The sequence below is a fragment of the Microbacterium sp. GCS4 genome, from assembly GCF_001262495.1.
In the GTDB taxonomy this organism is placed as follows: domain Bacteria; phylum Actinomycetota; class Actinomycetes; order Actinomycetales; family Microbacteriaceae; genus Microbacterium.
Window position 1 is genome coordinate 1,183,173 of record NZ_LGYE01000001.1, and the last position, 225,485, is coordinate 1,408,657.

Annotated in this window: 224 protein-coding genes, 4 tRNA genes and 2 pseudogenes (1 of these 230 only partly in view); 86 read left to right on the forward strand and 144 right to left on the reverse strand. The window is 69.0% G+C overall.

Annotated features, from left to right (window positions below):
- Positions 1–204: 204 nt before the first annotated feature.
- The 10 genes from AKH00_RS05745 to AKH00_RS05790 all read right to left on the reverse strand — a co-directional run bounded on the left by AKH00_RS05745 (position 205) and on the right by AKH00_RS05790 (position 7,310).
- A tRNA-Met gene (locus AKH00_RS05745) sits at positions 205–278 on the reverse strand.
- A 34-nt stretch (positions 279–312) separates the two neighbouring features.
- Positions 313–384 (reverse strand) — tRNA-Thr (locus AKH00_RS05750).
- A 68-nt stretch (positions 385–452) separates the two neighbouring features.
- Positions 453–1,787, reverse strand: coding sequence for a M23 family metallopeptidase (locus AKH00_RS05755; protein ID WP_050721681.1), 1,335 nt, complete (start codon positions 1,785–1,787; stop codon positions 453–455).
- Positions 1,788–1,907: 120 nt separating this feature from the next.
- Entirely contained in the window at positions 1,908–2,702 is a 795-nt protein-coding gene (locus AKH00_RS05760; RefSeq protein ID WP_050721682.1) for an inositol monophosphatase family protein, read from the reverse strand.
- On the reverse strand, positions 2,699–3,682 hold the full coding sequence (locus tag AKH00_RS18060) for a hypothetical protein (RefSeq protein ID WP_050721683.1): 984 nt from the start codon (positions 3,680–3,682) through the stop codon (positions 2,699–2,701). Before AKH00_RS18060 ends, AKH00_RS05760 begins: the two co-directional genes overlap by 4 nt.
- Positions 3,683–3,809: 127 nt before the next feature.
- Entirely contained in the window at positions 3,810–4,604 is a 795-nt protein-coding gene (locus AKH00_RS05770) for an enoyl-CoA hydratase/isomerase family protein (RefSeq protein ID WP_050721684.1), read from the reverse strand.
- A 46-nt stretch (positions 4,605–4,650) separates the two neighbouring features.
- Complete coding sequence (locus AKH00_RS05775) at positions 4,651–5,142, reverse strand: FBP domain-containing protein (RefSeq protein ID WP_050721685.1); 492 nt, start codon at positions 5,140–5,142, stop codon at positions 4,651–4,653.
- Positions 5,143–5,182: 40 nt separating this feature from the next.
- A complete protein-coding gene (locus AKH00_RS05780; RefSeq protein ID WP_050721686.1) occupies positions 5,183–5,617 on the reverse strand; it encodes a hypothetical protein in 435 nt (144 codons plus the stop codon).
- Positions 5,618–5,669: 52 nt separating this feature from the next.
- Positions 5,670–6,533, reverse strand: a complete 864-nt coding sequence (locus tag AKH00_RS05785; RefSeq protein ID WP_050721687.1) for a bile acid:sodium symporter family protein — start codon at positions 6,531–6,533, stop codon at positions 5,670–5,672.
- A 69-nt stretch (positions 6,534–6,602) separates the two neighbouring features.
- Positions 6,603–7,310 carry a FadR/GntR family transcriptional regulator gene (locus tag AKH00_RS05790; RefSeq protein ID WP_050721688.1) on the reverse strand — a complete coding sequence of 236 codons (708 nt, stop codon included), beginning with the start codon at positions 7,308–7,310 and terminating at the stop codon, positions 6,603–6,605.
- Between the two features lie 136 nt (positions 7,311–7,446).
- On the opposite strand from AKH00_RS05790, the gene AKH00_RS05795 reads away from it, so the two are divergent.
- Positions 7,447–8,856 (forward strand): GntP family permease, encoded by a 1,410-nt coding sequence (locus AKH00_RS05795; protein ID WP_050721689.1) that lies wholly within the window; start codon positions 7,447–7,449, stop codon positions 8,854–8,856.
- Between the two features lie 2 nt (positions 8,857–8,858).
- Entirely contained in the window at positions 8,859–9,377 is a 519-nt protein-coding gene (locus AKH00_RS05800; protein ID WP_050721690.1) for a gluconokinase, read from the forward strand.
- Between the two features lie 79 nt (positions 9,378–9,456).
- Here the strand turns inward: AKH00_RS05800 and AKH00_RS17585 are convergent, their stop codons facing one another.
- The 6 genes from AKH00_RS17585 to AKH00_RS05825 form a co-directional block, all read right to left on the reverse strand.
- Positions 9,457–9,630, reverse strand: a complete 174-nt coding sequence (locus AKH00_RS17585) for a CsbD family protein (RefSeq protein ID WP_082297419.1) — start codon at positions 9,628–9,630, stop codon at positions 9,457–9,459.
- Between the two features lie 113 nt (positions 9,631–9,743).
- Positions 9,744–10,358 carry a hypothetical protein gene (locus AKH00_RS05805; RefSeq protein ID WP_050721691.1) on the reverse strand — a complete coding sequence of 205 codons (615 nt, stop codon included), beginning with the start codon at positions 10,356–10,358 and terminating at the stop codon, positions 9,744–9,746.
- Positions 10,355–10,939: a DUF6286 domain-containing protein gene (locus AKH00_RS05810; RefSeq protein ID WP_050721692.1), complete on the reverse strand. Its 585-nt coding sequence runs from the start codon at positions 10,937–10,939 to the stop codon at positions 10,355–10,357. The genes AKH00_RS05805 and AKH00_RS05810 overlap by 4 nt, the downstream gene beginning before the upstream one ends.
- The gene (locus AKH00_RS05815) at positions 10,936–11,331 is read right to left on the reverse strand and encodes a hypothetical protein (RefSeq protein ID WP_235556697.1); all 396 of its coding nucleotides are present in this window, start codon (positions 11,329–11,331) and stop codon (positions 10,936–10,938) included. Before AKH00_RS05815 ends, AKH00_RS05810 begins: the two co-directional genes overlap by 4 nt.
- Positions 11,331–11,519 (reverse strand): DUF2273 domain-containing protein, encoded by a 189-nt coding sequence (locus AKH00_RS05820; RefSeq protein ID WP_050721693.1) that lies wholly within the window; start codon positions 11,517–11,519, stop codon positions 11,331–11,333. Before AKH00_RS05820 ends, AKH00_RS05815 begins: the two co-directional genes overlap by 1 nt.
- Positions 11,516–12,031, reverse strand: coding sequence for an Asp23/Gls24 family envelope stress response protein (locus tag AKH00_RS05825; protein ID WP_152926103.1), 516 nt, complete (start codon positions 12,029–12,031; stop codon positions 11,516–11,518). The genes AKH00_RS05820 and AKH00_RS05825 overlap by 4 nt, the downstream gene beginning before the upstream one ends.
- Positions 12,032–12,653: 622 nt before the next feature.
- Here AKH00_RS05825 and AKH00_RS05835 point away from each other — a divergent pair.
- Positions 12,654–12,920, forward strand: coding sequence for a hypothetical protein (locus AKH00_RS05835; protein WP_050721695.1), 267 nt, complete (start codon positions 12,654–12,656; stop codon positions 12,918–12,920).
- Positions 12,921–12,945: 25 nt separating this feature from the next.
- Here AKH00_RS05835 and AKH00_RS05840 read toward each other — a convergent pair whose 3' ends face one another.
- The 7 genes from AKH00_RS05840 to AKH00_RS05870 all read right to left on the reverse strand — a co-directional run bounded on the left by AKH00_RS05840 (position 12,946) and on the right by AKH00_RS05870 (position 18,883).
- The gene (locus AKH00_RS05840; RefSeq protein WP_050721696.1) at positions 12,946–14,097 is read right to left on the reverse strand and encodes an ABC transporter permease; all 1,152 of its coding nucleotides are present in this window, start codon (positions 14,095–14,097) and stop codon (positions 12,946–12,948) included.
- Positions 14,094–14,774 carry an ABC transporter ATP-binding protein gene (locus AKH00_RS05845; protein WP_082297425.1) on the reverse strand — a complete coding sequence of 227 codons (681 nt, stop codon included), beginning with the start codon at positions 14,772–14,774 and terminating at the stop codon, positions 14,094–14,096. The genes AKH00_RS05840 and AKH00_RS05845 overlap by 4 nt, the downstream gene beginning before the upstream one ends.
- Positions 14,767–15,888 (reverse strand): hypothetical protein, encoded by a 1,122-nt coding sequence (locus AKH00_RS05850; protein WP_152926104.1) that lies wholly within the window; start codon positions 15,886–15,888, stop codon positions 14,767–14,769. The genes AKH00_RS05845 and AKH00_RS05850 overlap by 8 nt, the downstream gene beginning before the upstream one ends.
- Entirely contained in the window at positions 15,881–16,798 is a 918-nt protein-coding gene (locus AKH00_RS17975) for a hypothetical protein (protein ID WP_050721699.1), read from the reverse strand. Before AKH00_RS17975 ends, AKH00_RS05850 begins: the two co-directional genes overlap by 8 nt.
- 10 nt (positions 16,799–16,808) lie before the next feature.
- Positions 16,809–17,150 carry a hypothetical protein gene (locus AKH00_RS05860; RefSeq protein WP_050721700.1) on the reverse strand — a complete coding sequence of 114 codons (342 nt, stop codon included), beginning with the start codon at positions 17,148–17,150 and terminating at the stop codon, positions 16,809–16,811.
- Between the two features lie 641 nt (positions 17,151–17,791).
- Positions 17,792–17,876 (reverse strand) — tRNA-Tyr (locus AKH00_RS05865).
- Positions 17,877–17,962: 86 nt separating this feature from the next.
- The gene (locus AKH00_RS05870) at positions 17,963–18,883 is read right to left on the reverse strand and encodes a carbohydrate kinase family protein (protein ID WP_050721701.1); all 921 of its coding nucleotides are present in this window, start codon (positions 18,881–18,883) and stop codon (positions 17,963–17,965) included.
- An 80-nt stretch (positions 18,884–18,963) separates the two neighbouring features.
- On the opposite strand from AKH00_RS05870, the gene AKH00_RS05875 reads away from it, so the two are divergent.
- On the forward strand, positions 18,964–19,548 hold the full coding sequence (locus AKH00_RS05875) for a hypothetical protein (RefSeq protein WP_050722077.1): 585 nt from the start codon (positions 18,964–18,966) through the stop codon (positions 19,546–19,548).
- A gap of 228 nt (positions 19,549–19,776) precedes the next feature.
- Here the strand turns inward: AKH00_RS05875 and rpoC are convergent, their stop codons facing one another.
- The 6 genes from rpoC to AKH00_RS05905 all read right to left on the reverse strand — a co-directional run bounded on the left by rpoC (position 19,777) and on the right by AKH00_RS05905 (position 33,068).
- A complete protein-coding gene (gene rpoC, locus AKH00_RS05880) occupies positions 19,777–23,652 on the reverse strand; it encodes a DNA-directed RNA polymerase subunit beta' (protein ID WP_050721702.1) in 3,876 nt (1,291 codons plus the stop codon).
- Between the two features lie 85 nt (positions 23,653–23,737).
- A complete protein-coding gene (gene rpoB, locus AKH00_RS05885; protein ID WP_050721703.1) occupies positions 23,738–27,238 on the reverse strand; it encodes a DNA-directed RNA polymerase subunit beta in 3,501 nt (1,166 codons plus the stop codon).
- Positions 27,239–27,528: 290 nt separating this feature from the next.
- Positions 27,529–29,256, reverse strand: a complete 1,728-nt coding sequence (locus AKH00_RS05890; RefSeq protein ID WP_442922373.1) for an ABC transporter ATP-binding protein — start codon at positions 29,254–29,256, stop codon at positions 27,529–27,531.
- Positions 29,256–30,221, reverse strand: a complete 966-nt coding sequence (locus AKH00_RS05895) for an ABC transporter permease (protein ID WP_050721704.1) — start codon at positions 30,219–30,221, stop codon at positions 29,256–29,258. Before AKH00_RS05895 ends, AKH00_RS05890 begins: the two co-directional genes overlap by 1 nt.
- Positions 30,222–30,255: 34 nt before the next feature.
- On the reverse strand, positions 30,256–31,260 hold the full coding sequence (locus tag AKH00_RS05900; RefSeq protein WP_050721705.1) for an ABC transporter permease: 1,005 nt from the start codon (positions 31,258–31,260) through the stop codon (positions 30,256–30,258).
- 134 nt (positions 31,261–31,394) lie between these two features.
- A complete protein-coding gene (locus AKH00_RS05905) occupies positions 31,395–33,068 on the reverse strand; it encodes an ABC transporter substrate-binding protein (protein WP_050721706.1) in 1,674 nt (557 codons plus the stop codon).
- Between the two features lie 169 nt (positions 33,069–33,237).
- Here AKH00_RS05905 and AKH00_RS05910 point away from each other — a divergent pair, with 169 nt between their 5' ends.
- Positions 33,238–34,158 (forward strand): sugar kinase, encoded by a 921-nt coding sequence (locus tag AKH00_RS05910; protein WP_050722079.1) that lies wholly within the window; start codon positions 33,238–33,240, stop codon positions 34,156–34,158.
- A gap of 38 nt (positions 34,159–34,196) precedes the next feature.
- Here the strand turns inward: AKH00_RS05910 and AKH00_RS05915 are convergent, their stop codons facing one another.
- The 6 genes from AKH00_RS05915 to AKH00_RS05940 all read right to left on the reverse strand — a co-directional run bounded on the left by AKH00_RS05915 (position 34,197) and on the right by AKH00_RS05940 (position 40,719).
- The gene (locus AKH00_RS05915) at positions 34,197–35,078 is read right to left on the reverse strand and encodes a transcriptional regulator (RefSeq protein WP_050721707.1); all 882 of its coding nucleotides are present in this window, start codon (positions 35,076–35,078) and stop codon (positions 34,197–34,199) included.
- 123 nt (positions 35,079–35,201) lie between these two features.
- A complete protein-coding gene (locus tag AKH00_RS05920; protein ID WP_050721708.1) occupies positions 35,202–36,077 on the reverse strand; it encodes a MurR/RpiR family transcriptional regulator in 876 nt (291 codons plus the stop codon).
- A 14-nt stretch (positions 36,078–36,091) separates the two neighbouring features.
- A complete protein-coding gene (locus AKH00_RS05925) occupies positions 36,092–37,594 on the reverse strand; it encodes a glycoside hydrolase family 3 protein (protein ID WP_050721709.1) in 1,503 nt (500 codons plus the stop codon).
- Complete coding sequence (locus tag AKH00_RS05930) at positions 37,591–38,424, reverse strand: carbohydrate ABC transporter permease (RefSeq protein ID WP_050721710.1); 834 nt, start codon at positions 38,422–38,424, stop codon at positions 37,591–37,593. The genes AKH00_RS05925 and AKH00_RS05930 overlap by 4 nt, the downstream gene beginning before the upstream one ends.
- Positions 38,421–39,398 (reverse strand): carbohydrate ABC transporter permease, encoded by a 978-nt coding sequence (locus AKH00_RS05935; RefSeq protein WP_050721711.1) that lies wholly within the window; start codon positions 39,396–39,398, stop codon positions 38,421–38,423. Before AKH00_RS05935 ends, AKH00_RS05930 begins: the two co-directional genes overlap by 4 nt.
- 22 nt (positions 39,399–39,420) lie before the next feature.
- Positions 39,421–40,719: a sugar ABC transporter substrate-binding protein gene (locus AKH00_RS05940; RefSeq protein ID WP_050721712.1), complete on the reverse strand. Its 1,299-nt coding sequence runs from the start codon at positions 40,717–40,719 to the stop codon at positions 39,421–39,423.
- A 155-nt stretch (positions 40,720–40,874) separates the two neighbouring features.
- Between AKH00_RS05940 and AKH00_RS05945 the strand changes: the two genes are divergently transcribed.
- From AKH00_RS05945 to AKH00_RS05960, 4 genes are all read left to right on the forward strand, one after another.
- The gene (locus AKH00_RS05945) at positions 40,875–42,131 is read left to right on the forward strand and encodes an LCP family protein (protein WP_050721713.1); all 1,257 of its coding nucleotides are present in this window, start codon (positions 40,875–40,877) and stop codon (positions 42,129–42,131) included.
- Positions 42,132–42,162: 31 nt separating this feature from the next.
- On the forward strand, positions 42,163–43,023 hold the full coding sequence (locus AKH00_RS05950; protein WP_050721714.1) for a spermidine synthase: 861 nt from the start codon (positions 42,163–42,165) through the stop codon (positions 43,021–43,023).
- A 100-nt stretch (positions 43,024–43,123) separates the two neighbouring features.
- Complete coding sequence (locus tag AKH00_RS05955) at positions 43,124–43,651, forward strand: hypothetical protein (protein WP_050721715.1); 528 nt, start codon at positions 43,124–43,126, stop codon at positions 43,649–43,651.
- A 56-nt stretch (positions 43,652–43,707) separates the two neighbouring features.
- The gene (locus AKH00_RS05960; RefSeq protein WP_050721716.1) at positions 43,708–44,196 is read left to right on the forward strand and encodes a SprT-like domain-containing protein; all 489 of its coding nucleotides are present in this window, start codon (positions 43,708–43,710) and stop codon (positions 44,194–44,196) included.
- A gap of 11 nt (positions 44,197–44,207) precedes the next feature.
- Here the strand turns inward: AKH00_RS05960 and AKH00_RS05965 are convergent, their stop codons facing one another.
- The 12 genes from AKH00_RS05965 to AKH00_RS06020 form a co-directional block, all read right to left on the reverse strand.
- A complete protein-coding gene (locus AKH00_RS05965) occupies positions 44,208–44,711 on the reverse strand; it encodes a DUF3054 domain-containing protein (RefSeq protein WP_082297427.1) in 504 nt (167 codons plus the stop codon).
- Positions 44,712–44,774: 63 nt separating this feature from the next.
- Positions 44,775–45,431 (reverse strand): 2-phosphosulfolactate phosphatase, encoded by a 657-nt coding sequence (locus tag AKH00_RS05970; protein WP_050721717.1) that lies wholly within the window; start codon positions 45,429–45,431, stop codon positions 44,775–44,777.
- Between the two features lie 67 nt (positions 45,432–45,498).
- Positions 45,499–46,971, reverse strand: coding sequence for an ABC transporter permease (locus AKH00_RS05975; protein ID WP_050721718.1), 1,473 nt, complete (start codon positions 46,969–46,971; stop codon positions 45,499–45,501).
- Positions 46,968–47,729, reverse strand: coding sequence for an ABC transporter ATP-binding protein (locus tag AKH00_RS05980; RefSeq protein ID WP_050721719.1), 762 nt, complete (start codon positions 47,727–47,729; stop codon positions 46,968–46,970). Before AKH00_RS05980 ends, AKH00_RS05975 begins: the two co-directional genes overlap by 4 nt.
- A gap of 94 nt (positions 47,730–47,823) precedes the next feature.
- Positions 47,824–48,459, reverse strand: coding sequence for a response regulator (locus AKH00_RS05985; RefSeq protein ID WP_050721720.1), 636 nt, complete (start codon positions 48,457–48,459; stop codon positions 47,824–47,826).
- The gene (locus AKH00_RS05990; RefSeq protein WP_050721721.1) at positions 48,456–49,634 is read right to left on the reverse strand and encodes an ATP-binding protein; all 1,179 of its coding nucleotides are present in this window, start codon (positions 49,632–49,634) and stop codon (positions 48,456–48,458) included. Before AKH00_RS05990 ends, AKH00_RS05985 begins: the two co-directional genes overlap by 4 nt.
- A 67-nt stretch (positions 49,635–49,701) precedes the next feature.
- Positions 49,702–50,493, reverse strand: a complete 792-nt coding sequence (locus tag AKH00_RS05995; RefSeq protein WP_050721722.1) for a class I SAM-dependent methyltransferase — start codon at positions 50,491–50,493, stop codon at positions 49,702–49,704.
- Between the two features lie 11 nt (positions 50,494–50,504).
- Entirely contained in the window at positions 50,505–51,593 is a 1,089-nt protein-coding gene (locus tag AKH00_RS06000) for a hypothetical protein (RefSeq protein WP_050721723.1), read from the reverse strand.
- A gap of 37 nt (positions 51,594–51,630) precedes the next feature.
- Positions 51,631–52,785 carry an AMP-binding protein gene (locus AKH00_RS06005; protein ID WP_082297428.1) on the reverse strand — a complete coding sequence of 385 codons (1,155 nt, stop codon included), beginning with the start codon at positions 52,783–52,785 and terminating at the stop codon, positions 51,631–51,633.
- Between the two features lie 34 nt (positions 52,786–52,819).
- A complete protein-coding gene (locus tag AKH00_RS06010; protein ID WP_050721724.1) occupies positions 52,820–53,752 on the reverse strand; it encodes a 1,4-dihydroxy-2-naphthoyl-CoA synthase in 933 nt (310 codons plus the stop codon).
- Between the two features lie 45 nt (positions 53,753–53,797).
- Entirely contained in the window at positions 53,798–54,790 is a 993-nt protein-coding gene (locus AKH00_RS06015) for a permease prefix domain 1-containing protein (protein ID WP_050721725.1), read from the reverse strand.
- A gap of 1 nt (position 54,791) precedes the next feature.
- Positions 54,792–55,124 (reverse strand): PadR family transcriptional regulator, encoded by a 333-nt coding sequence (locus tag AKH00_RS06020; protein WP_050721726.1) that lies wholly within the window; start codon positions 55,122–55,124, stop codon positions 54,792–54,794.
- 95 nt (positions 55,125–55,219) lie between these two features.
- Here AKH00_RS06020 and AKH00_RS06025 point away from each other — a divergent pair, with 95 nt between their 5' ends.
- Together AKH00_RS06025 and AKH00_RS06030 are read left to right on the forward strand one after the other, a co-directional pair.
- Entirely contained in the window at positions 55,220–56,239 is a 1,020-nt protein-coding gene (locus AKH00_RS06025; protein ID WP_050721727.1) for a GNAT family N-acetyltransferase, read from the forward strand.
- Positions 56,240–56,296: 57 nt separating this feature from the next.
- Positions 56,297–57,274, forward strand: a complete 978-nt coding sequence (locus tag AKH00_RS06030; RefSeq protein ID WP_050721728.1) for an o-succinylbenzoate synthase — start codon at positions 56,297–56,299, stop codon at positions 57,272–57,274.
- A 36-nt stretch (positions 57,275–57,310) separates the two neighbouring features.
- Here AKH00_RS06030 and AKH00_RS06035 read toward each other — a convergent pair whose 3' ends face one another.
- Positions 57,311–57,931 carry a TetR/AcrR family transcriptional regulator gene (locus tag AKH00_RS06035; RefSeq protein WP_050721729.1) on the reverse strand — a complete coding sequence of 207 codons (621 nt, stop codon included), beginning with the start codon at positions 57,929–57,931 and terminating at the stop codon, positions 57,311–57,313.
- Between the two features lie 125 nt (positions 57,932–58,056).
- On the opposite strand from AKH00_RS06035, the gene AKH00_RS06040 reads away from it, so the two are divergent.
- The 3 genes from AKH00_RS06040 (at position 58,057) to AKH00_RS06050 (ending at position 63,457) form a co-directional block, all read left to right on the forward strand.
- Positions 58,057–60,825 carry an MMPL family transporter gene (locus AKH00_RS06040; RefSeq protein ID WP_050721730.1) on the forward strand — a complete coding sequence of 923 codons (2,769 nt, stop codon included), beginning with the start codon at positions 58,057–58,059 and terminating at the stop codon, positions 60,823–60,825.
- Positions 60,822–62,705 carry a YhgE/Pip domain-containing protein gene (locus AKH00_RS06045; RefSeq protein WP_050721731.1) on the forward strand — a complete coding sequence of 628 codons (1,884 nt, stop codon included), beginning with the start codon at positions 60,822–60,824 and terminating at the stop codon, positions 62,703–62,705. The genes AKH00_RS06040 and AKH00_RS06045 overlap by 4 nt, the downstream gene beginning before the upstream one ends.
- 167 nt (positions 62,706–62,872) lie before the next feature.
- The gene (locus AKH00_RS06050) at positions 62,873–63,457 is read left to right on the forward strand and encodes a 2'-5' RNA ligase family protein (protein ID WP_050721732.1); all 585 of its coding nucleotides are present in this window, start codon (positions 62,873–62,875) and stop codon (positions 63,455–63,457) included.
- 116 nt (positions 63,458–63,573) lie between these two features.
- On the opposite strand, the gene ccsB is transcribed toward AKH00_RS06050, so the two are convergent.
- From ccsB to AKH00_RS06085, 7 genes and pseudogenes are all read right to left on the reverse strand, one after another.
- The gene (gene ccsB, locus AKH00_RS06055) at positions 63,574–64,566 is read right to left on the reverse strand and encodes a c-type cytochrome biogenesis protein CcsB (RefSeq protein WP_050721733.1); all 993 of its coding nucleotides are present in this window, start codon (positions 64,564–64,566) and stop codon (positions 63,574–63,576) included.
- A 307-nt stretch (positions 64,567–64,873) separates the two neighbouring features.
- A pseudogene (gene resB / locus AKH00_RS06060) lies at positions 64,874–66,655 on the reverse strand (cytochrome c biogenesis protein ResB); the annotation flags it as partial.
- Positions 66,636–67,406 (reverse strand): cytochrome c biogenesis CcdA family protein, encoded by a 771-nt coding sequence (locus AKH00_RS06065; RefSeq protein WP_050721734.1) that lies wholly within the window; start codon positions 67,404–67,406, stop codon positions 66,636–66,638. The gene AKH00_RS06065 and the pseudogene resB, both read right to left, overlap by 20 nt.
- Positions 67,407–67,422: 16 nt before the next feature.
- On the reverse strand, positions 67,423–68,073 hold the full coding sequence (locus AKH00_RS06070; protein WP_082297430.1) for a TlpA family protein disulfide reductase: 651 nt from the start codon (positions 68,071–68,073) through the stop codon (positions 67,423–67,425).
- Positions 68,074–68,123: 50 nt separating this feature from the next.
- Complete coding sequence (locus AKH00_RS06075) at positions 68,124–69,068, reverse strand: PDR/VanB family oxidoreductase (protein WP_050721735.1); 945 nt, start codon at positions 69,066–69,068, stop codon at positions 68,124–68,126.
- The gene (locus AKH00_RS06080; protein WP_082297432.1) at positions 69,069–69,695 is read right to left on the reverse strand and encodes an MSMEG_1061 family FMN-dependent PPOX-type flavoprotein; all 627 of its coding nucleotides are present in this window, start codon (positions 69,693–69,695) and stop codon (positions 69,069–69,071) included.
- Positions 69,696–69,808: 113 nt separating this feature from the next.
- Positions 69,809–70,213 carry a MerR family transcriptional regulator gene (locus AKH00_RS06085; RefSeq protein WP_050721736.1) on the reverse strand — a complete coding sequence of 135 codons (405 nt, stop codon included), beginning with the start codon at positions 70,211–70,213 and terminating at the stop codon, positions 69,809–69,811.
- Positions 70,214–70,267: 54 nt separating this feature from the next.
- On the opposite strand from AKH00_RS06085, the gene AKH00_RS06090 reads away from it, so the two are divergent.
- Complete coding sequence (locus tag AKH00_RS06090; protein WP_050721737.1) at positions 70,268–71,173, forward strand: NAD(P)/FAD-dependent oxidoreductase; 906 nt, start codon at positions 70,268–70,270, stop codon at positions 71,171–71,173.
- Between the two features lie 82 nt (positions 71,174–71,255).
- Here the strand turns inward: AKH00_RS06090 and AKH00_RS06095 are convergent, their stop codons facing one another.
- Both AKH00_RS06095 and AKH00_RS06100 read right to left on the reverse strand, forming a co-directional pair.
- A complete protein-coding gene (locus tag AKH00_RS06095) occupies positions 71,256–71,885 on the reverse strand; it encodes a histidine phosphatase family protein (protein ID WP_050721738.1) in 630 nt (209 codons plus the stop codon).
- A 1-nt stretch (position 71,886) separates the two neighbouring features.
- Positions 71,887–72,261 (reverse strand): DUF5684 domain-containing protein, encoded by a 375-nt coding sequence (locus AKH00_RS06100; protein WP_050721739.1) that lies wholly within the window; start codon positions 72,259–72,261, stop codon positions 71,887–71,889.
- A 118-nt stretch (positions 72,262–72,379) separates the two neighbouring features.
- On the opposite strand from AKH00_RS06100, the gene aspS reads away from it, so the two are divergent.
- Positions 72,380–74,161, forward strand: a complete 1,782-nt coding sequence (gene aspS / locus AKH00_RS06105) for an aspartate--tRNA ligase (RefSeq protein WP_050721740.1) — start codon at positions 72,380–72,382, stop codon at positions 74,159–74,161.
- A gap of 130 nt (positions 74,162–74,291) precedes the next feature.
- Here the strand turns inward: aspS and AKH00_RS06110 are convergent, their stop codons facing one another.
- Positions 74,292–75,119: a sulfite exporter TauE/SafE family protein gene (locus AKH00_RS06110; protein ID WP_050721741.1), complete on the reverse strand. Its 828-nt coding sequence runs from the start codon at positions 75,117–75,119 to the stop codon at positions 74,292–74,294.
- Positions 75,120–75,358: 239 nt separating this feature from the next.
- On the opposite strand from AKH00_RS06110, the gene AKH00_RS06115 reads away from it, so the two are divergent.
- The 7 genes and pseudogenes from AKH00_RS06115 to AKH00_RS06140 all read left to right on the forward strand — a co-directional run bounded on the left by AKH00_RS06115 (position 75,359) and on the right by AKH00_RS06140 (position 80,737).
- Positions 75,359–76,501, forward strand: coding sequence for an ABC transporter substrate-binding protein (locus AKH00_RS06115; RefSeq protein WP_050721742.1), 1,143 nt, complete (start codon positions 75,359–75,361; stop codon positions 76,499–76,501).
- On the forward strand, positions 76,498–77,448 hold the full coding sequence (locus tag AKH00_RS06120) for an ABC transporter permease (RefSeq protein ID WP_442922368.1): 951 nt from the start codon (positions 76,498–76,500) through the stop codon (positions 77,446–77,448). Before AKH00_RS06115 ends, AKH00_RS06120 begins: the two co-directional genes overlap by 4 nt.
- On the forward strand, positions 77,445–78,239 hold the full coding sequence (locus AKH00_RS06125) for an ABC transporter permease (protein ID WP_050721744.1): 795 nt from the start codon (positions 77,445–77,447) through the stop codon (positions 78,237–78,239). Before AKH00_RS06120 ends, AKH00_RS06125 begins: the two co-directional genes overlap by 4 nt.
- Complete coding sequence (locus tag AKH00_RS06130; RefSeq protein ID WP_050721745.1) at positions 78,236–79,315, forward strand: ABC transporter ATP-binding protein; 1,080 nt, start codon at positions 78,236–78,238, stop codon at positions 79,313–79,315. The genes AKH00_RS06125 and AKH00_RS06130 overlap by 4 nt, the downstream gene beginning before the upstream one ends.
- A gap of 125 nt (positions 79,316–79,440) precedes the next feature.
- A pseudogene (locus tag AKH00_RS18445) lies at positions 79,441–79,599 on the forward strand (MerR family DNA-binding transcriptional regulator); the annotation flags it as partial.
- A 36-nt stretch (positions 79,600–79,635) separates the two neighbouring features.
- The gene (locus AKH00_RS06135; protein ID WP_050721746.1) at positions 79,636–80,472 is read left to right on the forward strand and encodes an STAS-like domain-containing protein; all 837 of its coding nucleotides are present in this window, start codon (positions 79,636–79,638) and stop codon (positions 80,470–80,472) included.
- 85 nt (positions 80,473–80,557) lie between these two features.
- Positions 80,558–80,737, forward strand: a complete 180-nt coding sequence (locus tag AKH00_RS06140) for a YegP family protein (RefSeq protein WP_050721747.1) — start codon at positions 80,558–80,560, stop codon at positions 80,735–80,737.
- Between the two features lie 136 nt (positions 80,738–80,873).
- Here the strand turns inward: AKH00_RS06140 and AKH00_RS06145 are convergent, their stop codons facing one another.
- From AKH00_RS06145 to AKH00_RS06180, 9 genes are all read right to left on the reverse strand, one after another.
- Complete coding sequence (locus AKH00_RS06145; RefSeq protein ID WP_050721748.1) at positions 80,874–81,629, reverse strand: amino acid ABC transporter ATP-binding protein; 756 nt, start codon at positions 81,627–81,629, stop codon at positions 80,874–80,876.
- Positions 81,626–82,423: an amino acid ABC transporter permease gene (locus tag AKH00_RS06150; protein ID WP_050721749.1), complete on the reverse strand. Its 798-nt coding sequence runs from the start codon at positions 82,421–82,423 to the stop codon at positions 81,626–81,628. The genes AKH00_RS06145 and AKH00_RS06150 overlap by 4 nt, the downstream gene beginning before the upstream one ends.
- A gap of 36 nt (positions 82,424–82,459) precedes the next feature.
- A complete protein-coding gene (locus AKH00_RS06155) occupies positions 82,460–83,275 on the reverse strand; it encodes a transporter substrate-binding domain-containing protein (protein WP_050721750.1) in 816 nt (271 codons plus the stop codon).
- 136 nt (positions 83,276–83,411) lie between these two features.
- Positions 83,412–83,714: a Dabb family protein gene (locus AKH00_RS06160; RefSeq protein WP_050721751.1), complete on the reverse strand. Its 303-nt coding sequence runs from the start codon at positions 83,712–83,714 to the stop codon at positions 83,412–83,414.
- Positions 83,711–83,974, reverse strand: coding sequence for a glutaredoxin family protein (locus AKH00_RS06165; RefSeq protein WP_050721752.1), 264 nt, complete (start codon positions 83,972–83,974; stop codon positions 83,711–83,713). Before AKH00_RS06165 ends, AKH00_RS06160 begins: the two co-directional genes overlap by 4 nt.
- Entirely contained in the window at positions 83,971–84,273 is a 303-nt protein-coding gene (locus AKH00_RS06170; RefSeq protein ID WP_050721753.1) for a rhodanese-like domain-containing protein, read from the reverse strand. Before AKH00_RS06170 ends, AKH00_RS06165 begins: the two co-directional genes overlap by 4 nt.
- Positions 84,274–84,354: 81 nt before the next feature.
- Positions 84,355–84,453, reverse strand: a complete 99-nt coding sequence (locus AKH00_RS17600; protein ID WP_003792170.1) for a 30S ribosomal protein bS22 — start codon at positions 84,451–84,453, stop codon at positions 84,355–84,357.
- Positions 84,454–84,590: 137 nt separating this feature from the next.
- Complete coding sequence (locus tag AKH00_RS06175) at positions 84,591–84,782, reverse strand: helix-turn-helix domain-containing protein (protein ID WP_050721754.1); 192 nt, start codon at positions 84,780–84,782, stop codon at positions 84,591–84,593.
- 95 nt (positions 84,783–84,877) lie between these two features.
- Positions 84,878–85,810 (reverse strand): TetR/AcrR family transcriptional regulator, encoded by a 933-nt coding sequence (locus tag AKH00_RS06180; RefSeq protein ID WP_050721755.1) that lies wholly within the window; start codon positions 85,808–85,810, stop codon positions 84,878–84,880.
- A 116-nt stretch (positions 85,811–85,926) separates the two neighbouring features.
- Between AKH00_RS06180 and AKH00_RS06185 the strand changes: the two genes are divergently transcribed.
- Together AKH00_RS06185 and AKH00_RS06190 are read left to right on the forward strand one after the other, a co-directional pair.
- Complete coding sequence (locus AKH00_RS06185) at positions 85,927–86,817, forward strand: ATP-binding cassette domain-containing protein (RefSeq protein WP_050721756.1); 891 nt, start codon at positions 85,927–85,929, stop codon at positions 86,815–86,817.
- A complete protein-coding gene (locus AKH00_RS06190; protein WP_050721757.1) occupies positions 86,814–87,626 on the forward strand; it encodes an ABC transporter permease in 813 nt (270 codons plus the stop codon). The genes AKH00_RS06185 and AKH00_RS06190 overlap by 4 nt, the downstream gene beginning before the upstream one ends.
- 190 nt (positions 87,627–87,816) lie before the next feature.
- Here AKH00_RS06190 and AKH00_RS06195 read toward each other — a convergent pair whose 3' ends face one another.
- A complete protein-coding gene (locus tag AKH00_RS06195; protein WP_050722083.1) occupies positions 87,817–88,233 on the reverse strand; it encodes an ArsR/SmtB family transcription factor in 417 nt (138 codons plus the stop codon).
- 100 nt (positions 88,234–88,333) lie between these two features.
- On the opposite strand from AKH00_RS06195, the gene AKH00_RS06200 reads away from it, so the two are divergent.
- Together AKH00_RS06200 and AKH00_RS06205 are read left to right on the forward strand one after the other, a co-directional pair.
- Positions 88,334–89,764, forward strand: a complete 1,431-nt coding sequence (locus AKH00_RS06200; RefSeq protein ID WP_050721758.1) for a TrkH family potassium uptake protein — start codon at positions 88,334–88,336, stop codon at positions 89,762–89,764.
- Positions 89,757–90,428, forward strand: coding sequence for a potassium channel family protein (locus tag AKH00_RS06205; RefSeq protein ID WP_050721759.1), 672 nt, complete (start codon positions 89,757–89,759; stop codon positions 90,426–90,428). The genes AKH00_RS06200 and AKH00_RS06205 overlap by 8 nt, the downstream gene beginning before the upstream one ends.
- Here the strand turns inward: AKH00_RS06205 and AKH00_RS17605 are convergent.
- Together AKH00_RS17605 and proC are read right to left on the reverse strand one after the other, a co-directional pair.
- Positions 90,414–90,740 carry a DUF1905 domain-containing protein gene (locus AKH00_RS17605; RefSeq protein WP_235556699.1) on the reverse strand — a complete coding sequence of 109 codons (327 nt, stop codon included), beginning with the start codon at positions 90,738–90,740 and terminating at the stop codon, positions 90,414–90,416. The two genes, AKH00_RS06205 and AKH00_RS17605, sit on opposite strands and share 15 nt — an antisense overlap.
- 3 nt (positions 90,741–90,743) lie before the next feature.
- On the reverse strand, positions 90,744–91,580 hold the full coding sequence (gene proC, locus AKH00_RS06210; RefSeq protein ID WP_050721760.1) for a pyrroline-5-carboxylate reductase: 837 nt from the start codon (positions 91,578–91,580) through the stop codon (positions 90,744–90,746).
- A 60-nt stretch (positions 91,581–91,640) separates the two neighbouring features.
- Here proC and AKH00_RS06215 point away from each other — a divergent pair, with 60 nt between their 5' ends.
- Positions 91,641–92,612 (forward strand): cation diffusion facilitator family transporter, encoded by a 972-nt coding sequence (locus AKH00_RS06215; protein WP_050721761.1) that lies wholly within the window; start codon positions 91,641–91,643, stop codon positions 92,610–92,612.
- Between the two features lie 30 nt (positions 92,613–92,642).
- Here AKH00_RS06215 and tadA read toward each other — a convergent pair whose 3' ends face one another.
- On the reverse strand, positions 92,643–93,098 hold the full coding sequence (tadA, locus tag AKH00_RS06220; protein ID WP_050721762.1) for a tRNA adenosine(34) deaminase TadA: 456 nt from the start codon (positions 93,096–93,098) through the stop codon (positions 92,643–92,645).
- Between the two features lie 74 nt (positions 93,099–93,172).
- Here tadA and upp point away from each other — a divergent pair, with 74 nt between their 5' ends.
- On the forward strand, positions 93,173–93,805 hold the full coding sequence (upp, locus tag AKH00_RS06225; RefSeq protein WP_050721763.1) for a uracil phosphoribosyltransferase: 633 nt from the start codon (positions 93,173–93,175) through the stop codon (positions 93,803–93,805).
- A gap of 45 nt (positions 93,806–93,850) precedes the next feature.
- Here the strand turns inward: upp and AKH00_RS06230 are convergent, their stop codons facing one another.
- From AKH00_RS06230 to nadE, 3 genes are all read right to left on the reverse strand, one after another.
- Entirely contained in the window at positions 93,851–94,630 is a 780-nt protein-coding gene (locus AKH00_RS06230) for a hypothetical protein (protein ID WP_050721764.1), read from the reverse strand.
- 14 nt (positions 94,631–94,644) lie between these two features.
- On the reverse strand, positions 94,645–98,118 hold the full coding sequence (locus AKH00_RS06235; RefSeq protein ID WP_082297434.1) for a TM0106 family RecB-like putative nuclease: 3,474 nt from the start codon (positions 98,116–98,118) through the stop codon (positions 94,645–94,647).
- Positions 98,119–98,192: 74 nt separating this feature from the next.
- Positions 98,193–99,035, reverse strand: coding sequence for an ammonia-dependent NAD(+) synthetase (nadE, locus tag AKH00_RS06240; protein ID WP_327037261.1), 843 nt, complete (start codon positions 99,033–99,035; stop codon positions 98,193–98,195).
- 81 nt (positions 99,036–99,116) lie between these two features.
- Between nadE and AKH00_RS06245 the strand changes: the two genes are divergently transcribed.
- On the forward strand, positions 99,117–99,674 hold the full coding sequence (locus AKH00_RS06245) for a phosphorylase family protein (protein ID WP_050721766.1): 558 nt from the start codon (positions 99,117–99,119) through the stop codon (positions 99,672–99,674).
- A 33-nt stretch (positions 99,675–99,707) separates the two neighbouring features.
- On the opposite strand, the gene AKH00_RS06250 is transcribed toward AKH00_RS06245, so the two are convergent.
- The 4 genes from AKH00_RS06250 to AKH00_RS06265 all read right to left on the reverse strand — a co-directional run bounded on the left by AKH00_RS06250 (position 99,708) and on the right by AKH00_RS06265 (position 104,886).
- Positions 99,708–102,695: an AAA family ATPase gene (locus AKH00_RS06250; protein ID WP_050721767.1), complete on the reverse strand. Its 2,988-nt coding sequence runs from the start codon at positions 102,693–102,695 to the stop codon at positions 99,708–99,710.
- Entirely contained in the window at positions 102,695–103,849 is a 1,155-nt protein-coding gene (locus AKH00_RS06255) for an exonuclease SbcCD subunit D (protein ID WP_050721768.1), read from the reverse strand. The genes AKH00_RS06250 and AKH00_RS06255 overlap by 1 nt, the downstream gene beginning before the upstream one ends.
- A gap of 284 nt (positions 103,850–104,133) precedes the next feature.
- Positions 104,134–104,595 carry a DIP1984 family protein gene (locus AKH00_RS06260; protein ID WP_050721769.1) on the reverse strand — a complete coding sequence of 154 codons (462 nt, stop codon included), beginning with the start codon at positions 104,593–104,595 and terminating at the stop codon, positions 104,134–104,136.
- A gap of 51 nt (positions 104,596–104,646) precedes the next feature.
- Positions 104,647–104,886, reverse strand: a complete 240-nt coding sequence (locus tag AKH00_RS06265; protein WP_050722085.1) for a GNAT family N-acetyltransferase — start codon at positions 104,884–104,886, stop codon at positions 104,647–104,649.
- Between the two features lie 396 nt (positions 104,887–105,282).
- Here AKH00_RS06265 and AKH00_RS06270 point away from each other — a divergent pair, with 396 nt between their 5' ends.
- The 3 genes from AKH00_RS06270 to AKH00_RS06280 are packed head-to-tail and all read left to right on the forward strand — an operon-like array spanning position 105,283 to position 107,221.
- Complete coding sequence (locus AKH00_RS06270; protein WP_050721770.1) at positions 105,283–105,984, forward strand: winged helix-turn-helix domain-containing protein; 702 nt, start codon at positions 105,283–105,285, stop codon at positions 105,982–105,984.
- A 50-nt stretch (positions 105,985–106,034) separates the two neighbouring features.
- Positions 106,035–106,991: a DNA-3-methyladenine glycosylase family protein gene (locus tag AKH00_RS06275; RefSeq protein ID WP_050721771.1), complete on the forward strand. Its 957-nt coding sequence runs from the start codon at positions 106,035–106,037 to the stop codon at positions 106,989–106,991.
- 32 nt (positions 106,992–107,023) lie between these two features.
- Positions 107,024–107,221, forward strand: coding sequence for a hypothetical protein (locus AKH00_RS06280; RefSeq protein ID WP_050721772.1), 198 nt, complete (start codon positions 107,024–107,026; stop codon positions 107,219–107,221).
- A gap of 31 nt (positions 107,222–107,252) precedes the next feature.
- Here the strand turns inward: AKH00_RS06280 and AKH00_RS06285 are convergent, their stop codons facing one another.
- The 4 genes from AKH00_RS06285 to AKH00_RS06300 form a co-directional block, all read right to left on the reverse strand.
- Positions 107,253–108,008, reverse strand: a complete 756-nt coding sequence (locus AKH00_RS06285) for an iron ABC transporter ATP-binding protein (protein WP_050721773.1) — start codon at positions 108,006–108,008, stop codon at positions 107,253–107,255.
- Positions 108,005–109,036 carry an iron chelate uptake ABC transporter family permease subunit gene (locus AKH00_RS06290; protein WP_050721774.1) on the reverse strand — a complete coding sequence of 344 codons (1,032 nt, stop codon included), beginning with the start codon at positions 109,034–109,036 and terminating at the stop codon, positions 108,005–108,007. The genes AKH00_RS06285 and AKH00_RS06290 overlap by 4 nt, the downstream gene beginning before the upstream one ends.
- On the reverse strand, positions 109,026–110,072 hold the full coding sequence (locus AKH00_RS06295) for an ABC transporter permease (protein WP_442922369.1): 1,047 nt from the start codon (positions 110,070–110,072) through the stop codon (positions 109,026–109,028). Before AKH00_RS06295 ends, AKH00_RS06290 begins: the two co-directional genes overlap by 11 nt.
- Positions 110,073–110,151: 79 nt before the next feature.
- Positions 110,152–111,150, reverse strand: coding sequence for an ABC transporter substrate-binding protein (locus tag AKH00_RS06300; protein WP_050721775.1), 999 nt, complete (start codon positions 111,148–111,150; stop codon positions 110,152–110,154).
- 102 nt (positions 111,151–111,252) lie between these two features.
- On the opposite strand from AKH00_RS06300, the gene AKH00_RS06305 reads away from it, so the two are divergent.
- The 5 genes from AKH00_RS06305 (at position 111,253) to AKH00_RS06325 (ending at position 114,804) form a co-directional block, all read left to right on the forward strand.
- On the forward strand, positions 111,253–112,020 hold the full coding sequence (locus tag AKH00_RS06305; protein WP_050721776.1) for a siderophore-interacting protein: 768 nt from the start codon (positions 111,253–111,255) through the stop codon (positions 112,018–112,020).
- 32 nt (positions 112,021–112,052) lie between these two features.
- Positions 112,053–112,454 (forward strand): VOC family protein, encoded by a 402-nt coding sequence (locus AKH00_RS06310; RefSeq protein WP_050721777.1) that lies wholly within the window; start codon positions 112,053–112,055, stop codon positions 112,452–112,454.
- 127 nt (positions 112,455–112,581) lie between these two features.
- Complete coding sequence (locus AKH00_RS06315; RefSeq protein WP_235556700.1) at positions 112,582–112,848, forward strand: hypothetical protein; 267 nt, start codon at positions 112,582–112,584, stop codon at positions 112,846–112,848.
- A gap of 295 nt (positions 112,849–113,143) precedes the next feature.
- A complete protein-coding gene (locus AKH00_RS06320) occupies positions 113,144–114,313 on the forward strand; it encodes an RtcB family protein (protein ID WP_050721779.1) in 1,170 nt (389 codons plus the stop codon).
- Between the two features lie 149 nt (positions 114,314–114,462).
- A complete protein-coding gene (locus AKH00_RS06325; RefSeq protein WP_235556701.1) occupies positions 114,463–114,804 on the forward strand; it encodes a hypothetical protein in 342 nt (113 codons plus the stop codon).
- 16 nt (positions 114,805–114,820) lie between these two features.
- Here the strand turns inward: AKH00_RS06325 and AKH00_RS06330 are convergent, their stop codons facing one another.
- Both AKH00_RS06330 and AKH00_RS06335 read right to left on the reverse strand, forming a co-directional pair.
- Positions 114,821–116,275 (reverse strand): MFS transporter, encoded by a 1,455-nt coding sequence (locus tag AKH00_RS06330; protein WP_050721781.1) that lies wholly within the window; start codon positions 116,273–116,275, stop codon positions 114,821–114,823.
- 57 nt (positions 116,276–116,332) lie between these two features.
- Entirely contained in the window at positions 116,333–117,664 is a 1,332-nt protein-coding gene (locus AKH00_RS06335) for a M20/M25/M40 family metallo-hydrolase (protein WP_235556702.1), read from the reverse strand.
- A gap of 51 nt (positions 117,665–117,715) precedes the next feature.
- Between AKH00_RS06335 and AKH00_RS06340 the strand changes: the two genes are divergently transcribed.
- From AKH00_RS06340 to AKH00_RS06350, 3 genes are all read left to right on the forward strand, one after another.
- Positions 117,716–118,729 carry an FUSC family protein gene (locus AKH00_RS06340; RefSeq protein WP_050721782.1) on the forward strand — a complete coding sequence of 338 codons (1,014 nt, stop codon included), beginning with the start codon at positions 117,716–117,718 and terminating at the stop codon, positions 118,727–118,729.
- A 53-nt stretch (positions 118,730–118,782) separates the two neighbouring features.
- A complete protein-coding gene (locus AKH00_RS06345; RefSeq protein ID WP_050721783.1) occupies positions 118,783–119,049 on the forward strand; it encodes a glutaredoxin domain-containing protein in 267 nt (88 codons plus the stop codon).
- Positions 119,050–119,144: 95 nt separating this feature from the next.
- Positions 119,145–119,555, forward strand: a complete 411-nt coding sequence (locus tag AKH00_RS06350; RefSeq protein ID WP_050722088.1) for a VOC family protein — start codon at positions 119,145–119,147, stop codon at positions 119,553–119,555.
- A 22-nt stretch (positions 119,556–119,577) separates the two neighbouring features.
- On the opposite strand, the gene thrC is transcribed toward AKH00_RS06350, so the two are convergent.
- Positions 119,578–120,981, reverse strand: coding sequence for a threonine synthase (gene thrC / locus AKH00_RS06355; protein ID WP_050721784.1), 1,404 nt, complete (start codon positions 120,979–120,981; stop codon positions 119,578–119,580).
- 61 nt (positions 120,982–121,042) lie between these two features.
- Positions 121,043–121,816, reverse strand: a complete 774-nt coding sequence (gene erm / locus AKH00_RS06360) for a 23S ribosomal RNA methyltransferase Erm (protein WP_050721785.1) — start codon at positions 121,814–121,816, stop codon at positions 121,043–121,045.
- 326 nt (positions 121,817–122,142) lie between these two features.
- On the opposite strand from erm, the gene AKH00_RS06365 reads away from it, so the two are divergent.
- Genes AKH00_RS06365 through treZ form a run of 4 tightly spaced genes read left to right on the forward strand, consistent with a single transcriptional unit; the run spans position 122,143 to position 128,745 of the window.
- Complete coding sequence (locus AKH00_RS06365; protein ID WP_050721786.1) at positions 122,143–122,442, forward strand: hypothetical protein; 300 nt, start codon at positions 122,143–122,145, stop codon at positions 122,440–122,442.
- The gene (gene glgX / locus AKH00_RS06370; RefSeq protein WP_050721787.1) at positions 122,439–124,646 is read left to right on the forward strand and encodes a glycogen debranching protein GlgX; all 2,208 of its coding nucleotides are present in this window, start codon (positions 122,439–122,441) and stop codon (positions 124,644–124,646) included. The genes AKH00_RS06365 and glgX overlap by 4 nt, the downstream gene beginning before the upstream one ends.
- Positions 124,643–126,991, forward strand: coding sequence for a malto-oligosyltrehalose synthase (gene treY, locus AKH00_RS06375; RefSeq protein ID WP_050721788.1), 2,349 nt, complete (start codon positions 124,643–124,645; stop codon positions 126,989–126,991). The genes glgX and treY overlap by 4 nt, the downstream gene beginning before the upstream one ends.
- Complete coding sequence (treZ, locus tag AKH00_RS06380; protein ID WP_050721789.1) at positions 126,988–128,745, forward strand: malto-oligosyltrehalose trehalohydrolase; 1,758 nt, start codon at positions 126,988–126,990, stop codon at positions 128,743–128,745. The genes treY and treZ overlap by 4 nt, the downstream gene beginning before the upstream one ends.
- Before the next feature lie 6 nt (positions 128,746–128,751).
- Here treZ and AKH00_RS06385 read toward each other — a convergent pair whose 3' ends face one another.
- Positions 128,752–129,228 (reverse strand): GNAT family N-acetyltransferase, encoded by a 477-nt coding sequence (locus AKH00_RS06385; RefSeq protein WP_050721790.1) that lies wholly within the window; start codon positions 129,226–129,228, stop codon positions 128,752–128,754.
- 94 nt (positions 129,229–129,322) lie between these two features.
- Between AKH00_RS06385 and AKH00_RS06390 the strand changes: the two genes are divergently transcribed.
- Complete coding sequence (locus AKH00_RS06390; protein ID WP_082297481.1) at positions 129,323–129,664, forward strand: ArsR/SmtB family transcription factor; 342 nt, start codon at positions 129,323–129,325, stop codon at positions 129,662–129,664.
- A complete protein-coding gene (locus tag AKH00_RS06395; protein ID WP_050721792.1) occupies positions 129,664–130,311 on the forward strand; it encodes a cation diffusion facilitator family transporter in 648 nt (215 codons plus the stop codon). The genes AKH00_RS06390 and AKH00_RS06395 overlap by 1 nt, the downstream gene beginning before the upstream one ends.
- On the opposite strand, the gene AKH00_RS06400 is transcribed toward AKH00_RS06395, so the two are convergent.
- Positions 130,308–130,910: a response regulator transcription factor gene (locus tag AKH00_RS06400; RefSeq protein ID WP_050721793.1), complete on the reverse strand. Its 603-nt coding sequence runs from the start codon at positions 130,908–130,910 to the stop codon at positions 130,308–130,310. The two genes, AKH00_RS06395 and AKH00_RS06400, sit on opposite strands and share 4 nt — an antisense overlap.
- Positions 130,907–132,127, reverse strand: coding sequence for a sensor histidine kinase (locus AKH00_RS06405; RefSeq protein ID WP_050721794.1), 1,221 nt, complete (start codon positions 132,125–132,127; stop codon positions 130,907–130,909). The genes AKH00_RS06400 and AKH00_RS06405 overlap by 4 nt, the downstream gene beginning before the upstream one ends.
- A gap of 156 nt (positions 132,128–132,283) precedes the next feature.
- On the opposite strand from AKH00_RS06405, the gene AKH00_RS06410 reads away from it, so the two are divergent.
- Positions 132,284–132,817: a hypothetical protein gene (locus tag AKH00_RS06410; protein WP_050721795.1), complete on the forward strand. Its 534-nt coding sequence runs from the start codon at positions 132,284–132,286 to the stop codon at positions 132,815–132,817.
- Positions 132,818–132,889: 72 nt separating this feature from the next.
- Here AKH00_RS06410 and AKH00_RS06415 read toward each other — a convergent pair whose 3' ends face one another.
- Entirely contained in the window at positions 132,890–133,732 is an 843-nt protein-coding gene (locus AKH00_RS06415) for a helix-turn-helix transcriptional regulator (RefSeq protein WP_050721796.1), read from the reverse strand.
- Between the two features lie 122 nt (positions 133,733–133,854).
- Between AKH00_RS06415 and AKH00_RS06420 the strand changes: the two genes are divergently transcribed.
- Positions 133,855–134,799, forward strand: a complete 945-nt coding sequence (locus AKH00_RS06420; protein ID WP_050722089.1) for an SDR family oxidoreductase — start codon at positions 133,855–133,857, stop codon at positions 134,797–134,799.
- A gap of 86 nt (positions 134,800–134,885) precedes the next feature.
- Complete coding sequence (locus AKH00_RS06425; RefSeq protein WP_050721797.1) at positions 134,886–135,773, forward strand: CPBP family intramembrane glutamic endopeptidase; 888 nt, start codon at positions 134,886–134,888, stop codon at positions 135,771–135,773.
- A gap of 34 nt (positions 135,774–135,807) precedes the next feature.
- Here the strand turns inward: AKH00_RS06425 and AKH00_RS06430 are convergent, their stop codons facing one another.
- From AKH00_RS06430 to AKH00_RS06455, 6 genes are all read right to left on the reverse strand, one after another.
- Complete coding sequence (locus AKH00_RS06430) at positions 135,808–139,974, reverse strand: PQQ-dependent sugar dehydrogenase (protein WP_050721798.1); 4,167 nt, start codon at positions 139,972–139,974, stop codon at positions 135,808–135,810.
- Between the two features lie 125 nt (positions 139,975–140,099).
- Positions 140,100–140,846: an ABC transporter ATP-binding protein gene (locus AKH00_RS06435; RefSeq protein ID WP_050721799.1), complete on the reverse strand. Its 747-nt coding sequence runs from the start codon at positions 140,844–140,846 to the stop codon at positions 140,100–140,102.
- On the reverse strand, positions 140,836–141,588 hold the full coding sequence (locus AKH00_RS06440) for an ABC transporter ATP-binding protein (RefSeq protein WP_050721800.1): 753 nt from the start codon (positions 141,586–141,588) through the stop codon (positions 140,836–140,838). The genes AKH00_RS06435 and AKH00_RS06440 overlap by 11 nt, the downstream gene beginning before the upstream one ends.
- Entirely contained in the window at positions 141,585–142,703 is a 1,119-nt protein-coding gene (locus AKH00_RS06445) for a branched-chain amino acid ABC transporter permease (protein WP_235556703.1), read from the reverse strand. Before AKH00_RS06445 ends, AKH00_RS06440 begins: the two co-directional genes overlap by 4 nt.
- Positions 142,687–143,571, reverse strand: coding sequence for a branched-chain amino acid ABC transporter permease (locus AKH00_RS06450; RefSeq protein WP_050721801.1), 885 nt, complete (start codon positions 143,569–143,571; stop codon positions 142,687–142,689). The genes AKH00_RS06445 and AKH00_RS06450 overlap by 17 nt, the downstream gene beginning before the upstream one ends.
- Before the next feature lie 10 nt (positions 143,572–143,581).
- A complete protein-coding gene (locus AKH00_RS06455) occupies positions 143,582–144,817 on the reverse strand; it encodes an amino acid ABC transporter substrate-binding protein (protein WP_050721802.1) in 1,236 nt (411 codons plus the stop codon).
- Positions 144,818–144,945: 128 nt separating this feature from the next.
- On the opposite strand from AKH00_RS06455, the gene AKH00_RS06460 reads away from it, so the two are divergent.
- Positions 144,946–145,959, forward strand: a complete 1,014-nt coding sequence (locus AKH00_RS06460; protein ID WP_050721803.1) for a LacI family DNA-binding transcriptional regulator — start codon at positions 144,946–144,948, stop codon at positions 145,957–145,959.
- A gap of 34 nt (positions 145,960–145,993) precedes the next feature.
- Positions 145,994–146,968: an acetylxylan esterase gene (locus tag AKH00_RS06465; RefSeq protein ID WP_050721804.1), complete on the forward strand. Its 975-nt coding sequence runs from the start codon at positions 145,994–145,996 to the stop codon at positions 146,966–146,968.
- A 13-nt stretch (positions 146,969–146,981) separates the two neighbouring features.
- Here the strand turns inward: AKH00_RS06465 and AKH00_RS06470 are convergent, their stop codons facing one another.
- Genes AKH00_RS06470 through AKH00_RS06480 form a run of 3 tightly spaced genes read right to left on the reverse strand, consistent with a single transcriptional unit; the run spans position 146,982 to position 150,055 of the window.
- The gene (locus tag AKH00_RS06470) at positions 146,982–147,800 is read right to left on the reverse strand and encodes a carbohydrate ABC transporter permease (RefSeq protein ID WP_050721805.1); all 819 of its coding nucleotides are present in this window, start codon (positions 147,798–147,800) and stop codon (positions 146,982–146,984) included.
- A complete protein-coding gene (locus AKH00_RS06475; RefSeq protein WP_235556704.1) occupies positions 147,793–148,722 on the reverse strand; it encodes a carbohydrate ABC transporter permease in 930 nt (309 codons plus the stop codon). The genes AKH00_RS06470 and AKH00_RS06475 overlap by 8 nt, the downstream gene beginning before the upstream one ends.
- Positions 148,715–150,055, reverse strand: coding sequence for an ABC transporter substrate-binding protein (locus AKH00_RS06480; protein ID WP_050721807.1), 1,341 nt, complete (start codon positions 150,053–150,055; stop codon positions 148,715–148,717). The genes AKH00_RS06475 and AKH00_RS06480 overlap by 8 nt, the downstream gene beginning before the upstream one ends.
- A gap of 179 nt (positions 150,056–150,234) precedes the next feature.
- Between AKH00_RS06480 and AKH00_RS06485 the strand changes: the two genes are divergently transcribed.
- The 4 genes from AKH00_RS06485 (at position 150,235) to AKH00_RS06500 (ending at position 154,820) form a co-directional block, all read left to right on the forward strand.
- Positions 150,235–151,716, forward strand: a complete 1,482-nt coding sequence (locus AKH00_RS06485; protein ID WP_152926105.1) for an LLM class flavin-dependent oxidoreductase — start codon at positions 150,235–150,237, stop codon at positions 151,714–151,716.
- Positions 151,713–152,939, forward strand: a complete 1,227-nt coding sequence (locus tag AKH00_RS06490; protein WP_050721808.1) for an acyl-CoA dehydrogenase family protein — start codon at positions 151,713–151,715, stop codon at positions 152,937–152,939. The genes AKH00_RS06485 and AKH00_RS06490 overlap by 4 nt, the downstream gene beginning before the upstream one ends.
- An 11-nt stretch (positions 152,940–152,950) precedes the next feature.
- Positions 152,951–154,174: a monooxygenase gene (locus tag AKH00_RS06495; protein ID WP_050721809.1), complete on the forward strand. Its 1,224-nt coding sequence runs from the start codon at positions 152,951–152,953 to the stop codon at positions 154,172–154,174.
- A gap of 64 nt (positions 154,175–154,238) precedes the next feature.
- On the forward strand, positions 154,239–154,820 hold the full coding sequence (locus AKH00_RS06500) for a hypothetical protein (protein WP_152926106.1): 582 nt from the start codon (positions 154,239–154,241) through the stop codon (positions 154,818–154,820).
- A gap of 105 nt (positions 154,821–154,925) precedes the next feature.
- On the opposite strand, the gene AKH00_RS18375 is transcribed toward AKH00_RS06500, so the two are convergent.
- Both AKH00_RS18375 and AKH00_RS06510 read right to left on the reverse strand, forming a co-directional pair.
- Positions 154,926–155,300, reverse strand: coding sequence for a GNAT family N-acetyltransferase (locus AKH00_RS18375; RefSeq protein ID WP_082297437.1), 375 nt, complete (start codon positions 155,298–155,300; stop codon positions 154,926–154,928).
- Positions 155,195–155,830 (reverse strand): hypothetical protein, encoded by a 636-nt coding sequence (locus AKH00_RS06510; protein ID WP_050721812.1) that lies wholly within the window; start codon positions 155,828–155,830, stop codon positions 155,195–155,197. Before AKH00_RS06510 ends, AKH00_RS18375 begins: the two co-directional genes overlap by 106 nt.
- A gap of 156 nt (positions 155,831–155,986) precedes the next feature.
- Between AKH00_RS06510 and AKH00_RS06515 the strand changes: the two genes are divergently transcribed.
- Together AKH00_RS06515 and AKH00_RS06520 are read left to right on the forward strand one after the other, a co-directional pair.
- Positions 155,987–157,150 (forward strand): sensor histidine kinase, encoded by a 1,164-nt coding sequence (locus AKH00_RS06515; RefSeq protein ID WP_050721813.1) that lies wholly within the window; start codon positions 155,987–155,989, stop codon positions 157,148–157,150.
- Positions 157,147–157,818 (forward strand): response regulator transcription factor, encoded by a 672-nt coding sequence (locus AKH00_RS06520; protein WP_050722092.1) that lies wholly within the window; start codon positions 157,147–157,149, stop codon positions 157,816–157,818. Before AKH00_RS06515 ends, AKH00_RS06520 begins: the two co-directional genes overlap by 4 nt.
- A 62-nt stretch (positions 157,819–157,880) precedes the next feature.
- On the opposite strand, the gene AKH00_RS06525 is transcribed toward AKH00_RS06520, so the two are convergent.
- On the reverse strand, positions 157,881–159,458 hold the full coding sequence (locus AKH00_RS06525; protein WP_082297438.1) for an alpha/beta hydrolase: 1,578 nt from the start codon (positions 159,456–159,458) through the stop codon (positions 157,881–157,883).
- A gap of 119 nt (positions 159,459–159,577) precedes the next feature.
- On the reverse strand, positions 159,578–160,987 hold the full coding sequence (locus tag AKH00_RS06530) for an LLM class flavin-dependent oxidoreductase (RefSeq protein WP_050721815.1): 1,410 nt from the start codon (positions 160,985–160,987) through the stop codon (positions 159,578–159,580).
- Positions 160,988–161,186: 199 nt separating this feature from the next.
- Between AKH00_RS06530 and AKH00_RS06535 the strand changes: the two genes are divergently transcribed.
- The 7 genes from AKH00_RS06535 to AKH00_RS06565 all read left to right on the forward strand — a co-directional run bounded on the left by AKH00_RS06535 (position 161,187) and on the right by AKH00_RS06565 (position 168,034).
- Complete coding sequence (locus AKH00_RS06535; protein ID WP_050721816.1) at positions 161,187–162,833, forward strand: ABC transporter substrate-binding protein; 1,647 nt, start codon at positions 161,187–161,189, stop codon at positions 162,831–162,833.
- Complete coding sequence (locus tag AKH00_RS06540) at positions 162,811–163,830, forward strand: ABC transporter permease (protein ID WP_050721817.1); 1,020 nt, start codon at positions 162,811–162,813, stop codon at positions 163,828–163,830. The genes AKH00_RS06535 and AKH00_RS06540 overlap by 23 nt, the downstream gene beginning before the upstream one ends.
- The gene (locus AKH00_RS06545; protein WP_050721818.1) at positions 163,827–164,696 is read left to right on the forward strand and encodes an ABC transporter permease; all 870 of its coding nucleotides are present in this window, start codon (positions 163,827–163,829) and stop codon (positions 164,694–164,696) included. The genes AKH00_RS06540 and AKH00_RS06545 overlap by 4 nt, the downstream gene beginning before the upstream one ends.
- 1 nt (position 164,697) lies before the next feature.
- On the forward strand, positions 164,698–166,431 hold the full coding sequence (locus AKH00_RS06550; RefSeq protein ID WP_050721819.1) for a dipeptide ABC transporter ATP-binding protein: 1,734 nt from the start codon (positions 164,698–164,700) through the stop codon (positions 166,429–166,431).
- 150 nt (positions 166,432–166,581) lie between these two features.
- Positions 166,582–167,367, forward strand: coding sequence for an alpha/beta hydrolase (locus AKH00_RS06555; protein WP_050721820.1), 786 nt, complete (start codon positions 166,582–166,584; stop codon positions 167,365–167,367).
- A gap of 40 nt (positions 167,368–167,407) precedes the next feature.
- On the forward strand, positions 167,408–167,623 hold the full coding sequence (locus AKH00_RS06560) for a hypothetical protein (RefSeq protein ID WP_050721821.1): 216 nt from the start codon (positions 167,408–167,410) through the stop codon (positions 167,621–167,623).
- Positions 167,624–167,629: 6 nt separating this feature from the next.
- A complete protein-coding gene (locus AKH00_RS06565) occupies positions 167,630–168,034 on the forward strand; it encodes a hypothetical protein (RefSeq protein WP_050721822.1) in 405 nt (134 codons plus the stop codon).
- Positions 168,035–168,095: 61 nt separating this feature from the next.
- On the opposite strand, the gene AKH00_RS17980 is transcribed toward AKH00_RS06565, so the two are convergent.
- Positions 168,096–168,476, reverse strand: a complete 381-nt coding sequence (locus AKH00_RS17980; RefSeq protein WP_161804381.1) for an ACT domain-containing protein — start codon at positions 168,474–168,476, stop codon at positions 168,096–168,098.
- A 455-nt stretch (positions 168,477–168,931) separates the two neighbouring features.
- Between AKH00_RS17980 and AKH00_RS17795 the strand changes: the two genes are divergently transcribed.
- The 6 genes from AKH00_RS17795 to AKH00_RS06605 all read left to right on the forward strand — a co-directional run bounded on the left by AKH00_RS17795 (position 168,932) and on the right by AKH00_RS06605 (position 176,163).
- Complete coding sequence (locus AKH00_RS17795; RefSeq protein WP_152926107.1) at positions 168,932–169,399, forward strand: hypothetical protein; 468 nt, start codon at positions 168,932–168,934, stop codon at positions 169,397–169,399.
- A gap of 891 nt (positions 169,400–170,290) precedes the next feature.
- A complete protein-coding gene (locus tag AKH00_RS06585; protein WP_050721826.1) occupies positions 170,291–170,962 on the forward strand; it encodes a DUF2690 domain-containing protein in 672 nt (223 codons plus the stop codon).
- Positions 170,963–171,118: 156 nt separating this feature from the next.
- The gene (locus tag AKH00_RS06590) at positions 171,119–171,316 is read left to right on the forward strand and encodes a hypothetical protein (protein ID WP_050721827.1); all 198 of its coding nucleotides are present in this window, start codon (positions 171,119–171,121) and stop codon (positions 171,314–171,316) included.
- Entirely contained in the window at positions 171,297–173,672 is a 2,376-nt protein-coding gene (locus tag AKH00_RS06595; RefSeq protein WP_050721828.1) for a hypothetical protein, read from the forward strand. Before AKH00_RS06590 ends, AKH00_RS06595 begins: the two co-directional genes overlap by 20 nt.
- Positions 173,673–173,689: 17 nt before the next feature.
- Complete coding sequence (locus AKH00_RS06600) at positions 173,690–174,601, forward strand: hypothetical protein (RefSeq protein ID WP_152926108.1); 912 nt, start codon at positions 173,690–173,692, stop codon at positions 174,599–174,601.
- Positions 174,598–176,163, forward strand: coding sequence for an SIR2 family protein (locus AKH00_RS06605; protein WP_082297440.1), 1,566 nt, complete (start codon positions 174,598–174,600; stop codon positions 176,161–176,163). Before AKH00_RS06600 ends, AKH00_RS06605 begins: the two co-directional genes overlap by 4 nt.
- Before the next feature lie 52 nt (positions 176,164–176,215).
- On the opposite strand, the gene AKH00_RS06610 is transcribed toward AKH00_RS06605, so the two are convergent.
- Positions 176,216–177,538 (reverse strand): DNA methyltransferase, encoded by a 1,323-nt coding sequence (locus tag AKH00_RS06610; RefSeq protein WP_082297441.1) that lies wholly within the window; start codon positions 177,536–177,538, stop codon positions 176,216–176,218.
- An 810-nt stretch (positions 177,539–178,348) separates the two neighbouring features.
- On the opposite strand from AKH00_RS06610, the gene AKH00_RS06615 reads away from it, so the two are divergent.
- The 3 genes from AKH00_RS06615 (at position 178,349) to hrpB (ending at position 183,415) form a co-directional block, all read left to right on the forward strand.
- Complete coding sequence (locus AKH00_RS06615; protein WP_050721832.1) at positions 178,349–178,777, forward strand: MarR family winged helix-turn-helix transcriptional regulator; 429 nt, start codon at positions 178,349–178,351, stop codon at positions 178,775–178,777.
- A 279-nt stretch (positions 178,778–179,056) separates the two neighbouring features.
- The gene (locus AKH00_RS06620; RefSeq protein WP_050721833.1) at positions 179,057–180,655 is read left to right on the forward strand and encodes an SPFH domain-containing protein; all 1,599 of its coding nucleotides are present in this window, start codon (positions 179,057–179,059) and stop codon (positions 180,653–180,655) included.
- A gap of 210 nt (positions 180,656–180,865) precedes the next feature.
- Positions 180,866–183,415 (forward strand): ATP-dependent helicase HrpB, encoded by a 2,550-nt coding sequence (gene hrpB / locus AKH00_RS06625; protein ID WP_050721834.1) that lies wholly within the window; start codon positions 180,866–180,868, stop codon positions 183,413–183,415.
- A gap of 166 nt (positions 183,416–183,581) precedes the next feature.
- Here the strand turns inward: hrpB and AKH00_RS06630 are convergent, their stop codons facing one another.
- Genes AKH00_RS06630 through AKH00_RS06645 form a run of 4 tightly spaced genes read right to left on the reverse strand, consistent with a single transcriptional unit; the run spans position 183,582 to position 187,435 of the window.
- Positions 183,582–184,316 (reverse strand): ABC transporter permease, encoded by a 735-nt coding sequence (locus tag AKH00_RS06630; protein WP_050721835.1) that lies wholly within the window; start codon positions 184,314–184,316, stop codon positions 183,582–183,584.
- Positions 184,313–185,089 (reverse strand): ABC transporter ATP-binding protein, encoded by a 777-nt coding sequence (locus AKH00_RS06635; RefSeq protein WP_050721836.1) that lies wholly within the window; start codon positions 185,087–185,089, stop codon positions 184,313–184,315. Before AKH00_RS06635 ends, AKH00_RS06630 begins: the two co-directional genes overlap by 4 nt.
- A 48-nt stretch (positions 185,090–185,137) precedes the next feature.
- Complete coding sequence (locus AKH00_RS06640; protein WP_050721837.1) at positions 185,138–185,893, reverse strand: AAA family ATPase; 756 nt, start codon at positions 185,891–185,893, stop codon at positions 185,138–185,140.
- A 45-nt stretch (positions 185,894–185,938) separates the two neighbouring features.
- Complete coding sequence (locus AKH00_RS06645) at positions 185,939–187,435, reverse strand: L-serine ammonia-lyase, iron-sulfur-dependent, subunit alpha (protein WP_050721838.1); 1,497 nt, start codon at positions 187,433–187,435, stop codon at positions 185,939–185,941.
- 101 nt (positions 187,436–187,536) lie between these two features.
- Here AKH00_RS06645 and AKH00_RS18065 point away from each other — a divergent pair, with 101 nt between their 5' ends.
- Complete coding sequence (locus AKH00_RS18065; protein ID WP_050721839.1) at positions 187,537–187,878, forward strand: hypothetical protein; 342 nt, start codon at positions 187,537–187,539, stop codon at positions 187,876–187,878.
- A gap of 102 nt (positions 187,879–187,980) precedes the next feature.
- Here the strand turns inward: AKH00_RS18065 and AKH00_RS06655 are convergent, their stop codons facing one another.
- A complete protein-coding gene (locus AKH00_RS06655) occupies positions 187,981–189,711 on the reverse strand; it encodes an L-aspartate oxidase (protein ID WP_050721840.1) in 1,731 nt (576 codons plus the stop codon).
- A gap of 72 nt (positions 189,712–189,783) precedes the next feature.
- Here AKH00_RS06655 and AKH00_RS06660 point away from each other — a divergent pair, with 72 nt between their 5' ends.
- Entirely contained in the window at positions 189,784–190,716 is a 933-nt protein-coding gene (locus AKH00_RS06660; protein WP_050721841.1) for a LysR family transcriptional regulator, read from the forward strand.
- Between the two features lie 53 nt (positions 190,717–190,769).
- On the opposite strand, the gene AKH00_RS06665 is transcribed toward AKH00_RS06660, so the two are convergent.
- Both AKH00_RS06665 and AKH00_RS06670 read right to left on the reverse strand, forming a co-directional pair.
- Entirely contained in the window at positions 190,770–191,801 is a 1,032-nt protein-coding gene (locus tag AKH00_RS06665) for a methionine synthase (protein ID WP_050722093.1), read from the reverse strand.
- Positions 191,802–191,821: 20 nt separating this feature from the next.
- Positions 191,822–192,841 (reverse strand): putative oxygenase MesX, encoded by a 1,020-nt coding sequence (locus tag AKH00_RS06670; protein WP_050722094.1) that lies wholly within the window; start codon positions 192,839–192,841, stop codon positions 191,822–191,824.
- Positions 192,842–192,940: 99 nt separating this feature from the next.
- Between AKH00_RS06670 and AKH00_RS06675 the strand changes: the two genes are divergently transcribed.
- Positions 192,941–193,882 (forward strand): LysR family transcriptional regulator, encoded by a 942-nt coding sequence (locus AKH00_RS06675; RefSeq protein ID WP_050721842.1) that lies wholly within the window; start codon positions 192,941–192,943, stop codon positions 193,880–193,882.
- A 124-nt stretch (positions 193,883–194,006) separates the two neighbouring features.
- Here the strand turns inward: AKH00_RS06675 and AKH00_RS06680 are convergent, their stop codons facing one another.
- Genes AKH00_RS06680 through AKH00_RS06690 form a run of 3 tightly spaced genes read right to left on the reverse strand, consistent with a single transcriptional unit; the run spans position 194,007 to position 197,150 of the window.
- Positions 194,007–195,539: a tripartite tricarboxylate transporter permease gene (locus AKH00_RS06680; RefSeq protein WP_050721843.1), complete on the reverse strand. Its 1,533-nt coding sequence runs from the start codon at positions 195,537–195,539 to the stop codon at positions 194,007–194,009.
- Position 195,540: 1 nt separating this feature from the next.
- Complete coding sequence (locus tag AKH00_RS06685; RefSeq protein WP_050721844.1) at positions 195,541–196,155, reverse strand: tripartite tricarboxylate transporter TctB family protein; 615 nt, start codon at positions 196,153–196,155, stop codon at positions 195,541–195,543.
- Positions 196,155–197,150, reverse strand: a complete 996-nt coding sequence (locus AKH00_RS06690) for a tripartite tricarboxylate transporter substrate binding protein (RefSeq protein ID WP_235556705.1) — start codon at positions 197,148–197,150, stop codon at positions 196,155–196,157. Before AKH00_RS06690 ends, AKH00_RS06685 begins: the two co-directional genes overlap by 1 nt.
- A 151-nt stretch (positions 197,151–197,301) precedes the next feature.
- Here AKH00_RS06690 and AKH00_RS06695 point away from each other — a divergent pair, with 151 nt between their 5' ends.
- From AKH00_RS06695 to AKH00_RS06720, 5 genes are all read left to right on the forward strand, one after another.
- On the forward strand, positions 197,302–198,570 hold the full coding sequence (locus AKH00_RS06695) for a sensor histidine kinase (RefSeq protein WP_082297442.1): 1,269 nt from the start codon (positions 197,302–197,304) through the stop codon (positions 198,568–198,570).
- The gene (locus tag AKH00_RS06700) at positions 198,567–199,307 is read left to right on the forward strand and encodes a response regulator (protein WP_050721847.1); all 741 of its coding nucleotides are present in this window, start codon (positions 198,567–198,569) and stop codon (positions 199,305–199,307) included. Before AKH00_RS06695 ends, AKH00_RS06700 begins: the two co-directional genes overlap by 4 nt.
- A 498-nt stretch (positions 199,308–199,805) precedes the next feature.
- The gene (locus AKH00_RS06710) at positions 199,806–200,063 is read left to right on the forward strand and encodes a hypothetical protein (RefSeq protein WP_050721849.1); all 258 of its coding nucleotides are present in this window, start codon (positions 199,806–199,808) and stop codon (positions 200,061–200,063) included.
- A 115-nt stretch (positions 200,064–200,178) separates the two neighbouring features.
- Positions 200,179–201,042: a tyrosine-type recombinase/integrase gene (locus AKH00_RS06715; protein WP_161804382.1), complete on the forward strand. Its 864-nt coding sequence runs from the start codon at positions 200,179–200,181 to the stop codon at positions 201,040–201,042.
- Between the two features lie 13 nt (positions 201,043–201,055).
- Positions 201,056–201,286 (forward strand): hypothetical protein, encoded by a 231-nt coding sequence (locus AKH00_RS06720; protein WP_050721851.1) that lies wholly within the window; start codon positions 201,056–201,058, stop codon positions 201,284–201,286.
- A 53-nt stretch (positions 201,287–201,339) separates the two neighbouring features.
- Here the strand turns inward: AKH00_RS06720 and AKH00_RS06725 are convergent, their stop codons facing one another.
- The 16 genes from AKH00_RS06725 to AKH00_RS06800 form a co-directional block, all read right to left on the reverse strand.
- On the reverse strand, positions 201,340–201,609 hold the full coding sequence (locus AKH00_RS06725; protein ID WP_050721852.1) for a hypothetical protein: 270 nt from the start codon (positions 201,607–201,609) through the stop codon (positions 201,340–201,342).
- On the reverse strand, positions 201,606–201,956 hold the full coding sequence (locus tag AKH00_RS06730) for a DUF2746 domain-containing protein (RefSeq protein WP_050721853.1): 351 nt from the start codon (positions 201,954–201,956) through the stop codon (positions 201,606–201,608). The genes AKH00_RS06725 and AKH00_RS06730 overlap by 4 nt, the downstream gene beginning before the upstream one ends.
- Positions 201,953–202,555, reverse strand: coding sequence for a hypothetical protein (locus AKH00_RS17800; protein WP_050721854.1), 603 nt, complete (start codon positions 202,553–202,555; stop codon positions 201,953–201,955). Before AKH00_RS17800 ends, AKH00_RS06730 begins: the two co-directional genes overlap by 4 nt.
- The gene (locus AKH00_RS18120) at positions 202,552–203,394 is read right to left on the reverse strand and encodes a tail fiber domain-containing protein (protein WP_050721855.1); all 843 of its coding nucleotides are present in this window, start codon (positions 203,392–203,394) and stop codon (positions 202,552–202,554) included. Before AKH00_RS18120 ends, AKH00_RS17800 begins: the two co-directional genes overlap by 4 nt.
- Positions 203,395–203,402: 8 nt before the next feature.
- A complete protein-coding gene (locus AKH00_RS06745; protein WP_050721856.1) occupies positions 203,403–205,067 on the reverse strand; it encodes a hypothetical protein in 1,665 nt (554 codons plus the stop codon).
- Positions 205,064–205,426 (reverse strand): hypothetical protein, encoded by a 363-nt coding sequence (locus tag AKH00_RS06750; protein WP_050721857.1) that lies wholly within the window; start codon positions 205,424–205,426, stop codon positions 205,064–205,066. The genes AKH00_RS06745 and AKH00_RS06750 overlap by 4 nt, the downstream gene beginning before the upstream one ends.
- The gene (locus tag AKH00_RS06755) at positions 205,423–207,096 is read right to left on the reverse strand and encodes a hypothetical protein (RefSeq protein WP_050721858.1); all 1,674 of its coding nucleotides are present in this window, start codon (positions 207,094–207,096) and stop codon (positions 205,423–205,425) included. Before AKH00_RS06755 ends, AKH00_RS06750 begins: the two co-directional genes overlap by 4 nt.
- Before the next feature lie 5 nt (positions 207,097–207,101).
- The gene (locus AKH00_RS06760; RefSeq protein ID WP_050721859.1) at positions 207,102–207,578 is read right to left on the reverse strand and encodes a hypothetical protein; all 477 of its coding nucleotides are present in this window, start codon (positions 207,576–207,578) and stop codon (positions 207,102–207,104) included.
- 3 nt (positions 207,579–207,581) lie between these two features.
- Positions 207,582–207,965: a hypothetical protein gene (locus AKH00_RS06765; RefSeq protein WP_050721860.1), complete on the reverse strand. Its 384-nt coding sequence runs from the start codon at positions 207,963–207,965 to the stop codon at positions 207,582–207,584.
- A gap of 4 nt (positions 207,966–207,969) precedes the next feature.
- Positions 207,970–208,425, reverse strand: a complete 456-nt coding sequence (locus AKH00_RS06770) for a hypothetical protein (protein WP_050721861.1) — start codon at positions 208,423–208,425, stop codon at positions 207,970–207,972.
- Positions 208,415–208,831, reverse strand: coding sequence for a hypothetical protein (locus AKH00_RS06775; protein WP_050721862.1), 417 nt, complete (start codon positions 208,829–208,831; stop codon positions 208,415–208,417). The genes AKH00_RS06770 and AKH00_RS06775 overlap by 11 nt, the downstream gene beginning before the upstream one ends.
- Before the next feature lie 3 nt (positions 208,832–208,834).
- Positions 208,835–210,553, reverse strand: a complete 1,719-nt coding sequence (locus AKH00_RS06780; protein ID WP_050721863.1) for a hypothetical protein — start codon at positions 210,551–210,553, stop codon at positions 208,835–208,837.
- Between the two features lie 3 nt (positions 210,554–210,556).
- A complete protein-coding gene (locus AKH00_RS06785) occupies positions 210,557–211,669 on the reverse strand; it encodes a hypothetical protein (protein ID WP_152926109.1) in 1,113 nt (370 codons plus the stop codon).
- A gap of 3 nt (positions 211,670–211,672) precedes the next feature.
- Positions 211,673–211,930, reverse strand: a complete 258-nt coding sequence (locus AKH00_RS06790) for a hypothetical protein (protein WP_050721865.1) — start codon at positions 211,928–211,930, stop codon at positions 211,673–211,675.
- A gap of 8 nt (positions 211,931–211,938) precedes the next feature.
- Positions 211,939–213,504, reverse strand: a complete 1,566-nt coding sequence (locus AKH00_RS06795) for a hypothetical protein (protein WP_050721866.1) — start codon at positions 213,502–213,504, stop codon at positions 211,939–211,941.
- 99 nt (positions 213,505–213,603) lie between these two features.
- Positions 213,604–213,930 (reverse strand): hypothetical protein, encoded by a 327-nt coding sequence (locus tag AKH00_RS06800; RefSeq protein WP_050721867.1) that lies wholly within the window; start codon positions 213,928–213,930, stop codon positions 213,604–213,606.
- Between AKH00_RS06800 and AKH00_RS17810 the strand changes: the two genes are divergently transcribed.
- The gene (locus AKH00_RS17810; protein WP_152926110.1) at positions 213,929–214,246 is read left to right on the forward strand and encodes a hypothetical protein; all 318 of its coding nucleotides are present in this window, start codon (positions 213,929–213,931) and stop codon (positions 214,244–214,246) included. The genes AKH00_RS06800 and AKH00_RS17810 overlap by 2 nt on opposite strands.
- On the opposite strand, the gene AKH00_RS06810 is transcribed toward AKH00_RS17810, so the two are convergent.
- On the reverse strand, positions 214,218–214,496 hold the full coding sequence (locus tag AKH00_RS06810; RefSeq protein ID WP_050721869.1) for a hypothetical protein: 279 nt from the start codon (positions 214,494–214,496) through the stop codon (positions 214,218–214,220). The two genes, AKH00_RS17810 and AKH00_RS06810, sit on opposite strands and share 29 nt — an antisense overlap.
- The gene (locus AKH00_RS06815) at positions 214,493–214,864 is read right to left on the reverse strand and encodes a hypothetical protein (RefSeq protein WP_050721870.1); all 372 of its coding nucleotides are present in this window, start codon (positions 214,862–214,864) and stop codon (positions 214,493–214,495) included. Before AKH00_RS06815 ends, AKH00_RS06810 begins: the two co-directional genes overlap by 4 nt.
- A gap of 626 nt (positions 214,865–215,490) precedes the next feature.
- Here AKH00_RS06815 and AKH00_RS17620 point away from each other — a divergent pair.
- On the forward strand, positions 215,491–215,784 hold the full coding sequence (locus AKH00_RS17620; protein ID WP_082297482.1) for a helix-turn-helix domain-containing protein: 294 nt from the start codon (positions 215,491–215,493) through the stop codon (positions 215,782–215,784).
- Here AKH00_RS17620 and AKH00_RS06820 read toward each other — a convergent pair.
- Together AKH00_RS06820 and AKH00_RS06825 are read right to left on the reverse strand one after the other, a co-directional pair.
- A tRNA-Arg gene (locus AKH00_RS06820) sits at positions 215,750–215,822 on the reverse strand. The genes AKH00_RS17620 and AKH00_RS06820 overlap by 35 nt on opposite strands.
- Before the next feature lie 66 nt (positions 215,823–215,888).
- On the reverse strand, positions 215,889–216,473 hold the full coding sequence (locus tag AKH00_RS06825; protein ID WP_050721871.1) for a hypothetical protein: 585 nt from the start codon (positions 216,471–216,473) through the stop codon (positions 215,889–215,891).
- Between the two features lie 129 nt (positions 216,474–216,602).
- Between AKH00_RS06825 and AKH00_RS06830 the strand changes: the two genes are divergently transcribed.
- Complete coding sequence (locus AKH00_RS06830; RefSeq protein ID WP_050721872.1) at positions 216,603–217,457, forward strand: SDR family NAD(P)-dependent oxidoreductase; 855 nt, start codon at positions 216,603–216,605, stop codon at positions 217,455–217,457.
- 28 nt (positions 217,458–217,485) lie between these two features.
- On the opposite strand, the gene AKH00_RS06835 is transcribed toward AKH00_RS06830, so the two are convergent.
- The 9 genes from AKH00_RS06835 to AKH00_RS06875 all read right to left on the reverse strand — a co-directional run bounded on the left by AKH00_RS06835 (position 217,486) and on the right by AKH00_RS06875 (position 225,351).
- Entirely contained in the window at positions 217,486–218,352 is an 867-nt protein-coding gene (locus AKH00_RS06835; protein ID WP_235556706.1) for a hypothetical protein, read from the reverse strand.
- Positions 218,353–218,359: 7 nt separating this feature from the next.
- Positions 218,360–218,605, reverse strand: a complete 246-nt coding sequence (locus AKH00_RS06840; RefSeq protein ID WP_050721873.1) for a hypothetical protein — start codon at positions 218,603–218,605, stop codon at positions 218,360–218,362.
- A 101-nt stretch (positions 218,606–218,706) separates the two neighbouring features.
- Positions 218,707–220,893: a heavy metal translocating P-type ATPase gene (locus AKH00_RS06845; RefSeq protein ID WP_082297483.1), complete on the reverse strand. Its 2,187-nt coding sequence runs from the start codon at positions 220,891–220,893 to the stop codon at positions 218,707–218,709.
- A gap of 46 nt (positions 220,894–220,939) precedes the next feature.
- Complete coding sequence (locus tag AKH00_RS06850; protein ID WP_050721875.1) at positions 220,940–221,149, reverse strand: heavy-metal-associated domain-containing protein; 210 nt, start codon at positions 221,147–221,149, stop codon at positions 220,940–220,942.
- 63 nt (positions 221,150–221,212) lie between these two features.
- A complete protein-coding gene (locus tag AKH00_RS06855) occupies positions 221,213–221,830 on the reverse strand; it encodes a GntR family transcriptional regulator (RefSeq protein ID WP_235556707.1) in 618 nt (205 codons plus the stop codon).
- A 109-nt stretch (positions 221,831–221,939) separates the two neighbouring features.
- Positions 221,940–222,581, reverse strand: a complete 642-nt coding sequence (locus AKH00_RS06860) for an NADPH-dependent F420 reductase (protein WP_050721877.1) — start codon at positions 222,579–222,581, stop codon at positions 221,940–221,942.
- Positions 222,582–222,644: 63 nt separating this feature from the next.
- Complete coding sequence (locus AKH00_RS06865; RefSeq protein WP_050721878.1) at positions 222,645–223,583, reverse strand: GNAT family N-acetyltransferase; 939 nt, start codon at positions 223,581–223,583, stop codon at positions 222,645–222,647.
- A 41-nt stretch (positions 223,584–223,624) separates the two neighbouring features.
- Positions 223,625–224,059, reverse strand: a complete 435-nt coding sequence (gene sufU / locus AKH00_RS06870; RefSeq protein ID WP_050721879.1) for a Fe-S cluster assembly sulfur transfer protein SufU — start codon at positions 224,057–224,059, stop codon at positions 223,625–223,627.
- A complete protein-coding gene (locus tag AKH00_RS06875; RefSeq protein ID WP_050721880.1) occupies positions 224,056–225,351 on the reverse strand; it encodes an aminotransferase class V-fold PLP-dependent enzyme in 1,296 nt (431 codons plus the stop codon). The genes sufU and AKH00_RS06875 overlap by 4 nt, the downstream gene beginning before the upstream one ends.
- 82 nt (positions 225,352–225,433) lie before the next feature.
- Here AKH00_RS06875 and AKH00_RS06880 point away from each other — a divergent pair, with 82 nt between their 5' ends.
- Positions 225,434–225,485 carry the 5' portion of a LysE family translocator gene (locus AKH00_RS06880; RefSeq protein WP_050721881.1) on the forward strand. The gene runs 596 nt beyond the window's last position, so the window shows 52 of its 648 coding nt (coding positions 1–52); it begins with the start codon at positions 225,434–225,436; its stop codon lies off the right edge, out of view.

Consider the following 225,485-nt stretch of genomic DNA (forward strand, 5'->3'; position numbering starts at 1 on the left):
CTCTGCACGCGACAGAACCGCCGCAAGGTGGCCGATGGGTGAACGCGGTTCGACGAGATGGGGACGTCGCAGCGGATCGCGACCGTTCGAGGCGCCCTCTCTGCACAGCTGTCCAGATCGGCCCACGGGAAGGAGGTTCGAGGCGGCGCAGGCGCGGTTCCCCGGGAATGCAGAAAGCCCCGGAGAATCCGGGGCTTCGTTCTGTAGCAGGAGCGGGGCTTGAACCCGCGACCTCACGATTATGAGTCGTGCGCTCTCACCAACTGAGCTACCCTGCCGCACCGCATCCGCGACGTTTCCGCGGATGTTGCGAGCCCCGAGTCAGGATTGAACTGACGACCCCTTCCTTACCATGGAAGTGCTCTGCCACTGAGCTATCGGGGCGTGCTGCCCCTCGCGGGGCAACCACACGAGAATACCATCACCATGGCGTCCTCATGAAATCGAGGGGGTCAGTACGAGTACCGCCCGGCGTTCTCCCGCAGCCACGGGAGCGGGTCGATGGTCGACCCGTTGATGATGATCTCGAAGTGCAGGTGGGCACCGTAGGAGCGGCCCGTGTTACCGGTGTGACCGACGACGTCGCCGACCTTCACCGTCTGGCCGGCCTTGACCTGGAGTGAGCCGTACTGCATGTGCGAGTAGTGGCTCGTGATGACCTGGCCATCGATCACGTGGTCGATGTAGACGGTCACGCCGTAGGCGCCGCCCTGCTCGGTCGCGATGCGCACGACGCCGTCGGCGATCGCCTGGATGGGCGCGCCCTCGCCGGGCACGAAGTCGATGCCCTCGTGCAGTCGTCCCCAGCGCATGCCGTAACCCGAGCTCATCCCCACGCCGACCTTGAAGGGCCACTGGATCGCGGCCTCGGGGTCGTTCGTGAAGACCTCGTTGGAGTAGTTGATGCCCTCTTCGGAGGCGACCTGAATGAGCGACATCGTCGAGAAGCTGTCAGAGCGCGCGAGCGACTCGTTCTGCACGTCGGACGAGGTCACGAAGGCCTGGATCTCGTCCTTGCCCTCTGCGGCGGCAGCGCCGGAGGCCACGAGCGAGGTGGACGAGAGCGACGTCGTGCCCTGGACGGCGGCGACAGCCTCGGCGGGGAGGGTCATGCCGACAGCGAGGAGACCGGCGAGGCTCATGACGCCGACGGTCGCACCTGTGGCGAAGATCTTGCGGGCCGACGGACGGCGACGCGCGACGTGCTCGGTCGCTGCGGGCTGCACCCGCTCGGCGACGGGCTCGTCCGCGGCTTCGTCGGAAGCGGAGCCGGTCGCCGTCGGGCCGGTCTCGGACGAGACTGCGCGGAACGTGCGGGAGGCGGCCGCGAAGGCGTCAGTACTCGAGGCGGAGGTCGGCTCGGCCTCGGGCAGGGCCTCGGGCTCGGGGATCGCATCCGGCTCGGGCGCCGTGTGGGTCTCGACGGGCTCAGCAGCGGCGACGGTCTCGGCGGCGATGGCCTCAGCGGCGGGAGTATCGACCTGCGCTGCTACGGCGGCCCCGGAAGTGTCGATGTCCTCGACGGCTTCGGTGGACTCGGTCGCGGCTGATTCGGCGGATTCAGTCGCACCGACGGCTGCGGCGACGGCCGTCGCGGCGACGAAGACCTCGGCGGTGCTGAGTCGCTGGCGGGCGGCACGGCGCGAAAGCGGGGCTGCGGAGACGGGGGTCGTGTCTTCGGAGTCGGCTGCCTGCGCCTCTGCCGCGGGCGCCTCGGCGGGCGCGGTGCGGAGTCGGCAGGACCGGCGCGTGGGCGCAGAGGCAGCCTGGGGGTTCTCGAAGGGCAAAACGAATTCTCTCGGGTCAGACGTCACGCGGGGGGCGTAGAGGACTTCCACCGTTCGGGCCGATGAAAGTAACGATCGGATAAACACTAGCCTGCAGAGGCTGGGAATGCCATGAATCACTCACGATTCGTCCTCCACGATACCCCGGAGCCGGTCGTGAACCTGGATGCCACCCGCGATGAGCAACGGTCTCGTCGACGAGCGATCGATCAGGGACACCTGTCCGCCCGCCTCTGCGACGAGCAAAGCACCGGCGGCGAGGTCCCAGGGTTTGAGACCGCGCTCGAAGTAGCCGTCGAGTCGACCTGCCGCGACGAACGCGAGGTCGAGCGCGGCAGAACCCGCACGTCGGAGATCCCGCGCCATCGTCATCACCCGCCGCACGGTCGCGAGGTCGCCGTCATGCGTCGACGGGTCGTAGCCGAACCCGGTCGCCAAGAGCGCGCCCGCCGGAGTCTCGGTCGTCACCGAGAGCCGGACCTCGCCCAGGAACGCCCCATCGCCGCGCGCCGCGTGAAACGTCTCGCCGCTGGCGGGGGCGTACACGACGCCGGCGAGCGCCTCCCACTCCCCCGGCACGACGCTCCCGCGCACTGCGGCGATGCTGACGGCATAGGACGGGATGCCGTAGGCGTAGTTCACGGTGCCGTCGATCGGGTCGACGACCCAGGTGACCCCTGTCGAACCGTCGTCCGGCGCGGACTCCTCCCCGAGGAAGCCGTCGTCGGGTCGTGCTTCGCGCAGCCGGGCCCTGATGAGCGCCTCGACCTCGCGATCCGCATCGGTCACGATGTCGGCGATCGACGACTTCGTCGCGGCCAGGTGCACGCCCTCGGCGCGGCGGAGGCGCGCGAGCTCTCCGGCTTCCCGCGCGATCTCGACCGCGAGGTCGCGCAGGTCGGACTCAACGCTCACTGCGGCGGGAGGGGCGGAGCCGGCGGATACGTCCCCGGGCCTTCGGGCGCCGGAGGCGTGGACGGGGGCGAGCTCGTCGGGGCGGCAGGAGCCGGCGGCACGGGAGGCGGCGGCGTCGGAGACGCACCGGCCTGCGGGTACGGCGCCACGGGGAACGGCTGCGGCGCCGGCGCCGGGGCCGCGAGCTGCGGGTGCGCGGGAGTCAGCGCCGACGGCTGGCCCGTGTAGTAGGCGTTCCAGTCCGGCGACCCGTCGGGAAGAGCGGGCAGCGGTGTCACGCCGTCGGCGTACGTCGGCCAGGCGGGAGCGGTCGCGACGCCCTGGGCCACCGCAGCAGGCTTCTTGGGGGCGAACAGCGCGTTCAGCAGCGGGATGAGGGTGGTCCCGACCGCCGCGAGGATCGTGAGCGCCACCACGATGCGCCAGTACAGCTCGCTGTAGTCGAACGTGTGCGGGAACGTGAGGAAGAACACCAGCATCCCCACGAGTCCGGCGAGGAACACCAACGTGACGATGTAGATGACCCGGGTGAACGTCGTGCGGTGACGTTCGGCGGCGGGGGTGAACAGGCGGACGTGCAACAGAGCCAGCTGCAGGATGCCGACCACGAGGAGCAGCTGGAAGAACCGCTCCGCTCCCGTGAAGAACATGCCGTCCTCGGGAAGCCAGATCTTCACCGCCCCGACCAGCAGCGCGACGATCCAGCTGACCATGCTCGCCAGCGCGAGCCAGTCCGGACGGTTGGGCGCGAGTCCCGCTTCCAGGATCGCGATTCCCGCGAACGCCGCGAGCAGCAGGATCGTGAGGAAGGCGCGGCCGATGAGACCGTCCTGGTCACCGATCAGCACCCAGATGACGCACACGAGAGCGGCTGCGATGAGAGCGCCGATCGCGATCCAGATCGCTCCTCTGATGAGGAGTGACATGTTCTTCTTCTCGACCAGCTGCGGCGGCTGCTGGGCGATCTCCGGCTGGGACATCGCGTTCCTCTCGTTGAGCGGCGTTGCGTTCATCCTTGCACGGAGGCCGCCCGAACCGCCGTGCCGAACCGCGATCCCTCCGGCATCCGGGATGGATCGCCGTCCTGGCCGCGATGTGGAGGAGGGGTCAGCGCGACCCGCCACTGGACGAGGCGAAGGCGGCGATGCGCGCCTGCGCGTCCGGCGTGGCCATGGCCGCCCCGATGGATCGCGCCTCCTCGGTGAGCTGCTCCGCGAACGTGCGCTCGGGCTGCGAGCGCACGAGTCGCTTGGCGTGACCGTATGCCGCGGCGGCGCCGTCGAGCCAGAACCGGGCGATCTCCTCCGCACGCTGACGGACGAGCACCGCCTCGGCCGCAGCATCCTCACCGGCGACCGCCTCGGCCGCGAGGCCCCAGTCGACCGCCTCCTCGGACGTGAGCAGGCGATCCTGCAGCACGAGCTGGAGCGCACGCCGCTGACCGACTGCGCGGGCGAGCTGCGCCGACACCGAAAGATCGGGGGTCAGGCCGATGTTCGCGTACAGGCTGCCGAGCTTCGAGCGCGCGCCGATGACGGCGTAGTCGCTGCTCAGCAGGATGCCGAGTCCGCCACCCGCCGTCGTGCCGTGAGCCGCCACGACGACCGGCACCGAGGACTCGGTGAGGGCGCGGATGCCGGTGTTGATGACCTCGGCGAGCGCCGCGATGTCCGTCGCGGAGCCACCGGTCGTCGCCATCTCGATCACGTCGCCGCCGGCGCAGAACGCGGGACCGGCGGCGTCGATCAGCACGGCGCGCACGTCATCCCTCGTGGTGGCCTCCACCGTGGCGTCGCGCCATGCGTGCGCCAGCTCGGCGTTGAAGGCGTTCAACCGTTCCGGACGGTTCAGCGTGAGCCTCGCCAGCCCCTCGTCGACGGTGGACAGGATGACATCGCTCATGGCTTCTCCTTCGAGCACAGGACGTATGCCCCCAGGCTAATCACGATCAGGACGCGCTCCACACGCGAGCGGCGAACGCCTCCATACGACGGCGCGTGCCGTCGAGGCGGAAGTCCACCTGACCAGCGGCCCGCACCTCGTTCGGCGCCAGCGGATGCGCGAGCCGCACGTTCTCGTGGCACGACAGGTCGGCGCAGATGTAGGTGCCGACGGAGTCGCCTCGTGCTCCGGCATCCCCCGTCCGCCGTGCGGCGAACAGCGAGACCTGGTTGCCCGGCTGCATCGTGTGGCAGATGTTGCACATGCCCGATCGCGCTCGCCCGGGATCCGTGGAACGCAGCACGATCCCGGCGACGCCGCCGTCGTGCTGGACGAGGATGTAGCCGCGGCGTCCCGCGCTGGGGTCGCGCCACGAGAAGAAGTCGAGGTAGTCCCAGTCGATCAGCATGAAGTCGTGCGGCATCTCCATGACCCGCATCTCGTCGGCATCCGCGTTGACGAAGGACGCACGGACCTCTGCCTCGGTGAGCGCTCGCATCCGCCCAGTCTAGGCAGGTCGAGGACAGAGGCGGCCCGGCCTAGGCGGGCAGGAGCTCGGCCCGCCGCAGGGTGCGCAGCAGGGCGCGCGGCGGATGCGGTCGATCGAGCAGCGACGGCCGGACGATCGCCGCGATGCCGGCCACGGTCGCGCGGACCTCGTCGCCGTCACGCCGCAGCAGACGGATCGTCGCCAGTGCGTCGATCCGAGGACGCTGCCGTGCAGCGGCGAAGGGGCCTCGTGCTCGGGTGGCGTCGATGACGGCCGTCTCGGTCAGAGGCTCTCCGCCACGCAGCTCGTGCTCGACGATCATGGCGAGGATCGCGCGCTGGCGGGCGCAGAGGTCGAGACCCCGGCGGTCGCCCCGCACGAGCTCCTCGTCGATGCTGAGATCGAGCACGGCGCGCCGCTGGAGGAGGGCCGCACCCTCTGCATCGCCGCTCACCGTGCCGTCCTGCGTGCTGATCGTCGTCATACCTATGAGACGCGCTCCGCGGCACTTCATTACGCGACGCGCCGATGCGATCTCAGGTCTCCGACGCCGGGCGCTCGCGGATCAGGAAGCCGAAGCCGAACGCGATGAAGAACATCAGCACTCCGTAGACGGCGGCGGGGAGGCTCAACTCGACGGAGCCGAGCACGGACTGCGCGATCACGATGGCGAGGGTGGCGTTGTGGATGCCGATCTCGAACGAGGACGCGATCGCCTGTCGCCGCCCGACGCGGAGCAGTCGAGGCACCAGGAACCCGATCCCGAGACTGATGAGGCAGAACAGCACGGTGATGAGCGCGAGCCGGGTGAAGTTGTCGACGAGCAGCGCCCAGTTCGAGGCGACCGCGCCGGCGATCACGACGATGAGGATCACGACGGAGGCGATGCGCACCGGCCGGTCCATGCCGGAGGCGAAGCGCGGCCAGAGCCGCCGGATGAGCATGCCGACGGCGACGGGCAGCAGCACGATCGCGAACACCTCGAGCGCTTTGGACCACTGGAGTCCGAGCTGGTCGTCGAAGGGCTGGAAGTAGGCGATCGCGAGGTTCGTGATGATGGGCAGGGTGATGACCGCGATCACCGAGTTCACTGCCGTCAGCGAGATGTTGAGCGCGATGTCGCCGCGAAACAGGTGGCTGTAGAGGTTGGCCGTGGTCCCGCCCGGCGACGCGGCGAGCATCATCATGCCGACCGCGAGCACGGGCGGCAGCTGGAACAGGAGCACGAGCCCGAAGCAGATCGCCGGCAGGAGCACGAGTTGGCACAGCAGGGCGATCAGCACCGCCTTCGGCTGCCTGAGCACGCGCGCGAAGTCGGCGAGGGTGAGGCTGAGCCCGAGTCCCAGCATGATGATGCCCAGTGCGACGGGCAGTCCGATGGTGGTCAACGCTGATCCCATGGCACTCAGTGTGGCGGATGCAGGACCTCGGTGTCACGCATCCGCCGTCCGTCCTCCGACGGCGCGGTATCAGTCGGCGGCGCGCTGCATGGCCTCGTCCGCTTCGGAGACGATGTCGCGCATCGCGGCGGCGGCCGCTTCGGCCTCCCCGCTCGCGACCGCGAAGGCGACGTCGCGGTGCCATTGGACGGCGCTCTGGTTCGCGACGTGTGGCATCAGGTCGTGGAGCGTGCGGCCGCGCAGCACGGCTTCGACGGTGTCTCCGAGCGCGGCGAGCATCGAGTTGCCCGAGGCCTCGAGCAGGAGCCGGTGAAAGTGCACGTCGGCCGCAAGGTACCGCTCGCGATCCGCCTCATGGTCCTCCTGCCCCATCTCGACGACGAGCGAGACGAGGTCGACCTTCTGCGCTGCGGTCGCGTGGTCGGCGGCGAGCCGTGCTGCGAGGGGCTCGATCGCCGCCCGCAGTTGACTGAGCTCGCGGAGCTGCTCGTCGCGACCCGGGCCGTCGAGCCGCCAGGCGATCACCTCGGGGGCATAGACGTTCCAGTCGCCGCGAGGACGGACCTCCACCCCCGACTTGCGCCGCACCCACACGAGCCCGAAGGACTCCAGCACACGCACGGCCTCTCGTGCGGCCGATCGGGACACCCCTCGCCGTTCGGCGATCTCGACCGTGAGCATCCGCGACCCTGGCCCGTGCACGCCGTCGACGATCGCGCGCCCGAGTTCGTCCACGAGGGAGTCGTGCACGGGACTGCCGATCCGAGGAGCACTCATACGACGAGTATGCCGCTGGCGGGCCGATCAGGACGAGCCTGTGCGCTAACTCCTGCGGATATGTTGCACATGTCGTGGGATGCGTGCTTATTATGTACGACATAAGGCCGTTTCATCGCCCGGATCAAGGAAGCTCATGGCATCGCTCATCCCGACCACCAGCACGCTCGCGGCAGCCGCCGGCGAGACCGCTGCGCCCACCCAGCCCGCAGCCCAGCTCATCGCCGCCGCCGTCATCGGCATCGCGATCATCATCGTGCTCATCACCTGGGTCAAACTGCACCCGTTCCTGTCGCTCACGGTCGGCGCGCTCGCGACCGGCGCGATCGCCGGCATGGACATCGGCGCCTCGGTCACGAGCTTCTCGACCGGCTTCGGCTCGACCATGGGCGGCGTGGGCATCCTCATCGCGCTCGGCGCGATCTACGGCAAGCTCCTCGCGGACTCCGGCGGCGCCGACCGCATCGTCGACACGCTCGTATCGAGGGCGAGCGCCCGCTCCCTCCCGTGGGTCATGGGTCTGATCGGCGCCGTGATCGGCCTGCCGATGTTCTTCGAGGTCGGCCTCGTGCTGCTCGTGCCCGTGATCATCCTCGTCGCACGACGCTCGGGCCAGTCGCTCATGCGCATCGCGATCCCCACGCTCGCCGGCCTCTCGGCGATGCACGGTCTCGTGCCCCCGCACCCCGGCCCGCTCGCGGCCATCGACGCGCTCGGCGCGAACCTCGGGCTCACCCTCGCGTTCGGTGTGATCGTCGCGATCCCCGCCGTCATCATCTCCGGGCCGCTGTTCGCGCGGTTCGCGGCCCGCTGGGTCGACGTCCCCGTCCCGGACCTGTTCGTCACCGCGGAGGACTCCGGCGAGGAGGCGAAGCGCCGCCCCTCGTTCGGCGCCACGCTGTTCAGCATCCTGCTCCCCGTGTTCCTCATGCTCGCGAAGGCGATCGCCGACATCGGCGCCGCCGGATCCGACGCGCCGTGGAAGCTGGCCCTCGACTTCCTCGGCACCCCCGTCATCGCCCTTCTGATCGCGGTGATCGCCGGGTTCTTCATCCTCGGCCGCGGAGCCGGGTTCGACCGTCAGCGCATCAACGACATCGTCGGGTCGTCACTCGGCCCGATCGCCGGCATTCTGCTGATCGTCGGCGCCGGCGGAGGATTCAAGCAGGTGCTGGTCGACACCGGCATCGGCGGCGTGATCGCCGAGTTCGTGTCGGGATCCTCCGTCTCGGTGCTGGTGCTCGCATGGCTCGTGGCCGTCGTGATCCGCATCGCCACCGGCTCCGCGACCGTCGCGACCATCACCGCCGCCGGCATCCTGCAGCCTCTGACCGAGACCCTCGACTCCCCCATGGTCGCGCTCCTCGTGCTGGCGATCGGCTCGGGCTCGGTGTTCCTGTCGCACGTGAACGACGCCGGGTTCTGGCTCATCAAGGAGTACTTCGGTCTCAGCATCCCCCAGACGCTGAAGTCGTGGACCGTGCTCGAGTGCCTCATCTCGGTCACCGGCCTCGCCGGCACCCTGCTCTTGAGCCTGGTGGTGTGACCATGATGGCTGCACAGGCTCCCGTCCTCGTCTTCATGGGCGTCGCCGGCACCGGGAAGTCCACGGTCGCCGCGATGCTCGCCGGACGCCTGGGATGGACGTTCGAAGAGGGCGACGACCTGCACCCCGAGGCGAACGTCAAGAAGATGGCATCGGGGACCCCTCTCGACGACGAGGACCGCTGGCCGTGGCTCGACCGCATCGCGGAATGGATCGACGAGCGGATCGCCGCGGGAGAGCCCGGCATCATCACCTGCTCGGCGCTCAAGCGCAGCTACCGCGACGTCCTCCGGCGCGACGCCGTGACCTTCGTGCACTTCGCGGGCGACCGCGAGCTCATCCTCGAGCGGATGATGCGACGCCAGGGCCACTTCATGCCCACGGCGCTGCTCGACTCGCAGTTCGCGACCCTCCAGCCGTTGGATGCCGACGAGAAGGCCATCGAGGTCGCGATCGACGCCACGCCCCAGGAGCAGACCGCGGAGATCGCGACACGGCTCCGGTTGCACGCCGACTACTGAGTACTCGTCCCGCAGGTGTGCGGGCATGCGAGAGGGGCGGGGCCGCGCATGCAGCCCCGCCCCTCTCGTCGATCGACGCTCAGCCGTTGAAGGCGTCCTTGACGTTCTCGCCCGCCTTCTTGACGCTGGCCTTGGCCTGGTCGGCCTTGCCCTCGGCCTCGAGCTTCTCGTTGTCGGTCACCTTGCCGACGGTCTCCTTCGCCTTGCCGGCGAGGTCCTGAGCGGCGTTCTTGATCTTGTCGTCGAGTCCCATGAGATGTCCCTTCGTGGTGATGGATGGTGGATCCTGTCGGCGAGATGTTCTCTCGCCGTCCTATCGACGGCCTGTGAGGAACCGACGATAAGTCTGTGTACGTCGCCCGACGATCAGGAGAGGCGGCGCTGGTCGTGTGCGAGCCGCGCGCGGAGCCCGGTGTGGATCGACACGTACGTCGCCGTCTCGCGGCCCGTGAGGGTCGCCAGGTTCGTCAGCAGCCGGTCGAGGTGGTCGACCAGGTCACGCGGGTCGGTGTTCTGCCGCGGGGTGACCGCGACGTGCAGCACCGGCTCGCGGTGGATGTCGTTCGCCGTGACGCTGGTCGAGAGGATCTCGTCTCGACCAGCGAGCGAGTTCTTGACCGCATCCGACACGAACGACTCGGTGACCGTCACCCGCCCGAGCGGATTCTGCGATCCGCTGGAGCGCAGCGCGGTCCTCGACCGACGACCGGCGACGCTCGTGAGCGCGAGGATCAAGAGGACGATCACGACGATGATCGCCGCCACAGCGCCGATCGCGATCCAGGAGACGCTGCTTCCTGCGACAGTCGTCGCGGCGATCGCCTGGTCGAGCCAGGACTCGGAGGTCTTTCCGGCCTCGCTCCAGATCTGGCCGGCCGTCGGCCAGCTCATGATCGTGATGCCCACGGCGCCCAGCGCCAGGAACAGGAGACCGATGATGAACAGCAGGATGCGGTTCAGGGCGCGATTCGTGTTGTTCACAGCTCGTCATCCTCCTGAGTCGGGCGTTCGATGCGCACGCGGGTGCGGACGCTGCGGGTGAGACGGTAGGTCTCGATCTCGGCATCGGCCGCCGACTGCACGGCGGCCTTGTCGACGGGGATGCCGACTCCCGGCCGCACGGTGACGTCGACGCTGCGGTGTCCGACCCCGACGGTGATGTCCTCGCGGGCGAGCCCCGTCTCCTCGGCGAGGTGCTGGGCGAGAGCGCTCGCGATCACGCCGTTGTCGATCACGACGGCGCGGTCGCCGGCGTCGATCGTGTGGCGGGAGAGCCTTCCGGGAGTCACGGCCAGCCAGAGGAAGACGAGGCCGATGACGGCGAGCACGACGCTGCCGGCGATGACGAGGCCGACGGGCTGCGCTGCGGGCAGTCCGACGAGCCAGCCCGCCGCCGCAGCCGGGCCGAGCAGGAGTGCGGGCTGCGCCAGCAGGCTCAGCACGATCTCGAGCCCGATGTAGGCGAGGGCGAGGATCAGGAGGATGACCGCGACGAACATCGCGACGGTGCGCGGTGAGTGGGTCTCGCGTCGTACGACGCGACGCAGTGCCGGGCTGGTCATCGCACTCGTCTCCTTTCGGGAATCGTCGCGCCGGTGATGGTCAGCGAGATACGGCTCACATCGCGGCCGAGGATGCCGGTGAGGCGGTGCTGCAGTTGCTCCTGCAGCGCCTTGGCGCGATCGAGGACGGGGGTGGTGTGGGAGATCGCGACGGTGTCGTCGAGATCGGGGACGGGGAGCGGGCTGGAGATGCGGAAGGCGATCCCTGCGCCGCGCTCGATCACGTCGGCCTTCACGTCACTGCGGGAGACGCCGATCAACGACGCGGAGGTCTGCTCCACGACGGTGCGATAGACGCGTTCCCGCACGGTGACGCGGCCGGGAAGGGCCTCCCCGCCGGTGGCGTGCCCCGAGGGGCCGCCACCGGCGATGACGTTCTGGTCGACGGTCATCAGGAGGTTCGCCGCCCCGTGAAGACGTCGGCGAGGCTGCGGACGTCGAGCTTGCCCGAGGCGATGCGACCCACGAGCGCTCCGATCCCGGCGAGCACGGCGACGAGGAGGAATCCCCAGAAGCCGAAGGCCAGGGCGGCGAGCGCCAGGAGGGCACCGATCAGGGCGCCAGTGGTCGTGGGGCTCATGAGACGCGCGACTCCTCGTTGTCGGAGTTGTCGTCACCGGGCACGTGCACGTCGTTGACCTCGACGTTGACCTCGACGACCTCGAGGCCGACGAGACGCGTGATCGCACCGGCGACTGCGGCGCGGACGTTGTTCGCGACCTCCTGGATGGGAGCCGGGTACTCGACGACGATGGTGATGTCGGCGGCGGCCTGGGTCTCCCCGACCTCGACCTTCACACCCTGCGCGAGGTCGGTCGCGTTGATCACGTCGCGGATCGCACCGAAGGCACGGGCTCCGCCGCCACCGAGCGCGTACACGCCGGGGATCTCACGAGCCGCGATGCCGGCGACCTTCGCGACGACGCCATCGGCGATCGTCGTGGTGCCCGCGGCGTTCACGTCGGACGGGACCCGCGAGGTCGAGAACGACGAGGCGCGATCGACGCGTCCCGCGGGCTTCGCCGCTGCGGTGGTGTCGGCCAGCTCCTTCTCGGCGGGGCTGGTGCTGTTCTTCTGGTCCTGCGTTGCCATGACGAGTCCTATCTGTATCGACGGCCGGCAGGTTCCCAGAGGGCCGGCCGGGAGCGTGTGTCTGTGTCGCTCATAGATAAGACGGGTGAGGTGCGGGATTCGTCACAAAGAAGTTCGGGGAAGTTCTGGCGTCGTCCTCGCGGCGCCGGTGCGGACGGTCGCACGAAACGGTCAGCGGTCTTCTTCTGCGCGGGAATCGGACGGTGACTGGTCGTTGTCTTCGGGCAACGCGCGCAGTGTTCGTCCGATCCCACTCAGCTCAGGGAGGATGCAGAGGACTGCGATGAAGCCGATCGTGAGGGCCACACCGACGACCGCATCCACGAACACCTCGCGAACGAAGCAGACGAGCAAGACTTCGCCGCAAAGGCATTCCCCCCTCTTGAAGCAAGAGAACGTTCGTCAGGCGAACGAGCTTGGTGGCGTGCCCGGCGATTGGACATCTCGCTTCGACGTGGATGGCTCCGCCGCACGCCCGCGCGGAGCGACCACGACCTCCTATGCCTCTGTCAGCGTGCTTGTCTTCGAGGGTCCGCTGGACGCCGATATTTCCTGATGTCGGCCGAGCGTCAGCGCCAAAGGCCTTCCCCACCAGTGCGCCGTCCGCGGTACATTCGGCCCCATGGAGATCACCCGGTACGACGGTAACGGCAACGAGCTTCGTCCAGGTCTGCGCAGCCGCCACCGACACAACTCCGAGAACCTGAAGTTTGAGATCTACACCGTGCTGGACGCAGTCGGACCGGACAGCTGGCATGCAGAAGTCGAGCTCTTCCACGAGGTCATCATCCACGTCCCCGACCCGTTCCCGGATCACATCGCGGCGTTGAGGGCAGCTGAGGCGGCGCTCCGGCAGCGCGCTATCGAGGTCTTCCGCGAACCGCGCTGACGGAAGCATGTGCCGATACCAGCCGTCAGGCGCGCAGGAGTTCGCTCGGGGAGACTCGAGTCGCGGCCCACGCGGGGATGAGCGCACTGATGCATCCCAGTACCGCTGCGGCGCCGGGTAGGACAAGCAGAACCGTGGGCAGGATGAACATGGGGTATGACCCTGCGCTGACTGCGGCCGCGACGAGTGTGCCGACAAGGAATCCGACAACCCCGCCGAGTGCGCCGACGATGGTGCCTTCTACGACGATCTGGCCGGAGACGAAGGACCGGGTGTACCCCAGGGCAAGGTAGAGGCCCATCTCTCGACGACGTTCCGTCAGCGACGCGAAGGTCGTGGCGGCAAGCGTGAGGAAGGCCGTGGCGCCGGCGATGATTCCAATGAGACCGGTGAGGCTGGTGCCTCTGTTCAGAATCTCGGTTCGCAGTTCTTGTGCACTAGGGGAACTGAGCACGGTGACCGTATCCGGAGCCGCGGGTTCTATGGCGAGTGCGATTCGCTGCTGGAGGCGTTTGGTCACGTTCCCCTCGGTGGACACGGTGATGACCCGGTTGTCCGGAAGATACCCGCCGGCCTTCGCGGAGTCAGGCGGGAACACCACACTGGCCGACATCCATGCCTCGTCGCTCGCGATGATCCCGATGACCGTGAACTCGCGCCCGTCGATGAGCACGGGGCCAGCTGCCACATCCGGGTACTCCAGCTCCCTGGCAACACGAGTACCGAGATAGACGACGCCCTCCTCTCCGGAGATGACTTCGTCTGCGCCGAGGCCACCGGACTTCACGGTCGCGTCGCCCGTTCGCAGTCCGCTGGGTGTGGCCACCCCGATGGCGGACTCGACCGTCCGATCCGTCCTCGGGTTCGTGATGACGACGGAACCGTCGGTGCGGTCCGGGGGGACGAGTGTGCCTGCGTCAACGACCTGCGGTTGGGAGCCCAGCACGCTGAGGAGCGTTGATTCCTCGGCCTCCCAGGAAGTTGCAGGGAGCAGCACGGTGATGCGGGAGCTTGTGGCCGACTCCAGTCGGGCGGTGACGGCCTCAGACGAGCCGACCGCTAACGATGACGGGATGACGACCGCGGCAACGCCTGCGCCGACGACAACGAGGGAGACGAGGTTTCGTCGCCATCGTCGGATGACGGATTTCACCGCGAGGCGCACCGTGCCGCTCACGAGGTGACGCTTTCAGCCAGACCGTCCCGGACGCGTATCCGCCGCATGCATCGCGCGGCGAGTTCCTCGTCATGTGTGACGATGACGACCGCGGTGGACGGTGACACGGAGGAGAGCAGGGCGTCGACCACTATCGCCCCGTTTGCACTGTCCAGGTTGCCGGTGGGCTCATCACAGAGGAGAAGGCGCGGCTCACGGACGAGCGCTCGGGCGATGGCCACCCGCTGCTGCTCGCCTCCGGAAAGAGTCCGCGGGTAGGCGTCACGGTGGTTGGTGAGGCCGAGCGCTGTGACATGTTCGCGGACGCGTGCCCGCCGAGATGCCGGCTTCTCATCTTGTTGGTGCAGCCCCAGCGTCACGTTCTCTTCAACAGTCAGGTGGGGTACGAGGTGGAACGCCTGGAAGATGAACGAGATCTCCGCGCGTCGAGCGTGAGCAACAGCCCGGGGCGTGACCGAGAGGGCGTCGCGTCCGAGGATGTCGAGCGTGCCTGCGGTGGGGGTCTCCAACATTCCCAACATGCTGAGCAACGTTGTCTTGCCGGATCCGCTGGGCCCCACGATGGCGACGGACGTGTTCGCTTCGATGGTGAACGTCGCAGACCTGACCCCCTGCTCGCCCGGCTCGAACACTCGGCGCGCATTCTCGGCGGTGACGAGGGCGCTGGGCTCATCCAAGGAGGATGACCTTCATGCCGTCGACGATTCCCTCGCCAGTGACTGCACAGTATCCACCCGCGCAGAGTGTGACCTCGACGGGGCGGTCACGACCCTTGCCCGATCCCGATGAAGGTTCCCGTATGAACGTCGCTCCGTCGGCGGTCTCACGGATCGCGGTCGATGGCACTCGCAGCGCGTCCTCGGGCGAGCTTTCGACGATGACTTCCGCAGTTTCTCGGAGGTCTTGTTGCGCCTCAGCGGGGATACCGTCGAGCACGTACCACCGCCGCGAATCGCTCGCATCCGTCTCCTCCTCATCCGAGACATCAAGGATGGGCGTGGTGGGATCACCGATGGTCGCGGGGATCTCTGCACCGGAGGACGTCGACAGGGTCAGGGCAAGGCCGGTGAGATCCTGCTCAGCATCGCTGGCTACGGCAACTGCCGTGCTTTGAGAGTTCAGGACGCATTTCAGGCTGTCTGCTGTCTGTCCCACCCGTCCGCAGTCGCTCCCGACGATGACGGGTGTCGAGGCAGCGAAGACATACCGAGACAGCGGAAGGCCCGTGTCGCGCCAGTTCTCCGCGCGTGCCCCGTCGGCCGTGACGACGGCGAAGTTGCGGCTCTTGTAGTGCTCGAAGAGGGCGCCGGCAGTGGACGGCCCGAACACGCCCGCCTTGTCGTCGATGGTGAGGCCAGTTCGACGGAGGTACTCCTGCAGCTGGGCGACGTCTCCGCCCTCAGCGCCCTGAGCCAGGCTGCGATACGCGGGAAGCGCCCCTTGAATCACTATGACCGGTTGTTCGCTCACACTCAGCAGCACCCCGCCGTCGTCAACCGTCGCCGGTGCGACGCCAGTGACGATCCCGACGCCGAACTGCGCTGCGGGAACCTCCAACGTCGACAGGGGCCTCGTGTGCACGTCAACCGATAGCGCCTTCTGCACCGATCCCGTATCGACGGATGCGACCACATCTACGGGCGCTTCGTCGGTCGCCTGGGTGACTTGGAAGTTGCCGACACCGATGACGACCAGCACTCCCACTGAGGCGACCGCGATGACCAGCGCGGTGACAACCGAGGCGACGGTGATGAGAACTGATGCGCGTGCTCGCCGCTTCATGTCACCCATTGATGATGTCGACAGCTCGCTCCTTCACGAGCTGCAGCTCCTCCTGCATCGCCAGAAGCCTACCCTCGTTGGCTTTCAACCAATCGGCGGACTGGCTCGCGAAAGTGGAAGCGACAGTGTCACGGAGGTCCACCTCGGTCTGACAATTGAAGTCCGCTTCCGCCAGCGCCTGCTCCTCAGAGCTGGGGGCTTCCCCGGGGGCGCGGTAGGTCCCGAAAAGTTCTAGCGCGAGCGCCGGGGCGTCGAAGTCGTTGACGTCGTAGCCCTGCGCGTCCATGCACTTTTCGTAGTCGGGCGCGAGCGCAGAGACCTGGGCGTCACGTTCGTTACCGGCGTCGCCCGCGGTCGACAGATACTCGTTCACGAGGCCCGCGAACGCCAGCGCGTCCTCGACGGAGCCGTACAAAGCTGTCTGAGCGTCGGCGATGCAGCCTTCCTTTGATGTGGAGAGCTTCATGCCGTTGTCGAGGCTGACTTCGATCTGCTCCCCGCCGTCGGGACCGAACAGCGCGCTGTAGTACTTCTCACGGTCGCTGCTGCTCAACGACTTCTCCCACTCGCTGACGACATCCGCTCCCTCGCTGATGGTCGTGGCGTACCCCGTCCGTCGAGCCTCGTCTGCGGACGAGAACAGGTTCGACAGCCCGTAGGACAGCGGGGTGGACTGCGCAGCATCCGAGTCGAACGGCATGTTCAACCCGGCTGCTCGCACGCATTCTTGAACGCTGAGCGCTTGGGCGATGCTGATCTCCGGCGGAAACGCGGTGAGGGTAGATGCGGCATCGAGTGTCTCCTCGGAGATGTCGCCTGCGTCTGCCCCTCCGGTGCAACCGGCAAGAAGTAGGGCCGAGCCCAGGCCCGCAACCATGATGAGGTTGCGGACCTGAACCCGAGAGTTGATGCGTGTCATGAAGGTGTGCTCACGCCTTGCGGTAGTGATCGATCTTGTTGTTGTTGCCGCTGAAGCTGCTTACGCTCGCGCCGGCGGGGATGTACGCCAGCGTCTCCTCCTGACCGAACGCGGTGTTGTTCTTCGCGTTGTAGTTCTTGCTGGTCTTGTTCTGCGCGGAGTTGGTGACGTCGTCGGGAACCTCGACGAAATCGCCGTTTCCTCCCTGCCAGGTCGTTCCGCCGTAGCTGTTGGCGTCGTACGAGCACATGTTGCTGGTGTTGCATGTCGCCGCGTGAGCGGGGGCGACTCCGAGGCCGACCATCAGAGCGGCTGCGGCAGCTGCGGTGATGGCGCCGGTCTTCTTCTTCACAGCGGTTCTCCTTGAATCAGGGGCTATGAGTGAATGAGGCCTCAGGGTCTTTCTAGCTGTGGATGACGCCGTCGTCTGTCCGCCATATGGGGGACACGGACACGCAGAGTAACGGGTCGTCAGGCAAGTCGGGCAGAGATCCTCCGGAGCACCGGCGGACACGGCCCGTGATTTGTCCGGTTCAGAGTGCATTTGCGAGCGAGACCAGTGGCGGGCGCACATCGAGGGACGACTCGGAATAGCAACCTTGAAGCATTCTGAGATACCGGAATGAAACTGCCGAGTTCGGATATCCCGCGCCGGATCATCTCCCTCCGTCCATGACGAAGCCATCGTCGTCACCGTCGACTCCGGTGGACCTCCTCACAGGATCTACCCTCGATGCCATCGAGAACGACCAGCGCAGAAAGCGACTGCGCTCTGGAAACCGGGCTGCAACCGTTCACGATGTCCTCGACACCAAAATGGTTCTGATGAGTTGCGACAGAGATCGCTGCCATCACGGTCCGGTAGCGGCTGACCGGGGACAGTCTGCATGGGGTCACGATCGCCTGCCGGGCTACTGGCGCAACGACAAGAAGGAGCCCGGCCGATGGCCGGGCTCTTCCTCCAACATGTCGCCTATGACGCGACTCAACACATGGTGGCGAGTGAGGGATTCGAACCCCCGAATGCAGTGCAGTCTGATTTACAGTCAGATCCCTTTGGCCGCTTGGGTAACTCGCCAATGCGCGCCCGTCCGACTTCTTCAGCCAACCGGGGGCACGAGTCACAATCATACCTGTCCGCGGCGACCCTGAGAAATCGAGGGCTCAGCTGCCGTGCACGCCCCTCTCGGACTCGCGCAGCGACTCCGGCGTCCGCAGCAGGCCGCCCTCCGCGCGGACGGTCGCCGCTGCGACCTCCATCGCACGATCGAGCAGTTCCTGCCAGCCTTCGACTGCCCCAGGCGTGCCGTCGACCAGCCCCGCCGACACCGCTGCAAGGGTCGCATCGCCCGCGCCGACCGTGTCGACGACGCGGCCGGGCAGCGTCGCGATCGGCGCGCGTACCGCGCCGGCATCCGTCTCGAGGATCGCGCCATCCGCACCCGCAGTGGCGAGCACGGCGCGCACGCCGAGTCCGCGCAGCCGTGTACGCAGGGTGTCGAGGTCTCCGTCATAGAGCAGGGCCGCGTCATCCGCCCCGACCTTCACGATCGCCGTGTCGGCAACGAGGCGCTCGAATCCGCGCACGAACTCGGCGCGGTCGCTCAGCATGCCCGACCGCGGGTTCGGGTCGATCGCGAGGCGCGCGCCGCCCACGGCATCCGCGAGCGCGTCGACCTCGTCCGGAACATCGAACGGGAAGCAGCTGATCGCGACCAGCGACGCCTGCGCGATCGCCGTCCGCGCTTCCTCGGAGTACCGGATGCTGCGCCGCTGCGCCGCCTCGTTGAAGAGGTACACGGGTTCGCCGTCGGACCCGCGTTGCACGATGGCGCGGGACGACCCGCGCGGAGCCGGCGTCTCGATCAGACGCACCCCGTGATCGACCAGGTACTCGCGGATGTGCGCTCCCGCCTCGTCGTCGCCGACCATCGCGATGAGCGCGGTGTCGACGCCGAGACGACGGAGTCCGACCGCGACGTTGAGGGCCGCGCCGCCGACCAGCTCGCGCACGCCGGCGTCATCCCGGATCTCGTCGATGAGGGCGTCGCCGATGACGACCGCTGCGGGGGAATCAGTGCTCATTCAGCCGAGACTACCGGCCCGGGGAGCGCGATACGCCGCGAATGACGGCCCGCGGCGACGGGGGCGAGTACGGTGGGGCCATGAATGGTCGACTCGCCGCCGCAGCAGCGGCCCTCCTGCTCACCGCCGTGCTCGCAGGATGCGGATCGACCGGCGCGGATGCCGACAAGCCGTCCGCCTCACCCGAGCCCTCGGCGACCTCGACGCCGGAGGGCTCCCCCTCCCCCACGCCGACCCCGACGACTTCGCAGATCGCACTGCCCACCGACTGCCGCGCGATCCTCTCCGACGACGTGCTCACCCAGCTCGACGGCATCCCCCTCAACGACGCCGCGTTCGGCCCGTCAGGCGTAGGCGACGACGGCACGCTCACCTGCATCTGGGGCGACCCGCGCGCCGACACGACCAACCTCGTGACCACCATCTCCCACGAGGACCGCGGCCCGGCTCTCGACATGCTCAACGCCCTGGTCGCGAACGAGGGCTTCACGTGCTTCACCCCCGACGGCGGCACCCGCTGCGAGAAGACGTTCCAGAACCCGCAGTATCCCGTCACCGACGGTCGCACGCTCTTCTATCGGGATGACGTGCTCATCGACACGCGCTACTCGAACCTCGCCCCCACGGGCTACACCGCCAGCATCGTCGCGCACCTGTTCGGCTGACGACCGGGCGCACGCTCGCGCCCACCCGGGCACACGCTCGCGCCCACCCTGGCGCACGCTCGCGCCCACCCGGGCACAACTTCGGATGCCGCGCGCGACACGCCGCCCCGGCATCCGTCCGCCCGGCGTGTCGTCGCCGACCTCCGAATCCGTGCCCACCCGACACAGCCCCGACGCACGAAGAAGGCCCCGGGCAGATGCCCGGGGCCTTCTCACTCACTCAGAACCTCAGTTGTAGGTTCCCGGCGTGATGTCGTCCGTCGAGAACGCGTCGAAGTCGACGTAGCCGAAGTCGCCGTCGGCGTACGCCCCGTCGGATGCGAAGATCCGGTTCGGGTAGCGCTCGCTCTTGGCCTCCTCGGTCGCCTCCACCGTGACGTCGCGGTACTTCGAGAGTCCCGTTCCGGCAGGGATGAGCTTTCCGATGATGACGTTCTCCTTGAGGCCGACGAGCGGGTCGCGCTTGCCCTCCATGGCGGCCTGCGTGAGCACGCGGGTCGTCTCCTGGAAGGAAGCGGCCGACAGCCACGACTCCGTCGCGAGCGACGCCTTCGTGATACCCATCAGCTCCGGACGGCCCGACGCGGGGCGCTTGCCCTCGGCCACGGCCTCACGGTTGATCGACTGGTAGCGCTTGAGGTCGACCATCTCACCCGGCAGCAGGGTCGTGTCGGCGTGATCGACGACCGTGACCTTGCGGAGCATCTGACGGACGATGACCTCGATGTGCTTGTCGTGGATCGGCACACCCTGCGAGCGGTAGACGCCCTGGACGCCACCGACGAGGTACCGCTGCACCTCGCGGGCACCCATGACGCGCATGACCTCCTTGGGGTCGAGCGTGCCGACCTGCAGGGGCTGACCGACCGTGACGTGCTGGCCGTCCTCGACGAGGAGCGTCGCACGCTTCAGCACCGGGTAGACGACGGGCTCGTCGCCGTTGTCGGGCGTCAGGATGACCTTCTTGGCCTTGTCGGTCTCGTCGATGGTGATGCGGCCGTCGGCCTCGGCGATCGGCGACGCACCCTTGGGGGTACGAGCCTCGAAGAGCTCCTGCACACGGGGCAGACCCTGCGTGATGTCGTCCGCCGATGCCGAACCACCGGTGTGGAACGTACGCATCGTCAGCTGGGTACCGGGCTCACCGATCGACTGAGCCGCGATGATGCCGACGGCCTCGCCGATGTCGACCGTCTTGCCGGTCGCGAGCGAACGGCCGTAGCACTGCGCGCAGACACCGACGGCGGAGTCGCAGGTCAGGACCGAGCGCACCTTGATGGTCTCGACACCCGCCTCGACCAGCTTGTCGATGAGCACGTCGCCCACGTCGTCACCCGCAGCGGCGAGGACCTCGCCCTTGCTATCGACCACGTCGGACGCCAGCGTACGGGCGAACACCGAGTTCTCGACGTTCGCGTCGCGCACGAGCTCGCCCTGCGAGTTCGGAGCGGCGATCGGGAGCTCGAGGCCCTTCGACGTGCCGCAGTCCTCTTCGCGGATGATGACGTCCTGCGAGACGTCCACCAGACGACGGGTCAGGTAACCCGAGTCGGCGGTACGCAGAGCGGTGTCGGCGAGACCCTTACGGGTACCGTGCGTTGCGATGAAGTACTCCGCCACCGACAGACCCTCGCGGTACGAGGAGATGATCGGACGCGGGATGATCTCACCCTTGGGGTTGTTCACCAGGCCTCGCATACCCGCGATGTTACGGATCTGCAGCCAGTTACCACGGGCGCCCGAGGACACCATGCGGTTGATGGTGTTGTCCTGCGGGAAGTGCGCCTTCATCGCGGCCTGCACCTCGTCGGTCGCCTCGGTCCAGATCTTGATGAGCTCCTGACGACGCTCGGCGTCGGTCGTGAGGCCCTTCTCGTACTGGGACTGGACCTTCGCGGCCTGCTTCTCGTAGCCGGCGACGATCTCCGCCTTGTTCGGCGGGGTGAGGATGTCGCTCAGGGCGACGGTCACACCCGAGCGCGTGGCCCAGTAGAAACCGGCGTCCTTGATGCGGTCCAGCGACGCAGCGGTCTCGACCTTGGGGTACTCCTCGGCCAGCTTGTTGACGATCTGCGACAGCTTGCCCTTGTCGGCGACCTCGCGGACGAAGGGGTAGCCCTTCGGCAGCGCGTCGTTGAAGATGGCCTGACCCAGCGAGGCGTCGACGAGGCCGTGGCGCTCGTAGCCCTCGGGAGCTTCGCCCTCGAGGAACGTCAGACCCGGGATGCGGATGCGGACCTTGGCCTGCAGGTCGAGGGTGCCCTCGTCCTTCGCCAGGATCGCCTCGCCCACGGAGCCGAACGCACGACCCTCACCGGCAGCGCCCTCCTTGACCGTGGTCAGGTGGTGCAGACCGATGATCATGTCCTGCGAGGGCAGGGTGACCGGACGGCCGTCGGACGGCTTCAGGATGTTGTTCGACGCGAGCATCAGCACGCGGGCCTCGGCCTGAGCCTCGACCGACAGCGGCAGGTGCACGGCCATCTGGTCACCGTCGAAGTCGGCGTTGAACGCCGCGCAGACGAGCGGGTGCAGCTGGATGGCCTTGCCCTCGACGAGCTGCGGCTCGAACGCCTGGATGCCGAGACGGTGCAGCGTGGGCGCACGGTTCAGCAGCACGGGGCGCTCGCGGATGATCTCCTCGAGCACGTCCCAGACCTCGGGACGCGTGCGCTCGACGGCGCGCTTGGCGGCCTTGATGTTCTGCGAGTGGCCCAGGTCGATCAGGCGCTTGATGACGAACGGCTTGAAGAGCTCCAGAGCCATCTGCTTGGGCAGACCGCACTGGTGCAGCTTCAGCTGCGGGCCGACGATGATGACCGAACGGCCCGAGTAGTCGACGCGCTTGCCGAGCAGGTTCTGGCGGAAACGACCCTGCTTTCCCTTCAGCATGTCGCTGAGGGACTTCAGGGCGCGGTTGCCGGTACCCGTGACGGGACGACCGCGACGGCCGTTGTCGAACAGGGCGTCGACGGCCTCCTGCAGCATCCGCTTCTCGTTGTTGACGATGATCTCGGGGGCGCCGAGGTCGATCAGACGACGAAGACGGTTGTTGCGGTTGATCACGCGACGGTAGAGGTCGTTGAGGTCGGAGGTCGCGAAGCGGCCACCGTCGAGCTGCACCATCGGGCGCAGCTCCGGCGGGATCACCGGCACGACGTCGAGGACCATGGCGGCCGGGCTCATGCCGGTCTCCAGGAACGAGTTGACGACCTTGAGGCGCTTGATCGCACGGATCTTGCGCTGGCCCTTGCCCTCCGAGATCTGCAGGTGCAGGCTCTCGGCCTCGGCGGCCAGGTCGAACGCCGCGAGGCGGCGCTGGATCGACTCGGCGCCCATGTAGGCCTCGAAGTACTGACCGAAGCGGTCCTGCAGCTCGTGGAAGACGTCATCCTCGGGGCGCAGTGCGCCGACCTCGAGCGTGCGGAAGTCCTCCCACACGCGCTCGAGCTTGGCGATCGCCTCGTCGGCACCCTTGCGGATGAGCGACATCTCCTTCTCGGCGGCGTCCTTGACCTTCTTCTTGGCGTCGGCCTTGGCACCCTCGGCCTCGAGAGCCGCGAGCTCCTCCTCCAGCTTCGCCAGGCGCTCCGCGATCTTCGAGTCGCGGCGGTCGCCGAGCGTCTTCAGCTCGAGACGGATGTTGTTCTCCTGCGTGCCGAGGTCGCGGTGACGAGCTTCCTCGTCGACCGAGATGACCATGTAGGCGGCGAAGTAGATGACCTTCTCGAGGTCCTTCGGAGCCATGTCGAGCAGGTAGCCGAGGCGCGAGGGCACGCCCTTGAAGTACCAGATGTGGGTGACGGGAGCGGCGAGCTCGATGTGACCCATGCGCTCACGACGGACCGAGGACTTGGTGACCTCGACGCCGCAGCGCTCGCAGACGATGCCCTTGAAGCGGACGCGCTTGTACTTGCCGCAGGCGCACTCCCAGTCGCGGGACGGGCCGAAGATCTGCTCTCCGAAGAGACCGTCCTTCTCCGGCTTGAGGGTGCGGTAGTTGATGGTTTCGGGCTTCTTGACCTCGCCGTAGGACCACGCGCGGATGTGGTCTGCGGTCGCCAGGCCGATGCGAAGCTCGTCGAAAGTGGTGGACTCGAGCACTAGTTCTCCTGTGTCGGAATTCTGTTGAGAAATCGGGCTTCGGCGGGCTCAGCGGCGATGTGCGGCGCTGAGCCCGTCGAGGCGTTTAGATCTCGTCGATCGAGGCGGCCTCGAAGCGGCTGGAGATGTTGATTCCGAGCTCCTCCGCTGCGCGGAAGGCCTCGTCGTCGGTGTCACGCAGGTTGACAGCCGTGCCGTCGGCCGAGAGGACCTCGACGTTCAGGCAGAGGGACTGCATCTCCTTCATGAGCACCTTGAAGGACTCGGGGATGCCGGGCTCCTGGATGTTCTCGCCCTTGACGATCGCCTCGTACACCTTGACGCGGCCGAGGATGTCGTCGGACTTGATCGTGAGGAGCTCCTGGAGCGCGTACGCCGCACCGTAGGCCTCGAGGGCCCACACCTCCATCTCACCGAAGCGCTGGCCACCGAACTGCGCCTTACCACCGAGCGGCTGCTGGGTGATCATCGAGTACGGACCGGTGGAACGCGCGTGGATCTTGTCGTCGACCAGGTGGTGGAGCTTCAGGATGTACATGTAGCCCACGGAGATCGGCGCCGGGAACGGCTCGCCGGAGCGGCCGTCGAACAGCTGCGTCTTGCCGCTCGAGTCGATCAGGCGCACGCCGTCACGGGTCGGGGTCGTGGCGTCGAGGAGACCGGAGATCTCCTCCTCGCTCGCACCGTCGAACACCGGGGTCGCGACCTTGGTGCCGGGCGCGGCCTCGAAGGCCTGCTCGGGCAGGCGAGCCGCCCACTCCGGGGTGCCCTCGACCTTCCAGCCCTGCTTCGCGATCCACCCGAGGTGGGTCTCGAGGACCTGGCCGAAGTTCATTCGACCCGGGATGCCGAGCGGGTTGAGCACGATGTCGACCGGGGTGCCGTCCGCGAGGAACGGCATGTCCTCGATCGGGAGGATCTTCGCGATGACACCCTTGTTGCCGTGGCGGCCGGCGAGCTTGTCGCCCTCGGTGATCTTGCGCTTCTGGGCGATGTAGACCACGACGCGGCGGTTCACGCCGGAGCCGAGCTCGTCGTCGCCGTCCTCGGCGTTGAACTCCTTGACCGCGATGATCGTGCCCTGCTCGCCGTGAGGCACCTTCAGGGAGGTGTCACGGACCTCGCGGCTCTTCTCGTTGAAGATCGCGCGGAGCAGGCGCTCCTCGGCCGACAGCTCGGTCTCGCCCTTCGGCGTGACCTTGCCGACGAGGATGTCGCCGGGGCGGACCTCGGCACCGATGCGGATGATGCCGCGCTCGTCGAGGTCCTTCAGGAGCTCCGGGCTGACGTTGGGGAGGTCACGCGTGATCTCCTCCTTGCCGAGCTTCGTGTCGCGGGCGTCGACCTCGTACTCCTCGATGTGGATCGAGGAGAGGGTGTCGTCCTTCACCAGGTCCTGGCTGAGGATGATGGCGTCCTCGAAGTTGTAGCCCTCCCACGTCATGAACGCGACGAGGAGGTTCTTTCCGAGGGCCAGCTCGCCGTTCTCGGTGGCGGGGCCATCGGCGATGACCTCTCCGACCTCGACGCGCTCACCGGCGCTGACGACGACCTTCTGGTTGTACGACGTGCCCTGGTTGGAGCGGTCGAACTTGCGCAGGTGGTACTCCTGCGTGCCGCCCTCGTCGAGCATGACGATGACGCGGTCCGCGGAGACCTCGGAGACGACACCGGCCTTCTCGGCGGTGAGCACGTCACCGGCGTCGATGGCGGTGTAGCCCTCCATACCGGTTCCGACGAGCGGCGAGTCGCTGCGCAGCAGCGGCACGGCCTGACGCTGCATGTTGGCGCCCATGAGCGCGCGCTGCGCGTCGTCGTGCTCGAGGAACGGCACGAGCGAGGTCGCGACCGACACCATCTGGCGCGGCGAGACGTCGATGTAGCCGATCTCCTCGGGCAGGAAGAGGTCCACCTCGCCGCTGCCGCCCTTGGGGCGCGCGAGCACGTGGCTCTCCGTGAAGCGGCCCTTCGCATCGAGCGGCGCGTTGGCCTGCGCGATGTTGAAGTCGACCTCCTCGGATGCCGTGAGGTAGTCGATGTGCTCGGTGACGACGCCACCCTCGACCTTGCGGTACGGGGTCTCGATGAAACCGAAGGAGTTGATGCGCGCGAAGGTCGCGAGAGCACCGATCAGACCGATGTTCGGGCCTTCAGGGGTCTCGATCGGGCACATGCGGCCGTAGTGCGAGGGGTGGACGTCACGGACCTCGACGCCGGCGCGGTCGCGGCTCAGACCACCGGGGCCGAGAGCCGAGAGGCGGCGCTTGTTGGTCAGACCCGCGAGCGGGTTGTTCTGGTCCATGAACTGCGACAGCTGCGACGTTCCGAAGAACTCCTTGATCGCGGCGACGACGGGGCGCACGTTGATCAGGGTCTGCGGCGTGATCGCCTCGATGTCCTGCGTGGTCATGCGCTCGCGGACGACGCGCTCCATGCGGGACAGACCGGTGCGGACCTGGTTCTGGATCAGCTCGCCCACCGCGCGGATGCGACGGTTGCCGAAGTTGTCGATGTCGTCGGTCGCGATGCGGATCTCGGCCTGCTTGCCCGAGCGGACGCCGTCGAAGGTCTCGACGCCGGCGTGGATGCGCACCAGGTACTTGATCGTCGCGACGATGTCGGCGACGGTGAGCACCGAGTCCGACAGCGGCGAGTCGAGGCCCAGCTTGTGGTTGATCTTGTACCGGCCGACCTTGGCGAGGTCGTAGCGCTTCGGGTTGAAGTAGAAGTTGTCGAGCAGCGCGCGGGCGGCCTCGGCGGCCACCTGCTCGCCCGGACGCAGCTTGCGGTAGATGTCGCGGAGCGCATCTTCCTTCGTGACGATGGTGTCCTTGGCCAGGGTCTCCTCGATCGAGGGGAAGCCGGCGAACTCCGCGAGGATCTCCTCGCTCGTCATGCCGAGGGCCTTGAGGAACACGGTCACCGACTGCTTGCGCTTGCGGTCGATGCGGACGCCGACCTGATCGCGCTTGTCGATCTCGAACTCGAGCCATGCACCGCGGCTCGGGATGACGCGGGCCGACACGATGTCCTTGTCGGACGTCTTGTCGGGGGTCTTGTCGAAGTAGACACCGGGCGACCGGACGAGCTGCGACACGACGACGCGCTCGGAGCCGTTGATGATGAACGTGCCCTTGTCGGTCTGGAGCGGGAAGTCGCCCATGAAGACCGTCTGAGTCTTGATCTCACCGGTGAGGTGGTTCATGAACTCGGCCTCGACGTACAGAGGGGCGGCGTACGTCTTGCCGCGCTCCTTGCACTCCTCGATCGAGTACTTCTCGGGCTCGAGGTAGGGGTTCGTGAACGAGAGCTGCATCGTCTCGCCGAGGTCCTCGATCGGGGAGATCTCCTCGAAGATCTCGCCAAGGCCGGAGACCTCGTTGACGTCGGTGCGACCGGCCTGCTTGGCCTCCTCGACACGCGCCTTCCAGGCGTCGTTGCCGACGAGCCAACCGAAGGACTCGGTCTGCAGGGCGAGAAGGTCGGGGACCGTCAGCGTGTCGGAGATCTTGGCGAACGAGAGGCGGGATGCTCCGCGTCCGTTCTTGGTGGTGGTGGATGTGGATGCGTTGCGAGCAGCAGCCAAGGGAATAACCTCCGTGAGCCCCGCAGGGCTTCTCGATTCCTTTGTCGTCAGGTGGAGTGCGCGCTCGAATGCTCAACGAGATGCCGACCACCATATGAGGGCACGGAGAAGCGAGCGCAACTACCAACTATAGACGCGATTGTGCGACATGGCAAGCGCAGTCCTTGACCAATTTCGGATGCTGCGGTAAAAGCCCGCTCCCCACCCGTCCCCACCCGTCTATTTCTGCCGAACGACGCAAACAGAGGGTCCGTCTCTGCCGTTCGGCAGAAATAGCGGGGCTTGGGAGGTCAGGACGCGATGTTCAGCTCGTTGCCCGGGATCGAGGCGAGGAGGCGACGCGTGTACGGGGCGCGCGGGTTGGTGAATATCTCCTCCGAGGAGGCGGCTTCGACGAGAGAGCCGTCCTTCATCACGCACACGTAGTCGCTGATCAGTCGCACCACCGCGAGGTCGTGCGAGATGAACAGGTAGCTGAGCCCGTACTCGCGCTGCAGGTCGCCCAGCAGCGTGAGGATCTGATCCTGCACGAGCACGTCGAGCGCCGACACGGGTTCGTCGCAGACGATCAGATCGGGCGAGAGCGCGAGAGCGCGGGCGATCGCCACGCGCTGGCGCTGACCACCGGAGAGCTCGGACGGGTAGCGACGCAGCATCGACTGCGGCAGCGCCACGTCGTCCAGCAGCTGACGGACGCGCTTGCGGCGATCCGCTCCGCTCCCCCGCCGATAGAACTCCAGGGGCTCGGAGATCAGCCGCTCGATCGTGAACATCGGATTCAGGCTCGAGTAAGGATCCTGGAAGATCGGCTGGACGCGCTGGCGGAAGTCCTTCGTCTCCGCTCGGCTCAGCGACGAGACGTCCTTGCCCTCGAAGCGGATGAGGCCGCTCGTGGGCTCGATGATCTTCAACAGCATCCGCGCCGTCGTCGTCTTGCCCGAGCCGGACTCGCCCACGATCGCGACGGTCTCCCCGCGAGGGATCGCGAGGGACACGTCGTTCACCGCGACGAAGTCCTCCTTCTGTCCCCGCACCGGGTACACCTTCGTGAGGTTCTCGATCTCGACGATGTTGTCGGCGCGGCCGCGTTTCGTCTCGTCGCTGCGCTCCTCGCTCGACGACCGGTCGACCTCCGACGGCTGCTCGGCGACGTGAAACGCCTCCGGCCGCAGCCGCGCGGCCGCGACCGAGGGCGCCGCCTTCACGAGGGACTGGGTGTAGGGATGCTGCGGAGCCTCGAGGATCTGCCGCGCGGGCCCCTGCTCCACGACCCTGCCGCGGTGCATCACGACCACGCGCTCCGCGCGTTCCGCCGCGAGGCCGAGGTCGTGGGTGATGAGCAGCACCGCGGTGCCGAGCTCACGAGTCATGGCGCCGATCTGATCGAGGATCGTCTGCTGCACCGTGACGTCGAGAGCGCTGGTCGGCTCGTCCGCGATCAGCAGTCGCGGCTTGCACGCCAGGCCGATCGCGATGAGCGCCCGCTGACGCATGCCGCCGGAGAACTCGTGCGAGTACTGCTTCGCGCGCCGCTCGGGATCGGGCAGACCGGCCGCGGTGAGCGCCTCGAGCACCTTCTCCCCCACGTTCTGCCGGGTGGCGAGTCCGTGGGCGAGCAGTGTCTCGGCGACCTGCGTGCCGATCTTCGCGACCGGATTGAGGTTCGACATCGGGTCCTGCGGGACCAGGCCGATGTCGCGACCGCGGATCGCACGCAGCTCGTTCTCGGGAGCGTGGGCGATCTCCCGGCCGTCCAGGCGGATGCTCCCGGCGGCGACGCGGCCGCCCCCGGCGAGCAGGCCGATGATCGCCATCGCCGTGGTCGACTTGCCCGAACCGGACTCGCCGACGATCGCGACCGTCTCGCCCTCCGCGATCTCCAGGTCGACGCCCTCCACGGCGTGGACGACGCCGTCCATGGTGCTGAAGTCGACCGCGAGTCCTTCGACGGACAGCAGGGGTGCGCCCGGCATCCGATTCTCCTTCGTGTCGTACATGTCGTCTCCCGTGTCGCGCATCATCGCGCCCTCGTCCGGGGATCCATGGCCTCGCGCAGCGCCTCGCCGAACAGGGTGAACCCGAGCGCGGTGACCGCGATGCAGATGCCGGGGAAGAACGCCAGCCACGGCGCGATCGACAGCTCGTTCTGCGCGTAGGTCAGCATGCGCCCCCACTCCGCGGTCTCGGGGCGCCCGCCGCCGAGCCCCAGGAACGACAGCGCGGCGGCGTCGATCACGGCGGTCGCGAGGGTCAGCGTGCCCTGCACGATGACCGGTCCGATCGCGTTCGGCAGCACGTGCGACATCGTGATGCGACCGCGTCCGAGGCCGAGCGTCTGCGCCGAGAGCACGTAGTCGCTCGACCGCTGCTGCAGCATCGACGCGCGCAGCAGTCGGGCGAAGATCGGCACCTGCGAGGCACCGATCGCGATCATCACCGCGAACGGGGTCTGGCCGAGGATCGCCGCGATCGAGACCGCGAGCAGCAGGTTCGGCACCGACAGGATGATGTCGACCACGCGCATGATGATCGTGTCGACCCAGCCTCCGAAGGTTCCGGCGACGAGCCCGAGCAGCATGCCGCCGACGAGTCCGAGTGCGGTCGAGATGACGCCGACGAGCAGGGACGCCTGTGCGCCCCAGATCAGCTTCGACAGCACGTCGCCGCCGAAGCGGTCGAGACCGAGCGGGAACTCCGGCAGGTCACCTGGTCCGGGGATGTACGTCGGCGTGATGGACTTGGCTCCGGGGAGCGCGGTCTCGGGGTACGGCGCCAGGATCGGCGCGAGCACCGCGACCAGCAGGAACGCGAAGACGATCGCCGCGCCGACCCACGCGGTCGGGTTGCGACGCAGACGGCGGAACACGTCCCGCCAGAATCCGCCTGGTCCCTCTTTCAGTCCGGCCTGCGCGACCGCGACCGTGTCGACGACCTCGCCGCCTGCCGCGGACGGACCCTGTGCCGGGGGGAGCGAGACGCTCATGACGTCGCCTCCTTCAGATAGACGAGAGCGGCCATCACTGCACCCGCACTCTCGGATCGATCAGGCTGTACGACACATCGACCGCCAGGTTGATGAGCGCGTACGCGATCGCGATGAAGATGATGAACCCCTGGAGCACCGGGAAGTCCCGCGTGAAGATGGCCCTCGCGAGGAACGAGCCGATGCCGGGGAACGCGAACACGGTCTCGGTGAGCACCGCGCCGGAGATCAGCAGACCGGTCTGCAGACCGATCGTCGTGACGACCGGCAGCATCGCGTTGCGCAGGATGAACCTGTTGCGCAGCGTGGAGGCACCGACGCCCTTCGCCCTGCCCGTGCGCACGTAGTCCGCGTTCTGCACCTCGAGCACGCTGGCCCTGGTGATGCGCACGATGATCGCGAGCGGGATGGTGCCGAGCGCGAGCGCCGGGAGGATCAGGTGCAGGATGGCATCCCACGAGGCGTCGAACTCCCCGGTGATGATGCCGTCCCAGACGTAGAACCCCGTGGGATGGGTCGCGTCTATCCTCGGATTCTGCCGTCCGTCCGAGGGCAGCCACCCGAGCTGCACCGCGAAGACGTACTTGAGGATGAACGCCAGGAAGAACACCGGGATGGTGATGCCGATGAGGCTCAGCACCACGGAGGCGTGGTCGGTGAACTTGCCGTGACGTCGAGCAGCCCAGTATCCGAGAGGGATGCCGACGCCGACCGCGAAGATGAGAGCCATGACGCTCAGCTCCATCGTCGCCGGGAAGCGTCGGAAGAACTCCTCCACGACGGGACGATTCGTCTGGATCGAGGTTCCGAAGTCCCCTTGGAGGAGACGTCCGACCCAGACGAAGTACTGCTCGAGGATCGGACGGTCGAAACCGTACAGCTCGTTGATCCGGGCGACGGCCTCGGGGGTCGCCTTCTCACCGAGGAGGGCGACGGCCGGGCCGCCGGGAAGGGCCCTGACCCAGGCGAACAGCAGGATGCTGAGACCGACGAGGGTGGGAATGAGGAACAGCAGTCGCCTGCCGATGGTGCGCAGCACGAAGAACTCCTATCACTCGGTCGCACACCGGTCGTCGAGCGAGGAACCGAGTGACGAGACGAAACGCGTCCCCGCGGGGAGAGCGCGTTTCGTCTCGCTTCGCTCGCTCGACGACCGGATGTGACCGGTGGCCGTTACTTGGTGAGGACGATGTCCGTGAAGACTTCGTCGTTCACCGGGCTGGCCGGGTAGCTCTTCACGCGCGAGTCGAACGCGAGGGTCGGTGCCGGGTGCGCGAGCGGGACGCCGGGGATGAACTCCGCGACCATCTCGTTGATGTCCTCGTACAGCGCCGTCTGGTCCTCGAGGCTCGGGACGCCACGCGCCTCCGTCAGCTTCTGGAACAGCTCGGGGTTGTCGAAGCCCCACTCCGCGCTCTGCTGGCCGAAGAACACGCCGACGAAGTTGTCGGTGTCGTTGTAGTCACCGGTCCAGCCGAGCAGGTGGATGCCGTGATCCGGCGTACCCGTGATGCGGTCGAGGTACTCGCCCCACTCCTGCGACACCGGCGTCGTCTGCACGCCGACCTCGGACAGCTGCGAGGACAGCACGGTGAAGATCTGCTCGGGGTCCGGCATGTACGGACGCGAGACGTTGACCGGGTAGTTGAAGTCCAGCGCCAGCGGGTTGGCCTCGGTGTAGCCGGCCTCCGCGAGCAGCGCCTTGGCCTTCTCGGGGTCGTAGTCGTACGTCGTGACGTCGGGGTTGTAGCCGTTGACCGTGTCGGGCACGAACTCGATCGCCTTCTCCGTGCCCTCGGGCAGGACCTGGCTGATCAGGGCGTCCTTGTCGATCGCGTACGAGAGCGCCTCACGGACCTTGGGGTCCTGCAGCTCGGGGAGAGCCTGGTTGAACGCCAGGTAGAGAACCGTGAACGGCGGACGCGAGACCATCGTGAAGCCGTCGTCCTCGAGCGCCTTGGTGTCGGCCGGGCCGACGAGGTCGTAGCCGTCGATCGAGCCGGACTCGAGCGCCTGGCGACGCGCCGTCGGGTCGTCGATCGTGCGGAAGATGATCTCGTCGATCTGTCCGGCCTCGCCCCAGTAGTCGCCGTAGGCCTTGAGCGTGACCTGCTCGCCCGGCGCCCACTCCTCGAACTGGTAGGGGCCGGTGCCGACCGGGTGGCCCATCGCGTACTCCGAGAGCACGGGCGCCTCGGCGGTGCCGCTGACGTCGTCGGCGCCGAACTCGGCCATCGCCGAGGGGCTCTGCATGCCGAAGGCGGGCAGCGACAGGGAGGCGACGAAGCCGGCGAACGGCTTGTTCAGGTCGATCGTGACGGAGTAGTCGCCGTCCGGGGTGCACGACTTGTAGACCGCGTTCGCGGGGTCGGACGCGTAGCCCTTGAAGAGCTTGTTGTAGTAGTAGCCCAGAGCCTCGGATGCCGCGAGACCGGTCCAGTTGTACCAGCGGTCGAAGTTCGCGCACACGGCCTCGGCGTTGAACGGAGTGCCGTCGTGGAAGGTCACGTCCTGCTTGAGCGTGAAGGTGTGGCTCATGCCGTCCTCGGACGACTCCCACTTCTCGGCGAGCAGCGGCGCGGGATCCGCCGTGCCGGGCTCGGTGCCGACCAGTCCCTCGAAGATCTGGCGGGAGACGCGGAAGGTCTCGCCGTCCTGAGCGAAGGCGGGGTCGAGGCTCGCAGGATCCGACGACGCCGCGAACACGAAGGTGCCGTCGACGTCTCCGGATGCTCCGCCGTCGTCGTCTCCGCGTTCGCTGGCGACACAGGCTGACAGGACCAGCGCGGCCAGCGCAGCTCCGGTGACGACGGCGAGACCTCGCCGACGCGTGATCGAGTGGTGCATGTGTATGACCTTCCCTGTGGGGCGCTTCCTTGCGCGATCGGGGTGCTTTCACCCCGGCTCACGGTGATTCCTACGAACGTACCCAGGCGATCCACAGATGCCAAACACCGGCATGTTGCAATCCGGTATCGACTCCCCGGCCGCACGGCGATCCGGTAATGTCCAGATCGTGCCCGACACGTCTCCCCTCGCCGTGTGCGTCGGCGAGGGTCTGATCTCGCTCATCCCCGCCACCGCCGCCCCGCTCGAGGACAATCGCACGTTCCATCGCTCGCTCGCCGGAGCCGAATGGAACACCGCGATCGCCCTCGCCGCCGCCGGTGTGCGCAGCGCCGTCGTGTCGCGAGTGGGCGACGACGGCTTCGGGCGGTTCCTCACTGCGGAGCTGCGCCGACTCGACGTCGACGCGAGTGCGGTGCAGGTCGATCCGCACGCGCCGACCGGGTTGTACGTCAAGGAGCTGTCGACGCGACCCGACGGGTCGATCGACGGCATGATGCACTACTACCGCGCGGGGTCGGCCGCAGCCGGGCTCTCGCCCGACACGCTCGCCGCGCCTGCGGCATCCGCCCTGCTCGCCGAGGCCGCCCTGGTGCACACCTCGGGGATCACCCCCGCACTGTCGGGCTCCGCACGGGCAGCGCAGGACGCGCTGTTCGCCGAGGACGCGCCCGCGCGGATCCGGAGCTTCGACGTCAACTGGCGCCCGGCACTATGGCGCGGCCGCGAGGAGGAGGGGCGCAGGGTCGTCGCCGGATACGCGCACCGCGCCGACGTCGTGTTCTGCACCCGCCCCGACGGCGACGCCGTGTTCGGGACCGACGATCCGGACGCGCTGCGCGCGCTGCTCCCCGAGCCGCGTTTCCTGCTCGTGACCGATCCGCAGGGTGCCGTGGCCTTCGATGGCGACGAACGTCAGCAGAGCGACGCCCTCGATGTCCCCGTGGTCGAGACGATCGGCGCGGGAGACGCGTTCGCCGCAGGATACCTCGCCGGAGTGCTCACCGGTCTGTCGCTGAGCGGAAGCCTCGCACGAGCGCACCGCATCGCGACGCGGGCACTGACGAGCACCCGCGACCACATCGACTGACGCACCTGCGCCGACGAGGCCGCCCCGGAGATCGCGCGTCACCACTCCCAGTCGATCGAGATGCTCCCGGGTCCGAAGTCGAACTCGACGTGCGACGCTGTCGATCCATTCAGCACCAGGGGATGCGAGCGGGACGACGATGCCGACGAGATGAAAGCGGTGCAGCGCCTGGGGATGCAGGCCGGGTCGAAGATGACGGCGAGCCCCACTTCGACCTGACGTCGCGGCGCGACGACGGTGAATCCCGAGGCCCGGTCGTCTCCGTCGTACTGACGATCGAAGGACTCGCGCTCGGTCAGCGCGAGCTCTCCCTTCGGGATCGGGGAGTCCAGCCGGAGGGTCGCCCGCATCAGACGCGCGTCCATATCCGCTACGACATCGGTCAGCTCGCATCCGATCTTCCCCCGCACCCGAGGTGGCCGCGACTCCGAGGGATCGATGCCGAAGAACACGGTGACGCGCTGCGCCTCATCCACTCTCGCCTGCCAGAGCGTGCGGTTGACGGTGCCTCGGATCCGCCCGCGGGCGTCCAACGAGACGACTATCGACCCCGACCTCTCCGAGAGGTCCCTGACCGCCTCCTCGTCTGCCAACCCACCGAGGTCCTCGCCGCTCAGCTCCGCGAACGTCGCATTGCGATCCTCCGCAACCCGCACACGGGGTCGAAGCGTGCTGACGAGCTCTCCGGACGCCACACCCAGGATGTCCTCGAGCTCGGGGACGATCTCCCAGGCGACATCCGTCCTCGGCGTGCGGACCCCGTTCTGCCACACCGACAGGCTGGCGACGCTGATGTCGTACCCGCGCTCCTGCAATCTCTGGCGGATCGCGCGCAAGGACAGCCCTCGCCGGCTGATGGCGGCACGCAGCGCCTCGGCGAAGTCGACGCGCGAGTGCGCGCCCTGCGCGTCGTGCTCCATCGCTCCCCGCTCGTCCGTGCCGCCTCCTGTCGAGGATCGTACATCGGACCGGGCATCGGAAGGAGCCGGAGGTGCCGTTACGCCCGTGAGCGAGTGAAGCGGTGCTCGCGGCGCGGTCCGATGTCAGCGTCGCGGGGCGCGACGTCGCGTCGCGGCCGCCTCGTGCGTGAGCTGCAGCGGGATCGCGACGGGCTCGCCGCGCAACTGCACCACTCGGACGAAGAGGATGTCGACGAGCGCGAGCTGCGCGATCCTGCTCGACATCGCCGCCATCCGGAACGGCGACTCCTGCGCGTAGGTCAACAGCACGACATCGGCGGCGAGGGCGAGCGACGAGTCCGGGACGCTCGTCACGGCCACGCTCAACGCACCGGCGTCGCGGGCGACCTCCACCGCGCGCACCACCTCCTGGGTCTCCCCGCCGTGGGAGAAGGCGATCGCCACATCCTCCCGCGTCCGCAGCGACGCCGCGGTGAGGGCGAGGTGCGGATCCGCGGAGTGTGCGACCGAGCATCCGATGCGCGACAGCTTCTGCTGCAGGTCCTGCGCCGTGAGCGAGGATGCGGCCTGCCCGAAGACGTCGACGTGCCGGGCCGCGACCACCGCCCGGGCGACCCGGTCGAGCGCCGCGGCATCGAGACCGAGCGCGGTCTTCTCGATCGCGTCGATCTCCTGCGCCGCGAGCTTGGCCGCGATGGCCGGTGGCTCGTCCTCGGGGTCGATCGCGGTCGTGTCGAGACTGAAACGGGCCTGCTGCGCCTGCGCGAGCGTCACGGTGCGGGCCACCGCGACGCGCAGCTCGCGATAGCCGCTGAAACCGAGCGACTGCGCGAAGCGCGCGACGGTCGACAGCGACGTGTTGCACAACCGGGCGAGGTCGTTGATGGCGAGGTCGACGACGAGCGTGGGGTCGCCGAGGATCGTCTCCGCGACCCGTGCCTCGGCGGCAGTCAGGCGGGGGATCGATCGGCGCACCAGCGCGAGAACGTCAGCGTCCACGGTGCCATCCTGCCTCAGTCGACCCGACCTGCGCTCACCCGAGAGGGGAAGGATGCTCCGCGCAGGCGCTCCCCGGCGATCTCGGCGCCGATCCGGCTGGCCGCTCCGACCTGGACGACCGGGAGCGGCAGCTCGTGCTCCGGGGCCAGCCCGACGTTCACGACCACCGCGCGCGGATCCCGCTGCGCCGCCCTCTGGACGAGGTCGCGCTGCGCGGCATCCGCCTCCGGACGGTCGACGAGGATCACGGTCAGTCCGTCAGCCGCGACCGCGGCGTCGAGCGCGGCGTCCTGCTCCTCGATCGAGGCGCGGGCGACGTCGAGACGCTGCCGGTGGTCGCCTTGCGCGAGCGCCTCCGCCACGAAGGAGGAGGCGCTGTCGACGGCGAGAGACGATCGGCGGCGGGCGTCCACCACGGCGAGAGCGACGGCGTCGGCGACCGCCCCGGTGACGGCAGCACCGACCACGGCACGTGCGTCGAACGGCGGGGCCTCGACGGCCCCGGCGCCGCGCGCGCGCAGCTTCGCAGCGAGAGTCGTCACGCGGGCGGCGGCCTCCTCGACGCGCTCGCGCGGGAGCGATCCGTCGCGCAGCGCCGTGACGATGCCGTCGCGCGCCGCGCGGAAGTCGCGCTCGTCCTGGTCGGCCAGCGCGGCATCGCCGGGGTTCGTGGGGTTGCCGATGCACAGCAGGTCGGCGCCGGCGGCGAGAGCGAGCGCCGCTCCCCCGCCGATGCCGACGGTCTCGCGGATCGCCGCCATGTCGAGCGCGTCCGTGATGACGACGCCGTAGAAGCCCCACTCGCGCAGCATCCCGAGCACCCGCGGGTTTAGCGTGGCGGGCGCCTCGCCCCACGCGGGGACGACGATGTGGGCGGTCATGATCGAGTCCACTCCCGCGTCGATCGCGGCGCGGAACGGCGCGAGGTGCGCGCGCTCGAACTCCTCGAGGTCGAGGGTGATCTCGGGCAGCGAGTGGTGCGAGTCGAGGTGCGTGTCGCCGTGGCCGGGGAAGTGCTTGACGCACGCCGCGACCCCTCCGCGCTGGATGCCTTCGACCTCTGCGACGGCATGCCGCGAGACGAGCGACTCCTCGCTGCCGAACGAGCGCACACCGATCACCGGGTTCCGCGGATCGGTGTTGACGTCCGCCACGGGTCCGAGCACGACGTTGCCGCCGATCGCGGCCACGCGCCGCGCGAGCTCGGCTCCGGTCGCGCGTGTGGCCGCGAGATCGTCGAGCTGTCCGAGCTGGGCGGCGCCGGGAAGGGTCGAGCCCGTCGCGGACTCGAGCCGCGTGACGCTGCCGCCCTCCTCATCGATGCCGATCAGGGCGTCCGGGTTCGCTTCCAGGATCGCGTCGCTGAGCGCCGACAGCCCCTCTCCGATGTTCTGCCCGAAATACACGACCCCGGCGAGTCCGTCGCGGAGCTCGGCGAGCAGCCACTCCGGAGCCTCGGTGCCGAAGAAGCCGGGCCACAGCACTCGGTTCGCGAGCCGCTCGAGGTCGTCGCTCATCCCTTGACCGCTCCCGCCACCATGCCGGCCGAGAGACGGCGCTGCACGATCACGAAGAAGATCATGACCGGGAGGGTGATGATCGTCGACGCGGCCATGATGCTGCCCCAGTCGTTCGCGTACAGGCCGAAGAACGACTTGAGCCCGATCGAGACCGTGTACTGGTCGGTCTGCGCGCCGAGGATCGTCATCGCGAAGATGAACTCGTTCCAGGCCGTGATGAAGCTGAAAATGCTGGTCGCGACGAGACCCGGCATCACGAGCGGCAGCAGGATCGAGCGGAACATGCGCCACCAGCTCGCGCCGTCGATGTACGCCGCCTCCTCAAGCTCCACCGGCACTGCCGCGACGAAACCGCGCAGCATCCAGATGCCGAAGGCGAGCGACAGCGCCACGTACACGACCATGAGTCCCAGGATGCTGTTGAGCAGCCCGAGCGTCTTGACCTGGAGGAACAGCGGGATCACGAGGGCCTCGAGCGGCACCATCTGCACCACGAGGATCATCATCAGGATCGTGGTGCGGAACTTGAACTTGAACCGGGCGACGGCCACGGCCGCGAGCAGGCACACCAGGGCGCTCACGAGGACCGTGACGAGCGCCACGATCGCCGAGTTCCGGAGGAAGGTGCCGAACCCGCCCTCGGTGAGCACGAAGGCGAAGTTGTCGAAGGTGAACTCCTGCGGGAGCAGCGACTGCCCACCCGACGACGCCTTCTTGTCGAAGGCGCTGGAGACCATCCAGTAGACGGGGAACAGCGTGAAGAGTAGGACGGCGGCGACGCCGATCCCGACGCCGATGCGCGAACGGAGCCTGGGGCGCGGGTTCACAGCTCGTCCTCCTTCATGAGGGAGCGGATGTAGACGATCGTGATGCCGATCAGCACGAGCGTGAGCAGCACGGCGAGCGCCGCACCGAAGCCGTAGCGGTTCTGCCCGAAGGACTCCACGTACGACCACACGCCGAGGTTGAGCACCTGACGGTTGCCGCCGCTGCCGCCGGGCATCAGGTACACCTGCGCGAAGACCTTGAAGTCCCAGATGGTCGACAGGATGATGACGACCGAGAATACGGGCTTGAGGGTCGGGAAGATGATCTTCCAGAAGCGCGTCCACGCACCTGCTCCGTCGAGGGCAGCCGCCTCGAGCATCTCCTTGGAGACGCCCAGGAGTCCGGCGAGCACCGTGATCGCCACGAACGGGAAGCCGTGGTGCACGACGTTGAGCAGGACGATGGCGTAGAACGACCACTGGTTCGTGAACCAGTTGACCGAGCCGTCCATTAGACCGAGGTCCTTGAGCACGGTGTTGAAGATGCCACGGTCGGCATCGAAGATGAAGGTCCAGACGTACGTGCCGGTCACGGCGGGCATCGCCCACGCGACCATGATGCAGCTGGAGACGATGGTGCGCCACACCGGGCCGAGGCGAGCGAGCAGCAGCGCGACGAGCGTGCCGACGGCCACGGTGACGAACACGGCGACGGCGGCGAAGCCGACGGTGTTCGGCAGCACCACCGTCCAGAGGGTCGGGTTGGTGAGCGCCTCAGCGTAGTTCTCGAGGCCGATCCAGTTGCTCTCCCCCGTGTTGATCTCGCGCAGACCGTAGTCCTGCAGGGAGTAGATGACCACCTGGACGAGCGGCCAGAGCATGAGCACCGCGAGGATGATCAGCCCGGGAGCGAGGAGGAGCCAGGGGCGGGCCGTGATCAGCGAGAGGCCCCGCTTCTTCGGCCGGCCGCCGGCCACGGAGGCGGAGGTGGACTCCGCCTTCGTGGCCGGCAGTGGCGCTTGCACCATCGACATGAGGTGATATTGCCTAACTGTCTTACTGGTTGAGGAGGTCGGTCATCTCCACGGCGGCGTCCTTCGTCGCGGTCGCGACGTCCTTCTGCCCGCTGAGGATGGCCTGGATCATGGCGTTGGTCGTCTTCTTGGCCTGGACGGCTCCGAAGTTCGGGGTGACCGGCACGGATGCGCCTCCCTCGACCATCTGCTCCGCGAACGGCGCGACCAGCGGGTCGGTCGAGGCGAGGGCCTCTTCCATAGCCGACTGGACGCCCGGGAAGTATCCGGTCTCGTTCGCCCACTTCTCGGCGAACTCGCCCGTGGTCATGAGCTGCACGAACTTCCATGCGAGGTCGGCGTTCTTCGTGGTGTTGAACACCGACAGGTGCGAGCCGCCGAGCACGGACGGGGCGATGCCGCCGTCCTCACCGGGGATCACGGCCGCGCCGATCTTGCCCTCGAGGTCGGGGTTCGCCTCGATCAGCGCCTTCGGGGTCCACGAGCCCGAGAGCATCATGGCGACGTTGCCCTGGGTGAACGCGTCACGCAGGTCGGTCTCCTTCCAGGTGGTCGCACCCGCGGAGGAGAAGCCGTGCTCGGTCGCGAGACCTGTGTAGAACTCGATGCCGGCCTGCGACTCCGCGCTGTCGAGCTCGCTGGTCCACTCGCCGCCCTTCTGCGTAGCGACCTCGCCGCCCGCGCCCCAGACCCAGGGGTAGACCTGGAACTCGGCGTCGCCCGGGACCGGGAACGGCAGCATGTCGGGCTTGGCGGCCTTGATGGCGTCGCCCGCGGCGACGATGTCGTCCCACGTCTTCGGGGCTTCGAGGCCGAGCTCCTCGAACACGTCGGTGCGGTAGACGATCGAACGGACACCGGCGTACCACGGCATGCCGTAGAGCTCGTCCTCGTAGGTGCCGGCGACCGCGAGACCCTCGACGAGGTCGTCGCGCAGGCCCTTCTCAGCGTCGACATAGGAGTCGAGCGGCTCGAGCGCGCCGGCGTCGGCGAACTCCGCGGTCCAGGTGGTGCCGGTCTCGGCGACGTCGGGGGTCGTGCCGCCGGCGATCGAGGTGACGAACCGGTCGTGGGCGTCGGCCCACTGGATCTCCTCGATCGTGACCGTCGCGCCGGTCTCGTCCTCGAAGGCCTTCGAGACCTCGTCGTAGAAGGCGCTGGAGTCGGGGTTGGTGCCCTTCATGATCCAGACGGTGAGCTCCTGGCCTTCGCCGTCGACTGCTCCGCCGTTGTCGCCGCCGGTGCTTCCGCCGGCGCAGGCCGCCAGGCCCAGGGTGGCCACGGCGCCGAGCGCCACGACCGGAAGGATGCGCTTGTGCATCAGGGATCTCCTCTTTGAACGTCCTGGCGGCATCGGGGTGCCTACCACGTAGGAAAAAGTATTCACGACTAACAAATTTCCTGCAAGTTATTCTCAGAAACGTCACGCAGCCGTAACATCAGGCGTCGTCAGGGTTCCCGGGTAGGCTCTGCGGCATGTCAGGCGCCCTCGACGATCCGAGACGGTCCACGGTCGCGCGTCACGCGACTCTCCCGACACCCACAGCCTTCTCATCCTTCCTCAAGATCCTGGGGATCTCTCTCAGCGTGCTGCTGGTATCGGCGGTCGCCGTGGCCGGGTTCGTCGCGAGCGACCTGCTGAACCGCGTCGGCGAAGGTGCGGTCGCTCTCGAGGGCTCGGGCGAGGTCGCCCCTCCCTCGCTCGGCGCCTACCCCGACGACAAGGCGTTCAGCATCCTGGTCGTCGGAACCGACGAATGCGGCGAGATCACGACGCAGCTGCTCGGAGAGCGCTGCGAGGATCAGGACGGCGGCGTGCGCAACGACGTCAACCTCCTCGTGCACGTCTCGGCGGCACCGCGCAACGTCACCGTGGTGTCCTTCCCGCGCGATCTCATGGTCGAGGTGCCGGAGTGCACGAAGGACGACGGCTCGACGGCGTCGTCGATGTCGAAGGCGCCGCTCAACTCGGTGTTCGAACACGCGGGCGTCTCCTGCGTCGCGAAGACCGTCACGGGGCTCAGCGACATCCCGATCGAGTTCGCCGCCAAGATCAGCTTCGACGGTGTGATCGAGATCACCGACGCGATCGGCGGAGTCGAGGTGTGCGTCGCCGGAGACGGCATCCGCGACTCGCAGGCCGGCATAAACCTGCCCGTCGGAACCCACACGGTGTCGGGCGCCGACGCCCTCGCGTTCATCCGCACCCGTCACGGCGTGGGGGACGAGAGCGACCTCGCGCGCATCTCGAATCAGCAGCAGTACATGTCGCGCCTGGCGAAGAAGATCCTCAGCGCCGAGACCCTGAGCGACCCCTCGACGGTGCTGCGGCTCGCCAACACGGTCGCCGACAACATCGTGCCCAGCGAGTCGCTGAGCAACCCGCTGACCCTGAGCCAGCTCGCGCTCGCGCTCAAGGACGTGCGATTCTCGGACTTCGTGTTCGTGCAATACCCCAACCTCGACGACCCGGACAACCCCGGAGTCAAGGTCGTGCCCGACGAGTCAGCGGCAGAACCGCTGTGGGCGGCGCTCGCGGCGGGCGAGCCGATCACGCTGTCCGGCGACGTGGCGACGAACGACAGCGTCGAGCTCTCGACACCCGACCCCGCACCCGACGACGCGGCCGCGACGCCCGACGCCACGGCGGCCCCGCGCGCCACCCTCCCGCCCGAGATCTCGGGGCAGAGCGTCGACCAGGAGACCTGCTCGGTCGGCAACCAGTCACGCTGATCGCCGGCCGCGGAGCGCGTAGTCTCGGAGCATGGGCAGGACTCGCGCACGGGATACGGAGCACCCGCAGGCACGGCTCGACCACGGCGGCCTCGCGCGCATCGTCCCCTCCGACTTCACGAACGGCTTCGAGCTGATCGTCGACGACACCCCGCAGTCGCACGTCGACCTCGACGACCCCACGCACCTGCACTTCGAGTACATCGTGCGGATGGGCGCCGTGATCGACCAGCTGCCCGACGGCCCCCTCACTGCCGTGCACCTCGGCGCCGGCGCGCTCACGATCCCCCGCTACGTCGAGGCCACTCGTCCCGGTTCGCGCCAGCAGGTCATCGAGCTCGAAGCGCCGCTCGCGGCCCTCGTGCGCGAGCACCTGCCGCTCCCCCGCGGCGCAGCGATCCGCGTGCGCATCGGAGACGCCCGCGAGGGAGTCGGACGTCTGCCCGCCGCGCTGCAGGACAGCAGCGATCTCGTCGTGTCCGACGTCTACTCCGGGGCGCAGACCCCCGCGCATCTCACCAGCGTCGAGTTCTACCGCGAGCTGCGTGCTCTGCTCGCCCCCGCCGGCGTGCTCCTCGTGAACGTCGCCGACGGACCGGGACTCGCGTTCGCGCGGCGCCAGGTCGCGACGATCGCCGAAGTGCTCCCCGAGATCGGCGTGCTCGCCGACACCCAGGTGGTCAAGGGCCGACGCTTCGGCAACCTCGTGATCGCCGCCTCCGCCTCACCGCTGCCCACGGAATGGCTCCCGCGGATGCTCGCCGCAGGACCGCATCCCGCGAAGATCGCGCAGGGAGCCGAGGTCGCAGCCTTCATCCAGGGGGCACGCCTCGTGACCGATGCGGACGCCGTCGCCTCGCCGCGTCCCGACGCCTCCCTCTTCCTGCGCTGATCCGCGGACCTGATCCAGATGCGCGCGTCCGGGGCGTGCCGCCCCGGCGTTCGCGGCCTCGGAAGGCACACTGGTCTGGGGATGCTGCGGAAGGAGAGCAATGAGTGTCATCCGAGGATACGACCGGGACAGTCTTCGCGAACTGGTCGATCCCGAGGAATGCGCGGCGCGGCTCGCGGAGATCGAGAGCCAGCGCAGCCTCCCCGCCCTGCTCGAGCGGGTCTTCCTCCTCAAGGTGCTGAACCGCCTCGACGAGGCACTCGCGCTCGCCGACGACACCGTGCGTCAGGCCCGCATGGCCGGCACCCGCAGAGACGTCATCCGCGCGCGCGTGCTGCACGCCACGGTGCTGCAGAACCGCCGGGCGCACGCGGCGGCCGAGCAGGAGCTCGCGACCTGCGCGTCCGAGGCGGAGGGCCAGAGGTGGGTGTCGATCGCCGCGTTCGCACACCACCACCACGGCCGGAACGCCTACGAGGCGGGTGACTACGACACGGCCCGCGAGAGCTTCAAGCAGTCCCTGTTCCTGCGCCGGGAGGCCGGAGCGGACGACCGCGAACTGGAGACCGTTCTCCTCGCGATCGAGGCGGCGGAGCGCCGACGCTCCTCGGAGCTCCTCGCAGGCTGAGATCATCCGGGTCGACCCTGCCCCGCGATGTCGGCGGCATGGCTTAGCCTGAGCGCATGGCGGAACTGGAACGAGTGCGCGTCTGGGGCGAGGCACTCATCGCGATGCACCTCGACGACACCTGGTCGTTCGGCTTCGACCATGCGAAGAGACGTGCGGGGCAGTGCGACTACTCCAAGAAGCGCATCACCGTCTCGCGATACCTCGCCGCGCGGTTCGACGACGACGAGATCCATCAGGTGCTGCTGCACGAGGTCGCGCACGCGCTGGCCGGTCACGCCGCCGCGCACGGCCCGACGTGGAAGCGCGTGGCGCGCGACCTCGGCTACGTCGGGGGCACGACGCATCACGGCGAGACCGCGGTCGAGCTCGCACCCTGGGTCGGCAGCTGCCCGGCCGGGCACGTGACCTACCGGCACCGTCGTCCGACGAGGGCCACCTCCTGCGCCCGATGCTCACGGAGCTTCGACGCGCGGTACGTGTTCACCTGGACCCGGCGCGAGATCGGCGCCGACGTGCGACTCGCCGCGCAGATGTCTCGCTGACCCGCCCGACGTCAGGGGCGACGATCGGTCCCGTCGGAGTCGGGATGCGTCGCCTCGGGACGTTCGTGAGCGTCTGCGTCCGCGATCATCGGATCGACGATCGGGTCGTCTTCGGCCGGTTCCGCTGAGGTGCGCACGTCATCCGCGTCAACTCCGCGCGCTGCGCGTCGGCGGAGGAACGCGGCGACCGCCCGCCATCCCACGAGCAGCACACCCAGCGTGATCGTCGCGACGATCACGAAGGCGATCTGCGCGGTGTCGCCCGACACGAGGCGAAGCAGGATGCCGCCCACGACCGTCACGACCCACACCACGACACCCCACAGCAGCGACCACGGTCGGCGCGGACGCGCGGGCAGCAGCGCCGCCACGAGGTGCCCGAGCAGCAGAGCGACGAGGAAGGGCCAGGCGGTGACGAGGAAGCCGCCGGGGTCCTCCTGATGCGAGGCGCGGCCGATGACCGCGAAGACGAGCACGAAGACGGCGTCGAGTATGACCGCGGGGACGTACCTCATGTCCCGACCCTACGATGCGCCTGCGACTTCACGCGCAGGACTCACCCGAACGGGGCCGACGCCTCAGTCGAACGCGACGAACTCCCCGTCACGCAGCACCGGGACGACGTCGAGCGCGTCGATCTCCGCCGCCGCGGCCGCCGTGGTCGGCGTGATCCCCGCCTCCGTCATGCGCTCGGTCGCCGACACTCCCTCGGCGATCTCGCGCGCGGACCCGCTGGCGCTGATCATGTGACGCAGAGCACGGCGCAACGCGCGGAACCCCTCGGCTGCGACCGCGGCGTCGGGGGCCGTGTGGTCGATGCCACGGCTCGTGAGGGCGTCGATCACCGCGCCGGCTCCGAGGTGGTCCTCGACGGCGAAACGCAGCACGCCGTCGGCGTCGGACTCGCCCGCCGCGATGACCGCGACCGAGGTGCGGGCCTGGCGGCGCTCCTGCAGGGTCGTGATCGCCGTCGCGACGGCGGTCGCGTTGCGGATCCCTCCCACGAGCACGATCGCGTCGCCGGCGGCGGCAGCCACGGCGGCGCCGTTGCGCGACCAGCCCAGAGCCCCATCGAGGGCGACCGATGCGCCGGCTGCGACGGCATCCGCGACGGTCGAGGAGAACCGCAGCACGTCGATCACCACGACGATGTCGGCCGGAGCCAGACGGGCGAGCCCGTCCGTCCCCCAGTCGAGGCGCACCTGATACGTGGACTGGTCGAAGGGCGTCGGCATCCGTCCAGCCTAGGGCGCGACGACACCCCCGCCCTCCGGAGAAGGCGAGGGTGTCGAAAGATGACGGTCAGTCCGCGGCCAGGGCCTCGACGGGCGCGACCCGCGTCGCGAGCCGCGTCGGCGTCGCCGCGGCGACGAGCGTGAGCACCGCGGTCGCCACGACGATGATGACCACGGGCAGCCACGGCACGTGCGGGGCGACCAGTCCCGCCGGCTCGAAGTCGGGCAGCGTGGGCGTCGACCCCAGCAGCGACTGCGCCGCGATCCACCCGTACACGACTCCGAGGACCAGACCGGTGAGCGTCGCCGCCACCGTGATGTGGGTCGCTTCCAGCAGCACCATGCGACGGACCTGCGCGTTCGACAGACCGATCGACCGCAGCAGCCCGAGTTCGCGACGGCGCTGCACGACCCCGATCGTGAGGAGGTTCACGAGCCCGACGGCGGCGATCACGGCCGACACGGCGACGAGCACCATCATGACCCCGGCGAAGGCGTCGAAGGGTGCGAAGAACTCGTCGGGGATCGACCCCTCGGACTGACCGATCAGCATCTGCTTGACCGACTCGAGCGCCACGGCGAACATCGTCACGAGCGTCACGCCCATGACCACGCCGATCGCCATGCGCGAGGACCGCTCGGGGTAGCGCAGGGCGTTCTCGGCCGCGAGCTTCGCGGTGGCGCTCGAGCCGAACATCCGCCCCACGAGCCGCAGCACCGGGGGCATGAACAGCACCGAGCCGAGGGCGAGGCCGGTGAACGAGAGCAGGCCGCCCACGAAGGCGACGGCGACGCCGATCGGGTGCAGCAGCCCGACGACCACGCCGGCGGCGAGCAGCAGCGCTCCGGTCACGAGCAGCACCCACGCCCCGATGTGTCGGCCCGCGCGCGATACCTCGTCATGAGTGCGCTCCACCGAGCCCCCGATCGCCTGCAGCGGGGTGACCGTCAACACACGACGCGACCCCGCCCATGCGGCCGCCCACGTCGTGAGGGCGACCCCGACGGCGGGCAGCGGCACGAACGGCTGCGCGAGCGTGAAGTCCCCCGGCACGTTCGCGATCAGGGAGGATCCGATCTGCACGCCGATCGCCGCGATGCCGACGCCGACGAGAAGCCCGAGCGCGGCGCCGATCACGCCGACCACGAGACCCTGACGCCCCACCTCCGCACGCTGCGACCGCGCGGTCGCCCCGATCAGGCGCATCAGCGCGATCTGCCTGGTCCGCCCCGCGATGATGGTCGAGAACGTGTTGGCCGTGACGATCGCCGCGACGTACATCGCGACGGCGGTGAGCAGCACCGAGAGGAGTCCGACGACGACCGCGAGCGTCTCGCTGTCGCCGATGAACGGATCGGCCTGCAGCACGGCGCCGAGGTACGCGGTGGTCTCGACGAGCACGACGCCGAAGGCGGCCGACAGCGCCGCGACGAGGAGGCTGGCACCCATCCCCCGATCGCGCAGCCAGGCCAGGCGCGGAGCGGTCGCCGCGCTCTCCGGCACGATCGTGCGCGTGAGCGGTGCGGCGACGGCGCTCATGCCGCCACCTCCGCGGCGAGCATGTATGCCGAGATCTCCTCGGCGGTCTGCCGCGGGTGGTCGGCGACGATGCGGCCGTCCCCGAGGAACAGCACCCGGTCGGCGTGGCTCGCCGCGATCGCGTCGTGCGTGACCATCGCGATCGACTGGCCGTGCTCGCGGCTCGCGGCGGCGAGCAGCCGCAGCACCTCGCGGCCGGTCTTCGAATCGAGATTGCCGGTGGGTTCGTCGGCGAACACGAGGTCGGGCGCAGTGGCGAGTGCACGGGCGATCGCGACGCGCTGCTGCTGACCGCCCGACAGCTGGTGCGGGCGGTGCTGCAGACGGGCACCGAGGCCGAGGGTGTCGATCAGTCCGTCGATCCGCGCCTTCTCGAGGGCGCTGGGTCGCCGGCCGTCGAGCTCGAACGGCAGCATGATGTTGCCGAGGGCCGTGAGCGTGGGCACCAGGTTGAACGCCTGGAAGATGAAGCCGACCCGGCGCCGACGCAGGATGGTGAGGTCGAGGTCACCGAGGCCGGTGATCTCGGTGTCGCCGATCCAGGCGCGGCCCCCGGTCGGCGTGTCGAGTCCGGCCATGATGTGCATGAGCGTGGATTTGCCGGAACCGGAGGGTCCCATGATCGCGGTGAACTGCCCACGACGGATGCCGACGCTGATGTCGTCGAGCGCGTGGACCGTGCCCTCGCCCGAGCCGTAGGTCTTGGTGAGGTGCTGGACGCGGGCGGCGAGCCCGAGGTCGGTGGTCGTGATCTCCATGTCACCGACGCTATTTCCGGCCCCGCGCCGGGCGCGTCGGCCTGTCGACGCATCCCCGTACATCTCGAGGATGATCCCGTCTCGAACCCTGTGGTCAGGCGAGGCCATGCTCGAACGCGAACACCACGAGCTGCACCCGGTCGCGCAGCGACAGCTTGGTGAGGATGCGGCTGATGTGCGTCTTCACGGTCGCCTCACTGAGATACTCCCGCGCGGCGATCTCGGAGTTCGACAGGCCGCGGGCGGCGAGGGCGAAGATCTCCTGCTCGCGGTCGGTGAGCGCCGAGAACTGCGCGGGCACGGGTTTCGGCGCCTCGGCGAAGTGCTCGAAGAGCTCCCGAGTGGCGGAGGCGGCGATCACGCTCGACCCGGAGTGCACGGTGCGGATGGCCGCAAGGAGGAACTCGGGATCCGCGTCCTTGAGCAGGAAGCCGCTCGCCCCCTGCCGGATCGCCCGGGCAGCGGCCTCGTCGAGGTCGAACGTCGTGAGCATCACGATGCGCGGCGGATCCGGCTGCGCGAGGATCTCGGCGGTCGCGGTGAGCCCGTCCATGACCGGCATCCGGATGTCCATCAGCACGACGTCCGGCCGCACGGCGCGCACGAGGTCGATCGCCTCGCGTCCGTCGCCGGCCTCGCCCACCACATCGAGGTCGGGCTGCGACGCGATGAGCATGCGGATCCCGGCGCGGAACAGCGCCTGGTCGTCCACGAGTGCAACCCTGATCATGCGACCTCCCCGATCGGGAGCGAGGCGTGCACGACGAACTGCGGGCCTTGACGCTCCGCCTGAAGGCTACCTCCCACGAGCTGAGCCCGTTCGCGCATGCCGATGACCCCGTGCCCGCCGATCGACGGTGTGCTCTCGCGCGCGACGGTGTTGTGCACGTGGATGTCGACGCGATCCGCCAGCCAGGCGAGATGCACGTCGACCGATCCGTCGCCGTGCCGGATCGCGTTCGTGAGCGCCTCCTGCAGGATGCGGTAGACAGCGAGCTGGATCGCGCCCGGCGGTTCGCCGGGCGGCGTCGGATCGATCGTGATGCGCGGTTCGATGCCGGCCTGTCGCACCTGCGCGAACAGCGCCTCGAGGTCGGCGAGCGTCGGCTGCGGGCCGTCGCCCTGGCGATGCCGTAGCTGCGTGAGCAGCAGCCGCACGTCGCTCAGCGCCCCGCGGGCGGTCTGAGCGATCGTGCCGAGTGCCTCGGTCGCCATCTCGGGCTTCGCGGCGGCGGCGTAGCGCGCGCCGTCGGCCTGGGCGATCACGACCGCGAGCGAATGCGCGACGATGTCGTGCATGTCGCGCGCGATCCGCACTCGCTCCTGTTCCTCCGCCGCGAGGGACTCCGCCTGCAGCTGCGCCGCACGGGTGCGCCGGGATCGCAGGATGACGCGCCACAGCAGTCCGCACACCCACGCGAACCCGAGCGCGAGCAGCGACAGGACGAGCAGCAGCGTGCCCGCGGTGATCTTGTCCCAGCCGCTTCCGGTGCCGAATGCGACGCCGTTCACGATGACCATGTAGATCGCCGCGACGAAGCCGCCGACGATGGCCGAGCCGAAGCCCCACCACAGCACGGTCCTCGTCCCCCACGCGGCCGTCGCGTAGAGCACCATCAGGATCGCGATGTCGATGGGCAGCGGCCCGAATCCCGCGAGCATCTGCAGCACCGCGCCGACCCAGGCGGCGATCAGCGCCAGCCCCGGCGACAGCCGACCGATCGCGACGCCGCCGAACATGAGCAGGCTCGCGATCACGACGGCCGCGGCCGACGTTCCGGAGGTGTCGCCGCCGCCCGCGCCCGGTCCGTAGAACGCGATCGACATCGGGGTGAACACGATGAAGAGCAGCGACGCCCCGACGATGTCGAGGACGAGCGCGGTGCGCGAGAGCGGGCGGATCACTCCCCCACGCTACGCGGCGTCGACCTCGACCCGCATCCGTCTGGGGATGTATCCGGCGGGGCGGAGGTCACGCCCGCGCGATGATCTCGCCGTGCGGCACGAGGAACCAGCCGTCGCCGTCGTCGGCCCAGCGTCGCCAGGCGTCGCTGATCTCCTGCAGGTCGGTGCGCGAGGCCATCTCGCCGTCGAGCAGCTGTCGGGTCAACGCGGATTCCAGGATGCGGTCGGCCCACATGCCGCCCCACCAGGCGCGATCCTCGGGAGTGGCGTAGCACCACGTGGATGCCGTCGCCGTGACCTCCTCGAAGCCGGCGGCGCGCGCCCAGGACAGCAGGCGGCGGCCCGCGTCGGGCTCGCCGCCGTTCGCTCGCGCCGCCCGCCGGTACAGGTCGAGCCAGGTGTCGAGCTCGGGAAGCACCGGGAACCAGTGGAACCCGGCGTAGTCCGCATCCCGGGCAGCTACGACCCCGCCCGGCACCGTGACACGCCTCATCTCGCGCAGCGCCCGCACGGGGTCGGCCACGTGCTGCAGCACCTGGTGCGCGTGCACGACGTCGAAGGAGTCGTCGGCGAACGTCAGCGCGTGCACGTCCTCGACCGAGAAGTCGAGGTTCTCGAGGCCGAGGCTCGCCGCGAGATCGCGGGAGAGCGCCAGCGCCCGCTCGTCGATCTCGGTCGCCGTCACGTGCGCGACCACGCCTGCGAAGTCGACGGTGATGCTGCCGGGGCCGGCGCCGACGTCGAGGAGTCGTGTGTCGGCCGTCAGATGCGGTCGCAGGTACGCGGCGGAGTTCGCGATGTCGCGGATGCGGTGCGAGCGGAGGACGGACTCGTGGTGCCCGTGCGTGTAGGTGGCCATGCTCCAGTGTGTCAGGAACGCGGGTGGGGTCGATCCGGACGGTCGTCTGCGGCGAGCGCCGTGCGCACGGCGCGGGTCGCGGCGGTCGCGTCGAGTCCGGAGGTGTCGACGACGAGCACACCCGGCACATCCGACCGGGACCCCTGCGCGGCGATCAGCGCCTCGATCTCCGCGTCGGTTGCTCCGACCACGTCGTCACCAGCGAGGATCGGCCCTCGCCCCGTGCGGCGTTCGTCGGCCCGCGCACGCCGCGAACGCTCGTCGGCCTCGAGCCGGACGATGACCACATCGGCGTGCGGGAAGGCGGCGACGACGTCATCCGGCGCCATCCGGCCCGGGGCGACCACCACGAGGGACTCGGCCCCGACGTCGGCGAAGACCTCGTGCAGCGCGACCACCCCGGCGACCGCTGCACCGCGCGCATCGGGTGCGAACGCCAGCTGCGCGGCATCCGCGAAACCCGTACGGACTCCCGCCGCCCAGTGCTCGGAGACGATCCGCCAGCCGACGGTTGACGCACCGGCCAGTCGCGGACCGGTGATCCAGAGCACGGTCCCGCGCGCGCGAGAGGCGGCGGTCTCCCGGCGATCAGGCCCGGGAGCCGAGAGATCTGCGAGCAGCAGAGTGTCGAGCACCCGGTGGACGACCTCCTCGACCGGGAGGTCGTCGGTGGGCAGCCGGATCCACTCCGGATGCGCGTGGGCGGACTCCGCAGTGCCCGCGGTCAGCGCCTGCCGCACCTGCTGCTCCGTCCAGTCCCTGGCGGTCAGCCGAGCGCGACGCACCGGCTCCGCGGCATCCAGCCAGATCGACGTCACGGGATGCCCGTGCCGAGGCGGCGGGATACGGGCCTCCGCGACGCCCGACACCACGAGCATCTGCGCCCCCGCGGACTCGTGTCCCCGCGCGATCCGCTCCAGCGCCCGTTCCTTGAGAGCCCACCGGTCCGGATCGTCGTGCGGTGCGGGGTAGCACATGCCCAGCTGGTCGATGTCGACGTACGCGATGCGGACGCCGTCGGCGCGGAGGCGCTGCGCGACCTGCCAGGCGACGGCGCTCTTGCCGACACCGGGGCCTCCGGCCAACCGCAGGATCTCCACGCGGCCAGCCTATGGTGCGCCGGATCTCCGCCGGACGTCAGCGCAGGTCGGCCACGGCGCGACGGATCGCCTCCCGGTCGGGCTTGCCCGAGGCGAGGACGTCGAGCTCGTCGACGAGCACCATGCGGGCGGGGCGCGCATGCTTGCCGAGCTCCTCGGCCACGGCCTCGCGGGCCTGCACGAGCTGATCCGACTCGCTGCGACGCAGGGCCTCGCCGCGCGCGGCGACGATCACCGAGGCCTCACCCCAGCGCGCATCGTCGACGCCCACCACGACGGCACCGCTGAGACCGGGGATGCGGCGCACGATCCGCTCGACCCGGTCGAGCGAGACGTTGATGCCGCCTGACACGATCACGTTGTCGGCGCGGCCGTGCACGCGCACCACCCCGTCGTCGACGAGGCCGAGGTCGCCCGTGCGGTACCAGCGGATGCCGTGCTCGTCGTGCGTGAAGTTCCGCGCCGTGAGGTCGCCGTCGCCGAGGTAGCCGTCCGCGAGCATGGGACCGGCGATGCGCAGCTCGCCGTCCACCGCCCGCACCGCCACGGATTCCAACGGCACGCCGTCGTACACGCATCCACCGCTCGTCTCGGTCGATCCGTAGGTGCGCACGAGGCGCACGCCGAGGTCGGCCGCTCGTTCGCGCAGTGGCTCCGGCAGCGCTTGACCGCCCACCAGGATCGCCCGGTAGGCGCGCAGCGCCGCGCGGATGGGGGCGTCGGCTGCCGCATCGAGCAGCGTCGACAGCTGCGCCGGCACGAGGGACGTGTAGAGCTCGGGGATGCCGTCGCCCGACACCGGCCGCAGCATCGACAGCGTCGCCTCGGCGAAGGTCTGCGGTGAGAACCTGCCATCGAGCGCGACCGGCTCCGTGCCGGCGAGGATCGAGCGAACCACGACCTGCAGCCCCGCGACATAGCCGCCGGGAAGCGCGAGCAGCCAGCGCCCGGACCCGATGCGCTGCGCCGTGGCCTCGGCGCTCGCGCGCAGCGCCTCCCCGCTCAGGGCGACACGTTTGGGGACCCCGCTGGACCCCGAGGTCGCGATCACCACGGCCGTGCCGCGCGGCACCCAATCCGGCGCGTCGCCGATCATGCCGAAGCCCAGGGCCTGTCCGCCGTCGAGGGCCCGGGCGAGCGCATCCCGCAGCCGTGCCGGATCCTCGGCATCCATCGAGATCAGTCCGACCATGTCCGTCCCGTCCTCTGCCCGATCCCGCGGGACCTCAGTAGTGCCAGGGGAACGACGACCAGTCGGGGTCGCGCTTCTCGAGGAAGGAGTCGCGGCCCTCCACGGCCTCGTCCGTGCCGTAGGCGAGGCGTGTCGCCTCCCCCGCGAACACCTGCTGGCCGACGAGCCCGTCGTCGACCGCGTTGAACGCGAACTTCAGCATGCGGATCGCCGTCGGCGACTTCGTGAGCACGGTCCGCGCCATCGCCAGCGCCTCGCGCTCGAGCTCGGCATGCGGCACGACGCGGTTCACGGCTCCGGCCTCATACGCGCGCTGCGCCGAGTACTCCTCCGCGAGGAAGAACACCTCCCGCGCGAACTTCTGCCCGGTCTGCCGCGCCATGTACGCCGAACCGTAGCCCGCGTCGAAGCTGCCGACGTCGGCATCCGTCTGCTTGAACCGCGCCTCCTCCGACGAGGCGATCGTGAGGTCGCACACCACGTGCAGCGAGTGCCCTCCCCCTGCTGCCCAGCCCGGGACGACCGCGATCACGACCTTGGGCATGAAGCGGATGAGTCGCTGCACCTCGAGGATGTGGAGGCGTCCGGCGCGTGCGCGCGTTTCGTCTCGCTCCGCTCGCTCAACGACCGAATCCTCGGCCTCGGAGTACTTGTACCCGTCGCGTCCGCGGATGCGCTGGTCGCCGCCGGAGCAGAACGCCCAGCCGCCGTCCTTGGGACTCGGCCCGTTGCCGGTGAGCAGCACGGCCCCGATGCGCGGGTCCTGGCGGGCGATGTCCAGTGCCCGATACAGCTCGTCGACCGTGTGCGGGCGGAACGCGTTGCGCACCTCGGGTCGGTCGAACGCGATGCGCGCGACACCGCCGTCGTGCGTGACGTGCGCGGTGATGTCGGTGTAGTCCTCGGCGCCGGGCGCGAGAGTCCACTCGTCGGGGTCGAACAGGTCGGAGACGAATGCGCTGGTCACGGCATCCAGCCTATTCCTGTCGAGATCGCCGACGGGATGCGCGGATCAACCACGACGGGCCCGCGCCGTCTTGATCCAGCCGTCCACGATGTCCCACCCGACGCCCAGCGCGATGCCGAAGCCGAGGAGCACGGCGAGGATCCGGAAGATCCCTCCCTCATCCGCGGCCTTCGCGTCGCCGGCGGCGAAGCCCTCGCCGCCCGCCGCGACGATGTGCGAGAGGAACTCGGGGTTCACGAGCTCGCCGCGCAGCAGCAGGATCAGGCTCCATGCGAGGAAGGCGACCGCCAGAACCGTGTTGACGACGGCGAGCCCGGTGCTCCAGCCGCGTCTGCGGTACAGGACGACGGCGAAGACGGCCTCGGCGACGATGAGCAACCCCAGCGTCGCGACGCCCCAGGGCCACAGCTGCGGGTTGAGGATCGGAAGTGCGTCACCCTCGACCTGCACGAATCCGCGGAACCGATCCCACAGCAGCGCGCCGACGGCGATGCCCAGGAAGACGAGCGACGCGATCAGCTCGGATCGCCCCACCCCCTTCTCGCGCGCCTCGGGAAGCTGATCCACGTCCCACTTCACACCGGTGTCGGCACCGGCGCGCTCGAGGATCACGAAGACGAGCGTGGTCCAGAAGCACAGGTGCAGGATCGTGCCACCCGTCGCCACCACGGCGGTCGAGATGATCTCGCCCACGGGTGCAGCAGCGATCGTCTGCCCGAGGGCGACCGCGGCGAGCACGCAGACCGGCACGATCATCAGCAGCAGCTTCAGCAGCCGCCACCAGGTGAGGTAGTAGCGCGGCCCGATCAGGTACAGCGGCCGGTCTGCGTACCCTGCGGCGAGCGCACCGGGATCGCCGAGCTCGGTGAGCACCGCACGCTCGGCGGCATCCGGGCTCTCGCCCTGCTCGAGTCGGGCTTCGACAGCATCCGCGATGGATGCTTCGAGCTCGGCGCGCACGTCGTCCTGCGCCTCCGGGCGCAGGCTGCGGACGGTCGCGTCGATGTAGCGCTCGGTGAGGGTTGCGGTGCTGGGCATGTCAGTTCTCCTCGGAGGTGAGGGAGGCGATGGCGGTGGTGAGGGCGCGCCATTCTTCGGTGAGGGTGTCGGCGAGCCGGATGCCGGCCTCCGATGTGCGGTAGAACTTGCGGGGCCGTGCCTCGTCGGTGTTCCACTCGCTCGTGAGGTACTCCTGCTTCTCGAGACGTCGCAGGAGCGGGTACAGCGTGTTGGCGTCGGTCGCGAAGCCGCGCGCCTCGAGCTGCTCGAGCAGCGCATAGCCGTAGTCCGCGGTGCGCAGCAGCTGCAGGCAGGCCAGCACCACGGTGCCGCGGCGCAGTTCCTGCAGGTGCGTGTCGAGCGTCTCGTTCATGCCCGTCACATTACTGTGCGTCACACACTATTGTCAACGACACGGGTATGGATGAGGTCCACCACAGTCGACGGCCGCCTCGATAGCGTGGAGGGATGCCCCTCGACCTCCGACTCATCGACCCTTTCGACGATGCAGCCGTCGATGCCTGGTGGGACGCCTACGCGGCCGCCGAGCGAGCCGATCGCGGTCACGACGCGATCGTGTGGACGCGCGAGGAGTCGCGCAGCGAACTCCAACAGGACTCGGAGGTCGTCGACCGGCGCGCGTACCTGATCCACGATGACGATGCCGTTGTCGGGTCGGCCAGCCTCGCACTGCCCCTCAAGGACAACACCCACGTCGCCCATCTCGGCTTGAGCGTGCCGCCGGAGTGCCGGCGACGCGGCATCGGCTCCCGCGCGCTCGCGCTGCTCGAGAACGAGGCCCAGGACGCGGGACGCACGACAGTCCAGGGTTCGGCGTCGTGGCCCCACGCTCTCGGATCCGACGGCGCAGGCTCACCCGGCCGGGAGTTCGCCCGCCGCCACGGCTACGCCCTCGCCCTCGGCGATGTCATGAGCCGCCTCGACCTGCCCCTCGATGAAGACGTGCTCCGCGCGCACGAGCGCACGACCGCCGCGTCGAGCAGCAGGTACGGCCTGAGGTCCTGGATCGGCCGCGTGCCCGACGATCTGATCGAGCAGTGGGCGATCCTCGACGCCTCGCTCGAGACCGAGGCACCGACCGGCGACAAGGACATCGACCCGCAGGCACCCGACGTCGACAGCATCCGCGAGAGCGACGACCTGATCGAGCGCCAGCGCCGCATCTCCGTCGGCACGATCGCGGTGGCGCCCGACGGTTCCGCCGCCGCGTACTCGCAGCTCGTCGTGTCGACCGACGACGGCAACGCCTACCAGTGGGGCACGCTCGTACGATCACGGGACCGCGGTCACCGCCTCGGCCTCGCCGTGAAGATCGCCAACCTCCGCATGCTGAGCCTTACGGCGCCCGAGGTCGGAGCCGTATACACGCACAACGCGGAGTCGAACGAGCACATGCTCGCCGTGAACACGCTGCTCGGATTCCGCCCCGTCGAACGCCTCGGCGAACTGCAGAAGCGACTCGGCTGATCCCGACGCACGAGCGCACCTCCCCTGTGCTCCGCTCGAGCGGAGCAGAATGGGCACATGCTCCCGCCGCTCGCAGACCTGCTCGACTCGGCCCGCGTCGTCTCGCTCCCGATGCACACGCGCTTCCGCGGGGTCGACACCCGCGAGGCGCTGCTGTTCGAAGGACCGGAAGGGTGGGCCGAGTTCTCCCCCTTTCTCGAATACGAGGATGCGGAAGCGTCGACCTGGCTCGCCGCCGCCATCGACTTCGCGTGGCGCCCGCAACCCGCGCCCGTGCGGGACCTTATCCGGGTCAACGCGACGGTGCCCGCCGTGGACCCCGCCCGCGTGGCCGAGGTGCTCGCTCGGTTCCCAGGATGCCGGACGGCGAAGGTGAAGGTCGCGGAGCCCGGCCACTCGCTCGCGGACGATGTCGCCCGCGTGCGCGCGGTGCGTGAGGCGATGGGGCCGGAGGGGCGCATCCGCGTCGACGCGAACGGGCTGTGGAACGTCGACGAGGCCGAGCACGCCGTGCACGCGCTCGCGGAGTTCGACCTCGAGTACGTCGAGCAGCCGTGCGCGTCGGTCGAGGAGCTCGCCGAGCTGCGCACGCGCGTGAAGTACATGGGCATACCGGTCGCCGCCGACGAGAGCGTGCGCAAGTCCGATGACCCGCTCGCGGTCGCCCGCGCGAAGGCCGCCGACCTCCTCGTCATCAAGGCGCAACCGCTCGGCGGCGTCACTCACGCCCTGCAGATCGTCACGGCCGCCGGCCTCCCCGTGGTCGTGTCCAGCGCGCTCGACACCGCGATCGGGCTCTCACAGGGGGCGGCATTGGCTGCGGCGCTGCCTGCGCTGGAGTTCGACTGCGGCCTGGGAACGGCATCCCTGTTCCTCGACGACGTCGCCGATCGCCGCCCGGTCGACGGGGCGATCCCGGCCGCGCGGGCGGTGCCGGACGCCAGTGCGCTCGACCGCCTCGCCGCTGCCCCCGACCGTCGCGACTGGTGGCTGGAGCGTCTCGGCCGTTGCCACGCCGTGCTCGCGGCGCGCTGAGACGCGTCGCACGCCCTTCCGCTCGGGTGACGCCGCTCAGACGAGGAGCAGCTGCACGAGGCGCCCGAGCTCCTCGCTGCCGGAGTGGCGCAGCTGCGCCGCATCGCGGCCGGCCATCGCCCCGCGCACGGTCATGCCCTCCCAGATGATCATGAGCATGCGTGCTGCCGCCTCAGCCGGGATGCGGAGCTCGAGCGTGCTCGCGTCGACGATGTCGGAGACGATCTTCGCGATGCTCGACACCATCTCGCGTTCCTGCGTGAGATAGGCGGCGCCGAACTGCGGATCCCGCAGCGCACGGATGCGGATCTCGCTCATCAGCATGACGTTCAGGCGGTCGTCGCTCCCGGCATCCATGATCTGCTGCACGAGTTCGATCGGGTCGCAGTCCTCGGCGAGCCCGCCGTCGGCGGCGATCTCGTCGACGCGGTCGCGTACGGCGTTCACGCGCTGCTCCGCGACGCTGCCGGCGAGCATGAGGAACAGCTCGTCCTTGGATTCGAAGTTCGAGTAGAACGCGCCACGGGTGAAGCCGGCGCGATCGCACACCGCCTCGACCGAGGCGCCGTCGAGACCGACTTCGGCGAACACCTGGGCTGCGGCGTCGAGCAGTCGCGCTCGGGTGTTCTCGCGGCTGCGGGTTGCGGGCGACGTCATCGGTACCTCCTCCGGACCATTCATTCTCACACCCTGCACACAGGATGCGGTGACGGGATCCCCTTACGATACAGATATGTATTGGATACACCTGTGTATCCAGCCCGCATTCTCCGAGGAGCCCCGTGTCCACTCTCCTGTCGTCGCTCGGCCGCTGGTCCTACCGGCACCCCTGGCGAGTCCTCGTCTCGTGGCTGCTCGCCCTCGGCCTCGCCGGAGCCGGTGCGCTCGTACTCGGCGCGGGCACGGACAACTCGTTCTCGATCCCCGGCACCGAGTCGCAGGCCGGTCTCGAGCAGCTGAACCGCTCCTTCCCCCAGGTCAGCGGCACCAGTGCGCAGATCATCGTCGTGGCCGCCGACGGCGACTCGATCGCCGATGACCCGTACCGCCAGGACATAGAGGATGCCGTCGAGAGACTCGCCGACCTCGATGACTCCGTGCTGTCGGCCACCTCGCCGTACGACGAGAACGTCAGCGGCATGATCAACGACGACGAGACCGCCGGCATCATCCGTCTGCAGTTCGACGGGCAGTCGACCGACGTGTCCGCCGAGACCCAGGACGATCTGCGCGCGGTGGTCGCCGATCTCGCGGAGGAGCTGCCGGAAGGATCGCAGACCGCGCTCGGCGGCGAGCTGTTCGCGACGTCGATCCCCGGCGTGACCCTCACCGAGGCGGTCGGACTCCTCATCGCGCTGCTCGTGCTGATCGTGACGTTCCGCTCCTTCGTCGTGGCGGGGCTCCCCCTGCTCACGGCCGTGCTCGGCGTCGGCATCTCGATGGCGGGGATCTTCGCAGCGACCGCGTTCGCGACCGTCTCATCGACGACCCCGCTGCTCGCCCTCATGCTCGGTCTCGCCGTCGGCATCGACTACGCGCTGTTCATCATGGCGAGGCATCAGGACCAGGTGCGCGACGGTGTCGACCCTGAGGAGTCCACGGCCCGCGCGGTCGGCACCGCCGGCTCCGCGGTCGTGTTCGCCGGAGTCACGGTGCTCATCGCGCTGATAGGCCTCGGCTTCGCCGGCATCCCGTTCCTCACGACCATGGGCGTCGCCGCGTCCGCCGCCGTCGCGGTCGCCGTCGCGATCGCCGTGACGCTCACCCCCGCGCTGCTCGGCTTCATGAAGGGACGGGTCATCGGACGACCCCGCCGTGAGCGGAAGCCGAAGAAGGATGCTCCGGCACCGGCGCCCCGCCGTCGCTTCAGCGATCGTTGGGTCACCGGGGTCACGAAGCGCCCGATCCTGGTGTCGCTGGCCGTCGTGATCGGCCTCGGCATCGTCGCGATCCCCGCGCTGAGCCTCAACCTCGCGCTGCCGAACGCCGGCGTGCTGCCGAAGGACAACGAAGCGCGCCAGAGCTACGACCTCGTGGCGGAGGAGTTCGGCGCCGGATTCAACGGCCCGCTGATCCTCACCGGCACGATCGTCACGTCCACTGACCCGCTCACCCTCATGCAGGACCTGGGCGACGAGGTCGCGACCATCGACGGCGTCAAGGAGGTCGCGCTCTCCACGCCGAACGAGACGGCAGACACCGGCATCGTGCAGATCATCCCCGAGACCGCGCCCGACGACCCTGCGACCGCCGACCTCGTGCGCGAGCTTCGTTTCCACCATGACGCGTGGCTCGACGAGTACGGCATCGACCTCAAGGTCACCGGGTTCACCGCCGTGGGCATCGACATCTCCGACCAGCTCGGCCACGCCCTGCTTCCCTTCGGCATCTTCGTGATCGGCCTGTCGCTCATCCTCCTCACGATCGTGTTCCGCTCGCTGTGGGTGCCGATCACGGCCGCCGCCGGCTACCTGCTGTCCATCGTCGCGGGATTCGGCATCGTGGGCGCCGTGTTCGAGTGGGGCTGGTTCGCAGACCTGCTGCACGTCGCCAAGGTCGGACCGATCATCAGCTTCATGCCGATCATCCTCATGGGCGTGCTGTTCGGGCTCGCGATGGACTACCAGGTGTTCCTCGTCTCGCGCATGCGCGAGGACTACGTGCACGACCCCGATGCCAAGAGTCCCGACCGTGCCCTGCGCAGGGCCGCCGCGCTGCGCGCCGTGCGCAGCGGGTTCACGGGCTCGGCGAAGGTCGTGACGGCGGCCGGGCTCATCATGTTCGCGGTGTTCGTCGCGTTCGTGCCCGAGGGCGATTCCTCGCTCAAGCCCATCGCGCTCGGACTCGCCGCCGGCATCGCGATCGACGCGTTCCTCGTGCGCATGACGCTGATCCCCGCGCTCATGGCGATCCTCGGCGAACGCGCCTGGCATATCCCCGGCTGGCTCGAGAGGATCCTGCCGAGCGTCGACATCGAGGGTGAGGCCGTCGAGCGCGAGCGCCACCTCGCCGAGTGGCCGGGCGACGACTCGGTCGTCGCCGCCGACGACCTCTCGATCGCGGATGCCGGTGTGGAGCACGTGCACCTGCGCGTCCCCGCGCACGGCGCGGCGGTGCTCAGCGGATCGTCGTCCGGGGCCCTGCGCGTGCTCGCCCTGGCGATCGCCGGGCGTGCGACCACCGACGACGGACGCCTCCGCGTCGCCGGACACCTGCTCCCCGGTCGCGCCGCCTGGGTGCGTGCCCACGTCGGCACCGTGCTGGTCGCGGACGGCACGGCTGCGGCATCCGAGCTCTCCGAGGCCCTGCGCGGCCGACCCGCGGTGGTCGTGATCGACGCCGTCGACCGTCTGAGCCGTGACGAGCGCGATCAGCTCGGCGCGCGCCTGCGCGATGCCGACCCGTCGACCGCGCTGATCCTCACAGCCGTCTCCCCGCAGCCGGCGCTCGACCTGCTCGCCGCCGCCGGCCGCCCGGCCCCCGAACTCATCGACATCGACACCCCCGCGGTCGCACGGACCGCCTCCACCACCACCGAGGTGAACGCATGACCCTCCCCATCGAGCGCGCCCGCTCCCGCAAGCCCATCACCTGGCTGACGATCCTCGGCATCCTGCTGCTTCCCGCTGCGGTCGGCGGGATCCTCGTCGCCGCGCTGCAGAACCCGACCGAGCGCCTGGACTCGATGACCGCGGCGATCGTCAACCTCGACGAACCCGTCACGATCGACGAACAGCTCACGCCACTCGGGCGTCAGCTCGCGGCCGGCCTGGTCGACGGATCCGACGACCTGGACTCCAACCTCACCTGGGTGATCTCGAACGAGGAGGATGCGGCGGACGGCCTCGCCGACGGCTCCTACCAGGCCGTCGTGACCATCCCGGAGGACTTCTCCGCAGCCGCGACCTCCGCAGGGCAGGCGATCTCCGATGGCGGAGGCGAGGCAGAGCAGGCCACGATCCGCGTCACGACGCCCGAGGACGGCCTCGTCGCAGACGACCTCATCACGAGCCAGATCGCCGACGTCGCGGCCTCCAGCACCGGCACCATGCTGTCGGAGGCGACCATGAAGAACGTGCTCGTCGGGTTCACGACCATCGGCGACCAGATCGGCGAGGCGGCGGACGGGGCCACGCAGCTCGCCTCGGGCGCGCGCGATGCCGCCACCGGCGCCGCCGCGATCCCCGACGGCGCCACGCAGCTGGCGTCGGGGGCGACGCAGCTCAGCACCGGAGCCTCCTCGCTCGCCTCGGGACTCGACACGCTCACCGCGAAGACCCGCGAGGCTGCGAGCGGCGCGAGCACGATCGGGCAGGGGCTGACCGCCGGCGCGCAGCAGCTGCAGTCGCAGGGCATCATTCCGACGGAGCTCAGTGCTGGCGCCGCAGACGTCGCCACAGGCGTACGCGCGCTCGCCACCCAATGCGACCCGCTGGTTTTCGGCGCGCAGTACTGCAACACCCTCACGGCACTTGCTTCCGGCGCAGAGGGCACCTCCGCCGGATTGACGCAGGTCAACACCCAGGCAACCGCGACGATCGCCGGGCAGCTCTCTCAGGCCGGCGCCGGCACCTCGCAGCTCGCCGGCGGCCTGACGCAGCTCGCCGATCAGGGTCTCGTGCAGTCCGCTTCCGGTGCGCGCTCGCTCGCGTCCGGCGCGACGCAGCTCTCTTCCGGCGCGACCGACCTGGCGACCGGTGCGACCGAGCTCACCACGGGGCTCGACTCCCTGGCGACCGGAACGAGCGATCTCGCGGGCGGCCTGGCGACGGCATCCGACTCGCTCCCCTCGTTCAGCGACGACGAGTCGACCTCGCTCGCGTCGGTGATCGCCGATCCGGTCGCCGCGAAGGGCTCGGGTACCACGATCTTCGGACCGACCGCGATCCCGCTGCTCACCGCGGTGGTCCTGTGGTTCGGCGCGATGGCGTCGTTCCTCGTGCTGCGCGCGCACACGACCCGCACCCTCACCTCGCGACGCTCCTCCGCGGGGCTGGCGCTGCGCTCCTTCGCCCCGGCCGCCGCGATCGGCGCCGCACAGGGTGTGCTCGTGTCGCTCATCGTGCAGATCGTCGCGGGGTACGACGCCGGCACGTGGTGGGCGTTCGCCGGCATGGCTGTGCTCGCGGGCGTCGCGTTCGCCGCCGTGAACCAGGCGCTCGTCGCCGTGTTCGGAGGCATCGGCCGCTGGGTGAGCGCTCTGGTCGGCGTGCTCGCGATCGCGACGGGACTCGTGTCCACCGTGCCCGGCTGGCTCGCCGATCTCGGTGCGGCGCTGCCGACGGCATCCGCGTTCTCGGGCCTCATCGCCGCGAACGGCGGCGCTGCCGCTGCCCTCGTGGTGTGGGGAGTGCTGTCGCTCGTGGTGACGACCGTGGCCGTGGCCCTCCGCCGCACGACGTCCGCCAAGGCGGCCCTCGCCACGGCCTGACAGCCGCTCCCGGCCCGGGCACGACGTCGGATCTGGGTCCCGACACGCCGCACCTCCGCTCCGATGTGCGGCGTGTCCTGTCTGAGATCCGAAGCCCTGCCCGCGTGTGACGCCCGCGAAGCGCTTCATGACGGCCGGATGCCGGTGCGGGTCCGTACGATCGGGGCATGCGCCGACCGTTCATGGACACCCCCGAGCAGCTCGCCTCCCTCGACGCGCAGCAGTACCTGGTGCTGCGCCCCACCGGGGCCGTCGCCGAGCTGTACGAGACCGAGCAGGATGCGGCTCTTCAGCGCTCCCGCATCCCGCACCCGCACACCGGGCACGTGACGCTCCGGGGCTTCTACGAACCCGAGCGGCGGGACGAGCTTCGCGAGCTGATCCACGGCTGGGCGGCGCAGCAAGCCCCGATCGAGATCACGGTCGACGCGGTCGACCAGTTCCCGACGCCCTGGCAGATCGTGATCCTGCGCCTCGCGCGCACCGCCTCGCTCGTGTCGGCGTACTCGACCCTCACCGAGGCCCTGGACCGCTCGGACTTCCGCCGCCTCGGCGAGCTGAGCCTCAAGGACTGGACCTTCCATCTGTCGGTTGCCTACGGCAAGACCCTGCCGACCGCGGAGTGGGACGATCTCGCCCGAGCATCCGTCCGCGACCTGGCCGACCGTCCATTGGAGACCATCTCCGAGGCCGAGCTCGTCTGGTACGACGGCGGTGTCGAGCACTTCGAGGTCATCCCCCTGGGCGGCTGAGCCCGGCCCCCTCCCCCGAGCACTGTTTCGGAGCCGACACACGACACGCCGCGTATCCGACGGGATGCGCGGCGTGTCGGGTGCGAACTCCGAAGCTGTGCCCGGAGCGGGTCGGCTCAGCTCAGGCCGGAGTAGGCGTGCAGACCCTTGAAGAAGACGTTCACGATCGTGAAGTTGAAGATGACGGCCGAGAAGCCCACGATCGACAGCCATGCCGAGGGGTTGCCCCGCCAGCCGCGTGTGGCCCTGGCGTGGATGTACCCGGCGTACAGCACCCAGATCACGAACGTCCAGGTCTCCTTGACGTCGAAGCCCCAGAAGCGGCTCCACGCGTAGTAGGCCCAGATCGACCCGGCGATGAGCGTGAACGTCCAGAGGATGAAGCCGATGATCGTGAACCGGTAGGCCATGCTCTCGAGGCGGTCCGCCCCCGGGAAGGTGCGCAGGAACCCGGGTCCGGTCTTCTCCGCGCCCTCGGCGATCAGCCGCTCGCGCCGCGCCTGCATGAGCTGGATGACCGACAGCGAGAAGGCCAGCGCGAAGAACGCCGTGCCGAGCGAGGCGACGAAGACGTGGATCACGAGCCACACGCTCTTGAGCGGGTCCATGAGCGGCGAGACCTCGACGTAGAAGTTCGTCGCGGCGAGGCCGAGCAGGATCACCACGAGACCCGTGATGAACGTGCCGAGGAAGCGCAGATCGAGCTTGATGAGCACGGCCAGGAACACCGCCACGATCAGCAGCGTGCCGGTCATCGCGAACTCGTAGAGGTTCGCCCACGGGACGCGTCCGGCCGCGAAGCCGCGGGTCAGGGTCGCCGCGAGGTGGAACACGAAGGCGAGGATCGTGAGCGATGTGCCGATACGAGCCATGACGAACCGCTTGGGGGTGCTGTCGGAGCCGGATGCTGTCGACTCGGCCTTCGCGGTACCCGTGGCTGAGCCGCCTCCCGCGCCGGCACCGACGAGCTCGAACTCCCGCACGCTCGCCGCATCGGCCGTGAGCTGCGATCGGCGCGCGAGGTCGAAGGCGTAGGCCACGAAGGCCGCCGCGTAGATCGCGATCGCCGTCCACAGCAGGACGGGAGAGATCACTTCGAGTTCGAACATGATGTCAGTCTACTTTCGGGGTATCGGATGCGGGGGCGTCGTCCGCCCCGGTCGTTGAGCGGCTGGAGTCGGACGAAACGCCCTCCGGCCCCTCGGCTCCGGTCGTTGAGCGAGCGGAGCGAGACGAAACGCCCTCCGCACCCTCGGATCCGGTCGTCGAGCGGCTGGAGTCGGACGACACGCCCCCCGCACCCTCGGCCCCGGTCGTTGAGCGAGCGGAGCGAGACGAAACGCCCTCCGCACCCTCGGATCCGCTCGTCGAGCGGCTGGAGTCGGACGACACGCCCCCCGCACCCTCGGCCCCGGTCGTTGAGCGAGCGGAGCGAGACGAAACGCCCTCCGCACCCTCGTCGTCCGTCTCGGGAACCGCGGTCGTGACGCCGGCCGCGTCGAGCAGGCGCGCGTGTCCGGCGACGAGGTCGTCCACCGCGAGCGCGAGCGTCGGGTCCTCGCCGCGAGCGAGCCCCGCGTACTCCAGCGCGACCGCGCCGTCGCGCGGCGTGGCCTTGACCCACACGCGCCGCCGCGGCACGAACAGCGCGAGCATGAGGCCGCCGAGGGCGAGCAGGGCGAAGCCGAGCACCCACGGGCCCGAGGCGTCACGGTGGATCTGCAGCGAGGCGAAGCGCTTGACCGACTGCGAGGCGTCGGTCGCGCCGTCCGGCGACTCGTCCTCGAACGTGACGGTGCCGAGGCCGTTCGGCAGATCTGCGGTCTCGCCCGGCGCGAGTTCGATCGACTCCAGATCGGTGCCGCGGCCGGTGACCTTGGTCATCCCGTCGGTGTCGAGCACGTACACCGAGCGCGGCACGCCGTCGTCGATGCCGAGGTCGCCCGAGTACACGTCGAGAGTGAGCGTCGGGTTGGTGAGATCCGGGTACGCCGAGAAGAACGCGCCGGTGTCGAGCACACCGGTGGTCGGGTAGAAGAAGCCGACGAGGCCGATCTGCTCCGCGAGCCCGTCCGGGATCTTGATGACGCCCAGCGAGGTCATGTTGTTGTCCTGCGGCAGGAACGGGGTGCTGTTCGTGAACACGACGTCGCCGTCGGCGTTGCGCACCGTGATGGTGGGTGCGTAGCCGTTGCCGAGCAGGAAGACGTTGTCGTCGGCGACCGCGAGCGGCTCGTTCACCTTGACGGCGCCCGTGCGATCCTCGCCGTTCTCCTGCACGGTGACGTTCGCCGAGAAGTTCCCGGCCTGGCCGGAGCCCGGCTCCCCGAACGGCTGATAGCTCACGTCGAAGCTGTCGAGGCGCATCGAGTACGGGGCGAGGGCGCCATCGCCGACGAACCGTCCGCGGTTCATCGAGTCGTAGTCGAGCAGCGTGTTCGCGAAGGTCTCCCCTTCGACGAGCACACGCTGGCCGGTATAGGCGAACCCGCCGCCGACACCGATCGTGATGAGCACGCCCACGAGAGCGAGGTGGAACAGCAGGTTGCCCGTCTCGCGCCAGTAGCCGCGCTCCGCGGAGACCGACGACGACCGCTTGTCGTCGTACCGCTCGACGCGGTAGCCCAGAGCCTTGAGCTGCTTCTGAGCGACGTCGATCGTCGCGGCGGCGTCTGCCGCGGCATCCGTCGATGTGCGCTCGACCGCGCGGAAGTCCGCGAGGCGCTTCAGCCGGGCCGGGGTGCGGGGCGGCCGAGCACGGAGCGCCTTCGCGTGGTGTTTGATGCGCGGGATCACGCAGCCCACGAGCGACGTGAACAGCAGCAGGTAGATCGCCGAGAACCACGGCGACAGGTACACGTCGAACATCTTCAGGCCGTCGAGCACCGGGAAGAGGTCGGGGTTGTCGCGCTGCCACTGCGTGACGCCGTTCGGGTCGGCCATGCGCTGCGGGAAGATCGAGCCGGGGATCGCCGCGATCGCCAGCACCAGCAGCAGGATCAGCGCGGTGCGCATCGAGGTCAGCTGACGCCAGCCCCAGCGCAACCAGCCCACGAACCCGAGGCGCGGCTGGGTGATCGAGTCGTCGCTGCCGTCGACGTGGTCGGACGGGCGGAGCGGGTCGCTGGACCGGTCGTCTTTGGTGCTCACGGAGTCCTTCCGGTGCGTCGGCTTCTGATCAGAGCGGGAGGAGGACACTGCCCATCACCGCCGTCAGTCGAGACATGATGTCGGTCCACAGGCCGGTCACCATCAGCACGCCCAGCAGGATCAGCAGCACACCGCCGATGATGTTGACGATGCGGATGTGTCGGCGGAGGAACCCGATCGCTTTCGTCGCCCACCCGAAGCCGAGCGCGACGAGCAGGAACGGGATGCCGAGGCCCAGCGAGTACGCGAGGCCGAGGAATCCGGCGCGCACCGGGTCGCCTGCGTTGAACGACAGGGCGAAGATCGCGGTCAGCGTGGGGCCGAGGCACGGTGCCCACCCGATGCCGAGGGCGATGCCGAGGAGCGGAGCGCCGATGACGCCGTACTTCGAGTCGACGTGGAAGCGGAGCTCGCGCTGGGCGAAGCCGAAGAGTCCGAGGAATACCAGGCCCATGAGGATGATCACGGCGCCGAGGATCCGGGTGATCAGCTCACCCCACTCGATCAGGAACACGTTCGCGACGCCGCCGAGCGCGGTGATCGCGACGAACACGATGCTGAAGCCGAGGATGAAGAGCAGGACTCCCAGCACGAGGCGCCCCCGACCGGGGGTCGTCGACGCGGCAGCATCCGCCGTCCCCGATCCACCGCGCGGGGTGACCGCGCCCCCGAGGAAGCCGAGGTAGCCGGGCACGAGCGGGAGCACGCAGGGCGACAGGAACGAGACGAGACCCGCGAGCATCGCGACGGGAACCGCGAGCCACAGGGCACCCGAGTAGATGACGGCTTCGGGGTTCACGGCGTCCCCGCCGGACTCACGAGTCCTCCGCCAGCGCGTCCTTGACGAGCGTCGAGAGGATGGAGGTGCCGTCGATCGGGCCGATGATCTTCGCGGCGACGCGTCCCTGCTTGTCGAGCACGAGCGTGGTGGGCGTCGCCTGGATCGGCACGGCCGACGCGAATGCGAGCTTCGCCTCGGCGGTGTCGACGTCGATCAGGCTCGGATACGTGACGCCGAACTCGGCGGAGAACGCCTTGGCGGTGTCGGGCTGGTCGCGGGTGTTGATGCCGACGAAAGCGACGTCGTCTCCGCCCTGCTCCTGCCACACGGTCTCGAGGTCCTTCGCCTCGAGACGGCAGGGGGCGCAGCCGGCGTACCAGAAGTTCACGACCGTGACCTTGTCGGCGATGTCGGCGCTGTCGAAGTCCTCGCCGTCCTCGGTGACGCCGCCGAACACGACGGGCTCGCCGCGCTCGGCGACCGGGATCTCGACGATGGCTCCGTCGGCCGCCACGTAGCCGGTGTTGTCGCCGCTGAGGAACGAGTCGCTGACCGCATCGGGCGCGCAGGCGCTCAAGCCGATGGCGAGCACCGCGGCGAGCGCGGCACCGACCGCACGGCGAGAGCGCCGGATGCGGGAGGGGCGGCCGCTGCGGATCGGACTGTCCGTCGAGGCGAGTGGCACGATTCCCAGTTTACGCGCGGGTTCCTATGCGTAGGCCGGACAGGAGTGACTCACGCGTCGACGACGAGCTGCGGGCTGATCGACCGCGAGACGCAGGGATAGATCGTCGATGACTCCTCGTCGGCGGTGAGGGAATCGCGGTGCTCGGGTTGCCCGTCGAGCACGCTCAGCGCGCAGGACCCGCAGATGCCGCGCAGACAGGAGCCCTGCACGTCGACCCCGGAGTCTCTCAGGGCGTCGAGCATCGACCGCTTCTCCGGCACCGTCACCGTGATGCGCGATCGGCTGCAGATCACGGTGAACTCCTCGTTGGGCCGATTCTTCCGCGGCTTGGGCTCGAACCGCTCGATGTGGATGCTGCCGCCGCTGGGCAGTTCATCGTCGAGCGCACTGAGTGCCTCGATGAAACCCTGCGGGCCGCAGGCGTAGATCGCGGTGCCCGGCGCGGTGTCGGAGACGAGGCGGGCGAGGTCGAGCCGGCCGTCTTCAGCGCTCGCGTGCGTGGTGATCCGGTCACCGAGGGCGTCGAGGTCTGCCGCGAAGGCGACATCGTCGGGGCGACGCACGAGGTACACCATCCGCCAGTCTGCCCCCTCGGCTGCGAGATGCCGCGCCATGGCGAGGATGGGGGTTATGCCGATCCCTGCGGCGACGAGCAGGTACGACGAGGCATCATCCAGGGCGAACAGGTTGCGGGGAGGCCGCACCCACACGCGGCTTCCCACACGGAGGAACGAGTGGATGTAGTGCGAGCCCCCGCGCGAGGCCGGCTCGCGCAGCACCGCGATCCGATAGCCCGCCACATCGGCGGGATCCCCGCACAGCGAGTACTGCCGTTCGTGCCGTGTGATCAGCTGCACGTCGACGTGTGCGCCCGGCACCCACGGCGGAAGCGGCGACCCGTCCGGCGACTCGAGGCGCACGCTCACGATCGAGGGGGTCTCCCGCACGATCTCGCTGACGACGAGGGGCATCATGCCTTCGCGAGAGCGCATTCAGTACAGCACCTTGTAGGCACCGGCCATCGCGCCATCGATCGCGTCTCCGACGGAGGGGTCGAAGCCCGAGGTGCTCGCCCAGATCTGCCCAGACGTCGGCACCTCATCGGCGAGGTCCTGCATCTCGGGGTCCCACAGGCCGGCTCGCAGCAGGGCTCGTCCGCAATGCAGATACACCTGCTCCGTGCGCACGACGATGGCGAGGTCTGGCACGGAGTGGTCCTGCTCGAGCATCGCCAGCAGGGACGGGTCGTCCGTCACGGTGGCGGTGCCGTTGATGCGGAGAGTCTCGGTCATCCCCGGGACGAAGCACAGCAGTCCCACGTGGCCGTTGTCGAGGATGTTCGTCATCGAGTCGGCGATCTTGTTGCCGAGCCGATCCGGGATCACCAGTGTCCGCCGGTCGAGGGCGCGCACGAATCCGGGGTAGTCGCCCCGCGGCGAGCAGTCGCAGGTGCCTGCGGCATCCGACGTCGACAGGCAGCAGAACGGCGAGTGCGCGAGGAACGTCAGGCAGTTGTCGTCGAGGTGGTCGATGATCTTCTGCACCGTGGGAGGCTCGACGTCTCCCAGGGTCGCACGCATGCCGCTGAGGTCGACGGGCCGGAACTCTCGAACGTCCATCTCTCCACGCTAGACGCGACTGCCGACGACGTCTGCGTCGCATCGACACAGGCATCGGGGTGGAGACTATGCCCCGAGCACAGAGGACGGCGAGACCACGGACGATGGGCTGCTCACAAGCGCGCCAGGACGTCGTCGACGCCCGCACGGAACCGCGGGCACGTCGCGATGTCATGCGCGCGACACCGCAGGGCGTGCTCGGTCATCTCGCGCGAGCGCCGCATCTCCTCCATGCGCCGGTCGATGTCCCGCAGGTGCCCCTCGAGCACCTCATGCCGCCCCCGGGCACTGTCGTCGAGCAGCACGGCGATCTGATCGAGGGTCATACCCGCGGCCTTGCTGCGCTGGATCACGGCGATGCGCACGACCTCGTCCTCGCCGTAGCGACGCCGACCGCCGCTGTCGCGCGGCGGCGTAAGCAGACCGACGGACTCCCAGTGACGCAGAACGTTCGTGGGCAGGTCGAACCGCTCCGCGACCTCGCCGACGGACCACGGATGCTCGGCGTTTGACTTCATGTCAACATGAAGTCACACACTGGTCGGGAACGCAACTCCCCGAGAGGACATCCCATGTACGACGCGATCGTGATCGGCGGCGGCCCCGCCGGACTCCAGGCGGCCCTGACGCTGGGCCGGATGCACCGGTCGACCCTGCTGCTCGACTCCGGCCAGTACCGCAACGGCACCGTGCAGCACATGCACAACGTCATCGCGAACGACGGCACGCCGCCCGCCGAGTTCCGCGCCACGGCCCGCGCACAGCTCTCCGAGTACGCCGACGTCGAGATCCGCGACGCCGAGGCACAGGCGCTCGGCGGGGTCGCGGGCGACTTCGTCGTGTCGCTGCCCGGAGGCGCCTCGGCATCCGCCCGCACCGTGATCCTCGCGACGGGCGTCGCCGACGAGCTGCCCCCGGTCGAGGGACTCGCCGAGCTGTGGGGGCAGGGCGCCTACGCGTGCCCCTTCTGCGACGGCCACGAACATGCCGGAAAGCCGATCGCGATCCTCGGAGGAGCCGCCAGAGCGGAGCACCTGATCTCCCTGCTCGGGCGCATCGTCGGCAAGATCACGGTGGTGCCGGTGGGCGAGTCCTACACGGACGAGGAGGTCGCCGCGCTCGAGGCCCGCGGGGTGCGGGTCAGTCGCACGCTGGTGGAGTCTGTGGGCCGCGCGGGCGACGATGTCGTGGTGCGCACCGCGGATGCCGAGCACGAGGTCGCCGGGATCTTCGTCGCCTCCGGCACGATGCGTCAGCGTGCGCCGTTCGCCGAGCAGCTCGGCCTCGGGATGCTCGAGTCCGGCGCGATCGAGATCGACGACTTCGGTCGCACGAGCGTCCCCGGCGTCTACGCGGCGGGCGACCTCGCGCACCGGGCGTCTCTGCCCGGGCCGATGGCCGCGGTGATGATGGCCGCGACAGCCGGGCAGCTCGCCGCCGTCGGAGTCATCCAGTCCCTGATCGCCGCCGACCACTGACCGTCTATTTCTGCCGAACGGCACGAATGGAGGGTCCATCTGTGCCGTTCGGCAGAAATAGACGGTCTGTTGAGAGTGGGGGTCAGACCGCGCCGACGTCGACGGCGCCTCCGGTCGCGGCCGGTTCGGCGTAGGCGACCTCGCGCCACACGTCCCCCACGCGCTCGAACGATGTCACGCTCGACAGGGCACAGCGGCGTGTGCGGGGGTCGTGCCGCAGCGGCAGACCGGCCACCCGCAGGTGCGTGATCCAGATCGGCGCCTGGTGCGACACCATGACGACGTCGCCGCCGTCCGCGGCATCCCACGCCTCACCCATGATGCCGAGCATCCGCTCCGCGATCGATGTGTACGGCTCGCCCCAACTCGGCAGCGAGGGCTGCCGCAGGTGCCACCAGTTGAGGGGATTCATCAGCGACCGCTTCATCTGCGTGCCCTCGAACACGTTCGTCGGCTCGATCAGCCGCAGATCCAGCTCCGGCACGAGGCCGAAGCGCTCGGTGAACGGCTCGGCCGATTCCTGCGTGCGTTCGAGCGGTGAGGCGTACAGCGCGGCCACCGGGCGATCGAGCTCCGCGACGTGATCCGCGGCGGCCGCGGCCATCGCGCGACCGGCACGGCTCAGGTGGTAGTCCGGCAGACGCCCGTAGAGGACGCGCGCCGGGTTGTGCACCTCGCCGTGTCGGACGAGGTGCAGCCTCGTTGCAGGCACCTCAGGCCTTGCTGTACCGCGACTCGCCGAAGCCGAGGATCAGGTAGCCGATGTACGGGAAGAGGAACAGCAGGAAGAACGAGAAGACGCCGCCCTTGCCGAAGCGCTCGCCGAGCTTGAACGCGACGATGATCCCGAGGATCCAGCCGACGACCGGGACCAGGTAGAGCAGCGCCCACCAGCCCGACATCCCGGCGATCTTCACGAGGAACACGACGTTCACGATCGGGATGATCGCGAGGATGCCGGGGTACCCGGCCTTCGTGAAGACCTTCCAGAGCCCGATCACGACGAGAACGTAGAAGACGAAGGCGATGAGCCCGGTGGTGCCCGAGAAGATCGAGGCGTAGAGGTCGGAGATGCCGTTGGAGTCCATGTGTGCGCCCTTTCGTCGATGCCGATCATACTGACCGATATGCCACCGGCCGGGCTCCCGCCGCGCGCCCCCGTAGAATGGGCGGGTTCACCATCTCCCAGATCAGGAGGAATCCTCCGTGCTTCGCACTCACTCCGCCGGCTCCCTGCGAGCCGAGCACATCGGCCAGACCGTCACCCTCACGGGGTGGGTGGATCGCCGTCGTGATCACGGAGGAGTCGCGTTCATCGATCTGCGGGACGCATCGGGCATCGCCCAGGTCGTGATCCGCGACGAGGAGATCGCGCACCCGCTGCGCAACGAGTTCGTGCTCCAGGTGACCGGCGAGGTCTCTCGTCGCCCCGACGGCAACGAGAACCCGAACCTGCCCACGGGCGAGATCGAGGTCATCGCGTCGGATGTCGTGGTGCTGAACGAGTCCGCTCCCCTGCCGTTCCAGGTGTCGACCGCGCTCGCCGAGACCGAGACCGTCGGCGAGGAGGCGCGCCTCAAGTACCGCTACCTCGACCTGCGTCGCCCTCAGGCGGCATCCGCTCTGCGTCTGCGCTCCGACGTGTACAAGTCGATCCGCGACGTGATGCACACCGAGGACTTCACCGAAGTCGAGACGCCGACCCTCACCCGGTCGACCCCCGAGGGCGCTCGCGACTTCGTCGTGCCCGCGCGCCTGCACCCGGGCAGCTGGTACGCGCTCCCCCAGTCGCCGCAGCTGTTCAAGCAGCTGCTCATGGTCGGCGGCGTGGAGAAGTACTTCCAGATCGCCCGCTGCTACCGCGACGAGGACTTCCGCGCCGACCGTCAGCCGGAGTTCACGCAGCTCGACATCGAGATGAGCTTCGTCGACCAGGAGGACGTCATCGCGCTCATGGAGCGCCTCGTCGTCGCGATGTGGAAGACGATCGGCGTCGAGGTGCAGACCCCGCTGCCGCGCATGACCTACGCCGAGGCGATGGCCAAGTACGGCTCCGACAAGCCCGACCTGCGCTTCGGCCTCGAGCTCGTCGAGGCGACCGAGTACTTCGCGGAGACGCCCTTCCGGGTCTTCCAGGCCGAGTACGTCGGTGCGGTGCGCATGCCCGGCGGCGCGAGCCAGCCCCGCAAGCAGCTCGACGCCTGGCAGGACTGGGCCAAGCAGCGCGGAGCCCGCGGCCTCGCCTACGTCCTGTTCAACGAGGACGGAACGCTCGGCGGCCCCGCGGCCAAGAACCTGTCCGAGTCCGAGCAGGCCGGTCTCGCGGAGTTCGTCGGCGCGGAGGCAGGAGACTGCGTGTTCTTCGCCGCAGGTTCGGCCAAGGAGAGCCGCGCGCTGCTCGGCGCCGCGCGCGTCGAGATCGGCCGTCGCCTCGGCTACCTGAACCCGGACGAGTTCGCGTTCACCTGGGTCGTCGACGCCCCGATGTTCGAGCCGGCGGCGGATGCTGTCGCCTCGGGCGACGTGGCCGTCGGAGCGGGCGCCTGGACGGCCGTGCACCACGCGTTCACCGGACCGAAGCCCGAGTTCGAGGCGACGTTCGACACCGACCCCGGCTCCGCCCTCGCCTACGCGTACGACATCGTGTGCAACGGCTCGGAGCTCGGTGGCGGCTCGATCCGCATCCACCGCGAAGACATCCAGAAGCGTGTCTTCGAGGTCATGGGCATCAGCGACGAGGTGGCCGAGGAGCAGTTCGGCTTCCTGCTCGAGGCGTTCAAGTTCGGCGCCCCGCCGCACGGCGGGATCGCGCTCGGCATGGACCGCGTGCTGCAGCACCTGTCGAAGACCGAGTCGATCCGCGAGGTCATCGCGTTCCCGAAGTCCGGCAACGGCTTCGACCCGCTGACCGCAGCTCCCGCGCCCATCACGGCCGCGCAGCGCGCCGAGGCCGGCGTGGACTTCGAACCCGAGGACGACGAGGCCTGACCTCAGCACCCTTCCCCTCGGTCGTTGAGCGAGCGGAGCGAGACGAAACGCGGTGAGACGTCCTGTGCGACTCACCGCGTTTCGTCTCGTCGCTGCGCTCCTCGCTCAACGACCAGGGATCGCCGTCGTGTCAGCGCACTGCGGCGAGCGCCGGCGCGATGTTCTCGTTCCACACGTCGACGCCGAGCTTCGCGATGAGCGCGACCACCACGAGCAGGAACACCACGCGGATGAACGTCGCCCCGCGCGAGATCGCCATGCGCGAGCCGAGGTAGCTGCCTGCGACGTTCGCGACCGCGAGGATGCCGCCGAGCAGCCACAGCACGGCGCCGTGCGGGATGAACAGCAGCAAGGCGCCGGCGTTGGTCGCGAGGTTGACGATCTTGGCCTTGGCGCTCGCCTGCAGGAAGTCGTAGCCGAGCAGCGCGACGAGCGAGATCACGAGGAACGTGCCCGTCCCCGGCCCGATCAGGCCGTCGTAGAAGCCGATCACGAGGCCGGCGACCCCGGCGGTGATGTAGTGCTTGTGGCCGGAGAACCGCAGCTTCGTCGCGGCGCCCATCTGCGGGCGGAATGCGGTGAACAGCGCGACCGCGAGCAGCGCCACGACGATGATGGGCTTGAACGCGGCGGCGGGCAGCACCGTCGCGACGGCCGCGCCGCCGAAGGATCCTACGAGCGCGATCGCCGCCATGGGCAACGCCGTGCGGATGTCGGGTTTCGCCCGTCGGTAATACGTCACACTGCTCGTGGCCGTGCCGAACACCGAGGCGAGCTTGTTCGTGGCGAGCGCCTGGATCGGCGAGATCCCCGGGATCAGAAGCAGCGCGGGCAGCTGCAGGAGCCCTCCCCCGCCGACGACAGCGTCGATCCACCCGGCGGCGAACGCCGCGACGACGACGAGGATCAGCGTGCCCCAGGTGAGCTGCTCGAGTCCGAGCACACTGCCGATGTCCATCCCTCCAGGATGTCAGACCGCGGGGCTCCGGCTGCGACGCCAGCCGCGATGAGTGGCGACGCCGCGCATCCTGCATCCCTGCGCACACCTGTCCTGATGACCGAGGGAGGTGATCCGATTCGGCCACGATCCGGACACCGACCGTTCACCCACCCCCGCACGATCGGCAACTTCGGAGCCGTAGTTTCCTCTCGCAACCCGAATACCGGCACACAGCGCCGGACACCGAGAGGACACCCATGTCTCGCATCATCCGCCGCGCGCGCATCGGCGCCGGCATCGCCCTGGTCACCACGGCCGCCCTCGCCCTGACCGCCTGCTCCGGCGCGGCCGACGCATCGTCCGGCTCCGGCGAGGGTTCCGTCGACGCCGCGACCGCCACCTCCGTCGAGGACTTCGGCACGTTCGCCGACCTCGAGGCCGCCGCCAAGGCCGAGGGCCAGCTCAACGTCATCGCCCTGCCCCGCGACTGGGCGAACTACGGCGAGATCATCGACCTGTTCATGGAGAAGTACCCGGAGATCACGGTCAACGAGGCGTCGCCCGACGTCTCCAGCGCCGAGGAGATCCAGGCCGCCGAGACCAACAAGGGCCTCGACACCGCTCCCGACGTGTTCGACCTCGGCCTGACGGTCGCGCTGCAGAACACCGACCACTTCGCGCCGTACAAGGTGCAGACGTGGGACGACATCCCCGACGCGCTCAAGGAGTCCACCGGACTCTTCGTCGGCGACTACGGCGGGTACATGTCGATCGGCTACGACTCCTCGAAGTTCCCGGCCCCCGAGTCGCTGCAGGACCTCCTGGGCGCCGACTACAAGGGCGCCGTCGCGATCAACGGCGACCCGACGCAGGCAGGTGCGGCCTTCGCGGCCGTGGGCCTCGCGACGGTCCAGTCCGACGGCACGCTCGACGACTACCAGCCGGGCATCGACTTCTTCTCCGAGCTCCAGAAGGCCGGCAACCTCCTCAAGGTCGACGTGACCACCGCGACCATCGCGAGCGGCGAGACCCCGGTCGTGTTCGACTGGGACTACCTGAACGCCACGCACGTCGCCGACAACAAGGACTGGAAGGTCGTCGTGTTCGACGGCACCGGTTACGCCGGCTACTACAACCAGGCCGTGAACGTCGACGCGCCGCACCCGGCCGCCGCCCGTCTGTGGCAGGAGTTCCTCTACAGCGACGAGGTGCAGAACCTCTGGCTCGCCGGCGGAGCCCGCCCGGCGCGCATGGACGCCATGACCGAGGCCGGCACGATCGACGCCGACCTGGCCGCAGCCCTGCCCGAGGTCCCTGCCGAGACGGTCGTCCCGACCGAGGAGCAGTCGACGAACGCCGGCACGCTGCTCGGTGAGAAGTGGGCAGCGGCGGTCCAGTGACCACTGCCATCGCAGCGGGGGCGGATGCTGCGGCATCCGCCCCCGTCCCCTCCGCTCCGCACAGCGCGGGGCCTGCGACGTCGTCGCGGGCCCCGCGCTCGGCGCCGTCCGCGGCCTGGCTGGGACTCGTCCCCTTCGCCGCCTACGTGCTGCTGTTCCTCGCCGTGCCGACCGTCCTCGCCATCGGCTCCGGGTTCTTCACGAAGGACGGCGACTTCACCTGGACGAACGTGTCGGCCCTCGGCGACCCCGTGGTGCTCACGACGTTCGCCAACTCGGCATGGCTGTCGCTCCTGACGGCCGTGGTCGGCGCGATCGTCGGCGCCCTCGTCTGCTACGCCCTGCTCGGCATGAACCCCGAGGGCGCCGTGCGCTCGACGGTGGATGCCGCGGCCGGCGTGCTCGCGCAGTTCGGCGGCGTCATGCTCGCCTTCGCGTTCATCGCGACGATCGGCATCCAGGGCGTCCTGAAGCTCTTCCTGCAGGACGCGTTCGGGATCAACATCTACGAGAACGGCACGTGGCTCTACGAGCTGGCCGGCCTGATCCTCCCGTACATCTACTTCCAGATCCCGCTCATGGTCATCACGTTCATGCCGGCGCTCGCCGCGCTGAAGCCGCAGTGGGCCGAGGCGAACCTCACCCTGGGCGGCACACGGTCCAGCTTCTGGCTGCGCATCGGCATCCCGGTGCTGGCGCCGTCATTCCTCGCGAGCCTGCTGCTGCTGTTCGCGAACGCCTTCTCGTCCTATGCGACCGCCGCCGCGCTCGCGAGCCAGGGATCGCAGATCGTACCTCTGCAGATCCGCACCTCGCTGACCAGCGAGACGGTGCTCGGTCGGGAGAACCTCGCCGGGGCGCTCGCGCTCGGCATGATCGTCATCGTCGGAGTCGTCATGGCCCTCTACTCCCTCATTCAGCGCCGGGCTGCGAGGTGGCAGTCGTGAACCGTCTCGCTCCCTCCGCCGCGACGCGCTGGGTCATCGGCATCCTCGTCGGAGCCTTCTTCGCGATCCCGCTGATCTCGACGTTCCTGTATACGCTGCGTCAGACCGACGGCACGCTCGGCTTCGAGCGCTGGGCGGCTCTGTTCGATCCCGAGAGGTCCGCGGCGATCCGTCCGATCTGGATGGGCCTCGGGAACTCGCTGATCCTCGCGGTCGTGACCGTCGCGATCGTGCTGCTGCTGCTCGCGCCGACCATGATCCTGGTCAACCTCCGTTTCGGCAGGCTCAAGCCCGCGTTCGAGTTCGCGGTGCTGCTTCCGATCTCGATCCCCGCGATCGTGCTCGTGGTCGGGCTCGCGCCGATCTATCTGCAGATCGGTCGTTCGCTCGGCACCGGCACGTGGACGCTCGCGTTCGCGTACGGCATCACCGTGCTGCCGTTCGCGTACCGGTCGATCCAGGCGTCGATCGACGCCGCCGACCTGCGCACGCTGGCTGAGGCCGCCCGCTCGCTCGGTGCCGGCTGGCCGACCGTCGTGCTCAAGGTGCTGGCCCCGAACCTCCGTCAGGGGCTGCTCGCGGCATCCCTCATCTCGATCGCGGTGGTGCTGGGCGAGTACACGATCGCCTCGCTCCTCAACCGCCAGGTGTTCCAGACGGCCATGGTCGTCGTGCAGAAGCAGGACCCCTACGCCCCGGCGATCTTCACGCTGCTGGCGCTGGCGTTCGTCTTCGTCCTGCTCCTCCTCATCGGCCGCGTCGCGCGCGGCACCGGAAAGGCCCGCTCATGACCCTCCCCCAGACCGCCGACAACATCCTGCTCGCCGAGGCCGGCGAGGGCACCCGCGTCCAGCTGCAGAGCATCGTGAAGAGCTACGGCAGCAACACGGTGCTGCACGGCGTCGACCTCGACATCGCCCCGGGCGAGTTCGTGTCGCTGCTCGGTCCCTCCGGCTGCGGCAAGACGACTCTGCTTCGCGTGCTGGCGGGGCTCGAGGACCTCGACAGCGGTGCCGTGCTCCTCGACGGCGGCGACGTGTCGCGCGTTCCCACGAACAAGCGCGACATCGGCATGGTCTTCCAGTCGTACTCGCTGTTCCCGCACCTGCGCGTGGTCGACAACACCGCGTTCGGCCTGCGTCGTCGCGGTGTCGGCAAGGCGGAGGCGACCACGCGGGCGCTCGACGCCCTCGCCCTGGTCGGGCTGGGTGACTTCGCCGACCGCTTCCCCCATCAGCTCTCGGGAGGTCAGCAGCAGCGCGTGGCCCTCGCCCGCGCTCTGGTCACCGAGCCCAAGGTGCTGCTGCTCGACGAGCCGCTGTCGGCGCTCGACGCCAAGGTGCGCGTGCAGCTGCGCGACGAGATCCGCCGCATCCAGCTGCGTCTCGGCATCACCACGGTGTTCGTGACGCACGACCAGGAGGAGGCGCTCGCGGTGTCCGACCGGATCGCGGTCATGAACGCCGGGACCATCGAGCAGATCGGCACGCCCGAGGAGCTGTACACGACGCCGTCGACCGCCGGGGTCGCGGCGTTCGTCGGGCTGTCCAGCGTCGTCTCCGGCGTCGCCGAGGGCGACCACGTCGTCGTATGGGGTCAGCGTCTGCCCCTGCAGGCTCCGGCCGACGGCCCGGTCGACGTGTTCCTGCGCCCCGAGAACGTGCACTTCGCCTCGGAGGCGGATGCCGCGACCGACGCGCTCGTGCAGGAGAGCACGTTCCTCGGCAGCATGCGTCGCACGCTCGTGCGCACCGAGTCGGGAGAGCTCGTGCGCCTGCAGCACTCTCCCGGCATCCATCCCGCCTTCGGCGACCTTGTGCGCATCGCGATCTCGCCCGAGCCCGTGGCGGTGCACCCGCGCGGCTGAACCGGTCGCGGAGGGGGAGGTTCGGTGCGTTGAATCTCCTGTTCCGGGCAGATTCGACGCATCGATATCTCCCAAATCTCCCCATGCGGGTAGATTTCCCGGGGCGCTCGTCCTAAAATCTTCCCATGAGGGCAGATTTTGTCGAAGATTCTCCCCCCGAGACCGTCGGGATCGGTGAAGCCGCTGCGCGCCTCGGCATCCCGGAGAAGACGCTGCGACGCCTTGCGGACAGCGGGGCGTTTCCATCGACACGGACGCCCGGCGGTCATCGCCGATTCGCCACGTCCGATCTCGTCGCAGGTCCGCGATACACGCCCTCGATGACCCCCTCCCTTCTCGACGGACCGGCGGATTGGAGCGGATCCTTCGAGCGGGACGGGTTGGACGAGTCCATCGTCTGGTCCCAGCTCGACGCCGCCCTCGGGCTCGAAGCCTCTGACGCGATCCGACTCATGAACTACGCGTTCACCGAGATGCTGAACAACGCGATAGACCACAGTGAGGGCTCGCGGATCGAAGTCCGCGTGTGGGTGCGGTCGACGCTCCTGGGTTTCTCGATCAGGGACGACGGGGTCGGGGTGTTCGCCCGCCTGCGCACCGGGATCGGACTCGAGAGCGACCTCCAGGCGGCGGCGGAACTCACGAAGGGAAAACGAACGACCTGGCCCGAGCGCCACACCGGCGAAGGCATCTTCTTCACATCCAAAGCGGTCTCCCTGTTCCGACTGTCGGCGAACGGCATCCGATTGACCGTGGACAACCGCCGCGACGACTACGCCCTCGGGGTGGGAGAGGTGCAGCGCGGCACACTCGTGGAGGTCGAGATCGCCGTGCCCCTCGCACGTTCGCTGCGTGACGTGTTCGAGGAGTTCACGGACGAGGACTTGACGTTCTCCCGGAGTCGACCGCGCGTCGAGCTGTTCGGGACCGGGCTCACATTCGTCTCCCGTTCGGAGGCTCGACGCCTGCTCACGGACATGACCGGATTCACCGACATCGACATCGACTTCGCCGGCGTGCAAGACGTGGGGCAGGGGTTCGTCGACGAGCTCCTCCGGGTCTGGCCCTCACAGCATCCGGGAATCACGCTGCACCCGATGAACATGAACGAGGCGGTCTCGTTCATGGTCAGACGGGGTCTGCGCGCGGGATCGTGAAGGCCACTCTTCCGCGGAGCCGATACTCCGGGATACCGTGATCGCGAGGGGTGCCGATCCCTCGAACCGAGAGAGAGGACGCCCCATGGCAGGCAAGTTCGAGTTGTACACCGACCGCTCCGGCGGGTACCGGTTCCGTCTCAAGGCGGGCAACGGCGAGGTCATCGCGACGAGCGAGAGCTACACCTCGAAGTCCGGGGCGCTGAACGGGATCGACTCCGTGCGCCGCAACGCCGCCGACGCCGAGGTCGTCGAGGTCGACTGACCCGGAGGTCGACTGGCCCGGACGTCGACTGACCCGACGCCCCGTCTGAGCGCCGACGCCCCTGCCTGCTGACGTCAGCAGGCAGGGGCGTCGTCACTGCTCAGGGGCGTCGGCGGATGCCACGCCACGTCGAGGCTCAGAGCACGCGCGCGAGGAAGTCCTGGGTACGCGGATGCTGGGGGTTCGCGAGCACCTCACGCGGGTCGCCCTCTTCGACGATGTGCCCGCCGTCCATGAAGATCAGACGCGAGCCGACCTCGCGCGCGAAGCCCATCTCGTGCGTGACGACGAGCATCGTCATGCCCTCGTCCGCGAGCGATCGCATGACCTGGAGCACCTCGCCGACGAGCTCGGGGTCGAGGGCCGAGGTCGGCTCGTCGAACAGCATCATGTCCGGGTTCATGCACAGCGCCCGCGCGATCGCCACGCGCTGCTGCTGCCCGCCCGACAGGTGACCGGGGAATGCACCGGCCTTCTCCGCCAGCCCGACCCGTCCGAGCATCTCGTGCGCGATGCGCTCGGACTCGGCCTTGTTGCGCTTCTTCACGCGTCGCTGGGCGATCGTGAGGTTGTCGAGCACGCTGAGGTGCGGGAACAGGTTGAAGCTCTGGAACACCATGCCGATGCGGGTGCGCACACGGTCGATGTCGACGTCGGGGTCGGTGATGTCGATGCCCTCGATCAGCACCTTGCCGTCGGTCGGCTCCTCGAGCAGGTTCACCGATCGCAGCAGCGTGGACTTGCCGGATCCCGAGGGGCCGATCACGCAGACGACCTCGCCGCCGGTGACGGTCAGGTCGATGCCTTTGAGCACCTCGTTGTCGCCGAAGGACTTGACGAGCCCCTGCACGTCGATCGCGGGGGCATGGACGTCGATCAGATCGGTGGTCATCGTGCACGTCCCATCCGACGCTCCAGCCACGCGCTGAAGCGCGTGAGCGGGATCGTCACGACCAGGTAGAGGATCGCCGCCATGATGAGCGGCGTTCCGTTCGCGTTCTGGGTCGCCGCGTCACGGGCGAAGTTCGTGAGCTCCTTCGACCAGATGAACGTGCCGGCGACGAAGAGCAGCGAGGTGTCCTTCAACAGCAGCACGAACTCGTTGGTCAGCGGCGGGATGATGATGCGGAAGCCCTGCGGCACGACGATCCAGAACGTCGTCTTCATGGGCGACATGCCGAGCGAGCGCGCAGCCTCGGTCTGCCCCTTCGGGACCGCCTGGATGCCGGCGCGGATCGTCTCGGCCATGTACGCCGAGGCGACGAGGATGAGACCGATGAGCCCGAGGACGACCGGGCCGCCGAGCCGGGTGCCGGGGATCCCCAGAGCGATCGGCAGGATGAACGCGATCGCGAAGATCGTGAGGATCGCGGGAAGCCCGCGGAACAGCTCGATCCATGCGGTCGCGATCCACCGGAACGGCCCGATCTCGGACAGCTTCATGAGAGCCAGCAGGATGCCGAGAAGCAGCCCGCCCGCGAACGCCACCGCCGTGAACCACAGGGTGTTCACCAGGGCCGTGGTGAAGATGCCCGGAAGCATCTTCACCGCGACCTCGGGGTTGAAGAAGAGCTGCGAGATCCGTGCCCAGTCCGTGCTGACCGCAGCCCAGACGGCGATCGCGATCAGCAGGACGTAGACGGTGTACCGATAGATCTTGCTCTTGGTGGTGCGCCTCAACGCCATTGTCAAGGTCCTCCCGATCCCTTGCCTACCCTCGGATCAGTTCGCGGTGAAGTAGGTGTCGTAGATCTTCTGGTAGTCGCCGCTGTCGCGCAGTTCGGTCAGAGCCCCGTTGACCGCGTCCAGCAGATCCTTCTTCTCACCCTTGGCGAAGGCGAAGCCGTAGGACTCGTCGGTGTTGTACTCCTCGACGATCTTGTAGGCGCTGTCGGCCTTCTCGTGCTCGAGGTTCACCGGCTGGTCCTGCAGGATCGCGTCGATCTGGCCGGCCTGCATCGCGGGCCACAGCTCGCCGTCCGAGGGGTACTGCACGACCTGGGCGCCGGTCGCGTTCGCGTTGGCGTAGGCCTCACCCGTGGTGCCCTGCTGCACGCCGACGTTCTTGCCGCTCAGGTCGTCGATCGACTCGATACCGGAGTCGGTGCGGACCAGCAGCGACTGCAGCGAGTCGTAATACGGGTCGGAGAAGTCGAGGTTCGCCTTGCGCTCGTCCGTGATGGTGATCGCGGAGGCGCCGATGTCGCAGGTGCCAGCGGCCAGCGTGGTTCCCGACTGCAGGGCCTCGAAGCCCACGTCCTGCACGGAGAGCTCGAGGTCGAGCTTCTTGGCGATCGCGTCGAGGAGGTCGATATCGAAACCGGTGTAGCCGGTGCCGTTGTCGCCGCCCTCGAACTCGAACGGCGCGTAGGGGATGTCGGAGCAGACCGTCAGCGCCCCCGCCTCGACGAGGCCGTAGGGGTCGTCCGCCGCGTCGTCGCCGCCGCCGGATCCGCCGCTGCCACCCGCACAGCCGGCGAGGGCGAGGGTGGCGGTCGCCGCGAGGGCGATCCCGGCGATGATGTTGCGACGCTGCATGTCAGCTCCTGAGGGGACGAGGGCCTGGCGCCCACGGACGGGTAGGAGAACATCTAAACACGCGCGACCCGGCCACACAGAACGAGGACGGGCCTCGGCCGGTTACATTTGTGTTGCGAAGAGTGACGCCCTCGGATCAGAGCTCGACGTCCACGGCCACACGGCCCGACACGACGGATCGCACGTACGCGACGACCTCCTCGTGGGCCGGGTGCACCTGGTACTGCTCCAACTCGTCGATCGACGCGAAGTCTGCGACCAGCGTCACATCCCAGTTCGTGTCGGGGTACGCGTCATTCGCGCCGGCCCAGATCGACTGAATCTGCGGCACGACGCCGTCGAGCGCGTTCAGCCGGCGCACGACCTCGGCAGCCTGCTCGGCGCGGACAGCCGGATCTTCCGCGGCGATCTTCCACGACACGACATGACGGATGCTCATCGCACAGCCTCCTCGAGGGCCTGACGCAGTCGATCGGGCGAGACGCGCCAGTGCGCGTGCAACTCGCCGTCGATCAGGATGACGGGGATCTTCTCCCACCACAGCTCGTAGAGCGCCGGGTCGTCGGCGATCGACGCCTCGACGATCTCGATGCGTTCGGCCGCGGCATCCGGAAGTTCGGCGACGACGGCGTCGACGATCTCGGAGGCGACGTCGCACAGATGGCAGTCGGGCTTGCCGATCAGCGTCAGCGTGGTCACGCCGACGGCACCTCGACGTCGCGTCCCTGCGCGATCCACTCGCCCGTGCCGCCCTCGACGTTGGTGGCGTCGTAGCCCCGCGCCTCGAGTGCCTCGACCACTCGGGCCGAGCGTCCCCCGGCCTGGCAGATGACGTCGAAGGACTCCGCCGGGAGCTCCTCCAGGCGGTTGCCGATCTCGGACATCGGGATGTTCACGGCGCCGGGGACGTGCCCCGCGGCGAACTCGTGCGCCTCACGGACGTCGATGAGCGGCGTGCTCGACCGCTCTGCGAGTTCGGTGACGGTGATCGACTTCATGGAAAGCTCCTCGACGACGGGGACGACCGGGGCAGAGACACGAAGCGCCCGTCCGGAGACAGGCGCTCAGTGTCTGGCCGCTTACTTCTTGTTGCGGCGCTGGTGGCGAGTCTTACGAAGCAGCTTGCGGTGCTTCTTCTTCGCCATGCGCTTGCGGCGCTTCTTGATGACAGAACCCACGGAAACCTCACTAAGTCAGGGGCTGGGCGTCGCACGGTGACGGACACCCGGGTACGGGCACGGAAAAATGCCTCGGATCAGTCTAGCAAACCGAACGGCCCGTCCTGTCACCTCGACGCGGACGGCGCGGAACGGTGTCACCCCACGTCGGAGATCGGTCGCTGCAGCGCGTCCGTGACAGCGGACTCCGGCACACGGAAACTCCGTCCGAAGCGGATGGCTGGCAGCTCCCCAGCGTGCACCATCCGATACACGGTCATCTTGGACACGCGCATCAACTCGGCGACCTCGGCCACCGTCAGGAACCGGACATCAGGAACTTCGGGCATCCCACGTACCCCTTTCTAGGATGTGCACACTCTATGTGCTGGCTGGGACGCGTGTAAACCCGTGTGACTCCTGTGATCTGGGAACGAGTGCGCGATCAGGAGGACCGCTGAGCGCGCGCGAGTCGCTCGCCAGCGTCTCGCAACGCTTGGCGCTCGGCTCTGCGCGCATCTCGGAGCGCCTTCTCCGCCTCCCGGACCGCCTTCTGCGCGTCCTTGACCCGACGATCCCCCGCGAACTCCGCCGGATCGACCGCGATCCAGTCCGTCGCCCGTTCGTGCGGCGCGCCACGATCGAGCGCGTCCATGTACGCGGAGACGCCGTCGAGCACGCGCTCCATCGCGAACCGGAACGGGTCAGCGGGCGAAGTGAAGACGCCGTCGTCGATCGCCGCGCGGAGCGCGGGGAACTCCTCAGCGGTGATCACGCGGTCGTACAGCTCCGCCTCGCGCACGGCGACCTGATCGGGCGACAGCCCGCTCCCCCGCGACTGCTCGGTGTATCCGGCCTGCACGATGCCGCACCATCGCGCCGATCCCGTGACCGCGAGCGCCACGGCCATGCGCTCGTCGACAGTGAGGGGAGTGCCCTCCAGTGCGGACAGGGAGGCATCCAGCCACGCCGAGCTGTTCGGAGTGATCGGCGACCCGTTGATCGGCAGCGACAGCATCCAGGGATGCCGCTGGTACAGCAGCACCTGCTCCGCGTACAGCGCGAGGAGCGTCTCCCGCCATCCCTCGAGAGCGCGCGTGGCCTCCGGAGGAACACCTGTCGCATGCTCCTGCATGAGCAGCAGGAGGTCATCCTTCGCGCTCACGTAGCGGTACAGCGACATCGGCGTGAATCCGAGCGCGGAGGCGACGGCGGCCATGGAGACCGCGCCGATCCCATCGGCATCCGCGAGGTCGACCGCCGCCTCGACGATCCGCTCCACGCTCATCTCGCGCTTGGGCCCGCGTTGGGGGTTCGCAGCGACGCCCCACGCGAGCGCGATGCCTCGCGGCAGCTCCGGCGGCTCGTTCTCGACCATCTCCTCATCCTAGGTCTGTATATCGCGTAAACAGTGTGTTATGTTCATACACAATTGCGTTGCCCATACACAGTTTACGTCGCACACGCGAGCGGCGTGAAGAAAGGAACGAGCCGATGAACCCAGCAGTCGAGGTACGCGGCCTGCACAAGCGCTTCGGACGAAATGCGGTCGTATCGGGGCTCGACATCACGGTCGAACGCGGCGAGGTGTTCGCCCTGCTCGGTCCGAACGGCGCCGGGAAGACGACCACGATCAACATCCTCACCACCCTCCTGGACGCCGACTCCGGCACCGCGGCGGTCGCCGGGTTCGACACCCGCACGCAGCGCGTCGAGGTGCAACGACGCATCAGCCTGACCGGACAATCGGCCGCCGTCGACGACGCCCTCACCGCCACCGAGAACGTCATGATGTTCGCGCGTCTCGCCGGGCTCCATCGCTCAGCCGCGATGCGGCGGACCACCGAACTCGTCGCCCGCTTCGACCTCGCGGATGCCGCGGATCGGCCGGTCCGGACCTATTCCGGCGGCATGCGTCGACGCCTCGACCTGGCACTGAGCTTCGTCGTCGACCCCGAGGTGCTCTTTCTCGACGAGCCCACCACGGGCCTCGACACCCGCAGCCGTCGCGACCTGTGGGACATCATCCGCTCGCTCGCCGCCTCCGGGACGACCGTGTTCCTCACGACGCAGTACCTCGAAGAGGCCGACCAGCTCGCCGACCGCATCGCGGTGCTGCACGACGGACGCATCGCCGCGATCGGCACCCCCGCGGCACTGAAGTCGCGGATCGGCGGAGACACCGTCGAACTGCACGACGCCCACGGCGAGCTCCTGCGCGAGATCCCCACGGACGGGAGCATCGCGGGCCTGCGGCGAGCGCTCGACCGACTCGTCGAGCACGAGCACGAGCACGAGGGCACCACCGTGACCCTGCGGCGCCCCAGCCTGGACGACGTCTTCCTCGCCCTCACCGACACGACACCCCTCAAGGAGAACGCATGAACGTCACGCTCACGGCATCCGCGTCGTCCGCCGTCGCGGCCCGCCCGCGCCTGCGCGGATTCACCGCCGAATCCGTCTTCGTCGGTCGCAGCCTGCGCCGTTCGCTGCGCGACGGCGAATCGCTGCTCATGGCCATCCTGCTGCCCGTCATGCTCATGCTCATGTTCACGTGGGTCTTCGGCGGGGCGATCGACCCGTCCGGCGGCTACGTCGACTACGTCGTGCCCGGGATCATCCTCACCTGCGCGGGCTTCGGGGCGTCGTCCACAGCGCTGTACGTCGCGAGCGACATGCAGAACGGCATCATCGACCGCTTCCGGACCATGCCGATCCGCGCCAGCGCCGTGCTCACGGGTCATGTCGTCGCGAGCCTCGTGCGCAACCTCGTCGCGACCGGGATCGTGATCGGAGTGGGGGTGCTCGTCGGGTTCCGTCCCGAGGCGACGCTCGGCGGATGGATCGCCCTCGCCGGCCTGATCGCGCTGTACATCCTCGCGATCACGTACCTCTTCGCCGCGATCGGACTCGCGGCCGGCAGCCCCGAGGGTGCGAACGGGTACGGATTCATCCTGCTCTTCCTCCCCTATCTGTCGAGCGCCTTCGTGCCGGTCGCGAGCATGCCCGGCTGGCTGCAGCCGGTCGCTGTGCATCAGCCGATCACACCGATAGTCGACACGATCCGGGGTCTGCTGACCGGCGCGCCCCTGGAGGCGCAGCCGTGGTGGGCCGTCGGCTGGTGCCTCGTGATCCTCCTGATCGCGGTCGCCTGGGGGTCGTGGCTGTTCCGACGAAAGGCCGCGCGCCGCTGACCCGTCAGGAACGGAGCTCGCCCTCGGACTCAGCCGGGACATAGCGTCTGCGCCGGATCCGCTCAGGCTCGTCTGCCACGGTCGGAGGACGACTCGACACGGCACCGTTCGAGTCGCCGCGGGTCTGGGGCCCGCGCGATCGCCCCCGACGACAACGCCCCCACGTCGTCGGGGGCGATATGCGCAAAGGTCAGCCGCCGAAGCGCTTGAGGGCTGTGGTCACGAAATGACCGGCGGATGCCGCGGCCCGGCCGACGACCTCGGCGGCGTGTGCCGCTCCATCCGGCAGCGGCTGACCCGGGTAGTCGATGTCGGGCGCCGCATCGCCGTAGGCGTCGACGAGGAACGGGACCAGCCAATCGTCCACGACCTCGAGCGGCGCGACCGCCAGGCTGTAGAAGCGCCGCTGACCGTCTTCGCGCACGCTCACCAGCTCGGCCTCGCGCAGCACCTTGAGATGCTTCGACACGGTCGGCTGGCTGATGCCCAGGTCGGCCACGATCTGGCTCACGCTCGTGCCGGCTTCGCCGTCCGCGGTGCGACGCAGGAGGAGCTGGAGGATGTCGCGCCTCGTGCCGTCCGCGATCACGTCGAAGATGTCGGTCATGAGTTCAGGGTAGTCGTCCCCCGCACGGAGTACCATGACGAAGGCTCGGCGAACGGCGCCGAACGACCCCGGGGCGGGTCGAGGATCGAAGGGGGACGTGATGTCGGGCATCGTTTCGGCGTCGTCTCCCCGTCAGCGCCTCGAGGGCGCGGCCTCCTGGGGCAAGCACATCATCACCTCCTCGCCCTCGCGGTTCGCGATCGTCATCTTCGCGCTCCTCATCCTCGTCTTCACGGTGCTGCTGTCGCTGCCGATCTCCTCGGCGAGCCACACGGTCACCCCGCTCGCCGACGCGCTGTTCACGGCCGTGTCGACGATCTGCGTGACGGGACTCTCGACCGTCGACATGGCGACGTACTGGTCGCCCTTCGGGCATGTGCTGATCTTCATCGGCGTCAATATCGGCGCACTGGGCGTGCTCACACTGGCCTCCCTCATGGGCATGCTGATCTCCAAGCGCCTGGGCCTGCGGGCGAAGCTGATGGCCGCGGGCGACACGAACCCGCTGCGCGCGCACGGCGGCGTCGTCAACGAGAGCCAGACCGTGCGCCTGGGCGAGGTCGGTCAGCTGCTGACGACGGTCGCGGTGTCGGCGCTCATCATCGAAGGCGCCCTGGCCGTGCTCCTCTACCCCGCGCTCGTGATGGCGGGCGTGAATCCGATCGCCGCCCTGTGGGAGGCGCCGTACTTCGCGGCCATGGCCTTCACCAATACGGGCTTCGCCCCGAACGCGGGCGGGGTCGCGGTCTTCGCCGACGACTACCTCGTGCTGGGACTGCTCATGGTGGGCGTCTTCCTCGGCAGCATCGGTTTCCCCGTGATCTACACGCTCGCGAAGCACGTGTGGCATGTGAAGAAGTGGTCGCTGCACACCAAGCTCACGCTCGTCACGACCGTGCTGCTGTTCGTGATCGGCGCCGCGGTGTTCCTGATCCTCGAGTACGACAACCCGAAGACCTTCGGGTCGATGGACGCCGCGGACACGACCTTCCAGGCGTTCTTCCTCTCGGCCATGACACGGTCCGGCGGCTTCAGCGTCATCGAGATCGACGACATGAACGGCTCCTCGTTGCTGGCGGCGAGCATGCTCATGTTCGTGGGCGGCGGCTCGGCGTCGACCGCGGGCGGCATTAAGGTCACGACCCTGGCGGTGCTCGCGATCGCCGTGTGGTCCGAGGCCAAGGGACGTCAGTCGGTCGAGGCGTTCGGCCGCCGCATCCCCAGCGACGTGCAGCGCGTCGCCCTCAGCGTCGTCGCGTGGGGCGCCACGATCGTGGCGCTGTCGACGATCATCATCGCGCAGATCACGAAGGACGACATCAGCCACGTCCTGTTCGACGTGATCTCCGCCTTCGCCACGGTGGGTCTGTCGTCGGGGTTGACCGCTGAACTCCCGGATGCGGGGGCGTACGTGCTCGCGGCCACCATCTTCATGGGGCGCGTTGGTACAGTGACTCTCGCCGCGGCCGTCGCGGCGACATCGCGAACGCAGTACTACTCACTGCCCGTGGAAAGGCCGATCGTTGGTTGAAGTCCTCCGGGGCGACGCTCCCGTCCTCGTCATCGGTCTCGGCCGGTTCGGCGCCGCGTGCGCCGGCGAGCTCGACCGCCTCGACCGCGAGGTCCTCGCGATCGACGACAACCTCGAGCTGGTGCAGAAGTGGTCCGATCGCGTCACGCACACGGTGCAGGCCGACGCGAAGAACATCGACGCGCTGCGCCAGATCGGCGCGCAGGACTTCCAGGTCGCGGTCGTCGCGGTCGGATCCTCGATCGAGGCCTCCGTGCTGATCACCGCCAACCTCGTCGACCTCAAGGTGCCGCAGATCTGGGCCAAGGCGGTCTCGCAGTCGCACGGCAAGATCCTCGCCCGCGTCGGCGCCAACCACGTGATCTACCCGGAACGCGAAGCCGGGGAGCGCGTCGCGCACCTGGTGTCCGGCCGGATGCTCGACTTCATCCGCTTCGACGACGACTTCGTACTGGCGAAGATGTATCCGCCGAAGTTCATCCGCGGCGTGGGACTCAACGAATCCGGTGTGCGGAGCAAGTACAAGGTGACGGTCGTCGGCGTGAAGAGCCCGGGCAAGCCGTTCCGGTACGCCGAGGCCAACACGATCGTGACGAACCACGACCTCATCATCGTCTCGGGCACGAACAGCGACATCGAGCGGTTCGCCTCACTCGACCGCTGAGCGCGCCGCGACGGCGGCGCTGGACTCAGGCGTCGATGTCGAGCACGATCTCGACCATGTCGTCGATGCCGATGCCCTCTCGATCCTGCAGCACCTTCTTGTCGGGACGATATACCCGCCGTCCTTGGGCCAGAGCGCTGTCGTCACGGTCGTGGCGCCGATCGTCACGGATGCCGGAATCATGCCCCACCCGTAGGTGACGACGCTCGCGACCTCGCCGATCATCTCGCTCTCGACGGGCGGCACGGTGACGAAGTGGAACGGCGCGGGGCCGCGCCAGTACCAGACCTCACCGGAGAAGCTCAGCCGCATGCGTCACTTCCCCGCCGCGAGTTCCCTGTTGCGAGCGAGGGCGGCGGCCGAGGCCTCCGCGAACGTGTCGGCCAGGTGCGCATCCTGCAGCACGGCGATCGCCCGCTCCGTCGTGCCCTTGGGGCTGGTCACGCGGCGCCGCATCTCGGCCGGCGTCTCCCCCGAGGCCTCCAGCAGCGCCGTCGATCCGATGAAGGTCTGCTCCGCCATGACGCGTGCATCCGCCTCGCTGAAGCCGAGCGAGACACCGACCTTCGTCCACTCCTCGATCAGCAGGAAGACGTAGGCGGGGCCGGACCCCGAGATCGTCGACAGGGCGTCGATCTGCGACTCCGGAACCTCGATCACGACGCCGACGGTCTCGAACAGGCGACGGACGAGGGCGAGGTCCTCCGCAGTCGCCGCTGCACCCGCGGCGAGCCCGGTGACGCCCTTGCGGATCGTCGAGGGGGTGTTCGGCATGGAACGGACGACACGGGCGTCGTCCCCGAGTACCTCCGCGAAGGTCGCGAGAGTGACTCCGGCGGCGAGGCTCACGACGATCGCGTCCTCCGCGAGGACCGGCGCGATCTCACGAAGCAGGTCGGGGACCATGGCGGGCTTGACGCCGACGAGCACGATGCGCGCGTCGCGAGCGGCGTCGAGGTTGCCGTCCGGCCGCTCGGACAGCGCGATGCTCGTCACGCCGTCGAGCTCCGCGAGCACCTGGGCCTTCTCGGGCGTGCGGTTCGTCGCGGTGATCGCGTCGGCGGGGATGCCGGATGCCACGACTCCGCGGAGGATCGCGCCTCCCATCGATCCGGCACCGAGGAACGCGAGGGCGGGGAGAGAGTCAGCCATGTCGTCATCCTACGGCGGGCGCACCCCGGTTCCTCGGAGAGCCCGTCCTAGACTCGACCCATGAGTGCATCAGGCGGCAGCAAGGCGATCATCGCGGCGTTCCTGGCCAATCTCGGGATCGCCCTGGCGAAGTTCCTCGCGTGGGCGCTGTCGGGATCCGCGTCGATGCTCGCCGAGGCGATCCACTCGGTCGCCGACTCCGGCAACCAGCTGCTCCTCATGCTCGGCGGCCGCAAGTCACGCCGGGAAGCCGACCGGGCGCACCCCTTCGGCTACGGTCGCGAGCGCTACGTGTACGCGTTCGTCGTGTCGATCATCCTGTTCTCCCTCGGTGGTCTGTTCGCGATCTACGAGGGCATCGAGAAGCTGACCAACCCGCACGAGCTCGACGAGACCTGGTGGTGGCTGCCGGTCGTCGTGCTGGTGATCGCGATCGGGCTCGAGTCCTTCTCGCTCCGCACCGCCGTCAAGGAGAGCAACCTCGTGCGGGACAAGGGCCAGTCCTGGGTGTCGTTCGTACGGCGAGCCAAGGCCCCCGAGCTGCCGGTCGTGCTGCTCGAGGACGTCGGGGCCCTCACCGGCCTGACCTTCGCCCTGCTCGGCGTCGGCCTGACGATCATCACCGGGAACCCGGTGTTCGACGCGCTCGGCACGCTCATGATCGGCATCCTGCTCGTCATCATCGCGATCACGCTCGGCGTCGAGACCAAGAGCCTGCTCGTGGGCGAGGGGGCGACCGCCGCCGACCACGACCGCATCGTCGACGCGATCACCGCGGGGGACGAGATCGAGAAGATCATCCACATGAAGACCCTCTACCTGGGGCCCGACGAGCTCATGGTCGCGGCGAAGATCGCGCTCAACGCCGACAAGCCCCTGCGGGAGGCGGCCGACGACATCAACGCGATCGAGGCCCGCATCCGCGAGGCGCTGCCGATCGCCCGCGTGATCTACATCGAGCCGGACGTGTACCGCCCCGCGATCGACCCCGAGCCCTCGACCGACGTCTTCGTGCTCAAGTCCTCGGACTGAGCCCGACTCCGTCTGTCGAGCGGATGCCGGTCAGCGGCGCTGTTCGAAGAACGCCCGGAGCAGCGCCGTCGCGGCCTCGGCCTCGACCCCGCCGACGACCTCGGCCCGATACGGCAGGCGGCGGTCCCGGAGGACGTCGTACATCGAGCCGGCAGCGCCCGCCTTGTCGTCCCACGCCCCGAACACCACGCGCCGGATGCGCGCCTGCAGGATCGCGCCCGCGCACATGACGCAGGGCTCGAGGGTCACGACGAGGGTGTGTCCGTCGAGGTTCCAGGAGCCGAGGGATGCCGCGGCTCGGCGCAGCGCCTCGACCTCGGCGTGACCCGTCGGATCGTGCGTCTCCTCGCGGGTGTTACGGCCCTCCGCGACGATGCTCCCCTGCGCGTCGAGGACGACGGCGCCGACCGGGATCTCGTCCGCCCCCGCCGCCTCGGCCGCGAGTTCGAGCGCGCGACGCATGGCGGAGCGGTCGGCGGCGGTCATGCGTCGAGCCTACGACAGCCCGTGTCCGCGCTTCCGATGTCGTGCGTGGGCGTGCGGCGCATTAGCCTGTATCCATGCGTGTTCACGTCGCCGACCACCCCCTCGTCACCCACAAGCTCTCCGTGCTGCGCGACCACCGCACACCGTCGCCGGTCTTCCGGCAGCTGACCGAGGAGCTCGTGACGCTGCTCGCGTACGAGGCGACGCGCAACGTCAAGGTCAGCCCGATCGAGATCACGACCCCGGTGACCACGACCATGGGCGTGAAGATCTCGGAGCCGCGGCCCATCGTCGTCCCCATCCTGCGGGCCGGCCTCGGCATGCTCGAGGGCCTCGTGAAGCTGCTTCCGACCGCGGAGGTCGGATTCCTCGGCATGGTCCGCGACGAGGAGACCTTCGAGCCCACGACGTACGCCGAGCGCCTTCCGGAGGACCTCAGCGATCGCCAGTGCTTCGCGATCGACCCGATGCTCGCGACCGGCGGCTCACTCGCCGCCGCGATCCAGTTCCTCTTCGACCGTGGTGCGAAGGACGTCACGGCGATCTGCCTGCTCGGCACGCCCGAGGGTGTCGCCGCGATCGAGGCGATGGTCGGAGACCGCGACGTCACGCTCGTGCTGGGAGCCCTCGACGAGCGGCTCAACGAGAAGGGGTACATCGTGCCCGGCCTCGGCGACGCCGGAGACCGCCTGTACGGCACGGTCTGACCGTTCTGGGCGCGCCGGTCCGCGTGAGCAACGCTCTGCGGTCGGTCAGACCGAGATCCGGTAGGCGCGTTCTTCGCCGTATTGCGTGAATCCCGCCCGCCGCAGTATCGGCGCCGACGTGGAGACACGGCCCTTGACGAGGGCGGTTCGCGCTCCGAGCTCCGCGCTCGCCCGCAGCCTCTCCGCCAGCACTGCGCGATAGGCGCCGCGTCCCCGGGCTGAAGCGAGAGTCGCGGCACCCCACAGTCGAGTGAATCCGTCGACGATCGTGCACCCCCCGGTGCTCACGGCGCGACCGTCGATGCGGGCGAGCACTCGCACCCCCTCCCCCACGGCGAGCGCTGATTCGATCTCCTCGTGCTCGATGCGCAGGCCGTCCGCGTCGAGCGGCTGCTGCTCCCAGACCGGCACGTTGACGGCATCCATCTCACGCACCTGCGGCACCGTGCGCACGATCTCGGCGGTGATGCCGTCCGGCACTGCGATCGGCGGCTCCGCGACCGCGCGCGCGAAGATCGTGACCGTGTCGACGTGTTCGGCACCGCGCCGCCGGAGCTCGTCCTCGAGGTCGGGCGAGTCAGCGGGATTCGTCCAGAACGTGAGCGTCGCGGCGCCCCACGTGCGGGTCTGCCGCAGTGCGTGGTCGAGCACGTCGGCGGCGGCGAGCGACGACGCGACCTGCGAGCCTCTCACTCCGCCACCCAGACGCTCGGGGTAGTGCACGAGCCGCAGGTGGCTCTGCTCCCGTTCGGCGTCCCGCGGCGTCCACGCCCAGTCCGCCGCCGCGCGGAGGATCTCGTCCCGCGTATGCGCCATCTCCGACATGCGTCCTCCTGCCGTCACTCCGCGGCCGCCCCTACGAGTCGAGCGAAGGCGCTCAGCCGCGCGACGCCCTCGGGTGTGCGCGGCAGATCGTCGAGCAGCGCCGGGGAGTGGATCAGGTAGGCGGCGACCTGGGCCCGGGAGATCGCCACGTTGAGACGGTTCTGCATGAGCAGGAACTCGGGGCCGCGGGGAGCGTCGCGCCCGCTGGACGCGGCGAGCGAGGTGATCGAGACCACTGCCTCCTTGCCCTGGAAGTTGTCCACCGTCCCCACGGGGACGTCGGGGAACCCGGCGCGCGCGAGAGCGTCGAGAACGAGCTGACGCTGCGCGTTGTACGGCGTCACGACGATGATGTCGGCCTGCCCCAGCGGACGCGTCGTGGCGTCGGGGTCGTTGTCCGTGAACCGGCGGCCGAGGAGATCGCGCACGAGGGCGACGACCTCCTGAGCCTCCTCTGCCGACTGCGTCGCATTGCCCCGATGCCGGAGCGGGACCACGTGGAGACCGGGATCGATGCCCTCCAGAGAGCGCTTCTCGGCCCCGGGCGCCGACGTGAGACGGCCCGCGTACGACAGCGCCGACACCGCGGAGGCGACGGCCGGATGCATCCGCCAGGACTTCTCGAGGAAGTAGCCGTACTCGGGACGCACCACGGCATCGCCGTCCATCACCCAGCCCAGCGCGGAGGTGTCGACGGGTTCGGGATGCGCACCCTGGCTCACCTGCGGCAGCTGCTGAGGGTCGCCGAGCAGCAGCAGACGCTGCGCCCCTGCGGCCACCGCGATGGTGGAGGCGAGGGAGAACTGCCCCGCCTCGTCGACGACGAGGAGATCGAGCCCCGCCCGGTCCACGCGCGCCGTGTTGCTGAAATCCCACGCGGTGCCGCCGACGACGACGCCCCGACCCTCGTTCTCGCGGAGGAAGGGCGCCATCCCGTTCTTCGGGATCACCGTGTAGGACGGCTCCGACGACGGGTTTTTCGGAGCCTTCGCGACCTGCGCGGCGGGCACCCCGTCGGCGACCACGCGCTCGAGAAGGTGCTCGATGATCGCGTGGGACTGCGCCACGACGCCCACCCGGAAGCCGTGCTCGTTGACGAGCCGCGCGATGACCCGTGACCCGGTGTAGGTCTTGCCCGTGCCCGGAGGCCCCTGTACCGCGAGATAGCTGCGGTCGAGGTCGCGGACGGCGCGCACGATCGCCGAGATCGTGTCACCGCCCTCCGCGGGCAGCGGATCACCCGACAGCGTGCGAGGCGGGATCCGACGGAGGATATCGGTCGCGGCATCCCGCGGATGGCCGGGGGCCGCGTCGTGCACCGTGTCGGCCCACTCGTCGATCGCTCCCTGCAGCGACACGACCCGCGGTGGCGCTGCAGGAGTGAGCGCAAGTGGCAACTCCTCCCATGTCTGGCCCTGCACGGCGGTCTCGGTGATCAGGTAGCCGTCGTCGAGCACGCCGGCGACGGTCACGGTGTGCGGCACGTGCACGGCCCGCGACGGCACCTCGGTGTCGAACGGCGCAGGAACCTCGTACAGGGCGAAAGGCTGCGCGCCCTCGCCCAGCGTCGTCCCGGGCGAGACCTCTCCGCGGATCTCGACGTCGCGCGACAGCACCCGACGCCCTTCGGGCATGCTCCAGTCGCGCACGACGGTGGAGGTGGCACGCTCCACGCGCACGACGTCGCGGGTGGTGTCCCACATCGTCACAGGTTCGCGCAGCCGCTGGAAGTGCGAGACCCAGAAGCTCTTCGCCTCGCGCGGGAAGTAGTCGATCGCGGCGGCGGCGATGCGGAACAGCTCGCCGTCACCGCCCTCGGCCACCTCCCGCTCGGCGTCGGCCAGGAGGGCCACCGAACGCGGGGACGGCTCGTAGATGACCTCGTCCGGCTCGTCCGGAGGCGCTGGGTACACGCCCTCGCGGCGGGCGATCTCGATGAGCCAGTCGCGCAGCCGCCGCGTCGACACGCAGTCGTAGCGGTTGTAGTCCGCGAGGTCGGCGAGCACCGCATCCGCCTCGTCCTGTTCCCCGGCCGCAGCGAGTTCGCGTGCGGCGACGTACTGCACGATCGAGTCGTCGCCCTTCTGCACATCGCTCGTGCGCACCTCCTCACCCATGTACAGCGGCTCGAGCTTCTTGATGGAGTACGACCGCGATCCCACACGCACCGTCCGCAGCACGAGCGGATACAGGTCGACGAAGACCCCCTCGCGGAGCAACCGATCCACCTCGCCCTCGCGCACCCCGTACCGCGCAGCCATCGCCACGAGATGAGAGGTCTCATAGGGCGCGTAGTGGTAGATGTGCATGCCGGGATGCGCGGACCGGCGCACCGCGACGAAATCGAGGAAGCGTTCGAACGCCGCTCGCTCGGCCGAGAAGTCGTGCGCCCACAGGGCCGAGTACTGATCGTCGTTGTCGACCCAGCCGAACAGGTAGTCGAGGCCCCACTGCGCCTGCCCCGCGGGCGCAGGTTCGGTGTACAGCGGGTCGCCTTCGAAGTCGAAGAAGATGTCTCCGCGGCTCGGCACGGGCAGCGTGTGGATGGCGGCGGCGTAGTGCACGTCGTACGTGGGCGTGTCGTCTTCCTCTGCGCGCAGTTGCAGCCGCGCCTGGGAACGGAGAGTCTCGAAGGTGTCGGCGTTCATGCCCTCGGGCGGGCTCACGGCCTCGGCGAGGGCGTCGATCGTCTGGATGCCGGCGCCGCGGAGACGCGCGCGCTGCACCGGTCGCATCCGCGCGACCATGAGGAGGTCCCGGTGGGCGACGACCTGCTCCTCGCACGTGGCACAGCGCCCGCAGGCGACGACCTCGAGGTTGCCGCGGTCGTCCCCCCAGGCCAGTGCGGCGTCGGGGCTCGGGTCGTCGATGCGACGATCGGCGATGAGAGCCCGAAGCCGTGCGCGGCGCACGCGGAACAACGGGAGCAGGTCGTCGACGCGGTGCGTGCTGAGGGTGCCGTCGCCGAGGATCAGGTCGACCTCGTCGGACCGCGGGACGCCGAGCCGGTCGAGCTGGTCGACGTATGCCGCCAGCTGCATGAGCGCGGTGACGCGTGCCGTGCGGGCGAGCTTCGAGTCCTGCACACGCCAGCGACCATCGTCCTCGCGTGCGAGGAAGTCGGCGAATCCGACGAACTCCTCGGTCGAGAAGGCCGCCTGGAACAGGATCCTGGCGTCGGAGGCGAGGGCGCGGACGGTCTCGTCGACCGCGGCGGCGAGCGCCTCGGCATCCACCGACGACACCTTTTCGATGCGGTGCACGGCGGCGTCGCCGAACTCCTCGATGTAGCGATCGAGCACGTTCTGCTCGTGCACGTCGCCGAGGCGTGCGGCGCGGGCGAGAGTCGCGTCCTCCGGCTCCTCGACTGCGGGCACCCGGCCGAGCTTGGCATCGATCGCCCGACACCAGGCGAACTCGCACTCGGCGGCCGCCTTGAGGTCGCTGGCGCTCCAGATGACGCGCTGCGCCTGGGTGTCGATCCGCACGATACTCCCGTTCCCTCGGATGCTTCGACCCTAGCCGCGGCATCCGACACGGGCGTCGGATCAGGGGTGGCGTGTCAGCGCCACCAGGTGTCGTCGGGGGTCACGGGGAGGTTGCGCTTGTGCTGGGTCGCGAGGTACCGCGACTCGATGCGACCCGCCACCTCGGGGTCGACCGGGCGCCCCTCCAGGAAGTCGTCGATCTGCTCGTAGGTGAGGCCGAGCTCGTCCTCGTCCGCACGTCCCGGCTGTCCGTCGAGCAGGTCGGCCGTGGGTACCTTGAAGGCGAGCCGCTCCGGCGCCTCGAGGTGGAGGAGCAGTGCGCGTCCCTGTCGCTTGCTGAGTCCCGAGAGCGGCAGGATGTCGGCTGCACCGTCGCCGAACTTCGTGTAGAAGCCGGTCACAGCCTCGGCCGCATGATCGGTGCCGATCACGAGCTTGCCGTCATGACCCGCGAGCGCATACTGCGTGACCATGCGCACGCGCGCCTTGATGTTGCCGCGGTTGAAGTCGCTGATGTCGCTCGTGACCGCGAACTCGATGTCCTCCTCGACGCCGTCGACGCCGTTCTGGATGTTCACCTCGACGGAGGAATCCGGGGCGATGAACGCGAGCGCCTGCTCGGCATCCGCGGCGTCGTGCTGCACCCGGTAGGGCAGACGTACCGCGAGGAAGCTCGCCTCCCCGCCCTCTGCGCGGACCTGCTCGACAGCCAGCTGGGCGAGGCGCCCGGCGAGCGTGGAGTCCTGACCGCCCGAGATGCCCAGCACGAAGCCCTTCGCACCGGTCGTTCGTAGGTAGTCGACGAGGAACTGCACACGTCGCTCCACCTCGGACGCGGGGTCGATCTCGGGCTTCACACCGAGCGCTTCAGAGATCTGGTTCTGCAGGGACACGTGATCCTCCGGTCTACTCGCCATCAGTATCCTCTCCCAGTGTTACATCGGCGTGACGGTGAGCGCACGCCACGCCGTCCCTTCGCGGGGTGGGAGGATGGACGGGTGAGACTTCTCGTCGCCGCCATGGCATCCGAACTCCAGGCCTTCCCCGACGACCTCGACGGGTTCGATCGCCTCGTCACCGGCGAGGGCAAGATGCAGGCCACCTACGCGCTCACGCGCGCGCTCGCTGCGAAGGACTACGAGGAGGTCGTGGTGGTCGGCACGGCCGGCGGCATCGACCCCGAGCTCGACGCGGTCGTGCACGAGATCGGAAGCGCACTGCAGCACGACGTGTTCGACCTCGACGGCGTGGCCGGACAGCACGTGTCGCTGCCCGCGCGGGTGTCGACCGGGCGCGAGGGTGTGCTGATCGCGACCGGGGACAGCTTCGTCGGCGACGCCGGCATCACCGCGGTCATCCGCCCGTCCGGCGCGGGTCTGGTCGACATGGAGACGTACTCGTACATCTGGGTCGCCCAGCAGTTCGGCGTGCCGATCCGCGCTTTCCGCGCGATCTCGGATCGGGCGGAAGACGGCGCTCTGGTCGACTTCCGAGCGGCCATCGCCCACTGCAGCGTGATGTTGCGCGAGACGATCCGCCAGGAATACGGCGTCTGAGGACCAGGGCCCGCCGGCCGGGAGTCGCTCGAGTCAGCGCGTCTCGATCACGCTCGGCCCCTGAGGGGTCGCCCGTACCGCTAGCTGCGCGGGGATCTGCTCCTGCATCGCCTCGACGTGGCTGATCACGCCGACCGTGCGTCCGCCCTGACGGAGTTCGTCGAGGGTGCGCATGGCGACGTCGAGCGTGTCGCCGTCCAGTGATCCGAATCCCTCGTCGATGAACAGCGTGTCCAGTCGGATGCCGCCGGCTCTCGCCGTGACGACCTCGGCGAGTCCGAGCGCCAGGGCGAGCGAGCTGAGGAACGTCTCTCCGCCCGACAACGACTGCGCCGGTCGCGTCTGCCCCGTGTAGGCGTCGAACACCACGATGCCGAGCCCCGAGGCGGCGCCGCGGGCGGCGAGCGCGTCGGAGTGGCGCAACTGGTAGCGTCCGGTGGACATGTCGCCGAGGCGTCGGTTCGCAGCGTCGACGATCTCTTCGAGCTCGGCCGCGAGCACGAAGGTCTCGAGCGTCATCTTGCGCGTGTTCGCTCCGCGCCCCGCGATGGCATCCGCGAGTCCGCGCAGCACGTCGAAGTCCGCCGCGCCTTCAGCCGATCGCTCATATGCGCTTCGTGCGTCCGCGAGGAGACCGCTCAGTCTCTCGGCCGCGCCCGCGGCACGTTCGGCCGCGGTGACGGCTTCGGTCCAGCGCGCACGGGCCTCGGCGGATCGCGTTTCGGCGGGACCGAGGTCGATCGGCTCCTCTGGCAGCGTCCGCAGCTCGAGGGGCAGCAGGATCGCGCGCTCCTTCTCGCGCTGCACCGCGTGCTGGGCGATGCGCTCGTCGAGCGCCTCCTGCGCTGCAGCGGATCTCAGAGCATGGTCGGCGGCCGCGGCATCCGGGAAGGGCGAGTCGTCGAGAGCGGCCGCCAGCTCCGCGTCGGCCGCGGTGGCCGCGTCGAGCCGGCGCACGAGCTCGGCGCTCGCGTCGAGGAGCGTCCTGGCCGCAGCGACCTCGCCGTCGGAGCATGCGAGTCGCTCGGCGACCGAGGGGTGCGTCCCGCGCGCCTCGGCGACCACGGCTCTCGCCTCGGTCGCGCGCTGGGCGAGAAGCCCCTGTGCTTCTCTGACCTCCGCGAGCGCGGCGGTCGCCGAATCGCGCTCGGCCTGCAGAACGTTCGCCCGGGCCTGCAGGTCGACGAGGCTCGACTCGAGCACGCGGACGCGTTCGACGGCGGCTGCCGCCAGTTCGTGCTCCCGTGCGCTCCGCTCCTGTTCGCTCGTGGCCGCGTCGACGTCGCGTCCGTCGGCACGCGTGCGCGCAGCGATCAGATCGGACCGCACTGCGCCGAGCCGCTCGCTCGCATCTCGTTCCGCCGCTGCGGCGGCGTCGCGGCGGGTCTCGGCCTCGGCGACGTCCTCGGCGGACACGGGATCCACATGCAGGGCGGGCGCAGGGTGCTCGTGCGCGCCGCAGACGGGACAGGCAGCACCGTCCTGCAGCTCCGACGCGAGCTCGCCCGCGAATCCCTCGAGACGGCGTTTCCGCAGCGCGGTGAGTTCGCTCTGGCGCGATGTCAGTGTCGCGCTCATCTCGACGAGAGCGCGCTCGGCTGACTGCTCGGCGCTCTCGAGGCCGGCGACCTCGACGGCGGCCGCGAGTCTCGCAGTCGCTGCGGCGGCCTCCGTCGACCGCACCTCCACTCGACCGGCGGTGAGACGTTCGTCGTCGAGTTCGCGGCTCAGCTGATCCTGGCGGGCGGGCAGGCCGTCCCGCTCCGCGTCGATCGTCGCGAGTCGCGTCGTCGCCGCCGACACCGCGTCGCCTGCCCTCGCGAGTTCGGCCTCGATAGCCGGAAGCGCGCGCTCGAGCTCCTCAGCGCGCCGCCACACGCCCGACTCGCGGGTGCGCTCGGCGATCCATTCGTCGAGATCGTCCGTGTCGACGTCGAGCGATTCCCAGCTGCGCCGCGCCTCGGCCTCCGCATCACGCGCCGCGACCGTCGCCGCAGATGCACGGGACGCGGACGCGATGGTCGCCCGCAGGCTCTCCGCCAGCCGCGCCTGCGCGAGTTCCTCCCTCGCTGCCGCGATCGCGGGCTCCTCCGCGTCGAGTGTCGCGAGCGCCAGCCGTGCACGGTCACGCTCCTGCTGGTCACGCTGTTCCTCCTTCGCGGCGGCGAGCGCGGCGTCGGCCTGCGACGATCGCTCCTCGGCCTCGACCTTCTCGGCGGCGAGACGTTCGGCCCGATAGTCCGCGCGCGCACGGGCACGGTCGAGTTCCTCGAGGCGTTCTTCCGTCGTGCGAGGGGCGTCCTGCGGGTCGATGCTCAGAGCGGCCTCCTGCTCCGGCACGGTCGCGGCGAGCGCGACGACGAGACGCTCCGCCTCGTCGAGTCGCGCTGAGACAGCGGCGAGGCCTGCACGGAGTTCCTCCTCAGCCGCACGGCGTCGCTCCTCGAATCGCGCCTGCACGTCTTCGAAACGCTCGGTGCCGAAGAGTCGGCGCAAGAGCGCCTGACGGTCGCGGCTCCCTGCCAGCAGGAACTCGGAGAACCGGTTCTGCGCCAGCAGGATCACCTGCAGGAACTGCTCGCGACTGAGCTGCAGGATCTCATCGAGCTCATACGCGGCCTCGCGCTCCTTGGCGGCGAGTCCCACCCATTCGCCGGCGACCATGGTGTCCAGCTGCACGGCGGAGGCCTGGGTCGTCATGCCGCCACCGCGACGTTTGGGGCGCTCGTACTCGGGTGAGCGCCGCACGCGGTAGCGGCCGGCCGGAGTGCTGAACTCGACCACGACCTCGGTGATGTCGTCGGGCTCGCAGTGGTCGCTGCGCAGACGCTTGTCCCCGCCGTCGTAGCGTGGCACACCGCCGTACAGACCGAAGCAGACGGCATCGAGGATGCTGGACTTGCCCGCCCCCGTCCGCCCCGCGATCAGGAAGATGCCGTCATCCGCGAAGGCGTCGAAATCGACGCTCTGACGGGCACGGAAAGGGCCGAAGCCTTCGACCTCGAGCCGATGCAGCTGCATCAGATCAGCGCATCCGCGCGCACGCGGTCGTCGAGCACCTCGCGGATCAGCTCCCTCTCGCGCTCCGTCGGCCCGTGACCCGAGCGCACGTGCTCGAGGAACGCCTCGATGCGCTCGGTGTCGGTGACCGCGCCGCGCAGACGGTCGGCGTAGGAGCGTTCGACGGTCTCCTCCGCGACGTCGGGCCGGTGCTGCACCATCGCGCAGTACGGATAGCTCTCACGCAGTCGGCGCATCGGCTCGGTCTGCGCGAGCGCGTCGGTGTACACCGCGCACACCCAGTCGTCCGCATGCGCGGCGACGTTCTCGGCGGAGAGGATTTCGTCGATCGTGCCGGTGAGAGTGACGAGGCGGCGCGGCACCGGGAGCTCCAGCCAGCGCACATCCGCGAGTCCGTCGGCGTCGAGGTCGACGAGCCAGGACCCGCGGGGCTTGCTCTGCTCCCCGAAGCTGTAGTGCAGGGGCGCACCCGAGTATCGCACGCGCTCGCTCACCCGCTGACGACCGTGGATGTGACCGAGCGCTACGTAGTCGGGGCCGTCGAAGACGGCGAGCGGCACGACATCGAGTCCGCCCTGACGGACCTCGCGCTCGAGGCCCATCGTGGCGTCGACGCCCGCGGCGAAGCAGTGCGCGATCGCGATCGAGCGCCCCGGGTTCTCGGTCATCCCCGCGCGCACCAGGTCCATCGCGTGGGCGAGTGTCTGCGCTTGCGTGCGCATCTCGACGTCGTTCCAGTGCTGGCGCACGATCGCCGGCTCGAGGTAGGGAATACCGTAGAACCGCACGGGCCCGTGCTCGTCGTCGATCGTCACCGGATCGCCGATCGCGAGCGGATCGGTCAGCACGTGGATGCCGTCGCGCAGCAGCCGCGCCTGGAACCCGAGTCGTGCAGCCGAGTCGTGATTGCCGCTCGTCACGACGACGCGCGCCCCGGCGTCGTGCAGCGAGACGAGCGCATCGCTCAGCAGCGTGTACGCGGCTCCCGCAGGGGTCGCGGAGTCGAACACGTCTCCCGCGACGATGACGACGTCGACCGCGTGCTCCCGCACCTGCGCCGTGAGCGCGTCGAGCACCTCGGCCAGCGCGTCCATGGTCGAGCTGCCATGGAAGGTGCGACCGATGTGCCAGTCGGAGGTGTGCAGGATCCTCATACCCACACGGTACGAACGACCACGGACATTCGGTCCGAGGCGTGCCGCCGAGGCGTGAGAGAACGGCCGTCGACCGACAGCCCGGCTCTGGAGCGGAAGATCCCCTGACCCACCCTCGTCAGAACGGTCGACACGCGGTGATGCGTGTTGCGCTGTGCGCGATCACGTGTGCGGCGTGCGGGGCTGCGCGATGCGATTCGCGGGCTGCCCTCCGCCCCACAGGTGCCGGACTTGCCCCTCCGGCTGGGGGTGTGCCCGCCCCGTCCTGACTACCGACTTCCGCTCTATTCCTCCAGATCGTGCGTCCAGTTGGCCTGTTGGATCCTGTTGTCGAGCTCTCGCAGCTCGCGCGCGGTCTCGTCGGCTCTGACCCGCAGCGGCGCCACCGGCAGCGCAGACAGTTGACGCAGCTCGCTGCGCATCTGCCGGAACCCCGCGGTGCCGGATGCCGCGGCCGCGGCATCCGCGAGCACGGAATGCTTCCACCGCAGCACGTCGCGTGCGGCGAGGGCATCCGTCATGGTGCCGTCGACGCCGAGGTCGAGGCGCGCGTTGGTGGCGTTGATCCGTCCTATCAGGCCGCGCAGAGCCTCAAGAGCCTCCTCGGCCTCGACCAGCAGCGCGGAGGCGTCCTCCGCGGGCTCCTCGCCCTCCTGGTACCGCGCGTTGGCGGTGATGCGGGCACGCAGCTGCTCGACGCGGCGCTGCAGGTCGGCTCTGGCGGTGAGCGCCTCTGCGAGTCTCATGCGCTCATCCTCGCAGGGTCACGACGTAACACGGCGTCACATGCCGCCTGGTCACCGGGAGCGCAGCAGCGCGGCGTGCTCGGGGTGCGCGGAGAACCAGTCGGCGACGTACCAGCACACCGCGTCGACCTTGCGGTCACCGCGTGACTCGATGTCGGCGACCGCCCCTTCCACGACGATGCCCGCATAGCCGTGGCCCCGGAAAGTCGGGATCGTGAAGGCGCGGGTGAGGGCGATGGTGCGACCGTCGTCGCGGTAGTCGAGCACGCTCACGAGCTGCCCGTCGCGCATCAGCGTGTACCGCGACGCGTCCTTCTCGTCGGTCAGGAGGAATCCGGATGCGAGGGTCGAGGAAGTCACTCCTCCACGTTACGCCCGCGCTCGCGGGAGGTCGCGGTTTTGACACGCCCGGACTTCTTCGGTAATAATTCCCCCCATGACTACCAACGCAAGCCCTTTGTCCGCCCAGGAGGCGAACGGGACTGCCGGGATGATGATGCCCGGTCGCGTTGGCATGTGTTGCCGAATGTGTCGCTGAACGAACAGCCACTCCGCCTGACCTGATCTTTCGCGATCTGCGAGGTCCGGGTCACCGAGCATCCACCCTTGCTCGCTTCTCCGGCTCGCCCGGTCATTCATGCAACGCATCCGAGCCTCTTCGGCTCACGTCCTGAGGACTTCATCATCATGTCGAACACCGCCCTTCTCGAGCGTCCCTCCACCGCCGCCGTCCGCACCGCTCCCGCGCCGACCGCCGCCGCCCCGCTCGCCGCCGATCTTCCCGCCGTCCGCTCTCCGCGCGGCTTCGCCCTCTACGTCGGCCTCGACGAGATCAAGGCCGCCGAGGCCGGGGTGAGCCTGCCGCTGCTCGTCGACGCTCTGCGACGCACGCTCGCCGAACTCGCACCCGGCGCTGAGACGCACGCGACCGTCGCGCTCGCCCCTCACGGCTCCGGCGGCCGCGACCTCGACGTGGTCCGCCTCGCCCTGCAGGAGCCCGGCGCGATCGCCCGCACCAAGGCCGCAGCCGAGGAGGAGACCGTCGACGAGGACGGCGGCGTCGTCGTCGACATCTCCCGCAAGCGCGTCCTCATCGACGGCGAGTCCGCCGCATTCACCTACAAGGAGTTCGAGCTGCTGCAGTACCTCGTGCTCCGCGAGGGCCGCACGATCGAGCGCAGCGAGCTCGTGTCGGCGCTGTGGCAGGCTCAGGACGACGAGACGCCGGGCGAGCGCACGATCGACGTCCACGTGCGCCGACTCCGCGCCAAGCTCGGTCGCTACGAGGACATCGTCCGCACCGTCCGCGGCATCGGCTACCGTTTCGACCGTCACGCAGACGTCGTGATCCGCTACGGCCACGGCACGCCCTCCCCCGACCGCTTCTGATCCTCGAGCGCTCCGACCGGAGTGTCAGGGGCCCCGCGTAGGGTGAGCGCATGACTCTCGCGCAGGATGCCGCCGCCACGCGGGCGTCCGCGCACGCGCGAGTCGAGTCCGTGTACCGCCCGCCGCATCCCCTCGATCTGCGCCGCACGGTGGGGATGCTGCGCCGCGGCCCGGGCGACCCGACCATGATGTTCGACGGTCCCGTCATCTGGCGCACCGTGCGCACCGGACTCGGTCCCGCGACGCTCGCGCTGCGCTCCGTCGGCGCCGAGATCCGGGTGAGCGCCTGGGGAGATGGCGCCGCCGAGGCCCTCGACCTGGTCACCGCGCTCTGCGGCGCCGAGGACGACGCCACCGGATTCGACCCGTCCTCGCACCCTCTGATCGCCGAGGTCGCCCGCCGCTCACCCGGTCTGCGCCTCGCGCGCACGGGCGAGGTCTTCGACGCGCTCGCGTGCGCGATCCTCGAGCAGAAGGTCACGGGACTCGAGGCCTTCCGTGCGTGGCGGCTCCTCGTCACGAAGCACGGCCGGCGGGCTCCCGGGCCGACACCGCGGCCCCTGTACACGGCGCCGACGGCGGACGAGTGGCGACTCATCCCCTCCTGGGATTGGCATCGCGCGGGTGTCCAGCCACCCCAGTCGAAGACGATCGTGCGCGTGGCCGAGCGAGGCGCGCGCGTCTCTCGCGCCCTGCTCGCGACCACGTCCGGCGACGACCGCGACCGCGTCCTCACGAGCCTCCCCGGCATCGGCCCCTGGACCTCGGCCGAGACCAGGATCCGCGCGCTCGGCGACCCTGATGCGGTGAGCGTGGGCGACTATCATCTGGCGCACGAGGTCGGTCATGCGCTCAGCGGGCATCGCACGGACGACGCGGGGATGCTGCAGCTCCTCGCCCCCTGGGCCGGGCATCGTCAGCGGGTCATCCGACTCATCTATGCGAGCGGTGTCAGCGAGCCGCGTCGCGGTCCCCGCCTCACGCCGGCCGACCACCGTCGTCACTGACCCCGGGACCGGTCGACCTCTAGGCTGTACGCATGTCCCGCACCGCACTCCGCCTGTCCGTCACGCTCGGTCTGCTCGTCGCCGGGATCGTCATCGGCCTCGTCTTCCAGAACGTGTGGCTGGGCCTCCTCCTCGCGGCGATCGTGTGGCTCGGCTGGTTCCTCGGATACGAGTCGCGCCGAGGCCGCAACGCCGGCGTCAACGACGAAGACCACGGCATCGAACTCTGAGCCCGCGCGGAGCGCGCGGGAGGCGACGTCGTCAGTAGTACACGGCCAGAGGTCCTGACGGGCCGTCGACGACCCGCACCGGGGTGTCGAACACCCGGGTGAGAACGTCGTCGGTCATGATCTCGGCCGGCGTTCCGAACTCGACGACCTCGCCGTCCTTCATGGCGCAGATGCGGTCGGCGTAGTGCCCCGCGAAGTTGATGTCGTGCAGCACGATCACGATCGTCCGCCCGAGCTCCTCGGCAGCGCGGCGGAGGTGCTTCATCATCTGCACGGCATGCTTCATGTCGAGGTTGTTCAGCGGCTCGTCGAGCAGCACGAACTCGGTGTCCTGCGCGAGCACCATCGCGACGTACGCACGTTGCCGCTGCCCGCCGGACAGCTCGTCGATGAAGCGCTGTTCGAGGTCGGTGAGCCCGAGGAAATCGATCGCCTCGGAGATCCTGTCCTCGTCGACCTGTGTGAGCCGCCCGCCGGAGTGCGGATAACGGCCGAAGCCGACGAGCTGGCGCACCGTGAGCCGCGTCACGAAGTGGTTCTCCTGTCGCAGGATCGAGACGATCCTGGCAACCTGCTTCGACGGGGCTCGATGCACATCGAGACCCGCGATCTCGACGGTGCCCTCATCGGGGCTGAGGAGTCGCCCGACCATGGTCAGCAGGGTCGATTTGCCGGCTCCGTTCGGTCCGATGAGCGCCACGACGCCTCCCGCCGGAAGGTCCAGCGAGATGGGGCCGATCGCGGTGTCGCTGCTGTACCGGTGGACGAGATCGCGGATGCGGATCACAGTCGCCCCTTTCGGAGGATGACGAGGAGGAAGACGAGCCCGCCGATCAGTTCGACGATGATCGTGACGGCGCTCGCCAGAGTGAACACGTGCTTGAGGAGCATGTAGGCGAGACCGAGCGCGACATACCCGAGCAGCCAGGCCACGGGCAGCAGCAGACGGTGGTCGTAGGTGTCGGCGATCGAATAGGCGAGCGTCGCGACGAGGAACCCGAGGAACGTCATCGGACCGAACAGCGACGTGCTCATCGCCGAGAGGATCGCGACCAGCGTCAGCATGAGCATCACCTGGCGCTTGTGATTCAGACCGAGGTTCGTGCTGACGTCCCTGCCGAGGGCGATGAGGTCGAGGCGTCTCGACAGCATCCAGATCGCTCCTCCGGCGGCGGCGCACACGGGGATCACGAACCACAGGAAGTCGGTGTTCGCGTTCGTGATGCTGCCGAACAGGCGCGCGGCGAGCACGTCGAACTCGTTCGGGTCGAGCATCTGCTGCAGGAACGTCGACAGGGCGCCCATGCCCGTGCCCAGGATGATGCCGATCAGCAGCATGACATGCAGGTTGCCGAAGCGCCCGGAGAGCAGCCAGGAGTAGAGCAGCACCGCGAAGATCACCATGAGAGCCGACTGCAGCAGGAAACGCGTGAACGGGTCGAATCCCGAGAGCCCGGCGACCCCGAAGAAGAACACGATCGATGTCTGGATGAGTACGTACAGCGATTCGAAGCCCATGATCGACGGCGTGATGATGCGATTGTTCGTCGCGGTCTGGAACGCGACCGTCGCGAAGGCCTGGCAGAACGTGACGACCGCGATCACGAGGACGCCCGAGACGCGCATGCGCGAGATCCGCATCCATCGCTCGCTGAACGGGACGTAGGGGTTGTCCCAGCACAGCAGGAGGGCGGTGATGACGAGGGCTCCCACGATCAGCCCGGCGAGCACCAGGCCGTACCGGCGGCGGTGCGCGGGGTCCGCGAAGGAACCGGCGCTCCTCACCGGGGACGGGACGCCGAGGTCAGCGGACACGGGTCCTCCTCGTTCGCAGGAGCATCGCGATGAACACGGCCGACCCGACGACCCCGAGAACGAGGGAGATGGGCACCTCGAAGGGCATGATGATCGTCCGTCCGATGAGGTCGCAGATCGTCACGATCCAGATGCCGGTGAGGAACACCCAGGGGAGGTTCGAGCGCAGGTCGTCTCCGCGCACCATCGCGACGAGGTTCGGGACGATGAGCCCGAGGAACGGCAGCGCGCCGATGATCACCGTGACGACGCCAGTGGTCATCGCCACGAGTCCGACGCCGAGCAGAACGACCCGCTCGTAGTGGAGCCCGACGTTCGTCGCGATATCCCTGCCCAGACCGGCGACCGTGAAGCGATCCGCAGCGATCACCACCACGATCGAGACGCCGAGCACGATCCAGAGCGGCTCGTAGCGGCCGATCTCGATGCCCGTGAAGCGCCCCATGAACCATCCGCCGATCACCTGCAGGAGGTTGAAGCGCAGGGCGAGGAACGTCGAGACGGCGCTGACGACGGCGCCGAACATGATGCCGACGATCGGCACGATCAGCGAGGACTTCAGCGTGACCCTCCGCAGGAACGCGAAGAAGACGAGGGTCCCCGCGAACGCGAAGACGATCGCGATCGCCATCTTCTCCACGACCCCGGATGCCGGCAGCAGGATGTAGGCGACGAGCAACCCCAGCCCGGCCCACTCCGTCGTGCCGACGGTGGTCGGCTCGACGAAGCGGTTCTGCGTCATGAGCTGCATCACGAGCCCGGCCATGGCCATGCTCGCGCCCGCCAGCACGAGCGACGCCGTGCGCGGTACCCGGGTGATCCAGAGGAACTCACCCCCCTCCCCGTCGGCGGCGGTGATGTCGGCGACGCCCGTGAGGAGCGACACGGTGATCAGTCCGAGCGTCAGCACGACGGCGATCAGCAGCGGCCAGGTGCGCGACCATCGGGACCGAGGGCGACGCGTCGGCGCACCCGCGAGGGCGTCGGTGTTCGTGATGCGCCGAGGGGGCGGTTCGGCGGGGATCGTCGAGGTCACAGGTCTCTCCGGACGGACATGACGGGCGCCGCTGCCGCGTCCGATGAGGACGGGCAGCGGCGCGGTGGGCGTCAGCGGGTCACGCGGACTCGAACAGCTCGGTGAGGCCGTTCAGGACCGCGATGTACGCGAACACGTCCTCGGTCAGGTAGTAGTCGGCGGGCATCACCGCGATGGCCTCGTTCTGCACCGCGGGGACATTCGCGAGAGCGGCCGAGCCGGTGATGAGCTCGAGGGCGGGGACCACGGTCTGCCCCTCCTCGGTTACGGCCGCGTCGCGGTCGAGCACCAGGAGGTAGTCGGCGTTGGCCTGCGCGAGCGCCTCCAGCGAGACGTTGTCGCCGGTGTGATCGGACGATCCCGCGGCGTCGAGCGCCGGGGTCATGCCCACCAGATCGAAGAAGATGCTCGCACCGCGACCGTCGGTGGGGTTGGAGTAGTTGATCTCTCCGCCCGAGGTGACCAGGCCCATCACGGTCTTCTCGGAGTCGTAGGCGTTCTTCGCGTCATCGAGGGCCGCGTGGAACTCGTCCACCAGCGCCTCCGCCTCGTCCTTGCGGTTGAACACCTCGCCCATCAGGGTGATGCTCTCGACGACGAACTCGTCTGCGCTCTGGTCTTCGGGACCGGTCATGTCGAGGAAGGCCGCGTCGGGGGCGGCATCCTTCACACCCTGCGCGTTCTCCTCGCTGCTGAACCGGTAGCCGTTGACGACGAGGTCGGGGTCGGCGGCGACGATCTGCTCGAAGTCCGGCCCGGTGTGCAGGCCGATGTTGAGGATGTCGGACGAGTCCTTGAGCGGGTTCTCGGGGCTGAACAGGTCGAGCGGAGCGACGGTGACGGGGAGGTCCCAGTCTGCGGCGAGCTGGAAGAAGCGGTTGTCGGTGACGGCGACGCTGTCGGCGCTCTCGATCGTCACCTCGTTGCCGGCCATGTCGGTCACCGTCACGGGGTAGTAGTCCTCCGAGGCTGCGGGCTTCTCGGCCTCCGCGGAGTCCGAGGTGGCGGCGCAACCGCCGAGGGCGAGGATGCCGACGAGACCGATGCTGGTGGCGACGAGGGTTCTGGGCACGGACATGGAGAGACTCCTGTTCTGCGGTGTGGATCGCGCTCGATCGGCGCGAGAGGAACGGACTTAGGTATGACTAAGTCCCCTCCAACATAGGTTAGCCTTACTTAAATGAGCAATATTTACGACGGGTTCACGATCGAGCGCCGAGGTCTCGAGCTCCGGTTCCGCACGGTCACCCTCTCGGCTCGCGAGTGGCTCGCCCCCGATTACGTGCGCGTCCGGCTGGTCGGCGCCGAGCTCGCCGGCTTCACCTCCCCGGGTGCGGACGACCACATGCGGTTGTTCTTCCCCGCGGGACCTGTCGGCTCCGTCGAGGAGATGCGCGAGGCTCCGAGCCGCGAGTACACGCCCCTCGCCTGGGGCGAGAACTGGCTCGACGTCGAATTCGCGGAGCACGGCGACGTGGGAGTCGCGGCACGCTGGGCGGCGACGGCTCCGCTCGGCTCGTCGATCGGAGTGGGCGGGCCGCGCGGCTCGGCCGTCATCTCCGGAGAGCCCGGATCCTGGCTCCTCGTCGGCGACGAGACCGCGATCCCCGCGATCCGGCGCTTCGCCGCTCTCATCCCCCCAGCAACACCGGCTCGCATCGTGATCGAGACCGCGTCGCCCGGGCGGGAGATGGAGATCGATGCCCCGGTCGAGGTCGAGTGGCTGCACCGCGGGGATGCCCCCTCCGGCTCCGCCCTCATCGCGTTCCTCAACGACCTCCGCGACGAGGAGGCGGTGGGCCCCGATCCCTTCGTCTTCGTCGCCGCCGAGCAGTCCATCGTCAAGCCCGGTCGCGCTCTGCTCGAGCGCTGGGGCGTGGATTCTGCGAAGGCCATTGTGAAGGGCTACTGGAAGCGCGGCGAAGCCGAGTATCACGCACCGCACTGACGCCCCACGGACTCTGCTGACAGACTGGGCGCATGGCGCTTGTCGATCACCTGGGCATCACCGTCGACGACCTCGAGCGCGGCAGGGGTCAGTTCCATCCGGTCCTCAGCGCGCTCGGCTATGTGAGCGGAGGAGAGGACGACCACTCGATCTCGTGGAACAACGGCGAGGAGACCGAGATCATCCTCTACACCTGGGATGAGGAGTCCGCACCGCACCGGCACGGCCGCATAGGCTGGCAGCACATCGCCTTCGCGATGGACTCGCGCGCCGATGTCGACCGCCTGCACACGGTCGCGACGGATGCCGGGTGGACCGCCGTCCGGGAGCCGAAGGAGTACCCGCGCTACTCCGACCGGTACTACGCCTCGTTCGTGGAGGACGCCGACGGCATCCGCATCGAGTTCATGTACAACCCGCCGCGCGAGAGCTGACCAGCGACTCGTCCTGCACATCGCTCCCGCGTCGCGGGTTGTGCACTCTTCGTGGAATCCCGGAATCCGTTGTCCTGCGACCGTGGCAGACTCCCGGCATCGGTGCGACGATCGGAGGATGGGGTTCATGAACGATGCGCAGACCTGGACGGTGATCGGCGTCGTCAGCGCCGTGCTCTTCAGCATGATCGGCGTCGTCTCGACGCTGTTCGTCCGCATCCTCCGCGCGGAGATCGGCGGCCTCCGTGGCGAGATGAATGCGCGCTTCGACGCCGTCAACAGCAAGTTCGACGTCGTGCACAGCCGCATCGACGCGATGAGCGCTCGCATCGACGGCCTCGACCGCGACGTACAGGCGCTCGTGAAACGCACCTTCGGCCTCGACCGCGAGTGACGACTCCGGGCGCTTCCTTGACGCCCGGGCGTGTCGTCCTCTACTGTGGCAAAGCTGTGCCGATCGGCGCAGCACGCCAGCCGAGGAGACGACGGATGACCGCCCTGCGGAATCTTCCCATCGCAGCGGTGTCGATGTTTCAGCAGAAGCACGATGACCGCTACGAGTCGTACCCTCCGGCGCGCGCCGTGTGACAGCATCCGCTCTCGCAACGCCCCGCACCGTCAGGTCCGGGGCGTTTTCCGTGTGGGAGACCCCTGACCTGTGGCTGGACACCATCACAAGGAAAGGAATCATGGAGAGGCTCTCCGCACGGCTGCTGTCGTGGGCGTCGCTGATCGACGAGAAGACGCTCGATCAGGCGCACACCACGGCCCGCATGCCGTTCATCCACCCGCACCTGGCGCTGATGCCGGACGCGCACCTCGGAAAGGGGGCGACGGTCGGATCGGTCATCCCGACGCTCGGCGCGATCATTCCGGCCGCTGTGGGCGTCGACATCGGCTGCGGCATGATCGCCGTCCGCACCGCGTTCACGAGGGGCGACCTCGACGGTCGTGACCTCGCCGAGCTCCGGGAGCAGATCGAGCGCGCCATCCCGCTGTCCGCGGGCCGCTACAACCGCAAGATCGTCGCGACGGCCGAGCCGAGGATCGCCGAGCTCGAGCAGCTCGCCGAGAAGAACGGCATCGACCCCGCGGCCTACGCCGGGAACTGGCGACTGCAGCTGGGCACGCTCGGCTCGGGCAACCACTTCATCGAGGTGTCGGTGGACGAGCTCGACCGGGTGTGGCTTTTCCTGCACTCGGGATCGCGTGGCGTGGGAAACCGGATCGCCGGGCACCACATCACGGTCGCGCAGCGGCTCGCGAAGCAGTGGTGGATCGAGCTGCCCGACCCCGACCTGGCCTACCTCGTCGAGGGCACGCCGGAGTTCACCCGCTACATCCGGGAACTGCGGTGGGCTCAGCGCTTCGCGCTGCTGAACCGCGAGGAGATGATGGACCGCGTCATCCGGCAGGTGTCGGAGTTCCTCGGGGTTCCGGTCGACGAGCAGGAGCGGATCAACTGCCACCACAACTTCACCGAGTCCGAGAAGCACTACGGAAAGCAGGTGTGGGTGTCCCGCAAGGGAGCGATCCAGGCGGATGCCGGTCGGCCGGGCCTCATCCCCGGGTCGATGGGCACCGCATCGTACGTGGTGGAGGGACTCGGCGATCCGCAGTCGCTGAACTCCTCACCGCACGGCGCGGGGCGAGAGTACTCCCGGTCGGCGGCGCGGCGCACCTTCTCGCACGAGCAGCTGCGGGCGGCGATGTCGGGCATCGAGTTCCGCGACACCGACGCCTTCATCGACGAGATCCCGCAGGCGTACAAGCCGATCGACCAGGTGATGACGGATGCCGCGAGCCTCGTCAGGGTGCGGCACACGCTGCGGCAGCTCGTCAACGTGAAGGGCGACTGAGCGGAGGGGTGGGTGACGACGGTCGCCCACCCCTCCTGCACATCGGACCCCCGTCGCGGGTTCTGCACTCTTCGTGGAATCCCGGAATCCGTTGTCGCGCGACCGTGGCAGACTCCCTGCATCGGTGCGACGATCGGAGGATGGGGTTCATGAACGATGCGCAGACCTGGACGGTGATCGGCGTCGTCTCGACGCTTCTGTTCAGCATGCTCGGCGTCGTCTCGACGCTGTTCGTACGGATCCTGCGCACCGAGATCGGCGGCCTCCGCGGCGAGATGGTGGCGGAGATCAGCGGCCTGCGCGCCGAGACCACCGCCCGGTTCGATGCCGTGAACAGTCGCTTCGATGCCGTGAACAGTCGTTTCGACGCCGTGGACAGCAAGTTCGACGTCGTGCACAGCCGTATCGACGCGATGAGCGCCCGCCTCGACGGCCTCGACCGCGATGTGCAGGCGCTCGTGAAGCGCACCTTCGGCCTCGACCGCGAGTGACGCGCGGCCCGCGAGGTCAGAGCACCGGCTCGACAGCCGCCTCGGCATCCGTCCGGTCGGTGAACGCCGTCTTCGGGACGAAGACGAGAAGGACGGCCGCGATCAGGGCGGTGACGCCGCAGACCACCCACACCGTGACATACCCTGCGAAGGAGCCCGCCGTCCCTTCCACAGCACCCGCGGCCCCGTTCAGCAGCGCGATGCCGAACACGCACGACGCGATCGCGCCGCCCACGGTCTTGACCGAGTTCGTGAGGCCCGTGGCGACGCCGGTCTGAGTGGCAGGCGCCGCCGACGCCGCAGCAGCAGGAAGGGCCGCGACCAGCGCCCCGGACCCGAGACCCACCACCACCATGTTCAGGATCACCTGCAGATAGGTCGCATGGAACGGCAGGAACAGCAGGAATCCGACCCCGACGAGCAGCGACGCCCCCATGAGCGTCAGACGCGGGGTGAGGACGCGGGCGATCACGGGGAACAGCAGTGCTCCCGCGATCATCGCGATGAGGTAGATCCCGATGATGAGCGACGTCGCGAAGCCGGTGGTGCCGAGACCGTAGCCGTAGACACCGGGATCGGTGCGGGCGAAGGTGGACAGCGGCGCCTGCGCGCCCAGCACGCTGACGCCGAACAGACCCGCTGTGAGGAAGACGGGGCCGAGAGCGGGCGAGCGGAACATGCGCACGTCGATCAGCGGGTCGTCGCAGCGGAGCTCCCACAGCACGAACGGGATCACGAGCAGGATGCCGAGCACGACGACCGCCCATGACCAGGGGTTCACCAGACCGCCCTCGAGACGCAGCAGACTGAGTCCACCCGTGAAGCAGATGAGGGCCAGCGAGATCAGGACCACGCCGACCGTGTCGAAGACCCCGCCGGTCGGCTCGGGCGATTCCTTCACGCCGAACAGGATCACGAAGAAGCAGACGACGATCAGCACGGCAGGGATGAGCAGCACACTCGTGAGCGGGAGCACGTCGATGAGCGCTCCGCCGGCCAGCGCACCGATGATCGCGCCCGCCTCGAGCGCCGCGACGAGGAGCCCGGCGGCCTTTGCGGTGATCGTGGCTCGACCCTCCATGCGACGTGACCGCGACCAGATGAGGGCGATCTCCAGCGGCAGCCAGACGACGTAGAACCCCATGAGCGTCCAGGCCGCCAGGAAGACGCCGAACGAGTCGGTGAACGGCAGCACGAGGGCGGCCGCCGCGGTGAGAGCGGTCGAGATCAGCAGCATCCGCTTGTGTCCGACCATGTCGCCGAGTTTCGCGAACGCGGGGACCACGAGCGCCGACAGCATGAGCTGCGTGCCTTCGAGCCAGTTGACGTCGGCGTCGTGGATGCCGAGATGCCGCGCGATGTCGCTGAGCATCGGCGTGTAGTACCCCTGCAGCACTCCGCTCGTGAACTCGACGAAGGCGAGGAAGCCGACGACCGCAGCCAGAGTGCCCAGTGTTCGGGTGCGCGTCATCGCGGCTCCTCTATGAAAGGACGGATCCGGAGGCGACGGCACCCGGACGGGGTGAGATCACCCTAGCCGTTCGAGGAGCGCCCGGTGGAACCGCTCTCCACGCTCGAGTGCGGCGATCTCCACGTTCTCGTCGACGCCGTGGATCGACGCCCGCTGCGCGTTGGACATGTCGAGCGGCGCGAACCGGTACACGGCCGGCGAGAACCGATGGAAATGCCGCGAGTCGGTCGCGGCCATCATCACGTAGGGGACGGCGGGGATATCGGGATGCGACACGGCGAGAGCGTCGGTGAGGAGGGAGAACTGCTCGTTGTCGACCGCCGACTCGGGAGACGGCGCGCTGGCCTCGACCACGGAGACCGTCACGAGCGGATCGCGGATGCGACGACGCACGCGCAGAACGGTCTGCTGCGTGGTCTCCCCCAGCGCGATGCGCAGATTGACAGTGGCCGACGCCTGCGAGGGCAGCACGTTGGCGGCGGTTCCGCCCGATTGCATGGTCGGCGCGACCGTCGTGCGCACGAGCGCCGCGGGTTCGCCGCCGAGCAGTGCGAACACCTGTCCCGTGAGCCACGGTGTCGCGCCGAGCACGCGCAGCAGGTGACGGGCCGGGCCGGGCGTGCGGGCGGCGAGCGTGATCAGCATCCGGGCGATCGCCTTCGATGGCCGCGGGGAGAACGTGGTCGGTCCCAGGCGATCGACCGCACGGGCCACGCGGCGGACCGCCGTCAGGGCCGGGGGCGCCGAGGCGTGGCCGCCGTCGCCGCGTGCGGTCAGAGTGAGCGTCATCACGCCCTTCTCCCCCACGCCGATCATGGCCGCGCGGCCGGGCACGAACGGCAGTGGCGCGTCGACCACGGCTCCGCCCTCGTCGACGACGAGCCACGGCACGATGCCGCGTTCACGCAGCACCCGGGCGATCTCCTGGGCCGCACGGCCGTAGGTCTCCTCATTGCCGCCGAACGACAGGTACACGTCGCGCGCCGGCACGAATCCGTCGGCGAGGAGGTTCTCGACAGCCTCGAGCACCACGATGAGCGGGCCCTTGTCGTCGAGCGCACCTCGCCCGTAGACGATGCCGTCGGCGATGACGCCCGCGAACGGCGGATGCGTCCAGTCGTCGCTCTCGTCGACCGGTACGACGTCGTAGTGCGCCATGAGCACCAGGGGTGCGTCGGCGCCGGCTCGTCCCCGCCAGCGGAACAGCAGCCCGAAGTCCGTGTGCCTCTCGAGTTCGAGTTCGGCGTGCACGCGAGGATAGAGTTCGGCGATCAGCGCGACGAAGTCCTCGAAGGGGCCGGTGCCCCGCTCCGCCAGCTCGGCGGACACCGTCGGCAGCCGGATCATCCTCGAGAGTCGGTCGGCGATGCCGGGGCGGGGTTCGGTCACGCGGCCATCGTATCGTCGGGCGCGTCGGCTGCGACGCGAGAGAATCGAGGGGTGAGCCTGTTCGCGCTGTCCCCGTCCCGCGGTCCGCGGTGGCCCGTGGCGACGCAAGCGGCCCTCGGTATCGCGGTGCCGATCGCGGTGATGACGCTGTTCGGGCAGGCACCTCTCGGCTACATCGCCGCCTCCGGAGCGTTCACGGTGCTGTTCGCGGGATCGGCGCCGGCCGTCGACCGCATCCGCATCCTCCCGTTCGTCGCCGCGGGCCTGATCGCGGCCGCGGTCCTCGGCGTGGCCGCTGCCGCGACACCGTGGCCGTGGCTCGTGGGGATCGGTGTCGTGCTCGTGGCGGTCGTCAGCGCCGCGCTGTGCTTCGGCTTCCGCCTCGGGCCTCCGGGACCGCTGTTCTTCGTGCTCGTGTTCGGCCTCTCCGCCCATGTCGTCGCCAGCTCGCCGATCGCCCCTGCCGTCTATATCGCAGCGCTCGCGGCCGGATGCGGCTTCTCGCTCGTGGTCGCCGCCGCTCCGCTGGTGCTGCCCCGGGTGCGCGCCCGTCGTGCGCGGCCGTTCGCCGAGCTCTTCCCCGGTCCGACGCTGGACGCCGACGCACGGATGCTGCTCCTGCGCGTCGCGATCGTCGCGGTGCTCGGAGTGCTGCTCGGCCTCGTGATCGACCCGACGCGCACGTACTGGATCGTGGGCTCGGCCGTGGCGGTGATCGGCGTCGCCGCCGCGCGGCGTGCGGCCTTCGAGCGCGGACTGCACCGCATGCTCGGCACTGTCGTCGGCGCCGGAGCGTACGCGCTGCTCGCGCTCCTGCATCCGGCCGGGCTGTGGCTGGCGCTGCTCCTCGGCGCGCTGCAGTTCACGATCGAGCTCGTCGTCGTGCGGCATTACGCTCTCGCGCTCGTGTTCATCACCCCGCTCGTGCTCCTGCTCACGGGGGCGGCGACCGGTGAGATCGGCGCCCTCGACGTCGCGTTCGAGAGGATCGTGGACACCGTGGTAGGCGCCGCGCTCGGCGCGGCATCCGGCCTCCTCCACCCGCGTGCGCGTGCGGCACGCTGAGGTCGCGGGAACACGGCGACTGCACGGCCGGTTGTGCTCAGCAGGAGGATCGCATGGAGCTGACGCTGATCTCGTCGTCGTTCTGCGGAGCGTGCGCGCGGACACGGTCGGTGTTGCGCGACGCGGCGCGCTACCTCCCGGATGCGCGGATCACGGAGATCGACGTCGCGGCGGATCCGGATGCCGCCGAGGCTCTCGACATCCGCTTCACCCCCACCGTGATCGTCCGCGATATCGCGGGCGCCGAGGTGTTCCGGGCGGAAGGCCTGCCGACGGTGCCGCAGGTGCTCACCGCGGCCGTGCGCGCTCTGCCCGCCTGACCTCGCGGAACCTCTTGTGGGATGTCGGAACCCCGGCGCACAATGATCGCGACGGGGCGGGCGGCGCTCCGCATCACACCTCATGGGGGCACGACATGGCGAACCTCAACCCGTACCTCTCCTTCCGCACGGACGCGCGGCAGGCGATGGAGTTCTATCAGGGGGTCCTGGGCGGCGATCTCGAGATCAACGTCTTCAGCGAGTTCCCCGACATGGTGCAGAGTCCCGATCAGGCCGACCTGGTCATGCACGCGCAACTGACCACACCGGACGGCCTCGTCCTCATGGCCTCTGACACACCGGACGGGATGCCGTACGAGGCGCCGGCCGGGATCTCGGTGTCGCTGAGCGGCAACACGCAGGCGCGCACGCAGGAGGTCTGGGACGCGCTCGCCGACGGCGCGACCGTCACGATGCCGCTGGACACCCCGCCGTGGGGCGGCAACTTCGGCATGCTGGTCGACCGCTTCGGCATCGCCTGGATGCTGCACGGCGACCCCGAGTGATCGGACGCACGCGTCACAGCGCTCAGCGCAGGGCGTGCTCCTCGATGAACGCGCGCAGCGCCGCCTCGTCGTCGGCCATCTCGGTGACGTGCTGCGGAGCCTCGAGCATCTCGCGCAGGTCGGCGGCGTAGTCGAGCTCGACGCCGATCGCCTCGTGGATCGTCTCGGCGAACTTCTCGGGCTTGGCGGTCTCGAGCACCAGCATCGGCACGCCCGGCTCGAGGTATTCGCGGGCGACCTTGACGCCGTCGGCGGTGTGCGGGTCGATCACCTCACCCGAGGTCTCGTACACCGAGCGGATCGTCGCGAGGCGGTCGGCGTGCGTGGACGTGCCGCTCACGATGCCGAACTCGTCGACGAAGCGGGTGAGATCCGCGGTGAAGTCGAAGTAGCCCTGGGTGTCGAGATCGCTCCACACCTGCACGACCCGTGCGGCGTCGCGGCCGACCAGCTCGAAGATGAAGCGCTCGAGGTTGGAGGCCTTGGAGATGTCCATGGAGGGGCTCGAGGTGGCGAGCGTCTGTGCGGCACTTCGCGGGCGGTAGACGCCGGTGCGGAAGAACTCGTCGAGGACGTTGTTCTCGTTCGCGGCGAGCACGAGCCGGCGGATCGGCAGCCCCATCTCCTTCGCGAAGAAGCCGGACAGGATGTTCCCGAAGTTGCCCGAGGGGACCGTGAACGACACCTCGGTCCATCCGCCCGCGTCCGTCGCCCGCAGCCAGGCCCAGAAGTAGTAGACGACCTGCGCCGTGATGCGGGCGAGGTTGATCGAGTTGACCGCACCGAGGTGCTGCGTGCGCTTGAAGTCGAGGTCTCCCGCGAGCTTCTTGACGAGGTTCTGGCAGTCGTCGAAGACACCGTCGACCGCGATGTTGTGGATGTTCTCGTCGTCGAGCGAGAACATCTGGGCCCGCTGGAAGGTGCTCATGCGTCCCTGGGGCGAGAGCATGAAGACCGAGATGCGGTCCTTGCCGCGCAGCGCGTGCTCGGCCGCCGATCCGGTGTCGCCGGAGGTCGCTCCCAGGATGTTGAGCACCGATCCCTTGCGCTCCAGCGCGTACTCGACGACCTGGCCGAGGAACTGCATCGCCATGTCCTTGAACGCCAGCGTGGGCCCCTCGGACAGACCGACGAGGGTGAGACCGCCGTCGAGCTCGCGAAGCGGCACGACCGCGCCGGGGAAAGGCTCGTAGGCGGCCGCGGTCATCCGTGCGAGGTCCTCGCGCGGGATGTCCGTCGCGAACAGCCCCAGCACCTCGGTCGCGAGCTGCGGGTAGGTGAGCGCGCGCCACCGCTCGAGCGTCTCGCCGTCGACGGTCGGCATGACCTCGGGCACCGCCAGGCCGCCATCGGGAGCGAGGCCCTCGAGCAGCGTCTCGCAGTACGGCAGCGGCTGCATGCCGCCTCGGGTGGAGATGTACTGCACGGGGGCTCCTCGGATCGGAATCGGCGGGGTCTCCATTCTCGCAGGTGTGCGCAGTGTGGTTTCACGAGCGCGCCCCCCGTCCGAGCCGCCGCCACAGACCGGCCCACTCCTCGGGGCGGAGATCCCGCGGCAGACGCCGCGCCGATGCGCCCACCTCACCGAGGGCCGCCCGTGCGCGCGGAGTGCCCGTGCGGGTGGCGGACGCGAGCATCGACGGCAGGTTCCCGCCCCGGGCACCGAACACCGCCCGGACGAACGATTCGTAGGCGCGCCGGTCCGTGGCCGGCACGAGCGGGGCAGGTCGTCGCGTGATCGACAGCAGGCCGCCGTCGACGCTCGGCTGCGGGCTGAAGGCCCACGCCGGAACGCGCCCGCTCAGCTCGACCGTGAACCACGGTGCGATCTGCGCGGTCATCATCGTGCTGCCGCCGACGCCGGCGCGCTTGCGCGCCACCTCCCACTGCGTCAGCAGCACGGCGTGGGTCCACCCGTGGGTCGACAGCAGATGCCGGAGGATCGGCGTCGTGACGTGGAAGGGGATGTTGCCGACGATCACGTCGGCGTCGAGTGGATGTCGGAGCGCGTCGGCAGCGCGCACGTCGACGCGAGGAAGCGCCGCGCCCAGGCGTCGGGCGCGATGTTCGTCGATCTCGAGCGCCGTGAGCCGACGGTCCAGGCGGGCGAGTGCCCGGGTGAGCGCGCCGTCGCCGGCGCCGAGTTCGAGGATCGACCCCGAGGTGCGGTCGACGAGGGAGACGATCCGGTCGATCGTCGGTCGGTGGATGAGGAAGTTCTGGCCGAGTTCGTGGCGGCCGCCATGGTGCGAGCGAGGCATGAGTGGGCTCCGGAGTGAGGATTCGGAGCACCCCGACGGGGGACGCGGAGACGCGTCGAAGAGGCCCGTCCCGAGGTGCGATGACATCTCGGAGGACGGCGCGCGGAAGCGTGCGTAAGAGCGAGCGCGCCGTCAGGCGCGGCGGTCGCGGAACACGAGGGTGCGCCCCATCACGGCGGGCGCGCTGTCTATCATGCGCCCAGCCTACCCGCCGACCGGTGTCGATCACACTCCCTAGCGCCTGAACGCGTCCGAGGCAATGGGGATTCCATAGCGACGGATCCGCATCTAGGGTGAAGCCCACAACAGAAGAATCGGGAGACATCATGGCTGCGCACATCCCCACCGCACATGACGAACAGAGCACCGGCGCTCACGAAGACATCCTCCAGGATGCCGCTGCCCCGGCGCCGGCTCCCGAGGCTCTCTTCGAGCGCGTGGACATCGACCGGTACGTCGTCCTGCACGACGGGCCCGTCGGATACGTCGAGCACATCGCTCCGGTGTTCGTCTGCTACGTCGGCATGGCCTACGCCATGGCGGAAGAGGTCGCGCAGGTGCACGACTTCCACGACGCGGTGCGGATCGTCCTGCACCGCGCCGCATCGGCTCGGCGCGCTCTGTGAGCCGCGAGATCTGGCCCGGGTCGCCCTACCCTCTCGGTGCGACCTTCGACGGGCAGGGGACGAACTTCGCACTGTTCAGTGAGGGCGCCGAGCGCGTGGAGCTGTGTCTGTTCGACGACGACGGCACGGAGGAACGGATCCCGCTCGACGAGGTCGACGCCTTCGTGTGGCACGGCTACCTGCCCACCGTCCAGCCCGGTCAGCTCTACGGCTACCGTGTCCACGGGCCTCACGACCCCGCTCAGGGACGACGCTTCAACCCCCACAAGCTCGTGCTCGACCCCTACGCGAAGGCGGTCGCCGGTCGACTGGACTGGGGGCAGTCGCTGTTCGGGTACGACTTCGGCGAGCCGGACTCGCGCAACGACGAGGATTCGGCCGCTGCCATGGTGAAGGGCGTGGTCATCAACCCGTTCTTCGAATGGGCGGGAGACCGGCTGCCCAAGATCCCCTACGCGCAGAGCATCATCTACGAGGCGCACGTCAAGGGTCTGACGCAGCAGCATCCGGACATCCCCGAGGAGCTGCGCGGGACGTACGCGGGGATCGCGCACCCGGCGGTCATCGACCACCTCGTGCATCTCGGCGTCACAGCGATCGAGCTCATGCCCGTGCACCAGTTCGTGCACGACTCGACGCTCGAGGAGAAGGGGCTGTCGAACTACTGGGGATACAACACCCTGGCGTTCCTCGCTCCGCACAACGAGTACTCTTCGAGCGGTCAGCACGGCGAGCAGGTGCAGGAGTTCAAGGCCATGGTGCGGGCGCTGCACGCGGCGGGCATCGAGGTCATCCTCGACGTCGTCTACAACCACACCGCGGAGGGGAACCACCTCGGGCCGACGCTCTCGATGCGCGGCATCGACAACGAGGCCTACTACCGACTCGAGGAGGACCGCCGCTTCTACACCGACTACACAGGTACAGGCAACAGCCTCAACGCCGGCAACCCGCACTCCTTGCAGCTCATCATGGACTCGCTGCGCTACTGGGTGACGGAGATGCACGTCGACGGCTTCCGCTTCGACCTGGCATCGACTCTGGCGCGGGAGTTCTACGACGTCGACCGGCTCGCCGCGTTCTTCGAGCTCGTGCAGCAGGACCCGGTGGTCTCGCAGGTCAAGCTCATCGCGGAGCCGTGGGACGTGGGCCCCGGCGGCTACCAGGTCGGCAACTTCCCGCCGCAGTGGACGGAGTGGAACGGCAAATACCGCGACACCGTGCGCGACTTCTGGCGTGGGGAGCCGCAGGCCCTCGGCGAGTTCGCCTCGCGGTTGACGGGTTCCGCGGACCTGTACGAGCATTCCGGGCGTCGCCCCGTGGCGTCGATCAACTTCGTCACCGCTCACGACGGCTTCACTCTGCGCGACCTCGTCTCCTATGACGAGAAGCACAACGAGGCCAACGGAGAGGACAACAACGACGGCGAATCGCACAACCGCTCCGCGAACAACGGCGTCGAGGGCCCCACCGACGACGAGGGCATCAACCGGATGCGCGCTCGCCAGCAGCGCAACTTCCTCGCCACGCTGCTGCTCTCGCAGGGCGTGCCGATGATCGCTCACGGCGACGAGCTGGGCCGCACGCAGCACGGCAACAACAACGGATACGCGCAGGACAACGAGATCACGTGGGTGGACTGGGAGTCGGCCGACCTGCCGCTCGTCGAGTTCACCGCGGCGGTCGCCAAGCTGCGCCGCAACCACCCCACTTTCCGTCGCAGTCGCTTCTTCGACGGTCGCCCCGTGCGCTCCGAGGACGGCGAGCGCGTGCCCGACGTGGTGTGGCTGCGGCCCGACGGCCGCCGCATGGAACCCGAGGACTGGGACAACGGCTTCGGACTCGCGGTCGGCGTCTTCCTCAACGGACAGGGCATCCGCGAAAAGGATCGCCGCGGCCAGCCCGTGACGGACCAGAACTTCCTGGTCTACTTCCACAGCGGGACGGATGCCGTCGACGGGGTGCTCCCGGACGCGCGGCACGGCGCGGCGTGGGACATCGTGGTGGACACCTACGGCGAACGCGCGGGCGAGCACGCCCTCGCCGCCGGAGCCGCGATCACGCTCGAGCCGACGTCGCTCCTCGTCCTGCGCGAGGCGGCCGAGACGGAGGAGCCGACCGACGTGTCGGTCGACGCCTCGCTGCGGATGCAGACAGAGCGCTCGGAGCCCGCTCCCGCTCCCGCTCCGGAGGTCCGTCGGTGACCCGTCGGCCGCTCTCGACCTACCGCCTTCAGATCCGATCCGGCTTCACGCTCGACGACGCGGCGGCGACCACGCCGTACCTGGCTGCGCTCGGGGCGTCGTGGGCGTACCTCTCGCCGCTGCTGGCTGCGACACCCGGCTCCGACCACGGCTACGACGTCGTCGACCACTCGAGGATCGACGAGGCGCGGGGTGGGAGGGAAGGACTCGACCGGTTCGCCACCGCAGCTCGCACGGCCGGTCTCGGCATCCTCGTCGACATCGTGCCCAACCATGTCGGCGTCGGGAGCCCTCGCGACAATCCGTGGTGGTGGGACATGCTGCGTCTCGGTCGCGCATCACGGCACGCGGTCGCGTTCGATGTGGATCGTCGGCTGGGAGACGGGCGCGTCCGACTCCCGATCCTCGGCTCGACCCTGCCGGAGGTGCTGTCGGCCGGCGACATCGTCGTCGACGCTTCCCCGGCCGACGACGCACCCGACGGCGTGCTGAGCTACTTCGAGCACGTGCTCCCCCTCGCGCCCGGCTCCGGCGCCCTCGCCGACGACCTTCCCGCGCTGCTCGACGCACAGCACTACGAGCTGCGGTTCTGGGAGGACCAGAACGCCGAGCTCAACTACCGCCGGTTCTTCGCGGTGCCGGAGCTCGCCGGCATCCGGGTGGAACTCCCCGACGTGTTCGAGGAGTCACACCGGGAGATCGTCCGGTGGATCACCGAGGGTCTCACCGACGGCCTGCGCGTCGACCACCCCGACGGTCTCGTCGACCCGGCCGGCTACCTCGAGGACCTCGCGGATGCGACGGGCGCTGCGTACACGCTGGTCGAGAAGATCCTGGAACCCGGCGAGGAGCTGCCGTCGTGGTGGCGCACCGACGGCACGACCGGGTACGACGCCCTCGCGGAGATCGACCGCGTGCTGGTCGACGGCGCGGGCGTCGCGCGACTCGACGACCTCGACGCACGTCTGCGGCGCGAGTCCGATCTGCCTGCTCTGGAGGCGTGGCACGATCTGACGGTCTCGACGAAGCGGATGGTCGCCGAGAGCATCCTGCAGTCGGAGATCCATCGCCTCGTCCGCTCGCTACCGCACGGTGTGGTCGCAGCGAAGTACGCGCTCGCGGAGATCATCGCCGCCTTCCCCGTCTACCGCTCCTACCTCCCGGCGGGCCGCGAGCATCTGCAGGGGGCCATCGACGCCGCCGCTCTCCGTCGACCCGACCTCGCGGAGGCGATCGGCGAACTGACCCCACTGCTTCTCGACACGACGCTCGAGGTCGCGGAGCGCTTCCCGCAGGTCAGCGGCGCCGTGATGGCCAAGGGCGTCGAGGACACCGCGTTCTACCGCTTCACCCGCTTGGGCACGCTCACCGAGGTCGGCGCGGATCCGTCGATCGCCTCGCTGTCGGTCGCCGACTTCCACGAGGCGCAGCGCGCTCGACTCGCATCATGGCCGCACTCGATGACGACCCTGTCGACGCACGACACCAAGCGCTCCGAGGACGTCCGGGCACGTCTCTCCGTGCTCGCCGAGGTGCCCGAACGCTGGGGCGAGGTGCTCACCGAGCTGCGGACGATCGCGTCGACCGGCCACGGTCCGCTCGATGCCCTCCTGTGGCAGGCCGCGGTCGGCGCGTGGCCGATCTCGACCGAACGGCTGCAGCAGTACGGCCTGAAGGCGGCCAGAGAGGCAGCCGAGGGCACCACCTGGCAGCATCCCGACGAGGAGTTCGAGAAGGGGGTCGTCGCGATCGCCGAAGCGGCGAACGGCGCGGCCAGCCGAATCCTCGACGGTTTCGTCCAGGAGATCGTCGGCTATGGACGCAGCAACTCGCTCGCCGCGAAGCTGCTGCAGCTTGCGGCACCCGGCGTGCCGGACGTCTACCAGGGCACAGAGCTGTGGGACCACTCGCTCGTGGACCCCGACAATCGCAGACCCGTGGACTTCGGAGAGAGGGAGCGGATGCTGCGCCGTCTCGACGCCGACGTGGCGCGTGGCGCGCTGCCGCCGATCGACGACTCCGGCCTGGCGAAGATGCTCGTGACGTCCCGCACGCTGCGCCTGCGCCGAGACCACCCGGAGCTGTTCGAGCGCTACCGGGCGGGGGTCGCCGCCGGCGCGGCATCCGATCATGTGGTCGCGATGGACCGCGGTGGCGCGCTCGCGGTCGCGACGCGTCTGCCGGTCGCTCTCGAGAAGCGCGGCGGATGGGGAGACACGGTGCTGCTGCGCCACGACCTGCCCGCGACCGACGTCCTCACCGGTCGTCGGATCGCGCCGGGGCCGGTACGGCTGGACGAGCTGCTGGACACCTACCCGGTGGCGCTGCTGGTGGACGAGCGATGATCGGCGTCTGGGCTCCGCGAGCCGAACGGGTCCGCCTGCGTCGACTGACACCGGGCGGTGCGGTGATCGGCGAGCACGACCTCGCTCGCGACGACCGCCGGCCCGGCTGGTGGGTCGCCGCGCTGGATCTGCCGGAGGGCGAGCGCTACGGCTTCCTCCTGGGCGAGAGCGACGAACTGCGTCCGGATCCCCGCTCGCTGCGTCAGCCGGGCGGGGTGCACGGTCCGTCGGCCGTGTTCGACACGGGTCTCTTCGAGTGGGACGACCGGTCGTGGACCGGCCGTCAACTCGCGGGGGCGGTGATCTACGAGCTGCACGTCGGCACCTTCACACCCGAGGGCACCCTGGATGCGCTGATCGGCCGACTCGACCACCTCACAGACCTCGGGGTCACGCACGTCGAGCTGCTGCCGATCAACGACTTCAACGGCGAGTGGAACTGGGGCTATGACGGGGTGCTCTGGTACGCCGTGCACGAGGGGTACGGCGGCCCGGCCGCCTACCAGCGCTTCGTCGAGGCCGCCCATGATCGGGGCCTGGCCGTGATCCAGGATGTGGTCTACAACCACCTCGGCCCGAGCGGCAACTACCTGCCCGAGTTCGGACCGTACCTGCGCGACGGTCAGAGCAACACGTGGGGCGCGTCGGTGAACCTCGACGAGCACGAGGTCCGCGAGTACATCATCGAGAATGCCCTGATGTGGCTGCGCGACTACCACGTCGACGGGCTGCGACTGGATGCCGTGCACGCCCTGCACGATGCGAGCCCGACGCACCTGCTGCGCGAGCTGTCTGAGCGCGTCGATGCGCTGTCGGCGCACCTCGGCCGCCCGCTGACCCTGATCGCCGAGTCGGACCTGAACGATCCGACGCTGATCCTTCCGCGCGAAGCCGGCGGCTACGGGCTCACCGCGCAGTGGTCGGACGACTGGCATCACGCCGTGCACGTCGCTCTGACCGGCGAGACCGCCGGGTACTACGAGGACTTCGCCGATCCCGAGGCGCTCGTGAAGGTGTCGCAGAGCGGGTTCTTCCACGACGGCACATACTCGTCGTTCCGTGAGCGCGAACACGGTTCGCCGATCCCCGCGACGGTCCCGGCCTGGCGGCTTGTCACCTTCGCGCAGGACCACGACCAGATCGGCAACCGCGCCGCGGGCGACCGCCTCTCGGCGACCCTCTCGCCCGGTCGGCTCGCGGTGGCGGCGGTCCTGACCCTCACGGCGCCGGGCACGCCGATGCTCTTCATGGGCGAGGAGTGGGGCGCGTCGACGCCGTGGCAGTTCTTCACCTCACATCCGGAGCCGGAGCTCGGCCGCGCGACCGCGGAGGGCCGCATCGCTGAGTTCGCGAGGATGGGCTGGGATCCGTCGCAGGTTCCCGACCCGCAGGATCCGGCGACATACGAACGCTCGCACCTAGGGTGGGAGGAGATCGATCGACCGGAGCATGCCGACCTCCTGTCGCTGTACCGGCGCCTGACGGCACTGCGCCGCGAACGTCCGGAGTTCACCGATCCCGACATGACTCACACCCGTGCGATCGTCGAGCACCCGGATGCGGCTGTCGACGCTCGGGCGTTCCGGATCGACAGGGGCGCGGTCGCGGTGCTCGTGAACCTCACGGCGGGCGACGTCGACTTCGAGGTGCGCCCCGGCGACGCCGTCCTGCTGGAGACCTCCGGGGCGCGGATGCAGGACGACCGGATCACGCTCGCACCCGAGTCGGCGGCGATCGTCGGACCGTCGCTCTGAGGCGCCTCAGACGGTGAGGTCCTTCGCGAAGCACAGAGACAGCTCGCTGCCGACATAGTGCCCGTAGAGCGGGATCGACGCATACCCCTCGCGGGTGTAGAAGCGCACCGCGTCGGGTTGCCCCGTGCCGGTCTCGAGCACGAGACGACGGATGCCGAGCGCACGTGCCTCGTCTTCCAGCCCTCGCAACAGCGCAGTCGCCGCACCAGTGCCCCGTGCCTCGGGAGCGGCGTACATGCGCTTGATCTCCGCGACGGCGTCTCCGAGTACGGGTTCGTCGAGCGGCCGGAGCCCGCCGCACACGATCGCGTCGCCGTCAGCGCCGCGCGCGATGAGGAACACGGGCACGTCGTCGCCGGAGGGGATGATGCCGGGCTCGTGATCGTCGCTGCCGTAGCGGGCGTCGAGCTCGGCCCGCTGCGCGGCACGCAGCCGCTCGGCATCCGGGTGTCCCCAGTCGACCCTGTGGATCGTCACGACCATCGGTCCTCCTCTTCGTTGCTCACACGGTATCGACACCTCGTTTCGGGGGTGTTGCGTTTATTCATTGATCACTGAATTCACTGTTCAATGTACTATCGAGAGCGTGACTCTCTCGGCATCCCTCTCGCACACCGCCGCGGTCGCACGCCTCGGGCACGCACTCTCTGACGCGACGCGCGCCGCGATCCTGCTCGCCCTGCGCACCGCCCCCGCGTACCCGTCCGACCTCGCCGATGAACTCGACGTCAGTCGACAGGCGCTGTCGAACCACCTCGCGTGCCTGCGCGGATGCGGCCTCGTGACGAGCGTCGCCGATGGTCGCCGCAGCCGCTACGAACTGGCCGACCCTCACCTCGCCCCCGCGCTCGACGAGCTCCTGCGGGTCGTGCTCGTGGTCGAGCCGGACTGCTGCGACGGCGAGGAATGCACCTGCTGATGACCGCACTCACCGACACCCGCCGTGCGACACTGCAGCGGCGCATCCGCCTCATCGTCGCGATCACGATCGGCTACAACGTGGTCGAGGCCGTCGTCGCGATCGCCGCCGGAACGGTCGCCTCCTCCGCCGCCCTGATCGGATTCGGCCTGGACTCGACCATCGAGGTGCTGTCGGCGGCCGCCGTCGCCTGGCAGTTCACCCGGCGCGACCCGGAGCGCTGGGAGAAGCCCACGCTGCGTGTCATCGCGGTCGCGTTCTTCGCCCTCGCGGCGTACGTCACGGCGTCGTCCGTGCTCTCGCTGCTCGGCGGCGAGCACCCGGAGCACAGCACGGTCGGCATCGTGCTCACCGCGATCAGCGTGGTCGTGATGCCGTTCCTGTCCTTCGCCGAGCGACGTGCCGGGACCGAGATCGGATCGGCCACCGCCGTCGCGGACTCGAAGCAGACCCTGATCTGCACATACCTGTCCGCCGCCGTGCTGATCGGGCTGCTGCTGAACAGCGTGTTCGGGTGGTGGTGGGCCGACGCGGTCGCCGGTCTGGTCATCGCCGTGTTCGCGGTGCGCGAGGGCCTCGAGGCGTGGAAGGGGGATGCCTGCGCCACCTCGGTCGGCATGATCCTCGAGGACGAGCACGACCACTAGATCCAGCCGCGCTCCTCGGCGAGCAGCACAGCCTGCTGCCGCGTCGTGACCGACAGCTTCGCGAGCACCGCCGAGATGTGGTTGCGCACCGTGCCAGGCGCGAGAGACAGCGTGCGGGCGATCTGCCCCGTCGTCTCGCCGCGGCGCCCGGCCCGCAACACATCGAGCTCGCGATCGGTGAGCGGCGAGCGCTCGTCGCTCAGCGCGTCGGCCGCGATCTCGGGATCCACGTAGCGGCCCCCGGCCGCGACACGGCGGATCACGTCGGCCACCTCGTCGGCGCCCCTCGACTTGGGGAGGAAGCCCGAGACACCGGAGGCGAGTGCGCGCCGCAGCACGCCGGGCCGCGCGTGACGCGTGACGACCACACAGCGGGTCGCGATCGCCCTGGTCAGACGCTCCGCCACCTCGACACCGTCGAGGCCCGGCATCTCCAGGTCGAGCAGGCACACGTCCGGAGCGAGGCGCAAGGCCTCGGCCACCGCCTGCTCGCCGTCCTCGCACTCCGCGACGACCTCGATGTCGCCCTCGAGGCGCAGCAGCGCGGCCAGCGCGGAGCGGATCATCCCCTCGTCGTCGGCGAGCAGCACACGGATCATCGACCGACCTCCCCTCGCCCCGTGGCGATCTCCCCCGCCGGCACCGTCACGATCACCGTGAAGTCCTCCCCCTCGTCCCGCACCACGATCGTGCCGCCCGCCTCCGCGATGCGGCGCCGGACGCCGTCGAGCCCCGACCCCACGGCCACGCGCTCGGTTCTCGGGTCGACGTCGTTCGACACCTCGTAGCGCCACCCGCCGGCATCCCGCCGCAGGGACAGCCGTGCACGGGCGCCTCCGCCATGGCGCAGCACGTTCGTCGTGGTCTCGCGGATCACGGGACCCAATGCGGATGCCGGTGCCTCACCGGCATCCTGCGCGATGTCCGCCTCGACGCGGATGCCCGCCGCGCTCAGCAGGTCGCGGGCGTTCGCGACCTCGTCGCCGAGCGGCACGGACCGGAACCGCGTGGCCAGGTCGCGTGTACCCTGCCGCGCCTCGTCGACGCTCGCGCGCGCGGCCCGCAGCTGCACGAGACCGGCATCCGGGTCCCGCTCCATGAGCCGCTCGGCGAGCTCGAGCTGCAGCGCGATGACCTGGAGGTGATGCCCCTGCAGGTCGTGCACGTCGGTGGCGAGCCGCAGTCGCTCCTGCGTCACCGCGAGCCGTGATTCCGAGGCCCGCGCACGGTCGAGCGTCACGAGCACATCCCACCACCACAGCGAGCTGACCGACATCGCCGGGATCGTCACGGCGTAGAGAGACGGCAGCCACTCCGGCACGCCGCCATCGACCGTGCCGCGCATGCCGTCGACGAAGGCGAGCACCAGGAGCAGGAAGGTCACGAAGAGGACGATCCGCCGCCGCACGCCCCGCGGCCAGTGCAGCAGCACGAGGGACTGCGCGACCGGCATGACAGCCAGCAGCCAGCTGTCCGCCACGACACCGGAGGAGACGCCGAACGCGACGGCGAGGACGAACGGCACGATCCGCACCCAGGCGGCGACCGGCTCCCCGTCCGCACCACGCCGGTAGGAGACGAGCAGAAGGATGGTCGACAGCCACCACACGAGGCCACCGGCGCCGACCACGAGCGGAGCGACGACGTCGCCCGGAACGACGAATACCCGCAGAGCCCAGATCAGCACGAGGAACAGCTCGAGGAACACGATCGCGGTGAGCGTGTACCACCAGGTCGCGGTGATACCCCTCGCGAGCTGACGGGCACCGGGCGGAGGGTCGCCGAACCGGTCGACGGCCAGGGAGGGACTGCTCATTCCCCCACGATAGGGGCGTGACACATGTCACGGGTGCGACGGGCGAAGCACCCGGGAACCGATGACGCCCCGACACTGCCGCGAGCACGGCATCCGCGATGGACTGAGGACATCGGGGCGGAGAGTCCGCTCCCCCACCCGTCAGGAGACATCACCATGAACCTCGTCGAGACGTTCCAGAACCTCGTCGCGCAGGTCCCCGAGCTCGTGCAGCCGCTCATCGTCGCACTGGCCGGCGCCATCCCCTTCATCGAGGGCGAGGGCGCGGCCGCGATCGGCATCATCGGCGGCATCCACCCGGTGGTCGCAGCGATCGCCGCCATGGTGGGCAACTTCCTGTGCGTCGCGATCCTCGTGATCGCCGGCGCGGGAGCCCGCAAAGCCATCGTGACCCGGTCGCGCTCGCGCGAATCCGTGGCCGCCGGCGGGGGATCGATCGACGAGGTCCCCGCCGAGTCGGATCGCGGCACCGCCCGCCGTGCGAAGTTCCAGCGCGCGTTCGAGCGCTACGGCGTGCCCGGCGTGAGCCTGCTCGGCCCGCTGCTCCTGCCGACGCACTTCACCGCGACCATGCTCGCGGCCTCCGGCATCGGCAAGGGCCGCGTGCTGATCTGGCAGGCCGCCGCGATCGTCCTGTGGACGACGGCGATCACGCTGATCATCACCGGCGCAGTATCGGTCATCCGCTGACACGCGCTCTGCGCGTCCCTCGCCGTTCGTGCCGTCGAGACGTGATCTCGGCGGCACGGACGGCGACCGTCGTCAGCCTGCCGTACGCGGTGCGAGCGTCGACAGCAGCTGGAGCTTCTCGTGGCTCTCAGTCCCCGGCACGGCCGTGTACACGAGCAGCAGCTGCGACGACACCGGGTCGACGAGAGTCTGACAGGCGAGGTCCATCCCGCCGAGATCCGGGTGCACGAACCGTTTGCTCTCCCGAGGACGGATGCCGACCTCCTGGCGCTCCCACGCGGCACGGAACTCCGCGCTGCGCTCGATGAGCAGCCGGCTGTACTCGGCCGCTCGCGACTGCGGACCGCGCAGCGAGACGAGCTCGCGGAGCCCCGAGGCCCAGAGCCGCACGAGGAAGTCGTGGTCGTCGGGGTGGTACAGCGCTCGTGTGCGCGGATCCGTGAACCAGCGGAAGCCGAGACTGCGCTCCGGGCCGGTGAGACCGGCCGTGTCACCGGTCAGCGCGACGCCGAGCGGGGTCTGGCGCAGAGTCTCCCCCAGCTCCGTCACGATCTCCGCCGGCGTGTCCTCGAGTCGGTCGAGGATGCGCAGCATGCCGGGGCTGATGTGCTCGGTCCCCGCTCCGGTCTGCGGCGGCCGGTGACCCGCGAGACGGAACAGATGATCGCGCTCGTCGATCGTCAGGTGCAGGCCCTGGGCGATCGACGAGAGCATCTGCTCGGACGGCTGAGGCCCGCTCCCGCGCTCCAGCCGCGCCAGATAGTCCGGCGACATGTGGCTGAGCGCCGCGACCTCCTCACGGCGCAGTCCGGCCGTCCGACGGCGTGCACCGCGCGGCATCCCCACGTCCTCGGGCTGCAGCACCTCACGGCGGTGACGCAGGAACTCGGCGAGTGCGTCCCTGTCGATCGGCATGTGTCCCCCTGGTTGCTCTGATCGATCCTCACACGGTGCGGTGTCGGCATCCACTGATCGTCATGTCCTGGATACGGATTCGAACGTTCGCGAGAGTGGACGTCGACACCGAGGAGCACACCATGGCACGACGGACCATCGACATCACCATCCCGACCCAGACCGGACGACGCGCCGTCGTGACCGGCGGCAGCGACGGGATCGGCCTGCGCATCGCGACGCGACTGGCACGAGCGGGAGCCGAGGTGATCCTGCCCGTGCGCAACCCGGCGAAAGGGGATGCCGCGGTGCGAGCGATCCGCGCGGAGGCACCCGACGCCGTCGTCCGCACGCTGCCCATGGACCTGTCGTCGCTGGAGTCGGTCGCGTCCTTCGGCGCGGAGATGCGTGCCGACGGGGCACCGATCCACGTGCTGGTGGGCAATGCCGGCGTCATGACGCCTCCGGAGCGACAGACCACGGTCGACGGCTTCGAGCTGCAGTTCGGCACCAACCACCTGGGCCACTTCGCGCTCGTCGGGCACCTGCTGCCGCTGCTGCGCGAGGGCGGAGCGCGGGTGACGTCGCAGGTGAGCGTCTCCGCGAACCAGGGGTCGATCAACTGGGACGACCCGAACGGGGAGCGCTCGTATCGCGGCGGACGCGCGTACAGCCACTCGAAGATCGCGTTCGGCCTGTTCGGCCTCGAACTGGATCGACGCAGTCGGCTGGGGCACTGGGGCATCACCAGCAATCTCGCGCACCCCGGCGTCGCTCCGACCAGTCTGCTCGCCGCCCGCCCCGAGCTCGGCCGCGCGAAGGACGGTGTCGACGTGCGTCTGATCCGCTGGCTGTCGGCGCGCGGCATCCTGCTGGGGACTCCGGAGTCCGCCGCGCTGCCTGCGCTCTACGCCGCCGTGTCTCCCGACGCGCGAGGCGGAGCGTTCTACGGACCCAGCGGACCGGCCCACCTCGGCGGCGCCCCCGCCGAGCAGCCGCTGTACTCGCGGCTGCGGAGCGAGGACGATGCTCGACGCATCTGGACGCTCTCGGAGCGGCTCACGGGCGTGGAGTATCCACGCGTGTGATGTTCACCATCAGGGCCCGGTTCGAGTGAACACCCACTCACTACGCTGACGGATCGTCCCCCGTCGCCTTCGCCCTGAGGAACCCCATGACGCCTCTGCCCGCGCTTCGCGCGATCAGCACCTCCCCCGCCGCGCCATACTCTCCGCGCCTCGAGCCGGTCGCCTGGATCGCCGGCGTGATCCTCGTGGTCTGGCTCCTCGCCCCCGGGGTCGATCGCCTCGCCCCGCTTTTCGGAGGCACGGCGCCGGAGAGCGTCGACATCGGCGCCCTCTTCCAGTCGGTGGGCGGCGGCGCGGACTTCCTGTTCGGGCAGTCCGCCTTCGAGCTCATCGCGTTCGCCGCGCTGTTCACGGTGCTCGGTTGGTGGCGGCTGATCCAGGTCGAGCCGAGCCGTCTCCGCCCGATCGCTCTCGCGGTGATTCCGGCGCTCACTGCGTTCGTCTTCCTCGGTGGTGCGGGGGTCGGGTTCCTCGCGAACCCCGACCCGAGCCTGGCGCTGATGGCGATGCAGACCGTCGCCATGCTCGCCGTCGCCACGGTGGAGGAGTTCGGCTGGCGGGGCGTGGCGGTCGTGGGCCTGCGCGGCTCGCGCTTCCCGGAGTGGTCGGTGTGGCTTCTGACGACGTCGGGCTTCGCGCTCATGCATCTGCTGAACATCTTCTCCGGAGCCGAGCTGGGATCGACCCTGTTCCAGGTTCTCTACACGTTCTTCCTCGGCACCGCGTGCTACCTCGCGCGCCGCGCAGGCGGGATCTGGCTGGCGATCGCGGTCCACTTCGGGAACAACCTCCTCCAGGTCGGGGCGCAGGCCAGCGTCGAGTCCGACTGGTTCACGCTCGTGAACGGGCTTGCGCTCGCCGGTCAGATCCTCATGCTCCTCTCTGTGCCCGCGACCATCGTGCTGCTCGTGCGCGAGTCCCGGCGAGCTCGCCGCGCGGGACGGACGACGGCGGACGAGCCGGCCCTCCGCTGAGGGATCGGCCCGTCCGCGGCGTCATCTCAGCCCGTCAGGGGGTGAGGGCGAAGCGCACGGTCGTCGCGTTCCCCGCGACGTCCCGCACCACCAGGGTGTTGTCCCCCGCCACCGCGCCCATCGACCCGATGACGACGTCGTTGAGATCTGACCAGACGGCATCCGTGAGGTTCTTCACGACGCCGTTCAGCACGACGAGGTCCACTGCGCCCGGATCATGCAGCTTGAAGGACACCTTGCTGTACACACCGTCGCCGCCGACCGTCTGGGCTGATCCGCCCTTGACCGTGACGCTCGGCGGGGTGACGTCGAGAGTGAAAGCGACCGTCGTGGTGTTGCCGGCGAGGTCAGACACCACGAGAGTGTTTGCCCCCTCCACCGCCCCGAAAGCACCGGGCACGACCCCGTTGAGGTCGGACCAGGCGGCATCCGAGAGATCCTTCTCCACTCCGTTCAGCGTGAGCCGGTCGACCTTGCCTTCGTCGTACAGCTTGAAGGAGACCCTGCTGTACACGCCGTCGCGTCCGACGGTCGCCCCGGTCTCGCTCTTGACCGTGACCCGGGGAGCGACCTCGTCGACGGCGGCTGCCGTGACCGTCAGATCCCGCAGGCGTCCGAAATTGTCGAAGGAGCCGAAGCCGATTCGTCCGGAGGGGAACGTCGTGTCGGTCGCGGTCATCAGAGGCTCGGACAGACCGTCGAGGTACACGGCGACCTGCCCGGTGTCGGCGCAGCGGATCAGCCGTACGTCGTGCCACTCCTCGTCCGTGACGGCGGGCGGGGCGCCGATCGTGCCGTCCCACTGATCGTCGATGCGGACACGGTCGGCCCCGTCGACCTTGAAGATGCCGTTGTGGGGGTAGATCGTGTTGTCCTTCGACAGGTGCGCGTAGTAGTACTCCGTGTCGGACTGCCAGCCGAAGACGAGGATCACGTCGCGGTTGTTGACCGAGGCCTTCTCGTCGAGCCGCACCTGGGCCGAGAGGTCGAACGTCCCGAGCTCCTCCCCCTCGGTCAACACGGCGTACTCGAAGGGACGGCGGATACCGTCACCGGGGTCGGTCCCGGGTTCGGTCAGCACGATCTCGTCGCCGGGGAACTCCCACTTCGCGGGAGTCCGCGGCGCCCAGTTCGCGGCATCCATGACGTCGGTGACGACCTCGCCGTCCGGCGTGCACGGGGCAGGAGCGGGCGGCTCGCTCGGGACCGCACCGTAGAGCGCGTACTGCGCGGCGATCTGCTCGGCCGTGGGCACGGTGTCGAGCAGCATCACGTCGTCCATGCGGCCGTGGAAGGGATTCGCCTCGCGATTATTCTGCGGAAAGCTGCCGCCGATCTTGATGCCGGCGGGTGCAGTATCGGACGTCGCGCCCTCGCCCCACGGGTTCGCCGCCGTGTAGCGTCCGGCGAGCTCCTCGCCGTTCATGAAGAGCTTCATCTCGCCCGCGGCGAAGTCGAAGGTCGCGGCGAGGTGCACCCACTGCCCCTTCTTCAGGATCTCGTCCCACGGCCTGTCTGCCGCGAAGGTCCACGACCCTGCCCCGTCGACGCGGCGACCGAGGGCGACGAGCTTGAGTTCGCCGTCGACCGTGATGATCTCGAGCAGCGCTCGCACGGCGTGCCCGTCGGACGTGCCCGTGAGCACGCCGGCGAGTCCGATCGCGTTGTAGACGTCATCCGGGTTCGCCGTGCCCGAGTTCGGCGCCGGGTGGTCGCCGGTCGGCTTGAACCACCCCATGACCGCGGCCTGCTCGGCCCCGGCGAACGCCGACAGCGAGTCGACGCCCGAGGAGTCGTAGACCCCGGCCTTCCAGTCGTCGTTCGACGCGGTGCGCGGACTCATCTGCTGCGTCTGCAGCGCCCTGCCCGCACCGGGGTAGGCGCTGTCGGCGACGCGCATCTCGACACCGCCGTTGATGAGCGAGATATCGGTGCCGGAGCGGCCCTGGTCGATCTCGACCGTCGGGTCTGCAGCATCCGCATGATCGAAGTCGTGGCGGGTCACGACGTTCGGCGCGAGCTCGGGGAGCACGAACGGAGACGTCGGGGCGCTCGCGTCACGAGCTCCCGTCACCTTCCAGATCTTGCCGTTGGCCTTCGACACGAGGTACAGCTCGCCGTCGGCATCCGAACCGAACCGCAGGTCGACGCGTGTGTCGCCGACGAGCTCCTGGAACGTCGTCTCGACGCCGTCGGCGAAGACCCGCAGCTGCTCGATCGTCGCGAGATCCTCGATGTCGCCGTCGTTGCGCACCATCTCGTCGGCCTCGGTCGACAGCACCCAGCCGCGCACGAGATCGGTGAACAGGTAGCGCCCCTGCAGCTCCGCGATGTCGCCGCGATAGACGAATCCGCCGTTCACGGCCACGCCGGCGTCCCCGGTCTGACCGGGGTCGCGGTTGTGGTCGTAGGCCGCCACCGGGTAGGTGAAGCCGTACTGCGCGTCGTCGGCCGGGAGCGGGAAGATCTGCCGGTTCTCGGCGAGGAACGATCCCTCCCGCACCGACCAGCCGAAGTTGTCACCGGGCTCGACCGCATAGATCGACTCGACCTGCCACTCGCCGATGTGAGCCAGGTACATCGTGTGATCGCCCTCGGGGTCCCAGCTGATCCGGTGCGGGTCGCGGAGGCCCAGCGCGTAGATCTCGGGCAGGGCGCCGGCCTGGCCGACGAAGGGGTTGTCGGCGGGCACGCCGTACTCGCCGTTCGCGCTGTCGGAGCCGGTCGGGTCGATGCGCAGCACCTTTCCCTGCGGCGTCGCAAGATCCTGCGGGTTGCCGTTGCCGACGCCGTTGCCGCCGTCTCCGACCAGGATGTACAGGATGCCGTGCTCGGCGCTGCCCGGTTCCGCGGTCGGGTTGAACGCGATCTGCTGCACGGTGTGCACGCGCCCGCCGAAGGGGATGCGCATGACCTCGCGGTGCGTGCCCTCGAAGGTCGCCGCCGACGGGTCGGTGGCCTTCCACTCGGTGATGACGCTGTGGAACTGCGTGTTGCCGAAGGCCGGGAAGTCGGGGGCGTCCTCCGTCAGCGCCGTACCGCCCTCGGTGTGCACCGTGTAGAACAGGCCGTTCTCGGCGAAGTCCGGATGGAACTCCGCGGCCCCGAGTCCGGTGCCGAGCCCCGCGCTGTTGTGGAAGTTGTCGAGGAACTGATCCCGTACGTTCAGGTAGGGCACGTACTCGCCGGACTGCTCGTCGACGAGGTACAGGATCGCGTTGTTGTCGGGCACCATCAAGCGGCCCGACCCGTCCGGCACCTCGTCGAGGTGCGTGATGCGGTTGTGCCGCACGAGGCGCGGGTCCTGCGTCGCGGGTGTCGTCTGCGACTCCGGCAGCTGGGCGAGCTCGGTGACCTCGATGCCGAGCGCGGCGAGCTCGGGGTCGGGCAGCGGGTTGAGCAGCGGCTGGGCCGGCGTCTCCCCCGGCGCGCAGTCGCCCTCGTTGCCGGTGGCGATCGCGAGGTTCTCACGGCTCGTGTCGACGGCGACGTCGTCGAGCAGCAGCCGGCCGGCGCTGGACGCCCCGTTCTTCCAGAAGAAGCGATCGAGTGAGCCGTCGACCGCCTGACGGAACCCGAACTGCTCCTCGGTACCCTCGGGCAACCGGGTGATCTCCTCGTAGGGCCCGCCCTGGCTGTACACCGCGACCTGGTCGTTCGCGTTGTCGGCGACGATCCACACGCACTGCCAGGCGTCGCGCGACCACACGCCGGCAGGCTGGAACGCCCCGCCGTCACGCACCCGCAGCACGTCGTCGTTCTGGTTGTTCACGTACGCCCGGCTGTGGGTGTAGTCGTTCGGCGCGTCGACGTCGGTGAGCCCGAACGAGGTGTCGACGCTGCCGGTGCGCAGGAACCGGAAGAACAGCGTTCCCGTGTCGCCCTCGGCGATCGCGGGGATCTCACGGTAGGCCTGCTGTCCTCCGCCGACCGACTCGACGACCTGGTTGTTCCCGTTCAGGGGGTCGGCCACGACCTGCGGGGCGGTCGAGGCGACCCATCCGTCCTGACCGTTCAGGGACGTGCGCTGGTAGTCCTCGAAGTCGATCAGCTCGGTGAACGGCTCAGCGGCAGCCGCGGGGGATGCTGCGAGCAACCCGCCCACCATGGCCGCCGCGACCGCTCCGGCCGCCATCCGTCTGCGCCCGCGGTGAGACGGCGGAGCACCGTCCGTCCGCTCGCTCGTGCTCGTCGACCGCATGCTTCGTTCCTGCATCAGAGACCTCTTCCACGTCGTCGTGTGTGTCGTGCCGGACGGACTGCTGCCTCGCTCCGGGGCGGCACTGCAGCGGAGCGGACGATCGGGGTGTCGGCGGTCGGGCGGTGCTACGGGGTCGTGGCGGGCTTGCCTCCGAGGTAGAGCGCGGCGAGCGTCGGGTCGGCGAGGAGCTCGGATGCCGGTCCCGAGATGTGCACGCGGCCGAGATCGAGCACGCAGCCGATGTCGGCCGTCTCGAGCGCGCGGCGGGCGTTCTGCTCCACGAGCAGCACGGCGGTGCCGGCATCCCGCATCCTGACGACCTGCTCGAACACCTTCTCGGTGGTCTTGGGGTCGAGTCCCATCGACGGCTCGTCCAGCAGCACGACCTTCGGGCTGACCATGAGCGAGCGCGCGAACTCGACCTGCTTCTGCTGCCCGCCGGAGAGGAGACCGGCGAGCTGCTTCCACCGCTCCCCCACGATCGGGAAGAGGTTCTGCACGAACTCGACACGCTCCTGGATGACTGCCTGATCCTTGAGGGTGAAAGCGCCGAGCATGACGTTCTCGCCGACGGTCATCTCACGGAACACGCTGTGCCCCTGCAGCACGTGCGCGAGCCCGTTGCGCAGCATCGACTGCGGGCCGTCGCCGGTGATATCCCGCCCGTCGACCGAGATGCGTCCCGAACGCGGCTTGAGCATGCCGCTCGCGACCTTGAGCACGGTCGACTTGCCCGCACCGTTGGGGCCGACGAGGCAGACGACCGATCCCGGCGGCACCTCGACGGTGAGTCCCCGGAGCACCAGCGCAGCGCGGCCGTAACCGGCCTCGATGTCGCGCAGTTCGAGCAGGTTCTTCGCTTCAGACTCCAAGGTAGGCCTCCAGGACGCGCGGGTCTTGCTGGATGATCTCGGGGGTGCCCTCGGCGATCGGGCGACCGCGGTCGAACACCACGACGTGATCGCACAGGCTCATGACCATCTCCATGTTGTGCTCGACGATGATGAAGGTCTTGCCCTCTTCGTTGAGCTCGCGGACGAGTGTGGCGATGCGGCCGATGAGCGCCGGGTTCACGCCACCGGCCGGCTCGTCGAGCATGATCGTGTCGGGCTCGCCCATCAGCACGCCCGCGAGCTCGAGGAGCTTCTGCTGGCCGTAGCTGAGGTTGCGGGCCTCGGCGTGCTCGAGGTGGTCGATGCCGACGCGGCGCAGCCATCCGCGGGCCCGTTCCAGCTCGTCCGGATCATGCGCCGACCGCAGCTGCTGGCGGATGCTGGTGCTCCGCACCGCGACCAGCAGGTTCTCCATCACGGTCATGCGCGGGAAGACACGGCACAGCTGGAAGCTGCGTCCGATGCCTGCTCGGGCGATCCGGTCGGGCGACTTCCGGGTGATCGACTGGCCCCGGTAGCGGACCTCGCCGGAATCCGGCTTGATCATGCCCGTGACGCAGTTGAAGAAGGTCGTCTTACCCGATCCGTTCGGTCCGATCAGCCCGTTGACCTTGCCCTCGCGGAAGCTGACGGAAGCCTCGTCGACGGCTGTCACGCCGCCGAACCTCTTGGTCATCGAGGCCGTGCTCAGGCTCTCGAGCGTGGTGGTGGCGGCGTTCATGCTGACGTCTCCTTGCCCGCGGCATCCGCTGTCCGCTTCTCGTTCTGCTCCAGCAGCTGCGCCGCGGTGACCTCGCGGATCGACGCCTCGTCAGACTTCTTCCGGAAGAGCGAGCCGACCGCCGGGATCACGCCGTCCGGCATGAAGAGCACGACCACGCCGAGCAGGATGCCGGTGGCGATGAGGTGGAACTGCGTGTCGCCGAACTCGAGCTTGAAGTACTCGAGCGCGATGCCGACGACCACGGCGCCCAGCAGCGGGCCGAACAGGTTGCGCACCCCGCCGAGCAGCGCCATGAGCACCATGTACGAGCCGATCAGGATCGAGAACTGGAAGATCGGGTCGAGGTCGCCGAACCACAGCGCGTACAGTCCGCCGCCGAGCGCCACGAAGAACGCCGACAGGATGTAGGCGATCAGCTTGTAGCGGGTGGTGGGGACGCCGAGCGCCTGCGCCTTGTCCTCGTCCTCGCGGATCGACTTCAGCGCCGTGCCGAACTTCGACCGGTCGATGATCCACCACGTGAGCAGGGCGAAGGCGAGCACCGCGACGAACAGGTAGAAGAACACGCGGTGGTGCTCCGGGCGGAGCATGCCGGGGAAGGGCCGGGGGACGTTGAGTCCCTCGGACCCGCCGGTGACCTCGCGCCAGCTCTGGAACACCAGCAGCATGATGAGCACGAACGCGATCGAGACGATCACGAACGACGCACCTCGCACCCGCAGCGCGGCGATGCCGATCGGGATGGCGACGATCGCGACGAGCACCGTCGCGACGATCCACGCCACGAAGCCGGGCAGGGCCAGGTACTTGATGAGGAGGCCCGTGCCGTAGGCGCCGAGTCCGAAGTAGGCCGCGTGCCCGAGCGAGATGTACCCGGTGAAGCCACCCATGAAGTTCCACCCCGTGGACAGCACGGCGTAGTTCAGGATGACGACGCCCGCCGACAGGATGTACGGGTTGGGGGCGATCGTCGGGAACGACAGCACCAGGGCCGCCCCGACGACGAGGAGGACGAGGCGCACCCACTTCGCCGCCGGACGGCGGACGGGGGCGGGCGGAGCGATGACGACCGTCTCGGTCGCGATCGGTTCGCGGCTAGAAACGCTGGGCAAGACGACCTCCGAAGAATCCCTGCGGGCGGAACATGAGCGTGGCGAACAGCGCGACGTAGAACACCGTCTGCGCCCAGGTCGGCCCGAGCGGCAGTTGCAGCAGGCTCTGCGCGATGCCGAGCACGAGGGCCGCGATGGCGGCGCCCGGGATGCTGCCGAGGCCGCCGACCACGATGATGGCCATGAGCGGGCCGATCCAGTGCCAGTGCAGCGACGGGTAGATCGTGGCGTCGAGCGACAACGCCGTGCCGCCGATCGCTGCCGTGGCGAGCCCGAGGCCGAATCCGTAGCCCGCGACCCGGTCGGTGTTGATGCCGACCAGGCGCGCCGCCTCCGGATGCTGGATCGTGGCTCGCAGCGCCTGACCGAACTTCGTGTACTTCAACAGCACGAACAGTCCGGCGAGCGCGACGGCAGCCAGACCGAAGGCGATCAGCTTGACCACCGGCACCTGCGCGCCGAACACCTCGAGGCTCGCACTCGCGTACGGCAACGGGATGCGCCGCTGGGTTCCGGTGAAGAAGAAGCCGAGCGCCCCTTCGATGATGAGCGCCACCGCGAAGGTGAGCAGCACCGACATCATGGTCAGGGTCAGCGGCTTGAGCCTCGAGACGAGCAGCCGCTGCATCACGACGCCGGTGAGGAAGAACAGCGGCACCGTCACGACGAGCGACACGAGCGGGTCGATGCCGGTCTCCCGGTTGAACCACCACGCGAGGTAGGCCGCGAGGATGAGGAACGCGGAGTGCGCGATCATCACCACCCGCATGATGCCGAAGTAGAGGGTGAGCCCGGCGGCCAGGAGGGCGTAGAGCCCGCCCAGCAGGATGCCGAGGATGAGGCTTTGAAGGAGGAGGGATCCGCTCACGATCTACGGATCACCACGTCGGCTTCGGGAAGACGAAATCGGTCTCCTTGACGTCCTCGGGAAGGACGATGAGGATCTCGCCGCCGACCCACTGCTGGATGAGGTGGGCGCCGGTGGGCTTGCCGGTCTCGTCCCAGCTGAGAGGCCCGACCACGGTCTCGACCTCGTTGCCGCGCAGCCAGTCGATCAGCCCCTGCTGGCACTCGCCCTGCTCGGCGCATCCGACGGCCTCGACCGCGGCGGCGACGACCTGGCCGGTCGTGTACGCGTTCGCCTCGTCCTCCGACGGCGGGTTGCCGTGCATCTCGGTGTACTTCTCGACGAACTCGACGTTGCTCGGGAACTGCGACTTGGGCGAGTATCCGGTCGGGGCGAGGATGCCCTCTGTCGCTCCGCCGATCGCCGCGGCGAACTCGGGGTTGGTGGGGGCGGTGGAGAACGCCGCGAGCTCCGGCTGATAGTTCAGCTGCTGCAGCGCGATGATCAGGTTGACGGCATCCTGGTACTGCGTGCCGCCGATGACGATGTCGGCATCCGACTGCGCGATCTTGGCGGCGATGGTCGAGAAGTCGGTCGTGTTCGGCGGGTACACCTCGTCGACGAGGATCTCGACGCCGGCTTCTTCCAGTTTGTCGCGAAGACCGTAGGCGGTGCCCTGCGCGAAGGGGTCGTCCATCGAGGCCACGGCGGCCGTCTCGGGGCGCTGGTCCTCGGGGAGCGCCAGCAGGTACTCGGCGAGGTTGTTGTAGTGATCGTTCGCGATCGCGGGGGCCGCGTAGAAGAGGTTGTCGAAGCCCTGCTCGAAGACCTCCTCGGCGGCGCCGGCCGGTTCGACGAAGAGCATCCCGTACTCCTGCGCGACACGCGCGGAGGGGACGACGAGGCGTGTGGAGAACGGCCCGAACACGAGGTCGACGCCATCCTGCGCGATGAGCGACTCGTAGTCGGAGACGACGCGGTCGGCGTTCGACTGGTCGTCGAGGATCTTCAGCTCGACCTGACGGCCGAGCAGACCGCCGTTCTCGTTGACGATGTCGCGCCAGGCCTCGTAGCCGCGCTCGACGCCCTTGCCCGGCTCGGAGAAGTCGCCGGTGAGCGGGAGCGAGATCCCGATCACGATGGGATCGTCGGCGCCGTCACCGCCCGACTGCCCTCCGGCTCCGGAACAGCCCGAAACGACGAGCGATGCGATTGCGACCGTGCCGACGGCTGCGGCGATCCGTCGACCTTGGCGGGATGCAGTCATGCGATTGTCTCCTACGTCATCGTAGCGAAAGCGCTTTCGTAAGCGCTTCCGTCAATATACTGGGATGCACGGGCGAGGGCAACCCTCAACGCGCACAGCGTCGGTTATTCTCGCGCGGGGAGGTATTCGTGAAGAACACAGGGACGCCACGCCTGGTCGACGTCGCACAGGCCGCAGGGGTCTCGCTGGCGAGCGCGTCCCGGGCGATGACGGGCGGCTCGGGCATCTCCTCCAGCGTCGCCGAGCACGTGCGCCGGATCGCGCAGGAGCTCGGGTACGAACCCAACCTCCACGCGCGCGGACTCGCCGGCGGGCTCGTCCCCACGATCGGACTGCTCGTGCACGAGATCGGAGACCCCTACTTCTCCGAGATCGCCAGCGGGGTCATCCGCAACGCCACGCTCGAGAACCGCTCGGTGCAGATCGCACAGGCCGACCGCACGCCCGAGAGCGAGCTGGCCCAGGTGCAGGCGCTCCGGCGACAACGGGTCGGATCGATCATCATCGCCGGGTCCGGCTACTCCGACCCCGTGCACGAGCAGCGGATGGCGGATGCCCTCAGCGACTTCTCCCTCGCGGGCGGGCGGGCGGCGGTGATCGGACGGCACCATCTGCCCGTCGATGCCGTGCTGCCCGACAACCACGGCGCGGGAGCCTCGATCGGACGGCACCTCGCCGGACTCGGCCACCGACGCATCGGCGTCGTCGCAGGGCCGCTCGACCTCAACACCGTCGCCGACCGCATCGCCGGACTCCGCGCGGGCACCGCCGACGTGGGAGCGGAGCTGACGATCGTTTCACAGTCGTTCACACGCGAGGGCGGGATGGCGGGGGCGCGGGAGCTGCTCGGTCGAGGCCTCACCGCGATCGTCGGACTCAACGACGCGATGGCCATCGGCATCCTCAGCGAGCTGCGCCAGCACGCCATCCGCGTGCCGGAGGACCTGTCGGTCGTGGGATTCGACGACATCGCCGTCGCGGGCGACGTGGCTCCCTCGCTCACGACCGCGCGCATCCCGATGTTCGAGATGGGCCAGCTCGCCGTCGGGCTCATCCTGCGCCCGGTCGCCGACGAGCCGCGGACCGTCACGACGACGCACGAGCTGATCGTGCGCGACTCCTCGGGGCCTCCCCTCACCTGACGGCGCGCTCGCCCGATTCTGGGAGGATGCTGTCATGCCCCGCTTCGACCTCGCCCCGGAACAGCTGCGCGTCTACCGCCCCGACGTCGCCGAGCCCGCAGACTTCGACGAGTTCTGGACCACGACGCTCGCGTCCGCCCGCGCGAAGGCCGCCCCGCCGCGCCTACGCCGAGTCGATTCGCCGCTGCGCACGGTGGAGGTCTTCGACGTCACGTTCTCGGGGTACGACGGCGACCCGATCTCTGCCTGGCTGACACGGCCGGCCGGGGCTGAGGAGCCGCTCCCCGTCGTCGTCGAGTACCTCGGCTACGGCGGCGGCCGCGGCCTCCCCCACGAGCACATCGCGTGGGCCTCATCCGGGTACGCGCATCTCGTCATGGACACGCGGGGTCAGGGGTCGGGCTGGGGAACCGGCGGCGGCACCCCCGACCCGCACGGCACCGGCCCGTCGGCGGCCGGCTATATGACCCGAGGCATCCTCGATCCCGCGGAGTACTACTACCGCCGTGTCTTCACCGACGGCGTGCTCGCGGTCGACGCCGTGCGCGGCATGGACGGACTCGACGCGAACCGCGTCGCCGTGACGGGCACGAGCCAGGGCGGCGGCATCGCCATCGCGGTCGCGGGCCTCGCCGAAGGTCTCGTCGCGGTGATGCCGGACGTGCCGTTCCTGTGCCACTTCGAGCGGGCCGTCGGCATGACCGGACGCGACCCGTACCAGGAGATCGTCCGGTACCTCTCGGTTCACCGCGACCAGGTCGAACGGGTCTTCACGACGCTCTCGTACTTCGACGGCGTCACCTTCGCGAAGCGCGCGAGCGCTCCCGCGCTGTTCTCGGTCGCGCTGCTCGACCAGACGTGCCCACCCTCGACGGTGTACGCCGCGAGGAACAGCTGGAACGGGACGGCCGAGATCGTCGACTACCCGTTCAACGAGCACGAAGGCGGCCTGGGAGAGCAGTGGCTGCGGCAAGCGCGATTCCTCACCGACGCGGAGCGTACGCCCTGACGCCGGTCGCCCCTCAGCGCACCGCGCCGGCGGTCAGCCCGCCGACCAGCCAGCGCTGGAAGAACACCGCGGCAGCGAACACGGGCACCACGCCGAGGAACGACGCGGCAGCGATCTTGCCGAAGTGCGGCGTGCGGTCGCCGTAGAACAGCGACAGGGCCACCGGGAAGGTCTGCGAGTCCACGCTCTGCGTGAGAAAGGTCGCGAGCAGGAACTCGTTGTAGTTGAGGATCGCGACGATGATCCCGATCGCCACGAGGCTCGGCAGCAGCAACGGCGCGACGACCGACCACAGCATCCGCACCGAGCCCGCGCCGTCGATCCGCGCCGCCTCCTCGATCTCTACCGGCAGACGACGGATGAAGCCCTCGAGCAGCCAGACCGCGACCGGCACGTTCACGAGCGCGTACACGAGCGCGAGCCCGAGCAGAGTGTTGTTGAGGCCGAGGACCCGCAGCAGGATGAGCAGGGGCACCACCGCGACGATCGGCGGCAGCAGCCAAGGACTCATGAGCGTCGCGGCCAGAGTGCGCCCGCCCGCGTGATGGCGCACGATCGCCCAGGCGCCCGGCACCGCGAGCGCGAGCGAGAGCACGGACCCGCCGACCGCGGCCGCGACCGAGTTGAGGATCGCCCGGGGGATGTCGGTCGCGATGACGTCGGCCCAGTTCGACCAGTGCGGATCCGCACTCCAGAGCACTCCGGCCACCGTCTCGTCACGCCCCATGAGCGACACCGAGAACAGGTAGGCGAGCGGGACCAGGGTGACGGCGAGCGCCACGAGCAGCACCGTGCCCGCGACCGGCCGCGGCCGTACTCGACGTTCACTCATGACGGGCCTTCCGGGCGAGGGCGGCGACCACCAGGGTGACCGCCGTGACGATGACGGCGAAGACCAGCGTGATGGCGGATGCTCGTCCGATGTCGAACTCCTTCAACGCCACCTGCTGGATGAGGTAGGTGGTGGTCGTCGAGGCCTGCCCCGGCCCGCCCGAGGTCATCACGACCACGAGATCGAACACCTTGAGCGCGATCACGAGGCGGATGAAGAACGCGGCGAGGACCGTCCCCGCGATGGCGGGCCAGGTGATGTGACGGAACAGGCGACCACCGTGCGCACCGTCGAGAGCCGCGGCCTCGCGCACGGCCGGATCCTGCGTCAGGAGCGCCGCGTAGACGAGGATCACGATGAGCGGCGTCCACTGCCACACGTCGGCGAGTCCGATGGCAGGGAGCGCCCACGCCGTGGTCGACAGCGGCGCGAGCGGGATCCCGGGCAGCAGAGTGGCGAGCAGCCCGCCCCCGGGGTTGAAGACGAGCTTCCATAGCGTGCCGACCACCACGGGCGGGGTGATCAGCGGGAGGAGCAGCAGAGTGCGGACCACCGCACCGGAGCGCGTCGCCCGTTCGAGGGCCACCGCGATGGCCACGCCGAGCACCGTGCTGGCGACGGCGACGGCGAGGGCGTAGAGCACCGTGCGGGTGAACGACGCGACGACGTCGCCGTCGGCCAGCACGGTCTCGAGGTTCGCCGTGCCGACCCACTCCTGGAAGGGGCGGCCGAGCGTCGAATCGGTGAAGGCTGCCGCGACGATGAACAGCAGCGGGTAGGCGCCGAGCACCACGATCGACAGGATCGTCGGGGCGGTGAATCCGCGCACAGAGGCGGACGCGCGCCGACCCGCCCGTCGCGGCACGGAGCCGGACGGGCGGGCGGGACGCGTGAGTGCGCGCGCTGCGAGGGTGTCAGCCAAGGATGTCTTCCCACTCGGCCTGCACGCGGTCGAGCGCATCCTGAGCCGTGCCGCCGTCGCCCGCGATGAGCTTGGCCAGCTCGTCGGTGAGGATCTGCGCGGCCCGCGAGGCGTTCTCGCCAGTCGGCCAGGCGAGCGAACCGCTCAGCGTGGTGCGGTTGACGCGCTGCAGGTCGGGGTAGGTCTCTCCGTAGGCCGCGCTCTCGAGCGAGGACTCGCGGTTCGGGTCGATGCCGGTCTGCGGGTCGGCGACGATGAGCTCGGAGTTCACCTCGCTCGACGCGGCGTACTCGATGAACGCCTTCGCCAGATCGGTCTTCTGCGTGTTCGCGGCGATGACCCACGTGAAGCCGGCCACGAGCGAGGCCTTGGGCTCGGTGTTGTCGCCGCCGACCGGGAGGGTGGTGACGCCCCACTTGCCGGCGACCTTGGAGTCGGGGTTCGTCTCGGAGCCGACGCCGAGGTCGGTCCAGTTCTCGATGAAGCCGACCTTGCCGTCATACCAGGCGCCGTTGCCGACACCGAAGTCCGTCTCGGCCGGGGTCGGGAAGGCGTAGGGCACGGCATCCACGAGCGCCTGGGCCGCAGCGACGGCCTCGGGCGAGTTGATCGTGGGCTCGCCGTCCTCGTCGACGAACTCCCCGCCGAAGCCGGCGAGGCGGTTCGCGAAGGCGGCGCCGAGGATGAGCGGCGACTTCTGTCCGAAGATCGCCGAGCCGTAGACGCCCTGGTCACCCTCGTTCTCGGTGATCGTCTTCACGTCCTCGAGGTACTCGTCCCAGGTGGCGGGCGGCTCGGTGATGCCGTTCCGCTCCAGGATCTCGGTGTTGTAGAACAGCACGTGCGTGTCGCCGTCGAAGGGCAGGCCGTAACGTCGGTCGCCCACGAGCGTGTAGGGGTCGTTGATCGACGGGATGAAGTCGTCGGTCTCGAGCGAGGGCGTCTCGTCGATCCAGTCGGTGAGGTCCTGGATCGAGCCGCCCTCCGCGAGGTCGCCGATCGAGACGTACCAGGGTGCGGCGACGTCGAAGCTGTTCGCCCCGGACTGCTGGTCGAGCGCGAGCGTGGAGCCGATCTCGTCGTAGGGGACGATCGTGAGGTTAACCTCGGCGCCGGTCTCCTCCTCGAAGTGCTCCTTGAGCCAGTTGCCGGCTCCCTCGTGCGAGGTGATGAGCAGCGCGTTGAGGGTCTGCCCCGAGAACTCGCCGTCGTCGCCGGTTGCTTCGGACTGCGGGGCTTGCGTCGCGCAGCCGGCGATGGCGATCGTCGCGGCCGTCACGCCGGCGGCGCCGAGCAGGAGGCGGCGTGCGCGGCGGCTCGGAAGAAGGGACATGAGGGCTCCTCAGGAGTCGGGTCGGGAAGCGGATCGGCGCTCACGCTAGGAGTGGGATGCGGTCGACCGCGCGCCGCGCGTAACAGTTCGTCTCACCGCGACAGAGTGCGTCATCGACCCGACGGACGCGGGTCTCGAATCGCTAGGGTCGCCTCTACCCCACCCGCCAGAGGAGCACCGTGCCCAGCCGCATCATCCTGAACGCCTTCGATATGACCTGCGTCACGCACCAGGCTCCCGGCCTCTGGCGTCACCCCGACAATCAGGCCGATCGGTACCACGACCTGGACTACTGGGTCGATCTCGCGAAGACGCTCGAGCGCGGTCGTTTCGACGCGGTCTTCATCGCCGACGTGCTGGGCACCTACGACGTGTACCGTGAGTCGGCGGCTGCCGCGCTGGGTGACGCCGCGCAGGTGCCCCTGGGCGATCCGGTGGTGCAGATCTCCGCGATGGCGCATGCGACCGAGCACCTCGGCTTCGGGGTGACCGTCGCGACCACCTACGAGCAGCCGTACGCGCTGGCGCGACGGTTCTCGACGCTCGACCACTTCACTCGCGGCCGCGTCGGCTGGAACGTCGTCACGAGCTACCTGGACTCCGCCGCCCGCAATCTGGGACTCGACACCCAGATCGGGCACGACGAGCGGTACGAGATCGCCGAGGAGTTCCTCGACGTGACGTACAAGCTGTGGGAGGGGTCGTGGGACGACGACGCCGTGCGGCGCGACCGCGAGTCCGGGGTCTTCACCGATCCGTCGCGCGTGCACCCGATCGGCCACGAGGGGCAGCACTACCGGGTGCCCGGCATCCACCTCGCCGAGCCGAGTCCGCAGCGCACACCCGTCATGTTCCAGGCGGGAGCCTCACCCCGCGGACGCCAGTTCGCCGCGACGCACGGCGAGGCGATCTTCATCAACGGGCTGCGTCCCGAGCTCACGCGCCCGCTGACCGACGACATCCGGGACCGTGCCGAGGCGCTCGGCCGCCCGCGGGACTCGGTCCGGGTCCTCACGCTCGTCACGGTCGTGGTCGCCGCGACCGATGAAGAGGCGCAGTCGAAGCTCGACGACTACCGCCGCTACGTCTCGCTCGAGGGCGCACTGGCACTGTACGGCGGCTGGTCGGGACTCGACCTGTCGCAGTTCGACCCGGACGTGCCGCTCGAATACGTGGACACGGATGCCGCACGCTCCGCGCTGTCGATCTTCACGAAGGCCGACCCGGAGCGCGCGTGGACCCCGCGCGACATCGCCCACTACGTCGGCATCGGCGGCATCGGACCCGTGATCGTCGGAAGCCCGCAGACCGTCGCCGACGAGCTGGAGCGCTGGGTGGAGGTCGGAGGCGTCGACGGTTTCAACATCGCGTACGTCGTGACCCCTGGATCCTTCGAGGACATCGTCGAGCACCTGATCCCGGAGCTGCAGCGCCGCGGGCGCGTGTGGGACGAGTACCCCGAGGGGACCCTGCGGGGACGCCTCACGGGCGACGGCTCCCCCGTCATCGCGGACTGGCACCCCGCACACCGGTATCGCGGACCCTTCGCCGACGGACCGAGCGCCCTCGACGGCACCCTCGGCGGGCCGCTGACCGACGACTCGACCGACATCACGAACGACATCACGAACGACATCACCGAGAAGGAGGGCGCCCGATGAGCGTCGCCGCAGACACCACGACCCGCAGCCGCTGGACCGGCACCGCCGATGCGGCAGAGCGCGCGCACTGGCGCGCCGTCGCGGAACGCGTCGCCGAGGAGCTCGGCCGCGACGCCCTGCAGCGCGACCGCGCGAATCAGGACCCGACGGTCGAGCTCGACCTGCTGCGCGACGCGGGTCTCGTGAACCTGCTGCAGCCGGCGGAGTTCGGCGGGGGCGGCGCGCACTGGGAGACGGCGTTCCTCGTCATCCGCATCCTGTCGCGCGCCGACGCCTCGATCGCGCAGGTGCTCGCGTATCACTACATCAACTCGGGCAACATCGGCTTCGCGGCCGACCCCGCGGTGCAGGACGACTGGCACCGGCGCACGATCGACGGCCGTTGGGTGTGGGGCGACTCCGTGAACCCGACCGATCCCGACCTCGAGCTCACAGCCGACGGCGACGGCTACCGGCTCACCGGGCTCAAGCGATTCTCGACCGGGGCATCGGCGGGCGACGTCGTGCTGGCCGCTGCCGCGGTACGCGGGGGCGACCTCGACGGCACCGCGCAGCTCGTCGTGCTCGACCACGACCGCGACGGCATCCGCTACCTCGGCGACTGGGATGCTCTGGGTCAGCGCCTCTCGGCGAGCGGATCCGTCCGGTTCGAGAACGTGCGGGTCGAGCGCGCCGACGTGCTCGGCGAGCTCGGCGACGAGCCGTTCTCCACGCTCATCACCCCCGGGATCCAGCTCGCGTTCGGCAACCTCTACCTCGGCATCGCGGAAGGCGCTCTCGCGCGCGGTCTCGACATCGTGCGGGCCCGACCGCGCGCCTGGTTCCTCAGCCAGGCCGACTCGTACCGCAACGACCCGTTCGTGCAGCGCGTTGTCGGCGAGTTCGCCTCGCGCATCGCGGCCGTCGAAGCCCTGGCCGACCGCGCCGGGCGCCTCTTCGACGAGGTCGTGGACGAGGGCGGACAACTGACCGCGGAGCGCCGCGGCGAACTGGCGATCGAGATCGCGAAGCTCAAGGTCGTGTCGACCGAAGTGGGCATCGAGGTCGCCGACCGGATCTTCGAGGTCACCGGATCGAGCTCGGCGAAGGCCGACGTCGGCCTGGACCTGTTCTGGCGCAACGTGCGCACGCACTCGCTGCACGACCCGGTCGATTACAAGAAGCTCGAGGTCGGCGCGTGGACCCTGAACGGCGAGCTGCAGCCGATCTCGCTGTACACGTGAGGGGCGGCGACATGACAGACACGCAGAAGGACCGACTGGCCGCAGCGCGCGAGCGCCTGCGCCCGCTGTTCGCCGAGATCGGCGAGGGCACGGTCGCGCGCGAGCAGAGCCGCACACTGCCCTTCGCCGAAGTCGAGGCGCTGCGCACCGCAGGGTTCGGTCGGCTGCGGCTGCCGGCGGAGCACGGCGGCGACGGGCTCGATTGGCCCGCGTTCGCCGAGCTGCTGATCGAGCTCGCCGCCGCGGACTCGAACCTGCCGCAGATCTTTCGCGGGCACATCGCCTACGTCGAGCACGTGCTCGCGTCGCCTCCGGGACCGCGAAGGGATCTCTGGCTCCACAGGCTCGGCGCCGGCGAGCTCGTGGGCAATGGGTGGTCGGAGAACGGAGCGGCCGCCGTCGGGACGAACGCCACCCGCGTCTCTCGCCGGCCCGACGGCACCTGGCGCGTCGACGGTCGCAAGTTCTACACGACCGGCAGCATCTTCGCCGACTGGATCGACGCGACGGTCGATCTCGACGGCACCACCGTGACGGCGCTCATCCGCCGGGATCAGGACGCCGTGGCGGTCTCGGACGACTGGGACGGCTTCGGCCAACCGCTCACCGGCACCGGCACGGCCGTGTTCGACGATGCCTCGGTAGATGAGGACGACGTCGAGCCCTTCACGGCGCGGTTCCCCTTCCAGACCGCGGTGTACCAGCTCACGCTCCTGTCGGTGCTCGCCGGCATCGCCGCGGCGATCAAGCGCGACACCGCGGCCCAGGTGCGCGCCCGCACCCGGGTGTACAGCCACGGCAGCGCCGACCGCGTCGCCGACGACCCGCAGGTGCTGCAGATCGTCGGCGAGCTCACCGCGGTGCGCGCCACCGCACGAGCCCTCGTGCTCGACGTCGCCCGCGAGGTGCAGCAGGCGGCCGACGCCCTCGGAACCGCGCAGGAGCAGGATGCCGTGGTCGCGGCCGAGCTGCGTTCGGCCCATGCCCAGATCGTGCTGACGGAGCTCGTGCCGCGCGCCGCCTCCCGCCTGTTCGACACGCTCGGCGCGTCGGCCGTGCGCTCCGGAACGGCCCTCGACCGGCACTGGCGCAACGCCCGCACCGTGTCCTCGCACAACCCGTGGATCTTCAAGGCCCGCCAGCTCGGAGACCACGCGGTCAACGGCAGAACGCCGGACTTCGTCTGGGCGGTCGGTGCGGCGAAAGCGCAGGAGGGCGCCCCGGCCCCGGTCTGACCCCCGCGACGACGCGCGTTCGCGCTCTCGCGGCACACGACCGGTCTCTGTCATGCTGTCGAGCATGAGGACCGGAACCACTGCGGCGTGGAGCGTCGCCGTCATCGCCGTCATCGCGGCGATCGGCGTCGCAGCCGTGATGATCTCGTCGTCCGTCGCGTCGGATGCGACGTCGTCCGCGGCGACGGGAGCGACACCGACTCCGACGCCCAGCGCGAGCCTGCCCCTGGACGAGGAGGCCGCGATGATGGCGGAGCTCGGCGACGGCTACCAGTACCTGGGCCACGGCACGAGCATCCCGAAGAACGCTCTCCCGGGGTGCCCTGAATCCGGTTACATCTTCCTCGGCAGCGACGGCGACGAGCCCCCGCATGCCGAGCACCTCGGGGCCGACCTCGTCGACCTCGGGTCGCGTGATTACGCCGAGGGCGCGGTCGGGTTCGACGAGCAGGGCCGCATCGCGACGTACACGGTCGCTCCCGGCGACGTGGAGACGGCGATCGGCGAGCGCTTCTGCATCTACAACGCCGGCATGCTGGGGATGCTCAACGGCTACAAGGGCGGCGACGCCTTCCAGCCCGGCGACGTGATCACCCTGAACGCCGACCTCGTCACGGACTGGGTCAGCCCCTACCCCGAGGGCTGAGCGCGCGTCACACGGCAGAACGCCGGACGTCGTCTGGGCGGTCGGTTCGGCGAAAGCACAAGAGGCCCCCGTCGCTTCCTCGTACCGCGGCGAGCGGAGGCGTCTCTAGACATCCCGGATCATGCAGATCAGCTGCTCCCGGTCCTCCCACGACACCGTCTCGGCGAACCCGGCCTTCCGGTAGAGGGCGATCGCGTCTGCGCGCCACTTCCACACCGAGAGCCGGATTCCCAGGGCGCCGACGTGCACGGCGTGGTGGTGCGCTGCGTCCAGCAGCGCGGTCGCGAGGCGTCGCCCGCGGTGCGCGGGATCCGTACTCGATGATTCCACGGGTGCGGTCCTCGCCTCGGCGGTGCTCTCTCGGTCGTCGATGGTCAGGTGGCTGCGCCACTGTCGAGCAGCCAGTGGTAGCGCATCATGAGCGCGCGGTCGGTCGCTCCGAGCGCCGCGGCGAGGCCGATCCCGAGATTCAGCCACCACGGCAGATGGATCGGCGATTCGAAGACTCCGAGGGAGTCGGCGATCACCGGGATGCGCGAGAGCGGTTCGGCGAGCTGCAGCAGGTTCACTCCGAGACCGACGACCAACGCGACGATGGCAGCGGCCGCGAGGGCGCGGCTGGCCGCAGGATGCCGTCGCGACAGGCGCAGGCGTCGCCCCTCCGCGGACGCGGGATCGGGCTGCAGCTGACGTTCCCGGCCATCGAACGCGACGAACGCGCATCGCCGCAGCCCCGCCTCGCTGGTGCGCACTTCGATGACCCCGCCGTCCACCGGGAATCGTGCGGGCACCCTCGACATGGCCGCACGGCGCCCGTCGACGTACAGGCTCGCCATGATCTCGCCGGTCTCGAGGTCTCCCCCGTGTTTGACCTCGATCGCATGGATCACCTCGCGGCCTTCCGACGGGAGAGCGATGGACAGCACCGAGCGCCGGAACATCTGCCACCACCGGAAGGGGCGCAGCGGCCGCCCGTCGCCGGGTGTGATCCGCGTGCTCCATCTGACCATCTGCTGCCTCTTCCCTGAACGACCGAGGTTCTCACGCTAGGTGCGCCTGCTCGGTCGGCACATCGGCCGCCGGCAGAAGGCGCTCATACTTTGGTCGGAGAGCCGGCGACGTCGGCACGAGGTGCGGGCCGGAGTACGACTCGTAGGATCGGGCTCATGGACGTGCCCGCCACCCCGCACGCTCGCGCCCCGCGGAACCATGTCGTCGACGTCGTGCTGATCGTCATCTCCGCCGCGCTCGGGTACATAGCCGCGACGACCCTGCAGCGTCCGTTCGGGTGGCCGGCGTGGGCGGGACCCGTCGAGCTCGTGCTCGGCCTGTGCGCATGCCTCGCCCTGTGGTGGCGGCTGACCCATCCCGTCGTCGTGGCGACCGTGCTCCTCGTCGCGGGGACGTTCCTGTCGTCGGTGTCGGTGGCGCCGCTCTTCGCCCTCTACGCGGTCGCGCTGCTCTGCTCGCTCCGCGTGACCGTCCTGTTCTGCGCGCTTAACCTGATCTCCGTGGCCGGTCCGCTGCTTCTCCGGCCGGAGTTTCACGCCTCTCCGCTGCTACTCCTGAGCGCTCATGTGGTGGGAGTGATCGCCGCGACCGCGTTCGGTCTCGTCGTCCGGAGCCGGCGCGCTCTCGTGCAGTCTCTGCGCGAACGGGCGATCGCCGCAGAGACCGAGGCGGCGCTCCGGGCGTCGCAGGCGGAGCACGAGGCTCGGGAGGAGCTCGCCAGAGAGATGCACGACGTCCTCGGGCATCGCCTGTCGCTCCTCAGCATCCAGGCCGGTGCCCTCGGGTACAACGCCGCGATGTCGTCGGAGGAGACCGCGCGGGTCGTCGAGGAGATTCGACGTAATTCGCGCGCCGCACTGCAGGATCTTCGAGAGGTGCTCCACGTGCTCCGCTCACCGGAGGCGGCTGCGCCCCTTCCCGGCATCGCCGATGTCCCGGCTCTCGTCCGCGAGGCCGGTCCGGTCGGCGCCTCGATCACTCTCGCAGACGACGACGGGCTGACCTCGGCTGACAGCGTGGTGCCCGCCGTCCTCGGCCGCACGCTGTACCGATTCGTGCAGGAGGGACTGACCAACGTCCGCACACACGCAGCGGGGGCGGATGCCGCGGTGACGATCTCCGGTCGGGAAGGGATCGGCATCCACGCGGAGGTCCGGAATGCGGGCACAGGCGCACAGGTGCCGGGTTCGACGACAGGGGCGGGATCCGGCCTGGGCGGTCTCGCCGAACGAGCGGCCCTGGTGGGCGGTGAGGTCGCCCACGGCCCCACCGACGACGGAGGCTGGCGACTGACGATGAGACTACCGTGGCCCTCATGACCGCAGCCCCCGCCATCCGCGTGCTCATCGTCGACGACGACCCCGTCGTGCGGTTCGGTCTGGCGATGATGTTACGCGCGGCCTCCGACCTCGAGGTGGCGGGTGAGGCGGGCAGCGGGCTCGAAGCACTCGACCGCGTCGCCCAGCTCCGCCCCGACGTCGTGCTGATGGACGTGCGGATGCCGGGGATGGACGGCCTGACCGCCACCGAGCACCTGTTGTCGCGACCGGACCCGCCCGGGATCATCGTGCTGACGACCTTCGACGCCGACGACACAGTGCTGCGCGCGCTGCGCGCCGGAGCCGCCGGCTTCCTCTTGAAGGACACCCCGCCGGACGAGCTCGTCGGCGCCGTGCGCGCCGTGGCGTCGGGCAGTCACACGCTCTCGGCCGACGTGACCCGCCGGCTCATCGACCTCGCCGACACCGCGCACGGCAGGCCGCGGCGCGCCGCGGCACGGGAGCGACTCGGCGTGCTCGCCCCGCGCGAACTGGAGGTGGCGAAGGAGGTGGGGGCCGGTCGATCGAACGCGCAGATCGCTTCACGCCACCACATCAGCCTCCCCACCGTGAAGACCCACGTCTCGTCGATCCTGACGAAGCTCGGTGTCGCCAGCAGGGTGCAGATCGCCCTACTGGTCCAGGATGCCGAGCTCGACGCCGAGTAGGTCGCGCGCACACGAAGGGCACCCGTGTGAAACGGGTGCCCTTCGTGCTTTCGGTCGCGGATCTACAGCGCCGGCAGTGCGCAGGTCGTCCCCTCGGCGGGGACTTCGAGGTCGATGAGGTACTTCTCCACGACGTCGTTGACGCAGTCGCTGCGCCCGAGAAGATAGGCCGCGTGCTGATTGCCCTCGACCGTGAGCAGGCTGCCGCCCAGGGCCTCCGCCATCGCGACGCCGCCGGAGTGCGGCGTGGCCGGATCGCCCGTGACCGACACGGTGAGCGTCATCGGGATCTCGCCGTCCGGGATCTCCAACCACGGCTCGGAGCGAGTCGCGGGCTCCGGCCACGAGGCGCACTCGTGGTGGTACTCGATGCCGGCATCGGCGATGTCGAGCAACGGCGCGACCTCCGCGATCCGCTCGGCGAGCGCGGTCTGCTCCTCCGGCGTGCGGGCCGGCGCATCCATGCACCGGATTGCGACGTTCGCGTCGGGATCAGTGCCGTACACGCCGTCGGCACCGCGCTCGAAGTAGCGGTCGCGCAGCAGAGTCAGCGTTTCTCCGCTTCCTGTCTCGACCTCCGCCAGCCCCGCGATCACCAGAGGCCAGTCGGCCTCGGCGTAGAGTCCGGAGGTGACCGCGGCCAGGGCGTCGTACATCCCGAGCTCACGGCCATCCCCGGTCGGCACCGGGTCGTCGGCGAGGGGGCGGATGATCTCGTGCAGCCGGTCGGTCGCCTCGTCAGGGTCGGTGCCGAGCGGGCAGTCGGCTGACTGCGCGCACTGCGCGGCGAGCTTGTCGAAGGTCTCCTGGAACCCGGCGAACTGCGACAGTCGGAAGTCGGAGGATGTGAGTGTCGGATCGACCGCCCCGTCGAGCACGATCGCCCGCACGTTCTCGGGGAAGGTCGTCGCGTACATGGCGGCGATCTCCGACCCGTAGCTGTACCCGAGGAACGAGAGCTTCTCGTCGCCGAACGCCGCGCGCAGGATGTCCATGTCCTGCACGACGTTCGTCGAGCCGACGCTGGTGAGAGCGGCCTCGCCGCCAGATCCGTCGATGCACCGCTGCGCGGCCGCGTCGGCATCCTGCTTCGAGGTCAGCGTGTAGACGGCCCCGCCCACGAATCCTTCGCCCCGGTCGTACTCCTCGTCGGAGAAGCAGTCGATCTTGGGCGTCGACGACCCCACACCCCGCGGGTCGAACCCGACGATGTCGAAGTTCTCGAGCAGGGGGTTGGTCTGCCAGGCCGGCTCCAACCGGGCGATGAAGGTGTTGCCCGAGACCGCCGGCCCTCCGGGGTTCACCAGCAGCGAGCCCGTCCGCTCGCCCTTCGCCGGGACGCGCAGCACGGCGATCTGCGCCGTGGCACCATCGATGTCGCTGTAGTCCAGAGGGACTTCCACGGTCGCGCACTCGACGTTCGGGTTCGCGTAGAGCGCCGCGTTCTCCTCCGTCGTCGCTAACGGATCACAGGCACCCCACTCGAGGTCCTGGTCGTGGAACTCGCTGAGATCGGCAGCAGGCGGATCGTCAGGCGGAGCGGTCGTCGGGGAGCACGCGGTCACGGCGAGGAGGGCGGCCACGAGAGTGAGGCCGCCGAGCATCGTGCCCCGCGATCGGGACTTCTTTGGGAATGACATACCGCCACGCTAGGAAGCGCTCGCGGCCGGCGAATCGGAGCAAAGTCGGGGAGTGCTCGTCGGAAGTATGACTCGGTGCCGTCACCCGACGGATCCATCGACGACCCCGGACCGCGTCGTCATACGGACGCGCGCCCCTCGAGGATCGCCTCCTCGTCGAGTCCCTGCCCGCCGCGGAAGCGGGCGGCCGGGTGCGTGTCGACCACGCGCGGACCGACGCCGTGCACGCGCTCGCGCAGCGTCTCCCCCGGTGTGTAGGCCTCGCGTAGACGGCCGCGGCGGCGCAGCTCGGGCACCGCGTACTCGATGAAGTCGCGAGCCGTGTCCGGCGAGTGGTACTGCACGAGGTTGATGCCGTCGATGTCGTGCTCGTCCAGCCAGGACTCGATCTCGTCGGCGACCTCGGTCGGAGACCCGACGGCCATGAACGGCTTGCGGTGGAACCCGGAGAAGGTCGCGAGGAACTCGGCGATCGTCTGCTCCTGCGGCAGGAACGTCGCCGCGAGGTCGTCGCCGCGCCCCTCCCGGCGCAGGGCATCACCGACCGTGATGTCCCCGGGGTGCGCGGTGGGGTCGAACGGCAGGCTCGCGTGCGCGAGGACGCCGTCGATGCTCGCGTAGCGGTCGTACTCGGCGAGCTTGGCCTCGGCCTCCTCCCGCGTCGCGCCGACGATGACCGTCGCGCCGACCACGAACTTGATGTCGTCGCGCGCCCGGCCCTGGCGCTCGAGCTCATCGCGGATCTTCCCGATCGTTCCGCTCACCTGCTCGAAGGAGCGTCCGCCCGTGAAGATCAGCTCGGCGTGCCGACCGGCGAACTCGATGCCCCGCGCCGACTGCGTCGCCTGGATGAGGAACGGCGTACGCTGCCGCGACGGCGACGACAGGTGCGGGCCCGCCACCGAGTACCGCGGCCCGCGATGGTCGATGTAGCGGATCTTCGAGGGGTCGGCGTACACGCCGCCCTCGCGGTCCTCGACGATCGCGTCGTCGTCCCACGATCCCTCCCACAGCTTGTAGAGGACGTCGAGGTACTCGTCGGCGATCTCGTAGCGGGTGTCGTGGTCGACCTCGCCCTCGAGGCCGAAGTTCCGCGCGGCGTTCGGAAGGTACGAGGTGACGATGTTCCACCCCACACGGCCCTTGGTGAGATGGTCGAGGGTCGACATCCGCCGTGCGAACGAGAACGGCGGCTCGTAGGTGGTGGAGAACGTGATGCCGAAGCCGAGGTGCTGCGTCACGGCGGCCATGGCCGGCACCACGAGCATCGGGTCGTTGCTGGGGATCTGCAGCCCCTCACGGATCGCCGTATCGGGGCCGCCGCGGAACACGTCATAGGTGCCGATCACGTCGGCGAGGAACACGGCATCGAAGCCGCCCGCCTCCAACTGCTGCGCGAGCTCGGTCCAGTACTCGATATCGGTGAACGCGGTGCGGCGGTTGCCGGGGAGTCGCCAGAGTCCGTGCGTGATGTGGCTCACGCAGTTCATCTCGAAGAGGTTGAGGATGAGGCGCTTCGGATCGGTCATGGTCGGGCTCCTTCCGCGGCGCAGGCGCGCCCTCGTCGATACTCGCGCGGGCTCGCCGAGCGACGGCATCCGATGTCGCCGGATGAGTCCGGATGACGTCGTGTGACGTCGCACGGCTCCCCGTGACACGCGGGGTGTGGCCGACCGCTGGCCTCGGAAAGATCGCATCATCCGTCCCGACGAAAGGCACCCGAGCCCCATGAACGCCCCCAGGACCCGCCGCGTGCTGACGGCGACCGCCGTCGCTGCCCTCGCCGCCCTCGCGCTGTCCGCCTGCAGCGGCGGCGCCGTCGCCCAGCCCGCCGCGGATGCCGAGCGCGTCGACGGCGGCACGATCGTGTACGCCCACCAGCAGGAGCCGCAGTGCCTCTTCGGCGGGTGGATCGAGCAGGCCTACATCTCGTACCAGTTCCTCGACAGCCTGTTCTCCCTGACGGAGGACGGCGAAGTCGTGCCGTGGCTCGCCGATGACTGGGCCGTGAGCGACGACGGCCTCACGTACACCCTCACCCTTAAGGACGGCGTCGAGTTCACCGACGGAACGCCGGTGGATGCCGCGGCCGTGGCCTACAACTTCGACTACTGGGTCGCGGGCGGCAACAGCACGGCGGCGGTCTGGCTCGGCGGCTACTACGAGTCCGCCGAGGCCGTCGATGATCTGACCGTCGCGGTGCACCTCTCGCGCCCCTACGCGCGCTTCGTCGAGAACCTCACGCAGGGGTACTTCGGCATCCAGTCGCAGCACGCGCTGGAGACCCGCAGCGAGGAGGAGAACTGCGAGCAGCCGATCGGCTCCGGCGCGTTCGTCGTCGAGAAGTGGAACCGCGGCGAGAACGTGATCCTCACGCGCAACGACGACTACACGTCGTGGCCGGAGAACGCGAAGCACACCGGCCCCGCGTACGTCGAGGAGGTCGATTGGCGCTTCGTCGCCGACGGTGTCACCCGCGTCTCGGCGCTCCGCTCCGGCGAGGCGGACGCGATCTACGACATCCCCGCGATCGAGTGGGACGGGCTCGAGGGCGAGCAGTACGAGCTCCACAAGTACGTGACGCCCGGTCGTCCGCAGCAGGTCTCGTTCAACACGACCCGCGAACCGTTCTCCGACGAGAACCTGCGGAAGGCCTTCGTCTACAGCCTCGACCGCGAGAGCATCGTCGACACGATCGGCCACGGCGTGATCCCGTTCGAGGGCAACGGCGGCGTGAGCAGGGCGACGCCGGGCTACAGCGAGAAGGCCGCCGACTGGTACGCCTACGACGCCGACGAGGCCAACCGCCTGCTCGACGAGGCCGGATGGACCGAGCGCGACGACGACGGCTACCGCGTCAAGGACGGCAAGACGCTCGACGTCGTGTTCCCGTACAACGCGGGCACGATCATCAACGCCGACGGCGCGTCGATCTTCCAGGCGGTGCAGGAGCAGGCCAAGGCCACCGGGTTCAAGGTGGAGCTCATCCCCGTGCCGCCGTCCGAGACCTGGGCGGGGAAGTACGCCGGACGCGACGCGTACGACATCTCGGCGGGGTACTGGACGTCCGTGAACGCCGGCATCCTCTACATCAACTGGCGCCCCAGCACCGAGGACAACCCGAACTTCTCGAACAGCGCCTTCTACGACGACCCGGAGCTCGAGGCCATCATCCTCGCCGCGAACTCGGAGTCGGATCTCGAGAAGCAGAACGCACTGTACGGGCAGGCCCAGGAGTACATCGCCGACCACGCACTCGCGTTCGGCCTGTACGACCGGCTCAGCACGCTGGGAGTGAACCCGCGCCTGCGCGACGTCTGGCAGGAGCACGCACAGGGAGGACCGACGTTCTATGACGCGTATTTCGTCGAGTGAGACGCAGCCGGCCGACCGGATCGACTCCGGCCGGCCGGCGGCCCCTCGCCGCACGCTCCGCCGCCTCCGCCGCGTGGGGTCGAGCATCGTGGGAGCCCTCGTGGTGCTGTGGGGCGCGGCCACGGCCGCCTTCCTCGCCCAGACCGCTCTGCCCGGTGACCGGGCGACCGCGATCCTCAACATCCGCACAGGGCAGGCGCAGGAGCGCACACCCGCGGAACTCGCCCCGATCGTCGACGCCTACGGGCTCGACCATCCGCTCCTCGTGCAGTACCTGCAGTACATCGGCGGGCTGCTGCGGGGCGACCTCGGCACCTCGTACCAGCAGTTCCGACCGGTGTGGGATCTGATCGGCGAGCAGCTCGGATCGACGCTCGTCCTCACCCTCACCGGCATCGCGCTGGCGTGGGTGCTGATGGTCGTCTGGGTCACGCTCACGGCCGGCCGCGGTCCCCGGGTCCGTGCGATCGGCTCGGCCGTCGACACGGTGACGGCCGCGCTTCCGCCGTACTGGCTCGGCATCCTGCTGCTGCTGTTCTTCGCCCTCACGCTGCGCTGGTTCCCCGTCATGGGAGGCAGCGGCGTGAACGGGATCGTCCTGCCCGCGCTCACACTCGCGATCCCGCTCGCGGGCTTCATGGGCCAGTCGGTGCGAGCCGAGTACGAGAGGGCGCTCGATCAGCCGTTCGTGCTCAGTGCGCGGATGCGGGGCATGGGCGATCTGGGCATCCGTCTGCGTCACGTGCTGCGCCACGCGTCGATCCCGGCGGTCACCCTCACCGGGTGGGCGCTCGGGGCGACCGTGTCGGGAGCCGTGATCGTCGAGCAGATCTACTCGCGACCCGGCATCGGCAAGACGCTCGTCGCCGCGGTCGGCGCGCAGGACCTGCCCGTCGTGACGGGCATCGTGGTGCTCGTCGCGGTGCTCTACGTCGTCGCCAACCTCCTGGTCGACGTCGTCTACACGCTCATCGATCCGAGGTTGAGGACGTCATGACCATCTCCCCCGTCACCCCGACTCTCCCCTCCGGTCCGGCGCCGGCGCGCGCGCGTCGTCGTCTGCGGGTGAGCTGGTCGCTGCTCGTCTCGGTCGTGCTGGCTGTGCTCTTCGCGATCGCCGCGTTCGCGCCGGGTGTGCTCGCGACTCACAGCCCCACGGCACAGAGCTTCGCCGACGCCCTGCGGGCGCCGTCCTTCGCCCACTGGTTCGGCACCGACGAAGCGGGTCGCGATCTCTACAGCCGGGTCGTGCACGGCACCCGAGAATCGCTCCTGATCGGCATCGGCGCGGCCGGGATCGCCCTCGTCGCGGCGCTCGTGCTCGGCGCGCTCGCCGCTCTCGGAGACCGCGTCACAGCGGCGATCGTCAACCGCGCGATCGAGGTCGCCTTCGCGTTCCCGAACCTGCTCCTGGCGCTGCTGCTCGTCTCGATCCTCGGGCCCTCGCCCTGGACGCAGGTCGTCGCCGTCGGCGTGAGCAGCGCACCGGGATACGCCCGGATGGTGCGCGGACAGATCCTGTCGGCCAAGAACGCCGGCTATGTCGAGGCCGCGCGGGCGCTCGGTCACGGGTGGTGGCGCATCCTCGGTCGTCATGTGCTGCCGAATGCGATCCGCCCGCTCGTCGCGGTGTTCACGATGGCGATCGGGCAGTCGATCGTCTGGGCCTCCGGGCTCTCGTTCCTCGGCCTCGGCGTCGCGCCGCCCTCCTCCGAGTGGGGAGCGCTGCTGGATGCCGGTCGCACCAACATCCTGCAGGCGCCGTGGCTGACCTTCATCCCCGGCCTCGTCATCCTCGTGCTCGCGCTGACCGCGACCACGATCGGCAAGAGCATCCAGAGCAGTCTCGAGAAGGGCCGTTGACATGAGCGTCGCAGAACTCTCCCTCCCGTCCGCGCAGGCGGCCGCATCCGGCGAGCGCCGCCTGACGGTGCGCGACCTGAACGTCGGCTTCGCGCGCGACGGCGAGACCCTCACTGTCGTGCGCGACGTGTCGTTCACGCTCGCGGCCGGGCGCTGCGTCGCGATCGTGGGCGAATCCGGCTCGGGCAAGAGCGTCACGGCGCGCACGCTGGCTGGCCTGACCGGTCACGGCGCGGTCGTGGACGCCGCGGAGATCTCGCTCGGTGGTGTGGATCTCGGTGACAGCGTCGACCTCACGGCGCAGACCGACCGCTCCTGGCGCCGGATCCGCGGACGGCGCATCGGCTTCATCCAGCAGGATGCGCTCGTGTCGCTCGACCCGCTGCGACCGGTCGGGAAGGAGATCGAGGAGGCGCTGCGCCTGCACGGGTGGCTCGACCGCACCGCGCGACGACGCAAGGCGGTCGAGCTGCTCGCGAGCGTCGACGTGCCCCAGCCCGAGCTGCGCGCGCGGCAGCGTCCGGGCGAGCTGTCTGGCGGCCTGCGCCAGCGCGCTCTCATCGCCTCCGCGATCGCCCTCGACCCCGAGGTGATCATCGCCGATGAGCCCACGACCGCGCTCGACGTCACGGTGCAGGCGCAGGTGCTGTCGCTGCTGGAGGACGCGAAGGTTCGCGGCTCGTCGATCATCCTCATCAGCCACGACCTGTCGGTGGTGGCGCAGCTCGCCGACGACATCCTCGTGATGCGCGGCGGTGAGGTCGTCGAGCAGGGACCGGCGGCGCAGGTGCTCCGCGCGCCTCAGCATCCGTACACGCAGAGCCTGGTCGACGCGGTGCCGAGCGGTCACACCCGCGGCGAGCGCCTCGCTCCGCAGGAGCGCACCGTGCCGAACCTGCACGTGGCACGGACCTCGGCGGGCGAGCGCGGCGAAGCGGTGCTCGCCGCCCGCGACCTCGTGAAGCGCTTCGTCGCACCGGACGGGCGTCACAGCACGGCGGTCGATCATGTGTCGTTCACGCTGCACCGGGGTGAGACAGTGGGGATCGTCGGCGAATCGGGGTCGGGCAAGAGCACGACCGCCCGCATCGCCCTTGCGCTCGAGACCGCCGACGAGGGCGAGGTGCGGCTGCTGGACCGGCCCTGGTCGGGCGCCTCCGAGGCGAAGCGACGTCCGCTGCGTCGCCGCATCGGCGTCGTCTACCAAGACCCGCTGAGCTCGTTCGACCCGCGATGGAACACCGAGCGTATCCTGCTCGACGCGATCCCCGCGGATGCCGGTCTGACCCGGCGCGAGCGGGAGCAGCGGGTCATCGATCTCCTCGCGCAGGTCGCGCTGCCGGCATCCGTGCGCGAGCGCTTCCCGCTGCGCCTCTCGGGAGGTCAGCGGCAGCGCATCGCGATCGCGCGTGCCCTCGCGACCTCGCCCGAGATCCTCGTGCTCGACGAGGCCGTGTCGGCGCTCGACGTGTCGGTGCAGGCGCAGGTGCTCGACCTCCTCGTCGACCTGCAGGACGAGTACGGCCTCAGCTACCTCTTCATCTCGCACGACCTCGGCGTGATCCACCACCTCAGCGACCGCGTGCTCGTCATGAAGGACGGGGTCGTCGTCGAGGAGGGCGATGCGGAGCAGATCTTCCGCGCGCCCGAGCACCCGTACACGCAGGAGCTGCTGCGGTCGCTGCCGACGCTCGACAGCAGCGCGGGAGAGGATGCCGGTGAAACCCGGGAGTGAGATCTGCTAGCCTCCCTCACGACCGTGCAGTGAGACCGAGGAGGTGAGACCCGTGAGCGAATCGACAGGGGTGCTCCTCGCAGGAGTCTCGGTCGGACGATAGGTCGTCCGGGAGCGCCGCGCATCCGCAGCGTCCCGAAAGGCACGACCATGATCTTCACCTCTGGCCCACGTCGCGACGACGGCCTCGTCGAGCGCGACTTCTCGCTCGGCGACATCGACGGAGTCCTCTGGACACCGGCATCCGCCGCCGCACCCTCTCCCGCTCCGCTGATCCTGATGGGGCAACCGGGCGGCTTCCCGATGGAGCGGATGCTGCCGCGCCTCCGCTCGAGAGCGCGCAGCGCCGGCCTGCTCGGACTGGCGTCCGTCGCCATCGAGCCGCCCGGCACCGGGAGCCGTCCGCCGCTCCCCGGGGCGTCCGAAGCGCGCGCCGACCTGCGCCGGGTGCTGGCTGCGGGTGGCACACCCGGGGAGGACATCATCGACCGGCTGATCCTGCCGCTCGTCGAACAGGCGGTGCCCGAATGGCAGCGCACCATGGATGCGGTACTCGGCCTTCCCGAGATCGGCCGGCGGGTCGCGATCTCCGGCGGGGTCATCGCGGTCGGCGCGCGGCTCGCGGCCATCGATCCGCGCATCGTCGCTGCCGGACTCTTCGCCGGGAGCTATGTGCCCCGGGCGACGTTCGACGACGCTCGGCGCGTCACGGTGCCCGTGCACATGCTGCTGCAGTGGGACGACGAGGGCAACGACCGTGGAATGGCGCTCGACCTCTTCGACGCGTTCGGCTCGACCGAGAAGACCCTGCTCGCGAACACGGGCGGTCACACCGGGGTGCCCGAGTGGGCGGGAGAAGACGCCGGACGATTCTTCGCACGGCACCTGCGTGTGCAGGGTTCTGCGACGTCTCCCTCTCGCACCACGTCGGCGTGATCCGCCGTGGGGAAGCCGTCTCGGACGATACGCTTCGGCCATGGCATCCCCGCATCTCGCCCCGGCGTCGGCGGACGAGGCGTTTCCGGTCCCCTCGCCGGACGCTCGCCGAGCGTGGAGCTGGCTCCCGCTCCAGGTATTCGTCACAGGCCTCATCACGTTCGTCGTGGCCGCAGAGTGGATCTCGATCTCCGACCAGTACTCGGAGGGGATGCAGGTGGTCGACCTCGGGCTCTGCCGACCGGATGGCGGATGACAGGAGATGAACGAGCTCTTCGCCTGGACGATGCTGGCCGCCGCGATCGCGCTCGGCGTCGCCGTCACCGTCGGGCTCCGATCTCGACCGAAGCCTGTCGAGAGGTACTGGGGCAGCCTCGCGACGTGGGGGTTTCAGCTGCTGGTCTCGATGGGGGCCGTGTTCTGGGTGGGCTTCCTCGGCATCTCGACGCCCCACTGCTCACCCGATTGCGAGTGGGACCTGCTCGGACTGAACTTCCAGGGGTTCATGATCTCCGTCGCCGGCATCCAACTGGTCAGTCTCGTGCTGACCGTCGTCTTCCGGCGCCGGGATCGGGTCTGGATCGCGCCCGTCGCGGGGATCGTGCTCACCCTCGTCGGCTGCGTGATCTCATCGATCATCGCCTACAAGGCGATGCTGTTCCTCTGACGAGTCACGACCCGAGGACGTCAGCGGGCACGCCGCACAGGGGAGGGCAGGGGTCGAGTGCTCAGAGCTCGACGATGTGACCCGCAGTGCGTAGCGCCCTCTCCGCGCGCTCGACGGACTCCGTGGGAACCAGGACGAGGTCGGCCGACAGGGTCGACGTCACGAAGATCGGGATGCCCGCCGCCGACAGCGGAGCGATCAGGGCGACAGCCATGCCCATGGTCTCGAGATCGTGTGCGGTACCGCCGGTGTACAGGGCGACCCAGTCCCCGTCGGAATCGGCGTCGACGACCGTGCTGTCGCCGTCGACCACCACGCTGACGATCGAACGCCCCTCGCCTGCATCGCCACTCGATGAGGCCCTCACGCTATAGGTGCCGTCGAGCCGTCGGACACGCTGAGGGACGATGGGTACGGAGACCTCCTGCGGCGTCGTAGTCACGGGGACACGGTACCGCTCGGGCGACGACCCGGGCGCCCTCGGCATGAGACAGGTCACGGGCATCGGCACTTTCTGTCCGATTTCATGAAAGATGGCGGAGCGTGGGACAGGTTGTGACCAGAAACCCGCGGAGCATCGGTTGGAACGCCTGAACCGTTTGTCCCGCGAACATTGGCGGAATCTGTGCAAGCACACACGGTGGTGAACTCCGCCATACGGGCCTGCCCTCTCGACGGATCTCGATGACCCTGCGAATCTCGGCAGCGGGCGAACTCCGGGATCGAGTCGAGCGGTGAGACGGCCCATGCGCGAAGAGCCTCCGCCACGAACCGGTGACCATTGTTAGGCTCACCATGAAGCTCCGCGGCAGTTCGATCCTCACCTCGGCGAATGGGGAACCTCATCGTCGAGCCCCCACGGCCACAGTTCAGGCCCGGTTGTACTACTCTGCTGGCGTGGACGATGGTGAGCGCGCGTTCTGGGAAGCTGTAGTCCAGATCATTCCAGTCTTGTTGCTGGCATTAGTCGTGGAGGCGCGTGCGCTGAAGCCCTCGCAGCGCCGATTGAAGAAGCTGCGAAAAAAGCTTCAGTCTCTCGGGCAGCCGCAACTGCGGAGTGTTCTGAGATACGGGATGCGATTCAACCGCATGATGTGGGAGTCCGGTGGCATGTCCCTCTACATGATGCTGCTCGTGGCTATTCTCCTTACGGTCGCTGAACTCGTGGGGCTGATTGCTCTCTACGTGGACTCGCCCCCAAGCATGTTCTGGATGGGAGTCTCCATCGGTGGTCTCGCGATGGGCGTGCTCATGGTCGCGCTCGCGCCTGTCGCTGCTACCTTCGGTCGACTGCTGTGGGCAGCAGCCGAACCTCCGCGCAGCGGTCCCACCAGGGGAAAGTCGGCATCCGCCCACCAAGATTGAGCAGCCGCGGACGCCGGGGACCCGCCCTGGCTTCAACGGACGAAGGATCCGCATGATCCTCCTGGCTACGAAGCCCCTCCCATTAGGGGGCTTCAGTCACACCCAGGTCCAGTTGCCCGCCCGCCTGGATGCTTTCCCGAGTGCGCAGACCGAAGGATTAGGGCTTCACGATCACTTTGATCGCACCCGAGGTTCGCTTGTCATCCGCAACGGCAAATCCCTTGTCTATCTCGTGTAGCGCGAAGCGGTGAGTGATGAGCGGCTCAGCCTTGACGCAACCGTCGGCGACCCAGTCCAGAGGGGCTATCCACGAACACGCCTGGTCGTCGCATCGAGGATTGGCGGCCTCCCCGGACCCATCGACGGACCTACGATTCATCGAGACCTCAGCGAGGTGAGCGAACAGACTCGAAAGTCTCTCGGGCTTGGTCTCACAGGCAAGCTCTGCCTCGACGAGTCTCAGGTCGAAACCATCAACGCCGGACTCGCTCCACATCCTGACGACGTCAGATGGGCGCGACGCTCTCTTTCAGAATTCGCCCGCCGAGGTGGGACGATCCTTGACGGTAGCGACCCACCGCGGCTTGCCCGTGCAGAGAAGCTAGTCCACCTCGCCGACGTCTGTGACATGTCATGACATCGCGAGAGCTGAGGATGCTTCTTCATTCGACGGCCAGTTCCCCTGGCGGTAACGCTCAACGGGGACATCACCACCCACGAACCGGAGGCCGAACCTGACGCCCACACTGAACTCCCGGCGGATACGTCGCACCAAACGCCCCGAGAGTAGATGGTGTGTCGATGCGGTCACGCCATAATCTGACCAAGGCGGTTTCTCGCGGCTGAGGCGAACAGCCAAGCCCCGACTCGACCCGGACGAGGAGAATCTCGATGGCCGATCCGAAGCGAAAGTGGAACGCGCTTCTCACGCTAGCCGGAACCGTGGTCGCGGCATATGTCGCATTCGGCGCCTTCATGATCGGACTCGGAGGCGGATGGTGGGCGGTCGCCCTCGTCCCTCTGTTGGCGATCCTGCTCTGGTTGAACCAGGTGTATCGACCCACGGGAAAGAAACTCCCGCGGAGGTCCTTCCGAGTGGTGCTGATCGGACTTTCGGTACTTCTCGCGCTGTCCTTCCTGGTGCCCTTCCTTGTCGTTCCCCGCTGGATCCCGGCGATCACGCTCGACGGCACGGATCCTCAACGCACGAGCTGTGCGGATATCGGCGACACCGTCGTCTCCGCACAATGGCCCATGGTCGACGCGGATACTGAAGCTCAGCTGGCGACGGCAGTGTTGAAATACTCCACTGCCTGCGACACCACCTGGATCAAACTAGAGAATGTGGCCCTCGGAACCCGCACGCTCACGCAAGTTTCTCGCCCGGCAGGCGACTGGCTTCTACCTTCGACGCCAAGTCCAGAGGACGACACACCCAGCGAAGGCATCGCCTACAGCAAGCAGATCCGCTCGAGCGGATGCACCTTCGTCTCGGTGACCCTCATGAACGGCGGTGGCGACGTGCTCGCCGAACTCGAAGAATCCAACGGATGCAACGGATGAGTATCCCGTCGCTGGATGAGCCAGCTCAAGACGCGCCTCAGGCGGCGGGCGCCGTCATCGCGCTCTGCACCTTCTCGACAGCGGCGGCGTCTCCAACATGCGTCACCCGACACCGAAAGCCAATGTTGCAACCACAGCGGACCATAGGATCAGGGCATGTCTTCCAGCGTTGACCATTCCTATGAGCAAACCACCCACCTGCTCGACGCACTCGTCAAAGATCCGACTGAAGCGATGTCGGAAGAGCTCGTGCGCGCGCAGACTGTCGTCCGGGACCTCGGGAATGAAACGCAAGCTTTCGAACCGGGCGCCTACCTCGGATTGGTGGTGAAGCGTGCGCTGGACAATCGCTAGTAAGGAACACGCGAAGAACGGCCTCCAAGCGATCGAGGAGATTCCTGATCACAAGCTATGCCTCATTGAGGGGCAGAACGGCGTCGGCAAGTCTGTCGCCATCCAGCTGCTGGAACTGATCGCCGGTCACGTGCCTTCCGCTCTCACCGCTGCCCCGACGTGGCGCTCCTTCCGCGGCAATCTCGGCAACACGGCCGTGGAAATCGAGAACATGGCGGGTGGATCCAGTGCGCGCGTCGTCTTCACGCCAGATAACTGGCCGATCGATCCGCCGGAAGTCACCAGCGACCAATTCGGCGTCGTGACTCTCGACGGCAACCCCGCCACGATGTCGGAGTTGGCCGCTCTGATCGAAGTCACAACTGTTCGTGGAGACGAGAGTCTGCAGGACACCGTGCGCAGTCACATCCAACGGATCGAATCAGATCTTGTGCAGACGACCGGCATCGTCCGGACGCGCGCAAACGAACTCGACGAGTTCGTTGCACGATTCTCGTCCGACTGGAAACGCTCCGACCCGGCGGCCGTCGCGGAGCGCGCGACGGAAATCAAAGGTCTCGAAGAAGAACTCGCGCGAGTCAAGAATCTGCTGACGGATGCCGAGCAGACTGCCGCCGACCTGGAGCGAGCGATGGAAATCGGGCGCAAAATGTCTTCCGCAGATGCTGACATCAAAGCGCTCCTGGATCGTCGGGCGAGCGTTAAAGAGGAAGTCGACAAGTTCAATGCGGTGATCCAGAATCTCGAGGATGACGCGAAAGCCGCAGAGGAGGTTTTGGCCGCCCAAGGTGGCAGCGCCGCCGAACTCTCCGCGGCGGAGAAGAAGCTCCGCGGGCGCGAAACCCGGCTGGGAAATCAACAGCGCGACCAGGCGAGGTGGGCGGCGTCACTCGCCTTGCCGCCCGACAAGCCGGTGGTGGCCGCCGAACTCAAATCCGCCACGACGGAGCAACGACGACTGGCGGAAGAGATCGACAAGATTGACCGGAGCCGCCGAACTCAGGACGTTTTGCGCAGAATCGTGCCCGTTCTCGACGGCACCGCTGCCAGCGACTCCGACGAGATCTTCATGGTCATTGACGAGAATCGCTTTTCCGGACGTCAGGTGCGCACTGGTTTCGCCGCACGAAGCGACGAGATCGCGGCCAGCCCGCGTCCGGAGAAGGCACTAGAGACCCTCACGCAGATGGACAAGATCAAGCGTCGCATCGGCGGTCTCAACGCCCTCCGCAGCAGCATGAAGTTGGCGGAACGTGCCGCTGAGCTCGTCGATGAAGCCAAGGACGAGCTCAAGGTCGCCCAAGCAAAATCTGAGGAAGCCACAGCAGCGGCCGCCACGGTGCGAGAAATCTCTGAGCAAATCGCGGCGACACAATCACTCCTCACCGCAGCACATCAGGAGGCAGTCGAGCTCCAAGAGCAGATTGGCCTCAACGGCGTCAGCTCCGCTAAGGAAGCACGCTCAACCCTGTCGACGCTTCTCGCGAAACTCGGACTCGAAGAAGACCAACTCGGCGCCGCCCAAGCTACCGCCGCCGCACAGCTCCGCCATGCGGCTCAGCGTGTCGAAGACGTGCGGAAGTCGATGAGCTCCGCCCAGCAAGCATCCGAAAGTGCGGGCGCCCATATCAAGACGCTTCTCTCGGAAGTGCGAACTGCGCCCGATTACGCGTGGCTTCGCGACGCCCTCACACCGCAACAGCAAGACGACCTCGCAGCCGAGGACCTGTCGACCTTCGCCATCGTCCGAGACGTCGTCCTCTCCGTCACCGACCACGTTTTCAATGCAGCCGATGAGCTGGACTCCCTCACTCGCCTCACCCACCTGCTCGCTTCACCGAAACCGACCAAGAGCGAGGCGGCGCAACTAGAAGCACCCATGCGTGATCCGCTGTCGTTCGCTCTCGGGGAGAGCTTGAGAGCAGACCTCAACACGGAAAGCATCAGACAGCGCGTGTTCGGTGGTCTCACCGTCGAACAGCTCGACCTCCAGTCCCAGGTGATCGTGCTCGCCGGCGACGGACGAACCGAGCAACGCGCGATGAGCGCGTTCTCGACAGGTGAACGCGCATTCGCATTCACGCAGGCTCGGATCAAAGACCTTCCGCCATCCCCAAAACCGAATCGACTGCTCGTCCTCGACGAGTTCGGGGCGTTCATCAGCGCGGACAGGATGCCGGACCTGCGGGACTTTCTTGAGACGCTCGACGACCTCGCCGACCAGATCGTCATCATCCTCCCGCTACAGGTGGACTACCGCGCAGAGATGAACGACACCAAGGGCGACCTCCACAAGAGGTATGCCGAGAAGGTTCGTCAACTCGATGCCCGCCAGTACTCGGCGGTCCCCCTGTGAGCGACGCTAGGCCACTGTTGTTCGGATTCCCGCTGCACGAACTGGCAGAGGATGACTCGCGGATCGTTCGCTACCTCACGCGCGCCTGGACAACGGAACACGGAGCGCCGCCATTCGATCTCGAAGATGACCTCGACAAACTCCGTCCACTCTTTCAATCTCACGTCACGGGCACGCGCGTCCGCGAACATGTGAAGGCGCTGACTCCTGTGCCCATGTCCCGCCCGTTCATTCCTGAGGTCTTCTTCCTCGCGGTCGACGCCGACCGTGGACTAGTCACACCCGAAGGACGGGCGCTCATCGAAGCAGCCCAGGACCCGACTACTGGGCAGGCCGCTGGCCTGGTCAACACGATCGCGCAGTTCTACGGCGAAAGTCTCCGCGCGTGGATGGCGAAATCCGTTGAAACCGGACTCGTGCCTCTCCCATCAGCCGGGTTCGCAATGTTCCTGCTTATCAACGGCTCGATCGGGCAACAGCGAGCAATGGTATTCCCGCGCGAGAAGCATGAGGAGGCCGATCTGGCGACAGTCATCATGGACGTCGCCAGTATCTTCAGCACCACGGTGCACGGCCCCGCCATCAAACCCAAGGAGCGAGCGCAACTGCGCACGAGCTGGGTCGTCAGCCAGGCGGTCCGCCACCTCGGCACCAGCCTGAGCAGAGGCAGCGACCGAAAAACAGGACTTGCGTCCATCTGGATTGAAGAAGACCACACGACCACTCTCCTCAACGACATCTCCGTCGCGATTCGTGCGCGCAGTCGCGCCACCCCCAGCGACATCGAGGCAGCGTTCGACGCGGCCGTTGCCGAATACGAGCGTGGGCGCGTCATCCTCGGCGCCTGGGGAATCTCCCACGAACGGCGACGTCAAACGCAACAGATTCGCGAAGACTTCCTCGAGGCGTTCTACCGGGTGCGACCATGATCACCGACACGTCACTTCCTGCTTTCCTGTCGGCACTCGTGCAAGAGATCGCCGAGCCCACGGATACCCGGGTACCTGCAATCGTGCATGCTGTCCACGACAATTTTGACGAGGATGAGAACAGCATCGAAGCGTTGATCACCCGATACAACGGCACCTACATTCGATGCACACCCGAGAATGAACATCCGCTACCGGCTGCGGGAACGCCTAACGCTTCTCTCTTGACTCCGCTCAAGCTGCTTTGCGATCGTCGCAGCGTGCCTATCGAAGTCCTCCAGCATGAGGATTCATTCACCTTGACGTCCTCTCGGTTCACGAGCTCAACTGGAGCATCGGTGACGATCCTGAGCGTGCTGACGGCGCTTCTGTCTGATCAGCTCAATCAGCCGTTCGTCGTCTTGTCGTACGAACTCTCCTCCCTAGACGAATCAACAGCACAGCTGCTTTGGGACGCGTGCGACCTGTTGCGCACGATCTCACCGCCCGACCTTGTCACCTTCGTTCCGATCGCTTCCGGCTCGCTCAAGGTGGCAACCCACTGCGGACCGACAGATGGCGCCCGACTTATCGTTCGCGATGGGCAGTTCTACCTTCGCGATCACCGCACCGTCAGCGATGACACGCTTGCTGAGATTCTTCGAGACACTGATCAGCCCATTGTGCTCTTTCTCGGCGCAGGGGCCTCGGCGAGTAGCGGCATGCCCGACGGAAACCGAGTCCGGGACTTCGCACTCGGAGTGATCACTGAAGAAACCGCTGATGCAGAGCGAGCCATCGAGAGGTTCCGGGAGCACCTCACCAGACATTCGCGGTGGCTTCCGGGCGAGAAGGACATCCCTCTCGCCACCTGGGCCCGCGATCTCACCCTGGAACGGGTAATGCGGGAGGAATTCCACCGACTGAAGGGCAGCAGTTACGCAGAGTCGAAAACTGTCGTCAAGCTCCGCCGCGACGCCGATGCTGCGCTCGATCACTACCCCGCGGGTCGGGAAGCGATCTGGGACCTCGCCGGTCTTCTCCCGCGCCTGGTGATCGCGACCATCAACTTCGATCAGCTCATCGAAGAGGGCATGAGCGCGGACCACGTTCTTCTAGCGAGCCCGGATGACTTCGCAAAGCATCGCGAGTCCGTCGTCGATCGCCTCAAGGGCAGTGAGCCTCGTGTCCCCATCCTGAAGGTGCATGGCAGCATCGAGCAGCCGGAGACCATCGTGGCAGATATCGAAACCACGGAGGCTGGACTACCACGACCGATCTCCGACACTTTGAGTTCCCTCATCGCGTCGAGTGACTATCTCACGTGGGTTTGGGTGGGGTGTTCCATGCGCGACGCCGACATCGCACTGTGGCTCCACGGCTTGGACGGAGCGAAAGAGATCAAGGAATTCTGGGTTGACCCCTTACCTCCCGCAAGCGTCGGTCGCTACGCCGATAAACGTCGACGCCGGGACTGGGCCCAGCATGGCCTCTCCCTCCGGGATCATCAGATCACGGAGACCAGCGACGTCTTCCTTCCCGCTCTGGCGCGTCGCGCAGCAGCACTGAAGGCGGCTCGATGACCGAGCCCGGCCCTCACCACCTCAAGGACCGGGTCGCGTGAGCACCGGAGCGTCAGTCTTTCCGAAAGCAGATCACTCGCTCCGCGAGCGTCACACCGACCGGTGAGTTCGCACGGCGCCACCGTTGCCCTCGCTCTCGAATCACCGTGTCCGAGATCATCCGGAAGCCATGTGCCTCCGCGATCCGTCCGATGATTCCTGGCGTATCGATGAACACCCCATACGGTGCGCTATCGCCGATCTGCCACACCGCCACAGCTCCATGATCGAACGAAAGATACAGGTTCTCCAGAATCTGGCTCATCGCGAGGAAGTAGGCAGGTACGACCTGGTCGTAGGCTTTCGCTCCTGCCGGGCGTTGACGGCGCTCAGCTTTGAGAGCGGCCGCGAGCTCGGTGACCGTCTCGTGGATTTCGGGCAGGCCCTCCAACGTCTTGAGAGCCGCCTCCTTCTCCAGCACGGACGATTGCTGAGTGCTCGCGGTGATCATGTCGCCCCGGATCGTCGTCGTCAGCTCTTTCCAGCTGCGCACCTCACCCCAAAAATAAGCCTCGAGGCGGGTGGCATCCGCGTAATCGAAATTGTTCAGATACGGCGGCGACGCGATGCTCGCCTGCGCGGTGCCCGGCTTGGGCCAGGAGGATGCTTCACGGGAATCCCCCAACCGCACGATCGCCGACGGGCGATCCTCAGCGAGTTCGGCGACGTCCTCCGCCATCCACTCCACACGCTCAAGAAACCTCTTCCCGACATCCGCGAAGCGTGCCTGTCGGGGTTTCCCGGGCAGCTGGTATGGCCAACCGACCTTGACCGTAGCCACGTCTCTGAGTGTGCCAAGCAGCGCCCACTTCATGTAGATCGACATCTCGTCCGGTTCCCGATCGACGATCGTGTGGCGCAGGGCTACCAGTTGGGTCAGCACCACGGGATCGAAACTTCGGCTTACGAGTTCTGTCTCTTTGGAGAGATCGTTCGCAGTCACGGATGCCTCGCGAGCCTTCGCGGTCCCCGCGATCTCGGCCGCCACCTGTCTCAGCGTGTCAGGTTCGACATCGACCTGGAGCTTCAATGATGCGAGTTCGGCGATCATGGGATGCGCCTCGATTCCGTAGAACCCCAAGCCCACCGCGCGGGCCGCCGTCCCTGTGACGCCGGAGCCTGCGAAGCAGTCGATAACCGTTCCCTCCTCCACACCAAGAACCTTGAGCAAGTACTCGACGTGGTCTGACGCGAAGCCTGCAGGGTAACGGAACCACCGATCGAACGGATGCCGTGAGCTCGTTCCGTGCTTGCGCCCCGTCTTCGCTGGCAAGCGAACGTCGATTGGTTCAAGGGCGGCGGGTGCGGGGGTGGTGACGGCAAGGACATCGGGCATAGACCTATTGCACCACGGCGCTGCTCAAAGCGACATGGTCAAACACCCTTTTTCGCAGATCTGTGTTCACGGATCCGAGCGCCGATCAGGCCTACGACCAGCTTCCTACACTGGGTGACGGCCCGGCCTAGCGATCTGGCCGGCGGTGTTGCCGCTCTCGCCGTGGTGCGCATATTCGCAGCCCCAGCCAGACCATGCTGGCCGGGCGAAGTCGGAGGTTCACGAGCACTTTTCGGCGAAGGCAACCTCAGCCACATCGGCGGCATCAGCCTCTAGAGCAGCACCGCCCAGGCGGTACTCGACACGACAACACCATGCTTCCGACAAGTCCATCTCGGAAGTCGGCACCACTGCATGCTCAGGTCCATAGGAATCCAATCGATGACGACGGATACTTCCTACTCGGCAGACAGCCTGGACTCCTGAGGAGCGGTTCTGACCTATGTCCTGGGCCTTGACATGAACCCCTACCAGGGGTCTACCCAAACGCAGAGTACGACCGCGCCGGAATCCGCCCGCCCGACACGCCGTCACCTCCGCCAAAACGGCGGGACATCGCCAGAAATCTGGGACATCCTGCCAGATTTACGGGACCCCGCCAGATCTCATGGGACACGACATGTCCGATGCCGCGAAACATTCCGTGACCAAACCGTTGCATTCGTTACCTCGCCGTTATAGAGTGATCGCACGGTGAATGTTTGCTGTGGCATCCACCTCATGTGATTGCAGGACAACTCTTGGTGCAAGGGACAAGGGCCGGTCGGGAGCCTCTCCGACCGGCCCTTACTGTTGCCGTACTCTTTTCCCATGACAGATCGCAAGCTCGCCCTCGAGGCCTGGGAGAGCCTCTTCCGCGCGCAGCACGAGCTGTTCACCGAGATGAACGCCGACTTCGACCACTCCGACCTCGGGCAGGCCGAGTACGACGTGCTCCTCACCGTCACCCGCTCCCCGGGCATGTCGGCGCGTCTGCGCGACGTCACCTCGAACATGCTCATCAGCCAGCCGAGCGTCTCGCGCCTCGTCGACCGCATGGTCACGCGCGGCCTCGTATCGAAGTGCCCCGATCCCGACGACGGTCGCGGTGCGCTGATCACGGCGACGGATGCCGGGGCGCGGGCGTTCCGCAGCGTCGCCACCGTGCACGGCCGGTCGATCGCCTCGCGCATGTCGCGCCTCGACGACGAAGAACTCCGCACACTCCGCGACCTCGCGCAGAAGCTCCGCGACCGCTGACGCGCCGCACCGCGCGCGGCTCTTCCACGCCGAACGGCTGCGAAGGAGTTCGCACGTTGCGCAGGAGCATCCATCCGATCCGATCCTGCGGGTCCCGAGTTCTCCTGCGAATCGTGCGGCCCCCGAACGCGCGGATGCTCACTCCCCGAGCCCGAGCCCCGCCCGGGGATTTCTCCCCGCGACGGCATCCGCGGGTTTCTGGCAGGGTGGAACCGAGTCCCGGCATCTCGCGTCGGGAACGCAGACCACCCCCTCGGGGGGAACCAGGGAGGTCAATCCATGGAGATCGCCGGAATCGTCGGCATCCTCGTCATCGTCGGGATCGCGGTCGTCGCCGCCGTCGTCATCCTGCTGATCCTGCTGCTGTTCGCACGCAGCTGGATCAAGGTCGCGCGCGCCGACGAGGCGCTCGTCATCTCGGGCCGCAAGCAGAAGGTGGCGCGTGCCGTCATCGGCGCCGACGGCACGACCCGCGACGAGATGTCGGAATCGCCCGTCACGGTCATCGTGAACGGGAAGTCGCTCGTCAACCCGATCACGCAGCGCCACGAGATCATCTCGCTGCGCTCGCGGCAGGTGTCGCTCAACGCCGAGGCCCAGTCGCTCGACAGCGTCACGCTCAACGTGGACGGCGTCGCGATCGTCAAGATCGGCTCCGACCCGATCCTCGTGCGCCGCGCCGCCGAGCGATTCGCCTCGCAGGACAAGGCCATCGAGCAGTTCACCACCGAGCAGCTCGAAGGTGCCCTACGCGGTATCGTCGCGACACTGTCGGTCGTGGAGCTCATGCGCGAGCGCAAGAAGTTCTCCGACCAGATCGCCGCCGACGTGTCGCAGGAGCTCGCCGAGCAGGGCCTCATCCTCGACTCGTTCCAGATCAAGGGCATCACCGACAAGGTCGGCTACATCGGCTCGCTCGGCGCCCCCGAGATCCAGGCGAAGCGTCAGTCCGCGGAGATCTCGCAGACCAACGCGGACCGTGCGATCAACCAGAAGAACATCGCCAACCAGGAAGCGAACCTGGTCGAGCAGACGGCCCTCGACACCAACACGGCCAACGCGAACGCCGGCATCGGTCGGGCTCGCGCCGAGGCGGAGCAGGCCGAGCAGCTCGCCCGTGCCCAGGCCGAACAGGCCGTTCTGCAGCAGCAGGCCGAGAACAAGCAGGCCCAGCTCGACGCCGACGTCAAGCGCGTCGCCGACGCGCAGCGGTACGAGGCCGAGACCCGCGCGCAGGCGGAGCTCTACACGCGTGAGCGCGCCGCCGAGGCCGCCGCGATCGAGCAGGTCAAGCAGGCCGAGGCCCGCACCCGCATCGCCGAGCAGCAGGCCCAGGCAGACAAGGCCAAGGCCGACGGTGAGGCCGCAGCCGCGATCGCCCGCGCGACCGGTGAGGCCGACGCGCTGCGCGCCCAGGCCGAGGCCGAGTCCGAGGCGCGTCGCCTGCGTGCCAGCGCCGAGGCCGACGCGATCCGCGCCGAGGGTGAGGCGCGAGCTGCAGCCGTCGAGGCCGAGGCGAAGGCCATCGCATCGAACCAGGATGCTTTCCTGTCGCAGCGCGTGCTCGAGACACTCCCGGCGATCATGGCCGAGTTCGCCAAGGGCTACGCCGCGATCGGCAGCGTGTCGATCATCGGCGGGTCCGGCGAGGACGGCGCCTCGAACGTCGTCGGCGCCGACAGCGCGAAGGCGCTCAAGTCGGTGTTCGACAGCGTGAGCTCCGCGACCGGACTCGACCTCGCGTCGATCATCCAGGGCCAGGCCGTCGGCCGCGGCATCGGCGAGGGCGTCGCCGCAGCGTCCGCGCCGGCCGCGAAGCGCGAGCCGAAGCCGACCACGCCTCCGCCGCCCGCCCCGCCGGCAGCTGCGGCGGAGTAAGCACAGAAGAACAGCGGATGCCGCGGCCCCACCGGTCGCGGCATCCGCTGTTCCGTGTTCCCGCCTCTCCCCCGCCCTGCCCCGCCATTTCCTCGCCATGACTCCGGAGATCCGTCCGCATCGGCGCCCCGTACCGGGCCGAGGCGCTCGGCCGGCACCGATTCTCCGGAGTTGTGAAAGCTCAGCGCACTCACCGGGCACACTGGAGGGATGACGTCTGCCGCCTTCGACCTCGCCGCGATCGGCGCGGGGCTGTCGTTCGCGGCGTCCCTCCCCGACGTCGAGGCGGCACTGGACTCGAGCACCTCGCTCGTGGTCAGCGCTCCCCCGGGCACCGGGAAGACGACCCTCGTGCCGCCGCTGCTTGCGTCGCGCTCCACCGGCCGCGTGATCGTCACGCAACCGCGTCGCGTGGCCGCACGTGCCGCCGCTCGGCGCCTCGCACAGCTCGACGGGACCGCACTCGGCGACCGCGTCGGGTTCACGGTCCGCGGCGAGCGCGCCGCCGGCCCCGCGACACGGATCGAGTTCGTGACGGCGGGTGTGCTGCTACGGCGGATGCTCGACGACCCGGGCCTCGACGGCGTGGATGCCGTCATCATCGACGAGGTGCACGAGCGTGCGCTCGAGACCGACCTCCTGATCGGGCTGCTGTCGGAGGTGCGGGAGCTACGCGAGGACCTCGTGCTCGTGGCGATGTCCGCGACGCTCGATGCCTCGCGCCTCTCCGTCGTGATCGGCACCGACGCCGCGCCCGCTCCGATCGTCGACCATGACGTCCCGGCGTTCCCGCTCACCGAGCGCTGGGCTCCGAGCTCCGGCCCCCGACTCGACGAGCGCGGCGTGACGCGGGAGTTCCTCGACCATGTCGCGCGCACCGCGGCTGCCGCCGCCCGCGACCTCGTCCGCGAGGACGCGTCCGGCGACGTGCTTGTCTTCGCGCCGGGCGCCTACGAGGTGAGCGCGATCGCCCGGCGGATCCGCGACGTCGACGGATCGTTCGACGTACGCGAGCTGCACGGCCAGCTCCCCGCCTCCGAACAGGACGCCGTGATCCGCGGGCGTCGCCCCACCGAGTCGCCACGCATCATCGTGACCACGGCGCTCGCCGAGTCGTCGCTGACGGTGCCGGGAGTGCGTCTCGTCGTGGACTCCTGTCTGTCACGGCATCCGCAGCGTGACGCGGCACGCGGGATGACGGGACTCCTGACGACCGCCGCGCCGAGATCCTCGTGCGTGCAGCGGGCGGGTCGTGCGACGCGCCAAGGGCCGGGCACCGTGATCCGCTGCGTCGACGAGCGCACCTATGCGGCGGCACCCGCGCGACCCGCCCCCGAGATCGCGGTGACCGACCTCACGGATGCGGCGCTCCTGCTCGCATGCTGGGGCGCGCCCGGCGGCGGCGGGCTGCGCCTGATCGACCCCCTTCCGTCCGACAGCCTCATCGAGGCCCTCACCGTGCTGCGCGGCCTCGGGGCGATCGACGACGACGGAAGAGCCACCGCCGAGGGACGCGCGCTCGCCCGCATCCCGACCGATCCGCGACTCGCCCGCGCGCTCCGTGAGGGCGGCCCGGTCGTCGGCGCTCGTCTCGCGGCCGAGGTCGTCGCTCTGCTGGGCGGTGACGTGCGCATCGCGGAGGGTGACGTGGCGCAGGCGCTGGTCGCGCTCCGCGGCGGGCGCACGCCCGAGGCACGGCGTTGGCGTGCCGATGCGGACAGACTCGAGCGCCTGGTCGACGCGACGCCCGGCATCCGCTCCGATCTCGACGACACGGGCCTCGTGATCGCGCTGGCCTTCCCGGAGCGGATCGCGCGGCGAGTGGAGCGCACCTCGGACGGCGCGACGTTCCTGCTCGCATCCGGGACACGCGCCGGGATGCGTGGTCCGCTCGCGGCGTCGGAGTGGATCGCCGTCGCCGACGTGGCCCGCGCATCCGGTCGCGTCGCCGCAGGCTCGGGCGCCGTGGTCCGCGCGACCGCCGTCGTCACCGAGGCGCAGATCGAGCGCGCCGCGAGCCATCTGATGACGGATCGCGTCGAGGCGGAGTTCGTCGGAGGTCGCGTGCAGGCCCGCCGCGAGCGCCGCATCGGCGCGATCCTGCGGTCGTCGGCGCCGGTGCGCGCCTCAGCCGAGGACGGACGGGATGCCGTGCGCCGGGCGCTGCGGCGTGAAGGTCTCGACGTGTTCCGGTGGTCGGACTCCGCGGAGGCTCTGCGACGCCGCCTCGCACTGCTGCGGCGGGAGATCGGCGATCCCTGGCCGGACGTGTCGGATGCCGGCCTGCTGGCCTCTCTCGACGCGTGGCTCGCCCCGGAGCTCGACGCCCTCGCCTCCGGCACTCCGGCGGCGAAGCTCGATCTGACCACGGCGCTGCGGCGTCTGCTCCCCTGGCCCGAGGCCACGCGTCTCGACGAACTCGTGCCCGAACGCCTGGAGGTGCCGAGCGGATCGCGCGTGCGCATCGACTACCCCGCCGTCGACGACCCCGCCCGTCCGGTCGTGGCGGTCAAGCTGCAGGAGTGCTTCGGATGGGCCGAGACCCCTCGGCTGGTCGACGGTCGGGTCCCGGTGCTGTTCCACCTGCTGTCGCCCGCCGGACGACCGCTCGCGGTCACCGACGACCTCGCCTCGTTCTGGTCGGGGCCGTACGCGCAGGTGCGCGCCGAGATGCGGGGCCGCTACCCCAAGCATCCTTGGCCGGAGGACCCGTGGACGGCCGCGCCGACCCGGCACACCAAGAACCGGGCCGGGCGCTGAGGAGCGACGTCGTTTCGTCTCGCTGCGCTCGCTCAACGACCGGAGGGGGTGCGCTCGCTCAACGACCGGAGGGGCGCGCTCGCTCAACGACCGGAGGGGGGTGCGCTCAACGACCGGAGGGGCGCGCTCGCTCAACGACCGGAAGGTGCGCCCGTCGACCGATCGGTCAGGACGTGCGTCGCCGCAGTGTGAGGGAGGCGAGCACCACCGCTCCCACCCCGAAAGCGACGACCACGAGCAATGGCCGGTACACGTCCCATCCGTCGTCTCCCGCGGTCACGGCGTTGATGGTGTCGATCGCGTAGCTGAGCGGCAGCCAGTCCGAGATCGCGTGCAGCACATCGGGCATCTGGTCCCGCGGCATGAACAGCCCACCGAGGATGATCTGCGGGAACACCAGCAGCGGCATGAACTGCACCGCCTGGAACTCCGTCTGCGCGAACGCGCTCGCCAGCAGCCCGAGCGCCGTGCCCAGGAGCGCGTCGACCACCGCGACGAGCCCGAGCTGCCACAGCTCGCCGTCGACGGTCAGGCCGCAGACGCCGACCGCGAAGGACACGGTGATCACCGCCTGCAGCAGAGCCATGAGTCCGAACGCGAGCGCATACCCGAGGATGAAGTCGGCCTTGCCGAGCGGAGTCGTCATGAGCCGTTCGAGCGTTCCCGAGCGTCGCTCGCGCAGTGTCGTGATCGATGTGATGAGGAACATCACGATGAACGGGAACAGGGCGAGGATCGCGCCGCCGAACCGGTCGAACACCCCGTCCTGGTCGCTGAACAGCCACGCGAACAGCCCCACGAGCAGGCTGGGTGCCACGAGCATCAGCGCGATCGACCGCGGGTCATGCCGCAGTTGACCGAGCACGCGGCCGGCCGTGGCGAGCATCCGCCGGCCGTTCATCGTCCCGCCTCACGCCGTGAGCGTCGCGTCTCGGATCGCGCCGCCGCATCGTGCTCGCGCGTGTCCTGATCGATGAGCGCCAGGAATGCGGCATCCGGCTCCGTCGTGCCCGTGTCGCGCAGGAGATCGGTCGGGGTGGTGTCGGCGATGATCCTTCCCGCACGCATGAGCAGCAGGCGGTCGCAGCGCAGCGCCTCGTCCATGACGTGGCTCGAGACGATCATGGTCACGCCGCGCTCGGCGAGCCCGCGGAACAGCTCCCACAGTTCGACACGCAGCACCGGGTCGAGGCCCACGGTCGGCTCGTCGAGGACGATGAGCTCCGGGGATCCGACCAGCGCCGCCGCGAGCGAGATGCGCGTCTTCTGCCCGCCGCTCAGGGAGTCGACGAGCTGCCCTGCTTGGCCTCGGAGTCCGACCTCGTCGACGACCCGGTCGACGTCGCCCTTCGGCGCTCCCAGCACCGAGGCGAAGTACGCGAGGTTCTGCCGCACGGTGAGGTCTCCGTACACCGCGGCGCCCTGCGTGCCGTACGCCACGCGATGTCTCAGGCGCGGCGATCCGCCCGCCTCGCCCAGCACGGTCACGGTGCCGCCCGCGATGCGCTGCACCCCGACGATCGACCTCATGAGCGTTGTCTTGCCGCACCCCGAAGGACCGAGCAGTCCCGTGATCTGCCCGCGCGGGATCGTGAGATCGACGCCGTCGAACACCGTCGTCCTGCCTCGCCGCACTCGAAGGCCCGCGATCTCCACCGCCGACGCACTCGTCATGCGATGACTATCCTCCCGGCGCCGCCGTGCGGTCAACAGGACGCGCGGTCAGTCCAGGAGGTGACGGAGGTACCGGGGCGGGTCCTGCAGGAAGGAGCGCCAGTGGTTCACGAGCTCGAGGTCCTGCCATTCCGCCGGACGGATGCCCCAGTCGCCGACCTCGAGGATCCTCGCGCCCGGCAGAGCAGCCAGCACCGGCGAGTGCGTCGCGCACAGCACCTGTCCACCCTCGTCGACGATGCGCTGCAACACGGCGATCAGCGCGAGCGTCGACTGGAACGACAGCGCGGCCTCGGGCTCGTCGAGGCAGTAGAAGCCGGGCTCGTCGAAGCGGCTCTCCAACAGCGCGAGGAACGACTCGCCGTGGCTCATCTCGTGGAACGGCACGTCGGGCCCGCTCATCGAGGGGTTGTCCTCGAGATACGTGTAGAACGAGTGCATGGTCTCGGCGCGGAGGAAGAACCCCCACCGATTAGCGCCGATGCCCCGCTGCAACCGCAGCCATCCCGCCAGTGGGGATTCGGTCGGCCGTGTGCTGTGCATGGCCTGACGCGAGCCGCCCTCGGGAGACAGCCCGTACGCGCCCGCGACCCCCTCGACGATCGTCGACTTGCCGCTGCCGTTCTCGCCCACCAGGAACGTGACGCCCGGCGCGAGATCGATTCCGTCGCGCAGCACCTGGGCGACGGCCGGGATGCTCGTGGGCCAGAGTCGCCCGGGCTCCGGTGCGTCCGCGCCCGCGCGCACCGAGACGATGGGCTGCTCGCGCTTCCGTCTGCTCCCCGGCGTCCAGATCGACTCCATGTCACCTCCTCCGAGGAGGCTATCCCGAACCGCCGACGTCGCCGCTCAGCACTCGATGACGTTGACCGCCAGGCCGCCCTCGCTCGTCTCCTTGTACTTGGTCGACATGTCCAGGCCGGTCTGACGCATGGTCTCGACGACGGCATCCAGCGAGACGTAGTGGCTGCCGTCGCCGCGCAGCGCGAGCCGTGCGGCTGTCACCGCGGTCGACGCGGCGATCGCATTGCGCTCGATGCACGGGATCTGCACGAGGCCGCCGATCGGATCGCAGGTGAGTCCCAGGTGGTGCTCCATCGCGATCTCGGCGGCGTTCTCGATCTGCCGGTTGGTGCCGCCCATCACGGCGGTCAGTCCTCCCGCGGCCATGGCGCACGCCGAGCCCACCTCGGCCTGGCATCCGCCCTCCGCCCCCGAGATCGACGCATTCGCCTTGAACAGCGAGCCCAGCGCGGTGGCCGTGAGAAGGAAGCGCCGGATCCCGCGGCGGCGGTTCGCCTCCGCGACGGCATCGGGGTCGTCGATCGCGCCGACCGCCACCAGCGAGGCTTCCGCTCCGAAGCCGAGCAGCGCGCTGCCGACCAGCTCGCCGTAGGGCGTGACCGCGTTGCCCGCCCCGAGGCCCGAGTCCGCGAGGAAGCGCCACCAGTACATCGCCACGGCGGGGAGGATGCCGGCGGCACCGTTCGTCGGAGCGGTCACGACGCGTCCGCCCGCGGCGTTCTCCTCGTTCACGGCGAGCGCGAAGGCCCCGAGCCATTCGCCGGGGAGCTCGCGGTGCCCGTCGGCCTCGACGTCCTCGAGCTGGCCGCGGATCACGCTCGCGCGCCGCTTGACCTTGAGGATGCCGGGCAGCACGCCGTCGGAGTGCAGGCCCGCGTCGACGCAGCCGGACATCGCGTCCCAGATGGCGTCGAGTCCCGCGGCGACGTCCTCCTCCGACCGCATCGCCGTCTCGTTGAGGCGCGCGAGCTCCGCGATCGAGAGGCCGTGCTCGTCGCACAGCGCGAGCAGCGAGGCGGCATCGGCGTAGGAGTACGGGAGCGCCGCAGTCGCGAGCGTCGCCTCCTCGCCGTCGCGTCGGATGAAGCCCCCGCCGACCGAGTAGTAGGTCTCCTCAGCCACGATCGCGCCCGCGGCATCCGTCGCGGTGATTGTCATGGCGTTGGGGTGCCCGGGCAGTCGGGTGCGCGGCGCGAACACGATGTCGTCCTTCGCGAACGGCACGTCGTGGCTGCCGTCGATCCGCAGCGGCGCCCCCGCGGGGTAGTCGCTCCAGGCCGCGCGCACCTCCGCAGGATCGCAGGTCTCGGGCTCGAGTCCGCGGAGCCCCGCGACCACGGCATCCGGTGTCCCGTGGCCGATGCCGGTCGCGCCGAGCGATCCGTACAGCGTGCAGGTCACGCGGGCCACGTGGTCGAGCACATCCGTGGCGGTGAGGCGTCGCGCGAACTCGAGGGCCGCCCGCATGGGTCCGACCGTGTGGGAGCTCGAGGGCCCCACTCCGATGGAGAAGAGGTCGAAGGCCGAGACGTACGCTGTCACGCATCAAGCGTACGTCGTCGGCGGGATGCGGTCGTCAAGCCCCTTCCCCCGCGGCGCGCCCCGAGCGCATCCTGGGGGCTCGAAGACGAGAGAGGACCATCATGTCGAACGACGCATCCGACCAGCAGCCCGCCCCTGAGGCTGAAGCGCAGACGCCCACGCCGACGCCCTCCTCCGGCGACGCCGGCGAGGTCACCGCGAGCTCCCCCGAGACCGACGACGCCGACGCCTCCGAATCTACTGCCGACACCCCCGAGCAGGCGGAGTCCCCCGAAGACGCCGATCCCTCCGAGGTGCCGGACACCGACGAGCTCGAGGAGCCCAGCACCGAGAAGGCGCCGGGCGAGGAGCCGAAGGCCCCGAAGCGTGACGACCCCGAGCCCGACCATCAGGCGGTCGGGATCGGGGTCATCGACGGTCCGCAGACGGACCAGGGCGACTGAGGCGGCTCCTACCCCACCCCGCCGCCCACGTTCCGGTCGCAGGTCGTGCCGCTCCGAGGGCGCGGCGACGGCACGGAGTGCGACCGGAACGGGTTCGGGTGACTACTCGACGAGCTTGCCGGTCGTGTCGACCTCACGCATGAGCTCGGCGATCTCCTCCGGAACGGGCGGGATCTCCTCACGGGTCACACCGGTGCTCGGGCTCCACACGAGATTCACGCGCAGCGTCGGGTCGGTGTCGGGGTAGTCGCTGCGGTTGTGGCATCCGCGGGTCTCGCGCCGTTCCAGCGCAGCCTCGAGGGTCGCTCGCGTCGCGATGACCGAGGCCTTGAGATCGAACGCGTGGGCGAGGTCCTGGAAGCCGGCGATGTCAGGGTGGATGCCGATGTCCTCCAGCCGCCCCTCGATCATGTCGAGGTCCGCGAGTCCCGCCCGCAGTCCGTCCTCCGAGCGCACCACACCCGCGTGCTCCGTCATGGTGTTGCGGATCGCGCGCTGCAGGGCGCGGACGTTCTCGTGCCCGTCGGCCGCGAGCAGGTCGTCGATCTCGGCGCGGGCCTGCGCCACGGCATCCGCCGACCGGCGCTGCGCGTCGAGCCCCGCTGCATGGGCCATGGCCGCCTGGCCGACGATGCGTCCGTAGACGAGGAGCTCGATGAGCGAGTTGCCGCCCAGCCGGTTCGCTCCGTGGAGCCCGCTCGATGCCTCGCCGATCGCGTAGAGCCCGTCGACGTCGGTCTGGTGGTCGTCGGGACGCACCCACACGCCACCCATCGAGTAGTGCGCGGTGGGCGCGATCTCGATCGGATCGGTCGTGATGTCGAGCATCTGCAGCTCCATCATCGTCTGGTAGACGCGCGGCAGCCGGGTCATGATCGTCTCGCGCGGCAGGTGCGACACGTCCAGCCAGACGCCCCCGTTCTCGGTGCCGCGCCCCTCGGCGATCTCGGTGTACGCGGCGAGCGCGACCCGATCGCGGGTGGAGAGCTCCATGCGCTCGGGGTCGTACTTGTCCATGAACCGCTCACCGAGCGCGTTGCGGAGGATGCCGCCCTCGCCGCGCGCCGCCTCGGAGATGAGGGTGCCCGCCGCGTTCTCGGGCTCGATGATCCCGGAGGGGTGGAACTGCACGAGCTCGGGATCGCGCAGCCGCGCGCCCGCCTCGACCGCGAGCCGGAAGGAATCGCCGGTGTTCTCGTCGCGTCGCGAGGAGGTGCGTCGCCAGATGCGGTTGTGTCCGCCCGCGGCGAGGATCACGGCATCCGCGTGGATCAGGTAGCGCGTGCCGTCTGCCTGGTCGAAGCCGTAGGCGCCGAACACGACGTTGTCGCGCACCAGCAGGCGCGTGATGTAGACGTTGTCGAGGATCGGGACCTCGAGCTGATCGGCCTTCGCGACAAGCGTGCGCTGGATCTCCAGACCCGTGTAGTCGCCGGCGAAGGCCGTGCGGCGGAACGTGTGCGCGCCGAAGAACCGTTGCGAGATACGGCCGTCGTCCTCGCGGGCGAAGTCCATGCCCCAGCGCTCCAGATCGCGGATGCCGCGCTCGGCCCCCTGCGTCACGATCTCGACCGTGTGCGGGTTGGCGAGCAGGTAGCTCTCCTTGATGGTGTCGGCGGCGTGCTGCTGCCAGCTGTCCTCGGCGTCCATGGTGCCGAGTGCGGCGTTGATGCCGCCGGCGGCGAGCGAGGTGTGGGCATCCTGTCGGGGGCGTTTGCCGACGGCGAGGACGTCGATGCCGTGCTCGGCGACCTCGATCGCGGCCCGGAGGCCGGATCCGCCGGTCCCGATGACGAGGACCGTGGTGGAGATCTGACGTTCGCGTGTACTCATGGGATCCACGCTAGTTAGGTCATCCTAATAGCGTCCAATGCATAGTTTCACTGGTTTCGATAGACTGCGGGCATGAACCTGGAGCAGCTCCGCAGCTTCGTCGAGGTCGCCCGACTGGGCCACTTCACGAGGGCGTCCGAGCACCTCCACCTGGCGCAGCCCTCGCTGAGCCGGCAGATCTCCACGCTCGAGCGCGAAGTGGGTGTCGAGTTGTTCCATCGTGCGCGCGGCCACATCGCGCTCACCGCCGCGGGTGAGGCGATGCTTCCCCGCGCGCAGCGGATGCTCGCCGAGGCCGAGGCTATCCGCGAGGAGATGGGCGAGCTCGCGGGGCTCCGTCGCGGACGCGTGCGCCTCGGCGCTCCACCCACACTGTGCACGAGCCTCGTCGCGGAAGCACTGAGCACGTTCCACGCCGCGCATCCGGGCGTCGACCTCCACCTCATCGAGAGCGGATCGCGGCTCCTCGTCGACCAGCTCGGCGTGGGAGCGGTCGACATCGCGCTCATCACCGAGTCCGACGGCCCGCCACCCTCGGGCTTCAGCCTCACGCGCATGCCGCTGCTCACCGAAGAGCTCGTGGTGGTCTCGGCCGCCTCGCGCCCGCCGATCGCCGTGACGCCGTCGATCGGCCTCGCGCACCTCGCCACCCTGCCGCTCATCGCGCTCGACGAGACCTACGAGCTGCGCGCCGCCACGGATGCCGCGTTCCGCGCCGCAGGACTCACCCCGAACCATGTGCTGGAGGGGGCCGAGATGGACGCGCTCCTGCGCTTCGTCGAACGCGGCGTGGGCGTCGCCGTCGTCCCGGCGATGGTGCTGCTCGACCAGCCGGCCCTGCGGTCGGTGCGACTGACCCACCCGACCATGACCCGCGTCGTCAGCCTCGCCCACCGCGCAGACGTCAGCCCCGCCACGGCGGTCGCCGCGATGCGCGACGTCATCGTCGCCACGGCCGCGGAGGTCGCGCGCCGCGACCCCGCGATCACCAGCCTGCTCGGCTGACGGCATCCCCCGCCGGGTGCGGAACGGGCCCGGGCGCGAGCACGGCCGACACCTCAGACCTCGGCGAGCTCCTCGCGCAGCAGTGCCGCCCCCGCGCTGAGCGCGCTCAGCTTGGCGAGGGCGACGTCGCGGGGCAGCGGCGCCATGCCGCAGTTGGTGCTCGGCACGAGCTTGTCGGCGTCCACGAACTCCAGCGCGTCGCGCAGTACGTCGGCCACCTCCTCGGGCGTCTCGACCTTCTCGCTCGCGACGTCGATGGCCCCGAGCATGACCTTCTTGCCCCGGATGAGCTCGATGAGATCGAGCGGCACGTGCGAGTGCGCGCGCTCCAGCGACACCGTGTCGATGATCGACTTCTGCAGCAGCGGGAACGACTCCTCGTACTGACGCCATTCCGGGCCCAGTGTCGCCTTCCAGTCCGTGTTCGCCTTGATGCCGTAGCCGTAGCAGATGTGCACGACGGTCTCGGCGCGGAGTCCCTCGGCCGCCCGCTCGAGCGTCGCGACACCCCAGTCCTTCAGCTCGTCGAAGAACACGTTGAACGCGGGTTCGTCGAACTGGATGACGTCGACGCCCGCGGCCTCGAGCTCCCGCGCCTCCTGGTTGAGGATCGTCGCGAACTCCCAGGCGAGCTTCTCGCGGCTGCGGTAGTGCCGATCGGACAGGGTGTCGATCATGGTCATCGGCCCGGGCAGCGCCCACTTGATCGGCCGATCGGTCTGCTGGCGGAGGAATTTCGCGTCGTCGACGAACACCGGCTTCTCCCGGCTGACCGCTCCGACCACGGTCGGCACGCTCGCGTCGTACCGGTCGCGGATCCGCACGGTCTCGCGCTGATCGAAGTCGACGCCGCTGAGGTGCTCGATGAACGTCGTAACGAAATGCTGGCGGGTCTGCTCGCCGTCGCTGATGACGTCGATGCCGCGACGCGTCTGCTCCAGCACGGCGCTGCGCAGAGCATCCTGCCGCCCCTCGGTCAGCGCGTCACCCTCGAGCTTCCACGGCGACCACAGCGTCTCGGGCTGCGCGAGCCACGAGGGTTTGGGGAGGCTGCCGACGATCGACGTGGGGAGGAGCGTGTTCACGGCCTGCGCCGTCCGGACGCTCACGCGGCCGCAACCGGGGCCGACGCCGAGAGGCGGACCGGATCGCCGGCGACCCATCGAGCCAGCAGGTCCCCGTGCGGCGTGATGAAGTGCTCCTGCGTATGCCTGCCCTGCGCGAGGGCGAGGCGGCTGCGCTCTTCGCGGTCGTAGCCGATGCGGGTCGTCGAGTAGTCGTGCTGGTCGAGTGTGGGACGGTACACGCTCGCCGCCGCGGAGTTGGCGTTGTAGATCTCCGGACGGTAGATCTTCTGGAACGTCTCCATCGTGGCGATCGTTCCGGCCAGCTGCATGTTCGTGTAGTCGTTCAGCAGGTCGCCCTCGAAGTAGAAGGCGAGCGGTGCGACGCTCCCCGGAGGCATGAAGTACCGCACCGTGAGCCCCATCTTCCCGAAGTAGGCGTCGGTCAGGGAGCCGTCGTCGTCCTGGACGTATTCGACGCCGAGGATCGGGTGGTGGTTCTCGGTACGGCGGTACTCCTTGCTCGTCGAGACGCTGATGCAGATGACGGGCGAGGTCGTGAAGCGCTCGCGGTACGCCGCCGAGTCGAGGAAGTGACGGAACAGCTTGCCGTGAAGCGATCCGAAGTCGTCGGGGACGGTGAATCGTCCCGCCGCCTCGGTCGCTGCGGGCAGCAGGATGCTGAAGTCGAAGTCGCGCACGTAGGACGAGAAGTTGTTCCCCACGATGCCGTGGTGGCGACGCCCGGTCGCTCGGTCGACGATCGCGATGTCGAGGACCTCGAGCAGCGGGAAGTGCTCGTCGTCGCTGCCGTCGGCGAACTCGAGGGCGGCCGAGATGATCTCGAGCTCGAGCGCGTACCGGTCGCGGGTCGGGTTGTCCCAGTGCACGAGGTCGTTGAACCGCCGGTCGATCATGGTCAGGGCGTTGCGGAGGTTGTCCTGGCGGTGCTCGCCGCGGGCGAGGTTGGCGAAGTTCGTGGTGATCCGCGAGTCCTCGGACGGCGTGTAGTCCTCGTCGAAGCGCGTGGTGGTGATGTGGAACGTGAAGTCGTTCGCCATGAGCGGGCCCATCTGCTGGAAGTCGGTGTCTCCATCGTGCGCGCCTCGAGGCCATATCAGGTAACTACCCTCGACTATGCGCGGATATAGTCTTAACCTATGGCTCGTTCATCGAGCGGCATCACGCTGCAGCAGCTCCACTACTTCGTCGAGGTCGCGGCGGAGGGATCGATCAGCGCGGCCGCCGACCTGCTCTACGTGTCGCAGCCGACCATGTCCGCCGCAATGAAGGATCTTGAAGCCCGCGCCGGACGCACGCTCCTCCTCCGCTCCGCCCGTGGCGTCACCCTCACGGCCGACGGTGCGGAGTTCCTCGGGTACGCGCGCCAGGTCACCGAACAGGTCGAACTGCTCGAACAGCGCTATCTCGGCCGACCGCCGTCGCGGCGGCTGCTCGGCGTCTCGGCGCAGCACTACTCGTTCGTGATCGACGCGTTCGTGCGGATGGTCAGGTCCAGCGGCGCCGCGGAGTACGAGTTCTCGCTGCGGGAGACCCGTACGTGGGACATCATCGAAGACGTGCGGACGCTGCGCAGCGAGCTCGGCATCCTGTACCGCAACGACTTCAACCGCAGCGTGATCGACAAGCTGCTGCGCGACTCGGGACTCGCGTTCCGCCCGCTGTTCCTCGCGGACCCGCACATCTTCATCTCGCGCAAGAACCCGCTCGCCGCGCGCGACCGCGTCACGCTCGACGACCTCGCCGGCCTCCCCCGCCTCACCTTCGACCAGGGCGCGAACAACTCGTTCTACTTCGCGGAGGAGATCCTCTCCACCCTGTCCAGCGCGCAGGAGATCCGCGTCTCGGATCGCGCGACCATCTTCAACCTCATGATCGGCCTCGACGGCTACACGATCTCGACGGGCATCATCAGCGACGACCTCGACCCCGAGATCGTCGCGATCCCGCTCGACGTCGACGAGCGCATCGAGATCGGATGGATCGGCCAGTCCGCCATCCCGCTGACCGATCAGGCGCAGCGCTACCTCGCCGAGCTGCGCGCCGTCGTGTCCGACTTCGGCGTCACCCTCCTCGGCTGACCCACCCCACCCGCCCGGTCCCCGCCCGCTCGGTCCGCGGCCGCTGAAAGATGGAAAACGCATCGGAAGCGGGGGCTTCCGATGCGTTTCCCATCTTTCGTCCGCGGTAATCCCCCGCCAGGCGTCAGGCGTCGACGGTCTCCTTCTTCGCCTCGGCCTTGGCCTGGGCGCGGGCGACGATGCGTCCGCGGACCGCGAGCAGCAGCACGACGGCGAGCAGCGCGTACAGCGTGATCGAGATAGGCCCCTGCACCAGCACCGAGAAGTCGCCGTTCGCGCTCATCGCGGCATCCCGCAGGCTGGTCTCGGCGAGCGGGCCGAGCACCATGCCGATGATCAGCGGGGCGAGCGGGTAGTCGAGCGCCCGCATCAGGAATCCGAGCAGACCGATGCCGAGCAGCATGAGCAGATCGAACGTCGAGCCGCTCGTCGCATAGATGCCCAGCGCGCAGAAGATCGTGATCCCCGCGTAGAGGTAGGGACGAGGGATGAGCAGCAGCTTCGCCCACAGCATCGCGAACGGGAGGTTCAGGATGAGCAGCACGATCATCGCGATGAAGAAGCTCGCCAGCAGCGCCCACACGAGCTCGGGCGCCCGCTCGAACAGCAGCGGACCGGGCTGCAGCCCGTACTGACGGAAAGCGGCGAGCATGATGGCCGCGGTCGCCGAGATCGGCAGCCCCAGGGCGAGCAGGGCGCCCATCGCCATGCTGGTCGTCGAGTTCCCGGCGGCCTCCGGAGCGGCCAGACCGCGGATCGCGCCGGTGCCGAACTTCGGGCGCGCCCGGCGCGCGTCGAGACGCTTCTCGAGTCCGTACGCGAGGAAGGTCGGGATCTCGGAGCCGCCCGCCGGCACCACGCCGAACGGCAGGCCGATCGCCGTTCCACGGAACCAGGCGGGAGCCGCTTCCTTGAACTCGCCGCGAGTGAGCCAGGGCCGTCCCGACGGCTTGATGAGCGCCTTGTCCTTCATGTGCCGCTCCAGGCACGCGACGTAGATGACCTCGCCGAGCGCGAGGATCGCCACGGTCACGGTGACCAGCGAGACGCCGTCGAAGAGGTTCGGGGAGCCCATGGTGAAGCGCGGAGCTCCCGAGACGCCGTCGACGCCGATCACAGCGATGCCGAGACCCAGGAACAGTGAGGTCAGGCCCTTGATGACGTTGTCGGTGACGACCGACGACGTCGCCACGAACGCGAACACGGCGAGCGCGAAGAACTCCGCCGGTCCGAACCTGCTCGAGAAGTCGGCAAGAGCGGGGGCGAGGAAGACCACGACGATCGAGCCGATGAAACCGCCGATGAACGCGCCGATCGCGGCGGTGGCCAGGGCTTGCGCCGCTCGTCCGTTCCGGGCCATCTTGTGACCCTCGATGGTCGAGGCGATGGCCGACGCCTGTCCAGGGGTGTTCATCAGGATGCCCATGGTCGAGTCGCCGAACAGGCCACCGAAGTAGACGCCCGCGAACATGATGAACGCGGCCGTGGGTTCGAGCGAGAAGGTCACGGGCAGCAGCAGGGCGACCGCCATCGAGGAGCCGAGGCCCGGCATGACGCCGACTGCGGTGCCGAGCAGGCATCCGATCAGAACCCAGACGAGGTTCTGCCAGGTCAGCGCGCCGGCGAAGCCCTCTGCGAGAAGCTGAAGCACATCCATGTCAGAACCCCCAGCCGAGAATGCCCGAGGGCAGCGACATGCCGAGCGCCATGTCGAACGCGATGTACGAGAGCGAGCTCACGGTGAGTCCCACCACGAGGCTGAACAGCCAGCGGGTCGAGCCGAAGCCGCGGGCGATGCACCAGAACAGGAGTCCTGCGGCGATGATCCAGCCGAGGATGTTCAGCACGAGCGCGAAGACGAGGAACGAGCCGACGACCCAGGCGAGCGACCTCACATCGACGCGGACCGTGCGCGGCACGGCCGGCTTCTCGGGTGCGGCTGCGGATGCCGGAGCGGTCGGTGCCGCGGATGCCGCGGATGCCGTCGTCTCGGGCTCTGCGCGGTGCTCGCGCACCGCCCCCACGACGAGCAGCGTCGCGAACAGGTAGAGCCCCGCGGTGATCAGCATCGGGAAGAACTGCGGCCCGGGGAACGCCGATCCCTCCGGCACCTTCATCGTGATGATCCCCACCAGCAGGTAGGTCGCGAACGCGACCAGGACCGCGGGCATCGTCAGGCCCTTGAGCAGGGCCGCCGCGCGACCCGGCCCCGCGCCGAACGCCAGGCGCTGCCCGACGACCGCCGACACCGCCGTCGGATTGTTCGATGACATCACAGTCCCATCTCCTCGTACAGCTGCTCGATGCGGGTGTGCTCGTCCGCGAGGAACGCGTCGAGCTCGTCGCCCATGATGACCCGCTCTGTCCAGCGGTAGCGCTCGATGGCGTCCTTCCACTCGGGGGTCGCGATCGAGTCGGCGATGAGTTCGCGCAGACCGTCGACCTGCTCGTCCTCGAGCCCTGCCGGGGCGGCGAGCATGCGCCAGTTCGTGAGCGAGATGTCGTATCCCTGCTCGGCCGCCGTCGGGATGTCGATGCCGTCGACCGGCTCCTCGGCGACGAGGGCGAGCGCGCGCAGACGGCCGGACTCGATCTGATCGATGTTGTCGGGGTAACCGCCGGCCGCCGCCTGGGCCGTGCCGTTGAGGAGCGCCTGGATCGCCTCGCCTCCGCCGTCGGACGAGATGTACGTCGTGTCGAGCGGGGCGATGCCCGCGCTGAGGGCGAGGTCGGTGACGACGAGCTGGTCGAACGAGCCGCCGCCGGTCCACGGGACGCCCTTCGGGTCGGCCTTCCACGCCTCGACGAGGTCGTCGAGCGTCTCGTAGGGCGAATCGGCGGGGACCACGATGACGTCGTACTCCTCGACGACCACGGCGAGCGGCGTCACATCGTCGAGCGTGGCGGCGGAGCCGAACTGGATCGTCGCGGCCATGAGGCCCGTGCCTCCGACGAGGAGGTTGTTCGGCTGTCCCTCGAGAACGGAGACGTTGCCGAGGGCGATGGTGCCGCCGGCGCCGGGCATGTTCACGACCTGGACGTTGTTGACGAGCCCGTTCGCCTTCTGCGCCTGCTGGAGCTCGCGCGCCACGCCGTCCCATCCGCCGCCGGCCGCGGCCGGAGCGATGATCGTCATCGACGCGTGGATGTCCTGACCTGCCGCGGCGGACGTGATGGACCCGAACGCGGCGATGCCTATCGCCGCGGCGGCGATCGTGCCGCCTATGACGCGGGGAAGAACCCGCGTACCCGATGAACCCGTCGTCATCATTGCCTCCTCATGCGGACACCGTTGTCGCCGCAAGACGGTTATTAGGATGGCAAGGGACCGAGCTCACGTCGCGTGCGCTCGGCTTTGTGCTCATAGATGCTCATGGGAGAGCGGAGCGCGGCGATCCAGCGACGGAGAGGCAGCCGAGATGAGACGCAGCAGTGGCGCCCGCGCCGCGCGCCTCGGGATGCTCGTGCTGCCCAGTCTCATCGTGCTCGCGGCGGTCGGAGCGACGGCGTGGGTCGCGATCTCGGCGCAGGAGCGCAGCATCCGCGCATCCACCGCCGATCGCGTGCACGAGGTGGCCGCGAGTCTCGCGGTGCTCCCCGAGGTGCGACGCACCCTGGAGTCCTCGGTGGACAGCGGTGACGAGGACGATCTGGCGGACGCGGACGACCTCGCCGCCGCGACCGAGGAGCTGCAGCCGCTGGCCGACATCGTCGGGCAGGCCGCGGGGGTGTACTACGTCGTGATCACCGACGACGAGGGAGTGCGGATCACGCATCCGGATGCCGCCGAACGCGGAGTGCGCGTATCGACCACGAACGAGACGGTGCTGGCCGGCGAGGAGTTCCTCGGCACCGAGACCGGCCCCTCGGGCCGCTCGCTGCGCGCCAAGGTCCCGGTGTACGGCGACGGTGAGCGGATCGTCGGCATGGTGGCCGTCGGCGTGCTGGAGTCGAGCCTCGCGGAACGTCGCGACGAGGCTCTCGGCGACATCCTGCCCTGGATCATCGGCGCTCTCGTCGTCGGCACGCTCGCGAGCTCGGCTGTCGGCGCGGCGATCGAACGGCGCTTCCGCCGACTCGACGAGGAAGCGGCGGAGCACGAGCACCTGCGGCGCATCACCTCAGCGCTGCGCGAGCAGTCCCATGAGTTCAGCACGCGCCTGCACGTGATCCACGGGATGGTGTCGCACGGCGACGCGGACGACGCGCTCGCGTACATCGACGGCATCGTGCCGGTGCTCACCTCGCAGCACCCCGCGACCGCAGGGTCCTCCGTGACGAGCGCCGCGATCGAGGCGGTGCAGACGGAGCTCACGGTGCTCGGCGCCCGGCTCGAACTCGAGATGGATCGCGACATCGAGATCGACGAAGGCGTGCTGCTGGTGTTCGCGAACCTCTGCCGCAATGCCGGCGAGGCGGGCGCCCATCGCGTGCGCTGCACACTGGCGGAGCGCGGGCGGACGCTGGTCGGCTCTGTCGAGGACGACGGCCCCGGCATCGACCCCGCCGACGTCGAGCGGGTGTTCGCGCGCGGGTACTCCTCGAAGTCGGATCACGCGGGAGGTGGACGCGGGATCGGGCTCGACCTCGTCCGTCGCACGGTGATGGCGCGCGGCGGCGTGATCGAGGTGGGGCGTTCCGGTCTCGGCGGGGCGCGCTTCGACTTCGAGATGGAGGCGACCCGGTGAGCGGCATCCGCGTTCTCGTGGCCGACGACGATCCCGGCGCCCGTGCTCTGCACGGCCGGTTCATCGCCGAGACGCCCGGCTTCGTCCTGGTCGGCACCGCAGGCACGGGGGCCGCAGCGCTCGCGCAGGTGACGGACGACGTCGATCTGCTCCTGCTCGACATGCGGCTGCCGGACATCAGCGGGGTGGAGGTGCTGCACCGGCTGCGCGCCCGGTCGGCGGAAGGACCAGACGTCCTCGTCATCAGCTCCTCCCGCGACCAGGTCACGGTGCGGCAGGCGCTCGCCGCGCACGTTGTCGGGTACTTGATCAAGCCCTTCACCCAGGAGGTCCTGCAGCAGCGACTGGAGGACTATCAGGCACGACGCCGCATCCGCGACCTCGTCGAGCAGGAACGTCCGCTCGCGCAGGGCGAGGTCGATCGACTGCTGGCCACCGGCAGCATCCGCCTCACCGACCGTGCCGCGAAGGGATCCCCTGCGACGGCGGCGGAGCGGCCGGAGGGGCTGCCGAAGGGGCTCGCCGAGGTCACGATGGCCCGCGTCGTCGCCGCCCTCGATCCGGTCGCCTCGATGTCGGCATCCGAGGTGGCGGCGACCTGTGCGCTCTCGCGCGCGACCGCCCGCCGGTACCTCGACCATCTCGTGGCCACGGGCGTGATCGACCTGGCGCACCGCTACGGCAAACGCGGACGGCCGCAGGTCCTGTACCGCCTCGCCCCGGCACCCGACGCGTAGCGCGACCGCCCACCAGTGCACGATCGGTTGCGGGAACCGACGGGGATGAAGAAATCCCCGCCGCAGATGCGACGGGGATTTCCGGTGATGTGCGCCCGAAGGGACTCGAACCCCTAACCTTCTGGTTGGTAGTCGAGGAGGGCCTCGGACTCGATGACGAGTGGGCGCTCTGGAGCATGGCCGAGGAGGTGACCGCGTGAGCGCGCGCCTGATGCTCGCGCTTCGTCGAGTCGCCGCGTGGATCGATGAGTACGCTGACTCCCGCCACCTGACGACCGATCCGGCGTGCCGCGAGTTCACACCTCCCCGTCCCGGCTCGCGCCTCGACCGCGCCTCACGCGGTCACTCGTGCACCCTCTGCATGGTCGGTCGCGCGTTCGGTCACGACGAGGACTGTCACTGGCCCATTCGTCCGTGCGTTCCGCCGTGCTCGGGCCTGTTCGATGCGTGTCAGGTTGAGCCTGACGCCGAAATCGCGTCCTCCTCGGAGGTGGAGTGATGGGGTCTCGGACGGTCGAAACGTCCTCGTACATCGAGTTCGCGCGTCGGATCATCCGGGGCGCTGGCAAGCGTGTGGCGGCCGCTGATGACTGGGAGTTGGCCGAACTCGTGTCCCTCCGTGATGAGGTCGACGACGCGATCCGCCGGGCCGTGCAGGGCCTCCGGGCGCAGGGACACTCGTGGCAGTACATCGGGGATGCGCTCGGGATCAAGAGGCAGAGCGCGCAGGAACGTTATGGGAAGGATGCGGCATGAACACTTCTCGTCGATCCGGTCGATTTATGCTGGTCGCAATGATGCGGCTGGGGGGCATGTGTCGTACCGAGAGGATCATTGCCGTGCCGTTCAACCTTCCGACTCTGTAACGCGCGTGGCACTCCCACTCTCGGCCTCCTGGACGGAGGCCCTAGACGACTACGCCCTCAAACTTCGCGTGGACAGCCGGACCCCGGCGACCATCCGCGCCCGCCGCGAGCAACTCCAGCACCTCGCCCGTCGCATCGGCGTCGGCCCATGGGAGGTGACGCCCGACGACCTCCTCCGCTTCGTCGGGACTCAGGAGTGGATGCAGGAGACCCGCCGCAACCGCTATGCGTGCTTCCGCGAGTTCTGGAGGTGGGGCAAGCGAACCGGCCGGATCGCGAAGAACCCCGCCAAGGCCCTCCCCACCGTGGGTGCCACAGCGCCGAACCCGGACCCGGTCCCCGAGCATGTCTACACGGACACGATGCGGAAGGCCGATGATCGCACGTCGCTCATCATGCGCCTTGCTCACGACGCTGGCCTCCGACGGGGCGAGATAGCGCTCATCCACTCCGACGACCTCCGGCCCGACCTCCTCGGCTGGTCGCTTCTCGTGCACGGCAAGGGGCGCAAGTTGCGGATCGTGCCGCTCACGCCGCGCCTCGCGCTCGACCTCCGGGCACTCCCCGAGGGGTTCGCGTTCCCCGGTGCGATTGACGGCCACCTGTCCCCGAGGCGTGTCTATGAACTCGTCGACGAGGTCCTCCCCCGGCCGTGGTCACTCCACAACCTCCGCCACTCCTTCGCGACGAACGCGCACGAGGCGTCCAACGGCGACGTCCTCACGCTCCGCGAGATCATGGGACACGCCTCGGCCGACACGACCGGCCGGTACGTCCGCCTGTCCGACGCTCGGAGCCGTAGCGTGGTGTATGCGGCCGCCGGGCTCGCCGCACCTGAGAAGCCCACCGCGCGCCTTGTCGCGGTCTAACCGGAGGAGGACCATGTCCACGCCCAAACCGCTCGCCATGGTGGCCCTGCTCGCCCTTGGCGTCCTCGTGACGGGATGCTCGCAACCGACCGCGATGGACAAGGCGTGGGACAACTGTCTCAGGATCACAGCCAAGTCATTCACTGATGGCGACGTCGAAGCGGCCCGCGCGGATTGCCAGGAGATGAAGGACGCGACGTCCCAGGCGGAGTTTATCGACATGTACGGCGACCTCTACGAATAGCGGGCACGACGAAGCCCCGCCGGTTAGACGTCTACCGGCGGGGCTTCGTTGCGTCAGGCCTTCGGCTCGCCTGTCTCGTCGACGTAGAGGAGGGCCATGATGAGCGGTGCGAGCACGGCGGCCGACGGTGCCGGGAGCCATCCCGCGAAGACGGCGACGCCGACGGCCGCGACGGCGACGCCGTAGGCCCAACGTCGGAATGCGGGCGAAAGGATCTTCTCGGACTTGGCGCGGAGAGCGGCCCTCCGCTCGGCGCGGCTCTTGTAGGAAACCTCCTCGCCGGCGGCCGAGCTCGGAGCGGTTTCGTTGTTGGTTTCGTTCACTGTGTTCCCTTCTGTTGGATGGAATCGACGCGCCGTGTGAGTGCGCTGTGGTCGACTCGGAGGCCGCGTACGTCAGCGCGGAGACCCCCAATGTCGCCTCGGAGTTGCCGGAAGCCGTCGCGGAGTTCGTCGAACCATCCGCGCGTCTCGGCGTGGCGGCTGTCGTTCTCCTCGCGGAAGTTGGTGGTGTGGTGGTTGACCACCTGTTCGCGCGTGGCGGCCGTGTCGCGTCGGACGGCTGTCGTCTCCCGGCGGACGGTCCCGATGCGCTTGGCGAGGAGGCCGAGGACGCCGAGGGTGATCGCCTGCACTCCGGTGATGCAGGCGATCAGGACGGCGTCGCTCACGGGCGCTCCGTGAACTTGGCGATGACGGAGATGGGCTGGAGGCCGTGGATGGGTTCGGCGCGCTTCGTGTTGATGTAGAAGTCTTTCTGGACGTCGTTCGCGACCTTGGAGTAGGTGCGCTCCTCCATGTCTGCGAGGACCCAGTATCCGCCGGGGTCGACCTTGAAGATGAGGGGTAGGGGCTTGCTCATGTCGTCCTCCTCGGACTGTTCAGGGGTGGTGGTGGGTGTGGGCTTGGGGATGGCTCGGACGATGGCGTACTGGCGGACGTTGGGTAGCTCCCAGTGCCAGGGTTCGTAGGAGTAGGGGCGGATGAGTCCGGCGGCCGCGAGGCGTCGTACTCGCTCGGGTGTCGGGTCGATATCACCCGCGACGAATCGGACGTGGGCGAGGGCCTGGCGCTCGTCGTCGGGGTTGTCGGCGGGGTTGAATCCGGGCTTGCGGTTGACCCAGCCGTCGTAGAGGCGTTTCTGTTCGCCGTAGAGGCGTCCGGCGCTGTTGAGCGGAGGTGACCCGGCGGTGGTCCATGCGTCGATGAATGCGCGGCGCGCGTACATGCCGGGGTGGCCGGGGATCGGGATGACGTCGAGGGCGCTCACTGTGCCGCCTCCAACTTGTCGAGGCGCTGTTTGAGCATCTCGATCTGTTCGGCGTCCTCTGTGATCCACTCGTGGAGGAGTGCGGTCTGTGCGATGAGAAGGGCGATGAAGTCGACGGAGTCGGGCGCGCCCTGTTCGTTGTAGACGACGAAGGGCTGGGTGTGCGGGTTCTCCGCGAGGCGCTCTGCGATCCATCCGTACTTCCACGCGCCGGGTTCGCCCTGGCGCATTTGGAAGCGGTAGAGGTCGGGGAAGATGTCACCGAGGGCGGCCGGATCGATCTTGCTGATGAACTTCTTGTAGCGCTCGGACGACGCGCCTCGGGATACACGGCCGTCGCCGTTGATGTAGCAGACGGTGTACCCGCTCACGGCCTGGCTCGCGTTCGGCAGGAAGAGGCTTCCCGTGATGGTGCCGCCGCTGGTCTTGACGGTGTCGCCCATGAGGCCGGGGAGCGTGCCCTCGGTGACGATGGCCTCGTCGAACTGACTCCCGTTGTTGGCGACGCGGATCACGGTTCGGTTCGCGCCGTCGTTACGGTAGATGCCGATGTTGTGGGCGGAGAGTTGGGCGACGCCGTAGAGGAATCCGAGGGCGTTGCGGAGGGCGACGTCGCCGGTCGCGGGTACGCCGAGGTTGGTCCGGGCGGCGGCGGCTGTCTTGGCCCCCGTGCCGCCCTTCTCGATAGCGCGTGGCGTACCGGGGACGTCGGTGCGCTGGGCGATGTAGTCGAGGGCACGGTTGATGTACTCGTCGATATCGGACGCGGGCGCGGTGCCGGGGGTGAGTTGCATCCCGGCGTCGAGGGCGTCGTTACCGGGTGTGGGTGTGAGCGGCATGGCGTCTCCTAGAGGTTGTTGATGGTGCCGGTCAGGGCGTTGATGGTGCCGGTCAGGAGGTCGATTGCCCCTGCCGGTGTGTCGGTGGTCCGGCTGGTGACGGTGACCACATTGGTTCCGAAGTCGTAGGTGACCGTTCCCGCTACGCCCGTCTGGATGGGCGTCGCTTCGAGGAGGATCGCGAGGGCCTGGTCGGTCTGCTCGGTCCATGTCGGGTTCGCGGTGACGGTGACGGTGCGCCCGCGTCCCTGCGCTCGTCTGACGACGTGCTCGGCGCGGCCGGGGCCGGGGAATGGGGTTCCGCGGAGTTCGACCCGGAGCACCTTGCGAGGGCTGGCGGTGAGTGCGAAGGCGTCGATGCGGCGTTGTTCGACTCCGTCGGAGTCCGTCCAGATGTACTCGTACACGGCGGCGTCGTACCACTCGGCCGCGTCGAGCGAGAGGCGTTCACGCGCCCGGATGATGTTGACCCGGTCGCGGTAGTTCTGCATCCCGTCGATTCGGTAACTCGCGTCTCGGGTGCTCCACCGGCGCTTCTCGTCGCAGACCAGGCGGAGGCCGGATGCGAGGAGGAGAGGCCGGAGGAAGGCCATTCCAGAGATCCCAGCGGACCATACGAGGGACTCGGGAACGCGCTCGATGACGGGCTTGCGCGTCGAGGCCGATGCGTTAGCCGTCCCGACCCACGAGTAGGTGTATCCGGGTCCGCCGGTCGAGCCGGTAAACGGTGCGATCGGTTCCCCCGCCTTGTGAAGCATGGGTGCGGTGAGGGCGTAGGTCTGTCCGCCCGCCGTGGCGATGGCGGACGTGTAGACCATGAGTTTGACCGTCCGGGGGTTCTGGACAGTGAAGGTGAGGGCGAGGGGTGTCCAACCGCTGGAGTTGATGTTTGTGGGTGCACTCTCGATGGTGCGGAGGACGGACCCTGCCGCATTGATCTCGTAGGCGCGGAGGCGTCCCACGGCACCGGCTGAGGCGGCGCGGTTCATCCATGCCTGGAGGGTCCAGGTGTCACCGACGCGGGTACTCGGGTCGCCGCCGTTGAACTGGATGAAGGACTGTCCTGCCGCCCCAGATGTCCAGTAGATGTAGCCGGTGTTGGGGATGGGGAGGTCGCTGGCGCCGTACCGGACGATGGTGTGTGCGTTGCCGCCGCCGGTGAAGTTGGCGACGCTGGAGCACGCGGGATCGACGAGGACGTTGGTGGCCTCCCAGTAGGCGGTGACGTCGGCGTCTGGGCCGCCGGGCTGGAGGGTCGCGCCGATCTTGCCGAGGGCGTAGTTGCAGACGGCGCGTAGGGATGCCTGGTGGGTGCGGGGCGTGGGGTCGTCGACGAGTTGGGCGAAGTCGTCGAGGATGGCTTCGTCGGAGGCGAGTTCGAGGGTGACCGTGCTGTCGTCGCGGTTCGGGATTGCGTCGCGGATGCCGAGGTCGAAGGTCCGGGCTTGGGTGTGGTCGGGCCAGGTTCCCTTGGCTTCGACGACGACGCGGCGGCCGTCGCGAGGGTCGAGGTCGTCGAGGAGGGCGAAGTCTTCGACGGCAAGGGTGACCGAGCCCTCGACGTACGGGATGCGCCCACTGTCGAATCCGACATCGCCGGGGTTGTCCTCGTCGAGGGACAGGACCGTGGCACCCACTTTGGCGGTGTAGTCGTGTCGGGCGATGGTGCTCACGCGGTCACCTCGTTGTACGGCACCGTCACGCGCCACAGGCGGACGTTGTCCCTGTCCTGTTCGATGCTGAGTTCGCCCTCCGCGATGACGAATGACATCGCGAGGGAGTGGACGGCGGTGTCGGTGATCGCGAGTTTTTGCGGGACGCCGAGCGCCGCGAAGGCAGCGACGGCGGCCGCCTCTCCGTCGAACACGAGGACGAAGGACCCAGAGCGGAGGCCGAATTCGCGGAGTGTGACGTCGTCGTCGGCTCGGTTGAGGATGCGGTGGACGAGGGTGCGGGCCGGGCGGGATGCTCGGTAGCCCTCCAGGGCGGTCGGGACGACTGTTCCGGTTGCGTGAGTGATGGTCGTGGTCACTTGTCCCACCCCTCTCCCTTGGCGAGTTTGGCTGTGATGGTGACGGTCTTGGATGCCTCGGAGCGCCTCCAGGCCGCGAGATCGCGGGTCGCCTGGGAGGTGTCGAGGACAGCCTCAACGGCCACGGTGCGCCGCTTGGTGAGCGTCTCCAGGCCGTCGCGGACGGCGGCCTCTCCGGTGAGGTTCGCCTTGATGTCGACGTCGCGGTCTTCAGTGACCTCGTCGAGGTCGGCGGCCGCGCCCGAGGTGTCGGCGGTGACCTCGACGTTGGCCTCCGGGTTGAAGGACTCCTCGAATCCGACGGTGGCATCTGCACCGGCGGTCGATCCGCTGTCGCTGAGGGCCTTGCGGATGCGCTCTTTGCCGTCCTCACCGGCGGAGGAGTAGGACGCCGCAATCGAGTTGCGCGCGTCCTCGGGCAGGGCGAGGAAGTTCTCCCACTCGGCCGGGGTGAGTTTCATGCTCGCGAGGTTCGTCTTGTACCCGTCCGCCAGGGCACGGGTTTCCTCGACGTAGGCGAGCCACTTGTCCGTGTCGAAGGCGGCGTCGTCGGCAGTGGCCTTGTCGTACGCGGCGGAGCGCATCGAGTCGTACGCACCGAGGGCGGATTGTTCGACGCTCTCCAGCGCGGACGTGACGGCGTTGGCGGCCTCCTCCTCGGCCTGAGCGCGCTGGAGTGCGGCGTCGACACCGGCGGCGCTCTGCCGCGCGGCTGAGTCGCTAGCCGAGTCACGGAGTTTGATCTCGCTATCAAGCGATTCGAGGAGGTCCTTCGACCCAGCGAGTTCCTCGCGTAGCACCTCCATCCGGTCTCTGTCGGCCTGGGTCGACTCACCCTGCGCGTCCGTGCGCTTGAAGATTTCGTCGATCTCGTCTTGCGTGGCGCGTCGAGACTCCTTGATTGCGTCGCGGTAGTCCTTGACTGCATCGGTCGACGACTTCAGGACGTCACCGATCTCGGATGCGGGACGACCCATCTTGTCGAGTGCGTCGGCCCATTCCTCGAGTTGGCTCGGGTCCTCGTCCCAGAAGAACCGGAAGTCGGTGGACTTGAGTTGTTCGAGTTCACGGATGCGCTCGACGATCTGAGCCGCTCCGGTGAGCCAGGTGTCGGTGGCAACTCCGGCCTCGGTGGCGTCTCCGGCGTACTCGACGGCTTTCTGTCGGAGGTCTTCGGCGGCCTCCTCGGCGGCCTGGAATGCGCTCGTGGCGAGACCGATACCGGCGGCCGCGAGGAGACCGGCCGCGATCCCGCCGGGGCCGAAGCCGACGAGGGCGTTGGCGGCGAGCTCTTGGATCAGGTCGAGGACGTCGGTGACCTCGCTGAAGCTGGCGGCGGTCTCTCGGGCGCTCTGCTTGGCCTCGTCTTTGAGGTTCTCGACGCCCTCCCCGGCATCGTCCATTCCCCGGCGGGCATCGTCTCCGGCGTCGCGTGCGGAGTAGCCAAGTCGGCGGAGCGCGTCACGGGCGTCGTCGAGTTCGTCGTCGAGTTCCTCGGTGGCCTTGGCGGCCTTGTCGATCTGCTTGTCAAGGTCGGCGCTATTCGCGGCCCGTTCGAGGTCGTCGAGGGCGTCGGCGGCATCCTCCAGAGGGTCGACGATGCCGTTGGCTACGCCCCTCTCAAAGCCGCCGGTGTCGATACCGACTCCGATTTCGTACTTGCGTGCCATGGTGGCTAGACCTTCTCTTCGGCTTCGTGGAGAGTGCGGATGGTGGTCTGAATCCAGAGGGATGCAAACCGGGAGATTGAGGCGCGGGAGGCGGGGAAGACGACCTTCCCGCGCCGCTCGCGATCCCCGAATAGGGACCCAGTCGTACGGGTGTAGGCCTTGCCCCGCTTGGAGCGGCTCTTGATCGGTGCGGCAATCGGCCGGCCGAATTCGGCGGCGGACTGGAGCGCGGCATACTTGCCGCCTCCGGCCCGGAGGAAGACGTTGCGGTTGGTGACGCCGACCTTGGCGGTGTCGACGAGGCTTCGCTGTTGGATGCGGGTGGTGGCCCGCTCGGCGGTCTCCGTCTTCCAGATGGGCTGAGCGGCACCCTTCGTCGCCCGGTTGATCTGCTTGCGGGTCTTGGCCGGGACGACGCGGTAGACGATGGCGAGGTCGCGCAGGGGCGAATCAACCAGGAGACTGATTCGCCCCTGCGCCACGGCTCAGCCCGCCGTCGGGGTGGGGACGGGCTTGGTGGACGGGAAGACGAGCGGCGAGAGGCCGACCGTCTTGGCCGTGCCGCCGATCTTCGGCGCGACGAGGTCGATCTCGGCCGTCCAGGTGACGGGTCCGTCGACGACGACGATCTCCACCTTGACGCCGGGCGAGTCGAAGCACTTGCGGGCGAAGCCGGAGGCGGCGAAGTTCTGGAAGACGTTCATCGTGAGCGCCCAGTCGGACTCGTCGGCGGAGAACTTGTGGACCTTGCCGGAGACGTCGGTGACGCTCGTGGTGGTGTTGGTGGGGTCCCAGGAGTAGTCCTGAATCTCCTCGGTGTACTCGGTGTCGTCGACCTTGATGGTCGCGCTGATGAGGCGGAGTGCCATGGGGTTATGCCTCCTCGGGCATGGGGTCCGGCTCGGTGTCCGGCTCGGTGGTGGGCGTGGGCTTGCGGTATCTACTGAGGCTGACGACGGCCAGCCGGTAGGTCGTCTCTCCGGTGTCGAGACGGACCTTCTCGGCGCGGTCCCAGTAGAGGGAGGACATGGCGTCGAGTGCGGGCAGGAGGGACGTGACAGCGCGCGTGACGCGCGCGGTGCCCTTCTCGGGGTCTGCCTCGGGCGCGGCGAGTGTGAGGGTGAACTCGACGCCGAGGTATCCGGACGGCACGGGGCCGCCGTTCACTGTCGTGACGAGGTCGCCCTGTTCGTAGTAGAGGACGATGCCGAGTGACTTGGTGGTCTGTCCCTCGGCGGGGAGGACTCGCCAGTCGGTCGGCACGGCGGCGCGGAGCGCGTCGACGAGTTCGCCCTCGATGAGGTCCAGGAGGGGTGCGTCAGAATCCACCGCCGACCTCCCCGGTGATGGGCCGGATGATGGTCCGGATGGTCTTGTCGAGCGGGCGAGGGATGAACATGAATCCCTCGGAGCCGATCTCGCCGTCCTGGCTTGCACGTCCGGCGGCCCAGAGGTTCTTGACCTGCTGGAGTTGGGCGTAGACGAGGTTGAACGGGACGTCCTCGGGGTCGAGGTCGAGGAGGTCGAGGACCTCCTCCAGCCGGTCGTGCAGACCGAACTGGAGGAGGGTGGCGGCGATGGCCGCCTGGGCCTCCGTGGGCGTCGGCGCGAAGTGAACGACCTGGAGGCGGGCCGTGTCGAGCACGAACCCGAGGACCTCCTCGTTGCTCACGTCGGCGTCGGGCCAAGCCGCGAGGATGCGGCTCTGGTCAGCGGTGGTGTACCAGGCGGCCATGGCTCAGGCGTCCTCGATGCCGATGTGGACGATGGCCTCGGGGCGGACGATGAACGTCTGGAGGTAGCCGTGGACGGCCTTGTCGACGCCGCCGCGCGGGAGGTCGAGAGCGTCGATCTTCAGCGGTCCACCGGCGATCTCGTCGAAGTCGATGGCCTTGCCGGAGCCGACGATGACGGAGGGCGTGTTCTCGACGCCGGTGTCACCCATGACGAGGCGCAGACCGTCCGCGTTTCCCTCGCCGTCGGTCGACGCGGAGAACTTGACGAACTCGGGGACGAGGTCCTTGGGCGTGTAGAGGAGTTCCTCGTAGGCGGCCTCGTTCGCGATGACGAACGTGGGGACGTCCTTGCGGCCGTCGGCCTTCTTCCGCTTGACGGCCATGATGCCCTGGATCATCTGGCCCAGAGCGTCGGGGAAGTCGTGGCCCGCGACGCCGGGGTACTCGGTGGGCGCGATGGGATCACCGGCCACGGTGCGGATGACGTCGAGCGCGAGTTCGTCGGACCAGCGGAGGTGGTCCTCGACGATGAGAGCGATGTACTCCTCGATGACTTCCTCGCCGCCGGGGAGGTCCCAGAACTCGCGGCCGATGTCGTTGCCGAACGCGAAGCGGTCGAGGCTGGAGGCCTTCTTCAGCGTGCGAGCAACGCCCGACTTGATCGCGGCCTTATTGCCAGCCCACGATCCGTCGAACCTGTCGAGCGGGTCGGCGGCGGTGCCACGGTGGATCGTGTATCCGGCCTTACCGCCGAGGGAGATGTCCGTGCCGAGCGTGGCGAGGTCGATGTACTCGCGCTCGTAGGGGATGCCCTGGTAGAGCTTGCCCAGCCAGTTGGGGCGGAGCACGTCGCCGCCGGTCGGCAGGGCGTTTGCGCCGCCGACGGTGATGTCGGAGAACGCGGCGAGGACTTCGAGGGCGTCGGAGTCGTGGCGGTTGCGCTTGATGGCGGCGAGGGCGGCGAAGACGTCGCGGTGGTCGCGCTCGCGCTCGGTGGTGGTGATGGTGGGTGCGCCCTTGCGCTGGGTTGCGGGCACGGCGGATGCGGTCACTTCGGATTCCTCCTGGTCGGTTGCCGCCTCGGCGGCGGGGTCGGTGTATGTCTCGGTGATGGTGGTGGTGGTCTGGGTGCCGGTATCGGTCTCGACGGTCTCGGAGTCGTAGACGCGGGTCCACTTGTTGCCGTCGGCGTCGGTGTAGGTGTCGTCGGTGTGGGACTCGGCTACGGTGTCGCCCGTGGTCTCCTCGGTCTCCTCGTCGTCCTCTACCTCCGGGGTATCGGCGGCCAAGACCATGGCGGAAGGGAACGCGCCTCGGGCGCACTGCGCGGCCGCCGCGAGCACGCCGCCGGTCGCCTTGCCGTTCTTGATACCGGTTCGGAACTCACCGGAGAGCGAGCGGCGTTCCCCCTTGGGGTTCCGAGCGTCCGCGAGAGCCGCGTCACCCTCGGGCGTGGAGGCGTAGGCGAAACTCGCCATGATGCCGACCGCGCTGTCCTCCCAGATGCGGGTGGCCCTGCCGACGGGCTGGAAGCGGTCGTGGTCGAGGTTCAGGGTCACGACGGACGGGTCGGCGGGGATGCGGACGGCACCGGCCTGAACCTCGAAGATTCCGACGTTGGTGCGGCCCTTCTCGCCGTACGGGATCAGGAGACCCGTGACGGTTCGGTCGTCGAGGCTGGCGAGGACCTCGCCGCCTTCGATGTGGATAGGATCGTTCATCTGTTAGTCCTCACTGGTGGGATTGGTGGCGGGGTTCGGCGTGGCGTGCATGTTGCTCTGGTCGCCGCGGATCGAGAGACCGGAGGCAACGACGTCGTCGAGGGACAGGCGGGCCTCGTATGCGAGGAGCATCATGCGGGCGAGGCCGTACTCCCAGAGGTCGGAGCGTTCGCCGCCGTTACCGACGCCCTGGTAGCGCATCTCGGTTCCGCCGCCGGAGCCGCCCTGCCGGACTCCCTCGATGATCGAGGCGGGGACCTTGGTGACGTTGGCGATGTCGAGGCGGTTTCCGTTGCGGCCGGTCTCGTAGAGGTCCGTGGGCATTCCCGCGCCGGGGAAGTCGACGCCCATGGATGCGGGCTTGAGGGCCGTGCTGTTCTTGGAGCGGCCTTCGTTCCACTCGTCGCGGATCGCGGCGCGCTGTTCCTTGGAGTACCCCCAGTAGGTGTTGTCGTCGAGGGTGAGGACGGTGAGCGCGATGGGGTTCTTGAGGCGGTTGTGGTACGCCTTCTCGATGTCCTGTGCCTGGCGGATGACGTCGGCCCCGTTGTGGAGGACGCCGTTCTCGCCGTACCCGAGGGGTATGGCGATGGGGTATGCGGTGTACTCCTCGGGCACGAGATCGGAGGTGATCTGGAGGTAGCCGTACTCGTCGACCTTCCACATGCCGAACGGGATGTGGAGGCAGTCGGTCATGTCGGCGTTGAAGCCGTAGCACGCCCAGCCCTCGAAGAACCAGTCCGACGCCGCGCCAAAATCGCGGTGGTACGGCGCGACGCCCGACACTGAGTTCGTCAACCAGGGGGCCTGATCCGTGGCGTGCGTCTCGCCGTCCATCACGAATTTCGGGATGCTGGCGAACGTCGTGCACGCGATGCCGTGAGCACGAGCGACGCCGGGGACCTTGAGCGCGGCTTCGCGCGTGATCGGCATCCCCTCTGCGGTGAGGTGCTCCTTGAGCCAGGAGTCAGCAACCAGGCTCTGGAGTTCACCAGCGGGCGCCCACGGTGACGCGATGGCGATGGGCGCACGGCCGGAGGGCCGCGTGAGTAATTCGGTGGCCGCGCGCTTGGCGTAGACCTGTTCGATGTTTCGTCCAAAGATTGTGAATGCCACGTTCTAGACCTTCGATCCGGGTTCGTAGGATGCGGGGCGCTTTGCTACAGCGACACGCCGGTATGTCTTGCGGAGGCGGCGCGCTTCTCGGTGGCGCTGGTCGCCGGGGTGCTCGCGCTCCTCGTGGTCGCACGCGGCGTCGAGGGCCTCGTCACGGTGGAATCGGGAGGCCCGGTACCAGTCGTGCTCGGTGCAGTAGATGACGATGAGTGACTTCGACTCGTCGAGTCGGATGGGGCTGGTGGATTCGGGGCCGGGCATGGCGTCTCCTAGAACTCGAATAGGTCGCGAGAGTCGGGCTGGGCCTTGACTTCGTCGAGGAACTGGAGGGCGAGAGTGGCGGCCTCCAGCGGGGTGATATCGGCGTCGGCTTGGTCCTTGGGGCGGCCGAGCCCGAATCCTCCGTAGGTGCCGATGGCTCGCTTGGTGGCGATGGCGGCGGCGGTGTCAAGGCGCTCTTGTCGCCAGTGCGCGAGGGCGTTCTCGTCGAGGAGTTTGAGGATCTTCGTCGCGCCCTGTCGGACGTCAATGGTCTTGGCGGCGACGAGTTCCGGCCGGGGTGTGGCACGGTTGAGGGCCTCGATCTCGACGGCGGCGGCCTGGCTCGCGGCGTCGTAGATGACGGGGACCCTGTTCTCTCGGGCAAGGACCAGGACCCGTTGCCAGAATCCCTTGGTGCCCTGCTGATGGTGCAGGAGTCCGATGGCCGTTCGTGTCTCGCGTTCCTCTCCGGCGAGGTCCTCCGCGACCGCGACGAGGTCGAGCGGTTCGAGGACGTGCCACCATGCGACGGCGACGGACGCCCACAGGCCGTCCGGGTGAATCGCGATGGCGAGGGAGAACTGTTCGGCCTTGGGCGGGAGGTCGCCGGGGATCGTGCTCTTGGCCCAGAGTGCGGGCGCGATGAGGGTGGTGGCGGTGCCTTCGTCTCCGAAGATGCCGAGGTACTCGAAGATGAACTTCGCTCGGGGCTGGAGTCGGAAGTTGCGTTCGACGGCGTCGAGGGTGGTGAGGTTGCCGATGCCGGGGTGGTGCTTCTCGATGAGCGCCCGCACGTTGGCGCGCGGGTTGTCCGGCGTGGGTTCCCAGTCTGCGAGTTCCTCCTCGCTGGTGGAGTCGGGCGCGTTGTAGCGGAGGATGCCCGCGTCGAGTTCGTCGGCCTTGGCGAACAGGACTTCGTAGAGGAGGTTCCCGGTCCTGATTTTGTCGGCGGTCCCGGCGACGATGAACTGTCCGCCGGTGGTATCGAACGTCGGCGGAATCGCGGCGAGGAGGTCCTCGGTCATCTCGGGCTTGGCGCGGCCTGACTCGTCGATGAAGACGGCGTCGTAGGCGGAGGCTCGGAAGTTGTCACCGATGGGCGCGTGGACCGAGAACACGGAGCGGTTGGGGAAGGTGATGGCCTCCGCTCCGGCCTGGCGCGACACGGTCACAGGCCGGTTCTTCTTGTCCGGGTACACGGCCTCGATGACGGCGAGCACCTCTTTGCCGAACTTCTCGCGGGCTTTGAGGCCGGTGGTGGCGAGGGTGAACGCGGAGTTCTGTCGCGGCCGGCACGCGCACCGGCCGATGATGACGGCGAGGATGGTCGTCGTCTTGGTCGAGCGTCGGGGCATGATGACGCCGTTGATGGTCTGTCCGGCGGCAAGCATGTCGACGACGACGAGTTGTTGGGGCACGGGGTCCTGGGGTGCGCCGGAGCGGTCCTGGAGTTGGCCCATGATCTGCATGCCGGTGAGGAACTCGCGGCGGTCTCGCTCGGTCGTGATGACCTTCGTGACCTGGTCGGGTTCGAGCGCGGTCGCGCGGTACGCGACCCACGCGGCTTCGTCCATGAGCCAGTGATCCTCTAGCTCGGGGAAAAACACGCCTGTAGAGCCGTAGGCGGGGGTTGCTTTGTCAGGCATAAAAAGATCCTTTGGTCAGGGGTTTGGTTACCAGTTGAGGGAGCCGGGCGAGGTGACCGGAGCGGGTGCGCGTCGGGCCTTGGCCTCGCGCTGTCGTGTCGCGCCGAGGCGGCCGCCGTCGGCGCGGTTGCCGATGCACCGCGCCGTCTTGTATCGGTGCTCGGGCGCGAGGTTGTCGAGGCCCGGCCCTCCGCTCGGGTCGCGGTGTCCGACGTCGAAGCGCTGTTCGGGATCGATGAGGTGACCGCACCTCCAGCACGTCACGTCGATCCCGCCTCGACGCTTGACCGCGACCTGTTGCCGGATGATGCGGGCGTTCTTCAAGTACTCCGGGTCGCGGTGCTTAGCCCCCATGAACGTCCATCCCCGGCCCGCCGATGAAGGACTCGTGCCGTCGGCGGAGCGTGCCGGTGACGCCGTCGAGGTGCGGGCCTTGGTGCTCGTACGGCCGTGTGCACCATCGCCACTGTTCGCCCTCGGCCCACATGGCCCCGCACCGGCCGCTGTCGCGAAGGTGACGATGCCGGGCGACGGCGAGGCGCACGAGTTCGGCGCGACTTCGACGGTTTCGGATGGCGATGAAGGCAAGCGCAGCGAGGATCAGCACGAGCGTCACGAGCGCGGAGAAGGGTTCGACGTTGTCAACCACGGCGGCGGCTCGCTCGGATGAGGCCGAGGATGCGGATGGCTCCGGCGTGTGCGGCGATGATGTTCCGTCCGGCGTCGACGAATGCGATGGCGGTGTCGAGGTAGTACTCGCCGTCCTCGATGAGTCGGGTTCGTGCGCTGTCGAGGGTGAGGCCGATGTCGGTCAACTTCCGGGCGGTCGCGGTGAGTCCGGCGCGTTGGGCGTCGGCGGCTCGGTCGAGGGCGGTGGTCGTGAGTTCGGTGAGCGCCTCGGCGGTGGTCGTGGTGTTCACTCGTCGCCCTCCTCGTCGGTCGCGTCGGCGTCGTCCTTCTCGACCACTTCGCCGGTGTCGAGGTTGACGCTGTTGAATACGTCGCGAAGTTCGTCCTCTAGGTCGATGGGAAGGGTGACGGCTCCGGTTCGGTGTTCGTAGGCGCGTCGGAGCAGTCGGAGGGCGGCGTCGATGTCGTCCGGGAGGAGTGCCTCGATGGACCGGATACGCATGACGGCTTCGCGGTGGCCGGTGTCGACGTCCTCGTCGATGCGCTTGGGATCGAGGATGACGATGGCGACGAGGGATGACCGGTTCTTGGTGACGGCCGGTTCGAGGGCGGTGAGGCCGTCGCGGTCGCCGGTCGGGATACGTCCCTGAATCTTCATTGCGTGCGTCCTTTGGGTTCGTAGGTCGGGCCGAGGATGGTCCGGATGACGGTGGGGTCGAGCGGTTCGAGCGAGTCGCGTTCGTTGCGTCCGTCGTCTCGGTGATGACCGCAGATGCACCACCCGGATTCGAGGTAGCGATGTTCCATGGCTTCGACCTGCTCGATGGTGAAGGGAAGGTGTGGGTTTGGGAGGTATGGCCCCCCTACTACCGCCGGAGCGGATTCGGAGGGACCTGCTCGACGGAGCCAGGGCGGAGCCTTGGGCCGGTCGGCGTGGCACGAGGGGTAAGCCTCGTCACGGACGGGATATGAGCGTGGGATCGTGTCGGCGGGTGTCGCGCCCGGTCATGCCTTGACCGCGACCCCCTACGCTCTCGGGGTGGCACCCGGACTGGTTACCGGTTCTTGGTGAGCGGTCGCCTACCGCTGTCAGTAGCCGGACTCGATCCGGTACCCACGCGCTCAATGCGCGCCATGTTGTTCAGTTATCGCCGCGCCCGGTTGGGACGCGACGGCATGGTGGGCCTCGTGTCTTCGTCATGTGCACAAGATTGAGGCGCACGTCAGGAACACGGATGCATTGAATGTGGCGTGTCGCAATCTTGGGCGCGCTACTATCGAGCCATGAGCATGACGATGACCTGGACGCTTGGTGAACACATCGCCAAGGCGCGGAAGGATGCTGGCCTCGATCAGACCCAGTTGGCGAAGGCCGTGGGGATCGCTAGGAACTCGCTGTCGAACTACGAGACGGGCCGCTCGGTCCCGCCGTTCGACGTCGCGGTACGGATCGCTACGGCGTGCGGCGTCGGCCTCGACTGGTTCGCATCTGCCGTTAACGCAGAAACGGCCCCCACCGAAGTGGGAGCCGTTTCTGACTCGGTGCGCCCGAAGGGACTCGAACCCCTAACCTTCTGATCCGTAGTCAGATGCTCTATCCATTGAGCTACGGGCGCTCCTGGACCGCTCAGCGGGCCGTGGAACAGCTTATAACAGTCCTCAGGCGATTGCGAATCGACGGGTCAGGACGCCCGCTCCTCGGCCTTCTGCTGCTTCTTCGTGCGCTTCGCCTTGGCGCGCTGCAGCGACGACAGCGCCTGCAGGTCGACGAGACGGAGGGCCTGCATCCTCGCGTCGCGCATCCGGTCGTAGTCGGGATCCTGGTCGGGACGCATGCCCTCCACGCGCAGACGGCGGTCGAGGTTGTGACGCACGTCGGACCACGCTGCCTCGCGGGCCTCCTCGACGATCGTCGTCAACGCCGCGTCGTCCTGCATCATCTCGCGCAGCCGCGTCGCGACGCCGTGCGACTGCTTGGCCCGACGTCGGAGGTTGCGCACGTCGCGGTCGCGGTAGTCGTGCGTGCCCGAAGGATCGGAGTGGCGTCCCCTGGCTCGCTTGCGCAGCGCGGTGAGGTTCTCCTCCGCCTCTTCGGACTCCTCCGCCATGGCTCGCAGCGCCTCGCGCGCGTCGTCCATGTACTTCTGCGTGTCGAAGACCCCGCCCTCGGCGATCGTCCCGATGAGGATGTGGTTCTTGACCGCCAGGCGCGCGGCAGCGGTCGCGATCGCGACGCCTTCCGCGATGGCCTCAGCCGTTCGTCCCAACGCAACCTCCTCCCTTCGAGCGTACCGGTTTCGCCCCCGCGAGCGGTCGGACAGAATGGAGCGGATGCGGGTCGCGACGACCCGCCCGGGGATCGGCGCCGCTCCCGATCAGCGGCGGGAGGAGCAGTCATGAGGCGTCTCGCGCTGACCGGGAGCACGACCGTGATCACGGGTGCGGCGAGCGGGATGGGCGCAGAGATCGCCCGGCTCCTCGCCCCGCGGGGCGTGCACCTCGCGCTGCTCGACCACAACGCGGAGGCGCTGGCCGCCCTCGCGGCCGGACTCGAGGGGACGGTGACCACGCACGTCGTGGATCTGCGCGACGACGAGGCGGTGACCGCCACGGCGCGCGAGGTCGAGGGTTCGCATCCGCGCATCAACGCCCTCATCACGTGCGCGGGATCCTCGATGCTCGGCACGCTCGACCAGCTCACGATGGAGGAGATGCGCTGGCTGACCGACGTGAACCTCTGGGGAACGGTGTCGATCACCAAGGCGCTGCTACCCGCCCTGCGGACCGCACCTGCCGCGCACATCACCCATCTCGCGAGCGTGTACGCGCTGGCCGCGCCGGCCGGACGCATTCCCTATGCGCTCAGCAAGTTCGCGGTGCGCGGTTTCTCCGAGGCGCTCCGGCACGAACTCGAGGGCACCTCCGTGACGGTGGGCGCGGTGTATCCCGCCGGCGTGCGCACCGGCATCATCCTGCACGGACGCTACGCCGCGGCGATCGATCCCGCGGTGGCGGCACGGGCCGCAGCGGCGCAGGCGCGGATGTACCACACGGACCCGACGGATGCCGCGGCGCAGATCGTCCGCGCCACCGCGCGTCGCCGCCCGCGCACCATGGTCGGCCGCGAGGCCCGCCTGATCGACCTGCTCGTGCGGCTGGGTCCCTCGTCGTACTGGCGGGCGATGCGCCGCCCCCTGCGTGAGGCGGTCGACACGACGACGCCGATAGACACGACGACGCCGCTGGGCTGACGGTCGACGGAGCGAGGGTCCAGACGCCTCAGCGCACCGCGCCGACCCAGATGCCGGAGGCCCAGGCCTGCTGCGCGGTGTCGCATCCCACCGACCCGGGGTAGCCGCGGACGACCGCCATGCAGTTCGCGAGGAACTCCGGGTCTCCGCGGAACAGCGACCGGTAGGCGTCCGCCGAGTTCAGCGAGCCCCACACCTGGAACTGGTAGATGTGGGCGAGCTCATGCGCCATCGCCCAGTTCAGTCGCTCGGTGCTCCACCCTGCGATGTCGGCGCGGTACTTGATGTAGCCGTTGCTGTTGGCGCAGGCCGGAGCTGTGCCGCCCGCGCACGAGGCCGATTCGTAGAGTCCGACCCCCGCCCCGCCGACGGTGTCGAGCGCGGCGCGCACGCGGGCGTAGCCCTCCGGCCCGCTGGACGACCACCGTGGACCACCCGGGCCCGCCGACTGCGCCGCCTGCCAGGTGGCGACCTCCTCCCCGACCTTCTCGGTGAGAGCGTGCACGGTCGCGGTCGCGGCGACCACGACGGCGGGATCATCGTGCTCGGCGAGCACGGTCTGCTGGGCGGAGACGGCCGCGGCCCTGTGGGTGGAGGTGTCCACGGCGGCGCCCGCGCCGTTGATCAGTGCGCCGAACGCGGTGATCTCGTCGAGGAAGGCCGGACGCACCTCGAGCACGGCCGCGCGGTCGGCGGTGTCGTGTTCGGCGATCTCGATCATTCCCGTGAGGTGGTCGGCGCGCATCTGCGTGCGGTCGGTCGACTGGATCACGGCCTGGAGCTCGGCGATGACGTCGGCGCGCTCGTTCTCGAGCGCGACCGCCCGCGCGATCAGGCCACCGCTCATCATCACGGCGCCCGCGACGAGGACCGAGAGCACCCGCCGGATCACCATGCGGCTCTCACGGCAGGAATCCGGTCGCGTCGGCGATCTGCGCGTCCTGCTCGGCGATCGTGGAGCGGAGGGCGGTGAGTTGCGCGGCGAGGAGCTCGGTGCGGTCCTGCGCCTCGTCGAGGCGTTCCTGGGCACGGATGACGGCGGCCTTGGCCTCGGCGAGCGCGTCGACGCGCTGCTGGTCGGCGACCACGACGAGGACGGTTCCACCGACCACGAGAAGCCCTCCGGCGATCACCGCGATGACCCGCATATCGCTCCCCAGAACATGAACGTGCGTCCGGAACGATTCCGTAGGGCCAATATATCCACGCGCCGAGGTCGCTACCAGTTCTTACCGTCGGCGGCGCCGAGTCACGCCGAGGGCGCCGCCGTCCGGAACCGCCGCAGACGGAGACTGTTCAGCACCACGAACACGCTGGAGAACGCCATCGCCGCGCCCGCGAGCATCGGGTTGAGAAGCCCGACGGCCGCGAGCGGGATCGCTGCGACGTTGTACGCGAGAGCCCAGAACAGGTTGCCGCGGATGGTCGCGAGCGTGTGACGGGCGAGGCGGATCGCGTCGACCGCTCCCCACAGGTCGCCGCGCACGAGGGTGAGGTCGGACGCCTCGATCGCGGCATCCGGCCCCGACCCCATGGCGATGCCGAGGTCGGACTGCGCCAGCGCGGCAGCGTCGTTGACCCCGTCGCCGACCATCGCGACGACCGCGCCGTCACGCTGCAGGGCGGTGATCTCGGCTGCCTTCTGCTCGGGAAGGACTCCGGCCCGCACGCGGTCGACGCCGACCTCCGCGGCGACCGCCACGGCCGCCCGCTCGTTGTCTCCCGTGAGCAGCACCGGGGTCAATCCCAGATCCCGGAGCGCCGAGATCGCCTCCGGACTGCTCGGCTTGACCCGGTCGGCCACCACGAGGATGCCGCGGACTCGGCCGTCCCATGCGGCTGCCACCGCAGTGCGGGCCTGCGCCTCGGCTGCCGTGAACGCCGCGGCGAGCCGGTCGTCGAGCACGAGCCCCCAGTCGGCGAGGAACGCCGGACGGCCGACGATGACCGCGTGCCCGTCGACGACGCCCGCCACACCCTGCCCCTGCTCGCTGCGGAAGTCGGTGACGGTCAGGATCCCGCCGAACCGCTCGGTCGCGCCGCGCACCACGGCCTGCGCGATCGGATGCTCGGACGCGTCCTCGAGCGCCGCCGCATGGCGGAGCACGGCATCCGCGTCCTCGCCGTCCGCCGGGATCACGTCGACGAGAGTCATCCGCCCCGTCGTGACGGTGCCGGTCTTGTCGAGCACGATCGTGTCGACCCGTCGTGTGGACTCGAGCACCTCGGGTCCCTTGATGAGCACGCCGAGCTGTGCGCCGCGCCCGGTGCCGACCAGGAGCGCCATGGGAGTCGCCAATCCGAGGGCGCAGGGGCAGGCGATGATGAGAACGGCCACCGCGGCCGTGAAGGCCCCCGCAGCTCCTCCGCCGCTCAGCAGCCAGATCGTGAGCGTGAGCGCCGAGATGCCGAAGACGATGGGGACGAACACGGCGGAGAGCCGATCGGCGAGTCGCTGCGCGTCGGCTTTGCCGGACTGCGCCTCCTCCACGAGCTGCGCCATCCGTGCGAGCTGTGTGTCCGCTCCGACGCGGGTGGCGCGGACGAGCAGTCGACCCCCGACGTTGACGGTCGCACCGGTCACCGCGTCGCCGGTTCGCACCTCGACGGGCACCGACTCTCCGGTGAGCATCGAGGCGTCCACGGCGGACACACCGTCGACCACGATGCCGTCGGTCGCGACCTTCTCCCCCGGTCGCACCGAGAACACGTCACCGACCCCGAGGCGGGCGAGCGGCATCCGCTCCTCCACGCCGTCGCGTACGACCGACACGTCCTTGGCTCCGAGCTCCCCCAGGGCGCGCAGCGCCGCGCCGGCTCGACGCTTGGAGCGCTGCTCCAGGAATCGCCCGAGCAGCAGGAACATGGTGACGCCCGCCGCGACCTCCAGGTAGATGCTGCCGAGGCCGTCGCCGCGTTCGATCGTGAAGCGGAACGGATGCGTCATGCCCCACATGCCCGCGGTTCCGAAGAACAGCGCGTACAGCGACCACAAGTAGGCCGCTGTGACTCCGACCGAGATCAACGTGTCCATCGTCACGGAGCGATGCCGCGCATTGATCACGGTCGCACGGTGGAACGGCCAGGCTGCCCACAGGACGACCGGGGTGGCGAGTGCGAGCGACGCCCACTGCCACCCGGGGAACTGCAGGGGCTCGATCATGGCGAGGAGGATGACCGGCACGGCGAGCGCGACCGCCACGAAGAGGCGTCGGCGCAGCATCCGGTAGGCGGGGTCCTGGGCGTCGGACTCGACGGCTCGCGGAAGGGCTGCGGTGTAGCCGCTGCGCACGACCTCGGAGATGAGGTCGTCGGCGGCGATGCCCGGAGAGACCTCGACGTGCGCCTTCTCGGTCGCGTAGTTCACCGAGGCCGAGACGCCGTCCATGCGGTTGAGGCGCTTCTCGATGCGCGCTGCGCAGGACGCGCAGGTCATCCCGCCGATCTCGAGGTCGTAGACCGCTCCGCTCGCCACGATCGGCTCAGGCGCGCGTCGCGCTGTAGCCGGCCTCGTCGACCGCAGCCAGCACGGCCGTGTCGTCGAGGGCGACGTCGGAGGTGACGACGAGCGCGCCGGAGGCGGCGCTCACCTCGATCGCGGTGACGCCGTCGATCTTCGCGACCTCGCTGCGCACCGAGCCCTCGCAGTGCCCGCAGGTCATCCCGGTCACGGTGTAGGCGGTGGTGGTCATGGCAGTTCCTCTCTTCGGCGGACCCCTCAAGCATACCCCCTAGGGGTATGTAGAGGGTCGGACTCAGGAAGAGGCCGGATCCACACCGAGACGACGCGCGGCGGACGCGACGGAGTTCATCGTGTGCTGAGGGATCAGCTCGCGCAGCGCGGCAGCATCCTGCGCCTCGACCGCCTCGAGGATCACGCGGTGTTCCTCGGCCGTCTCGACGAGATCGTCGTGCTGGCCGAACAGCCATCGCAGCCGCGTCGTGAACACGCTGACCATCTCGAAGATGGTGTCGTTCGCGGCGAGGTGCGCCGCGACCTCGTGGAACCGGGTCGCGGCGATCCGCGCCGCCTCCACGTCGCCCGCTTCGGCCGCCGCGAACTCCTGCTCGTAGACGGCGCGCAGCCGGGCGACGCCCTCGGCTGTGCGGCGCTGCGCGGCGAACACGAAGATCATCGTCTCGACGGCCTCGCGCACCTCGCCGAAGTCCTGCAGCTCCTGCCGGGTGAACTCGCGCACCACGGCCCAGGTGCGCGGCCGTGCGACGACGACGCCCTCCGCGACGAGCGTGCGAATGGCCTCGCGCACGGGAAGGCGCGAGACGTCGAGCTCGGCCGCGATGTCGCGCTCGACGAGCCGGGAGCCGGGCATGCGCCGCCCCAGCACGATGTCATCGCGCAGAATGCGCGTCACCCTCACCGACTCGAGTTCGCCGGCAGCCCCCGCCTCCGCCATAACGGGATTGTCTCATCCCGATATGGCGAGCGACAAGTTTGGTATCCCAGTGCTCCGGGATACGAGGTCAGGGCAGGCGGTTCGCGATCGCGAGGTTGGCGCGCAGCTCGTCCGCGTTCTGACGCACGACGTACGCAGGACGATCCCGCTCGACGCGCCACGACTCGCTGAGCGGCCCGACGTTCACGGTGTCGAATCCCGCGGCATCGTAGAAGCGGGTGACGAAGTCGACCGCCTCGGCGTCATCACCCGCGGTCGCGAGCGCACGACGACCCGGAGTGCCCGCGGGAGTCCCGGTGGTCGTGATGTCCGCGGCCCCGATGTGGTTGAAGGCCTTCACGACGCGCGAGGTCGGCAGCGCGCGCTGCAACAGCTCCGAGGTCGTCGTCTCGCCCCGGTCGAGCTCGGGGATGCGCCCGTCGCGCTCGAAGTAGTAGTTGTTCGTGTCGAGCACGATCTTGCCGGCGAGCTCGTCCACAGGCAGGTCGTCGATGCGCCCGAGCGGGATGGTCACGACGGCGACGTCGGCGGCTGCGGCCGCCTCCGCTGCGGTCGCGGCACGCGCGTTCGGCCCGAGATCGGCCACGAGGTCGGCGAGGGTCTCCGGGCCGCGTGAGTTCGCGATCACCACGTAGTATCCGTTCGCTATCGCGACGCGCGCGACCTGGCTGCCGATGTGTCCTGCTCCGATGATTCCGAGAGTGCTCATGACGGTGCCAACACCCGACTCGCGTGGCTATTCCCCTTCGGCGGGCGTCCCGGTCACGCACGGTCACACCGAGCGCAGGAACCTCTGCTCCACGCGTCGGTATCCCAGCCCCTCGTACATCGCGATCGCGCCGGCGTTGAACCCGAACACGTGCAGACCGATCGACTCGGCGCCGATCCGCCGCGCCTCCTGCTCGGCGGCGAGCATGATCTCCCGACCATGACCCCGACGGCGGTGCCCCTCCGCCACCTCGATGTCGAGGACGAAGGCATGCGGTCGCCCGACGCGCGTGCGCTCGCCGAGCCACAGGATGCCGACCTCCTCGCCGTCCGCGTGCGCCGTGAACAGAAGCTGACCGGCCGAGTCGACGCCCTCGGGCAGCTCCAGCGTCATCTGCCGGTGCGACTCGGTCGCGGCCGCCTCCGCCGAATAGCGCCCCGAGGCCACGAGGTCGTCCGCGAACGCCGACTCGGAGTGCGCCGCGAAGCCGACGAACCGCTCGGGCGTCATGCGGCGCAGCTCGATGCGAGGGGCCGCGTCACGGGCGGGCAGCGGCTCGAGCAGCATCTGCATCGAGGCGAGCTCGAACCCCCTCCCCTGCAGGAACGCGTGCCCATCGGCATCCGTCGCATAGAGCGCCACGGACAGACGCTTCACGCCCTGTCGGGTCACCAGTGCCGTCAGCGCCTCGAACAGACCGTCGCGCTGAGTCTCGTCGGGAGTGGTCGTGAACAGGAGGTCGACGACGAACAGGATGCCGTCGTTCGCCGCGAGCCAGACCGTGCCGATCTCCACACCGTCGTCGACGATCGTGAGGATCAGCGAGGTCTCGGTGTCCCACCCCGACGGCAGCAGCTCGGTGAGGAAGGCCTCGGCGTGCGCGACCGCATCGTCTCCGAGCAGCATCCGCGACTCCTGCCGCAGTCGGATGAGGCGCTCCCGCGTCGCGATCAGCCAGGTGTCGAAGCGGTTCTCGTCCAGGGGGATCAACTGCACAGACATGTCTCCATCCTGCACCCCGCACAGCTCAGGACTCGTGCAGCTCAGGACTTGTGCAGCGCGTCCTCCGCCGCGACCCACGCGAGCATCGCGCACTTCACGCGCGCAACGTAGCGCGAGACGCCGCCCAGAGCCGCCGCGTCTCCCAGCAGCTGCTCGTCGGGCTCGATCTTGCCGCGCGAGCGCATCGCCTCGCGGAAGGCCGCGATCCGCACCTCGAGCTCCTCGACCGTGAGCCCCTCGGCGAGCTCGGCGAGCAGCGAGGCGGAGGCCTGCGAGATCGCGCAGCCGTGTCCCTCCCACGCGATCGCCTCGACGCTGCCGTCGTCGGCGCGATGCACCTGCAGGGTGACCTCGTCGCCGCACGTCGGGTTGACCTGGTGCGACTGCGCCGCGATCTCCCCGCGCAATCCGAACCCGTGGGGGGTGCGCGAATGGTCGAGGATGAGCTCCTGGTACAGGTTCTGCAGGTCGCTCATGCGCCCCTCCCGAAGAATCGGATGGCTCCGGCGACGCCGTCGACCACGGCCTCCACCTCGGCCTCGGTCGTGTACAGATACGTGCTCGCCCTGGTCGACGAGGTGATCCCCAGCCGGCGGTGCAGCGGCTGCGCGCAGTGGTGCCCCACGCGCACGGCGATGCCGAGATCGTCGAGATACTGACCGACGTCATGCGAGTGGATGCCGGCGACGTCGAAGCTCGCGAGCCCGACGCGCGGCAGGTCGATGCCGGATCCGAGCACCTGCACGCCCTCGATCGCGCTCAGCCCCTCGACCAGACGTCGCCCGAAGGCGGCCTCGTGCGCCGCGATGCGCGGCATGCCCACAGCGATGAGGTAGTCGATGGCCGCGGCGAGTGCGACGGCCTGCGACACCCGCTGCGTCCCGGCCTCGAAGCGCTGCGGCGGCGGGAGGTACTCGGCCTCCGTCGTCGTCACGGTCGTGATCATGGAGCCGCCGGTGAGGAACGGCGGCATCGCCTCGAGCAGCGCGCGCCGACCGTACAGCGCGCCGATGCCCGAGGGACCGAGCATCTTGTGCCCGGACAGCACCGCGAAGTCGACATCGAGCGCGCGCACGTCGAGCGGCAGATGCGGCGCCGACTGGCACGCGTCGAGCAGCACGAGCGCCCCTGCCGATCTCGCCAGCGCGACGAGCTGGTCCACCGGGTTGACGACGCCCAGCACGTTCGACACATGGGTGAACGCGACGAGTCGGGTGCGCTCGCCGATCATCTCCGCGGCGACGTCGAGGCGCAGCGCGCCGTGGTCGTCGAGCGGGATCACGCGCAGTGTCGCGCCGGTGCGCGCGGCGAGCTCCTGCCACGGGATGAGGTTGGCGTGGTGCTCCATCTCGGTCGTGACGATCTCGTCGCCCGGCCCGATCCGCAGCCCCGCCGCGGCGTCTCCCCCGCGCCCGAGCGACGCGTTCGAGATCGAGTAGGCCACGAGGTTGATCGCCTCGGTCGCGTTCGACGTCCAGACGATCTCGTCCTCGGCGGCGCCGACGAAGCGGGCGACCGTCGCGCGTGCCTCCTCGAACACCTCGGTGGCCTCGGCGGCGAGGGTGTGGGCGCCCCGGTGCACGGCGGCGTTGAGGGTGGTCGCGAACTCGCGCTCGGCGTCGAGTACCGCGAGCGGGCGCTGTGAGGTGGCGCCGGAGTCGAGGTACGACAGCGGATGCCCGTTCACCTCGGTCTGGAGGATCGGGAAGTCCTCGCGGAGACGCCGCACCTCGGCATCCGTCAGCGGGGCATCCGTCAGCGGGTCCATCGCGTCGGCAGGGCGGAGAAGACTCATCCTTCTAGCTTCTCATCTGACGTCGCACGACGGGTCGCGGGTCTAGGCTCGCACCATGATCAGCGGCGATACTCTCGCGACCTTCATCGTCGCGGCGTTCATCATGG

Excerpts from the sequence above, each read along its gene's own strand:
- AKH00_RS18060 (WP_050721683.1), bottom strand. The coding sequence starts at position 3,682 with ATGTCCCAGCCGGAGATCGCCCAGCAGCCGCCGCAGCTGGTCGAGAAG.
- AKH00_RS05770 (WP_050721684.1), bottom strand. The coding sequence starts at position 4,604 with ATGAGCGATGTCATCCTGTCCACCGTCGACGAGGGGCTGGCGAGGCTC.
- AKH00_RS05775 (WP_050721685.1), bottom strand. The coding sequence starts at position 5,142 with ATGCGAGCGCTCACCGAGGCAGAGGTCCGTGCGTCCTTCGTCAACGCG.
- AKH00_RS05780 (WP_050721686.1), bottom strand. The coding sequence starts at position 5,617 with ATGACGACGATCAGCACGCAGGACGGCACGGTGAGCGGCGATGCAGAG.
- AKH00_RS05785 (WP_050721687.1), bottom strand. The coding sequence starts at position 6,533 with ATGGGATCAGCGTTGACCACCATCGGACTGCCCGTCGCACTGGGCATC.
- AKH00_RS05790 (WP_050721688.1), bottom strand. The coding sequence starts at position 7,310 with ATGAGTGCTCCTCGGATCGGCAGTCCCGTGCACGACTCCCTCGTGGAC.
- AKH00_RS05795 (WP_050721689.1), top strand. The coding sequence starts at position 7,447 with ATGGCATCGCTCATCCCGACCACCAGCACGCTCGCGGCAGCCGCCGGC.
- AKH00_RS05800 (WP_050721690.1), top strand. The coding sequence starts at position 8,859 with ATGATGGCTGCACAGGCTCCCGTCCTCGTCTTCATGGGCGTCGCCGGC.
- AKH00_RS17585 (WP_082297419.1), bottom strand. The coding sequence starts at position 9,630 with ATGGGACTCGACGACAAGATCAAGAACGCCGCTCAGGACCTCGCCGGC.
- AKH00_RS05810 (WP_050721692.1), bottom strand. The coding sequence starts at position 10,939 with ATGACCAGCCCGGCACTGCGTCGCGTCGTACGACGCGAGACCCACTCA.
- AKH00_RS05815 (WP_235556697.1), bottom strand. The coding sequence starts at position 11,331 with ATGACCGTCGACCAGAACGTCATCGCCGGTGGCGGCCCCTCGGGGCAC.
- AKH00_RS05820 (WP_050721693.1), bottom strand. The coding sequence starts at position 11,519 with ATGAGCCCCACGACCACTGGCGCCCTGATCGGTGCCCTCCTGGCGCTC.
- AKH00_RS05825 (WP_152926103.1), bottom strand. The coding sequence starts at position 12,031 with ATGGCAACGCAGGACCAGAAGAACAGCACCAGCCCCGCCGAGAAGGAG.
- AKH00_RS05835 (WP_050721695.1), top strand. The coding sequence starts at position 12,654 with ATGGAGATCACCCGGTACGACGGTAACGGCAACGAGCTTCGTCCAGGT.
- AKH00_RS05850 (WP_152926104.1), bottom strand. The coding sequence starts at position 15,888 with ATGGGTGACATGAAGCGGCGAGCACGCGCATCAGTTCTCATCACCGTC.
- AKH00_RS17975 (WP_050721699.1), bottom strand. The coding sequence starts at position 16,798 with ATGACACGCATCAACTCTCGGGTTCAGGTCCGCAACCTCATCATGGTT.
- AKH00_RS05870 (WP_050721701.1), bottom strand. The coding sequence starts at position 18,883 with ATGAGCACTGATTCCCCCGCAGCGGTCGTCATCGGCGACGCCCTCATC.
- AKH00_RS05875 (WP_050722077.1), top strand. The coding sequence starts at position 18,964 with ATGAATGGTCGACTCGCCGCCGCAGCAGCGGCCCTCCTGCTCACCGCC.
- AKH00_RS05890 (WP_442922373.1), bottom strand. The coding sequence starts at position 29,256 with ATGCGCGACACGGGAGACGACATGTACGACACGAAGGAGAATCGGATG.
- AKH00_RS05895 (WP_050721704.1), bottom strand. The coding sequence starts at position 30,221 with ATGAGCGTCTCGCTCCCCCCGGCACAGGGTCCGTCCGCGGCAGGCGGC.
- AKH00_RS05905 (WP_050721706.1), bottom strand. The coding sequence starts at position 33,068 with ATGCACCACTCGATCACGCGTCGGCGAGGTCTCGCCGTCGTCACCGGA.
- AKH00_RS05915 (WP_050721707.1), bottom strand. The coding sequence starts at position 35,078 with ATGGAGCACGACGCGCAGGGCGCGCACTCGCGCGTCGACTTCGCCGAG.
- AKH00_RS05925 (WP_050721709.1), bottom strand. The coding sequence starts at position 37,594 with ATGAGCGACGACCTCGAGCGGCTCGCGAACCGAGTGCTGTGGCCCGGC.
- AKH00_RS05935 (WP_050721711.1), bottom strand. The coding sequence starts at position 39,398 with ATGTCGATGGTGCAAGCGCCACTGCCGGCCACGAAGGCGGAGTCCACC.
- AKH00_RS05940 (WP_050721712.1), bottom strand. The coding sequence starts at position 40,719 with ATGCACAAGCGCATCCTTCCGGTCGTGGCGCTCGGCGCCGTGGCCACC.
- AKH00_RS05945 (WP_050721713.1), top strand. The coding sequence starts at position 40,875 with ATGTCAGGCGCCCTCGACGATCCGAGACGGTCCACGGTCGCGCGTCAC.
- AKH00_RS05950 (WP_050721714.1), top strand. The coding sequence starts at position 42,163 with ATGGGCAGGACTCGCGCACGGGATACGGAGCACCCGCAGGCACGGCTC.
- AKH00_RS05955 (WP_050721715.1), top strand. The coding sequence starts at position 43,124 with ATGAGTGTCATCCGAGGATACGACCGGGACAGTCTTCGCGAACTGGTC.
- AKH00_RS05960 (WP_050721716.1), top strand. The coding sequence starts at position 43,708 with ATGGCGGAACTGGAACGAGTGCGCGTCTGGGGCGAGGCACTCATCGCG.
- AKH00_RS05965 (WP_082297427.1), bottom strand. The coding sequence starts at position 44,711 with ATGAGGTACGTCCCCGCGGTCATACTCGACGCCGTCTTCGTGCTCGTC.
- AKH00_RS05970 (WP_050721717.1), bottom strand. The coding sequence starts at position 45,431 with ATGCCGACGCCCTTCGACCAGTCCACGTATCAGGTGCGCCTCGACTGG.
- AKH00_RS05975 (WP_050721718.1), bottom strand. The coding sequence starts at position 46,971 with ATGAGCGCCGTCGCCGCACCGCTCACGCGCACGATCGTGCCGGAGAGC.
- AKH00_RS05980 (WP_050721719.1), bottom strand. The coding sequence starts at position 47,729 with ATGGAGATCACGACCACCGACCTCGGGCTCGCCGCCCGCGTCCAGCAC.
- AKH00_RS05985 (WP_050721720.1), bottom strand. The coding sequence starts at position 48,459 with ATGATCAGGGTTGCACTCGTGGACGACCAGGCGCTGTTCCGCGCCGGG.
- AKH00_RS05995 (WP_050721722.1), bottom strand. The coding sequence starts at position 50,493 with ATGGCCACCTACACGCACGGGCACCACGAGTCCGTCCTCCGCTCGCAC.
- AKH00_RS06005 (WP_082297428.1), bottom strand. The coding sequence starts at position 52,785 with ATGGTCGGACTGATCTCGATGGATGCCGAGGATCCGGCACGGCTGCGG.
- AKH00_RS06015 (WP_050721725.1), bottom strand. The coding sequence starts at position 54,790 with ATGCCCAGCACCGCAACCCTCACCGAGCGCTACATCGACGCGACCGTC.
- AKH00_RS06020 (WP_050721726.1), bottom strand. The coding sequence starts at position 55,124 with ATGAACGAGACGCTCGACACGCACCTGCAGGAACTGCGCCGCGGCACC.
- AKH00_RS06025 (WP_050721727.1), top strand. The coding sequence starts at position 55,220 with ATGCCCCTCGACCTCCGACTCATCGACCCTTTCGACGATGCAGCCGTC.
- AKH00_RS06030 (WP_050721728.1), top strand. The coding sequence starts at position 56,297 with ATGCTCCCGCCGCTCGCAGACCTGCTCGACTCGGCCCGCGTCGTCTCG.
- AKH00_RS06035 (WP_050721729.1), bottom strand. The coding sequence starts at position 57,931 with ATGACGTCGCCCGCAACCCGCAGCCGCGAGAACACCCGAGCGCGACTG.
- AKH00_RS06045 (WP_050721731.1), top strand. The coding sequence starts at position 60,822 with ATGACCCTCCCCATCGAGCGCGCCCGCTCCCGCAAGCCCATCACCTGG.
- AKH00_RS06050 (WP_050721732.1), top strand. The coding sequence starts at position 62,873 with ATGCGCCGACCGTTCATGGACACCCCCGAGCAGCTCGCCTCCCTCGAC.
- ccsB (WP_050721733.1), bottom strand. The coding sequence starts at position 64,566 with ATGTTCGAACTCGAAGTGATCTCTCCCGTCCTGCTGTGGACGGCGATC.
- AKH00_RS06075 (WP_050721735.1), bottom strand. The coding sequence starts at position 69,068 with ATGCGCTCTCGCGAAGGCATGATGCCCCTCGTCGTCAGCGAGATCGTG.
- AKH00_RS06080 (WP_082297432.1), bottom strand. The coding sequence starts at position 69,695 with ATGGACGTTCGAGAGTTCCGGCCCGTCGACCTCAGCGGCATGCGTGCG.
- AKH00_RS06085 (WP_050721736.1), bottom strand. The coding sequence starts at position 70,213 with ATGAAGTCAAACGCCGAGCATCCGTGGTCCGTCGGCGAGGTCGCGGAG.
- AKH00_RS06090 (WP_050721737.1), top strand. The coding sequence starts at position 70,268 with ATGTACGACGCGATCGTGATCGGCGGCGGCCCCGCCGGACTCCAGGCG.
- AKH00_RS06100 (WP_050721739.1), bottom strand. The coding sequence starts at position 72,261 with ATGGACTCCAACGGCATCTCCGACCTCTACGCCTCGATCTTCTCGGGC.
- AKH00_RS06110 (WP_050721741.1), bottom strand. The coding sequence starts at position 75,119 with ATGGACATCGGCAGTGTGCTCGGACTCGAGCAGCTCACCTGGGGCACG.
- AKH00_RS06115 (WP_050721742.1), top strand. The coding sequence starts at position 75,359 with ATGTCTCGCATCATCCGCCGCGCGCGCATCGGCGCCGGCATCGCCCTG.
- AKH00_RS06130 (WP_050721745.1), top strand. The coding sequence starts at position 78,236 with ATGACCCTCCCCCAGACCGCCGACAACATCCTGCTCGCCGAGGCCGGC.
- AKH00_RS06135 (WP_050721746.1), top strand. The coding sequence starts at position 79,636 with ATGACCCCCTCCCTTCTCGACGGACCGGCGGATTGGAGCGGATCCTTC.
- AKH00_RS06140 (WP_050721747.1), top strand. The coding sequence starts at position 80,558 with ATGGCAGGCAAGTTCGAGTTGTACACCGACCGCTCCGGCGGGTACCGG.
- AKH00_RS06145 (WP_050721748.1), bottom strand. The coding sequence starts at position 81,629 with ATGACCACCGATCTGATCGACGTCCATGCCCCCGCGATCGACGTGCAG.
- AKH00_RS06150 (WP_050721749.1), bottom strand. The coding sequence starts at position 82,423 with ATGGCGTTGAGGCGCACCACCAAGAGCAAGATCTATCGGTACACCGTC.
- AKH00_RS06155 (WP_050721750.1), bottom strand. The coding sequence starts at position 83,275 with ATGCAGCGTCGCAACATCATCGCCGGGATCGCCCTCGCGGCGACCGCC.
- AKH00_RS06160 (WP_050721751.1), bottom strand. The coding sequence starts at position 83,714 with ATGAGCATCCGTCATGTCGTGTCGTGGAAGATCGCCGCGGAAGATCCG.
- AKH00_RS06170 (WP_050721753.1), bottom strand. The coding sequence starts at position 84,273 with ATGAAGTCGATCACCGTCACCGAACTCGCAGAGCGGTCGAGCACGCCG.
- AKH00_RS06175 (WP_050721754.1), bottom strand. The coding sequence starts at position 84,782 with ATGCCCGAAGTTCCTGATGTCCGGTTCCTGACGGTGGCCGAGGTCGCC.
- AKH00_RS06180 (WP_050721755.1), bottom strand. The coding sequence starts at position 85,810 with ATGGTCGAGAACGAGCCGCCGGAGCTGCCGCGAGGCATCGCGCTCGCG.
- AKH00_RS06185 (WP_050721756.1), top strand. The coding sequence starts at position 85,927 with ATGAACCCAGCAGTCGAGGTACGCGGCCTGCACAAGCGCTTCGGACGA.
- AKH00_RS06190 (WP_050721757.1), top strand. The coding sequence starts at position 86,814 with ATGAACGTCACGCTCACGGCATCCGCGTCGTCCGCCGTCGCGGCCCGC.
- AKH00_RS06195 (WP_050722083.1), bottom strand. The coding sequence starts at position 88,233 with ATGACCGACATCTTCGACGTGATCGCGGACGGCACGAGGCGCGACATC.
- AKH00_RS06200 (WP_050721758.1), top strand. The coding sequence starts at position 88,334 with ATGTCGGGCATCGTTTCGGCGTCGTCTCCCCGTCAGCGCCTCGAGGGC.
- AKH00_RS17605 (WP_235556699.1), bottom strand. The coding sequence starts at position 90,740 with ATGCGGCTGAGCTTCTCCGGTGAGGTCTGGTACTGGCGCGGCCCCGCG.
- proC (WP_050721760.1), bottom strand. The coding sequence starts at position 91,580 with ATGGCTGACTCTCTCCCCGCCCTCGCGTTCCTCGGTGCCGGATCGATG.
- AKH00_RS06215 (WP_050721761.1), top strand. The coding sequence starts at position 91,641 with ATGAGTGCATCAGGCGGCAGCAAGGCGATCATCGCGGCGTTCCTGGCC.
- tadA (WP_050721762.1), bottom strand. The coding sequence starts at position 93,098 with ATGACCGCCGCCGACCGCTCCGCCATGCGTCGCGCGCTCGAACTCGCG.
- upp (WP_050721763.1), top strand. The coding sequence starts at position 93,173 with ATGCGTGTTCACGTCGCCGACCACCCCCTCGTCACCCACAAGCTCTCC.
- AKH00_RS06230 (WP_050721764.1), bottom strand. The coding sequence starts at position 94,630 with ATGTCGGAGATGGCGCATACGCGGGACGAGATCCTCCGCGCGGCGGCG.
- nadE (WP_327037261.1), bottom strand. The coding sequence starts at position 99,035 with ATGGCGAGTAGACCGGAGGATCACGTGTCCCTGCAGAACCAGATCTCT.
- AKH00_RS06250 (WP_050721767.1), bottom strand. The coding sequence starts at position 102,695 with ATGCAGCTGCATCGGCTCGAGGTCGAAGGCTTCGGCCCTTTCCGTGCC.
- AKH00_RS06255 (WP_050721768.1), bottom strand. The coding sequence starts at position 103,849 with ATGAGGATCCTGCACACCTCCGACTGGCACATCGGTCGCACCTTCCAT.
- AKH00_RS06260 (WP_050721769.1), bottom strand. The coding sequence starts at position 104,595 with ATGAGACTCGCAGAGGCGCTCACCGCCAGAGCCGACCTGCAGCGCCGC.
- AKH00_RS06265 (WP_050722085.1), bottom strand. The coding sequence starts at position 104,886 with ATGCGCGACGGGCAGCTCGTGAGCGTGCTCGACTACCGCGACGACGGT.
- AKH00_RS06270 (WP_050721770.1), top strand. The coding sequence starts at position 105,283 with ATGTCGAACACCGCCCTTCTCGAGCGTCCCTCCACCGCCGCCGTCCGC.
- AKH00_RS06275 (WP_050721771.1), top strand. The coding sequence starts at position 106,035 with ATGACTCTCGCGCAGGATGCCGCCGCCACGCGGGCGTCCGCGCACGCG.
- AKH00_RS06280 (WP_050721772.1), top strand. The coding sequence starts at position 107,024 with ATGTCCCGCACCGCACTCCGCCTGTCCGTCACGCTCGGTCTGCTCGTC.
- AKH00_RS06300 (WP_050721775.1), bottom strand. The coding sequence starts at position 111,150 with ATGTCCGTGCCCAGAACCCTCGTCGCCACCAGCATCGGTCTCGTCGGC.
- AKH00_RS06305 (WP_050721776.1), top strand. The coding sequence starts at position 111,253 with ATGAGCAATATTTACGACGGGTTCACGATCGAGCGCCGAGGTCTCGAG.
- AKH00_RS06310 (WP_050721777.1), top strand. The coding sequence starts at position 112,053 with ATGGCGCTTGTCGATCACCTGGGCATCACCGTCGACGACCTCGAGCGC.
- AKH00_RS06315 (WP_235556700.1), top strand. The coding sequence starts at position 112,582 with ATGAACGATGCGCAGACCTGGACGGTGATCGGCGTCGTCAGCGCCGTG.
- AKH00_RS06320 (WP_050721779.1), top strand. The coding sequence starts at position 113,144 with ATGGAGAGGCTCTCCGCACGGCTGCTGTCGTGGGCGTCGCTGATCGAC.
- AKH00_RS06325 (WP_235556701.1), top strand. The coding sequence starts at position 114,463 with ATGAACGATGCGCAGACCTGGACGGTGATCGGCGTCGTCTCGACGCTT.
- AKH00_RS06330 (WP_050721781.1), bottom strand. The coding sequence starts at position 116,275 with ATGACGCGCACCCGAACACTGGGCACTCTGGCTGCGGTCGTCGGCTTC.
- AKH00_RS06345 (WP_050721783.1), top strand. The coding sequence starts at position 118,783 with ATGGAGCTGACGCTGATCTCGTCGTCGTTCTGCGGAGCGTGCGCGCGG.
- AKH00_RS06350 (WP_050722088.1), top strand. The coding sequence starts at position 119,145 with ATGGCGAACCTCAACCCGTACCTCTCCTTCCGCACGGACGCGCGGCAG.
- erm (WP_050721785.1), bottom strand. The coding sequence starts at position 121,816 with ATGCCTCGCTCGCACCATGGCGGCCGCCACGAACTCGGCCAGAACTTC.
- AKH00_RS06365 (WP_050721786.1), top strand. The coding sequence starts at position 122,143 with ATGGCTGCGCACATCCCCACCGCACATGACGAACAGAGCACCGGCGCT.
- treZ (WP_050721789.1), top strand. The coding sequence starts at position 126,988 with ATGATCGGCGTCTGGGCTCCGCGAGCCGAACGGGTCCGCCTGCGTCGA.
- AKH00_RS06385 (WP_050721790.1), bottom strand. The coding sequence starts at position 129,228 with ATGGTCGTGACGATCCACAGGGTCGACTGGGGACACCCGGATGCCGAG.
- AKH00_RS06395 (WP_050721792.1), top strand. The coding sequence starts at position 129,664 with ATGACCGCACTCACCGACACCCGCCGTGCGACACTGCAGCGGCGCATC.
- AKH00_RS06400 (WP_050721793.1), bottom strand. The coding sequence starts at position 130,910 with ATGATCCGTGTGCTGCTCGCCGACGACGAGGGGATGATCCGCTCCGCG.
- AKH00_RS06405 (WP_050721794.1), bottom strand. The coding sequence starts at position 132,127 with ATGAGCAGTCCCTCCCTGGCCGTCGACCGGTTCGGCGACCCTCCGCCC.
- AKH00_RS06410 (WP_050721795.1), top strand. The coding sequence starts at position 132,284 with ATGAACCTCGTCGAGACGTTCCAGAACCTCGTCGCGCAGGTCCCCGAG.
- AKH00_RS06415 (WP_050721796.1), bottom strand. The coding sequence starts at position 133,732 with ATGCCGATCGACAGGGACGCACTCGCCGAGTTCCTGCGTCACCGCCGT.
- AKH00_RS06420 (WP_050722089.1), top strand. The coding sequence starts at position 133,855 with ATGGCACGACGGACCATCGACATCACCATCCCGACCCAGACCGGACGA.
- AKH00_RS06425 (WP_050721797.1), top strand. The coding sequence starts at position 134,886 with ATGACGCCTCTGCCCGCGCTTCGCGCGATCAGCACCTCCCCCGCCGCG.
- AKH00_RS06430 (WP_050721798.1), bottom strand. The coding sequence starts at position 139,974 with ATGCGGTCGACGAGCACGAGCGAGCGGACGGACGGTGCTCCGCCGTCT.
- AKH00_RS06440 (WP_050721800.1), bottom strand. The coding sequence starts at position 141,588 with ATGAACGCCGCCACCACCACGCTCGAGAGCCTGAGCACGGCCTCGATG.
- AKH00_RS06455 (WP_050721802.1), bottom strand. The coding sequence starts at position 144,817 with ATGACTGCATCCCGCCAAGGTCGACGGATCGCCGCAGCCGTCGGCACG.
- AKH00_RS06465 (WP_050721804.1), top strand. The coding sequence starts at position 145,994 with ATGCCCCGCTTCGACCTCGCCCCGGAACAGCTGCGCGTCTACCGCCCC.
- AKH00_RS06470 (WP_050721805.1), bottom strand. The coding sequence starts at position 147,800 with ATGAGTGAACGTCGAGTACGGCCGCGGCCGGTCGCGGGCACGGTGCTG.
- AKH00_RS06480 (WP_050721807.1), bottom strand. The coding sequence starts at position 150,055 with ATGTCCCTTCTTCCGAGCCGCCGCGCACGCCGCCTCCTGCTCGGCGCC.
- AKH00_RS06490 (WP_050721808.1), top strand. The coding sequence starts at position 151,713 with ATGAGCGTCGCCGCAGACACCACGACCCGCAGCCGCTGGACCGGCACC.
- AKH00_RS06495 (WP_050721809.1), top strand. The coding sequence starts at position 152,951 with ATGACAGACACGCAGAAGGACCGACTGGCCGCAGCGCGCGAGCGCCTG.
- AKH00_RS06500 (WP_152926106.1), top strand. The coding sequence starts at position 154,239 with ATGAGGACCGGAACCACTGCGGCGTGGAGCGTCGCCGTCATCGCCGTC.
- AKH00_RS06510 (WP_050721812.1), bottom strand. The coding sequence starts at position 155,830 with ATGGTCAGATGGAGCACGCGGATCACACCCGGCGACGGGCGGCCGCTG.
- AKH00_RS06515 (WP_050721813.1), top strand. The coding sequence starts at position 155,987 with ATGGACGTGCCCGCCACCCCGCACGCTCGCGCCCCGCGGAACCATGTC.
- AKH00_RS06520 (WP_050722092.1), top strand. The coding sequence starts at position 157,147 with ATGACCGCAGCCCCCGCCATCCGCGTGCTCATCGTCGACGACGACCCC.
- AKH00_RS06525 (WP_082297438.1), bottom strand. The coding sequence starts at position 159,458 with ATGTCATTCCCAAAGAAGTCCCGATCGCGGGGCACGATGCTCGGCGGC.
- AKH00_RS06530 (WP_050721815.1), bottom strand. The coding sequence starts at position 160,987 with ATGACCGATCCGAAGCGCCTCATCCTCAACCTCTTCGAGATGAACTGC.
- AKH00_RS06535 (WP_050721816.1), top strand. The coding sequence starts at position 161,187 with ATGAACGCCCCCAGGACCCGCCGCGTGCTGACGGCGACCGCCGTCGCT.
- AKH00_RS06540 (WP_050721817.1), top strand. The coding sequence starts at position 162,811 with ATGACGCGTATTTCGTCGAGTGAGACGCAGCCGGCCGACCGGATCGAC.
- AKH00_RS06545 (WP_050721818.1), top strand. The coding sequence starts at position 163,827 with ATGACCATCTCCCCCGTCACCCCGACTCTCCCCTCCGGTCCGGCGCCG.
- AKH00_RS06550 (WP_050721819.1), top strand. The coding sequence starts at position 164,698 with ATGAGCGTCGCAGAACTCTCCCTCCCGTCCGCGCAGGCGGCCGCATCC.
- AKH00_RS06555 (WP_050721820.1), top strand. The coding sequence starts at position 166,582 with ATGATCTTCACCTCTGGCCCACGTCGCGACGACGGCCTCGTCGAGCGC.
- AKH00_RS06560 (WP_050721821.1), top strand. The coding sequence starts at position 167,408 with ATGGCATCCCCGCATCTCGCCCCGGCGTCGGCGGACGAGGCGTTTCCG.
- AKH00_RS06565 (WP_050721822.1), top strand. The coding sequence starts at position 167,630 with ATGAACGAGCTCTTCGCCTGGACGATGCTGGCCGCCGCGATCGCGCTC.
- AKH00_RS06585 (WP_050721826.1), top strand. The coding sequence starts at position 170,291 with ATGGCCGATCCGAAGCGAAAGTGGAACGCGCTTCTCACGCTAGCCGGA.
- AKH00_RS06590 (WP_050721827.1), top strand. The coding sequence starts at position 171,119 with ATGTCTTCCAGCGTTGACCATTCCTATGAGCAAACCACCCACCTGCTC.
- AKH00_RS06605 (WP_082297440.1), top strand. The coding sequence starts at position 174,598 with ATGATCACCGACACGTCACTTCCTGCTTTCCTGTCGGCACTCGTGCAA.
- AKH00_RS06610 (WP_082297441.1), bottom strand. The coding sequence starts at position 177,538 with ATGCCCGATGTCCTTGCCGTCACCACCCCCGCACCCGCCGCCCTTGAA.
- AKH00_RS06615 (WP_050721832.1), top strand. The coding sequence starts at position 178,349 with ATGACAGATCGCAAGCTCGCCCTCGAGGCCTGGGAGAGCCTCTTCCGC.
- AKH00_RS06620 (WP_050721833.1), top strand. The coding sequence starts at position 179,057 with ATGGAGATCGCCGGAATCGTCGGCATCCTCGTCATCGTCGGGATCGCG.
- hrpB (WP_050721834.1), top strand. The coding sequence starts at position 180,866 with ATGACGTCTGCCGCCTTCGACCTCGCCGCGATCGGCGCGGGGCTGTCG.
- AKH00_RS06630 (WP_050721835.1), bottom strand. The coding sequence starts at position 184,316 with ATGAACGGCCGGCGGATGCTCGCCACGGCCGGCCGCGTGCTCGGTCAA.
- AKH00_RS06635 (WP_050721836.1), bottom strand. The coding sequence starts at position 185,089 with ATGACGAGTGCGTCGGCGGTGGAGATCGCGGGCCTTCGAGTGCGGCGA.
- AKH00_RS06640 (WP_050721837.1), bottom strand. The coding sequence starts at position 185,893 with ATGGAGTCGATCTGGACGCCGGGGAGCAGACGGAAGCGCGAGCAGCCC.
- AKH00_RS18065 (WP_050721839.1), top strand. The coding sequence starts at position 187,537 with ATGTCGAACGACGCATCCGACCAGCAGCCCGCCCCTGAGGCTGAAGCG.
- AKH00_RS06655 (WP_050721840.1), bottom strand. The coding sequence starts at position 189,711 with ATGAGTACACGCGAACGTCAGATCTCCACCACGGTCCTCGTCATCGGG.
- AKH00_RS06660 (WP_050721841.1), top strand. The coding sequence starts at position 189,784 with ATGAACCTGGAGCAGCTCCGCAGCTTCGTCGAGGTCGCCCGACTGGGC.
- AKH00_RS06670 (WP_050722094.1), bottom strand. The coding sequence starts at position 192,841 with ATGGCGAACGACTTCACGTTCCACATCACCACCACGCGCTTCGACGAG.
- AKH00_RS06675 (WP_050721842.1), top strand. The coding sequence starts at position 192,941 with ATGGCTCGTTCATCGAGCGGCATCACGCTGCAGCAGCTCCACTACTTC.
- AKH00_RS06680 (WP_050721843.1), bottom strand. The coding sequence starts at position 195,539 with ATGGATGTGCTTCAGCTTCTCGCAGAGGGCTTCGCCGGCGCGCTGACC.
- AKH00_RS06685 (WP_050721844.1), bottom strand. The coding sequence starts at position 196,155 with ATGTCATCGAACAATCCGACGGCGGTGTCGGCGGTCGTCGGGCAGCGC.
- AKH00_RS06690 (WP_235556705.1), bottom strand. The coding sequence starts at position 197,150 with ATGACGACGGGTTCATCGGGTACGCGGGTTCTTCCCCGCGTCATAGGC.
- AKH00_RS06695 (WP_082297442.1), top strand. The coding sequence starts at position 197,302 with ATGAGACGCAGCAGTGGCGCCCGCGCCGCGCGCCTCGGGATGCTCGTG.
- AKH00_RS06710 (WP_050721849.1), top strand. The coding sequence starts at position 199,806 with ATGGGGTCTCGGACGGTCGAAACGTCCTCGTACATCGAGTTCGCGCGT.
- AKH00_RS06720 (WP_050721851.1), top strand. The coding sequence starts at position 201,056 with ATGTCCACGCCCAAACCGCTCGCCATGGTGGCCCTGCTCGCCCTTGGC.
- AKH00_RS18120 (WP_050721855.1), bottom strand. The coding sequence starts at position 203,394 with ATGCCGCTCACACCCACACCCGGTAACGACGCCCTCGACGCCGGGATG.
- AKH00_RS06755 (WP_050721858.1), bottom strand. The coding sequence starts at position 207,096 with ATGGCACGCAAGTACGAAATCGGAGTCGGTATCGACACCGGCGGCTTT.
- AKH00_RS06765 (WP_050721860.1), bottom strand. The coding sequence starts at position 207,965 with ATGGCACTCCGCCTCATCAGCGCGACCATCAAGGTCGACGACACCGAG.
- AKH00_RS06775 (WP_050721862.1), bottom strand. The coding sequence starts at position 208,831 with ATGGCCGCCTGGTACACCACCGCTGACCAGAGCCGCATCCTCGCGGCT.
- AKH00_RS06780 (WP_050721863.1), bottom strand. The coding sequence starts at position 210,553 with ATGAACGATCCTATCCACATCGAAGGCGGCGAGGTCCTCGCCAGCCTC.
- AKH00_RS06790 (WP_050721865.1), bottom strand. The coding sequence starts at position 211,930 with ATGCCCGGCCCCGAATCCACCAGCCCCATCCGACTCGACGAGTCGAAG.
- AKH00_RS06795 (WP_050721866.1), bottom strand. The coding sequence starts at position 213,504 with ATGGACGAAGCCGCGTGGGTCGCGTACCGCGCGACCGCGCTCGAACCC.
- AKH00_RS17810 (WP_152926110.1), top strand. The coding sequence starts at position 213,929 with ATGAACGTCCATCCCCGGCCCGCCGATGAAGGACTCGTGCCGTCGGCG.
- AKH00_RS06800 (WP_050721867.1), bottom strand. The coding sequence starts at position 213,930 with ATGGGGGCTAAGCACCGCGACCCGGAGTACTTGAAGAACGCCCGCATC.
- AKH00_RS06815 (WP_050721870.1), bottom strand. The coding sequence starts at position 214,864 with ATGAAGATTCAGGGACGTATCCCGACCGGCGACCGCGACGGCCTCACC.
- AKH00_RS17620 (WP_082297482.1), top strand. The coding sequence starts at position 215,491 with ATGAGCATGACGATGACCTGGACGCTTGGTGAACACATCGCCAAGGCG.
- AKH00_RS06830 (WP_050721872.1), top strand. The coding sequence starts at position 216,603 with ATGAGGCGTCTCGCGCTGACCGGGAGCACGACCGTGATCACGGGTGCG.
- AKH00_RS06835 (WP_235556706.1), bottom strand. The coding sequence starts at position 218,352 with ATGGTGATCCGGCGGGTGCTCTCGGTCCTCGTCGCGGGCGCCGTGATG.
- AKH00_RS06840 (WP_050721873.1), bottom strand. The coding sequence starts at position 218,605 with ATGCGGGTCATCGCGGTGATCGCCGGAGGGCTTCTCGTGGTCGGTGGA.
- AKH00_RS06845 (WP_082297483.1), bottom strand. The coding sequence starts at position 220,893 with ATGACCTGCGCGTCCTGCGCAGCGCGCATCGAGAAGCGCCTCAACCGC.
- AKH00_RS06850 (WP_050721875.1), bottom strand. The coding sequence starts at position 221,149 with ATGACCACCACCGCCTACACCGTGACCGGGATGACCTGCGGGCACTGC.
- AKH00_RS06860 (WP_050721877.1), bottom strand. The coding sequence starts at position 222,581 with ATGAGCACTCTCGGAATCATCGGAGCAGGACACATCGGCAGCCAGGTC.
- AKH00_RS06865 (WP_050721878.1), bottom strand. The coding sequence starts at position 223,583 with ATGTCTGTGCAGTTGATCCCCCTGGACGAGAACCGCTTCGACACCTGG.
- sufU (WP_050721879.1), bottom strand. The coding sequence starts at position 224,059 with ATGAGCGACCTGCAGAACCTGTACCAGGAGCTCATCCTCGACCATTCG.
- AKH00_RS06875 (WP_050721880.1), bottom strand. The coding sequence starts at position 225,351 with ATGGACCCGCTGACGGATGCCCCGCTGACGGATGCCGAGGTGCGGCGT.